This is a genomic window from Alicyclobacillus sp. SO9, from assembly GCF_016406125.1.
Classification (GTDB): Bacteria; Bacillota; Bacilli; order Alicyclobacillales; family Alicyclobacillaceae; genus SO9.
The window spans coordinates 2,306,853-2,537,538 of sequence record NZ_CP066339.1; the positions used below are offsets into that span (position 1 = coordinate 2,306,853).

The 230,686-nt window shown below is 49.9% G+C and carries 236 protein-coding genes, 13 tRNA genes, 2 rRNA genes and 3 riboswitches (2 of these 254 only partly in view); of the genes, 217 read left to right on the forward strand and 34 right to left on the reverse strand.

The annotated features are described in order from the left end of the window. Nucleotides 1-948: ribosomal RNA gene (locus GI364_RS10410) — 23S ribosomal RNA — on the forward strand; it begins 2,014 nt to the left of the window's first position. A gap of 126 nt (nt 949-1,074) precedes the next feature. After that, nucleotides 1,075-1,191: ribosomal RNA gene (gene rrf / locus GI364_RS10415) — 5S ribosomal RNA — on the forward strand. A 619-nt stretch (nt 1,192-1,810) separates the two neighbouring features. Here rrf and GI364_RS10420 read toward each other — a convergent pair. Further along, the gene (locus GI364_RS10420; protein WP_198852246.1) at nt 1,811-3,058 is read right to left on the reverse strand and encodes an IS4 family transposase; all 1,248 of its coding nucleotides are present in this window, start codon (nt 3,056-3,058) and stop codon (nt 1,811-1,813) included. Nucleotides 3,059-4,169: 1,111 nt separating this feature from the next. On the opposite strand from GI364_RS10420, the gene GI364_RS10425 reads away from it, so the two are divergent. The 8 genes from GI364_RS10425 to GI364_RS10460 all read left to right on the forward strand — a co-directional run bounded on the left by GI364_RS10425 (nt 4,170) and on the right by GI364_RS10460 (nt 11,975). Beyond that, on the forward strand, nt 4,170-5,135 hold the full coding sequence (locus GI364_RS10425) for a GNAT family N-acetyltransferase (RefSeq protein ID WP_198853504.1): 966 nt from the start codon (nt 4,170-4,172) through the stop codon (nt 5,133-5,135). Between the two features lie 83 nt (nt 5,136-5,218). Beyond that, nucleotides 5,219-6,178: an RluA family pseudouridine synthase gene (locus tag GI364_RS10430; RefSeq protein ID WP_198853505.1), complete on the forward strand. Its 960-nt coding sequence runs from the start codon at nt 5,219-5,221 to the stop codon at nt 6,176-6,178. 31 nt (nt 6,179-6,209) lie between these two features. Beyond that, nucleotides 6,210-6,329 carry a pentapeptide repeat-containing protein gene (locus GI364_RS25390; protein WP_198853506.1) on the forward strand — a complete coding sequence of 40 codons (120 nt, stop codon included), beginning with the start codon at nt 6,210-6,212 and terminating at the stop codon, nt 6,327-6,329. 301 nt (nt 6,330-6,630) lie between these two features. After that, the gene (locus GI364_RS10440; protein ID WP_198853507.1) at nt 6,631-7,800 is read left to right on the forward strand and encodes a thiolase family protein; all 1,170 of its coding nucleotides are present in this window, start codon (nt 6,631-6,633) and stop codon (nt 7,798-7,800) included. Between the two features lie 63 nt (nt 7,801-7,863). Continuing rightward, entirely contained in the window at nt 7,864-8,625 is a 762-nt protein-coding gene (locus tag GI364_RS10445; protein WP_198853508.1) for a 3-hydroxyacyl-CoA dehydrogenase, read from the forward strand. Between the two features lie 229 nt (nt 8,626-8,854). Continuing rightward, nucleotides 8,855-10,000 carry an acyl-CoA dehydrogenase family protein gene (locus GI364_RS10450; protein ID WP_198853509.1) on the forward strand — a complete coding sequence of 382 codons (1,146 nt, stop codon included), beginning with the start codon at nt 8,855-8,857 and terminating at the stop codon, nt 9,998-10,000. 35 nt (nt 10,001-10,035) lie between these two features. After that, entirely contained in the window at nt 10,036-11,085 is a 1,050-nt protein-coding gene (locus GI364_RS10455) for a CaiB/BaiF CoA transferase family protein (RefSeq protein ID WP_198853510.1), read from the forward strand. Between the two features lie 59 nt (nt 11,086-11,144). Next, nucleotides 11,145-11,975 carry an aldo/keto reductase gene (locus tag GI364_RS10460; RefSeq protein ID WP_198853511.1) on the forward strand — a complete coding sequence of 277 codons (831 nt, stop codon included), beginning with the start codon at nt 11,145-11,147 and terminating at the stop codon, nt 11,973-11,975. Between the two features lie 223 nt (nt 11,976-12,198). Here the strand turns inward: GI364_RS10460 and GI364_RS10465 are convergent, their stop codons facing one another. Further along, the gene (locus GI364_RS10465) at nt 12,199-12,609 is read right to left on the reverse strand and encodes an acyl-CoA thioesterase (protein WP_233096098.1); all 411 of its coding nucleotides are present in this window, start codon (nt 12,607-12,609) and stop codon (nt 12,199-12,201) included. Between the two features lie 213 nt (nt 12,610-12,822). On the opposite strand from GI364_RS10465, the gene GI364_RS10470 reads away from it, so the two are divergent. Together GI364_RS10470 and GI364_RS10475 are read left to right on the forward strand one after the other, a co-directional pair. Further along, nucleotides 12,823-13,863: a M23 family metallopeptidase gene (locus tag GI364_RS10470; protein ID WP_233096099.1), complete on the forward strand. Its 1,041-nt coding sequence runs from the start codon at nt 12,823-12,825 to the stop codon at nt 13,861-13,863. Between the two features lie 60 nt (nt 13,864-13,923). Beyond that, complete coding sequence (locus tag GI364_RS10475; RefSeq protein WP_198853512.1) at nt 13,924-14,151, forward strand: hypothetical protein; 228 nt, start codon at nt 13,924-13,926, stop codon at nt 14,149-14,151. Nucleotides 14,152-14,354: 203 nt separating this feature from the next. Here the strand turns inward: GI364_RS10475 and GI364_RS10480 are convergent, their stop codons facing one another. Then, on the reverse strand, nt 14,355-14,792 hold the full coding sequence (locus GI364_RS10480; protein ID WP_198853513.1) for a hypothetical protein: 438 nt from the start codon (nt 14,790-14,792) through the stop codon (nt 14,355-14,357). Nucleotides 14,793-14,957: 165 nt separating this feature from the next. On the opposite strand from GI364_RS10480, the gene GI364_RS10485 reads away from it, so the two are divergent. The 8 genes from GI364_RS10485 to GI364_RS10520 all read left to right on the forward strand — a co-directional run bounded on the left by GI364_RS10485 (nt 14,958) and on the right by GI364_RS10520 (nt 20,271). Then, a complete protein-coding gene (locus tag GI364_RS10485; RefSeq protein ID WP_233096100.1) occupies nt 14,958-15,446 on the forward strand; it encodes an acyl-CoA thioesterase in 489 nt (162 codons plus the stop codon). Nucleotides 15,447-15,697: 251 nt separating this feature from the next. Beyond that, a riboswitch (cyclic di-AMP (ydaO/yuaA leader) is annotated at nt 15,698-15,830 on the forward strand. Nucleotides 15,831-15,921: 91 nt separating this feature from the next. Continuing rightward, nucleotides 15,922-16,065, forward strand: coding sequence for a hypothetical protein (locus GI364_RS10490; protein ID WP_198853514.1), 144 nt, complete (start codon nt 15,922-15,924; stop codon nt 16,063-16,065). 258 nt (nt 16,066-16,323) lie between these two features. Then, a complete protein-coding gene (gene rplS / locus GI364_RS10495) occupies nt 16,324-16,665 on the forward strand; it encodes a 50S ribosomal protein L19 (protein WP_198853515.1) in 342 nt (113 codons plus the stop codon). A gap of 196 nt (nt 16,666-16,861) precedes the next feature. Next, nucleotides 16,862-17,752, forward strand: a complete 891-nt coding sequence (gene ylqF, locus GI364_RS10500; RefSeq protein ID WP_198853516.1) for a ribosome biogenesis GTPase YlqF — start codon at nt 16,862-16,864, stop codon at nt 17,750-17,752. Between the two features lie 253 nt (nt 17,753-18,005). Continuing rightward, nucleotides 18,006-18,689, forward strand: a complete 684-nt coding sequence (locus tag GI364_RS10505; RefSeq protein WP_198853517.1) for a ribonuclease HII — start codon at nt 18,006-18,008, stop codon at nt 18,687-18,689. Beyond that, nucleotides 18,682-19,638: a hypothetical protein gene (locus GI364_RS10510; protein WP_198853518.1), complete on the forward strand. Its 957-nt coding sequence runs from the start codon at nt 18,682-18,684 to the stop codon at nt 19,636-19,638. Before GI364_RS10505 ends, GI364_RS10510 begins: the two co-directional genes overlap by 8 nt. Further along, nucleotides 19,635-19,892: an EscU/YscU/HrcU family type III secretion system export apparatus switch protein gene (locus tag GI364_RS10515; RefSeq protein WP_198853519.1), complete on the forward strand. Its 258-nt coding sequence runs from the start codon at nt 19,635-19,637 to the stop codon at nt 19,890-19,892. Before GI364_RS10510 ends, GI364_RS10515 begins: the two co-directional genes overlap by 4 nt. Continuing rightward, the gene (locus GI364_RS10520; RefSeq protein WP_198853520.1) at nt 19,861-20,271 is read left to right on the forward strand and encodes a YraN family protein; all 411 of its coding nucleotides are present in this window, start codon (nt 19,861-19,863) and stop codon (nt 20,269-20,271) included. The genes GI364_RS10515 and GI364_RS10520 overlap by 32 nt, the downstream gene beginning before the upstream one ends. 46 nt (nt 20,272-20,317) lie before the next feature. Here GI364_RS10520 and GI364_RS10525 read toward each other — a convergent pair whose 3' ends face one another. Next, complete coding sequence (locus GI364_RS10525; protein WP_198853521.1) at nt 20,318-21,805, reverse strand: YifB family Mg chelatase-like AAA ATPase; 1,488 nt, start codon at nt 21,803-21,805, stop codon at nt 20,318-20,320. Between the two features lie 133 nt (nt 21,806-21,938). On the opposite strand from GI364_RS10525, the gene GI364_RS10530 reads away from it, so the two are divergent. From GI364_RS10530 to flgB, 10 genes are all read left to right on the forward strand, one after another. Further along, nucleotides 21,939-22,331, forward strand: coding sequence for a hypothetical protein (locus GI364_RS10530; protein ID WP_198853522.1), 393 nt, complete (start codon nt 21,939-21,941; stop codon nt 22,329-22,331). 246 nt (nt 22,332-22,577) lie between these two features. After that, nucleotides 22,578-23,732 (forward strand): ADP-forming succinate--CoA ligase subunit beta, encoded by a 1,155-nt coding sequence (sucC, locus tag GI364_RS10535; protein WP_198853960.1) that lies wholly within the window; start codon nt 22,578-22,580, stop codon nt 23,730-23,732. A gap of 11 nt (nt 23,733-23,743) precedes the next feature. After that, nucleotides 23,744-24,646: a succinate--CoA ligase subunit alpha gene (sucD, locus tag GI364_RS10540; RefSeq protein ID WP_198853523.1), complete on the forward strand. Its 903-nt coding sequence runs from the start codon at nt 23,744-23,746 to the stop codon at nt 24,644-24,646. Between the two features lie 163 nt (nt 24,647-24,809). Further along, nucleotides 24,810-25,892: a DNA-processing protein DprA gene (gene dprA, locus GI364_RS10545; RefSeq protein WP_198853524.1), complete on the forward strand. Its 1,083-nt coding sequence runs from the start codon at nt 24,810-24,812 to the stop codon at nt 25,890-25,892. A gap of 267 nt (nt 25,893-26,159) precedes the next feature. Beyond that, nucleotides 26,160-28,286 (forward strand): type I DNA topoisomerase, encoded by a 2,127-nt coding sequence (topA, locus tag GI364_RS10550; protein ID WP_198853525.1) that lies wholly within the window; start codon nt 26,160-26,162, stop codon nt 28,284-28,286. Then, nucleotides 28,283-29,605, forward strand: coding sequence for a methylenetetrahydrofolate--tRNA-(uracil(54)-C(5))-methyltransferase (FADH(2)-oxidizing) TrmFO (trmFO, locus tag GI364_RS10555; protein ID WP_198853526.1), 1,323 nt, complete (start codon nt 28,283-28,285; stop codon nt 29,603-29,605). Before topA ends, trmFO begins: the two co-directional genes overlap by 4 nt. 1 nt (nt 29,606) lies before the next feature. Further along, nucleotides 29,607-30,524, forward strand: coding sequence for a tyrosine recombinase XerC (locus GI364_RS10560; protein ID WP_198853527.1), 918 nt, complete (start codon nt 29,607-29,609; stop codon nt 30,522-30,524). A 35-nt stretch (nt 30,525-30,559) separates the two neighbouring features. Beyond that, entirely contained in the window at nt 30,560-31,117 is a 558-nt protein-coding gene (gene hslV, locus GI364_RS10565) for an ATP-dependent protease subunit HslV (protein WP_198853528.1), read from the forward strand. A gap of 4 nt (nt 31,118-31,121) precedes the next feature. Further along, nucleotides 31,122-32,531 (forward strand): ATP-dependent protease ATPase subunit HslU, encoded by a 1,410-nt coding sequence (hslU, locus tag GI364_RS10570; RefSeq protein WP_198853961.1) that lies wholly within the window; start codon nt 31,122-31,124, stop codon nt 32,529-32,531. A gap of 197 nt (nt 32,532-32,728) precedes the next feature. After that, complete coding sequence (flgB, locus tag GI364_RS10575; RefSeq protein WP_198853529.1) at nt 32,729-33,139, forward strand: flagellar basal body rod protein FlgB; 411 nt, start codon at nt 32,729-32,731, stop codon at nt 33,137-33,139. Between the two features lie 169 nt (nt 33,140-33,308). On the opposite strand, the gene GI364_RS10580 is transcribed toward flgB, so the two are convergent. Beyond that, a complete protein-coding gene (locus GI364_RS10580) occupies nt 33,309-34,559 on the reverse strand; it encodes an IS110 family RNA-guided transposase (RefSeq protein WP_198849677.1) in 1,251 nt (416 codons plus the stop codon). A 442-nt stretch (nt 34,560-35,001) separates the two neighbouring features. On the opposite strand from GI364_RS10580, the gene flgC reads away from it, so the two are divergent. The 40 genes from flgC (at nt 35,002) to pheA (ending at nt 73,189) form a co-directional block, all read left to right on the forward strand. Then, entirely contained in the window at nt 35,002-35,448 is a 447-nt protein-coding gene (gene flgC / locus GI364_RS10585; RefSeq protein WP_198853530.1) for a flagellar basal body rod protein FlgC, read from the forward strand. Nucleotides 35,449-35,549: 101 nt separating this feature from the next. Next, a complete protein-coding gene (fliE, locus tag GI364_RS10590) occupies nt 35,550-35,861 on the forward strand; it encodes a flagellar hook-basal body complex protein FliE (protein WP_198853531.1) in 312 nt (103 codons plus the stop codon). 24 nt (nt 35,862-35,885) lie between these two features. Next, complete coding sequence (fliF, locus tag GI364_RS10595) at nt 35,886-37,412, forward strand: flagellar basal-body MS-ring/collar protein FliF (protein WP_233096102.1); 1,527 nt, start codon at nt 35,886-35,888, stop codon at nt 37,410-37,412. Nucleotides 37,413-37,433: 21 nt separating this feature from the next. After that, the gene (gene fliG / locus GI364_RS10600; protein WP_198853532.1) at nt 37,434-38,447 is read left to right on the forward strand and encodes a flagellar motor switch protein FliG; all 1,014 of its coding nucleotides are present in this window, start codon (nt 37,434-37,436) and stop codon (nt 38,445-38,447) included. Further along, nucleotides 38,440-39,225 carry a FliH/SctL family protein gene (locus GI364_RS10605; protein WP_198853533.1) on the forward strand — a complete coding sequence of 262 codons (786 nt, stop codon included), beginning with the start codon at nt 38,440-38,442 and terminating at the stop codon, nt 39,223-39,225. Before fliG ends, GI364_RS10605 begins: the two co-directional genes overlap by 8 nt. Continuing rightward, nucleotides 39,209-40,522 (forward strand): FliI/YscN family ATPase, encoded by a 1,314-nt coding sequence (locus GI364_RS10610; RefSeq protein WP_198853534.1) that lies wholly within the window; start codon nt 39,209-39,211, stop codon nt 40,520-40,522. Before GI364_RS10605 ends, GI364_RS10610 begins: the two co-directional genes overlap by 17 nt. Further along, the gene (locus tag GI364_RS10615; RefSeq protein ID WP_198853535.1) at nt 40,519-40,965 is read left to right on the forward strand and encodes a flagellar FliJ family protein; all 447 of its coding nucleotides are present in this window, start codon (nt 40,519-40,521) and stop codon (nt 40,963-40,965) included. The genes GI364_RS10610 and GI364_RS10615 overlap by 4 nt, the downstream gene beginning before the upstream one ends. Continuing rightward, nucleotides 40,965-41,666 (forward strand): MotE family protein, encoded by a 702-nt coding sequence (locus GI364_RS10620; protein ID WP_198853536.1) that lies wholly within the window; start codon nt 40,965-40,967, stop codon nt 41,664-41,666. The genes GI364_RS10615 and GI364_RS10620 overlap by 1 nt, the downstream gene beginning before the upstream one ends. Before the next feature lie 104 nt (nt 41,667-41,770). Further along, the gene (locus GI364_RS10625; RefSeq protein ID WP_198853537.1) at nt 41,771-43,516 is read left to right on the forward strand and encodes a flagellar hook-length control protein FliK; all 1,746 of its coding nucleotides are present in this window, start codon (nt 41,771-41,773) and stop codon (nt 43,514-43,516) included. Nucleotides 43,517-43,527: 11 nt separating this feature from the next. After that, nucleotides 43,528-43,917, forward strand: a complete 390-nt coding sequence (locus GI364_RS10630; protein WP_198853538.1) for a flagellar hook capping FlgD N-terminal domain-containing protein — start codon at nt 43,528-43,530, stop codon at nt 43,915-43,917. Between the two features lies 1 nt (nt 43,918). After that, nucleotides 43,919-44,314 (forward strand): hypothetical protein, encoded by a 396-nt coding sequence (locus GI364_RS10635; protein ID WP_198853539.1) that lies wholly within the window; start codon nt 43,919-43,921, stop codon nt 44,312-44,314. A 96-nt stretch (nt 44,315-44,410) separates the two neighbouring features. Next, nucleotides 44,411-45,367 carry a flagellar hook-basal body complex protein gene (locus GI364_RS10640; RefSeq protein WP_198853540.1) on the forward strand — a complete coding sequence of 319 codons (957 nt, stop codon included), beginning with the start codon at nt 44,411-44,413 and terminating at the stop codon, nt 45,365-45,367. A gap of 55 nt (nt 45,368-45,422) precedes the next feature. Next, on the forward strand, nt 45,423-45,641 hold the full coding sequence (locus tag GI364_RS10645; protein WP_198853541.1) for a flagellar FlbD family protein: 219 nt from the start codon (nt 45,423-45,425) through the stop codon (nt 45,639-45,641). Further along, on the forward strand, nt 45,638-46,063 hold the full coding sequence (fliL, locus tag GI364_RS10650; RefSeq protein WP_198853542.1) for a flagellar basal body-associated FliL family protein: 426 nt from the start codon (nt 45,638-45,640) through the stop codon (nt 46,061-46,063). Before GI364_RS10645 ends, fliL begins: the two co-directional genes overlap by 4 nt. Nucleotides 46,064-46,127: 64 nt before the next feature. Further along, nucleotides 46,128-47,153, forward strand: coding sequence for a flagellar motor switch protein FliM (gene fliM, locus GI364_RS10655; RefSeq protein ID WP_198853543.1), 1,026 nt, complete (start codon nt 46,128-46,130; stop codon nt 47,151-47,153). Continuing rightward, nucleotides 47,116-48,381 (forward strand): flagellar motor switch phosphatase FliY, encoded by a 1,266-nt coding sequence (gene fliY, locus GI364_RS10660; protein WP_198853544.1) that lies wholly within the window; start codon nt 47,116-47,118, stop codon nt 48,379-48,381. The genes fliM and fliY overlap by 38 nt, the downstream gene beginning before the upstream one ends. Nucleotides 48,382-48,428: 47 nt before the next feature. Beyond that, on the forward strand, nt 48,429-48,791 hold the full coding sequence (locus GI364_RS10665; protein ID WP_198853545.1) for a response regulator: 363 nt from the start codon (nt 48,429-48,431) through the stop codon (nt 48,789-48,791). 33 nt (nt 48,792-48,824) lie between these two features. Further along, nucleotides 48,825-49,298, forward strand: a complete 474-nt coding sequence (locus GI364_RS10670) for a flagellar biosynthetic protein FliO (protein ID WP_198853546.1) — start codon at nt 48,825-48,827, stop codon at nt 49,296-49,298. Nucleotides 49,299-49,372: 74 nt separating this feature from the next. Continuing rightward, nucleotides 49,373-50,071 (forward strand): flagellar type III secretion system pore protein FliP, encoded by a 699-nt coding sequence (gene fliP, locus GI364_RS10675; protein ID WP_198853963.1) that lies wholly within the window; start codon nt 49,373-49,375, stop codon nt 50,069-50,071. A 58-nt stretch (nt 50,072-50,129) separates the two neighbouring features. Continuing rightward, the gene (fliQ, locus tag GI364_RS10680) at nt 50,130-50,399 is read left to right on the forward strand and encodes a flagellar biosynthesis protein FliQ (protein ID WP_198853547.1); all 270 of its coding nucleotides are present in this window, start codon (nt 50,130-50,132) and stop codon (nt 50,397-50,399) included. Between the two features lie 4 nt (nt 50,400-50,403). Next, nucleotides 50,404-51,180 carry a flagellar biosynthetic protein FliR gene (gene fliR, locus GI364_RS10685; RefSeq protein ID WP_198853548.1) on the forward strand — a complete coding sequence of 259 codons (777 nt, stop codon included), beginning with the start codon at nt 50,404-50,406 and terminating at the stop codon, nt 51,178-51,180. Between the two features lie 6 nt (nt 51,181-51,186). Continuing rightward, the gene (gene flhB / locus GI364_RS10690; RefSeq protein ID WP_198853549.1) at nt 51,187-52,269 is read left to right on the forward strand and encodes a flagellar biosynthesis protein FlhB; all 1,083 of its coding nucleotides are present in this window, start codon (nt 51,187-51,189) and stop codon (nt 52,267-52,269) included. Nucleotides 52,270-52,273: 4 nt separating this feature from the next. Continuing rightward, the gene (gene flhA, locus GI364_RS10695; protein ID WP_198853550.1) at nt 52,274-54,310 is read left to right on the forward strand and encodes a flagellar biosynthesis protein FlhA; all 2,037 of its coding nucleotides are present in this window, start codon (nt 52,274-52,276) and stop codon (nt 54,308-54,310) included. Further along, nucleotides 54,310-55,620, forward strand: a complete 1,311-nt coding sequence (flhF, locus tag GI364_RS10700) for a flagellar biosynthesis GTPase FlhF (RefSeq protein WP_198853551.1) — start codon at nt 54,310-54,312, stop codon at nt 55,618-55,620. The genes flhA and flhF overlap by 1 nt, the downstream gene beginning before the upstream one ends. Nucleotides 55,621-55,622: 2 nt before the next feature. Then, on the forward strand, nt 55,623-56,510 hold the full coding sequence (locus tag GI364_RS10705; RefSeq protein ID WP_198853552.1) for a MinD/ParA family protein: 888 nt from the start codon (nt 55,623-55,625) through the stop codon (nt 56,508-56,510). 12 nt (nt 56,511-56,522) lie between these two features. Then, nucleotides 56,523-56,996, forward strand: coding sequence for a chemotaxis protein CheW (locus GI364_RS10710; RefSeq protein WP_198853553.1), 474 nt, complete (start codon nt 56,523-56,525; stop codon nt 56,994-56,996). Next, nucleotides 56,989-57,600, forward strand: a complete 612-nt coding sequence (locus tag GI364_RS10715) for a chemotaxis protein CheC (RefSeq protein WP_198853554.1) — start codon at nt 56,989-56,991, stop codon at nt 57,598-57,600. The genes GI364_RS10710 and GI364_RS10715 overlap by 8 nt, the downstream gene beginning before the upstream one ends. 2 nt (nt 57,601-57,602) lie before the next feature. Continuing rightward, nucleotides 57,603-58,100 carry a chemotaxis protein CheD gene (locus tag GI364_RS10720; protein WP_198853555.1) on the forward strand — a complete coding sequence of 166 codons (498 nt, stop codon included), beginning with the start codon at nt 57,603-57,605 and terminating at the stop codon, nt 58,098-58,100. A gap of 38 nt (nt 58,101-58,138) precedes the next feature. Next, nucleotides 58,139-58,825, forward strand: coding sequence for a hypothetical protein (locus tag GI364_RS10725; RefSeq protein ID WP_198853556.1), 687 nt, complete (start codon nt 58,139-58,141; stop codon nt 58,823-58,825). 181 nt (nt 58,826-59,006) lie between these two features. Continuing rightward, entirely contained in the window at nt 59,007-59,756 is a 750-nt protein-coding gene (rpsB, locus tag GI364_RS10730) for a 30S ribosomal protein S2 (protein ID WP_198853557.1), read from the forward strand. Between the two features lie 155 nt (nt 59,757-59,911). Beyond that, nucleotides 59,912-60,562: a translation elongation factor Ts gene (tsf, locus tag GI364_RS10735; protein WP_198853558.1), complete on the forward strand. Its 651-nt coding sequence runs from the start codon at nt 59,912-59,914 to the stop codon at nt 60,560-60,562. 95 nt (nt 60,563-60,657) lie between these two features. After that, on the forward strand, nt 60,658-61,389 hold the full coding sequence (gene pyrH, locus GI364_RS10740; RefSeq protein WP_198853559.1) for a UMP kinase: 732 nt from the start codon (nt 60,658-60,660) through the stop codon (nt 61,387-61,389). Between the two features lie 7 nt (nt 61,390-61,396). Continuing rightward, a complete protein-coding gene (gene frr, locus GI364_RS10745; RefSeq protein ID WP_198853964.1) occupies nt 61,397-61,939 on the forward strand; it encodes a ribosome recycling factor in 543 nt (180 codons plus the stop codon). A 57-nt stretch (nt 61,940-61,996) separates the two neighbouring features. Next, nucleotides 61,997-62,764, forward strand: coding sequence for an undecaprenyl pyrophosphate synthase (locus GI364_RS10750; protein ID WP_233096103.1), 768 nt, complete (start codon nt 61,997-61,999; stop codon nt 62,762-62,764). 8 nt (nt 62,765-62,772) lie between these two features. Next, nucleotides 62,773-63,564 carry a phosphatidate cytidylyltransferase gene (locus tag GI364_RS10755; RefSeq protein WP_198853560.1) on the forward strand — a complete coding sequence of 264 codons (792 nt, stop codon included), beginning with the start codon at nt 62,773-62,775 and terminating at the stop codon, nt 63,562-63,564. Nucleotides 63,565-63,595: 31 nt separating this feature from the next. Beyond that, on the forward strand, nt 63,596-64,765 hold the full coding sequence (locus tag GI364_RS10760; protein ID WP_198853561.1) for a 1-deoxy-D-xylulose-5-phosphate reductoisomerase: 1,170 nt from the start codon (nt 63,596-63,598) through the stop codon (nt 64,763-64,765). Nucleotides 64,766-64,770: 5 nt separating this feature from the next. Further along, nucleotides 64,771-66,033, forward strand: coding sequence for an RIP metalloprotease RseP (gene rseP / locus GI364_RS10765; protein WP_233096104.1), 1,263 nt, complete (start codon nt 64,771-64,773; stop codon nt 66,031-66,033). Between the two features lie 74 nt (nt 66,034-66,107). Next, nucleotides 66,108-67,802: a proline--tRNA ligase gene (locus GI364_RS10770; protein ID WP_198853562.1), complete on the forward strand. Its 1,695-nt coding sequence runs from the start codon at nt 66,108-66,110 to the stop codon at nt 67,800-67,802. Between the two features lie 12 nt (nt 67,803-67,814). Next, entirely contained in the window at nt 67,815-72,212 is a 4,398-nt protein-coding gene (locus GI364_RS10775; protein WP_198853563.1) for a PolC-type DNA polymerase III, read from the forward strand. A gap of 59 nt (nt 72,213-72,271) precedes the next feature. Next, nucleotides 72,272-73,189 (forward strand): prephenate dehydratase, encoded by a 918-nt coding sequence (pheA, locus tag GI364_RS10780; protein ID WP_198853564.1) that lies wholly within the window; start codon nt 72,272-72,274, stop codon nt 73,187-73,189. On the opposite strand, the gene GI364_RS10785 is transcribed toward pheA, so the two are convergent. Genes GI364_RS10785 through GI364_RS10800 form a run of 4 tightly spaced genes read right to left on the reverse strand, consistent with a single transcriptional unit; the run spans nt 73,171 to nt 77,299 of the window. Further along, nucleotides 73,171-74,277, reverse strand: a complete 1,107-nt coding sequence (locus GI364_RS10785) for a GerAB/ArcD/ProY family transporter (protein ID WP_198853565.1) — start codon at nt 74,275-74,277, stop codon at nt 73,171-73,173. The two genes, pheA and GI364_RS10785, sit on opposite strands and share 19 nt — an antisense overlap. A gap of 12 nt (nt 74,278-74,289) precedes the next feature. After that, nucleotides 74,290-74,514 (reverse strand): hypothetical protein, encoded by a 225-nt coding sequence (locus tag GI364_RS10790; RefSeq protein ID WP_198853566.1) that lies wholly within the window; start codon nt 74,512-74,514, stop codon nt 74,290-74,292. Next, nucleotides 74,511-75,737 carry a Ger(x)C family spore germination protein gene (locus GI364_RS10795; RefSeq protein ID WP_198853567.1) on the reverse strand — a complete coding sequence of 409 codons (1,227 nt, stop codon included), beginning with the start codon at nt 75,735-75,737 and terminating at the stop codon, nt 74,511-74,513. Before GI364_RS10795 ends, GI364_RS10790 begins: the two co-directional genes overlap by 4 nt. Then, the gene (locus GI364_RS10800; RefSeq protein ID WP_198853568.1) at nt 75,734-77,299 is read right to left on the reverse strand and encodes a spore germination protein; all 1,566 of its coding nucleotides are present in this window, start codon (nt 77,297-77,299) and stop codon (nt 75,734-75,736) included. Before GI364_RS10800 ends, GI364_RS10795 begins: the two co-directional genes overlap by 4 nt. A gap of 157 nt (nt 77,300-77,456) precedes the next feature. Here GI364_RS10800 and GI364_RS10805 point away from each other — a divergent pair, with 157 nt between their 5' ends. Continuing rightward, nucleotides 77,457-78,845, forward strand: a complete 1,389-nt coding sequence (locus tag GI364_RS10805) for an FMN-binding glutamate synthase family protein (protein ID WP_233096105.1) — start codon at nt 77,457-77,459, stop codon at nt 78,843-78,845. A gap of 112 nt (nt 78,846-78,957) precedes the next feature. Here the strand turns inward: GI364_RS10805 and typA are convergent, their stop codons facing one another. After that, entirely contained in the window at nt 78,958-80,787 is a 1,830-nt protein-coding gene (gene typA / locus GI364_RS10810; protein WP_198853569.1) for a translational GTPase TypA, read from the reverse strand. Between the two features lie 266 nt (nt 80,788-81,053). On the opposite strand from typA, the gene rimP reads away from it, so the two are divergent. The 9 genes from rimP (at nt 81,054) to GI364_RS10855 (ending at nt 89,578) form a co-directional block, all read left to right on the forward strand. Further along, entirely contained in the window at nt 81,054-81,527 is a 474-nt protein-coding gene (gene rimP, locus GI364_RS10815; protein WP_198853570.1) for a ribosome maturation factor RimP, read from the forward strand. An 83-nt stretch (nt 81,528-81,610) separates the two neighbouring features. Next, nucleotides 81,611-82,735, forward strand: coding sequence for a transcription termination factor NusA (gene nusA, locus GI364_RS10820; protein WP_198853571.1), 1,125 nt, complete (start codon nt 81,611-81,613; stop codon nt 82,733-82,735). Nucleotides 82,736-82,784: 49 nt separating this feature from the next. Beyond that, nucleotides 82,785-83,066 (forward strand): RNase P modulator RnpM, encoded by a 282-nt coding sequence (gene rnpM / locus GI364_RS10825; protein ID WP_198853572.1) that lies wholly within the window; start codon nt 82,785-82,787, stop codon nt 83,064-83,066. An 8-nt stretch (nt 83,067-83,074) separates the two neighbouring features. Further along, a complete protein-coding gene (locus GI364_RS10830; protein WP_198853573.1) occupies nt 83,075-83,392 on the forward strand; it encodes a L7Ae/L30e/S12e/Gadd45 family ribosomal protein in 318 nt (105 codons plus the stop codon). A 56-nt stretch (nt 83,393-83,448) separates the two neighbouring features. Beyond that, nucleotides 83,449-86,271, forward strand: a complete 2,823-nt coding sequence (gene infB, locus GI364_RS10835; protein WP_198853968.1) for a translation initiation factor IF-2 — start codon at nt 83,449-83,451, stop codon at nt 86,269-86,271. Between the two features lie 36 nt (nt 86,272-86,307). After that, complete coding sequence (gene rbfA, locus GI364_RS10840; RefSeq protein WP_198853574.1) at nt 86,308-86,664, forward strand: 30S ribosome-binding factor RbfA; 357 nt, start codon at nt 86,308-86,310, stop codon at nt 86,662-86,664. Between the two features lie 37 nt (nt 86,665-86,701). After that, entirely contained in the window at nt 86,702-87,700 is a 999-nt protein-coding gene (locus GI364_RS10845) for a DHH family phosphoesterase (RefSeq protein WP_198853575.1), read from the forward strand. After that, nucleotides 87,700-88,629 carry a tRNA pseudouridine(55) synthase TruB gene (gene truB / locus GI364_RS10850; protein WP_198853576.1) on the forward strand — a complete coding sequence of 310 codons (930 nt, stop codon included), beginning with the start codon at nt 87,700-87,702 and terminating at the stop codon, nt 88,627-88,629. Before GI364_RS10845 ends, truB begins: the two co-directional genes overlap by 1 nt. 1 nt (nt 88,630) lies before the next feature. Further along, a complete protein-coding gene (locus GI364_RS10855) occupies nt 88,631-89,578 on the forward strand; it encodes a bifunctional riboflavin kinase/FAD synthetase (protein ID WP_198853577.1) in 948 nt (315 codons plus the stop codon). Here GI364_RS10855 and GI364_RS10860 read toward each other — a convergent pair. Continuing rightward, entirely contained in the window at nt 89,564-91,021 is a 1,458-nt protein-coding gene (locus GI364_RS10860) for a Ppx/GppA phosphatase family protein (RefSeq protein ID WP_198853578.1), read from the reverse strand. The genes GI364_RS10855 and GI364_RS10860 overlap by 15 nt on opposite strands. Before the next feature lie 367 nt (nt 91,022-91,388). Between GI364_RS10860 and rpsO the strand changes: the two genes are divergently transcribed. From rpsO to GI364_RS10945, 17 genes are all read left to right on the forward strand, one after another. Further along, on the forward strand, nt 91,389-91,655 hold the full coding sequence (gene rpsO / locus GI364_RS10865; RefSeq protein WP_198853579.1) for a 30S ribosomal protein S15: 267 nt from the start codon (nt 91,389-91,391) through the stop codon (nt 91,653-91,655). A gap of 114 nt (nt 91,656-91,769) precedes the next feature. Next, nucleotides 91,770-93,869, forward strand: coding sequence for a polyribonucleotide nucleotidyltransferase (gene pnp / locus GI364_RS10870; RefSeq protein ID WP_198853580.1), 2,100 nt, complete (start codon nt 91,770-91,772; stop codon nt 93,867-93,869). A 190-nt stretch (nt 93,870-94,059) separates the two neighbouring features. Further along, the gene (locus GI364_RS10875) at nt 94,060-95,034 is read left to right on the forward strand and encodes a polysaccharide deacetylase family protein (RefSeq protein WP_198853581.1); all 975 of its coding nucleotides are present in this window, start codon (nt 94,060-94,062) and stop codon (nt 95,032-95,034) included. 123 nt (nt 95,035-95,157) lie between these two features. Beyond that, a complete protein-coding gene (locus tag GI364_RS10880) occupies nt 95,158-96,411 on the forward strand; it encodes a M16 family metallopeptidase (RefSeq protein WP_198853582.1) in 1,254 nt (417 codons plus the stop codon). After that, nucleotides 96,402-96,884, forward strand: coding sequence for a dUTP diphosphatase (gene dut / locus GI364_RS10885; protein ID WP_233096107.1), 483 nt, complete (start codon nt 96,402-96,404; stop codon nt 96,882-96,884). Before GI364_RS10880 ends, dut begins: the two co-directional genes overlap by 10 nt. 200 nt (nt 96,885-97,084) lie before the next feature. Then, entirely contained in the window at nt 97,085-97,282 is a 198-nt protein-coding gene (locus tag GI364_RS10890; protein WP_198853583.1) for a hypothetical protein, read from the forward strand. A 1,042-nt stretch (nt 97,283-98,324) separates the two neighbouring features. Beyond that, on the forward strand, nt 98,325-99,209 hold the full coding sequence (dpsA, locus tag GI364_RS10895) for a dipicolinate synthase subunit DpsA (protein ID WP_198853584.1): 885 nt from the start codon (nt 98,325-98,327) through the stop codon (nt 99,207-99,209). A gap of 123 nt (nt 99,210-99,332) precedes the next feature. Further along, nucleotides 99,333-100,619 (forward strand): IS110 family RNA-guided transposase, encoded by a 1,287-nt coding sequence (locus tag GI364_RS10900; protein ID WP_198853970.1) that lies wholly within the window; start codon nt 99,333-99,335, stop codon nt 100,617-100,619. A 416-nt stretch (nt 100,620-101,035) separates the two neighbouring features. After that, nucleotides 101,036-101,638 carry a dipicolinate synthase subunit B gene (locus GI364_RS10905; RefSeq protein WP_198853585.1) on the forward strand — a complete coding sequence of 201 codons (603 nt, stop codon included), beginning with the start codon at nt 101,036-101,038 and terminating at the stop codon, nt 101,636-101,638. A 220-nt stretch (nt 101,639-101,858) separates the two neighbouring features. After that, nucleotides 101,859-102,893 carry an aspartate-semialdehyde dehydrogenase gene (locus tag GI364_RS10910; RefSeq protein WP_198853586.1) on the forward strand — a complete coding sequence of 345 codons (1,035 nt, stop codon included), beginning with the start codon at nt 101,859-101,861 and terminating at the stop codon, nt 102,891-102,893. Nucleotides 102,894-102,905: 12 nt separating this feature from the next. Then, nucleotides 102,906-104,114, forward strand: a complete 1,209-nt coding sequence (gene dapG, locus GI364_RS10915; RefSeq protein WP_198853587.1) for an aspartate kinase — start codon at nt 102,906-102,908, stop codon at nt 104,112-104,114. 15 nt (nt 104,115-104,129) lie between these two features. Continuing rightward, the gene (dapA, locus tag GI364_RS10920) at nt 104,130-105,020 is read left to right on the forward strand and encodes a 4-hydroxy-tetrahydrodipicolinate synthase (RefSeq protein ID WP_198853588.1); all 891 of its coding nucleotides are present in this window, start codon (nt 104,130-104,132) and stop codon (nt 105,018-105,020) included. 359 nt (nt 105,021-105,379) lie between these two features. After that, nucleotides 105,380-107,035 carry a ribonuclease J gene (locus GI364_RS10925; protein WP_198853589.1) on the forward strand — a complete coding sequence of 552 codons (1,656 nt, stop codon included), beginning with the start codon at nt 105,380-105,382 and terminating at the stop codon, nt 107,033-107,035. A gap of 52 nt (nt 107,036-107,087) precedes the next feature. Beyond that, nucleotides 107,088-107,882, forward strand: coding sequence for a ClpP family protease (locus tag GI364_RS10930; protein WP_198853590.1), 795 nt, complete (start codon nt 107,088-107,090; stop codon nt 107,880-107,882). Further along, nucleotides 107,879-108,100, forward strand: coding sequence for a YlzJ-like family protein (locus tag GI364_RS10935; protein WP_198853591.1), 222 nt, complete (start codon nt 107,879-107,881; stop codon nt 108,098-108,100). Before GI364_RS10930 ends, GI364_RS10935 begins: the two co-directional genes overlap by 4 nt. A gap of 87 nt (nt 108,101-108,187) precedes the next feature. Beyond that, entirely contained in the window at nt 108,188-110,668 is a 2,481-nt protein-coding gene (locus tag GI364_RS10940) for an FtsK/SpoIIIE family DNA translocase (RefSeq protein ID WP_198853592.1), read from the forward strand. Nucleotides 110,669-110,903: 235 nt separating this feature from the next. Further along, nucleotides 110,904-111,476 (forward strand): hypothetical protein, encoded by a 573-nt coding sequence (locus GI364_RS10945; RefSeq protein WP_198853593.1) that lies wholly within the window; start codon nt 110,904-110,906, stop codon nt 111,474-111,476. Between the two features lie 40 nt (nt 111,477-111,516). Here GI364_RS10945 and GI364_RS10950 read toward each other — a convergent pair whose 3' ends face one another. Then, the gene (locus GI364_RS10950) at nt 111,517-111,861 is read right to left on the reverse strand and encodes a hypothetical protein (RefSeq protein ID WP_198853594.1); all 345 of its coding nucleotides are present in this window, start codon (nt 111,859-111,861) and stop codon (nt 111,517-111,519) included. 147 nt (nt 111,862-112,008) lie between these two features. Here GI364_RS10950 and GI364_RS10955 point away from each other — a divergent pair, with 147 nt between their 5' ends. The 13 genes from GI364_RS10955 (at nt 112,009) to GI364_RS11015 (ending at nt 125,321) form a co-directional block, all read left to right on the forward strand. Further along, nucleotides 112,009-113,055: a hypothetical protein gene (locus GI364_RS10955; protein ID WP_198853595.1), complete on the forward strand. Its 1,047-nt coding sequence runs from the start codon at nt 112,009-112,011 to the stop codon at nt 113,053-113,055. Nucleotides 113,056-113,133: 78 nt separating this feature from the next. After that, on the forward strand, nt 113,134-113,931 hold the full coding sequence (locus GI364_RS10960) for a DUF3388 domain-containing protein (protein ID WP_198853596.1): 798 nt from the start codon (nt 113,134-113,136) through the stop codon (nt 113,929-113,931). Between the two features lie 33 nt (nt 113,932-113,964). Beyond that, on the forward strand, nt 113,965-115,026 hold the full coding sequence (locus tag GI364_RS10965; RefSeq protein ID WP_198853597.1) for a RodZ domain-containing protein: 1,062 nt from the start codon (nt 113,965-113,967) through the stop codon (nt 115,024-115,026). A gap of 36 nt (nt 115,027-115,062) precedes the next feature. Then, on the forward strand, nt 115,063-115,554 hold the full coding sequence (locus tag GI364_RS10970) for a YajQ family cyclic di-GMP-binding protein (protein WP_198853598.1): 492 nt from the start codon (nt 115,063-115,065) through the stop codon (nt 115,552-115,554). Between the two features lie 190 nt (nt 115,555-115,744). Continuing rightward, entirely contained in the window at nt 115,745-116,323 is a 579-nt protein-coding gene (gene pgsA, locus GI364_RS10975; RefSeq protein ID WP_198853599.1) for a CDP-diacylglycerol--glycerol-3-phosphate 3-phosphatidyltransferase, read from the forward strand. A gap of 7 nt (nt 116,324-116,330) precedes the next feature. After that, nucleotides 116,331-117,590 (forward strand): competence/damage-inducible protein A, encoded by a 1,260-nt coding sequence (locus GI364_RS10980; protein ID WP_198853600.1) that lies wholly within the window; start codon nt 116,331-116,333, stop codon nt 117,588-117,590. Between the two features lie 217 nt (nt 117,591-117,807). Beyond that, nucleotides 117,808-119,385 (forward strand): DEAD/DEAH box helicase, encoded by a 1,578-nt coding sequence (locus GI364_RS10985; RefSeq protein WP_198853601.1) that lies wholly within the window; start codon nt 117,808-117,810, stop codon nt 119,383-119,385. A 326-nt stretch (nt 119,386-119,711) separates the two neighbouring features. Beyond that, entirely contained in the window at nt 119,712-120,749 is a 1,038-nt protein-coding gene (gene recA, locus GI364_RS10990; RefSeq protein WP_198853602.1) for a recombinase RecA, read from the forward strand. Beyond that, nucleotides 120,739-121,401 carry a regulatory protein RecX gene (locus tag GI364_RS10995; RefSeq protein ID WP_198853603.1) on the forward strand — a complete coding sequence of 221 codons (663 nt, stop codon included), beginning with the start codon at nt 120,739-120,741 and terminating at the stop codon, nt 121,399-121,401. Before recA ends, GI364_RS10995 begins: the two co-directional genes overlap by 11 nt. A 131-nt stretch (nt 121,402-121,532) precedes the next feature. Then, nucleotides 121,533-123,080, forward strand: a complete 1,548-nt coding sequence (gene rny / locus GI364_RS11000) for a ribonuclease Y (RefSeq protein WP_198853604.1) — start codon at nt 121,533-121,535, stop codon at nt 123,078-123,080. Between the two features lie 89 nt (nt 123,081-123,169). Continuing rightward, on the forward strand, nt 123,170-123,925 hold the full coding sequence (locus GI364_RS11005) for a TIGR00282 family metallophosphoesterase (RefSeq protein ID WP_370541859.1): 756 nt from the start codon (nt 123,170-123,172) through the stop codon (nt 123,923-123,925). A 99-nt stretch (nt 123,926-124,024) separates the two neighbouring features. Beyond that, on the forward strand, nt 124,025-124,285 hold the full coding sequence (locus GI364_RS11010) for a stage V sporulation protein S (RefSeq protein WP_198853605.1): 261 nt from the start codon (nt 124,025-124,027) through the stop codon (nt 124,283-124,285). Between the two features lie 82 nt (nt 124,286-124,367). After that, complete coding sequence (locus GI364_RS11015; protein WP_233096109.1) at nt 124,368-125,321, forward strand: dipeptidase; 954 nt, start codon at nt 124,368-124,370, stop codon at nt 125,319-125,321. Nucleotides 125,322-125,716: 395 nt separating this feature from the next. Here GI364_RS11015 and GI364_RS11020 read toward each other — a convergent pair whose 3' ends face one another. The 5 genes from GI364_RS11020 to GI364_RS11040 all read right to left on the reverse strand — a co-directional run bounded on the left by GI364_RS11020 (nt 125,717) and on the right by GI364_RS11040 (nt 129,004). Next, on the reverse strand, nt 125,717-127,114 hold the full coding sequence (locus GI364_RS11020; protein ID WP_198853606.1) for a recombinase family protein: 1,398 nt from the start codon (nt 127,112-127,114) through the stop codon (nt 125,717-125,719). 88 nt (nt 127,115-127,202) lie between these two features. Next, nucleotides 127,203-127,706: a hypothetical protein gene (locus GI364_RS11025; protein WP_198853607.1), complete on the reverse strand. Its 504-nt coding sequence runs from the start codon at nt 127,704-127,706 to the stop codon at nt 127,203-127,205. Between the two features lie 116 nt (nt 127,707-127,822). Next, the gene (locus tag GI364_RS11030; protein ID WP_198853608.1) at nt 127,823-128,038 is read right to left on the reverse strand and encodes a hypothetical protein; all 216 of its coding nucleotides are present in this window, start codon (nt 128,036-128,038) and stop codon (nt 127,823-127,825) included. Beyond that, nucleotides 128,031-128,252: a hypothetical protein gene (locus tag GI364_RS11035; RefSeq protein WP_198853609.1), complete on the reverse strand. Its 222-nt coding sequence runs from the start codon at nt 128,250-128,252 to the stop codon at nt 128,031-128,033. Before GI364_RS11035 ends, GI364_RS11030 begins: the two co-directional genes overlap by 8 nt. Next, on the reverse strand, nt 128,252-129,004 hold the full coding sequence (locus tag GI364_RS11040) for a helix-turn-helix domain-containing protein (RefSeq protein ID WP_198853610.1): 753 nt from the start codon (nt 129,002-129,004) through the stop codon (nt 128,252-128,254). Before GI364_RS11040 ends, GI364_RS11035 begins: the two co-directional genes overlap by 1 nt. A 144-nt stretch (nt 129,005-129,148) precedes the next feature. On the opposite strand from GI364_RS11040, the gene GI364_RS11045 reads away from it, so the two are divergent. Then, nucleotides 129,149-129,391 (forward strand): helix-turn-helix domain-containing protein, encoded by a 243-nt coding sequence (locus tag GI364_RS11045; protein ID WP_198853611.1) that lies wholly within the window; start codon nt 129,149-129,151, stop codon nt 129,389-129,391. A gap of 16 nt (nt 129,392-129,407) precedes the next feature. Then, a complete protein-coding gene (locus GI364_RS11050; RefSeq protein WP_198853612.1) occupies nt 129,408-129,845 on the forward strand; it encodes a helix-turn-helix domain-containing protein in 438 nt (145 codons plus the stop codon). On the opposite strand, the gene GI364_RS11055 is transcribed toward GI364_RS11050, so the two are convergent. Next, nucleotides 129,793-130,047, reverse strand: coding sequence for a hypothetical protein (locus tag GI364_RS11055; RefSeq protein WP_198853613.1), 255 nt, complete (start codon nt 130,045-130,047; stop codon nt 129,793-129,795). The genes GI364_RS11050 and GI364_RS11055 overlap by 53 nt on opposite strands. Before the next feature lie 120 nt (nt 130,048-130,167). Between GI364_RS11055 and GI364_RS11060 the strand changes: the two genes are divergently transcribed. The 27 genes from GI364_RS11060 (at nt 130,168) to GI364_RS11190 (ending at nt 144,941) form a co-directional block, all read left to right on the forward strand. Next, entirely contained in the window at nt 130,168-130,338 is a 171-nt protein-coding gene (locus GI364_RS11060) for a hypothetical protein (RefSeq protein WP_198853614.1), read from the forward strand. A gap of 456 nt (nt 130,339-130,794) precedes the next feature. Next, nucleotides 130,795-131,304, forward strand: coding sequence for a helix-turn-helix domain-containing protein (locus GI364_RS11065; RefSeq protein ID WP_198853615.1), 510 nt, complete (start codon nt 130,795-130,797; stop codon nt 131,302-131,304). 8 nt (nt 131,305-131,312) lie between these two features. Next, nucleotides 131,313-131,627, forward strand: a complete 315-nt coding sequence (locus GI364_RS11070) for a hypothetical protein (protein ID WP_198853616.1) — start codon at nt 131,313-131,315, stop codon at nt 131,625-131,627. Between the two features lie 44 nt (nt 131,628-131,671). Next, complete coding sequence (locus tag GI364_RS11075; RefSeq protein ID WP_198853617.1) at nt 131,672-132,205, forward strand: hypothetical protein; 534 nt, start codon at nt 131,672-131,674, stop codon at nt 132,203-132,205. Next, a complete protein-coding gene (locus tag GI364_RS11080; RefSeq protein WP_198853618.1) occupies nt 132,171-134,138 on the forward strand; it encodes an AAA family ATPase in 1,968 nt (655 codons plus the stop codon). The genes GI364_RS11075 and GI364_RS11080 overlap by 35 nt, the downstream gene beginning before the upstream one ends. A 2-nt stretch (nt 134,139-134,140) precedes the next feature. After that, entirely contained in the window at nt 134,141-135,031 is an 891-nt protein-coding gene (locus GI364_RS11085) for a recombinase RecT (protein WP_198853619.1), read from the forward strand. Between the two features lie 30 nt (nt 135,032-135,061). Continuing rightward, nucleotides 135,062-135,562: a hypothetical protein gene (locus GI364_RS11090; protein WP_198853620.1), complete on the forward strand. Its 501-nt coding sequence runs from the start codon at nt 135,062-135,064 to the stop codon at nt 135,560-135,562. Continuing rightward, entirely contained in the window at nt 135,559-136,266 is a 708-nt protein-coding gene (locus GI364_RS11095; protein ID WP_198853621.1) for an MBL fold metallo-hydrolase, read from the forward strand. The genes GI364_RS11090 and GI364_RS11095 overlap by 4 nt, the downstream gene beginning before the upstream one ends. Before the next feature lie 5 nt (nt 136,267-136,271). Then, entirely contained in the window at nt 136,272-136,523 is a 252-nt protein-coding gene (locus GI364_RS11100; protein ID WP_198853622.1) for a hypothetical protein, read from the forward strand. Beyond that, nucleotides 136,516-136,869, forward strand: coding sequence for a LysM peptidoglycan-binding domain-containing protein (locus GI364_RS11105; protein ID WP_198853623.1), 354 nt, complete (start codon nt 136,516-136,518; stop codon nt 136,867-136,869). Before GI364_RS11100 ends, GI364_RS11105 begins: the two co-directional genes overlap by 8 nt. 2 nt (nt 136,870-136,871) lie before the next feature. After that, nucleotides 136,872-137,021: a hypothetical protein gene (locus GI364_RS11110; protein ID WP_198853624.1), complete on the forward strand. Its 150-nt coding sequence runs from the start codon at nt 136,872-136,874 to the stop codon at nt 137,019-137,021. A gap of 47 nt (nt 137,022-137,068) precedes the next feature. Then, complete coding sequence (locus GI364_RS11115) at nt 137,069-137,443, forward strand: replication terminator protein (RefSeq protein ID WP_198853625.1); 375 nt, start codon at nt 137,069-137,071, stop codon at nt 137,441-137,443. 29 nt (nt 137,444-137,472) lie between these two features. Then, entirely contained in the window at nt 137,473-138,189 is a 717-nt protein-coding gene (locus GI364_RS11120) for a hypothetical protein (protein ID WP_198853626.1), read from the forward strand. 61 nt (nt 138,190-138,250) lie between these two features. Continuing rightward, nucleotides 138,251-139,015 carry a Rha family transcriptional regulator gene (locus tag GI364_RS11125; protein ID WP_198853627.1) on the forward strand — a complete coding sequence of 255 codons (765 nt, stop codon included), beginning with the start codon at nt 138,251-138,253 and terminating at the stop codon, nt 139,013-139,015. A gap of 3 nt (nt 139,016-139,018) precedes the next feature. Next, on the forward strand, nt 139,019-139,450 hold the full coding sequence (locus GI364_RS11130; RefSeq protein WP_198853628.1) for an endonuclease domain-containing protein: 432 nt from the start codon (nt 139,019-139,021) through the stop codon (nt 139,448-139,450). Between the two features lie 7 nt (nt 139,451-139,457). Further along, on the forward strand, nt 139,458-140,462 hold the full coding sequence (locus GI364_RS11135) for a replication protein (RefSeq protein WP_198853629.1): 1,005 nt from the start codon (nt 139,458-139,460) through the stop codon (nt 140,460-140,462). Nucleotides 140,463-140,472: 10 nt separating this feature from the next. Further along, nucleotides 140,473-140,655 carry a hypothetical protein gene (locus GI364_RS11140; protein ID WP_198853630.1) on the forward strand — a complete coding sequence of 61 codons (183 nt, stop codon included), beginning with the start codon at nt 140,473-140,475 and terminating at the stop codon, nt 140,653-140,655. Further along, entirely contained in the window at nt 140,648-141,022 is a 375-nt protein-coding gene (locus tag GI364_RS11145) for a hypothetical protein (protein WP_198853631.1), read from the forward strand. Before GI364_RS11140 ends, GI364_RS11145 begins: the two co-directional genes overlap by 8 nt. Nucleotides 141,023-141,038: 16 nt before the next feature. Beyond that, a complete protein-coding gene (locus GI364_RS11150) occupies nt 141,039-141,581 on the forward strand; it encodes a hypothetical protein (RefSeq protein ID WP_198853632.1) in 543 nt (180 codons plus the stop codon). After that, nucleotides 141,578-141,886: a hypothetical protein gene (locus tag GI364_RS11155; protein WP_198853633.1), complete on the forward strand. Its 309-nt coding sequence runs from the start codon at nt 141,578-141,580 to the stop codon at nt 141,884-141,886. Before GI364_RS11150 ends, GI364_RS11155 begins: the two co-directional genes overlap by 4 nt. Before the next feature lie 40 nt (nt 141,887-141,926). Then, nucleotides 141,927-142,118 (forward strand): hypothetical protein, encoded by a 192-nt coding sequence (locus GI364_RS11160; protein WP_198853634.1) that lies wholly within the window; start codon nt 141,927-141,929, stop codon nt 142,116-142,118. 16 nt (nt 142,119-142,134) lie between these two features. Next, nucleotides 142,135-142,977 (forward strand): hypothetical protein, encoded by an 843-nt coding sequence (locus GI364_RS11165; protein WP_198853635.1) that lies wholly within the window; start codon nt 142,135-142,137, stop codon nt 142,975-142,977. Further along, nucleotides 142,974-143,210 (forward strand): hypothetical protein, encoded by a 237-nt coding sequence (locus GI364_RS11170; RefSeq protein ID WP_198853636.1) that lies wholly within the window; start codon nt 142,974-142,976, stop codon nt 143,208-143,210. Before GI364_RS11165 ends, GI364_RS11170 begins: the two co-directional genes overlap by 4 nt. Beyond that, a complete protein-coding gene (locus tag GI364_RS11175; RefSeq protein WP_198853637.1) occupies nt 143,207-143,464 on the forward strand; it encodes a hypothetical protein in 258 nt (85 codons plus the stop codon). The genes GI364_RS11170 and GI364_RS11175 overlap by 4 nt, the downstream gene beginning before the upstream one ends. Further along, on the forward strand, nt 143,461-143,997 hold the full coding sequence (locus GI364_RS11180; protein WP_198853638.1) for a Holliday junction resolvase RecU: 537 nt from the start codon (nt 143,461-143,463) through the stop codon (nt 143,995-143,997). Before GI364_RS11175 ends, GI364_RS11180 begins: the two co-directional genes overlap by 4 nt. 11 nt (nt 143,998-144,008) lie before the next feature. Further along, nucleotides 144,009-144,515 carry an ArpU family phage packaging/lysis transcriptional regulator gene (locus GI364_RS11185; RefSeq protein ID WP_198853639.1) on the forward strand — a complete coding sequence of 169 codons (507 nt, stop codon included), beginning with the start codon at nt 144,009-144,011 and terminating at the stop codon, nt 144,513-144,515. A 162-nt stretch (nt 144,516-144,677) separates the two neighbouring features. Then, entirely contained in the window at nt 144,678-144,941 is a 264-nt protein-coding gene (locus tag GI364_RS11190; protein WP_198853640.1) for a hypothetical protein, read from the forward strand. A 351-nt stretch (nt 144,942-145,292) separates the two neighbouring features. On the opposite strand, the gene GI364_RS11195 is transcribed toward GI364_RS11190, so the two are convergent. Beyond that, on the reverse strand, nt 145,293-145,454 hold the full coding sequence (locus GI364_RS11195; RefSeq protein ID WP_198853641.1) for a hypothetical protein: 162 nt from the start codon (nt 145,452-145,454) through the stop codon (nt 145,293-145,295). Nucleotides 145,455-145,498: 44 nt separating this feature from the next. Between GI364_RS11195 and GI364_RS11200 the strand changes: the two genes are divergently transcribed. The 27 genes from GI364_RS11200 (at nt 145,499) to GI364_RS11330 (ending at nt 170,686) form a co-directional block, all read left to right on the forward strand. Continuing rightward, the gene (locus tag GI364_RS11200) at nt 145,499-145,999 is read left to right on the forward strand and encodes a helix-turn-helix domain-containing protein (protein ID WP_198853642.1); all 501 of its coding nucleotides are present in this window, start codon (nt 145,499-145,501) and stop codon (nt 145,997-145,999) included. Continuing rightward, nucleotides 145,950-147,428, forward strand: a complete 1,479-nt coding sequence (terL, locus tag GI364_RS11205) for a phage terminase large subunit (RefSeq protein ID WP_198853643.1) — start codon at nt 145,950-145,952, stop codon at nt 147,426-147,428. Before GI364_RS11200 ends, terL begins: the two co-directional genes overlap by 50 nt. After that, nucleotides 147,394-147,567: a hypothetical protein gene (locus GI364_RS11210; RefSeq protein ID WP_198853644.1), complete on the forward strand. Its 174-nt coding sequence runs from the start codon at nt 147,394-147,396 to the stop codon at nt 147,565-147,567. Before terL ends, GI364_RS11210 begins: the two co-directional genes overlap by 35 nt. 23 nt (nt 147,568-147,590) lie before the next feature. After that, complete coding sequence (locus GI364_RS11215) at nt 147,591-147,878, forward strand: hypothetical protein (protein WP_198853645.1); 288 nt, start codon at nt 147,591-147,593, stop codon at nt 147,876-147,878. Then, complete coding sequence (locus GI364_RS11220; protein WP_198853646.1) at nt 147,875-148,078, forward strand: hypothetical protein; 204 nt, start codon at nt 147,875-147,877, stop codon at nt 148,076-148,078. Before GI364_RS11215 ends, GI364_RS11220 begins: the two co-directional genes overlap by 4 nt. Next, nucleotides 148,075-148,299: a DUF2292 domain-containing protein gene (locus tag GI364_RS11225; protein ID WP_198853647.1), complete on the forward strand. Its 225-nt coding sequence runs from the start codon at nt 148,075-148,077 to the stop codon at nt 148,297-148,299. Before GI364_RS11220 ends, GI364_RS11225 begins: the two co-directional genes overlap by 4 nt. After that, a complete protein-coding gene (locus GI364_RS11230; RefSeq protein ID WP_198853648.1) occupies nt 148,299-148,466 on the forward strand; it encodes a hypothetical protein in 168 nt (55 codons plus the stop codon). The genes GI364_RS11225 and GI364_RS11230 overlap by 1 nt, the downstream gene beginning before the upstream one ends. 24 nt (nt 148,467-148,490) lie before the next feature. Continuing rightward, nucleotides 148,491-149,294, forward strand: coding sequence for a Gp49 family protein (locus GI364_RS11235; RefSeq protein ID WP_198853649.1), 804 nt, complete (start codon nt 148,491-148,493; stop codon nt 149,292-149,294). Then, nucleotides 149,287-149,520: a hypothetical protein gene (locus GI364_RS11240; RefSeq protein ID WP_198853650.1), complete on the forward strand. Its 234-nt coding sequence runs from the start codon at nt 149,287-149,289 to the stop codon at nt 149,518-149,520. The genes GI364_RS11235 and GI364_RS11240 overlap by 8 nt, the downstream gene beginning before the upstream one ends. Nucleotides 149,521-149,619: 99 nt before the next feature. Beyond that, nucleotides 149,620-149,865, forward strand: a complete 246-nt coding sequence (locus tag GI364_RS11245) for a hypothetical protein (protein ID WP_198853651.1) — start codon at nt 149,620-149,622, stop codon at nt 149,863-149,865. Nucleotides 149,866-149,882: 17 nt separating this feature from the next. Then, nucleotides 149,883-153,425, forward strand: a complete 3,543-nt coding sequence (locus GI364_RS11250) for a phage portal protein (protein WP_198853652.1) — start codon at nt 149,883-149,885, stop codon at nt 153,423-153,425. A gap of 4 nt (nt 153,426-153,429) precedes the next feature. After that, the gene (locus GI364_RS11255) at nt 153,430-155,487 is read left to right on the forward strand and encodes a DUF6582 domain-containing protein (protein WP_198853653.1); all 2,058 of its coding nucleotides are present in this window, start codon (nt 153,430-153,432) and stop codon (nt 155,485-155,487) included. Between the two features lie 73 nt (nt 155,488-155,560). Next, the gene (locus tag GI364_RS11260; protein WP_198853654.1) at nt 155,561-157,075 is read left to right on the forward strand and encodes a hypothetical protein; all 1,515 of its coding nucleotides are present in this window, start codon (nt 155,561-155,563) and stop codon (nt 157,073-157,075) included. A 76-nt stretch (nt 157,076-157,151) separates the two neighbouring features. After that, nucleotides 157,152-157,418 (forward strand): hypothetical protein, encoded by a 267-nt coding sequence (locus GI364_RS11265; protein WP_198853655.1) that lies wholly within the window; start codon nt 157,152-157,154, stop codon nt 157,416-157,418. A gap of 13 nt (nt 157,419-157,431) precedes the next feature. After that, nucleotides 157,432-158,262, forward strand: coding sequence for a hypothetical protein (locus GI364_RS11270; RefSeq protein WP_198853656.1), 831 nt, complete (start codon nt 157,432-157,434; stop codon nt 158,260-158,262). Then, nucleotides 158,259-158,750, forward strand: a complete 492-nt coding sequence (locus tag GI364_RS11275) for an HK97 gp10 family phage protein (RefSeq protein WP_198853657.1) — start codon at nt 158,259-158,261, stop codon at nt 158,748-158,750. Before GI364_RS11270 ends, GI364_RS11275 begins: the two co-directional genes overlap by 4 nt. Beyond that, nucleotides 158,747-159,169, forward strand: a complete 423-nt coding sequence (locus GI364_RS11280; protein ID WP_198853658.1) for a hypothetical protein — start codon at nt 158,747-158,749, stop codon at nt 159,167-159,169. Before GI364_RS11275 ends, GI364_RS11280 begins: the two co-directional genes overlap by 4 nt. A 13-nt stretch (nt 159,170-159,182) precedes the next feature. After that, complete coding sequence (locus GI364_RS11285) at nt 159,183-159,362, forward strand: hypothetical protein (protein ID WP_198853659.1); 180 nt, start codon at nt 159,183-159,185, stop codon at nt 159,360-159,362. Beyond that, entirely contained in the window at nt 159,346-160,290 is a 945-nt protein-coding gene (locus GI364_RS11290; protein ID WP_198853660.1) for a phage tail tube protein, read from the forward strand. Before GI364_RS11285 ends, GI364_RS11290 begins: the two co-directional genes overlap by 17 nt. Before the next feature lie 24 nt (nt 160,291-160,314). Continuing rightward, nucleotides 160,315-160,725: a hypothetical protein gene (locus GI364_RS11295; protein WP_198853661.1), complete on the forward strand. Its 411-nt coding sequence runs from the start codon at nt 160,315-160,317 to the stop codon at nt 160,723-160,725. A gap of 168 nt (nt 160,726-160,893) precedes the next feature. Next, nucleotides 160,894-163,350, forward strand: coding sequence for a phage tail family protein (locus GI364_RS11300; RefSeq protein ID WP_198853662.1), 2,457 nt, complete (start codon nt 160,894-160,896; stop codon nt 163,348-163,350). Beyond that, complete coding sequence (locus tag GI364_RS11305) at nt 163,350-164,216, forward strand: phage tail tube protein (protein ID WP_198853663.1); 867 nt, start codon at nt 163,350-163,352, stop codon at nt 164,214-164,216. Before GI364_RS11300 ends, GI364_RS11305 begins: the two co-directional genes overlap by 1 nt. Nucleotides 164,217-164,228: 12 nt before the next feature. Continuing rightward, complete coding sequence (locus GI364_RS11310; protein ID WP_198853664.1) at nt 164,229-164,993, forward strand: distal tail protein Dit; 765 nt, start codon at nt 164,229-164,231, stop codon at nt 164,991-164,993. A gap of 12 nt (nt 164,994-165,005) precedes the next feature. After that, a complete protein-coding gene (locus GI364_RS11315) occupies nt 165,006-165,899 on the forward strand; it encodes a hypothetical protein (RefSeq protein WP_198853665.1) in 894 nt (297 codons plus the stop codon). A 14-nt stretch (nt 165,900-165,913) separates the two neighbouring features. Beyond that, nucleotides 165,914-166,189 (forward strand): hypothetical protein, encoded by a 276-nt coding sequence (locus tag GI364_RS11320; protein WP_198853666.1) that lies wholly within the window; start codon nt 165,914-165,916, stop codon nt 166,187-166,189. A gap of 73 nt (nt 166,190-166,262) precedes the next feature. Further along, entirely contained in the window at nt 166,263-168,638 is a 2,376-nt protein-coding gene (locus tag GI364_RS11325) for a phage tail protein (protein ID WP_198853667.1), read from the forward strand. A gap of 11 nt (nt 168,639-168,649) precedes the next feature. Beyond that, complete coding sequence (locus tag GI364_RS11330) at nt 168,650-170,686, forward strand: right-handed parallel beta-helix repeat-containing protein (protein WP_198853668.1); 2,037 nt, start codon at nt 168,650-168,652, stop codon at nt 170,684-170,686. A 1-nt stretch (nt 170,687) separates the two neighbouring features. Here GI364_RS11330 and GI364_RS11335 read toward each other — a convergent pair whose 3' ends face one another. Then, the gene (locus GI364_RS11335; RefSeq protein ID WP_198853669.1) at nt 170,688-171,683 is read right to left on the reverse strand and encodes an acyltransferase family protein; all 996 of its coding nucleotides are present in this window, start codon (nt 171,681-171,683) and stop codon (nt 170,688-170,690) included. 99 nt (nt 171,684-171,782) lie between these two features. Here GI364_RS11335 and GI364_RS11340 point away from each other — a divergent pair, with 99 nt between their 5' ends. From GI364_RS11340 to GI364_RS11390, 11 genes are all read left to right on the forward strand, one after another. Further along, the gene (locus tag GI364_RS11340; protein ID WP_198853670.1) at nt 171,783-172,322 is read left to right on the forward strand and encodes a hypothetical protein; all 540 of its coding nucleotides are present in this window, start codon (nt 171,783-171,785) and stop codon (nt 172,320-172,322) included. A gap of 20 nt (nt 172,323-172,342) precedes the next feature. Further along, the gene (locus GI364_RS11345; protein WP_198853671.1) at nt 172,343-172,657 is read left to right on the forward strand and encodes a hypothetical protein; all 315 of its coding nucleotides are present in this window, start codon (nt 172,343-172,345) and stop codon (nt 172,655-172,657) included. Beyond that, nucleotides 172,629-173,150, forward strand: coding sequence for a hypothetical protein (locus GI364_RS11350; RefSeq protein ID WP_198853672.1), 522 nt, complete (start codon nt 172,629-172,631; stop codon nt 173,148-173,150). Before GI364_RS11345 ends, GI364_RS11350 begins: the two co-directional genes overlap by 29 nt. After that, a complete protein-coding gene (locus GI364_RS11355) occupies nt 173,140-173,670 on the forward strand; it encodes a phospholipase D-like domain-containing protein (RefSeq protein ID WP_198853673.1) in 531 nt (176 codons plus the stop codon). Before GI364_RS11350 ends, GI364_RS11355 begins: the two co-directional genes overlap by 11 nt. Next, complete coding sequence (locus GI364_RS11360) at nt 173,648-174,790, forward strand: GH25 family lysozyme (RefSeq protein WP_198853674.1); 1,143 nt, start codon at nt 173,648-173,650, stop codon at nt 174,788-174,790. Before GI364_RS11355 ends, GI364_RS11360 begins: the two co-directional genes overlap by 23 nt. 25 nt (nt 174,791-174,815) lie before the next feature. Continuing rightward, on the forward strand, nt 174,816-175,397 hold the full coding sequence (locus GI364_RS11365) for a hypothetical protein (protein WP_198853675.1): 582 nt from the start codon (nt 174,816-174,818) through the stop codon (nt 175,395-175,397). Nucleotides 175,398-175,590: 193 nt separating this feature from the next. Next, nucleotides 175,591-176,061 carry an outer spore coat protein CotE gene (cotE, locus tag GI364_RS11370; protein WP_198853676.1) on the forward strand — a complete coding sequence of 157 codons (471 nt, stop codon included), beginning with the start codon at nt 175,591-175,593 and terminating at the stop codon, nt 176,059-176,061. Nucleotides 176,062-176,139: 78 nt separating this feature from the next. Then, complete coding sequence (locus tag GI364_RS11375; protein ID WP_198853677.1) at nt 176,140-177,522, forward strand: YheC/YheD family protein; 1,383 nt, start codon at nt 176,140-176,142, stop codon at nt 177,520-177,522. Between the two features lie 21 nt (nt 177,523-177,543). After that, the gene (locus GI364_RS11380; protein ID WP_198853678.1) at nt 177,544-178,953 is read left to right on the forward strand and encodes a YheC/YheD family endospore coat-associated protein; all 1,410 of its coding nucleotides are present in this window, start codon (nt 177,544-177,546) and stop codon (nt 178,951-178,953) included. A 3-nt stretch (nt 178,954-178,956) separates the two neighbouring features. After that, a complete protein-coding gene (locus tag GI364_RS11385) occupies nt 178,957-180,435 on the forward strand; it encodes a putative amidoligase domain-containing protein (protein ID WP_198853679.1) in 1,479 nt (492 codons plus the stop codon). Nucleotides 180,436-180,468: 33 nt separating this feature from the next. Beyond that, nucleotides 180,469-181,035 carry a hypothetical protein gene (locus GI364_RS11390; RefSeq protein ID WP_198853680.1) on the forward strand — a complete coding sequence of 189 codons (567 nt, stop codon included), beginning with the start codon at nt 180,469-180,471 and terminating at the stop codon, nt 181,033-181,035. Between the two features lie 10 nt (nt 181,036-181,045). Here GI364_RS11390 and GI364_RS11395 read toward each other — a convergent pair whose 3' ends face one another. After that, nucleotides 181,046-182,476, reverse strand: coding sequence for a recombinase family protein (locus tag GI364_RS11395; RefSeq protein WP_198853681.1), 1,431 nt, complete (start codon nt 182,474-182,476; stop codon nt 181,046-181,048). A 364-nt stretch (nt 182,477-182,840) separates the two neighbouring features. On the opposite strand from GI364_RS11395, the gene GI364_RS11400 reads away from it, so the two are divergent. Together GI364_RS11400 and GI364_RS11405 are read left to right on the forward strand one after the other, a co-directional pair. Further along, a complete protein-coding gene (locus GI364_RS11400; protein WP_198853682.1) occupies nt 182,841-183,128 on the forward strand; it encodes a helix-turn-helix domain-containing protein in 288 nt (95 codons plus the stop codon). Nucleotides 183,129-183,188: 60 nt separating this feature from the next. Continuing rightward, nucleotides 183,189-183,277: riboswitch (cyclic di-GMP riboswitch) on the forward strand. A gap of 62 nt (nt 183,278-183,339) precedes the next feature. Beyond that, nucleotides 183,340-186,234: an EAL domain-containing protein gene (locus tag GI364_RS11405; RefSeq protein WP_198853683.1), complete on the forward strand. Its 2,895-nt coding sequence runs from the start codon at nt 183,340-183,342 to the stop codon at nt 186,232-186,234. Nucleotides 186,235-186,346: 112 nt separating this feature from the next. Here the strand turns inward: GI364_RS11405 and GI364_RS11410 are convergent, their stop codons facing one another. Further along, entirely contained in the window at nt 186,347-186,628 is a 282-nt protein-coding gene (locus tag GI364_RS11410) for a hypothetical protein (protein WP_198853684.1), read from the reverse strand. A gap of 105 nt (nt 186,629-186,733) precedes the next feature. Here GI364_RS11410 and GI364_RS25140 point away from each other — a divergent pair, with 105 nt between their 5' ends. After that, the gene (locus GI364_RS25140) at nt 186,734-186,859 is read left to right on the forward strand and encodes a hypothetical protein (RefSeq protein WP_255524666.1); all 126 of its coding nucleotides are present in this window, start codon (nt 186,734-186,736) and stop codon (nt 186,857-186,859) included. On the opposite strand, the gene GI364_RS11415 is transcribed toward GI364_RS25140, so the two are convergent. From GI364_RS11415 to GI364_RS11425, 3 genes are read right to left on the reverse strand one after another with little or no spacing between them, the layout of a single operon-like run. Next, complete coding sequence (locus GI364_RS11415) at nt 186,848-187,966, reverse strand: GerAB/ArcD/ProY family transporter (RefSeq protein WP_198853685.1); 1,119 nt, start codon at nt 187,964-187,966, stop codon at nt 186,848-186,850. The genes GI364_RS25140 and GI364_RS11415 overlap by 12 nt on opposite strands. Nucleotides 187,967-187,968: 2 nt before the next feature. Further along, a complete protein-coding gene (locus GI364_RS11420; RefSeq protein WP_198853686.1) occupies nt 187,969-189,168 on the reverse strand; it encodes a Ger(x)C family spore germination protein in 1,200 nt (399 codons plus the stop codon). Continuing rightward, nucleotides 189,165-190,745 carry a spore germination protein gene (locus GI364_RS11425; RefSeq protein WP_198853687.1) on the reverse strand — a complete coding sequence of 527 codons (1,581 nt, stop codon included), beginning with the start codon at nt 190,743-190,745 and terminating at the stop codon, nt 189,165-189,167. The genes GI364_RS11420 and GI364_RS11425 overlap by 4 nt, the downstream gene beginning before the upstream one ends. 244 nt (nt 190,746-190,989) lie before the next feature. On the opposite strand from GI364_RS11425, the gene GI364_RS11430 reads away from it, so the two are divergent. Further along, nucleotides 190,990-191,421 carry a hypothetical protein gene (locus GI364_RS11430; protein WP_198853688.1) on the forward strand — a complete coding sequence of 144 codons (432 nt, stop codon included), beginning with the start codon at nt 190,990-190,992 and terminating at the stop codon, nt 191,419-191,421. Between the two features lie 224 nt (nt 191,422-191,645). On the opposite strand, the gene GI364_RS11435 is transcribed toward GI364_RS11430, so the two are convergent. Next, nucleotides 191,646-192,740, reverse strand: a complete 1,095-nt coding sequence (locus tag GI364_RS11435) for a GerAB/ArcD/ProY family transporter (protein ID WP_198853689.1) — start codon at nt 192,738-192,740, stop codon at nt 191,646-191,648. A gap of 288 nt (nt 192,741-193,028) precedes the next feature. On the opposite strand from GI364_RS11435, the gene GI364_RS11440 reads away from it, so the two are divergent. Both GI364_RS11440 and GI364_RS11445 read left to right on the forward strand, forming a co-directional pair. Next, complete coding sequence (locus GI364_RS11440) at nt 193,029-194,492, forward strand: class I SAM-dependent methyltransferase (RefSeq protein ID WP_198853690.1); 1,464 nt, start codon at nt 193,029-193,031, stop codon at nt 194,490-194,492. A 45-nt stretch (nt 194,493-194,537) separates the two neighbouring features. Further along, entirely contained in the window at nt 194,538-195,356 is an 819-nt protein-coding gene (locus GI364_RS11445) for a YheC/YheD family protein (RefSeq protein ID WP_198853691.1), read from the forward strand. Here GI364_RS11445 and GI364_RS11450 read toward each other — a convergent pair. Next, nucleotides 195,331-195,597 carry a hypothetical protein gene (locus GI364_RS11450; protein ID WP_198853692.1) on the reverse strand — a complete coding sequence of 89 codons (267 nt, stop codon included), beginning with the start codon at nt 195,595-195,597 and terminating at the stop codon, nt 195,331-195,333. The two genes, GI364_RS11445 and GI364_RS11450, sit on opposite strands and share 26 nt — an antisense overlap. An 89-nt stretch (nt 195,598-195,686) precedes the next feature. On the opposite strand from GI364_RS11450, the gene miaB reads away from it, so the two are divergent. The 21 genes from miaB (at nt 195,687) to GI364_RS11555 (ending at nt 207,678) form a co-directional block, all read left to right on the forward strand. Continuing rightward, nucleotides 195,687-197,252 (forward strand): tRNA (N6-isopentenyl adenosine(37)-C2)-methylthiotransferase MiaB, encoded by a 1,566-nt coding sequence (gene miaB, locus GI364_RS11455; protein ID WP_198853693.1) that lies wholly within the window; start codon nt 195,687-195,689, stop codon nt 197,250-197,252. Continuing rightward, nucleotides 197,249-197,668, forward strand: coding sequence for a YlbF/YmcA family competence regulator (locus GI364_RS11460; RefSeq protein WP_198853694.1), 420 nt, complete (start codon nt 197,249-197,251; stop codon nt 197,666-197,668). Before miaB ends, GI364_RS11460 begins: the two co-directional genes overlap by 4 nt. 24 nt (nt 197,669-197,692) lie before the next feature. After that, a complete protein-coding gene (mutS, locus tag GI364_RS11465; protein ID WP_233096110.1) occupies nt 197,693-200,368 on the forward strand; it encodes a DNA mismatch repair protein MutS in 2,676 nt (891 codons plus the stop codon). Further along, a complete protein-coding gene (mutL, locus tag GI364_RS11470) occupies nt 200,350-202,440 on the forward strand; it encodes a DNA mismatch repair endonuclease MutL (RefSeq protein WP_198853695.1) in 2,091 nt (696 codons plus the stop codon). The genes mutS and mutL overlap by 19 nt, the downstream gene beginning before the upstream one ends. Further along, a complete protein-coding gene (locus GI364_RS11475) occupies nt 202,433-203,239 on the forward strand; it encodes a class I SAM-dependent methyltransferase (protein ID WP_198853696.1) in 807 nt (268 codons plus the stop codon). The genes mutL and GI364_RS11475 overlap by 8 nt, the downstream gene beginning before the upstream one ends. Before the next feature lie 24 nt (nt 203,240-203,263). Next, nucleotides 203,264-204,232 carry a tRNA (adenosine(37)-N6)-dimethylallyltransferase MiaA gene (miaA, locus tag GI364_RS11480; protein WP_198853697.1) on the forward strand — a complete coding sequence of 323 codons (969 nt, stop codon included), beginning with the start codon at nt 203,264-203,266 and terminating at the stop codon, nt 204,230-204,232. 40 nt (nt 204,233-204,272) lie between these two features. Next, nucleotides 204,273-204,515 carry an RNA chaperone Hfq gene (hfq, locus tag GI364_RS11485; RefSeq protein WP_198853698.1) on the forward strand — a complete coding sequence of 81 codons (243 nt, stop codon included), beginning with the start codon at nt 204,273-204,275 and terminating at the stop codon, nt 204,513-204,515. A 105-nt stretch (nt 204,516-204,620) separates the two neighbouring features. Continuing rightward, nucleotides 204,621-204,696 (forward strand) — tRNA-Thr (locus GI364_RS11490). A gap of 3 nt (nt 204,697-204,699) precedes the next feature. Continuing rightward, a tRNA-Tyr gene (locus GI364_RS11495) sits at nt 204,700-204,783 on the forward strand. Nucleotides 204,784-204,833: 50 nt separating this feature from the next. Further along, a tRNA-Trp gene (locus tag GI364_RS11500) sits at nt 204,834-204,909 on the forward strand. A 2-nt stretch (nt 204,910-204,911) separates the two neighbouring features. Beyond that, nucleotides 204,912-204,987, forward strand: a tRNA-His gene (locus GI364_RS11505). 8 nt (nt 204,988-204,995) lie between these two features. Beyond that, nucleotides 204,996-205,070 (forward strand) — tRNA-Gln (locus GI364_RS11510). A gap of 42 nt (nt 205,071-205,112) precedes the next feature. Then, nucleotides 205,113-205,189: transfer RNA gene (locus tag GI364_RS11515), tRNA-Arg, on the forward strand. A gap of 1 nt (nt 205,190) precedes the next feature. Continuing rightward, nucleotides 205,191-205,267 (forward strand) — tRNA-Pro (locus tag GI364_RS11520). Nucleotides 205,268-205,349: 82 nt separating this feature from the next. Further along, a tRNA-Ala gene (locus GI364_RS11525) sits at nt 205,350-205,424 on the forward strand. 5 nt (nt 205,425-205,429) lie between these two features. Continuing rightward, nucleotides 205,430-205,504, forward strand: a tRNA-Asn gene (locus GI364_RS11530). 1 nt (nt 205,505) lies between these two features. Next, nucleotides 205,506-205,581: transfer RNA gene (locus tag GI364_RS11535), tRNA-Thr, on the forward strand. Nucleotides 205,582-205,606: 25 nt separating this feature from the next. Further along, a tRNA-Glu gene (locus GI364_RS11540) sits at nt 205,607-205,681 on the forward strand. A gap of 73 nt (nt 205,682-205,754) precedes the next feature. Next, a tRNA-Val gene (locus GI364_RS11545) sits at nt 205,755-205,830 on the forward strand. 5 nt (nt 205,831-205,835) lie between these two features. Then, nucleotides 205,836-205,927: transfer RNA gene (locus GI364_RS11550), tRNA-Ser, on the forward strand. Between the two features lie 215 nt (nt 205,928-206,142). Next, nucleotides 206,143-207,678, forward strand: coding sequence for a spore germination protein (locus tag GI364_RS11555; RefSeq protein WP_198853699.1), 1,536 nt, complete (start codon nt 206,143-206,145; stop codon nt 207,676-207,678). A gap of 1,026 nt (nt 207,679-208,704) precedes the next feature. On the opposite strand, the gene GI364_RS11560 is transcribed toward GI364_RS11555, so the two are convergent. Further along, nucleotides 208,705-209,370 (reverse strand): DNA-binding response regulator, encoded by a 666-nt coding sequence (locus tag GI364_RS11560; protein WP_198853700.1) that lies wholly within the window; start codon nt 209,368-209,370, stop codon nt 208,705-208,707. Nucleotides 209,371-209,759: 389 nt separating this feature from the next. Here GI364_RS11560 and GI364_RS11565 point away from each other — a divergent pair, with 389 nt between their 5' ends. The 8 genes from GI364_RS11565 to glnA all read left to right on the forward strand — a co-directional run bounded on the left by GI364_RS11565 (nt 209,760) and on the right by glnA (nt 216,623). Further along, nucleotides 209,760-210,740: an AAA family ATPase gene (locus GI364_RS11565; protein ID WP_198853701.1), complete on the forward strand. Its 981-nt coding sequence runs from the start codon at nt 209,760-209,762 to the stop codon at nt 210,738-210,740. Beyond that, nucleotides 210,737-211,378, forward strand: coding sequence for a GTPase domain-containing protein (locus GI364_RS11570; RefSeq protein ID WP_198853702.1), 642 nt, complete (start codon nt 210,737-210,739; stop codon nt 211,376-211,378). Before GI364_RS11565 ends, GI364_RS11570 begins: the two co-directional genes overlap by 4 nt. Next, nucleotides 211,359-211,958, forward strand: coding sequence for a hypothetical protein (locus tag GI364_RS11575; protein ID WP_198853703.1), 600 nt, complete (start codon nt 211,359-211,361; stop codon nt 211,956-211,958). The genes GI364_RS11570 and GI364_RS11575 overlap by 20 nt, the downstream gene beginning before the upstream one ends. Then, nucleotides 211,958-212,173 carry a hypothetical protein gene (locus GI364_RS11580; RefSeq protein WP_198853704.1) on the forward strand — a complete coding sequence of 72 codons (216 nt, stop codon included), beginning with the start codon at nt 211,958-211,960 and terminating at the stop codon, nt 212,171-212,173. The genes GI364_RS11575 and GI364_RS11580 overlap by 1 nt, the downstream gene beginning before the upstream one ends. 4 nt (nt 212,174-212,177) lie before the next feature. Beyond that, nucleotides 212,178-213,500 carry a GTPase HflX gene (gene hflX / locus GI364_RS11585; RefSeq protein WP_198853705.1) on the forward strand — a complete coding sequence of 441 codons (1,323 nt, stop codon included), beginning with the start codon at nt 212,178-212,180 and terminating at the stop codon, nt 213,498-213,500. A gap of 31 nt (nt 213,501-213,531) precedes the next feature. Beyond that, a complete protein-coding gene (locus GI364_RS11590; RefSeq protein ID WP_198853706.1) occupies nt 213,532-214,788 on the forward strand; it encodes a methionine gamma-lyase family protein in 1,257 nt (418 codons plus the stop codon). Between the two features lie 83 nt (nt 214,789-214,871). After that, on the forward strand, nt 214,872-215,261 hold the full coding sequence (locus tag GI364_RS11595; RefSeq protein WP_233096111.1) for a MerR family transcriptional regulator: 390 nt from the start codon (nt 214,872-214,874) through the stop codon (nt 215,259-215,261). Between the two features lie 30 nt (nt 215,262-215,291). Further along, nucleotides 215,292-216,623, forward strand: a complete 1,332-nt coding sequence (gene glnA / locus GI364_RS11600; protein WP_198853708.1) for a type I glutamate--ammonia ligase — start codon at nt 215,292-215,294, stop codon at nt 216,621-216,623. A 158-nt stretch (nt 216,624-216,781) separates the two neighbouring features. On the opposite strand, the gene GI364_RS11605 is transcribed toward glnA, so the two are convergent. The 4 genes from GI364_RS11605 to lexA form a co-directional block, all read right to left on the reverse strand. After that, a complete protein-coding gene (locus tag GI364_RS11605) occupies nt 216,782-217,942 on the reverse strand; it encodes a glycosyltransferase family protein (protein ID WP_198853709.1) in 1,161 nt (386 codons plus the stop codon). A 135-nt stretch (nt 217,943-218,077) separates the two neighbouring features. Then, nucleotides 218,078-219,265, reverse strand: a complete 1,188-nt coding sequence (locus tag GI364_RS11610) for an acyltransferase (RefSeq protein WP_198853710.1) — start codon at nt 219,263-219,265, stop codon at nt 218,078-218,080. Nucleotides 219,266-219,739: 474 nt separating this feature from the next. After that, nucleotides 219,740-219,886: a hypothetical protein gene (locus GI364_RS11615; RefSeq protein ID WP_198853711.1), complete on the reverse strand. Its 147-nt coding sequence runs from the start codon at nt 219,884-219,886 to the stop codon at nt 219,740-219,742. 74 nt (nt 219,887-219,960) lie between these two features. Continuing rightward, entirely contained in the window at nt 219,961-220,608 is a 648-nt protein-coding gene (lexA, locus tag GI364_RS11620; protein WP_370541845.1) for a transcriptional repressor LexA, read from the reverse strand. A gap of 202 nt (nt 220,609-220,810) precedes the next feature. Between lexA and GI364_RS11625 the strand changes: the two genes are divergently transcribed. From GI364_RS11625 to GI364_RS11635, 3 genes are all read left to right on the forward strand, one after another. After that, on the forward strand, nt 220,811-221,263 hold the full coding sequence (locus GI364_RS11625) for a LysM peptidoglycan-binding domain-containing protein (RefSeq protein WP_198853713.1): 453 nt from the start codon (nt 220,811-220,813) through the stop codon (nt 221,261-221,263). A gap of 320 nt (nt 221,264-221,583) precedes the next feature. Next, nucleotides 221,584-221,688, forward strand: a riboswitch (SAM riboswitch). A 158-nt stretch (nt 221,689-221,846) separates the two neighbouring features. Further along, a complete protein-coding gene (gene metH / locus GI364_RS11630) occupies nt 221,847-225,290 on the forward strand; it encodes a methionine synthase (protein ID WP_198853714.1) in 3,444 nt (1,147 codons plus the stop codon). Nucleotides 225,291-225,312: 22 nt separating this feature from the next. Next, the gene (locus tag GI364_RS11635) at nt 225,313-227,202 is read left to right on the forward strand and encodes a bifunctional homocysteine S-methyltransferase/methylenetetrahydrofolate reductase (protein WP_198853715.1); all 1,890 of its coding nucleotides are present in this window, start codon (nt 225,313-225,315) and stop codon (nt 227,200-227,202) included. A 597-nt stretch (nt 227,203-227,799) separates the two neighbouring features. Here GI364_RS11635 and GI364_RS11640 read toward each other — a convergent pair. Both GI364_RS11640 and GI364_RS11645 read right to left on the reverse strand, forming a co-directional pair. Continuing rightward, nucleotides 227,800-228,171 (reverse strand): hypothetical protein, encoded by a 372-nt coding sequence (locus GI364_RS11640; protein ID WP_198853716.1) that lies wholly within the window; start codon nt 228,169-228,171, stop codon nt 227,800-227,802. Between the two features lie 11 nt (nt 228,172-228,182). Beyond that, a complete protein-coding gene (locus GI364_RS11645; RefSeq protein ID WP_198853717.1) occupies nt 228,183-228,956 on the reverse strand; it encodes an HAD family hydrolase in 774 nt (257 codons plus the stop codon). 156 nt (nt 228,957-229,112) lie between these two features. Here GI364_RS11645 and GI364_RS11650 point away from each other — a divergent pair, with 156 nt between their 5' ends. Further along, the gene (locus GI364_RS11650; protein ID WP_233096112.1) at nt 229,113-230,501 is read left to right on the forward strand and encodes a glycine--tRNA ligase; all 1,389 of its coding nucleotides are present in this window, start codon (nt 229,113-229,115) and stop codon (nt 230,499-230,501) included. 110 nt (nt 230,502-230,611) lie between these two features. Next, nucleotides 230,612-230,686, forward strand: the 5' end (the start) of a protein-coding gene (locus tag GI364_RS11655; protein ID WP_233096113.1) for a hypothetical protein. The gene runs 108 nt beyond the window's last position; the window shows 75 of its 183 coding nt (coding positions 1-75); it begins with the start codon at nt 230,612-230,614; the stop codon falls past the right edge of the window.

Here is a 230,686-nt window from a genome sequence, read left to right on the forward strand (position 1 = left end):
AGTTCCGACCCGCACGAAAGGCGCAACGACTTGGGCGCTGTCTCAACGAGAGACCCGGTGAAATTGTAATACCTGTGAAGATGCAGGTTACCCGCGGCTAGACGGAAAGACCCCGTGGAGCTTGACTGCAGCTTGATATGGGAGATGGGTATGTCATGTACAGGATAGGTGGGAGACAGAGAAGCAGGGGCGCAAGCCAATGTGGAGTCGGTGTTGGGATACCACCCTTGAGATGCCAATCTTCTAACCTGGCGCCATGAAACTGGCGTGGGGACAGTGTCAGGCGGGCAGTTTGACTGGGGCGGTCGCCTCCAAAAAGGTAACGGAGGCGCCCAAAGGTTCCCTCAGCGCGGATGGAAATCGCGCAGTGCGTGTAAAGGCAAAAGGGAGCTTGACTGCGAGACGGACAGGTCGAGCAGGGACGAAAGTCGGGCTTAGTGACCCGGCGGCCCCGAGTGGAAGGGCCGTCGCTCAACGGATAAAAGCTACCCCGGGGATAACAGGCTGATCTCCCCCAAGAGTTCACATCGACGGGGAGGTTTGGCACCTCGATGTCGGCTCATCGCATCCTGGGGCTGAAGTCGGTCCCAAGGGTTGGGCTGTTCGCCCATTAAAGCGGTACGCGAGCTGGGTTCAGAACGTCGTGAGACAGTTCGGTCCCTATCTGCCGCGGGCGCAGGATACGTGAGAGGAATCGTCCTTAGTACGAGAGGACCGGGATGAACAGACCGCTGGTGTCCCAGTTGTTCTGCCAAGAGCATAGCTGGGTAGCTAAGTCTGGAAGGGATAAGCGCTGAAAGCATCTAAGCGCGAAGCCCCCCTCAAGATAACGTGTCCCATCCATTTATGGAGTAAGACCCCTTGAAGAAGACGAGGTAGATCGGTCCGGAGTGGAAGCGTAGTGATACGTGGAGCTGACGGATACGAATCGGTCGAGGGCTTCACCAGAGGAACAGGGAAACGACAGACGACTCGCTGTCTGGGAAGAAGAGGTACCAATTACATAGGGGAATGAAGGGTGTGTGCGCAGTGGCTTGCGCAGCACGAACGAAGCACACGCCCTTCATCTCCCAGTCTGGTGACGAGAGCGGAGGGGCCACACGCGTGCCCATCCCGAACACGACCGTTAAGACCTCCAGCGCCGATGATACTTGGAGCGCGAGCTCCTGGGAAAGTAGGACATTGCCAGGCGAGAGAGCAAGAAGAGAGAGGCGTTGCACCCGATGTGGTGCAGCGTCTTTTGTATGTGACTGCAGGTACAAGTGACGGAATGAACAAGAGAGAAAGAGGAGAAGGAAGATAAACGGGGAAACCCGTTTATTTACCGTCTGAAGTTCTTTGAATGCATGGAAGCAGAGTTGGTTGATGTTTATGGCGGAATTGTGTCTGCTTGAGGGCAAAAGAGGGGGGGCAGTGCCAAAACATGGTCCCTGGCGACGTTGTGTTCACAAGGCGGACACAAACAGCCCGTTGACATGCCTCAGATGTGGCGGAACTGTGTCCAAAGTGCCGATGAGGGGGAGGGGTGCAGAAAATAGAGATCCCACAAGTGCTTATTTGGAACATGCCTATCGCCGTGTACAAAATAAGCTCCTGAGAAGTGCTTAAAGGCCAGAAAACCAACGAAAATGGGGTGTGAACAGCAAATAAGCTCGTCTGAAGTACTAGCGTTGCATTAACTTCAGTCGAAAATGTCAAGTGTTACGCGAGCACCGTTTCTCAGATAGGGTCAGAATATTTCGTGAATGAGCATTGAGGTGAATGAGCTAAAATGTCAAAGGGGATATAGACAGGTAGTCCGTTCCACATTTTACCTTATGAAGATGGGGTCGTACTCGCTGGTTTCTAAGTGCCCGACGTCTCCATTTACATATTGTTGTAAGGTTTGAGTAAAAGTCTGCTCATGGTTCATCCTCCTACGCCCACATGAACGCCGTGTCGGTGGTCGAGTCACGTAAAAGACGAATGTGTCAAATTTCTCGGCCCAATGACGTTGCAGGGATTTATAGACGGCGATCAGACGCCCGCTGTGTTTCACCCGTGCTTGCAGGAGTACAAGTAAGCAGAAGGTGATGAGCGCAATACGCAACTGGTTATAGACAGCATTCTCACTCTTGCCATAAAGCTGCTTCACTGTGAGATGTTGCTTAATCCACTTGAAGAACAGTTCAATCTGCCAGCGATTGCGGTACAGGTCACAAATCTCCTCAGCCGGTAAAGTCAGGTCATTGGTTAAGAAGATAACACGTTGCCCCTCTTTGTCTAAGGCCTCGATCCGACGGGTCGGATGCGCCATGCTCCGGAATTCGGAACCAAGCCGGATGACCGCATCACGTAACACAGGTGAATTCTCTGCAACGGGTCTTTCTTCTAACACTGCCATGGTGCCGGCATTGTGTCGGAGTCGTGTGACGAATTTGGTCCCACTTTGGCAATAGACGTCAAACTTTCGATAGTCGACGTAGCCACGGTCAAAGACAAACAGGGCATTTTCATCACAGGAAATGAGCTCATCCATTTGTGTTGTGTCTGCCGGCCTGGCTGGTGTAAGCGTTGCTTTATCCGGGTATACTCGTTCATTCATAAAGACGAGACGAAGGTGTAATTTGACGCCGGCTTTGTCTCGCTGGAAACTCGCCCATGGATACTGAGACAGGCACATAGTAATCGTGGAGGAGTCTACGAGATTCATTCGTCCTAACCGGTTTGTAGCCTTCTTCCATCCCAGAGCCTGAATGTTTTGGTCAACACATCGCCGAAAGACAGACTCAAGAAATCTCGTCTCCATCCGTAACTTGCGCGACAGTTGTGAGGTGCTGATGGATGCGAGACCAAGTTGCGCCTGCAGCTTTGGATCCTCATTTAAAAGGCCGCTGAGATTGGTCAATGATGTAACTTGTTGAATTTGTCCAAATACAAGCAGTTGAGTAAACGTGATAGCATCTAGCTTCTTCGTGTACTTGTCCAAACCCAAAGTTCGAATTTCGTCCAACATTTTCTCCGTATCCAAGGGAGAAAGGTATTTCATAAATGTGGATTTTGTAGTATCCTTGTCCATACTCTTTGGTTTCCTTAGTTTAGATTTGGACAGGACTACCTGTACTTTCTATTCTAAGGAAACTTTTATATTTCAGGGGTTACAGTTTCGTGAAGATTCCAATGATTGAAACAATGAAACTTGTCAACAGTACCCGTTGACAAGTCACAAAAAATTTAATGCAATGCTAGTACGTCTGAAGCGCTTATTTGCTCCATTGGGCCTCCGTTTCGGCGAATAAGCGCTTCTCGGATCTCTATTTGGTCCTGGTGGGCGGCAGCCGGAGCCCCCGTGCCCCCCCGGGCGGGGTTGCCTGCCCCGACCGCCCTGTACGTGAACCCGCCGCTCTTGCACAGTCGTGTGCAACTGTGTCCATGAAAGGAATGACCAAAGAGAGAAAGAGGAGAAGGAAGATAAACGGGGAAACCCGTTTATTTACCGTCTTAAGTTCCTTGAACGCATGGCAGCAGAGTTGGTGTTTATGGCGAAATTGTGTCTGAATGAAGGCAAGAGAGGGGCGAGTGTGCCAAAACATGGTCCCTGGCGGTGTTGTGTTCACAAGGCGGACACAAACAGCCCGGTGACATGCCTCAGATGTGGCGAAACTGTGTCCAAAGAGCCCATGAGGGAGAGGGGGGCAGAAAATAGAGATCCCACAAGTGCTTATTTGGAACGTGGCTATCGCCGAGTACAAAATAAGCTCCTGAGAAGTGCTTAAAGGCCAGAAAACCGCTGAAAATGGGGTGTGAACAGCAAATAAGCTCGTCTGAAGCGCTTATTCGCTCCATAGGGCCTCCGTTTCGGCGAATAAGCTCCTCTCGGATCTCTATTTGGCCCTGGAGCGCCCCCGTGCCCCCCGTGCCCCCCTGGAGTCCCCAGCCGCCCTACTGCCCTGTGCGTGAACTCTCCTCTCTTGCACAGTCGTGCGCAACTGTGTCTATGATAAGAAGGAGAGTGTGTTTAAAGCGCGAAAGAGTTTCGTTGCGGGCTTGGGGCAGAGGATAGCAGTCGAGACGTCTTGTGTTCGCTAGAGAAGAGACAACTGCATCGGTTATAAAGATGGAGACTACGACTAGCGTATGTTTATAAAATTGTAGGTTACGACTGGCATAGAGAGGAGTGTGATGTACAGGTGGATGAGGGGTACAGCAGCTTACCTGGACTTCGGGTTCAGCGATTGAGCTACCGGGACATTTCAAGTTTGTGTTCTGTCGCAGATGAAGTGGGATGGAGTTTTTCACCAGAGAGAATGAAGACGTTCCTTCAGTCAGGATGCTTCTGGGGCCATTACGCTAACAACGGTGCTGTGTCCAGTGCAGCCGTCTTTCCTCTCGGCGAAGAGTTGTCCGCAATCGGTCTTGTCATGGTTAAACCGGAGTATCACAGACAGGGTTTAGGAAAGAGTTTAGTGCAACTCTGTCTTGAGAATATGGGAGCTCCTGCGGCTCTACTCGTAGCAACAGAAATGGGTGCTCCGCTATATTCAAAGTCTGGATTCACCACAATCAACGACGTCCAGCGATGGATATTTTCGGATACATCGTCCTCGTCTGTTGTGAATACTGCACACCTTGAGGATACATATTCAGATTATGTATTTGAGCCTCTTTGCGTTCATCACATCCCTTCTCTAGAAGCACTGGACTACCAGTTTACGGGTATTCGGAGGCACCGCATCTTGGATGCAATGACCTATAGGGATGACGGCAACAGTCTTTCGGGCGGGCCGAACCGGCCGAACCTTGCCTCAGGTGTATCTGGAATTGTAGGATTGGAAAGAGGTTCTAGGATGTTCGCCGGATTTACACTCGTCAATCAAAGCACTCAACAGATTCAGATTGGTCCGGTGATAGCTTCATCAGACGATCTCGCTATTCAACTGCTCCATCACACAGTCCGCCTTATGAAAGATTTAGCAGGTACTGCACACCCTCCATTCAGGGTTGATGTGCTCGCCCATCACAGGTCTTATACCAAACTACTGGAGGCAGAGGGATGGAAACTGCAGAAAATTTCTCCGTTGATGCTTTACGGGTCGTGGAATGCAGACTTATACAGCAATCATGTTTACGGTCTGATTGACCCAGCTTTTGGTTAGTCTAAGATGTGAACGAGCATTCATTGACCTACACATCCACATGTCAGGTTTGACTTGTGATTTTATATATTGGGAGTGGGAACATGGTTGAAGTAAGTATTGGAGACATAGAATCGGGTAAGAAAATGCATCGGTTATTACGACAATTACTGCCTGGTGTACCTCTCTCTGGAATACATAAGATGTTGCGTACGGGCCGTATAAAAATGAATGGTAAACGTGTAAAGGCGAATGATGTTGCCTACGCTGGAGATACTCTGGCTCTTTATATGTCGGAAGAGGATTATGAAAGAGTCAGCAAGCCAAAGAAGAAATTTGGCGGCATTTCGACGGATATAGATGTGGTATACGAAGACAAGGACATTTTGGTTGTGAATAAACCGGCTGGTGCTCTTGTTCATGGTGCAGATGGGGAACACAAGGATACTCTGACCAATCGTGTGCTTGCTTACTTATATCATCACGGTATGGATATTAAATCGTTCGCACCGGCTCCAGTACATCGGTTGGATAGAAACACGAGCGGTCTGGTTGTATTTGCTAAAAACGGCGACTCGGCAAGGAAACTAGCTGAGGATATTTCCAGTCATACCATCAGAAAATGGTATCTGGCTTTGGTGCAGGGGCAAGTTGAGACTACCGGTGTTATCGACGTACCTGTGACTCGCGACACAAGCCAGAACAGGACGAACACGAGTACCAGGGAAGGGAAGCAATCAGTGACAAAGTTTTATCGCGTAATCCATTCGGATACCACATCTGTCGTTTTGATTGAGTTAATCAGCGGTCGTACACATCAAATCCGGGCACACTTCTCTCATATTGGGCATCCACTATACGGTGACGTCAAGTATGGCGGCGGGAAATCAAGTGTAGGGACTTCGCACCAGTGGCTTCATGCGGGTTGGCTTCAACTTGATGACGGGCGCATTTTTCACGCTGCTCTCCCCAGTCAATTTGTTGGGCAACTGAAGAAACTGGGATATTCGGATGAAGACTTCACAAATTTGTCCAGTGTGTCTCCACAAACATATATGCAGTAATAAGAAAACAACTGTTAGCTCCTCGTTTGTCATGGTCGTTCGTGCACCACCCGCCGCCTGGGCATACCTACGCTGGACCTACTTCATCGGGACTTACTTGAGTGGGACTTACTTGAGTGAGACTTACTTCATTGGGACTCAGTTACGCTGAACTTACTTGCGTCGAAGTTGACCTTGCGGCGGAGCGCTCCCCGTGGCTTTTGCGGCTCGATGTTTGGAGAACCAAATTCTTGCTAAAGTCACAAGCTCTAGCAAGAAATTGGGGTTTCCGTTATATCCACCGTCTGTGACGGTTTGAAACGACTTTGGTTGATCACTGATGGATCGTGTGTAGTTGCTTATCCACTTCTAAAAATTATCTGAAGTATATGCAAATTGAATTCGTTTTCTTTATACTAAAGATCAATACCACGGTTCAACCGACCGGTTGTTTGTGAGAGGAGGAATTCACTGTGGCGCAAGCTGTCATTGTAGACGCAGCTCGAACCCCAATAGGACGCAGGAAAGGAATGTTTACGGGGATTCACCCGGTAGATCTACTGGCGCAGTTGATGACGCAGACATTGCACCGAAATCAACTGGATCCGAAGTTGGTGGACGATGTCATTATTGGCTGCGTCGATCAAGTTGGAGAACAAGGAGCCAACATCGCACGCAACGCGTGGCTCAGCGCAGGACTTCCAGAGGCCGTACCTGGAACAACAATTGACAGACAATGTGGATCCAGTTTGCAGGCCCTCCATTTTGCGGCTCAGGGTGTGATGGCAGGTGCCTACGATATCGTCGTTGCTGGCGGGGTTGAATCAATGACCCGAGTGCCGCTGATGAGTACTCTAAATGGCTCCGGTACACCAATGACACAAGGATTACAGATTCGCTACAACCTACAGGATAACTGGTTTAATCAAGCGGTAGGAGCAGAGATGATTGCGAAGCGGTGGGGCTTGACCCGCAGAGAGCTCGATGAGTTCAGCTACCTCAGTCACCAGCGAGCGGCCGCTGCACGAGACAAGTCTGCTTTTGAGAACGAAATCTTTCCAGTTAGATTCCGTGGTGTCGACGGGATCGAAAAATTATTTACGGTGGATGAGGGAATTCGAACGAATACCACTGTGGAAAAGATGGGCCAACTGAGTCCTGCTTTTGAAGGACTGAGTGTGATTACAGCAGGAAATGCAAGTCAAATTTCTGACGGTGCAAGTATGAGTCTCGTGATGTCTTCTGACACCGCAGAAGAGATGGGCCTAAAAGCACGAGCGCGGTTTATTTCGTTTGCTGTGGTCGGCGTAGACCCCATTACAATGCTCACCGGACCGATACCTGCAACCCAAAAGGTATTAAAACGCGCGGGGTTGACGATTGACGATATTGACTTGTTTGAGGTAAACGAAGCTTTTGCTCCGGTAGTATTGGCCTGGCAAAAAGAGACTGGTGTTCCTTTGGAGAAGGTTAATGTGAACGGAGGCGCCATAGCTTTGGGACATCGTCTCGGTGCTACAGGAACCAGAATGACGGCTACATTACTGAATGCACTGGAGGAGCGGGACCTTCGCTATGGCTTGATGGCTGTTTGTGAAGGCGGCGGAATGGCAAATGCCACTATTATTGAGCGTCTTGACTGAGGTTTGACGGAGGTTTGACTGAAGTTGGATTAAGGTTTGACGGAAGATGAAAGGGCGATAAGCATGCACTTAAACGGAAAAACTTTTTTGGTTACCGGCGGAGGTTCAGGGCTAGGCGCTGCTACTGTCAGAATGCTAAGAGAAAATATGGGGAATGTCATGATTCTGGACATTAACGAAACGGCTGGAGACAGTACAGCAAAAGAGACAGGAGCACTTTTTCTTAAGACAGATGTCACAGATGAGCGGGATGTAGAAGAAGCTGTACACGCAGCTGAGGAACGCTTTGGCAGCCTTCATGGAGTGGTCAATTGTGCAGGACTGGGGACAGGCGAGAAAGTGATTACAAAGCATGGCCCCCATTCCTTAGATATGTTTGCAAAGACAATACAGGTGAACTTGATTGGAACCTTTAACGTCATTCGAATTGCTGCAAATGCAATGGTTAGGAATGAGCCGAATGAGGACGGGGAGCGCGGAGTGATTGTCAACACTGCGTCTGTGGCCGCATTCGACGGACAAATTGGTCAAGCTGCATATTCTGCGTCCAAAGGGGGTATTGTCGGAATGACCTTGCCGATTGCTCGAGAACTTGCCAGATACGGGGTGCGCGTGATGAGTGTTGCCCCAGGTATCTTTGATACCCCGATGCTTGCAAGTCTACCCGATGCAGCGCGAGAAAGCCTAGGTACCCAGGTCCCCTTTCCATCAAGACTGGGTCGTCCGGACGAGTATGCGGAACTGGTCCGCAGCATCTTTACCAATTGTATGTTAAACGGCGAAGTCATTCGACTCGATGGAGCCATCCGTATGGCGCCACGCTAGCGGGCGATAGCGTATGCAACAGTCACTTTCCCAGTCTATTGCATCTCTACAACTTAGCAATGTCAAGACTTATTTTTAAGTAACAGTTACAACGACTTCCACTTACTGAGACTTTCCGTAACGACGATTAATATTACAACAATTAATATTACGACGATTGGTATTACGGAGAGTTGCTATTACAAAGAATGACTGTACCTGGATTTCTGCTATCGAGAGGAGTGGCTGCATGGATCATCCTTACCTAACACAAGAACACGACATGTTTCGGCGGGCCCTGCGTAAATTTCTGGAACAAGAGGCTGTTCCCAATTTCGATAAATGGGAGGAGGACAGGCTGATTCCGAGAGATTTCTGGAAAAAACTCGGCAGTCAAGGGTATCTTTGCCCAACCGTACCTGAACAGTACGGCGGAGCTGGTGTTGATTTTTCTTTCTCAGTTGTCGTCAATGAAGAACTGGAACGAGTCGGCTCGAGTCTTGTAGGCATCGGATTGCACAGCGATATCGTAGTCCCCTACTTGCTCAGTTATGGTACAGAAGCACAGAAAAACAAATGGCTGCCTGGATGCCTGAGCGGTGACGTGATTACGGCAGTTGCCATGACCGAGCCCGCTGCAGGGTCTGACTTGGCGGGAATTAAGACAACCGCTGTGAGGGACGGGGATAGTTATGTGCTAAACGGATCGAAAACGTTTATCACAAATGGCATACAAGCCGACTTGATTTTGGTAGCGTGCAAAACAGATGTGAATGCGACCCCGCCGCATTCGGGCATCAGTCTGATTTGGGTGGAAAGAGATACACCTGGCTTCAGTCGCGGTAAAAAGCTGGACAAAGTTGGACAACACGGTCAGGACACGGCTGAGTTGTATTTCGATGACTGCCGTGTCCCGGCTCTTAACGTGCTTGGGGAAGAGGGTAGAGGATTTGCATACATGTCCGATAAACTTCAGCAGGAACGGTTGATTGTCAGCATTGCAGCACAGGTCAGTGCCGAGCAGACACTGCACGATACAATCGAATATGTGCAGCAGCGAACCGCCTTTGGGAAGCCCATTTCAAAGTTTCAGAATACTCGCTTTCGGTTAGCGGAAATGGCTACAGAGGTGGACATTGGAAGAAACTACATTGAACAACTGGTGAGCCGTCACATTGCCGGAGAAGACGTGGTCACTGAGGTTTCGATGGCCAAGTGGTGGATTACTGAAATGGCAAAACGGATTGTCGACGGATGTATGCAGCTGTTTGGAGGATATGGCTATATGGAGGAGTACGCCATTGCCCGGCGCTATCGGGATATTCCAGTGATGCGCGTGTACGCCGGGACAAACGAAATCATGAAGACGATTATTGCAAAAAGGATTGGGCTTTAGTTTCACCGTGAGAGAGTAGGAGCGGAGGTGCGAAGATGGCTGATTTTTTAACCGGAACGCGTATCATTGACATGACTCGTCTCTTGCCAGGCCCATATGCTACATTACGGCTCGCTGAAATGGGAGCCGAGGTGATTAAGGTAGAAGACATAAACTGGCGCGATCCCGCACGGTATACAGGCCCCGCAGACGAGTCTGGCAAAGGGTTAGTTTTCTTGGCAAACCACCGTGGCAAGGAAAGTGTCACGATTGACATTCAATCGGCAGCGGGTCATGAGCAGTTGCTGCAGTTAATACAATCTGCTGATGTACTCATGGAGGGGTTTCGCCCCGGCAGGATGAAACAGTTTGGCTTGGACTATGAAACACTGCGTCAATCCAACCCACGACTCATTTTGTGTTCCTTAACTGGTTATGGCCAGCACGGTCCTCTGTCTCAAACAGCAGGTCATGACCTCAACTATATGGCGGTTAGCGGTCTGCTGTCCCTGATGGCGGGTCCAAACAGCACGCCGCACCCGCCATCTGTTCAACTCGCCGATATGATTGGTGGCATGGCTGCTTCAGAGGCTGTGCTAGCAGCCTTGATTGAACGACATCGGACAGGGCAGGGCAGACACATCGATATCAGTATGACGGCTGCACTTCTTGGGCTGTTGCCTGTACACACGGCCGTTGCGTCTTCGCGTCTGGGCGAATATGGAATTGAAGAACTGACAGGGAGCCGTGTGTGTTACGGGATTTATCAGACTAAAGATGCAAAGTATATGGCACTCGGGGCATTGGAACCAAAGTTTTGGAGAGCGTTTTGCGAAAACGTCCATCACGCAGAATGGGTTCCCAAACAGTTCGAACAAGCTGTTAATGGAAATGCTGTCTACGAGGAAATCAAGGCAGCGTTTCTGAATCGGACAGAAGCTGAGTGGAGGGAGTTCGCCGCTAACGTAGATTGCTGCCTCAGTCCAGTACACAACCTCCCCAATGCTCTTGCACAGGCGGAAGCTTCACAGTTAACTTACTTCATTCGGGAAGGACAGTCGGCCTTTACGAGTATAGCCACCGCAGCAGGCGGGATAGAACTGTGAAGCTTCTTTGAGAGAAGTGTATAATGGTGTCTTGAAAATGATTTGCAGGGAGGTATTTCATGGTTGCCAAAAACATCGCAGACGCAGTAGTACTTAACAATGGTGTTGAGATGCCGTGGACTGGGCTTGGAGTATACAAGACGAAAGACGGGGAAGAAGTTCACAATGCGGTACGGTACGCACTTGAAGCGGGATACAGACATATTGATACGGCGGCCTTCTATGAAAATGAGGTTGGAGTAGGGCAAGCCATTAAAGACTCCGGGTATAAGCGGGAAGAGTTATTTATCACGACGAAGCTTTGGAACAATGAACAGGGCTACGAGAGTACGCTGAAGGCCTTTGAGGAGAGCCGCAGGAAACTGGGGCTGGATTACGTCGATTTGTATTTGATTCATTGGCCTGGAAAGGACAAATACAAAGAGACATGGCGGGCCTTTGAAAAACTGTACGAAGACGGTTATCTGAAGGCTGTTGGTGTCAGTAACTTTCAAATTCATCACCTGGAAAACTTAATGGCTGAGGCCAAGGTTGTGCCTGCTGTCAACCAAGTAGAGTGTCATCCTTTGTTGACGCAAAAAGACCTGCATCAGTTCTGCCGTGACAAAGGCATTCAGTTGGAAGCCTGGAGTCCGATTATGAGAGGGAATCTGGATGAAACTGCTTTGGTTGAACTGGCAAAGCAGTACGAGCGCACGCCTGCACAAATCGTCTTGCGCTGGCACCTGCAAAACGAAATTGTGATTATCCCAAAATCGGTCCGGCAGGCTCGCATCGCTGAAAATGCAAACTTGTTTGATTTCGAACTGTCAGCGGCAGACATGGCGAAAATTGATGCACTCAATCAAAACAAGAGGTTTGGGCCTCATCCGGATGAATTTCTGTTTTAACTGTTTGTAACCGGCGATTGTCCAACCATTTTGAACCAACAGGTCTGTCGCCAGTTGCCTTAGAGGGCTAAGGCACAGCCTCTGGATTCGAACTATATGGAAAGTACCTGTCACAGGTGTTACCTCAACCATCGAGTGTCAAGGTACTTTCCTGTGTCCTGGTGCATACCTGGGTGTTGAGTTGTTTCTTCATTTGACTCAGTCATTTAGCTGACTCAGTCATTTAGCCAGCGCCATGGATGCACTTGCGAATGACGTCAGGGACTCGTGTTTTTCGATGTGTGTCCGGATTTGTCGTTACGATTACGAGTGACGCGTCAAGAACTTTGTCTCCCCGTTGGTTTACGATGAGTTGTTCCATGGTGAGGCTCGTATTACCAACGCTAACAAGACGCGATTTGATTGTCAGTCGGTCATTTTGAACTGCTTCACGATGGTAGTTTGCACTAATATGGACAACGACGGTGACGATGCCTTCTCTCTTCAACACGTCGTAGTCCAGTCGATTTTGTTCAAACCATTCCTCTCGTCCCCATTCCAAATACTCAAGGTATTTCGCATTGTTCACATGTCCATTAACATCAATTTCAGTGGAGCGAACTTGAATGGTAATCTGACATTGCCAATCATCCAAACCAGAGACCTCCTCAAGCAGCAAATTGCCAAAACCATTAAACCGTAAATAGAAGGTTTGTTCAAGCGACCTGTCAGCAATGTCTACATGCGATGTTACATGCAATGTGTGAGCACAGTTCGTGCAGTGAACTGGGAGAATACTTCATCGTTTCTGCGGACACGGTATAGGTATCGCGAAGTGCGGTGACTTTTTCCCGGAGGGACAGCAGCTATGAAAAGACCAAAACTTTTGCATACAGTTGTTGCGGCGGTAAGCCTGTTACTGGTCGCTAACACGATTCCGTCAGCGACTGTGGAGGCGCAAGTGAAAACGACCCGACACGGCCCGACTGTCACGCCGATGACATCACAGGAACAATTGAAGTCCATCTATCGAGCTGCAGGTAAAGAGTATGACATCTCCTGGGAACTCTTGGCTGCCGTCGATCGGTATGCGCAGCTTACCAAGACAAAAGCGAAGAAGCAGGCTGCTCCTTATTATGGACTGGCTCTTGAAGAAAAGGCGTGGGTGGGCGTAGACAACCCCAATTTGAGGGACGTCAATCCTGTCACGATAAAGCTGTTTCATGGTCTTGGGATGGATGCTACCGGAGACGGACTAGCTCTGCAATGGGATGAAACAGACAGGATATTTTCTTTGGCACGGTGGCTTGATACTGAGTCTGGAGAAGAAGGAATTGACAGGCTTTTGTGGGATTTGTTCCAGGATCCCGTTGCCATGGACCGCGTCTTCGCCTTTCAGCGAATTTTTGAGGCCTTTGGCTTGAACCCAAAAGGACACTGTTTTCCTGTAGCAAAACGCTACAATTACACAGTTAAGCACACTTTTGGAGCAGGAAGAAGTTACGGAGGCCGCCGAATTCACGAAGGTGTCGATATTTTTGCAAACTACGGGACTCCAGTACTTGCATGCAGTCACGGTTATGTTGAGTTAATCGGCTGGAACCGCTTTGGCGGCTGGCGCATTGGAATCAGGGATGCGGATAACAAATACTACTACTACGCCCATTTGTCTCGTTATCCTAAAGGCTTACAACGAGGGGATTTGGTACGTCCTGGTCAAGTCATAGGTTACGTTGGAAGCACTGGCTACGGACCACCTGGAACCAGCGGCAAGTTTCCTCCTCATCTTCATTTTGGCATCTATAAGCATTCAGGAACAGGAGAATGGTCCTACAGTCCATCAAGACAACTGTCCCAGTGGGAGCGATTGCCACAGAAAATTCTTCAACCCCCGTCTTCCAAATCTTGAAGTTCGGTGTCAATATCCGTACAATAATGGAGGACATTCTGGGAGAGGGGAATGAACGTCTTGAAAAAATTAACTACGTTCATCATTGCCTCAGCAGTCTTTGAAATTATTGCTCTAGTACTTATTGGCAAGCAGGCGAGTCACTGGATACTTGATGCAATTGTTGCTCTAGTGCTGCTCTACTTGGCTGTCATGGCACTTGCGGGATGGAGGAAACAGGTTAAGATTGACCTTCCTCAAGTGCAGAAGGGCCGAATTGTGAAAAAACGGCACTGGCGAATGTTTTAGGCGGCTGTTAGAAGGGTAAGTGCATTAAAGTCAGTGGTAAGTACCACAAATGGGAAGGATAATGACGGGATTTTGGTCATTCCTTCCCATTTTCTCTGTTCGTCATCTTTTCTTGCTCAGCGTTGCCTGCTCAACAGTATGGTCTGAGGAAGTTGCGGATGGATGTATGACATAGCGTCTTCTAACAGTTCAAGCATCAGAGGCTAGTGCGGTCGCGTCTTTGTCGCTTGAATCTCTACAAGAGTGTCCAGTAAATGGTCAGCTTGGGTTAGTGCTGCTGCTTCTTTCAACGCCACGGCTCGAAGATACTCTTGGTAGCCTGTACCGGGTTGCTCCGTTATATCGGAGGTCATGTCTTCCGTGGCGACACGCGACTGCAACAGTTCCTGTACTGTGTTGTATGCATATTGAAGCTTGTCTCGGATGGCACCCGCTTCCATCTGATTTTGAAGGACTGTGTTCAATTGTTGTGAAAGCTGCTCCAGTAAAGCTGCGGTTGAATGAGTTATTTCGCTGACTTGTTCAGTCTGGTTTTGCTCTGCCGGTGAAAAGTCGTACCACGAACTAGTCACTTCGGCTGCCTGTTTTTCAAGTTGCTGTACTTGTGCAGCTAAGTGTACAATTTCGTCAAGTGCTTCCATGGACCCCATCCTTTCACATTGCGCAGACTTTATTTAATGCAACCGAACTTGGAATTTTCAGTGTTGCTTTAGGGTTTATGTTTCGCAAGCGCAGCGCAGTCTATACCATAGACGGGCCCTAACTAAGAAAAGAGGTGTAGAGCCTTGCAGAAGGAGGTACCGCCTGTGGAGGGCAAACCAGTCAGTGCTTCACGAACAATCATGACGGATATTGTATTGCCGTCAGATACGAATACCTACGGAACCATTTTTGGCGGAAGGGTAATGGCGTACGTAGATAAATTGGCCAGCATCGCGAGCATGAGGCATGCTCGTAAACCGGTTGTAACAGCTTCAAGTGACAGTCTTGATTTTCTGGGCCCCGTCACGGTTGGTGAAGCTATCCGTTTAGAAGGGTTTGTAACTTGGACCCACCACACTTCGATGGAAGTATACGTGAAGATAGAAGCTGAGAACTTGATGACGGGAGAGGTTAACCTCACTGCCGCGTCATATCTCACATTTGTTGCGCTCGGACCAGATGGGCGTCCTGACATCGTACCACCCGTGATACCCGAGACCGATGCGGAACGATGGCACTACGATACCGCTTCGCGTCGCTATGAAATTCGCAAACGCCGAAAACTGGAACGTTCTCAGGGGTTGGGGCACTAAGTCACTAGCGTAACTGCAAATCGTTTTCTGGAAAGCTGCATTTTACGTCAGCTTAGTTTTACGTCAACTAAGTGGTCTGCCGAAGGCAGTGTTAAACCACCTCAAAAGTATCATTATTAGAACTTCAAAATTATTTAGGAACATTCTGGTGCCGCATTGAATCAGTCTTTTGGCGAACTGAACAGGGTGTAAGAAATTAGACACATGCAGTCCGGTTGCATATAGGGCGGAAGTACTGTAAAATGAATTACGTAAACAAATCGCTGAGTTCCAGTGGAAGCGGAGAACCCAATCAGTCGGGGTGAATCGTGGATAAAACCATGTAGGGATCTGACCTACTCCCGAACCCGTCAGCTAACTCCGTAAGCGTGTAGGTGCCAAAAAGACATTGTACGACAGGTCAACCGTACAAAAGTCAAACAGCATTTTGGCTCAATTGGAACCCGCGAATTCTTCTGAACAGGGGGAATTGGCAATGAAGAAGCAACCCGAGCTACCCGACTTTGTTCGTGACCTGGAAATTGTTCAATCGCTGAATCGACGTATGATGGGAACGAAGGATTTGTCTGAGGATCGTAAGGTTAAGGAAGACCCAGAGATTTCAGACACTTCTATGTAAAGTTCCGTATTGGTAAGGGGCTGTTCTGCCGGCCAGCTTGAATGGTCGAGGACAGCCCTCTTTTTAGCTGTTCCAAAATGCCCCGCAGTCACTGCTGACTTCCTTGCATTGCAATGGTCTCGGGGACGGGTATCAAATTTGCTCAAGGTTGAAAAAGGCTGTTGCAGCCTGTTTATCCATTATGGTACAATACTCGCCGTGACTACAGTGGTCCTCTGCCGCAGCACGGTACGAACACTTGCGGAAGGAGGCCGACATATGGACATTTTACGTGAAATCACGCAAGATCAGCTGCGTACTGACATCCCCACTTTTCGCCCTGGCGATACCGTTCGAGTACACGTTAAGGTGCGAGAGGGTCAACGCGAACGTATTCAGGTATTTGAAGGCGTCGTAATTCGCCGCCGAGGCGGTGGAGTCAGTGAGACGTACACAGTTCGTAAGGTATCTTACGGCGTTGGGGTAGAACGAACCTTTCCAATTCATTCGCCGAACATAGCCAAGATCGAAGTGATGCGAAGAGGTAAGGTCAGACGCGCGAAGCTGTATTACTTGCGCCAACTGTCCGGTAAGGCCGCTAGAATTAAAGAAATTCGTTAGTCGTGATTGCGGGGGGTCCGAACACTGGATCCCCCGCGATTTTTAACTAAATTGCTTGCACGTTCCTTCGTCTGCTGACAGGATTGCACGAGGGAGTTTAAACACACGAGTTTGATGTTTGGATACATAGTGTTATTTGACTGAACGATGGCGACATATCGAAGACAAATGGACTTCAACTGGATAGGTGATTGCAGTGCAGCAGATACATTGGTTCCCTGGTCACATGGCAAAAGCTCGCCGACAAATGCAGGAAGTGATAAAGCGAGTTGACGTCGTTTTGGAGTTGGTTGACGCCAGACTCCCTCTCGCCAGCAGTAATCCGCTGATTGCTGAATTGGCAGGCTCCAAACCAAGGGTTCAGATTTTAACGAGAATTGATTTGGCCGACGAAAAACAGACTTCAGCGTGGGAGAAGTACTTTCAGGAGTCTGGCTATTCCTGCCTGCCCGTAGACGCAAAAAGTGGTAAGGGAATACAGCGCCTTTTACCTTTGCTGGAGACTATCCTGAAGGACAAGAGGCTCCGGGACGCGAAGAGAGGCATTCGACCCCGCCCTTTTCGCGCAATGGTGGCGGGAATTCCGAATGTTGGAAAGTCATCTTTTATCAATCGAATGGCACGAAAAGCGTCTACTAAAACAGGCGATAGACCAGGTGTGACAAAAACTCAGCAGTGGATTCGCCTTGGCGAGATTGAATTGTTGGATACGCCTGGTGTACTGTGGCCAAAACTGGACAATCAAGTGGCTGCGCACAAACTGGCAGTCAGTGGTGCAATCAAATCTGATATTCTGGATGCTCAAGAACTTGCAGCTTTTTTCATTGTTTGGGCCGGCAATCATTACCCAAGTGCGCTTCTAGACCGCTATCAAGTGACGGCACCGATAGGTGTACAATGGACGTCAGCGGGAGAAGTGTGGTCTGAAGTAGAGCCTGTTTTGGAAGCTATCGCCGAGAAGAGAGGATTGCTTGGCGGCAGGGGAGTAATGGATTTAGAGCGTGCCGCAAGCCTTGTAGTCAGGGAACTTCAAACAGGACAATTAGGGCGTATGAGTTTGGAATGGCCCAGTGAACTGGGCGTGTAATACAGAAGAGACGCCGTATGAAAGTGGTTCGAGCCCCCTCATATCATACATAAAAGTGGTTTAGTGAAGTGTTTTTGCAGTGTCTTCGTATTGGGGAGGACATGAGTACTTCACACAAAGCGAAGCGTATATGCTTTTAAGACTAGAATTCTTCCGTACATTCTAGCCAACGGACAAAGCCGCAGGTAGACTGTACATGTATTTGTGTGAGACAGTGAACCAACAGCCGAGTTTTATGAAATGGAGGTGAAAGGTGTTGAAAGAATTGGACACTGATTTCAGTGCAACCTTCTGGGATGTAGAGAACTCTTTAGCCGGAGAAGGGCACGTAGTTGCAGGCGTCGACGAAGTGGGACGGGGGTGTTTGGCTGGCCCTGTATTTGCTGCAGCAGTCGTTCTTGGAAGCCAATCTGAATTGTGGCACGGATTAAACGATTCCAAAAAGCTCAGCAAATCTCGGCGAGAAACACTCTATCAACTGATTGTCGACAATGCGGCGGGCATTGGCATTGGTGTGGCTGAGGTCTCAGAAATTGAGGAGTTAAACATCTTACATGCTTCAAGGCTGGCAATGGCCAGAGCAATTCGTGCCTTGCAGATACGACTAGCCCAAGAACTTCACATTCTATTGGTCGACGGAACCTATGAGCCCTTGTGGCAAGAGGGTCCAATTGTCGCCCCCAGTGAAACAGTCATTGACGGCGACGCAAAGTGTCCATCCATTTCAGCAGCTTCAATTGTTGCCAAAGTTGCTCGAGACAGGTTTATGGGGACCTTGGCAAATGAGTACCCGGCATACGGATTTGAGCGCAATGTGGGCTACGGAACCAAAGAGCATCTGGCTGCGTTGCAGAAGTATGGCCCGTGCATACATCACCGCCGAAGCTTTCGACCTGTGGCTCAACACTTGCAATCTGAGTTGAAGCTATATGGATAATCCACGCATTCCGCAGTCGACTCATCCACCTCTAAAGCCAATTCAGACGGGAAACAAGTCTTCGGCAGCTACACCACACGGAAGTGCACCAACCGAATCTACGACGACGGCAGCGGGCGGTGTTAAAGGCAAACCAGTTAGCAAGGCGGATTTCGCGAGTATTGGAGACGCTGTAATCCAGGACATGACTGACTTACTTCCGCTGCAAGTTCTGTCATCTCCCGCGATGCGGCAAGCTGAGTGGGCATGGAGACAGATTATTAGTGACGTCTTGGCAAAGTGGGCCGTCCGAGAATCCCAACTGAGCCAGTTCTATGGCCGGCTAGGGCAGATTCAAAATCAGCAGCAGGGTATGCCTGCTCAGCTTGCAGAGAATGTCATGCGAGAGTGGTGGCAGACGTTGTCAATGTGGGGAAAGTCGTCCCAAAGAAACGGCATGAGCTCCGGTTTTTCCCGCACTGCAGTGTCAGAGGGACAGCCGCTGCCGCAGGGAAACTACGGACTTCTCCCGTTTTCACAGGTTACATCCAAAATGCTTCATGAATTGCCCGGTCCCGCTAAGCATGCAGTGCTGTTGGATAGAATTCTAAGTGCAGTGTCTTCAGAAACCCTGTCCCAGGTGGGAAGCGGAGTATTTTTTCCACCGGTGCCTCTGCAAGAGAGGGGTCAGGAACCCGTTCATTGGTCAGCCGAGCGAACCGTTCGACTTAATCGCCATGGACAACGGCTCGACAGACTGTCAATTCAGTTTTCTCTCCACGACTGGCCAGTAGAGATTGTGTTTCTTACGGCGAAGCCAACTTTGTATGTGCATGTTCGCAGTGACCATCCAAACATTCAGAAACTAACTTCATCTATGCAACCCGTCCTGTTCGAACATCTTCAGGAGAACGGTTGGCGATTGGAACAATGGAGCGTTTCCCAATGGACCAAGGGGGATGAAGAATGAAGAAAAAGGCAGTTGCACTTCGATACGAGCGAACTCGGGACCTTGCACCAAAAGTAGTTGCAAAAGGTGCTGGTAAAGTGGCGGAACGAATTGTAAGGACGGCGAAAGATGCAAACGTTACCGTGTATGAGGACGAACATTTGGCACAATTGCTCATGGGACTTGAACTTGACAGTGTAATTCCCGAAGACATGTATCAAGCTGTTGCGGAGGTCCTGTCGTATGTCTATCAGGCCGGAACAGGAAAGTCGTAGGAAGGCAGTTGGGCACTTTGGTGAGCAGGTTGCTGCACAATACCTGGATCGGACCTTAGGATGGAATCTCTTGTACCAGAATTGGCGATGCAGGGAGGGCGAAATTGACATCGTAGCTGTCGATAAAGGGTTATTGGTGGCCGTTGAAGTCAGGACGCGACGAACCCTCCACAGCGGATCACCTGTAGAATCGGTTGATGTTGCAAAGCAACGTCAACTTTTGAGAGTCACTCGACGGTTGTTGACAGATCCTAGGGTTCTTGGTCTACAACGGTCTCATTGCGAAATACCGGTCCGAATTGATGTGATTGGCCTCTTTTTATCCTCAAGCACAGTCCAACAGTTTGTTCACATTCGAAATGCCGTAGAGGCATCCTAAGGGGTTCCACTCCTATGCATCAACTTACTGTGTGCACAGACCGCAGTTAGATTTTGAATCCCATTCGTAGAGCGGCTGCTTCTTCTACGTGCTCGATAGATACCCGTTCCTCTCCTTCAACCGCTGCGATGCTCTGTGCCACGTGCTCGATTGACGCAATTCCCCGCTTTGACACATGCAGTTTATCTTCCATTCGCTGAAGCAGTGCTTGCGCCTGCCTGGTAAAGTCAAAAAGCAGTGTTTTCTCAAGAAAATTCGACGAAGATTGCAGGGTTCTGTGTTGTTTTCGCAGTAACAGATTTTGTGCTTGAACCACTTGCTGTCGTAAGGTCTTGGATGGCTCTCCTTGTGCTTTGTCTACTGTATCCTGCCGAGGGGGAATGGACAAGACCATATCAATTCTGTCCAACAATGGACCAGAGAGAGTCGACCAATAGCGGGTTACATCCCGCTCGGTGCAACGGCAACTTGTGCTGCCGTAGTAACCGCACGAACACGGGTTTAGAGTTCCTATCAGCTGAAAGTTTGCTGGCAACACGGTGTGATGCCCGCCCCGCGACAGGCGGATTTGTTTGTGAACCAGCGGTTCCCGGAGCGCTTCCAACGTTTTTTTACGGAATTCCAGCAATTCATCTAGGACCAATATGCCGTGGTGAGCAAGCGTGACTTCACCTGGCTGTATGAAGTTTCCGCCGCCAATGAGTCCTGTGGTAGTGAGTGAGTGGTGAGGCATCCGAAGCGGCGGTCGGTGGCTTGGCATGGTTTTGATTCCGGCAGATTGAAGAATTGCGTAGGACTCAATGGCCTCTTCATCAGAAATCCCAGGAAGAATAGTGGCGAAGCGTTCTGCCAGCATCGTTTTCCCGCAACCTGGAGGCCCGACAATGAGCGTATGATGCTTGCCAGCAGCGGCAATCATTAAAGCTCTTTTTATGTTCGTTAAGCCGACCACGTCCTGCATATCCTGCTTACTATCCGAATCGTGGAAAAGGGTGTTGGAAAATTGTAATATTCGTGCCGGGCTGGGAGACACTAAGTCGTCAATGAGTTCCTGCAGGGTACTGACCACGTGCCACCTGAGGGGAGGAATCTTTAATCCAGCAGCGGCTTGTTCTGAGGAAAAGTAAAGGCTGTTCACTGCGTTTCTTCTCAACTCAAGGGCTAAATTGATGATGCCGTCGACGGGAACGATTTTGCCCGACAACCCAAGTTCTCCGCAGAAAGCGGTTCGCAAAGCCGGCTGGTTGGGGATTTGCAAGGATGCCCTTAGGATGGCTACCGCAATAGCCAGGTCCAAACCCGCTCCGCGTTTGCGAACACTGGCCGGCCATAGATTTACGGTAATTCGCTGTTGCGGAAACTCCATGCCTGAATTTCGAATTGCTGACCGAATCCGGAGTTTAGATTCGGTCACAGCCGAGTCGGGCAAACCAACGATAGAAAATTGCGGGAGTCCGCGAGTCACATCCGCTTCGACCTGTACAATTTGCGCTCCAATACCGTCAAGCACAGCTCCACTAGCAGTTCCAATCATAATTTTGCCTCCTATGTGCAACATAGCAAGATTCCGTAACACTGGCCATAACCTATAGAAGAACCAAAAGCTGTATTGCAGAAACAGCGCTGACGAGGTACGATTTGTCATGAATAGGTAAGGGGTTGAGACTGTGCAAAAATCAAGGTCGGGTAAAAACAGTTTTGCTCCTCAAAAGAGTCCCGTTACAGAGTCCGGCGGTCGCGTGGTGGATTTGCAGAGATGGAAGACGAAAAAGCAGATTCAGGAACGTCGGAACAGAAGAAGGAAGCAGAGCGGACAGGGCTTGAGGGCGTTTACACTGGGGTTGATTGTGCTCGAGGCTGCCGCTGCAGCGGCTAGTATCATTCCCAACCCGTTTCAAGACCACAGCGTAATCCTTACTTGGGCAATTGCGATTGTGGCCATGGGCTCTTCGCTCTGGCTGAACGTAAGACAGGATGCCTCGGCTTCGAAAATGCTCCTTTGGAGCGCGGGCTGTGCACTTGTAGCCTTGGCGGCAGGTATGGTGAAGATGGCTTTCTAGAGTAAAGCCATCTTTTTTGTGTCCATGCCGATTTCCAGTTACATACTCACTCACCTATTTGTAAAACCCCTGAAGGTGTTCTATTCTAGATAGGGGTTGCCAGTGCAACAGGGTATGGAGTCTTTGGCAGTCGCTTGTAGAGATAAACAAATTACAGGCGGTTCGCACTTGATTCTCACCATCGGGGCCCTGATAGTGCCCGTAACGGGCGCAGGCTTTACATCTTTGTTAGGAAGGAGTCGGGGGATGAACATTCACGAGTATCAAGCAAAATCTGTCCTTGCTGGATTTGGTGTGGCAGTTCCGCAAGGCAAAGTCGCTTTCACCGTCGACGAGGCTGTTTCAGCGGCAAAGGATTTAGGCGGCAAGGGCGTTGTTAAGGCTCAGATCCATGCCGGCGGCCGTGGTAAAGCAGGCGGAGTAAAGGTATCGAAGACAATTGAAGATGTGCAAGAAAGCGCAAAGAACCTGCTTGGAAAAACCCTGGTTACACATCAAACCGGAGCACAAGGGAAAGTTGTGAAACGGTTGTTGGTGGAACAACTCACCAACATTGAAAAGGAGTACTACATAGGTCTCGTGCTGGACCGTGCACAAAGCCGTGTGGTGATGATGGCGTCAGCGGAGGGCGGCGTCGAAATCGAGGAAGTGGCTGCGAAGACGCCCGAAAAGATTTTCCGGGAGACGATTGATCCCGCAGTTGGCCTCTCCCCATATCAGGCACGTAATTTAGCGTTTTCTATCGGTATTCCTGACAAGCTTGTAAACAAGGCTGTTAAGTTCATGATGGGACTGTATGCGGCTTTTGTGGACAAGGATTGTTCGATTGCAGAAATCAATCCTCTTGTTGTTACTTCCGAGGGCGATGTGATGGCCCTGGACGCGAAACTCAACTTCGACGACAATGCGTTGTATCGCCATAAGGACATCCTGGAACTGCGCGATTTGGACGAAGAAGATGCCAAGGAAATCGAGGCATCGCGGTTCGGATTGAACTATATTGCCCTTGATGGCAATATTGGTTGCATGGTTAACGGCGCAGGCTTGGCGATGGCAACGATGGATACAATTAAATACTACGGCGGCGATCCGGCTAACTTCCTCGACGTGGGCGGCGGCGCAACCGAAGAAAATATTACCGAAGCTTTCAAAATTATTTTATCTGATGAAAAGGTTGAAGGTATTCTCGTGAATATCTTTGGCGGCATCATGAAATGTGACGTAATTGCGAACGGTGTCATTGCTGCCGCTCGTCAAGTTGGACTCGACAAACCTTTAGTTGTTCGTCTAGAAGGTACAAATGTGGATATTGGAAAGAAAATCCTGAACGAATCTGGTCTGAATATCGTTGCAGCCGACTCTTTGGCTGATGCAGCACAGCGTATCGTATCACTGGTATAGGAGGGATTCTGGTGAGCATTCTTGTCAATAAGGACACAAAAGTGATTACTCAAGGCATAACAGGCTCTCAGGGTCTGTTTCATACTCAGCAAGCGCTTCAGTATGGTACTCAAATGGTTGGCGGTGTCACCCCGGGAAAGGGCGGTACGACAGTTGAAGGTTTGCCTGTCTTCAACACTGTTGCAGAAGCCGTTGAAGCAACCGGAGCAAATGCGTCTGTCATCTATGTACCACCTGCGTTTGCAGCAGACGCCATCATGGAAGCTGTCGATGCCGAGTTAGATTTGGTCATCTGTATCACTGAGGGAATTCCCGTACTGGACATGGTGAAGGTGAAACGGTTTATGGAAGGCCGTCATACGCGCCTCATTGGTCCGAACTGTCCGGGTGTCATTACTCCAGGTGAGTGCAAAATCGGAATTATGCCGGGTTACATCCATACTCCCGGAAAAGTGGGCGTGGTATCCCGAAGCGGAACGCTGACTTATGAAGCGGTCTATCAGTTGACGGTCCGCGACATTGGTCAGTCCACTGCAGTTGGTATCGGGGGAGATCCGGTCAACGGTACGAACTTCATTGATGTACTGAAGCTCTATAACGACGATCCCGACACTGAAGCCGTCATCATGATTGGTGAAATCGGGGGTACGGCTGAAGAAGAGGCAGCAGAGTGGATTCGCGACAACATGACAAAACCGGTGGTAGGATTTATCGCAGGTGCCACGGCACCTCCGGGACGACGCATGGGCCACGCTGGAGCCATTATATCTGGGGGAAGCGGTACCGCGGATTCCAAAAAAGCCAAGATGGAAGAGTGCGGTATTCGCGTTGCTCCCACTCCGTCTGAAATGGGGTCCACTTTGGCTGCAGTGCTTGAAGAACGCGGCTTACTGGAGAAATGTAAAGTCAAATAGCGGCAGCGTTTGCTGTAAGGAGACCGTCTGGCTAAAAGGGACCGTGTTACGGTCCCTTTTCGATTTACGAGGCTGTTTTTCGTTTTGACTGCAGTATTTCCCGTTTGGTCATGGTCACTGCGCAGGGAAGTCTCTATAGTGAGTGTGGAGATGGGGGAGTGTCATGACGGAAGGGGAAAGGACCGCAGCGATAGCCTTGGCCATGTGTAATGGACTCGAGCGAAGAAGCCTGAATAAGGTGGTTACAGGGCTTCATAGTGCCGTAAGAGCCTGGAAAGCAGACCCCGCGGAGTGGTTGGTCCACTGTAGTCTTCATCAGCACACGATTGAGAAATTAGACCGCTGGCGAACGAAGCAGAATCCGTCAGCGTTGGTCAAGAAATTGTCCAACCAGGGAATTGGAGCTGTGGTTCGCGGTGAGGAACTGTACCCGGAAAGACTGCTGCAGTGGGGGGAGAATGCCCCTCTGGTACTGTTTGTGAAAGGCAACAGAGAACTCCTAATGAGACTCCCAGCGGTATCAGTTGTAGGCACTCGCAGGGCCTCAGCGTATGGATTAGAGGCTGCACGTTGGCTGGCCAATTCTCTTGCTGGTGCCGGTGTCACAGTTGTGTCTGGACTCGCCCTCGGCATAGATGCAGCGGCTCATCGAGCTGCCCTCAGAGCCAGCGGCCCTACGATTGCAGTCCTGGGATCGGGCGTAAATGTCTGCTACCCTCCGTCACATCGCGACTTGTTTCAGCAGATACAGGAAAGCGGGTTACTGGTCAGCGAGTATCCACCAGACGACCCTGTCGCAAAGCATCACTTTCCCGAAAGAAATCGAATTATAGCGGCTTTAGGAGAGATTGTAATCATTGTCCAGGCAGGCCCAAAAAGCGGAGCGTTGACTACCGTCGACGCAGCTCTCGGACTCGGTCGAGACGTCTATGTGGTACCGGGTCCAATTACATCAAAATTGTTCAAAGGTTCAAACCAACTCCTGAAGGATGGCGCTCAAATTATGCTTGACCCAGAAGATTTGCTTACCGACCTGAACTTGCAGGTCGACTTCACCCAGTCTAGATATCCTGTTCGCTGGAAAGAATTATATGAGGCTCTCGAATCCGCTATGGGGGCGTCAGAATTGTCCGATATCCTGGGCTTGCCGCTAAAGGTAGTCTATGCGGCATTGATGGAACTAGAATTAGACGGGTGGATAAGGCACGTGCCGGGCGGACTGTATGAACGAAATTTAAGTGGATGAATATAGGCGGAATAACTTTTTTTAACTTTAAATTTGCAAAAACAGGAGCATGTGAGGTACGGTCAATATGTGGTGAGTTGCAGGATTTGCCACCGGGAATCTCATCATTACAGCGAGTACTCCAATTTGAACTCGGTTGTGAAGATGGTGCATGTGATGATAATATGTGTTGACATACGGTCATTTTCAGAATGTGAGTCGGTCCGTTTCCATGTTTGACAACTCACTTACATGTTTTTTTGTACGCTTGGCTAAGGAGGAAAGCCATTGGCAGATTATCTTGTCATCGTGGAGTCACCAGCAAAAGCGAAGACGATTGGCAAGTACCTCGGAAAACGGTACGCAGTGAAAGCCTCTATGGGGCACGTACGGGATTTGCCAAAGAGTCAACTTGGCGTCGATGTGAATCAAGACTTTGAACCCAAGTATATTACCATTCGGGGTAAGGGTGACGTCATCAAGACGCTGAAATCGGCAACAAAGAAAGCTAAACGCGTTTTTCTTGCGGCTGACCCTGACCGCGAAGGCGAAGCCATTGCGTGGCACTTGGCCAATGTATTGGATTTGGATGAAACTGCGCCTTGTCGTGTTGTATTTCACGAAATTACAAAAGATGCGGTTAAGGATGCTTTCAAGAACCCTCGACAAATCCACATGGATTTGGTAAACGCTCAACAAACCCGAAGGATCCTTGACAGGTTGGTCGGGTATCGTCTCAGTCCTTTGTTATGGAAAAAAGTCAAGAAAGGGCTTTCGGCAGGGCGCGTTCAGTCTGTTGCCGTTCGGTTAATCGTTGAGCGCGAGCGAGAGATAAAGGCATTCAATCCTGAGGAATACTGGACGGTAGACGCAAAGTTTCCGCTTGAGAAAGGGAGCCTCACAGCTCGTTTTTACGGATATAATCAAGAAAAGACTGCTTTGCCCAATCAAGAAGCTGTTACAAATCTGCTTGACTATGCAAAAGGACATCAATACAGCATTGAGCATGTCAAAAAGTCTGAACGCAAGCGCAATCCTAGTCCGCCATTTACAACAAGCAGTTTGCAACAGGAGGCTGCGCGTAAATTGGGTTTCCGGGCTTATCGAACGATGTCTGTTGCGCAGCAACTCTACGAAGGACTAGACGTTGGAGGCGGCGGCGGGTCGGTTGGCTTAATCACGTATATGCGTACAGATTCGACTCGAATATCTGATACGGCGCAATCAGAGGCTCGCACGTATATTAGTGAGCACTATGGCAACGACTACGTGCCTGAAAAGCCAAAGCAGTACAAGACAAAAGGTGACGCCCAGGACGCCCATGAAGGAATTCGTCCGACTTCAGTATTGCGGTCTCCTGCAGAAATGAAGTCATTTCTCTCCAAGGATCAATATCGTTTGTATAAACTCATCTGGGATAGGTTTGTTGCGAGTCAGATGAGCCACGCGTTGCTGGATACGACCACCATTGACATCCGCGTCCGCGATGCTCGCTTTCGTGCCACGGGTTCAGTGCTGAAGTTTCCAGGATTCATGGCAATCTATACGGAAGGCAAGGACGACGCGTCAGAAGAGGAACAAAGCAAGTTACTGCCGCCTGTTTCAGAGGGGCAAGACCTTGGTGAGCCGGAAATGACACCTGAACAACACTTCACACAGCCGCCGCCGAGATTCTCCGAGTCAAGTTTGGTGAAGGAAATGGAAGAACGGGGAATAGGTCGACCCAGCACGTATGCACCGACTATTGATACGATTTTAAAGCGCGGTTACGTAGTGTTGGATCAAAAGCGATTCACACCTACAGAACTGGGCGAAATTGTTGTTGATATGCTAAACGAGTATTTTCATGAACTGATTGATGTGGATTTTACAGCCCATCTTGAAGAAGAGCTGGATGCTATAGAGGAGGGGCAGGTCGACGGAGACAAAGTTTTAAAAGACTTTTATGGTCCCTTTGAAGAGCATCTGGAGCAGGCTGAAAAATCACTGGAACATGTACAGATTGCTGACGAAGAATCTGACGTAGAGTGCGAAAAGTGCGGCAGAATGATGGTATATAAACATGGTCGCTACGGGAAATTCTTAGCTTGCCCAGGATTCCCTGAATGTAGGAACACAAAGCCGATTATCAAGGAAGTGGGTGTCAACTGCCCGGACTGCGGAAGTCCCCTAGTCGAGCGGAAAGGAAAGCGCCGCGTATTCTACGGTTGCAGCAGTTACCCTGAGTGTGACTATGTCCTTTGGCAGAAGCCGTCTGGACAGTATTGCCCGGTTTGTCAGCATCCGATGGTGGAAAAACGTTCTAAGGGTAAAGTGGAGATTATTTGCAGCAATGAGAATGAACACGATAAAATCCTGCAGCAGGAAAATCCTAAGCAAGCTGAGCGAGAGAACCAGACGGCATCAAGGAGATGAGGGGCTTGTCAGTGAAAGTGATTGGAGCTGGGTTGGCGGGCTCCGAAGCCGCCTGGCAGATTGCCAGGCAGGGAATTCCTGTGACACTCTATGAAATGAGGCCGGTCAGAACAACAGAGGCGCATCATACGGGGATGTTTGCAGAACTAGTATGCAGCAATTCACTGCGAGCTGCTGCCGTTACGAATGCAGTGGGACTTTTAAAGCAAGAAATGCGGGAACTGGACTCTCTTGTTATCCGCTGTGCAGACGAAACTGCTGTTCCTGCAGGAGGAGCTCTTGCGGTGGACCGAGATGCATTCTCGCAAGCCATTACAAAGGCTCTTGAAGCACATCCTTTGATTGAGATTCGGCGTGAAGAAGTGACGACTCTGCCTGAGGATGGCCTCGTCGTAATCGCAACAGGTCCACTTACAACTCCGGAATTGTCAGAATCCCTCTTGAAGTTCACAGGGAAGCAGCATTTGTCTTTCTTTGATGCAGCAGCTCCAATTTTAACTGAGGAGTCCTTGAATCGTGACAAAGTGTATTTGGCCTCTCGATACAACAAGGGTGAAGCAGCCTATTTGAACTGTCCCATGACAGAAAACGAGTTTGCAGACTTCTACGATGCGCTGATTCATGCCGAGACAGCTGAGCTTCACGACTTCGAGAAAGGACAGTACTTTGAGGGGTGTATGCCCATCGAGGTGATGGCGGCCCGGGGTGTCAAAACGGTCCTGTTCGGTCCCATGAAACCTGTCGGTTTGGAGGACCCTCGAACAGGCAAGCGTCCCTTTGCCGTTGTTCAGCTGCGGCAGGACAATGCTTCCGCGACACTGTATAACATGGTAGGCTTCCAGACACACCTAAAATGGGGAGAACAAAAACGTGTTTTCCGCATGATTCCTGGACTCGAACAGGCGGAATTCGTAAGGTATGGTGTTATGCATAGAAACACCTATATCAATAGTCCGTCTGTCTTGGAACCTACATATCAAACTAAGCACAGACAAAACCTGTTTTTGGCTGGTCAAATCACCGGTGTGGAAGGATACGTTGAGTCTGCGGGCGCAGGACTCGTGGCGGGGATGAACGCGGGTCGCATAGCTCGCAGCCTCAGTCCGCTGGTGGTGCCGCAGACCACTGCTATTGGTAGCTTGGCGTACTATATCACGCACGCCCATGCAGATAACTTTCAGCCAATGAATGCAACATTCGGTTTGCTGCCGCCATTGTCTCACAAGGTGAAGGACAAGAAAGTTCGAAATCAACAGTTGGCTGAGAGAGCGCTGTGTGATATTCGAGACTTGACCACTACCTTGGAAAAGGAAGCCTAGCATGGACACAGAGCCGTTAGACCTATACATCGAGCAGTTTTTGCAAGTGCGACTTGCCGAGCGCCGAACTGCCCCAAAAACCATTTCGGCCTACGGAACTGATTTAAGTGTGCTTGCAGATTTTTGTGAGGAAAAAGGTCTCTCATCACCGTCACAAATTCGCGTAGTGCACTTGCGCATGTTCTTGTCTGTGCAATTGCAAAAGGGTTTATCTCGTTCATCCATTGCTCGGCGTCTGTCCTGTTATCGGAGTTTCTTCGACTTCCTCGTACGCGAAGATGTGGTGGAACAAAACGTCGCGAGGTTGGTTTCCTTGCCAAAACGCGATGAAAGGGTGCCAAAATTCTATTATCAAGAAGAAATCAAGGCGCTCATTGAATCAGTCGACGGAAAGGACCTGTGGTCTCTGCGTGATAGGGCGCTGCTTGAATTTCTGTATGCCACAGGTATTCGAGTTGGCGAATGCGTGCAACTTGACGCAGCAGACCTGGAGCTTGATGAAGGAACCGTTCTTGTGTTCGGAAAAGGCAGTAAGGAAAGATATGTGGTCTTAGGAAACAAAGCGATTGTGTCTTTGCGCCGGTATTTGTCTGAACGGGAGGCAAGTGTGTCCTTCGCTGTTGATTCGGAACCTGCGCTTTTTATTAATCGTCAAGGCGGACGATTAACTGATAGAAGTGTTCGGAGAATCCTCAACAAGCATATTTCCCGGGTGGCTGGACTATACCATATTAGTCCCCATGCTGTTCGGCACAGCTTTGCGACGCATCTGCTTGATGGCGGTGCTGACTTACGCGTCGTTCAAGAACTACTTGGGCACGCAAGTTTATCGTCTACGCAAATTTATACTCATACAACGAGAGACCGTTTAGCAAAGGTCTACCAACGGACACATCCGCGGGCAAGTAAATCCGATTGAGTGTCCATAGGGCCAATGATTGGGAGGTGCAGGCAATGAATATGGAGCTTCATGGTACAACGATTTTTGCGATGCTGAAGGATGGGAAGGGTGCGATGGCTGGTGACGGACAAGTCACTTTCGGCAACACTATGATTATGAAACAGGGGGCACGGAAGGTCCGCCGACTGTATGGGGGTAAAGTCGTTGCAGGCTTTGCCGGTTCGGTGGCTGACGCATTTACGCTTTATGAGAAATTTGAGAAAAAGCTCGAAGAGTTCAGTGGAAATATGCCCAGGGCTGCGGTTGAACTGGCTAAGGAGTGGCGCTCGGACAAAGTACTGCAAAAACTTGAGGCGATGTTGATTGTGATGAATGAGAAACATTTGTTTATCCTGTCGGGAAGCGGAGAGGTTATAGAGCCTGACGACGGCATATGTGCAATTGGTTCAGGCGGAGCATATGCTCTCGCTGCCGGAAGGGCGCTGATGCGTTCGACCTCCTTGTCGGCTGGGACAGTTGCTGAACAGTCCCTCGGCATTGCTTCGGAAATTTGTGTATATACGAATGACCACATTGTAGTCGAGACGGTTGGTGCCGACTCAGAATCGTGATTGTATGGAGGTGTTTGTGTTGAATAAAGACCAACTGACGCCCAGGCAGATTGTTGAACAGCTCGATAAGTACATTATTGGGCAGGCGACAGCAAAGAAAGCTGTTGCCGTGGCGTTGCGTAACAGGATGAGGAGGTCGCTCTTACCAGAAGACCTGCAAGCAGAGGTCACACCCAAAAACATTCTCATGATTGGGCCTACTGGAGTTGGGAAAACGGAAATCGCCCGCCGCCTGAGCCGATTAGTGGGAGCTCCATTTATTAAAGTAGAGGCCACAAAGTTCACTGAAGTTGGGTATGTCGGCAGGGACGTAGAGTCGATGGTGCGAGATTTGGTAGAGACTGCTATTCGCATGGTGAAAGCCGAACATGCGGACAAAGTAAAGGATCAGGCAACGGAGCAGGCGGAAGACCGAATTGTTGAGGTTCTGGTACCGGATCCAAGTGCAAATAAATCAGGCAAGAATCCATTGGAAATGTTTTTTGGCGGCGGTACGTCCAACAATCAGAGAAGTGAGAGCGGTACGAACTCGGAAAATATCCGGCAAGAACGGCGGCGGATGAGACAACAGCTCGACATGGGAGAGTTGGAAGACCGACTGATTGAGATTGAGGTAGAAGAACAGACTTCTCCTTCAATGGGTGTCATTCCTGGGGTCGGTGCTGAGGGTATGGGGAACATTCAGGAAATGCTGGGCAACATTTTACCGAAGCAAACGAGAAAGCGGAAAATGACGGTTCGTGATGCGCGAAAGGTTTTGCAGCAGGAAGAAGCACAGAAACTGATTGAAATGGAGAACGTGGTCTCTGACGCCGTCTACCGAGCTGAAAATCACGGCATTATCTTCATTGATGAGATGGATAAAATTGCGGGCCGCGAAAAGAGCAGTCAGGACGTCTCGCGCGAAGGTGTGCAGAGAGACATACTGCCGATTGTTGAAGGTTCAACAGTGGTTACGAAACACGGTCCCGTATCAACGGATCACATGTTGTTCGTGGCCGCAGGCGCATTTCATACGTCAAAGCCGTCCGACTTGATACCGGAATTGCAGGGCCGTTTTCCGATTCGAGTGGAGTTGCAGAGCCTGACTCCGGATGACTTTGAACGGATTCTCAAGGAACCTGAGCACGCTATTACTAAACAGTATTCCGCTCTCCTGGAGACTGAAGGGATTCAGGTGAAATTTACGGATGCGGCACTGCGGCGGTTGGCCGAACTGGCAGCACAAGTGAACAGGGATACGGAGAATATTGGAGCGCGCAGACTTCACACATTAGTTGAAAAAGTCCTTGAAGATTTGTCTTTTGAGGCCCCCGACGTCAATCTTGAGGAAGTACTGATTACTCCGGAATACGTGGACGATAAGCTGAAAACTATCGTCACAGACACCGATTTGAGCCAGTTTATTCTGTAAATTGCACAGGCACCGGTTTGTTCGGTGAAATGTGTCGAAAAAGCGCCGCAGGGCGCTTTTTTCTTGTTGTTACAGCGTATTTGTTGTCGATGTGTGCAGGATTCTGTAGCTGTTCGACGAAGTATTAGGACGTCGTAATCTATAAATGACAACATTTACCCGCTTTTACCTTAATATGCCGATGAGGAGGCTGTCTAGTGAGGACGGATACAGCAACTTTTCACTTGCTGGAGGGGGCTCTGAGTGCCGCACAACTGAGGCAGCAGGTTTATGCTAACAACATTGCAAACGCGGATACTCCCGGATACAAGCGTCAAGACGTTGTGTTTGAAAGTCTGTTGAACCAGGCGATGCAACCAGCGCCCGCGGCGCAGCTTGGTGTGAAACATATGCAAATTCCACAACCGGGCACTGTAAACTGGGCTGCGGCGGCAAATGTCCAGCCGCGCGTAGTCACAGATACCAGTTCTGCGCAGAGTACGAACGGAAACAATGTGGACATGACTGCAGAAATGACTCGCTTGGCGCAAAATCAACTACGCTATAACGGTCTTGTGGAAGATATGAAGATGCGCTTCAGTCAAACAAAAACTGCCATTACAGGATAGAGCAGCGGTACGATGTCAAGGCCCTAAGGTGACATAATATTTGTCGAATTGCTACTACGTTGGACGTGGTGCCAAAATTAGCAATACTCAACTAAGCCCACCCTACCTAGATTTTTAAAATATGGTGAAAAACCTAGGAACTGGTGGATAGAGGTCGATCGCGGTAAGTTTATGCGCGTTGTCGGACCCCTCCTTCCGGAGTGTAAAGTCGGTTGGTCTTTAGCAGATAGAAGACCACTCGCATCAGTTTCCGGGCTGTAAGCGCAAGGGTACGTCCCTCGGCAAATTCCTTTGGCTCCGCTCTCTTCTTGGCATAGTACTCGGCGAAAACAGGGTCGTGCACCCGGACACTGTTTGCCGCTTCAACCATGTAGTACTTGAGGTAGCGGTTGCCAGAATGAATCAGTCGAGTTCGGTTGGCTGTGAATTTCCCGGACTGGTGAACGGTCCAAGCGAGCCCGGCGTGTTTAGCGGCTTCCGCGTGGCTCTTAAACTGGCTTACATCCAGCTCAGCTACAATGCCGGAAGCAAGAATGGGACCGATACCGGGAATGGAATCAAGGGTTTGCGGGATCGTCGCCAAGTGGTCCTCAATTCCTTTGCGTAGTGCCTTCAGTTGCTCTTGTACCGTTCGAATCACGCGAATACTAGAAGCCATTGCGAGATTGACCGAGTCCGACATCGACTGGGGTAGCCGGTACGAGGAGCGAGCAGCCTTCTGTAGCACTTTAGCAACGACCTCAGGATTTTCGAATCGGTTCTTGCCATGTGCCACAAGGAATTCAATGAGACGCTCAAGGGGCATCTCACAGAGTTCCTCAACGGATTCGAATTCCTCCATGACAGCAATGGAAGTTGCCGAGAGCTTGTTTCTCTTAAAGGGACCTGTGCTGCTGTAGTCACTGAACTTGAGATACAAGTTCGTCATGAGGAAGTTGCTCTCTCTAGACAGATCCTGCATCAGGTGGTAGCGGGCTCGCGTCAAGCGCTGCAACGCCATGAGCGGCTCGCTCCAGGTAAAGGGATGCGGGAGAAGGCCTGTCCGAAGCTTAGCTGCGATAAACCAGGCATCTACTCTATCGTTCTTGGGGGCACTCAGGTAATGGGATTTCTTAAACTCCCTGATAAGACTGGGGTTAAAGACGTAGACCCTACGCTGAACACCAAAGTCCAAATGACGTTGCAGATACATGGCGGCATGGGTTGAGTAGCATCCAGTATGTTCGAGACCAAAGAGAATCTCTTCAGCCTGTTTCTGTTTTGCCAGCTTGGAGATACGATCCTGAAACTCTAAAATCCCAGGACGATTGTTGGTAACGGTGAATCGACTCACAGGTCGTTTCTCATCGTCCTGTGTTAAGCAGCAAACCACGTTCTCTTGGCTGCCTACATCAATTCCGACAAACAAGGAGGAAGTCAATATAATCACCTCCTTCAGGTTGGGATGCAGATGCCTGCGACCTCGGGATGACCCTGGGAAACCCATGAACGACAGCCTTGCGAGCTATTGGAATACACCAGACGTCATCGGTGCACGAGCCTCCTTCTGCTGGCAGGAGGGATGACGGACCGGGAAACAGTCAGCGTGTAGGTCTATTCCATGGGGCCAGGGGAACAATCTTTCCTCGGAAGACACCCTCAGATGAGGGGCAACGGGAGGGATAGGAACATTCCCTTGGTAGACACCTACGGCTATTTTCCCAAGATCAGCCCGAGGTCGTAAACACTCACTTTGTCACAGAAAGGTCTATCAACATTTGATTAGGTTTTCAAGGAACAGAAATTTAATAGAGCAACTACATTATGGTTTTACGTAAACCAATTCAGCAGCTGTTCTTAATATACAAGGGGGGTTAGCACAGATGGGCTGGCTTAACAGCATGCAAATCAGCGCAACGGGGCTTTCCGCCCAACGTCTGCGGATGAATGTCATTGCCAATAACATCGCCAATGCACAGACGACGCGCACAGCACAAGGCGGACCGTATCGGCGGGAGATTGTCCAACTGAAACCGATGCAGTCAGGGCCTCAACAATCGTTTGCCGGCTTGCTCAGCAGCAGTCAAGGTCAGTCAGCTGCAGGGGCCGGGGTACAGGTCTCCGGCATCATCAAAGACCCAAGCCCATTCAAACAAGTCTATGACCCAAGTAGTCCGGATGCTGTTAACGGATATGTGCAGATGCCGAATGTAAATATCTCTACTGAAATGGTTGATATGATTTCTGCATCCCGTGCCTACCAAGCGAACGTTACCGCATTCGCTGCTGGTAAACAAATGTATCGGGATGCATTGACTCTAGGGCAATAGGGACGCGACTTGGGCGGTCAAGTCGGCATAAGGGTTCAGTTCGTTTGAGACTAATTCTTGCCTAAATAGAGAATTCACAAGACAAGAAAGGAGGCTGCGAGGTGACTGTGGGTCCATTAGGTGCAGTGAATGTCGTGTCAGGAATGTCGCCGACGTCGACCCTGACCAAAGGCGCTGCGGCAAAGAATAACGGGGTTGGTTTTGGAAAGTTCCTGTCGCAAGCAGTAAACGGCACCAATCAGGCACTGCAAACTGCCAATCAATTGACAGCCGCATATGCTGCCGGCTCGAATGTTCCAATAGACAAAGTCATGATTGCAGAACAGCAGGCTTCGTTGGCGGTAGATTTAACTGTTCAAGTTCGCAACCGCGTTGTAAGTGCCTATAAATCCGTTATGAACATGCAGGTTTAATGCAGTAGGTAAGGGTGAGTACGTGTGAATAATTCATTGAAGCCAGCATTGGCGCGAATGGCGCCGTTCTTGAATAGATTTAGTGCAAAACAAAAACGCAATATCGCTATTACCTTTGTGGCTGGAATCGCGTGTCTGGTTGCGATTTTATGGATTTTGCTGCGTCCTCACTACGTGACCATAATGAGTGGGTTGAGCAATAAGTCGCTGGGACAGGTGCAAACCAAACTTGAGGCTCTTAAAATTCCTAATGAAATCAACGGGTCTTCCGTCTTGGTACCGAAATCTCAAGCGAATACGGCAAGAGTTCAACTTGCGACAGCCGGACTTCCGCAATCTGGGTACATCGGGTACTCATCCATTCAAAGTAAATTTGGCATGACCCAAGACCAATTTAATATTCAAGTGCTGAACTTGCTGCAGGAAAGCTTGGGGCAGACCATTCAAAGCATTAATGGAATCAATGGTGCTCAAGTGCATATTGTGATGCCGCAAAAACAGCTGTTTGTCTCCCAAAATACCAGTACGGCTGAAGCTTCTGTGTTTGTTCAACTCAGTCCAGGAACTGAGTTGTCCAGCGCTCAGGTGGCAGGAATTCAGCAACTCGTGGCGCACTCTGTCAAAGGATTGACAACGCAAAGTGTTTCTGTGGTTGACCAAAACGGGGTCACCTTGTCTAATTCCGGCGGCGTTGGTAATGTGAGCGGGGCTTCCACTGGTGAAATGGGGATCCGCAGTAAGCTGGAACAACAATTACAGCAACAGTTGCAAAGTGAACTGACCACAATTGTGGGGTCAGGGAATGCTGTGGTCTCCGTGCATGCAAATGTGAGTTTTAATCAAGTGAAGAGTACATCGAAACAGTATCAGCCTGCTCCGGGACAAAAGACTGGGTTGGTTGCGAGTCAACAAACGACGAGTTCTTCCAGCAAGTCAACGAATCAGTCTGGCGGCGCAGCCGGACAGTCTTCTTCGAATCCGAATTTACCCACTTACGGCACCTCGGGGAACGGCTCCAATGGGGCTCAGTCAACGAAGAGAGGCAGTACAATCAACTACGACAATAATGTTAAGAAGACCACCACCGTACAGGACCCCATGCAGATTCAGGGTTACAACGTTGGTGTTGTTCTAAACGCATCAGACAAGCAGATTACTACGCAGGAGATTGCACAAATCAAACAGTTTGTTAGCACAACGGTGGCTGGAAAAGGTGCCGTTAACAGCGTGTTCGTATCAAAAATGCCTTTTCATCCTTCAACTGCTACGTCTTCTCTCGGCAACGGGGGTCAGTCGAAGACCTTACTGTGGGCAGCAATTGGCGGGGGAGTACTTCTGGTCGGTGCGGGAGTGCTGCTGTACCGCCGGCGCAAAAACAAAGAGGAAGTAAATGAAACGATTGCTCCTCAAGCGCTTCAAGACCTTGAGGAACAATTGGAACAAGCCGGTGTTTCTCCTGATGAGCAAATGAAACGGCAATTAGCCAAACTTGCAAAACAAAAGCCAGATGAGTTTGCAAATCTAGTTCGGACGTGGCTGGTCAGTGACTGATGGCATGAGGAGGTATTGCAGGTGCCGCGACTTCGCAGGGAATTAACGGGAAAACAGAAGGCAGCTGTTTTGCTCATCAGCTTAGGGCCAGAGGTAGCAGCGGAAGTATATAAACACTTGTCAGAAGACGAGGTAGAGCAACTGACCTTTGAAATAGCAAACCTGCAAAAGGTGGATGTGGACCGCCGGGAACAGGTGATGAAAGAGTTTCATGATATTGCCATGGCGAACGAGTACATTCTCACTGGCGGCATCGATTATGCGCGAGAAGTGCTTGTGAAAGCATTGGGGGCTGAGCAGGCTGAAGAGGTCTTTAACAGACTGACATCTACCTTGCAGGTTCGACCGTTCCACTTTGTGCGCCAGGCGGATCCAAATCAATTGGTTAGCTTTCTTCAGGAAGAACACCCGCAGACCATGGCTTTGGTGCTTTCGTACCTGGAGGCTGAACAGGCGGCCATGGTTCTGTCTGCTCTGCCGCAGGAGATGCAAACAGACGTTGCTCGACGAATTGCACTCATGAACTCTACCTCTCCGGAAGTCATTGCCGATGTGGAACAGGTACTTGAGAATAGGATGTCCATGATGAGCAGCTTCGACAGCGCCCAAACAGGCGGGGTCGATGCCGTAGTCAAGATTTTGAACAATGTTGACAGAGGCACAGAACGAACGATTATTGACGAGCTTGGACAGTTTGATCCGGAATTGTCTGATGAAATCAAACGGAAGATGTTCTTGTTTGAAGATATCGTGTTATTGGACGATCGTTCGATTCAGCGGGTCATTCGGGATGTTGAGCCAAAAGACTTGCAGTTGTCGCTGAAAGTAGTCGGAGACGACGTGAAAAATCGAGTGTTTGACAATATGTCAAAACGGATGGTGGAGACCTTCAGAGAAGAAATGGAATTTATGGGTCCTGTCCGTCTCCGGGATGTAGAGGATGCTCAGCAGCGTGTTGTCGGGGTCATCAGGCGGCTTGAAGAGTCTGGAGAAATCATCGTAGCGCGGGGCGGAGGTGACGATATCATTGTCTAGGGTCCTTAAACGTGTAACGAACTCGCCAAGCCAGACAACTGAGATTCCTAAATTTGATATCCAGGCCCTTCGGGCCCGTGAAGAGATGGCGGCCAGTCGCTCGGAATCGAAGAATTTCTCGGAAAACGTGAGCGCCGAAGTGCTTCTGGACGAAGCCCGTGAAATGGCGAATCAGCTGGTGCAGAAAGCTGAAGAGCAGCGAGAAGCTATCTTTGACAATGCCAGGAAAGAAGCAGAGAGGTTGCACAAAGAAGCGTATGAGCTCGGTTATCAGGAAGGTTTTTCCGCTGGTGAGGAGACAGCTCGAGTGGAAGGACAAGCCCGTTTTGAAGAGCTCATCGAACTGGCGCAGTCCATTGCAGACGACAATAAACGCCGCTGGGAAGAAATCGTGCAATCCCTTCACACAGTCGCTTCCGCTGTTGTCACAAAGGCTGTGAAGGTGCTTGTTCAGAGAGAACTGGAAGTTGCACCAGCAGACATTGATTCAATGGTCTCTCATCTCCTTGAATACGTGGTGGAGGGCGCGCGCGTCCGCGTACTGGTCAATCCCATGGATTATGAAAGAGCAGCTCATGAATTTGGACAGTGGGTTTCTGACGGTTACGGAGAATGGCCTATCACTGTTGTGCCTGATGCGTCTTTATCGCCCGGGGGATGTGTGCTGGAAACTGCTCATGGACAGGTGGATGCGAAGATGGAGACGCGCATGGAGTTGGTCCAAAGTGCCTTGGCGCGTGTGATGGAGAGGGGGATTGCAGATGAACTTGGTGAGTGAAGTGGAACAGACCTTGGCTGATCTGCGCTGGTTCCGTCTCTACGGAAAAGTGGTAAAAGTGGTCGGTATGACCATTGAGTCTATAGGCCCCCGCAGCAAACTGGGTGATATTTGCAGTGTCGAATCTCAATCACGCTCTCATTGTTTGGCCGAGGTTGTAGGCTTTAGAGAAGAGCGGGTCGTGTTGATGCCTCTCGGAGACCTAGGCGAAGTTGAACAGGGTGCTAAAGTGCTGTCGCTGCAACAAAGACTGTCTGTCAACTGCAGCACCGCGCTTTTGGGCCGAGTGTTGGACGGGTTGGGGCGGCCTCTTGATGACAAAGGTCCCATTGCGAAAGCAGAGCAACGGATGATTGAAGGTCCTCCGCTGCACCCTTTAAACCGATCTCGGATTACAGAGGTGGTACAGACCGGCGTCCGTGCGCTGGACGGACTATTGACCGTGGGGCGGGGACAGCGGATGGGTATTTTTGCTGGAAGCGGAGTTGGCAAGAGTACACTACTTGGCATGATAGCAAAAAATACTTCAGCAGATGTTAATGTCATTGCCCTAATCGGTGAACGCGGGCGCGAGGTGCGTGAGTTTATCGAAGGTGAACTTGGTCCCGAAGGCATGGAGAGGTCTGTCGTGGTGGTTTCTACTTCTAATGAGCCAGCTTTGATTCGACTCAAGGCTGCCTTTGTGGCCACGGCAGTGGCAGAGTACTTCAGGGACAAGGGGCTCAGTGTAAATTTAATGATGGATTCGGTGACACGGTTTGCAATGGCTCAGCGTGAAGTCGGCTTGGCCGTGGGCGAACCGCCGACAAGCAGAGGCTACACGCCGTCCGTCTTTGCGTTACTGCCGAAGTTGCTGGAGCGTGCGGGTGCGGGACAAGCGGGATCGATTACTGCCTTCTATACTGTTCTGGTAGACGGGGACGACTTAAACGACCCGATTTCTGATGCAGTCCGGGGGATACTCGACGGACATGTGGTACTATCCCGCAAACTTGCGAACTCAGGTCGGTTTCCGGCTGTCGATATTCTTGCCAGTATCAGTCGTCTCTTTAACAGTTTGGCTGACCCCCTGCATCAACAAGCAAACCGTCAGGTGCGAGACTGGCTCCAGCGTTACACGGACGTGGAGGACCTGATTCGAATTGGTGCATATCAACCTGGCGCAGAGCCCGAGACAGACGTTGCTGTAGACAAGTTTCCATTGCTGCGAGAATTCCTTGAACAAAGAGCCGATGAACCGGCCTCGCTTGCACAATCAATTCTTCAATTACAAGAGCTTGCGGAGGTGAGGGCATGACAGACCCGCGGGTTGAGATTGTGTCGAGAATGAGAGGTCTTAAGGAAGACCTTCAGGAACAGTTGGAGATTGGATTAGCCAATGCACTCGGGACCGTGCGGGAAAGAGAGAACGACGTGCAGGAGACGAAAGCCTTGCGCCGCGCCGAACAAAGTGACGCTTCGAGCAGGTTAAACGCGGCAACGCTTCAGTATCGGGCAGCGTACCGGGATATGTTGAGCAAGCAACTGGAGTGCCGCCTTGCCAATCTCGAAGCTGCAAAGTCCGTAGCCGCCGAACGGAAACATCAAGTCAAGCAAGCTTACATAGAGACGAACCAATGGGTACATCTTGAGGAAACACAGCAGCAAAGGCTGAAGCAAGAGCGTGACAGAAAAAACCAGGCAGAAGCTGACGACATGGCCGTGCAGAGGTACTTTAGTCAGTCAGGGGGAAGTCGTTGATGGCAAAGTCAGCCGCTGAGCGTGTCGGAAAGAGTGCGGGACAGCAACTTCTATCTATTTTGCTTGTTGGTGTGGTTCCCGTGCTGGTGTCGCTGGCAATGGTCTGGGCAGCGTTTCAGTTTGTGCTGAAAGTACCCGTGTGGCAGGACGCGATGAAAATCCTGCACCATAAATCAGCGGCAGCCAGCCAGTCGACAACGGGATCAAAAACGGCCTCAACTGGAACACAGACGGAAATTGTAAAGTTGAAGACGCAATTGGCAACTCTGCAAACAAAAGAGAGTTCGCTGACGTCTAAACTGTCCAACGATGCCGCAGCCATGGCGAAACTTCAGGGTGAAAACAAAAACCTTCATCACCAACTTTCACAGCAGTTGTCCAAAGAGAGTCAAGCCCAAACGGAGGCGTCCGTTTTGCAGGGCATGGACCCTTCTGCGGCAGCCCAAGTCATGGCAAAGCTGCCCTTATCTGCTGCCGCAGCTGTGATAGCTGTCATGCAGAGTTCAGAATCAGGACCGATACTCGGTCAGATGCCGCCTGCGACGGCAAGTAAACTGTTGACGCTTGCCAGCAAAGTCCAGTTTCCTGCCTCAGGCAGCGCAACCGGTGCGGGAACCGCAAACAGCGTGAACACTACCAATGGTTCTGGAACGGCTTCAGGTAACGCAACAGGAAGCGGCAGTGGGAATTCAATTGGTTAAATTGGAGTCAAGATTTAGCGCAGGGAGCTTCGGGCAAGAAACTCTGGCGTGACTTCAAGAGCAGAGCATGTCAACTGCACAGTTCATTGAAAGGAGGTGAGAAAATGACGAATAGTTTCGTGTTGGCAAAGGATATTTCAGTTCAAAGTCCAGGGCAAACGATCACGCAAACCGCCCAGAACCGCCGCCGTGGAGTGAATCCAGAGCACGCATTCCAACAGTTGTTTGATGTCGTTGCGTCGAGGACCAGCGGCAGCGGTGGAGCGCATGTTGGTACTGGACAAGCGACGCTGCCTGGTTCCAATCCCACTGCACTGTTTATCCCCGTCCTTGCAAAGCAAGGGGCAAAAACCGCAAGTTTCGGTAAAACAAGGCTGAAACTTGTGCAGGTCAGCGCAGGGAGTCAACTCCATCTGAGTCAACTCAGGGTTAAAGGCTTTGCTGAAGTCTCTGTGAAGGATTTACAGCAGTTACTGTCGGAGAAGGGCAAGCTGAACGCGGGGTTGCCCGGTGTTTCCAGTGTGCCTGACGCAATGAAAGAGCAGGTTGGAACACAGGGCAAGAGCTCTCCAGGCAACGGTTCAAAGACCCCGGTCGGCAGCGCAAGACCACACAAAGCCGCAACTGAGACAGTGCTGACGGCTCTTCACAATGGGCAACTGTATGGCCTTTTCCTACCACCCCTTGAGCCGGTCAGAGCAGTGAACAGTCAGCTGCAGGGAACTGCGCAGACGATGCCTCCCGAAGGTGCGAAGGCTAAAGTCGGGGAAAGCAAAACAGCAGCTTCTCCAGGTGTTGGAACAAACGCTTCTGAGCCAATGCCAGGTCGTGCTGCAGGAAGTCTTGCGGCGTCTGCCCTGATTGCGGATCTGACGGAAGCGCTAAACGGAGGCGGCCGAGCAAAATCGTTGGTGTTGATGCAACTTGAGCCTAGTTCAAGTCAAGGGACCTCTGCCGTTGCGAGTGGTTCTGCAAATAAAGTCGTGACGTCAGGACTCGGGGAGAATGTCGTTCAGCAGGGACTTGGTCTTTCTGGACTATCCGTAAAAGCGGTACAGCAACAGACTCCATTTACCGTGGCTGGTTTCCCGGTGCAGCGAGTAGTATTGATGCGAGGCTACCCGGTCAACGCCCAAAGGGGTGGACAGGGTGAGAAGACGGCGGCGAATTCGGGGGTTTTTGGACGAGGCATGGGCACTGTTGTGAAGGGACAGAAGTCGAATTCAGTAACAGGTTCTAAAGCAACACTACAGAGCATGGCACTGTTTAGTAACAACAAAGCTGCGCAACTGCTGCAAGGCAAGAAACGGGCTCTATCCGGACAACCGGGCGTCACTGGGTCAACAATTGCACAGGCGGGTCAACCGCAATTGCCACTGTTGGCAAGCGGAAACGTCTCTCCTAGTATGCAAACAGTCAACATTCAGAACGCACAAGTGTACCACCAGTTTGCAGCGATGATTGCGCAGCATGTCCAAGCGGGATCGCAGACTCTGAAAGTGCAGGTCCATCCCCACGGCCTGGGCAGCATTACGGTGACAGTCGGGCAGCAGACGAACGGGCTTGCCATTCAAGTGAGTGCTACGAATCCGGCCACCGCAGCGTGGCTGCAACAAGGGTCTGCGCAACTGACGCAAGCGCTCCATTCGGCGGGTGTGAACCTGGCAAATCTGCAAGTCGATGTGTCTCAACAGCACCCTCAGGGTCAGGGCGACGGCAGGTCGGGGAAGAAGAGTCCCAAGGCACCTTTTTCGAAAGGTGGACACAGGAATGCAGAAGATTCGCTGCAACCGGCCCCTGTAACCAGCGTTCTTGATGCGAGACGTTCCACAATCAGTCTCAGAGTATAGGAGGTGAGTGCATGACAGGAATCATGAATGTTAGTAACGGTCAGCTCGGTAAAAATGCATTTTTGCAATTGATGGTTGCCCAGATGAAGAACCAAGACCCGCTCAGCACACAGAGCAACACGCAGTTTGTTGCCCAATTAGCCCAGTTTTCCTCGCTGGAGCAGATGCAGAATGTGGCTCAGGAAGACATGGCGATTCAGAAAACACTAGGACAGTTACTGAGCTTGTCGCAAATGAACTTTACGCATCAGCTGTTGGGTACGAAGGTAACTGTGACGGACAAGAATGGAGCGTCAGTTCAGGGGACAGTATCTGCCGTCGGCTACAACAATGGGAGTCCGGAATTGATTGTGAACGGAACGAAATATCCTATGAGTGCGCTGCAGCAAATGGGGGGTTGACATGTCTTCGGATTTCTTGCACGGCATTCCGGTTCGTCCGTATGTCAGCGGTCCCTCCCGTCAGTCAAAGCCGGTTCAAAGTCAACCGAAAGAGTCCTTTGGCGGACAGTTTCAGAAGGCACTGTATGAAACGTCCAAACTAAAGTTTAGTGCCCACGCACTTCAAAGGCTAAAACAACGAGGGATTGAACTGAACGGCAAAGACCTCAAAAACATGGAACAAGCCATGAACATGCTTCAGGAGAAGGGGTCGAAGGACGGTTATTTACTCTATGGAAACCAAGGGTTCGTTGTAAACGTTCCAAGCCATACCGTGGTCACCACAATGAAACACGATGAGCCCACCGTGATTACCAATATTGACAGCGTAGCGATAGTACCACAGCTGGACCGTTAAGGAGGCTTCGCAACGGGGACTGACTGAACCGTTGCAAAAGGGTATGATGCGCGCCGCTCTCAGGTGGACTTGCCGAAAATAAAAGGAGGAAATGCAATGCTCAGGTCGATGTATTCCGCAATTTCAGGTATGAATGCTTTTCAGACACAACTCGATGTGATAGGAAACAACATTGCTAATGTGAATACCACAGGATATAAGACGGCGCGAACCGATTTCGCTGATGTTTTGAGCCAGACGCAAAGTGCCGGTAGTGCTCCAGCCCTAAATCCCGGCAGCAATACCTATGTGTCTGGTGGAACAAATCCAAATCAGGTAGGGCTCGGAGTAAAGGTTAGTGCAACACAGACCCTGTTTACTCAAGGCGCTGACCAGTCCACTGGTGTACCCACGGACCTCGCGATTAATGGCGGCGGTCTCTTTACAGTGAGTCGTGCAGGACAAACTTACTATACACGCGCCGGTGATTTCAGCGTTGATAAGTCGGGCAACCTGGTGTTGCCAAACGGGGCCATTGCACAGGGCGTCTATGGACAGACCGCTCCAGTGAACGGGACCATTAACTCAGCGAATCTGCATAATGTCAATCTCGGTAAGATGGTTGCCAGCTATGCTACAGCACAGGGCGGCTACAGCACAGGCACGCAGTATCCGCAGTATACTCTCGCTTCAAGCCCTGACGTACAGATTGGAGCGGACGGAAGTATTAATGCGACAGTGGATAGTCAGGCAACTGCAGGTGCTCCAGTCACTCAGCAGCGGGTGACTCTGGGATACATGGCCCTGGGGACGGTTAGTAACCCGAGCGGGTTGAGTAAAATGGGGGATTCGCTCTATGCCATCTCCAACAACTCTGGGAATCCTACGTTTCACACGCCTGGAACTGGCAACACGGGTCAAGTGGAGTCGGGGTATTTGGAAATGTCCAACGTAGACTTGACGCGTCAACTAACAAATATGATTACAGCGCAGCAGGCGTTTTCTGCAAACTCCAAAGTGATTGGTACCGACACGCTGATTTTGAATGACCTAAGCAACTTGCGTCATCCGTAGTAGTAGCGAATCATCTTAAATCCACAGTTTCATTTCTCTTCGGGGGGTGTTTGAAGTGATTTACGTAGAGCGTTTAAACGGTTCCGCCATATGGCTGAATCCGCTGCTGATTGAATCCATTGAGTCGACACCTGACACAATTGTAACGCTTACCACGGGTCACAAATACGTGCTTCTTGACACTCCCGAAGGGATTGTGGAGAAGAGTGTCGAATACTTGCACAGAATTGGTATTGCTGGCGCTTTACAGGGAAGGGTCGATGCAGGGCAATGAAAAAACCATTGAAACTGATGGTCCTCATTATCTCTTCGATGGCTGTCCTCATTGCAGCTGGAATAGGAGTGTACCTGGTTCTTAAGCCTTCTGCTCACAAACACGGGAAGCTCACGATTCAGCAGCAGAAGGCACTGCAGGTAGCTTTGCCGCAAATGACGACAAACGTGGCAGGCGGCGGGATAGTTCAGTTCACCGTCACCCTACAGGCCAATGACAAGTCAACGCATGAAGAGATTAAAACTCTGATTCCAACGATACAGGACACGATGAATCGACTCATGAGGACTTATACAACAAAGGAAATTAACAGCTCTAGCGGGATTGTCAAATTAAAAGGTAATATTGCAAAGGCTGTCGACAGTCAGTTGCCAAAAGGGACTGTAACAAAAGTTCTATTTACGGACATTGTAACTCAATAGGTCAGACGAAGGCAGTCAGCCAAGCATGTGAAAGTGCTGACGTTGTTGAAAGGAGGTGCGGAGTGTGTCAGACGTATTATCGCAGGCGGAGATAGACTCGTTGCTGTCTGCATTGGACAGAGGTGAAGTCAATGCGGAAGAAATGTTGGGGACAGAGAACGAGCAGCGTGTCAGAAATTACGATTTTCGTCGTGCGATGAGGTTTTCGAAGGACCATATTCGCATCATTTCTCGCATCCATGAACAGTTTGCAAGACTTCTCTCAACAAATTTAGCAGCTCAGCTTCGTACGATTATCCAAATTCAAGTGGAATCGGTCGATCAAGTGCCTTATGAAGAGTTTGTGCAGTCAGTTCCTGCTTTAACAATTCTTGAGGTTTTGGACTTTGCGCCGATGGAAGGTCACGTTGTTATTGAAATCAATCCACAAATTATTTTTGCGATGCTCGACCGGGTGATGGGGGGAGTCGCCAAAGGTCCGTATCGCGAGCGTGAGTTGACCGAAATAGAACAGAGTTTGTTGGAGCGTACGTTGGGAAGAATGCCGGAATTCCTTGGAGAAGCCTGGAAGACAGTTGAACGCTTGGAACCCAGTTTTGTTTCGTTGGAAACGAACCCCCAGTTTCTGCAATTAGCCACATCCAATGAGACTGTTCTGGTTGTCACCTTGAGTGCTCGAATTGGAGAGGCTACCGGACTGATGAATATATGTATTCCGCACGTGACTGTTGAACCAATTATCCCTAAGTTGACTACACAATACCTGTACGATGTGTCCAAGAGTCGCAATTCAACTGGCTATGGCGAGCAAGAGATGGAGGCGCACCTCCACCAGGTGGACGTCGATTTGCAGGCAGAATTGGGTGCGGCGGAACTGACAGTGGATGAAGTGTTGGACCTGCAAGTAGGAGACATTATTCCGCTTTCTAATTCAATTCGAGATGCCATTACGGTAACTGTGGATGGGATCCCTACTTTTACGGGACAAGTGGGAACCCGGCATAAGCATTATGCTGTTCAAATTATTCAATCGGTGAAAGGAGGCGGCGTCAATGCCAGAAAAGGCGAAGCTGTCTCAGGCGGAAATTGATGCTCTTTTAAATCAAAGTGCACAACCTGCTGCACAATCCAGTTCTGCGACAATCACAGACGAAGAGACAGACATTCTCGGAGAAATCGGCAATATCAGCTTTGGTTCCGCCGCCACTGCGCTCTCTACACTGTTGCAGCAACGGGTGGAAATTACGACCCCTGTGGTAACGTTGCACGATGCAGAGCATATTCATTCTGATTTTCCTCGGCCGTACGTCATGGTTGCCGTTGAGTATACAGAAGGGTTGGAAGGGACGAATGCTCTTGCCATCGAGTTACAAGATGCGAAAACCATCGCAGATCTTATGCTCGGGGGAGATGGTTCAAACACAGAGGGAGAACTGCAAGAACTTCATTTGAGTGCGGTGGCTGAAGCTATGAATCAAATGATGGGAGGCGCAGCGACATCCATGTCTACTATTTTTTCGCGCCCAATCAATATTTCCCCACCTTCAGTCAAGTTTGTCGACTTGTCCGGGGGAGAACAGTTTGATATTGGCCTGACGGGGGACATTGTCTCAACCGCGTTTCGATTGCGGGTCGGGGACCTGATTGATTCACAGATTATGCAACTGGTGTCGTTCGACTTCGCGAAGGGCATGGTGAAACTTCTGAGCGATGCGACATCCCAAGAAAGCACCACCGGTAGTGCTGCTGGGGTAACTGGTACAGACCCTGCCAACACATCATCCATTAATGGGACTGATGCACACAATGAGGTGGCGGCGGCCTCAGCCGATGCAGTCAACAGTTTTGCAGGAACTGCAGCTGTTAGGGCTGACGCATCACACCTCCACGCGGGCATGGAACAGCAGGCCGCCTTATCAGGAAGCACAGGCTCAGGGAGTGCTCATGCAGGCAGCATTCCTGCAACTCAACTGAATTCAAGCTTTGGCTCAAATCAAGCCATTTTCCAACCTAGTTTTGCTGAGTTGGATGATTCCTTTGAGTCTACTCCTGAGAATTCAAGAAACCTATCCCTGATTCTGGATGTGTCTTTGAATGTTACGGTGGAATTGGGGAGAACAAAGAAACCGATTCGTGACATTCTCGATCTCGCTCCGGGGTCAGTGGTTGAATTAGACAAGCTCGCTGGAGAGCCTGTGGATATTTTGGTCAATAGCCGCCGTATAGCAATTGGAGAAGTTGTTGTCATTGATGAAAACTTTGGTGTCCGTGTCACAGATATTATCAGTCCCGTGGAACGAGTGAAGAACCTTCAATAAAGACGGGGGCGTTTGTCAGAAAAGTTGCGATAGAGCGGAGGAGCAAAATGGGAAACAGAGTTTTAATTGTGGATGATGCAGCCTTTATGAGAATGATGATCAAAGACATCTTTACAAAAAACGGCTATGAAGTGGTGGCGGAGGCTGCAGACGGAAAACAGGCTGTAGAGAAGTATCAAGAAGTTCGACCTGACCTAGTCACGTTGGATATAACAATGCCTGAAATGGATGGTATTGAAGCATTGAAAAAGATAAGGGAAGCGGACGTAAACGCGAGAATCATCATGTGTTCTGCGATGGGGCAACAGGCAATGGTGATTGATGCCATTCAAGCCGGGGCCAAAGATTTTATTGTCAAGCCGTTTCAAGCCGACCGCGTTATAGAAGCTGTAAAAAAGGCACTGGCATAGTTTTATGTCAACCGGTAGTAAGGGGGTCATGTCTTGCGTTTTTTTGTATCTGTGCTGATTTTCACCATCACATATGGACAGGCCATGACCGCCGTCTATGCTGCTTCAAATTCTACCAAGGCACTGGAAGCGACGGGTCTCAAAGGCCCTAGCTTTTCAACGTATTTTAAAGGCTTGTTATGGCTGATTGTCATCATTATTCTCGTCATTATTACTATCAAATTTTTGGCAAGGAAAACACAGGTGAAGCAGACAGGCAGCATTCGGGTGCTGGCTGCACATCAGTTGGCTCCAAGTAAGTTTGTTGAAGTGGTCGAGGTACAGGGAAAGCGGTACTTAGTCGGTGTCGGGGACGATGTGACGCTTTTGGCAGATGTCACGGAAGACTTTGACGATGCAGGGCAGGGAGAGGTCGAGCAGGCGAACTTTCAGCAGGTCTTTGCCAATGCGTTACAGGTTGTGCGTAAGAAATACGGCCGGGATGACCGCAAGGAGGATACGCAGTAATGAAAGCTCGCTCTATCCGTTATCTGACCGGTTCCGTGTTGGGGGCTGTGGGCACCTTTGCCGGGTTGTCTGTCATGACAGTCTCAGCAGCAACCAACAAAACTGCCAGTCTTATTCCGGGCATTCCGACTTCAAACTCACCACATGCTGTAGACGGAACCCTTCAGATCATCTTTTTGCTTACTATCCTGTCCATTGCACCGGCTATCTTAATACTAATGACGTCGTTTACGCGCATTATTGTTGTGCTGTCCTTTGTTCGCAATGCACTGTCACTGCAACAGTCGCCGCCAAACCAAGTCTTGATTGGACTGGCCCTGTTTATAACGCTGTTTGTGATGCAGCCAACCTTTCAAACGGCCAATCAGCAGGCGTTACAACCCTATTTAAAAGGACAAATTTCGCAGACTGTGGCATTGCAAAGAGCCGAGGTTCCATTTAAGAAATTTATGGCCAAACAGACGCGTCAAAACGATTTGGAACTGTTTTTGCAGTATCGACATATGAAAAAGCCCAAGTCGGTAGCTAAGATACCGATGGCTGCATTGGTGCCAGCCTATACCATCAGTGAACTGAAAACCGCCTTTCAAATCGGCTTTATGATATATCTGCCTTTTCTCATCATCGACTTGGTCGTCGCGACAACATTGATGTCCATGGGGATGATGATGCTTCCGCCGGTCATGATATCCCTGCCATTTAAGATTTTATTGTTTGTCATGGTAGATGGATGGTATCTGGTCGTAAAGAGCCTGTTGGCCGGCTATACATGAGACCTGACTTGGTTCTGCGCAGTGGCAGCCGCCGCGGTTTTTGGAAAGGAGGGGCGAGATGGACGCCAATTTTATTATCGGTCTTGGACAGCAAATCATCTGGCTCGTTGTCAAACTTACAACCCCAATCCTCGGCTTTGGGCTGGCCGTTGGATTACTTGTAAGTGTCTTTCAAGCTACAACACAAATTCAGGAACAGACGCTGGCCTTTGTACCGAAAATTGCGGCTGCTATCGTCGCTATGTTGATTTTTGGACCTTGGATGCTAGCCTCTATGGTGGATTTCACACAGCATGTGTTGGGAAACCTGATGGCGTTCGTGCAATAGCCCTATGATTGCATATGCACTCAATCACGTTTATCTGTTTCTGGTGATTTTAAGTCGCCTGTTGGCGTTTGTCGCAACAAGCCCGGTTCTGTCTATCCGGATTTGGCCCGCATGGGGAAAGATTGGATTGGCCGCTGTAACTGCGATGTTAGTGGAGCCCACGTTAAGCGCGCATGTTGCGAGTCCATACACCAATCCGGGTGAGTTTGTCGTTCTCTTGCTCGAAGAAACCTCAGTAGGCATATTTATGGGATTTTTCGCAAACATGATTTTTACCGCAATGCTGTGGGCAGGCCAAATGTTTGATTTGGAAATTGGTTTTAGTGTTGTCAGTGAGTTTGACCCGCAAACCGGTCAAAACAGTTCTTTGACAGGAAACTTTCTTTCCATTCTATTTACTTTGTATTTCCTGGGGGTAAACGGTCTTGACGGACTCATGTTGGCCGTGATGAGCAGCTATAAATTTATTCCCGTAGGCAGCTTACATTTTCCGTCAGATACATGGCAGTTTCTGTCTCATACAATTGCTCTCGTCATGACCTTTGCGTTGGAATTCTCAGCTCCCTTGTTGATAGCCATGTTGCTGAGCGACATCACCTTTGCCCTCTTGTCACGGGCTGTTCCCCAAATGAATGTGTTTGTTGTGGGGTTGCCGGCAAAGTTGTTTGTCGGCCTGACAATGTTTGTAGTGGTTATGCCTGGACTGGTTTACTTGTTTGGTCAGTTGTTTCAGATGCTGTTTTCGCATATGGACACGATGATGAAGTGGCTCGGGGGGTAACGGACTGTGCTAGAACTGCAATTACAGCGCTTTGCCGGCGAAAAAACAGAACGTGCTACCCCGCAGAGACGGCAAGAGGCTCGTCGTGAAGGTCAGGTAGCAAGAAGTTCGGAACTGACTTCGGCGCTGTCGTTGTTTGCCCTGATTGCTGGACTCCGGGTCTTCGGCGGACACATTTGGTCTGGGTGGGTCAGTGTCATGAAGACAGATTTGGGTAATGCTCAAAGACCTGATTTTACGCAAATACAGCTGGTTGGTCTCGTTGATGGACAAATCATCACCTTTTTAAAGTTGCTTTTGCCGTTGCTGGCATTAGCGGTCTTCGTGGGCGGGATAGCGTCTTTTGCACAGGTGGGTGTGCTGTTTGTTCCAAAGCATGTAATGCCTGATTTGAAGAGGATTGATCCCATTTCGGGTTTTAAGCGAATGTTTAGTTTGCGGTCCACGGTAGAGGCCATTAAGTCCATCCTCAAACTCGCTGTCGTAGGTTTGGTGGCATATTCAGTCGTACGCGGTGCTGTTGGTACTATTGAGCAGATGTATGAGGTCAGTATTACGGCTTATCCGCGCCTTGTCGGAGACCTCATATTTCGCATGGCAATTGAAATCGCAGCCTTGATGCTGGTACTCGGCGCACTAGATTTTTTCTACCAGCGATACGATTTTGAAAAAAGCATTCGAATGTCAAAGGACGATATTAAAGACGAACATAAGCGAGAAGAGGGAGACGACCAAATCAAAGGCCGGATTCGTCAACGGGGTCGGGCACTTGCCACACAGAGAATGATGCAAGAAGTGGAAAAAGCGGATGTGGTGGTTACAAACCCAACGCATTATGCCGTCGCGATGGTCTACGATACGTCGCGAGCACTGGCCCCGTTGGTGGTGGCCAAGGGCCAGGATGACATGGCGAGGCGTATTCGAGAACGTGCCAAAGAGGCAAAGGTAGCTCTCGTAGAGAATAAACCCCTTGCACAGGCCCTGTACAGACTAGTTGATATCGGTGATGTGATTCCGGAAGACCTGTTTCAGGCTGTGGCGGAAGTGCTTGCGTATGTTTATCGCCTAAACAACAAGGCGGGGAGGTGAGGATATGAAAAGAACCGACATAGCAATTATGGCAGCTGTTATCGGAATTGTGGTTATGATGGTCGTTCCGATGAATACGATGCTGTTGGATGTGCTTTTGATAATTAATTTGTTTGTCTCGATGACGGTGTTGCTTGTGGCCATGAGTACCAGTGAGCCATTGGACTTTTCAATCTTTCCGTCTTTGCTGCTCATTACTACGCTGTATCGGTTGGCACTGAATATCTCCTCCATGCGACTTATCTTGAGCCAGCACAACGCCGGTGAGGTGATTCACACTTTTGGCAGTTTTGTCATCAAGGGAAACATTGTAATTGGTTTCATTGTCTTTGCTATTTTGGCTATCATTCAGTTTATTGTCATCACAAAAGGTGCAGAGAGGGTTGCAGAAGTGGCAGCGCGGTTCACACTGGATGCAATGCCTGGTAAGCAAATTGCTATTGATGCTGACTTGAACGCGGGTCTGATAACAGAGCAGGATGCTCGAAACCGCCGTATTGCAATTGAACGTGAAGCTGATTTTTACGGTGCTATGGACGGTGCATCCAAGTTTGTCAAAGGAGATGCCATTGCCGCCATCCTCATCATTATTGTCAATACGATTGGCGGCTTCATTATTGGAATGGCTATGAACGGCATGTCTTGGCAGGAAGCGGCTCATACGTATACCGTTCTTTCCGTCGGTGACGGACTGGTCAGTCAGATTCCGGCCCTGCTATTGTCTACGGCAACGGCACTCATGGTGACACGAGCAGCGTCAGAGGTCAATCTTGGACAGGATGTCATCCAACAGGTGTTTTCGCAACCGACCAGCCTCTATGTCGTTGCAGGAGCCATTTCACTGCTAGGTATCTTTACACCCATCAGCATCTTCGTAACATTCCCTGTTGCGGGCGTTGCAGCTTTTATGGGCTGGCGTCGCCAACAGCGACAAGCTGCGGAAGTGGAAGAAAAGAAGCAGGAAGAAGTCAGGGCTCAGTCGGATAAGACAAAGAAGCCTGAAAGTGTACTGTCTATGCTCGGAGTTGATCCTATAGAATTTGAATTTGGCTACGCACTGATTCCACTGGTAGACAGCAAACAAGGGGGAGACTTACTCGACCGTGTCGTGATGATCAGAAGGCAACTTGCGCTCGAACTCGGCATGGTCATTCCCGTTATCAGGCTTCGAGACAATGTGGAGCTTCGGCCCTCCGAATACGCCATTAAGATTCGCGGCATTCAGGTGGCGGGAGGCGACTTGATGATGGGTCACTGGTTGGCGATGAGTCCAGGTACAGACGATCCCGCTGTAGTCGGAATCCCGACAGAAGAACCCACATTCGGCTTGCCTGCCGTGTGGGTGGACAGCGGCATGCGTCTCCGAGCCGAGGCCGCTGGGTACACTGTAGTCGACTTACCCACTGTAGTCGCGACACATATTACAGAGGTGCTGAAGTCACACGTACACGAGTTGCTGGGACGACAGGAGACCAAGACACTCATCGATCACATTCAAACCTCTGCTCCTGCTGTTGTAGACGACTTGATTCCCAACCTTTTGACTTTGGGCCAAGTCCAGAAAGTGCTGGCGAATCTGCTGGAAGAGAAGGTCTCCATTCGCGATCTCGTGACAATTTTAGAAACGCTGGCAGACGCCGGAAATGTGACAAAAGATACGGATGTCTTGACAGAACAAGTCCGACAGGCCCTGTCAAGACAGATTTGCCACCAGTTCTCAATTCCTGGAGAACCTCTCTCAGTCATCACATTAGCGCCTGCGATGGAAGAACAAATTCAAGCCTCTTTAGTTCAACAGGACGGCGGCCCCGCCTTCATTGGGATTGACCCGACTGAGGCACAGAAAATCTATCGTCGGTTGCGTGAGGAGACGGATAAGATGTCCGCAGCAGGGAAAACCCCCGTTTTGTTGGCCCATCCGCAATTACGTCTGCCATTACGGCGCTGGCTTACACGATTTATACCGGAACTGGTTGTATTATCTTATAACGAGTTAGATCCAACCATTGAAGTGGAAAGTGGAGGGGTGGTGAATCTCTAATGATGGTAAAGCGCTATGTGGTGAAGGACATGCCTGAAGCCATTGTGATGATTCGACGGGATTTGGGAAAGGATGCAGTCATTCTAAGTACTCGGCAAGTACATGAGAAACACTGGCTTGGCCTGCGCCGCAAAAAGCGTCTCGAAGTGTTGGCTGCGGCTGGAGAGGACATGCCTATTCAAACGAAGTACTCCAGGGACTATCAATCTGTTCCGAAAGAACCACCTGCAGCGGCTCCTGCTCCTGTCCTTGTATCCCCGTCAGTGCCAGCTGGTGTCGAGGGAGACAGCAAAGGAAGTTCTGTCAGCATGAGTCAGCAGCAGGAAAACATCCGAGCGTATTCCAATCAGGAAAAAATACTCTCCTCAACAGAGGAACATACGGCCCAGTTGCATGGAACTGCTGTGAATCAGTTTTCGGGTCCCAGTCTTCAACTGCTGCAACAGGAACTGATGCAGGTTCGAGAGACGTTGAACCATTTGGTTCAACAATCATCACTGTCGCGGGTGGTTACTCACGAAAACAGCGTTGCTGAGCATACGCAATTTTTACGGAGACAAGGTTTGGAGAGTGACAGGCTTCTGTCAGCCCTTGAGGTTGTCTGGGGACAGAATGGGATTCACGATGGGTCCAATCTAAAGTCCGCTGTCTCTTCATCTCTGCTGAACTCAATCAAGGAAGTGTTGCCGCAGTGTACGTCTCATGCAGCCCTTAGCCCTTCATCCAGGGTCGTAGCCTTTGTCGGGCAGACCGGTGTCGGAAAGACGACAACAATTGCCAAGATTGCAGCGTTGCAAATGCTCAGCGGGAAGAAACGGGTAGGTTTGATTACGGCTGATACGTTTCGCATTGCCGCCATCGATCAGTTGCACACTTATGCCCGTATTCTCGGTGTCCCTCTGGAAGTGATTAACAGCGCCGAAGATATGGACGGGGCAATTGCAAAGTTGGCCGACCGAGACCTTATCCTGATTGATACCGCTGGGAGAAGCTTTCGGAGTCCCGAACACCTCGAAGATATAAGAAGGTTACTGGAGCTTCCCGTAATTGATGAAACGCACTTGGTACTGAGCCTTACTACAAAAGCTGAGGACTTGTTGCAATGTGCCAACTATTTTCAAGGATTACCCGTCGACAAGTTTCTGTTTACTAAGCTTGATGAGACGTCGAGTTATGGCACGGCTCTTGAGGTCCTGTACAGGTACCAGCGACCTGTGTCATATCTGACCAATGGTCAGAACGTTCCTGATGATTTGGAAATTGCAACCCTCGACAAGCTCCTGAAACTGATTTTTGAGGGGGCAGCATAAAAGTGGATCAGGCGGAGCGATTGAGAAGTCTTGTGAATCAAGGGCCTATACAGACTGCTGCTTCGAAACAGATCATTGCTGTCGCCAGCGGGAAGGGGGGAGTTGGAAAAACAAACTTCTGTGTGAACTTTGCCCTTGAACTGCAAAAAATCCACAGGTCACCGGTAGTGCTTGATGTTGACTTGGGATTTGCAAATGTAGATGTGATACTTGGGGAGCGGCCACGACACACTATTGAAGATTTGTTGAATGGATTCAGTATTTGGGATGTCCTTCAAGTCAGCGCCACCGGATTACCATACTTGTCCGGCGGGGCAGGTCTTACCGAATTGCACACCCTGTCGAGGGCGCAAGTACTTCACTTGAAAGAGGAATTTAGCCGGTTGGATGACCGTTATGACACCGTCTTGTTGGATTGCAGTGCCGGACATAGTACCAACAGCGAGCAGTTGATTGCCGCTGCTACACAACTTATCGTCCTGACAACGCCCGAGCCCACCTCCATTGCGGACGCATACGCCCTGCTGAAGATGCTCTCCGTAAATGGTCAACTGCCGCAAGTGGTGACCGTCGTAGTTAACCGTGCCAGCGGCATTGTCGAAGCGAAGCTTGCAGCAGATAAATTGAAACTTGTTGCGGCGAAGTTTCTGGGTGTTAATATAGACATTCTTGGATTTATTTTGGAAGACGATGCTGTTCCTCAGGCTGTCATGGCGCAAACAGCCCTGCTGTTGAAGTATCCGCACAGTAAGGCTGCCAGTTGCATTCAACAAATTGCAAGAAACTACTTACATATTGATGAAAGGTCGGAGAGACGGGGTTTTTCAAAGTTCTTGGAACGTCTTTTCGGAGTATATTCGCATACGCAAAGCGAGAAATTCATATCGTGACGGAGGTCCAAAATGAGTGACATACAAGTTGTTTTGTTTACTTCAGCAGATGAAACCTACGGGGTTCCTGTGAACCAAGTTCAATCCATAGAGCGGCTTGAAGAAATCACACCGGTGCCAAATACCCTGGCCTTTGTTCAAGGCGTTGTGGAATTGCGCGGCGAAATTGTCCCAGTGATTAACCTGCGAATTCGAGTCGGGGCACAGGCGCTGGCGAAACCGTCAGATGATGCTCGCATTATCGTTGTTGAAATTGCAGCAGTGCATGTAGGTCTGGTCGTAGATTCCGTGCTTGATGTAAAGACGCTGGATGAAGAATCGATTCAAGCACCGCCGCAGCTGATTGGCGGACTTGAGGCACGGTATTTGTCGGGCATTGCGAGAACTGATGAACGTACGCTGGTGCTTTTAAATCTGGAGAAAATCCTGTCAGAGGCACAGGAACAGCAACTGCAGCAAGTTGAGAGGAGTATTCAGGGTGAGTGACGCACCAGAGTTTACGGATTACGTTGCAGATATCTTAAAGGAAGTGGGCAATATTGGTGCCGCTCATGCTGCAACGGCATTGTCTGAACTCATTCAGGAGCAGGTGAACATGACCGTACCGTCGGCCCGCATGGTTCCCTTCCGGGAAGTACCAGAACTTCTGGGAGGCGAAGAGATGCTGAGCGCCGGGGTTATTACACAAATTAAAGGGAGTTTGTCGGGAAACCTTTTGCTTGTGATGGCAGCAGAGAGTGCTGTGCAACTTGTCACGAGACTGTTGCCAGCGGAGAGCAAAGGGGTTCAGGATTTTACGGCCATGGACTTTTCGGCACTGGCCGAAGTTGGGAACATTCTCGGGGGCTCATTTATCAATGCCATATCAGATTTGACAGGTTTCACGTTGCACGTGACCGTTCCCGGTGTTGCTGTTGACATGGCTGGCGCCATTCTGAGTATTTGCCTGTTATCGGCTGAACTCACGATGGATGAAGCTTTGCTGGTAGAAACAAGTATCTCCCAAGGAACGAGCAGTATTGATGCACATATCATCCTGATTCCCGAGCCTGACTCGATGGACCGGCTGCTGAAAGCCTTGGGGGCTTGACAGTGCTAGATACTGGAAGACTGTCGGTCGTGCGAATTGGAATTGCGGATGCGGGCCTCGCGAGCAAGCCGCAGAGAATTCGGACAAACGGGCTTGGCTCTTGCGTTGGTGTTGTGATTTATGATGAGCGTTCGGGGATTTGCGGCCTCGATCACGTTATGCTGCCTCACGCACCAAAAGGAAAACCTGTGACTCCCGCAAAGTTTGCCGATACAGGCCTACCATGGCTTGTAGAGAAGTTGTTGGAATCTGGCGCCGAAAGAAGACATCTACAGGCAAAGTTGGCAGGGGGGGCGCAAATGTTCTCGTCTGCTTCGGGATCGGCGCTGCTTAGAATTGGTCCGAGAAACGTTGAAGCAGTGCTCGAATCGTTGCAGGAGTTAAAAGTTCCAGTGGTGTCGCAGGACGTAGGGGGATCAGCAGGACGAACGATTGAGTTCGACCCTGCGACCAGTGTACTGCATGTTCATACGGCTCTCGAAGGTACATGTGAAATATAGGAGAAACGCTTACTGCTATAGTTAAAGGAGTATTTAAAGTGGAAGAGGCCGTCTTGGTGACAGTGCTGCTTGTAAGCGGCATTGTGTATTACATGTACAAACGCATATCGAAGGTGCAAAAGGGTAGCACCCCGCCCGGGATTGGACAGTGGCTTCGAGGCCTATCCAATGCCCAAGCAGGTACTGAGTCTCATCTGGCCAAGCCTCGCCCGCCGGTTCAAGGGCAATCAGAGGATGGGTTTACGCCCGTCATTCAAGAGCAAATCACTTCCATGTTGGACGAGGTGTATGAAGAGTTTGTGTCTGAAACTGCTGAAGTTCGAACTCAATTCGCACAGGAACTGGAACGGGTGCAGAAGGAATTGAACAGCCGGTTGGAGCAAATTGAAATGAAGCTGGATGAACTGAACAGCAAAGACTCTGCACCAATTGTCAACCCGCCTGAGGAACAGGAGTTTTCCGCTGCAGGACGCGCCGACCGGACGAATCTCGGTGATTCGGTTTCCAACTTGAAACCTGAAGCGGACTCGGAAGACGAGCGTTCTTCGCTGCAGTCTCACCCGGTCAGTGAAATGCCTGCTGCCGCTGAGGCAGACAAATCGTTTCAAATACTGGAATACCTCTACAGTGGAAAGACTGTGGCTGAAGTCGCCTCAAGCCTGGAAGTGGGAGTGGAAGAAGTAGAACGCGTGAGGCGATTGCTGCAATCTCCACCGTCGAAATGAATGACTATGCGGACATAGGCAGAAATTCATTGCTGTTGTACTGCCCGTTGTGGTATATTAAATGGCAGTGTAAAAGCCCACGCATTGTGGAGTACACACGTTTGTGGATAATGATTCTGGTGCCGTCAGGTGTGAATCGTTGCAGAAGCAAACGGAGGACTAACCAATTAGGAGGAACAGTATGGCGATTATTTCAATGAAGCAGTTGTTGGAGGCAGGTGTTCATTTTGGACACCAGACACGGCGATGGAACCCGAAAATGTCAAGGTACATTTTCACAGAGCGAAACGGTATTTACATTATTGATTTGCAAAAGACCGTTCGTAAGGTGGAAGAAGCTTTTAACTTTGTGCGTGATCTATCGGCTTCCGGAAAAAAGGTTTTATTCGTCGGAACGAAAAAGCAGGCACAAGATGCGGTGCGCGAAGAAGCAGAGCGCTGTGATATGCACTTTGTCAACCAGCGTTGGCTGGGCGGTACGCTGACGAATTTCAAGACGATTCAAAAGCGTATTGAGAGACTTCTAAAGCTGGAGAAAATGGAAGACGACGGGACGTTTGATGTGCTGCCGAAGAAGGAAGTTGTTCTACTTCGGAAAGAAAAAGACCGTCTTGAGAAATTTCTCGGAGGCATTAAGGGCATGAATGGCCTGCCTGCGGCGATGTTCGTTATCGATCCCCGAAAAGAGCGTATTGCTGTGGCTGAGGGTCGGAAATTGGGTATTCCCATCGTTGCGATTGTAGATACAAACTGCGATCCGGACGAGATTGACTATATTATTCCAGGAAATGATGATGCAATTCGCGCTGTGCGCTTGCTCACCTCAAAAATGGCTGATGCTGTGTTGGAGGGGGCTCAACAAGTGGAAGATGAGCCGTCTGAAGAAGCGGAAGCTGAGGCGGAAGTGGAGACAGAAACCACAACAGCATAATACTAGCGGGGTTGAAACGGGCGATGAGGCAGCGGAAGCGCGTTGCCTTATCTCCTTTTTTGTGTAAAGGCCTTGGTATGTAAGGCTCGCGTAAAATGCGCTTGCTCAAAGAAGGCTAAATTGAGAATCATCGAGATAAAGGAGGACCTATGTCAATGCAGGTTACTGCACAGATGGTGAAAGATTTGCGAACTCAGACGGGCGCTGGAATGATGGATTGTAAAAATGCGCTCAAGGATGCAGACGGTGATATGGAGAAGGCTCTGAAAGTTCTCCGTGAAAAGGGCCTTGCATCTGCGTCGAAGAAATCCGGACGGGTGGCGTCTGAAGGGATTGTTGAGGCGTACATACACGGAGGCGGCCGCATCGGCGTTCTGCTCGAGGTAAACTGCGAAACCGATTTTGTAGCAAAGAACGATGATTTCAAGAATTTTGTCCGTGATATAGCGATGCATGTCGCAGCGGCAAATCCAACATATGTACGTCGAGAGGATGTCCCGGAGGATGTCCTGACGCAGGAAAGAGAAATTGTCAGGCAGCAAACGCTAAATGAAGGCAAACCGGAGAAGATTGTGGACAAGATTGTCGAGGGTCGAATCGATAAGTATCTTTCCGAGATTTGTCTTCTGGAGCAAGCCTTTGTAAAGAATCCCGATAAAACGGTGGACCAACTGGTAAAAGAAGAGATTGCTCATATTGGTGAAAACATATCTGTTCGGCGATTTGCTCGCTATGTTGTTGGAGAGGGAATTGAAAAGGAAGAGAAAGATTTTGCAGAGGAAGTCATGGAGCAGGTCGGAAAATAATGTGCGGTGAGGGGACACTGATGGTGTTCCCTCTCTTCAAGTTTTTCTTGAAGACCGGTGTTTATTGAGGATTGGCTACATATGGAGGAATGCGAATGGCAACGCCGAAGTATAAACGGGTTATACTCAAGCTTAGCGGAGAAGCGTTAGCCGGGCAACAAGGCTTCGGCATCGACCCGAACGTAATTCACAACATTGCGCAACAACTTGCAGAAGTTGTTGAGTTGAAAGTTGAGGTTGCTGTCGTCGTTGGCGGCGGTAACATTTGGAGAGGTATTTCAGGAAGTTCCAAGGGGATGGACAGAGCAACCGCTGACTACATGGGCATGCTCGCTACGGTTTTAAACGCTTTGGCTTTGCAGGATGCACTTGAGCACCTTCGTGTGGACACACGCGTTCAGACGTCGGTGGAAATGCGACAAGTAGCAGAACCGTATATCCGTCGCAGGGCGATTCGTCACTTGGAAAAAGGCAGAGTTGTCATTCTCGCCGGCGGCACTGGGAATCCGTATTTTTCAACGGATACAACAGCTGCGCTGCGCGCGGCTGAAATTGAGGCAGAAGTGATTCTAATGGCCAAGAACGGGGTGGACGGCGTCTATAATGCGGATCCCCAGGAAGACCCTGATGCGGTGAAATACGATGAACTTGGGTTCTTCGATGTGCTGAGTCAAGGGCTGGGAATTATGGATTCGACGGCTACATCACTGTGTATGGACAATGATATTCCTATCTTGGTGTTTGCGTTAAATGAAATTGGAAACATTCGACGCGCCGTCATGGGCGAATCGTTGGGGACAATTGTGAGGAGGAAAACTCGTGCTTGACAGTGTGATGAAGTCGGCTAAGGACAGAATGGAGAAAGCCGTTGACACATTGCGAAGAGATTTGGTCACTGTGCGTGCAGGGCGCGCAACGCCGAACATGCTTGACAAGATTACAGTAGAGTACTACGGATCCCAGGTGCCTGTAAATCAAGTGGGCAATGTTACCGTACCTGAGCCTCGACAACTGGTGATCACACCGTGGGAAAAGAGTATGCTGTCAGAAATTGAGAAGGCGATTCAGAAGTCGGACTTGGGCATCAACCCGACCAACGATGGCGTTGTTATTCGGCTCATCATACCCGCTTTGACTGAACAGCGCAGGCAAGAGCTGGTGAAACAGGTGCGTAAGATGTCTGAGGAGTCACGAGTTGCGGTCCGAAATATTCGTCGAGATGCCAATGACGATCTGAAGAAGGCTGAAAAGCAAGGTGACATTTCAGAAGATGAGAACCGCCGTGGCATGGAAAAAATTCAAAATCTAACCGATAAATACGTGTCGGAGATTGACAGCGTTACGCGCGGTAAAGAAGAAGAATTGACTGAAGTTTGAGTTTTGGACGCGGCTTTGTGAAACGCGAGTTATAGTGTATTGCTTGGGGGGGTTAAGTTGTTCAAGGCGATTCGACGCAGGTTCTCAAAATCGAACGATGCCCCGGCGAAACGCATTGAACAAGGGAACCTCCCTGTTCATGTAGCCATCATCATGGATGGAAACGGCCGTTGGGCAAGGCGTAGAGGACTGCCGCGCATAGCTGGGCACCACGCAGGAATGCATAAGGTTCGAGACGTGATTCGTGCCTGCGACGACATTGGTATTCAGTGTTTGACGTTGTATGCCTTTTCAACGGAAAACTGGAAGCGGCCCGAAAGTGAAGTTGAGTACCTGATGAAGTTGCCGGAGGAGTTTTTTCGCACTGAAATTGATGAACTGGTCAGTCGGGGCGTGCGGGTAAACTTCATTGGTGATACCTCTAAGTTGCCGTCCTTTACGCAGGAGACTGTCCGCAGAACGCTTGAAAAAACGGTTCACAATACGGGGATGCAGGTTACCTTTGCGCTGAACTACGGCGGGCGTTCGGATATTGTAAGTGCAGCACAGTCCATCAGCGGCCGAGTCAATGCAGGTGAACTGAACTGGTCAGAGGTAACAGAGTCTGTGTTTTCGAATTACCTGTCCACCGCGGATACGCCAGACCCGGACTTGATGATACGGACAAGCGGTGAGGTACGCCTGAGTAATTTTATGCTGTGGCAGGCTGCATATTCGGAGTTTTGGTTTACTGACGTATTGTGGCCGGACTTTGGCAGGGCGCAGTTGGAAGAAGCGATTGCAGACTATCAGCGCCGCAAACGACGGTTCGGCGGTTTAAAGTAGGTGGAAGCATGCTGAGGACAAGGGTTGTCACTGCTGTACTGGGTGTGGTTATCGTGCTAGCCTTGCTCTTATGGGGCAACATTCCGTGGAAAATCACGGTGTGGCTCGTTACCTTGGCCGGAGCAGCGGAATTTGCCGGAATTGTAGGCTTTAAGCGCTGGAGCGTTATGTCACTGTGGTCATACTTTGTCGTCTCGTTGATTGAGTGGTGGCCAGCATGGCATATGCTGATTGTAGTACAAGTTATTGTTGGCGTTGCACTGGTGCTTCCGGTGCTGATGAAGAACCGCGTCACGGTGTCGCAGTCTGCGACAGTGTTAATAGGTTCCCTCTATATCGGTTACGGCGGTGAAAGTCTGACCTCAATTCGCGCTCTGTCACACGGATGGGCGTGGCTTCTCTTGTTATTAATTGTCATTTGGATGAGCGATACTACGGCTTATTTGGTTGGAGGTCGGCTGCAGGGACCAAAGCTGTGGCCGGCTATCAGTCCAGGTAAGACTGTCAGCGGTGCAATTGGCGGGATTGTTGGTTCTGTTGCGGGAGCCGTGATATTTGGATGGCTAGCGATTCGCGGGTTTGATTTATTCGCATACGCGACCATGGGAGCGTTGATTTCTGTCGCTGGGCAAGTTGGAGATTTAGTGGAGTCAGCATATAAGAGGTCGGGAAATGTCAAGGATTCCGGCCATCTGTTACCTGGGCACGGCGGGATTCTGGATCGTATCGACAGTTTACTGTTCGCCGCTCCGTTAGCGTTGTATTTGATTACGTCCGGGGCTCCGACTTGGTTTCAATGACTGAAGTTTGAACCGCAGTGAGGTGGATGGAGTGACTGTTAAGTTATCAATTTTAGGGTCCACAGGCGTAATCGGAACGAAAACCCTTGAAGTTGTCCGGAACACACCTTCTGAGTACGAGGTAACTGCTCTCGCTGCTGGACGGAATGTTGAAGAACTTGCAAAGCAAATCCGTGAATTCTGTCCCGTCTTTGTCTCGGTACAGGACGAAGAATCACGGAGTCGACTCTTGGCATTACTGAAGGAGAGTAACGACATATCGGTGCCGGACATTGGCATAGGAGACAGCGGATTGCTCACCGTCGCTGATGTCCCGGCGGATGTTATGGTGACTGGAATTGTCGGGGCAAAAGGACTTTTGCCTACTTGGCAGGCCATTTTACGCGGAACGACAATTGCACTCGCGAACAAGGAGACACTTGTAAGCGCTGGTGAGCTCATCATGCCCCTGGCCGTGGACAAAGGAGTCCCCATTATTCCTGTCGACAGTGAACACTCGGCTCTTCACCAAAGCCTTCGTGCAGGGAGCGCCAGTGAAGTGCATCGGTATGTGTTGACAGCTTCCGGAGGCCCTTTTCGTACTTGGTCACGAACACAGTTGGAAAACGCAACTGTCGAGCAGGCTCTGAAACATCCCAACTGGACTATGGGAAAAAAGATTACCGTCGACTCCGCTACAATGATGAACAAAGGTTTGGAAGTCATCGAGGCGCATCATTTGTTTCAAGTTTCGTATGATAGAATAGAAGTGGTTGTTCACCCTCAAAGCGTCATCCACTCCATGGTTGACTTTGTGGATGGTTCGGTGGTGGCACAATTGGCTACTCCAGACATGAGGCTGCCGATTCAGTATGCCCTGACCTTTCCAAAACGGATACAGGCTCCATGGCCGAGATTATCGCTTCAGGAGTTGCAGACGCTTACTTTCGAACCACCTGATTTCGAAAGATTTCCAAGCCTGAAGCTGGCCTATGAAGCAGGTAAGATGGGCGGGTACGCGCCTTGTGTCCTCAATGCGGCCAATGAGGTTGCCGTGGGTGAGTTTCTTGAGGGAAGGATAACTTTTCTGGAGTTGGCAATCCTTGTAGAACGAGTCTTGGAAGCGCATCAGCCAGGAAGGCCTTCATCGTTGGAGGATGTTCTGGCTATGGACAAGTGGGCGCGCCAAACTGCTCGGACAATGATAAGAAAGGGCGGGTGAGCAATTTGAGCATTGCCCTTGCCGGTATCTTACGTTCAGCCGTAGCGATTATCATCGTGTTCATGGTGAGTATTATCATTCATGAGTTCGGACACTATTATGTCGCTAAACGTGCTGGTGTAGCAGTTCCGGCTTTCTCGATTGGCTTCGGACCAAAGTTGTTAAAATGGCAACGCCGCGGGACTGAGTTTTCACTCAGGCTGTTTTTGATTGGCGGGATGGTTCAACTTGCCGGAGAAATGCCGCAAGATGCCCTCTTTAAAAGAGGGGAAGAGGTTGCGGTTCGTCTCAATGAGAGCAATGAGATTATTCAGGTTGGCGACAAGCGGGATGTTCCTGAGGGGATTGTGGGAACCCTGCGCGATTTGGATTTAAATGAACGCATGATGATGACCCTTGAGACTGATGCTGGCGTTGAGACTTACCCTGTAAAATCCCACGCCAAGCTGATGACGAATGCGCGCAGTTCCATGCCGTTAGTGGAGAAGCATGAGCAGGTTTTGGGCAAGCCCTTGTGGCAACGAGCTGCGATTATTCTGGCAGGTCCGTTCATGAATTTTGTTCTGGCGGCGGTCCTGTTCAGCGCATTTTTCTGGCATACGGGTTTGCCGGTCAATCAACCTGTTTTGGGCTCCATTGTTCCTTCTTCACCTGCACAGCATGCGGGACTGCAAAAAGGTGACAGAGTGCTGGCTGTGGATGGTCACAAGGTGACAAGCTGGAGCGGGCTGGTGACTCAGATACAGTCAGACAAAGGGAAGCCCCCGAATCCCATTCAGCTAAAGATTCAGCGCAACAATACAGTTCGAAACATCACTGTAACGCCTGAATTCAAACAAAACCGACCGATGCTTGGCGTAGAAAGTCCGCTCACTTATAATAAGTTCAAGGCAGTCGAGCACGGAATCAGTACGGTGTACGTCGGCAGTATTCAAACAGTTCATGCCTATGGCAACGTGATTGTCCATCATCAGTACAAGCAGCTCTCTGGTCCTGTGGGGATTGCAGATGTCATTAGCAAGGAAGCACAGGTCGGGGTATGGCATGTCGTGATGATAACGGCCATTTTGAGCTTGAATTTAGGGCTCTTCAATTTACTGCCCATTCCTGCATTAGACGGCGGAAGACTGCTGTTTATGGTCATAGAAGCCGTCCGGGGAAGAGCGGTTGACCCGAGCAAAGAGGGGTACATCCACCTTGTTGGATTCGCTTTATTGATGCTGTTTGCCGTGGTAATCACGTATCGCGATGTTACGCGGCTGTTTTAAATGTAGCTGGAACCTAGGCACGCCGGGAGTAAATCTGCCCGGCGTGTCCGTTGAAAGATGTGAAGGAGGCAGTCATGCGGCAATCACAACTCTTTTTGAACACATTGCGCGAAGTACCTGCTGAAGCAGATGTTGCCAGTCATCAACTGATGCTTCGGGCCGGTCTCGTGAGGCAACTGACAGCAGGGGTTTACTCATACCTGCCGCTTGGGTATCGAGTTTTAAACAAAGTCGAGAGTATCGTTCGTGAAGAAATCAATGAGACGGGTGCTCAGGAGGTATTGCTTCCGACAATACAACCAGAGGACCTGTGGATTCGGTCTGGCAGAACGTATGATTATGGAGACGACATGTTCCGCTTTAAGGACCGGCACGACCGGGCAAGTATTCTCGGTCCAACACATGAAGAAGTCGTCACGATGTTGGTACATAACGAAGTCAAGTCCTATCGCCAACTGCCTCAGGTTCTGTATCAAATTCAGACGAAGTTTCGTGACGAAGCGCGCCCTCGGGCAGGTCTGCTTCGGGGCCGTGAGTTTCGGATGAAGGATGCCTACTCGTTTGAAACGGATGTAGAGGCATTGGATAAGACATACAGAGCCATGTACGACGCCTATTGCCGCATTTTTGAACGGATTGGTGTAAAATACAAGGCAGTTGAAGCCGACGCAGGAGCTATTGGAGGCAAAGGGGGCACACATGAGTTCATGGTGCTTTCCGATGCAGGCGAAGATACTATCGCTGTTTGTACAAGCTGTGAATATGCCGCAAACCTTGAAAAGGCATCGACAAATCCTTTGCCGGTGCCCGATACGACGACAGAATTGTCTCCCGAAACAGTTCCGACGCCTGGAACCAAGTCGATTGAAGACTTGACATCTTATCTTGGCGCTGAACCTGCACAAATTATAAAAGTTGTCGTCTATGAAGCAGATGGACAAGCTGTAGCCGTGTGCCTTCGAGGAGACCACCAGGTTAACGAAGTGAAACTGAAAAACGTTCTGGGAGCGAGTCATGTAGAGTTGGCTTCGGCTCAGGTGGTTCTGGAAAAGACAGGGTGCCAAGTTGGATTTGTACCTCCCACTGTGGACATTCCGGTCCTTTTCGATCGCGATATCGTCACGGTCACGGACGGCGTCATGGCGTCAAGGGAGCAAGATACGCATGATATTCATGTTGTCCCCGGCAGAGACTTTGAGGTGAAGCGAGTGGAGGATTTGCGGGATGTGGCCGACGGCGACACATGTATGTACTGCAAAGCCCCCTTAAAGTTCCAGCGCGGGATTGAAGTTGGCCACGTTTTTAAACTTGGAGATAAGTACAGCAAAGCATTCAATGCAACATATCTGGACGAAGCGGGAAAGGCACAAACGATTTTAATGGGGTGTTACGGACTCGGGACGTCCCGTTTGCTGCCGGCAATCATTGAACAGTGTCATGATGATGAAGGTATCATCTGGCCCATTGCCGTAGCGCCGTTTCATGTACACATCATTCCTGTCAGCGTGAAAGACGAAGAGCAAATGGGAACCGCCAGTGATTTGTATCGACGGCTCACTGCGGCAGGCATTGAGGTGTTGCTGGACGACCGCAACGAACGTCCGGGAGTAAAGTTCAAAGATTCAGACCTCTTGGGTCTTCCCGTGCGTCTAACGGTTGGACGGAAAATAGTAGACGGTCAGGTGGAATTGAAGACGCGTAAAAATGGTCAGGTTGATGTTTTGTCTGTGGAAGAAGCATATGAGGCAATTTTGAGGATTGTAAAGTAATGGAGGGGGATTATGGCTGAGTCTGAACTGCCCCAGGCAGAACCTGCTCATGAGCCTGAAGCTAGCAAAACGTCACTTCCTGTAGACAGCATCGAGAGAGTTACCGTAAAATTGCGTTCCAAAAGAGTGGAGGTACATGCAGTACCCCCTTTTTTGTCTCTTGACAACGCTATTGAAAGCGGTGATTCCAATCTGCTTTCTCAAGCACAGTTGGCCATAGAGAACTATGGCTTGATAGAAGCCGTGTGCAGTGAAGTGTTCCCAGAGGGAACTGCCAATGTCCAGATTCTTCCGCCGAAGTGGCCCTACCCGGTCACGGACGCACATGTCAAGGCAGTTCTTGAGGGAATCATCGACTGGTACGCAAAGGAGGAAGCCATTGCTAGCAAATGGCTTCAACAAGCGGATCGGACAGTCGTTCGTGATGACAGTCGAATAAACGTGGAATTTATGTTGTCGAATCAGTCTGAGGTCAATGCGCTCGAGAAAAAACGGACTGGTATGCGGTTGTCGCGAAAATGCGAGGAGGCCTTTGGTCTCCATCTCAGCTGTAAATTTAGTGTCGCCGCGGCCTCAGAGGAACTGTCAGAAGCACTGCGGCAGCAGTTGGCTGAGCAAGAGCGAAAAGAGGTAGAACAACTGATGCAGGAGCAGGAAAGCATCAGTTCCAAAAAATCCGCGGCTGCCGAACAAGCGCCGCAAAAAGAGTATGAGGGTCGGCGACGGCGCCAGGATAGCGGTCCGGCAGTTCCCCTCACTCTGGGGCGCGGTGTTAACAGCGAAATTCAGCCAATCCACGAAATTGTCGATGAGATGCGCCGGGTGGCCGTAGAAGGCAGAGTGTTTGGTCATGAGGTGCGAACGCTTCCGAGCGGCCGGGTGTTGGTGCAGTTTAATATAACCGATGAAACGGATTCGATTGCTGCGAAGACCTTCATCAAGAATGATAAACAGATTGCAGCCCTGGAACCCTTGAAGGACGGCGTTCATATACGCATTCAGGGGAGCGTGCAGTTTGATACTTACGCTAAAGAACTGGTCTTTATGATTCAGGACATGGAGCCTGCGCGCGCTGCAGCACGGGTGGATGAAGCCGATGAAAAGCGCATAGAGTTGCATATGCATACAACCATGTCGTCTCTCGACGGCGTCGCATCTGTGGACACGCTCATCGAACAGGCTGCCAAATGGGGCCACAAGGCCGTTGCCGTCACCGATCACGGTGTCGTTCAATCGTTTCCGGAGGCATACGATGCCGGCGCAAAACACGGAGTAAAGGTCTTGCTTGGAGTTGAAGCCTATGTTGTGGATGACGGCACTCCAATTGTGTATCGTTCCACAGACCAAACTCTTGCAGCTGCCGAATACGTTGTCTTTGATACAGAAACGACAGGACTGAACGCTCGCGAAGATACTTTGATTGAAATTGCGGCAGTACGCGTGAAAGAGGGCCGCATTATCGACAGCTACACTACCCTGATTGATCCGGAGCGGATGCTGCCGAAGAAAATTACTGAGGTAACGGGAATCTCCTCAGACATGCTTCACGGACAACCGAAGCTTGAGACAGCGTTAAATGAGTTTCGAGAGTTTACGGGAGACGCTGTGCTCGTTGCTCACAACGCAGAATTTGACATTGGCTTTCTGGCACAGTGTGCGAAAAGAATCGATATGGCGCCGTGGGAGCAGCCGGTTATCGATACATTGTCTCTTGCCCGTGCACTGTACCCTGGCATGAAGAACTACAAATTGAAGACACTGACCAACAAGTTCTCAATTGAACTGGAGAATCATCACCGCGCTCTGGCAGATGCTGAAGCAACTGGAAAGCTTTTTATGAAAATGTTGATGGATGCCCAGGAGCAGGATATCACCAACCTAAGTGAATTAAACGGCCTCTCAGCCGATATGGACGTGAGCCGAGTTAGACCGTTCCATGCCACAATTTTGGTGCAGAACCAGACAGGTCTGAAAAACTTATACGAACTTATCTCTCTTTCTCATACGAAGTACTTGTTCCGAAATCCAAGGATTCCCCGAAGTGAATTGGTTCGGTTTCGTGAAGGACTCTTGGTAGGGACGGCTTGCCGTCAGGGTGAACTCATTGAATCGTTTATACGCGGTAAATCGGAAGAAGAGATTGAGGAAATTTGCCGTTTTTACGATTATTTGGAGTTGCAGCCGTTGGACCACTATGAATCTCTCGTTCGAGATAATATTGTTCAAAGCATGCAAAGCATTCGTGATATCCAACGTCAAGTGGTTGAAATCGGAAAGAAGCTGGAAAAGCCGGTAGTGGCGAGCGGAGACGTACACTACGTGAATCCCGAGGACAGCATCTATCGGGAGGTCTTTCTTCAGTCTCTAAGCAGCTCGACTGGCGTGCAACAGCCGTCTCTCTACTTCCGCACCACTGCTGAGATGATGTCAGAGTTCGAACACCTGGGCGAGGATGCAAAGGCTGTGGTTGTCGATAATCCTAGTCGTGTGTGTGGACTAATCGATGATGTTAAGCCGATTCCCGACGACTTGTTTACTCCTGTTATTGAAGGTGCAGAAGAGGAGATGACCCGTCTTTCCTACGAAAAGGCTAAGGAGTGGTATGGAGACCCGTTGCCGGAACTTGTGGAAGCTCGTCTGAAGAAGGAATTGGATTCCATTATCTCCAATGGATTTGCTGTCATTTATCTCATTGCTCACAAGTTAGTGGTCAAATCGCTGTCAGACGGCTATTTGGTTGGAAGCCGAGGCTCGGTTGGGTCCTCGCTTGTGGCGACAATGTCAGACATCACAGAGGTAAATCCTCTCCCGCCCCACTACCGCTGCCCAAATTGCAAGCACAGTGAGTTTTTTGAGGCCGGTGAATATGGTTCTGGATACGACCTGCCGGAAAAAGAATGCGATGTCTGTAAAGTTCCGATGATTAAAGACGGTCAGGATATTCCGTTCGAAACGTTTCTTGGTTTTAAGGGAGACAAGGTACCTGATATTGATCTCAACTTTTCTGGAGAATACCAACCTAGAGCTCACAAGTTTACAGAGGAAATGTTCGGGAAAGACCATGTGTTTCGCGCTGGTACCATCTCTACAGTTGCCGAAAAAACAGCATATGGCTACGTTCGCAAATTCGCGGAAGAACGCGGGTTGATATTGCGAAATGCTGAGATAGACAGGCTGGTTAAAGGGTGTACAGGAATCAAGCGCACGACTGGACAACACCCCGGCGGTCAAATGGTTGTACCAAGTCACTTGTCCATTCATGATTTTTGCCCTGTACAGTACCCTGCGGACGACAAAAATTCAGACACTTACACAACGCATTTTGATTATCACTCTATCAGCGGACGTCTTCTGAAGCTGGACATTCTTGGACATGACGATCCGACTGTCATTCGTATGCTTCAGGATTTGACCGGAATTGAGCCAAAGACCATCCCCTTGGACGACCCACGCGTGATGGGGTTGTTTAGCGGAACCGACACTTTGGGTGTGAAACCGGAAGAACTACGGTCCGCCACAGGAACCTATGCGATTCCGGAATTCGGAACGAAATTTGTCCGACAGATGCTGGAAGATACCCGTCCAACCACATTTGCGGAACTTGTTCGGATTTCCGGCTTATCCCACGGTACCGACGTGTGGCTCAATAATGCCCAAGAGCTGATTCGCAGTGATACTGCAACCTTGTCAGAAGTTATCTGTGCCAGGGATGACATTATGATTTATTTGATTCACAAGGGTCTGGATCCGTCCAAGGCGTTCAAAATTATGGAGTCTATTCGAAAGGGCCGGGGTGTCAAGCAAGAGGAAGAGGACTACATGAAGGAGCATGGAGTCCCGGACTGGTATATTGAATCAGGGCGCAAGATTAAGTACATGTTTCCAAAGGCTCACGCTGCTGCGTATGTGCTGATGGCAGTAAGAATTGCCTGGTTTAAGATTTACCATCCACTGGCTTTTTACGCGACTTATTTTTCTGTGCGTGCAGACGACTTTGATGTCGAACTGATGGCTAAAGGTCGAGAGGCTATCCTCGAGAAAATCAGAGAGATTGAGGAAAAAGGAAACACTGCTTCGCCGAAAGAAAAGAGCCTGATGACCGTGCTCGAAGTTGCTTTGGAAATGGTTACGAGGGGGTACCGCTTCCTACCGGTAGACCTTTATGAGTCGGATGCTGTAAAGTTTCGAGTCATGGAAGACCAGAATGCTCTGTTGCCGCCTTTTGGAGCTATTTCTGGTGTTGGCGTGAACGCAGCAAAAAGTCTCTATGAAGCATGCAAGGAGGGGCCTCTGTTGTCCGTCGAGGACTTGCAGTCCAGAAGCAGGGCGTCTAAAACCGTCATTGAAATTCTCACATCGCTTGGCTGTCTCGAGGGACTTCCCGCGACAAACCAGTTGTCTCTGTTTTAACAAATAAACAGAACGAGTCGACACGACCCATCGCGTCGCTTTGACAGGGGGTACAGCAGGTGGACATTTATTACTTTGGACCAGAAGGAACGTTTACACAACAGGCAGCCATGGACTTTGTCAACGTCTGTGGCTGGCCGCAGGCTCAATTAAGACCTGTTTCATCCATCGCGGATGCCTTGCTGACGGTACAACAGGCAATGGCGCAAGCACATCCAGCCTTTGCTTGTATCCCGTTGGAAAACAGCATTCAAGGCAGCGTAACGGCAAGCTGGGATGGACTCGGTCACAAAGCCTCGTCCGCATTGCCACATCCGAGCATCGTATCCGCATTAAAACTCTCTATTCACCAGAACTTAATGGTCAAAGATAGTTCTGTATCTCTGTCTGAGTTGAAGACTGTATATTCTCATCCACAAGCTCTGGCTCAATGTCGCGACTGGATTTCACAGAATCTTCCGCAGGCGGTTGCAGTGAGTGCAGAAAGCACCGCTGCAGCTGCACGGCGCGTGGCGGAAAGTCAAGACAAATCCGTGGCAGCCATCGGAGCGGCTGCGGCAGCGAAACTGTATCAGTTGTACCTAGCGAAGGAATCTATTGAGGACATTGCCAATAATACAACCCGGTTTGGATTGGTCGGTGATGCTGCCCTATTCGAGTCCGCTGCAGGCGGTTTTGTGGTGTCCTGCAAAAACCATTCAAACGGGAAACCGAAAGAGACACTCAGTTTGCTTTTAAGCCAGGTTGAAAACAGTCCCGGCGGACTGTCAAAAGTGTTGAAACCGTTCTCAGACAGCCATTTTAACTTAAATCGAATCGAGTCTCGTCCTGTTGGGACCCATTTGGGGACTTATGTGTTTTATATTGACGTAGAGTACGATTCGGTGAATGGCAAACAGTACTGGTCTCAAGTGGAAGATGTATTGTATGACCTTGGCGTCGAGGTCAAGGTATTGGGTCACTTTTGCGAGTTCTGAGCCGGTCGGACTGCAGTTCTGCGAAGGAGTGCGAGGGCTGCTCCTCCCATTGGAATTAAGAGAAGCGTGACAAAAAAGTAGGCAGGAGTAACAAACAGCATATAGGACTGGATGGCTGAGGCGTTTTTCCAAAACAAAATGCTGCCCGTCCAGACTAACATACCGGCCGGGAGTGTAATGTGTTTCATGCTGACAAGTCGGAGTGCAGAAGCGGTGTAGTTACACAAAGCATAAAAGAAGATGGAGATTTTAAGAAACAGTGTACCTACTGTCGTCAAGACAATAATGGTGTCTACGCGTTCTACGAATTGCCCGAATTGAATGCTGCGTGCAACTTCAACGCCTGGGAATGCCAGGTAGGCAGCAGCGGGTCCCAAGACCGTGGTCACTAGCAGAGTTCCAAACAGCAGAGTTGCGGTGACTACGCCGCCTGCTATCATTACATCCTGAGCAGCCTTGTCTGGACGCTTCAGAGAAGTGATGAATTGCAGTCCAACAATGAATTCCAAAGCAAAGGAAATGTCCGGCGTGATGGAGGCCCTTAAAACCGGTGTCCAACCATTGGCAAGGATGGGGGTCAGTTGGTGAAAATCCGCTTTGGAAACGGGCATGACGATGACTGCCAAAATGGCAGCAAAGGCAATCAATGAGACGAGTTCTGCGGTCCGACCCATGACTTCAATCCCCGCGTAGGCAGCATACACCACGGCCACTATCATCGCTGCATTAATGAGGTACAGAGGCGACTTGGGAAGAATTGTCGTTTCAACGAACAGGTTCAGTTCTCTGACTAACATGGCTGTTGTGACGACAAACCAGACAATGATGAAAAAATGCATGAGGAAACCGATTGCTCTGCCGTACCCCTGCTCAATGGCGTCCGATAGTACTGCGTTTGGAAATACTTTCAGAAAGATGTAATACACTAGAGTTGCGACTGTGGTTCCAGCCATAAACAACAGCGCTGCAATCCAACTGTCTCGAATGTCAAAGTGAGCAAACGCAAACGGAATGGTTACAAATCCGGTGCCTAATATGTTCCATATCATGAGGACCACAAACTGCAGCCGGGAAATCCGTTCAGACATGTACAAGACTCCTCATACCGCTTGATAAAGCCATTCGGTCAATGGCATGAAAACAGCCTTAATCGGCCAGAGCAAGTCTACGCTTGACCACAGTCTCAGAGAGACCATACTGGAAAACACCAGTGCCAGCCCGAGGAGTGATAGTTCGACCAACCAGTCTTGAAGTTTTCGCTTCGGTTTTACGGCAATCCAGTAGACAACGGTAAACACTGTAAACACTGCTGCAATCCAAGTCATGTTGTCTCTCCCTTTCTACCTGCTTTTGGCGGAAGTTGCTGCGGCGTGTAGTCCTTGTTCGGGCTTGATGAACTCAGGCCGTTTCTGAGAATGTGGAACTTCACGTCATAGGTGACAGTCGCGGCTTGAAACGTTGTGTCCCAGTCTTTACTAAACCGGCGCCACGCCGTCGGATTATGCTGAAACAAAACTGTGCCGAATTTTACACCGTCAACCTTGCTGGCCTTGAGTTTCGCCATAGTGCTCTGCATTTCAAGTTTCACATCCTGAGCAAGGCTTTTTTCCAGTTGATTGATGGTTTCCGTCTTCATAGCCGTGTTCTGACAGACTCGCAGAACTTCTGCTTGTCCGTCCAAATGAACGGTGTAGTGAACATGGGTTCCGGATACAGCGGGTACAACCTTCACATGGGTTGAAAGAATGCGAAATGTGTTACCTGTGTCTGCCGCGTGAGAATTTTTGCACGGGAAGTTCATGACAATGTTGTGCGTTGGGCCTCGAAACCAGATTAATCCCATCGTCTCTTCGTTGTTTAGCCAAGTTGTAACGCGTCCGCTGTGAAAAACACCAATCCCCGAGATCTTGACAGCACCGGCTTCTGTCTTCTTCAAATCCGTCATAATTGGGGACTTGGACGCTGACAGAAACTCACGCATCACGCGGAGTTGAATGCTGTCCAATTGCTTTGAGCGCTCCCCGTATTGTTTGACGAGCTGTCGAATTCCCATTGCGTTTACGCTTTCCGGAGCCGTATCTGCTGTCAATAGGGTCCTAGCTGAACCTTGTGTCAACAAAAGCAACTGATTACGGCGGTAATTTCTGTCCCGTTCCAAGTAGTCGAACGCTCGGTCCAATCCTTTTTCTGCATAGGATTTCCCAAATACAAACATTGTATTGTGCGGCAGAAAGGTTTTTCTGGGCAATTCCAACTCAAACTGTTGCATAGCATCTTCAATCGTTCTTCCTTGAACCGATTCCACCAGGCATTGGCTTTCGGACGATTTGTCCTGCTGTCCGGACTGACCCTGGGGACGCACAATTTGGGCTGTAACCTGAACGGTTTTGTCATCGATTTGATCGACTCCCACGGCAAGAACGATATTAATGTCATCTACTTCCGTCATGTCTGGTGTACAGCCCGTCACAAAGGCCAGTAGCAAAAGGCCCAGGAGAGCAACAGAGGCAGCCTTTCTCGGTTTCTGTTTGCTGTGTTTGGGCATCATTGTCCCGCCTTCGGACCTGGTTTCGGAGTGTTGGTTCTCTGCCTGTCTTGAAGGTGATACATGGCAGGTCGTGTCTTCATTGCCCACCAAGGTGCGCGAAATACCGCATCTCGCATATCTCCCAAAGTAGCCGGGGCAACCGGCGTCATATAGGGTACGCCGTAGGAGCGGAGGGAGACCAGATGCGTCACGAGGATTAAGCCGCCAATCATAACTCCATACAGTCCCATCAATCCGGCTAATGTCAAAAAAGCAAACTGAAGAACGCGCGTCGTATTTACGAATGAATAGGATGCCAGAGTAAAAGAAGCGACACCCGTTGTGGCAACAACGATGACCATGCCGGGGGATACGATGCCAGCGTTGACAGCGGCATCTCCAATAACTAGACCACCCACAATACTTACAGACTGGCCCACAGCCCGGGGCAGTCGTTGGCCGGCTTCACGCAGTGCTTCAAAGAAAAACTGCATCAAAAATGCTTCCACAACAGTGGGGAAGGGAATCCCTTCGTGCTGTCCTTCCAGACTGATAAGCAGCGGTGTGGGGATGAGGTCCTGATGGTATGACAGCAGTGATACGTACAACGACGGCAGAAGGATTGACGACCAAAACATCAGGTTGCGCAAGAACCGAACAGGGGTTGCCAGCCAGTAACTCGAATACATGTCTTCTGGTGAATTGATAAACTGCAAGAAGGTCGCCGGCACTAGCAGAGAGTGGGGTGAACCCTGTACCATAATCGCCGCGCGACCCTGAACCAGTGCAGAAATGGTTTTATCGGGCCGTTCTGTCGACTCCGTTGTTGGGAATATAGAGAGCGGAGCGTCCTTTGTCATTTCGCGGATATAATTTATGTCAATGATTGCATCCACGTCAATGCGGGCGAGCCTTTGTCTGACTTCCGTGACTAAGTCTTTGGAGACAACACTATCCACATATAAGAGTGTTACGGCGGAATGAGTCAGCGTCCCAATACTTGTACTTTCAATCTTCAAATGTGGTGTTCTCAGCTTTTTTCGAATCATTGCCAAATTGGTTTCCAGGCTCTCCGTGTATGCTTCTTGAGGTCCTTCAATAGTGGGTTCGCCTTGGGAGATCTCAATGGCTTTTCCCGGCATGTTGCTGACGTCAATGGCAAGAGCTTCGCTGTTGCCGTCGAGATAGATAGCAATGCGGCCATTGGTCAACGCGCGATGGAGGTCTGCCATATTCGCTAGGTGTTCCACTGGAGCGGAAGCCAGCACGTGTTCAACGTCTTCAAGGGAGTTCAGTGTATTGTGATATGTTGTTATTGGGCTGAGAATACCGTGCTGCATATTCTGGCGGTCTGTGAGTGCGTTGATCCAGGATACGTGGAGTTCTCCCCCGGACACAGTAATATGCGAGACCTTTACGTCACTGCAGTTGTCCCATGCATCATTAAACTCGGATTCAAACTCCTCCAGGCTCTCCGGAACTGGATTGTTTGGAAGTGAATCATCCAGCTTTGTTTCGAACTTACGGATGCTCTCATTTGACTTCCTGTTTCTTCTCGAATTTTCCTGACCGTCACGACGCATGTCGTTCCCCCCCGTTGGTTTTGTTATTCCCATGGAAAGACGCAAACTATGCATAAATTGAAGGATTCTGGTGGCAAGATAAATCATCAGCATGAGAGATAAATTTTGGATAATATCTTGCCGGCTGTAACAAGTCGAACCTGCGGAGAGATACACGTTGAGGTTTTATCCTTTGCTCACTTCACTTTGGGTAGTCGTCCTGCAAGTGATATTGGCAGGACTCGCAATGGTTGTGACCTGGTACGTGCTTAAGTATCAACTGACCATGCGCTTAAAACGCTTGATGCAGGACAAATATGCGGAAAATCTCTGGGAAGGAATAACAGCACTGCGTCATGTGGGTATACAGACGACCTTTGAAAACGAACTTCGTTCTGCGAACAGTGGAATTCTCTATAAGCCTCTCGGGTCGAGCAGGAATTTTCCCAATTTCGACGGACTGCTGTTTTCTCCCGTACAATTAACGGATTGCCCTTTGGATAGTTCTGTTCCTGTGTCTGTAAGGACTGTGCTTGGGAAGCATTGTTCCCGTCCAATGGTCTTGTCCATGCCCATCATGTCTTCAGCCATGGGCTACGGGGTCGCACTGAGCAAATCCTTCAGTCTTGCGCTGGCGAAAGGGACGGGAGCCGCTGGTACGGCATTTAATACGGGGCAGGGACCCGTCCTGCCGGAACATCGGAGCAATTCCAAACGGATGATTGTTCAGTATCACGGCGGGTTTTGGCGGGCATCAGACGATATGTTGGCACAAGCGGATATGATTGAAATTCGTTTTGGTCAAGGGGCGAATGCTGGCGCAGGAACGCCAGTTCCCACAGATCGAATGCCTGAGGATGTATTTCGCGACTTTGCTGCCATGGCTGACAGTACATTTGAACAGTTGTATATACCTGCCGGGATGCCCGATGCAAAAGACCGACGTGAACTGAAAGACCTTGTAGAGCACTTGCGCGGGATTGGGAGAGGTGCGCCGATTGCAATCAAGTTGGCGGCGTCGAACAATTTGGAACAGGACTTGGAGGCGGTGGTGTATGCCGGTGCAGACGTGGTGGTGTTGGATGGAGCACAGGCCGGGACCCACGGTTCCCCTGCCATCCTGGTAGATGACTTCGGGTTGCCGACTTTGGCCGCCCTGTGCCGGGCCACCCGGTATTTGGAGCATGTACCCTCGCGCAAGCGGCCGGACGTTGTTGTGTCTGGCGGAATCAGAACACCTGGTGATGTATTAAAGGCCGTTACCTTGGGAGCAACCGCTGTTTATATGGGGTCCGCTGTGTTATTTGCAACAACCCATACACAAATTTTAAAACCGCTGCCGTTTGAGCCTCCGACGCAAATTGCCTGGGCAGAAGGCGGTTTTGCGGATGACTTTAGCATAGAAGAAGGGGCCCGTAGTCTTGCCAATTTCTTAACAAGCTATCAGGAGGAGTTACAGGCAGGAATTCGGGCATTGGGGAAGACGTCGTTGTCAGAGTTATCAGAGTCGGATTTGGTTGCATGGGACAAAGAGGCAGCCAGAGTGACGGGTCTCACTCTGGTCTGAATGCGGGAGTGTTCTCTTTGCCTTTCACTGTGCCGTCCCTGTGTGCAAAAGGGGGAGGTGTGACGACCGCGTTTTCTGATGGATTCTTCGGCGGCTTACCTGGTTCATTGAATTACGCTTGAACTTTGCGCTTAGCGAGTTTGTCGCGCTCGCCCTTGTTCAGGACACGCTTTCTCAAACGCACGTTCTCCGGCGTGATTTCACACAGTTCGTCGTCTTCTATATAGGTCATAGCCTGCTCTAGAGACAACGTATGGGCCGCTTTCAGTCTGACGGTTTCGTCTTTTGTAGCAGAGCGCACGTTTGTCATATGCTTTTGTTTGACTACGTTGACGGTTAAATCATTTTCGCGGGTGTGTTCGCCTATTATCATACCCTCGTAGACGGTTGTTCCGGGAGTGACAAACATGATTCCGCGATCTTCCAGGTTTTGCAGGCTGTAGCTGGTGGTGACGCCGCCTTCATTGGCAACCAGCACGCCCTGTCTGCGCGTAACCACATCGCCGCGCCAGTCTCCGTATTCCAAAAAGCGATGGTGGAGAATGCCGTATCCTTTGGTCATCGTCAGAAACTCTGTACGAAAGCCAATTAATCCTCGTGACGGTACGTGGAATTCAATCCGTGTAGTTTCACCTGACGCAGACGGCTCCATATGCACCATTTCACCTTTTCGTACCCCCAGTGCTTCTACGACAGAACCGACACTTTCAGAAGGTACGTCAACAACCATGAACTCAATGGGTTCTAAAACTCGAGAGCCTTCATTATGAAGGATAACCCGAGGCTTCGACACCTGCAGTTCATAGCCCTCGCGGCGCATGGTTTCAATCAGAATGGACAAGTGCAGTTCGCCGCGGCTGGCCACGAGGAATGCGTCAGCATCATTGGTTTCGGTGACTCGCAGGCTGACATCCGACTCCAGTTCTGTCATGAGCCTCTCACGAAGTTTCCTGGATGTGACGTGAGTGCCTTCCCTGCCAGCGAGCGGGCTGTCATTGACCATAAAAGTCATTTCCAAAGTGGGTTCATCGATGGTGAGCAGCGGCAGTGCTTCCGGATGCTCTGGATGACAGACCGTCTCACCTACAGTGATGTCCGCAATGCCGGCAACTGCCACAATATCACCGGCGTAAGCTTCGTTTACCTCGACGCGTTTCAGACCTTCAAAGGAGAACAGCTTGGCGATACGTGCCCGGCTCGGGTTGCCTTCGCGTTTCATGACAATGATGTTGTCACCCGTGCGAATGATGCCTCGGGCAACACGACCGACGCCAATTCTGCCCAGATAGTCATTGTAGTCGAGCATGGTCACCTGCCATTGCAGCGGGCCCTCGGTATCTACCTCTGGCTGTGGAATATGGTTGATGATGGCGTCAAACAAAGGCTTCATGTTTTCTCCCTTTGTGTCCACATCATTCGTAGCTACACCAGCAAGCGCGGAGGTATATACGACTGGAAATTCACATTGTTCCATGGAAGCGCCCAATTCAATAAACAAATCGAGCACCTCGTCAACCACTTCCGAAGGTCTGGCATTGGGACGGTCCATTTTATTGACAACAACGACAGGTACAAGTCCTTGCGCCAATGCCTTTTGCAGGACAAACTTTGTCTGCGGCATAACCCCTTCAAAAGCATCCACGACCAAAAGTACTCCGTCCACCATTTTCACAATCCGTTCGACTTCGCCGGAAAAGTCCGCGTGTCCCGGAGTGTCAACTATGTTGATGCGGGTGTCTCCGTAGGGAATGGCGGTGTTCTTGGCGAGAATAGTAATGCCTCGTTCCCGCTCCAGGTCATTGGAGTCCATCGCCCGCTCTGCCAAATGTTCATGTTGATGAAACAAGCCGGATTGTCGTAACAGTTGATCGACTAGGGTGGTCTTGCCGTGATCGACGTGTGCGACAATGGCAACATTACGAAGGTTAATACTTGCTTTCATGATTTAGCTCCTTTAGGTTCCGCATTCGCGCGGTCTATGCGATACTCAAAATACCATGGGGAACGGGAATCTGCAAGAACAGGAATTGCAGGTTTGCTCATCGAGTGCTATAATAGCACTGTTAGGCTTCGGATAGGTTGTGACGACAAGAGTGGGGAACAAACCCACTCTTTCATTTTTGAAAAAGGCGATTTACGTCTTCAAAAGGTAACCGAAGCAATGGTAACCGAAGCAGAATATTGTATCAACAGCGAGGAGGAACACCTGTGCCCAGTGAACGCGTAACTGACATCGTGGAACGAATGGCACTGCCAATCCTGGAGCAGGAGGGGCTGGAACTGGTTGACGTCGAGTACAAGAAAGAAGGTCCAAACTGGTATCTGCGTGTCTTCATTGACAAAGACGAGGGTATCGACATAGACGATTGTACCCGTGTCAGCGAGCAGCTCTCAGATTTACTTGATGAGGCTGATCCCATTCAAAATGCCTATTTCCTCGAGGTCTCGTCTCCTGGCGCTGAGCGTCCTCTAAAGAAACCGGCTGACTTTGAGCGTGCTGTTGGCAAGAAGGTTTTTGTCTCCCTTTATGAGCCGCTTCAAAAACAGAAAAACTACGAGGGAAAATTACAACAGTTCGATGGTCAGCGACTAGAACTCGCCTATTTTCAGAAAGGCGTGCCAAAACAGATTGCAATACCATTGGAAAAGGTAGCAGCGGCAAGGTTGGCCGTAGACTTATAGCAAATGAGCCTGTGTCGAACAGAGGCCGTGCGGTATCTTGACTGAGTATTGTTGCGGAATCAGAAAGGGGGAGACAAAACTTCATGAACGTCGATTTTATTGAGGCGTTAGATCAACTTGAGAAGGAAAAAGGCATTGACAAGGACACCTTGTTGGAAGCCATCGAGGCAGCGCTCATTTCCGGGTACAAAAGGAACTTCAACTCTGCACCCAATGTCAGGGTGGAAATTGGCAGAGACAGCGGTGAAGTTCATGTGTATGCTCGCAAAAATGTGGTGGAGTCTGTCAACGACAACCGCTTGGAAATTTCGTTAGACGCGGCCGTGGATATTGATGGTTCTTATCAGGTCGGAGATGTTGTGGAGATTGAAGTAACACCTCGGGAGTTTGGACGAATTGCTGCGCAAACGGCTAAACAGGTGGTGACGCAGCGCATTCGAGAAGCTGAGCGGTCCATTATTTATACGCAGTTCAGTGACAGGGAAGAAGAAATTGTCACGGGTGTTGTGCAGCGTGTTGACTCGAGAGTGGCCTATGTCGATCTCGGTCAGACAGAAGCGGTCATGCCCTCTGCGGAACAAATGCCGACAGACAAGTTTCGACCGGGAGACAGGGTGAAGGCTTTCATTACCCGGGTTGAACGGACGACAAAAGGACCGCAGGTGGTCTTATCGAGGACACACCCCGGACTATTAAAGCGGTTGTTTGAACTGGAAGTGCCCGAAATTTTCGAGGGTGTGGTCGAGGTCAAGTCTGTGGCTCGGGAAGCGGGGCACCGTTCGAAGATTGCTGTGTACTCGGCCGATCCCGATGTCGACCCAATTGGAGCCTGCGTCGGTGCCAGAGGCATTCGCGTTCAAACGGTGGTAGGCGAGCTTCACGGAGAGAAAGTGGATATCATTAAGTGGAGCGACGACCCGGCTGAGTATGTCTCGAGTGCCCTGTCTCCTGCCAAAGTTACCGAGGTGCATATTCAGGAAGAAGAGAAGACCGCTCGTGCTATTGTACCGGACCATCAGTTGTCTCTTGCTATCGGCAAGGAAGGCCAAAATGCACGTCTTGCGGCCAAGTTGACCGGATGGAAGATTGACATTAAAAGCGAAGCCCAAGCTGCTGAAATTGGCATGTTTGGCCGGATTTCAGACGATGCAGATGATGAAGACGACGGTTTTGGTACATTGGCAGACGACTGGCTGAGCGAGCCGTAGCATGAAAATGCTCCATCTGCATCTGGCTTTAGTGAGGAGGTGAGGCTCCATGCCGCGCGTAAAAAAAGTGCCGCTTCGCAAGTGCGTAGGGTGTCAAAACATGTTTGAAAAGCGTGGACTGCTTCGAGTGGTGTTGACGCCGGAAGGCAGCATTGAACTCGATGATACGGGAAAGCGCAATGGACGGGGTGCCTACCTGTGCAGGAACGCAGATTGCCTCAAGCAGGCGCGCAAGCGAAAGGCGTTGGAGCGGGCCTTTAAGCAGTCGATTTCCAGCCAGGTGTATGAACAGCTTGAGCAGAAGCTTGGTACCTATGTGCAGAAGGACTGACGTGTGAATTGGCTGCTGACTTTCGAAGTAAAAGTTTGTCTTTGATTGGATTGGCGCGAAAAGCGGGAAAAGTGTCCGTAGGCAGTACGGCAAGTTTTGCTGCAGTAACAAATCGCTCGGCAAATGCTGGTCTGTTGGCTGTGGATGCCGGCGGAAATACGTCAAAAAAATTCCGCGATAAATGCGCTTTTTACAATATACCGCTTCTTGAAGTCTTCTCAAAAGAAGAATTGGGTCGAGCGTGTGGACGAAACGAAGCGACGTTGGTGACTGTGAATGACCCCGGGTTTGCAGCGAAACTCATCGAGTACTCTGGGGAGAACTAGTGGGGGTGTAGCCTTTGACGAAACTGAGGGTCTACGAGTACGCAAAGCAACTGAACATGTCGAGCAAGGAAATCATTACAATACTAAATCGATTGGAACTTCCTGTTGCCAATCATATGAGTGTGATGGATGACAACATGGTAGATAAGGTCGAGCAGTTTTTTAAAGATGTAAAAGCCAAGGCGGCACAACGCCATGCTTCAGAGGTGGAGAAAGAGCTGAAAGAAAAACAAAAGGCAAGGGAACGTGCGGCCAGAGAAGCGGCTGCGCAAGAGAAACGAGAACAGGCGCGCGCGATGCGGGATGCTCAGGCGGCGTCACGTCAACGTTCACAGACGCAATCTGGTGCTGCGGCTGCATCTACGACTACTGATAAGCCGGCACAAAGGTCTGTGCCTGCAACGGGGGTGAACAAAACGGCAGAGGTCTCATCCCATAACTCGGCCGCTGCAGCATCTGCGACACCAAGTGCTGCCAGTCCAGTAAATCGGGAGCATTCGGGAGATACACAAGGTTCGAGTCAAGGGAGCCAAAACCAGAATCAGACCGCACCTGAAAACAGGGAGTCACAGCAAGGACAACGCCCGCAGCAGGGTCTGCAGAACCAAGCGGATCGGCAGGGGCAGCGTCCGTCGCAGTCAGGTCGCCCGTCACAGTCGGGTGGTCCGTCGCAGTCAGGTCGTCCGTCACAGTCGGGTCGTCCGTCACAGTCAGGTCGTCCGTCGCAGTCAGGTCGCCCGTCGCAGTCAGGTCGCCCGTCGCAGTCAGGTCGTCCGTCGCAGTCAGGTCGCCCTGACAACCGAAGAGACGGTGGACAGCGTCCGCAAGGCGGTCAAGACTATAGGAGCAATGGCGGCGCAAATGACCGAAACCGACAATCCCGACCCAATGCAGGAGGAACTCCGGCAAGAACTACAGCAACTGCCGGTCAGGCCGGTCAAGGAGCGCGCGGTGCCAGTGGTCAGGGCAGCAACGGCAAGCGTAAACCTGATAATCGAAACAAAAGTCAGTACCAAAAGAAAGAAAAATTTAATGAAGACAAGTTGATGAATCGCTCGGGTGGACGCCGCCGCGGACGGGGCAATCAGAATCAGCAGCAGCAAAGGCCGCAGAACAAACCGGCACCGCCGAAGAAGATTTCGGTGGAAGGTGCGCTTCCGGTGGGCGAATTTGCAAGAATGCTGCGCAGAGAAGCATCTGAAATCATTAAGAAACTGATGTTCCTTGGTATTATGACGACCATCAATCAGGAGATTGAAACGGACGCCATGGAGCTGATTGCCGGGGAGTACGGAGTCGAGATGGAAGTTGTGGAGCCGGTAGACGAAGAGGTCGTAGAGATGTTGTTCGTTGAGGATAAGCCCGAGGACCTGGTGGCTAGACCTCCTGTTGTCACTATTATGGGCCACGTCGATCACGGTAAAACGACACTCCTCGACGCGATTCGCGACAGCCGTGTTGTAGCTTCCGAATCAGGCGGAATCACCCAGCACATCGGTGCTTACCAGGTAGAGGAAGACGGCCGCAAGGTAACATTCCTTGACACTCCAGGGCACGAGGCATTTACAACCATGCGCGCGCGGGGTGCTCAGGTAACGGATGTAACGATTCTGGTTGTCGCGGCAGATGACGGCGTCATGCCACAGACTGTCGAAGCCATTAACCATGCCAAAGCAGCCAATGTGCCCATTATTGTAGCGGTGAACAAAATTGATAAGCCTGGTGCAAACTCCGACCGTGTAAAACAAGAGTTGACCCAGTATGAACTGGTTTCTGAAGAGTGGGGCGGAGATACAATCTTCGTTGAAATTTCAGCATTGAAGCGCGAGGGCCTGGATACTCTGTTGGAAATGGTGCTGCTTGTGGCAGACGTTCAGGAGTTAAAGGCAAATCCTGCAGCGCGGCCGCGGGGTACGGTTATCGAAGCCGAACTGGATAAGGGCCGCGGTCCTGTTGCTACAGTTCTCGTCCAGAATGGAACACTCCGTGTGGGCGACGTTGTCGTAGCAGGGACCAACTTTGGACGCGTTCGTGCCATGGTCAACGATCACGGGCGGCGTATTCAAGAGGCCAGCCCGTCAACACCAGTAGAAATACAGGGTTTAAATACGGTTCCGAGTGCGGGCGACTTGTTTGTGGTTTATGACGATGACCGTTCTGCAAGAAACGTTGTTGACAGAAGGACAACCAGGGAACGAGCTGAGCAACTGGAAAACACCTCACGCGTTACGCTGGATGACTTGTATCAACGGATTCAGGAAGGAAATATGAAGGACCTCAACGTCATTGTGAAAGCCGACGTACAAGGGTCCGTCGAGGCCCTGGTTCAAGCCATCGAGAAAATTGAGGTGGAAGGGGTTCGCGTCAAAGTCATTCACAAGGGAGCCGGCGCTATTACAGAAAGTGACGTTTCTCTTGCCAGTGCGTCCAACGCAATTATCGTCGGTTTCCACGTGCGTCCGGATGTGAATGCCAAGCGTGCTGCAGAAGCCGAAAAGGTAGAAGTCCGGCTGCACCGTGTGATTTATAATGCCATCGAAGAACTGGAATCCGCCATGAAAGGCATGCTTGACCCTGAGTACAAAGAAGTGGTTCTTGGTCACGCTGAAGTGCGTGAAGTCTTTAAGATTTCCCGGGTCGGGACAGTAGCCGGCTGCTTTGTCAAGGAGGGGAAAGTCACGCGTGACTCGGAAGCCCGGTTGATTCGAGACGGTGTGGTCATCTACGAAGGAGCGCTTGATACTCTGAAGCGCTTTAAGGACGATGCCAAGGAAGTCGCGCAAGGTTTTGAGTGCGGGGTTACATTGGAGAAGTTCAACGACATCAAGGTTGGAGATATTGTAGAGGCCTTTAAAATGGAGGCCGTTAAGGCAACCTAAGCCAGTGACATCTCCAGTCTAAAGGAGGAATGACCATTGGCTCGCCTGCGTGTACACAGAGTGGCGGAAGAACTGAAAAAAGAAATTGCACAGATGATCCGCACTGAAGTCAAGGATCCGAGAATCGGATTCTCCACCGTGACCCGAGTGGATTTGGCCAATGACTTGCAACATGCCAAAGTCTTTGTAAGTGTGTTTGGCAACGACGAAGAGAAGCAAGCAACGCTGACAGCTCTGCAAAAAGCTGCGGGGTTTATTCGCGGGGAAGTCGGCCGCAGACTAAGACTGCGGTTGACACCGGAATTAGTATTCAAATTGGACGAATCTGGGGAATACAGTGAACATATCAACACTGTGATTAAGCGACTCCATGAGCATGACCAAAACGAGTAGAAGCATTGTGTCCAGTGTTGAGAAAGGAGGAGAGGGTGTGTCGAAATGGTTGCCTGTACCGAGGAACACGGAGGAAGTGGAAACTGCGGCACAGAGACTCAAGGCATCTGATGACTGGCTGATTGTAACGCATGAGAGGCCGGACGGCGATGCCTTGGGCAGTGCTTTTGCTATGGCTCATATCATGCAGGCTCTGGGAAAGCAGTGGACATTTATCGCGGCGGATCCACTTCCCATCCGGTTTTCTTACTTGCCTCTGTTTGAGAAAGCTGTCATTGCTTCTGATAATGTGACGCGCACCTTTTCTCACGTCGTCTCACTGGACTGTGCGGATATGGAGAGATTTGAAGCACTGCACAAGTATTTAGATAAGGACGTCGAAATTATCAATATTGACCATCATCGAACCAATCCACAATATGGAGCGGCTGCTATTGTGGACGCTGAGGCGTCAGCGACCTGTGAACTGGTATACCATGTCGCGCGTGAGTTGGAGATTACGCTCAGTAAGGAATTGGCCACCTGTTTGTACACTGGACTATTGACCGATACGGGCGGTTTTGCGCTGCCGAACACAACCCGGGTGGTTCACCAAATTGCCGCGATTCTGCTGGCATCAGGTGTACTGCCCTATGATGTGGCTGAGCCAGCCCTGGAATCTCGTTCATGGGAACAGATGCGTCTATTGAAACTGGCCCTGATGAATCTGACTGTGTCCGAAGACGGACGCTATGCTGCGGTATACGCCACACAGGCGATGCTGAAGGAGTCCGGGGCGACACAGGATGATGCAGATTTACTGGTCGGTTTTGCACGGGGCATTGACACCGTAGAAGTTGGCCTGTTGTTTAAGGAACTTCCCGACGGTACAATCAAAGCTTCACTTCGCTCTAAGCGCTATGTAGACGTGTCAAGGATAGCTCAGCACTTTGGCGGAGGAGGACACGTCCGCGCAGCTGGTTGTACGCTCGGGCATGACTTGGAAGAAGCGATGAACGCAATTATTGAGAAAGTAAAAGAGGCCCTCGATACGTAATGGGAGAAGCAACTGGTGTACTGCTTGTCAACAAACCAAAAGGCATGACTTCCCACGATGTGGTCAATCGTGTTCGAAGAGTATTTCGGCAGCGGAAGGTCGGACATGCTGGAACCCTTGACCCGGACGCAACCGGTGTCCTTGTCCTTTGTCTTGGCTATGCGACACGGGTACTCGAATACCTTACAGCTGACGACAAGGAATATGAGGCGCAAATCGTGTTTGGTACTGCCACAGATACAGACGACGCCACTGGTGAAGTGATTGCGAGACGGGACGCTTCAGCCCTGACCGAAAGTGACGTCATGTCTGCCTTGGGAAAATTTCAGGGTGTGGTGGCACAAAGGGTTCCTGCGTATTCTTCCGTCCACATCCAGGGGAAGAGAGCGTATGAACGTGCTCGGGCAGGTGAGGACTTTACTTTGCCGGAGCGAACAGTGACGATTTACTCCGTAGACTTACGTTCTTTTTCTTCGGGTGACAGCGCGACCGGGAACCTCCATGTTGCGTGCTCCAAGGGTACCTATATCCGGTCTCTTTGTCGGGATATTGGTGAAGCAGTGGGTGTGCCGGCGCATATGGGTGCGTTGAACAGAACGAGATCGGGCGTGTTTTCCATTGAAAAGACGGTAACGCTCGAGGAACTGGAAACCAGCGAACATCCTGAGCGGGCTCTGCAGCCTGTCGTATCGGCTCTTTCTCTATCTAAGATTTTTGTTGAAGAAGATGTTGCAAACCGTCTGTCCGTCGGGCAGCGCGTCTGGGTTTCGAGACCTTTCGAACCAAGCGGCAGTGAAGACAGAGTAAGTGAGGATAGAGTAGCAGTGGTGTACGATGGCGCGTTGGTTGCAATTTCCGAGGTGAAAGACAGCGAGTCGGACAACTGGCTGTTACAGCCTGTGAAGGTATTCTGGAAAAAGGATAGGTAGCATGGAGATATTTGAAATATCTAAGATTCCGCCTGAAAGTACGACTGCGATGGTACTTGCTATTGGAAAATTTGATGGAATACATATAGGACATAAGGCTATCTTACAGCGAGCGAAGACCTATCAAAGCCAGGCGGACGATTTGGCTGTGATGAGTTTGTGGCCCCATCCTGCTTGGGTGCTCGGGGGGCAGAAAGCGTATGAACGTTCCTTGACACCTTTTGGAGAAAAAGTACGGCGCTTGGAGGAGCAGGGCGTTGACAAGTTGTACAGCGTGCAGTTTTCCACAGAGTACGCGAAAATCTCGGCGCAAGAGTTTGTCAGGGAACATTTGTCTCGACTGAAACTGAAACGCGTTGTCGTGGGCGAGGATTTTCACTTTGGCGCCGGAGGCAAGGCAGATGTTGCAGACTTGACCCGGCTTTGCGAGGACATCGGCATTCCGGTGACGGTGGTCGATCACGTTGAAGAACACGGCATCAAAGTCAGCAGTTCCCAGATTCGTGAGCACATTACTGCAGGCCGAGTGGATGCGGCTGAAGCGCTGTTGGGACGGTCTTACTGTATCCACGGAAGAGTCGTGGAAGGAGATAAGCGAGGCAGGACCATTGGTTTTCCAACAGCAAATTTGCAAGAAACGGACTTATACGTACTTCCTGGTTCCGGGGTCTATGCAGTCTCTGTTGCTCTGGTCCAGGAAGGCTATAATGAGCAAAACTGGTTTGGGGTCATGAACGTTGGGGTCAGGCCCACGGTGGACGGCACGAAGTTTCAAATGGAAGTTCATTTATTGGATTTCACGGGTGACCTATATGGTCATATCATCGAGGTATCCCTTCTCGGTCGGGTTCGAGACGAACAAAAATTTGAGAGTATAGAGGCTTTGAAGGAACAGATTACGAGGGATGTAAAGACTGTACGCGAGATGTTTGGCTTAGTTCAAGACTAGCTTCACGCCGAAAATTTTCTTGAAATCCGATTCAATGTTTTCATCGGCGGAAATGTAGACTTGCTCACGTAAAGACGATTGATGGCTGATATTGACGGCTTTGCCCCCGTCAATGTAAAGCTGTAATTCATCCATGTTGACACCTACTTGCAGTGTGAGCAATTTGGCCATTCGAATTAAGACATACATCTTTTTCAATCTGATGGGACCTTTGTTTTCCAGCAGGCTCGATATATCTACCAGTTCCGAATAAGTTAAACCGTACAAGTTGGACGAGAGAACGAGGTATGCCGAGTGTTTCGTCCATTTTTCTGTGTTTACGTAGGTTCCGCAACTTTCAATATTGGCTGTGACCCATATCAGTTTTCGGTCGGAGTCGGCTAACCCGTGGACTGCTTGCAGTTTGTCAAACAGCCACAGAGTGCTGGTCGCAACCGTGTCCGCAGCGCTCCGATTTACGCGAAAAATACGGGAGAAGTTCTCCAGACTGCTGTGCAACACAGAGGGAACAACAGGGGGCGTGTACTGTTGCAGGTAGTGCTCAAAAAACAGACCTTCGCGAATGCCGTTGCGACTGATAAGAATGGATTTGGCACAGGAGATGTCTGTCAGAGCTGAAATACTAGCAACACCCGCGGTAATAATGTTAGCCCGGTGTTTGGACAGCCCCTTGATTTTCTCAATGTCTGCGAGGGGCATCTCTTTCAGGGCTGACAGGTGGTTCTTAACGGAGAGAGCATCAATTTCGTATCCATGTAATCCGCCTTGTGCCTTTTCTCCATTCCTTTGTAAGTCCAGCTTTGCCGATGCACGCGCCGTGCCGCCAAGCCCAATCAGGGTCTCACAGTTCAGTTCCTTTAACCAAGAAATCTGGTCGAATTGCTGTTTCATGAACTTTTTCACCTTAGTGCCAATATTCGATTGAGACTCATTGAGAAACCTTTTTGTGAGACTGAGAGAACCGTGAGGAATGCTGACAGCGTGTACCAACTCGCGGTTGTGCATGTACATCAATTCACTGCTTGCACCCCCGATATCAAAAATGAGTGCATCGGTCACATCCAGCGTGTTGACAGCGCCAAGGAAGCCGTAATACGCCTCTTCTTCGCCGGTCAAAACTTGAAAGTGAATCCCTGTCTCTTCATAAATGGTACTCAAAACATCAGATTGATTGGATGCCTGCCGGACGGCAGCGGTAGCTACGGGGCGCCACGTGGTGACGTTGTAGAGTCGTCCTGTGCGAAGAAACAACTTTGTACAAGCGACAGCACGCTTTATCCCCTCGTCAGTGATGGCATTTGTTTCGGTCATGCTCTGGGCCAATTGAAGACTTCGCTTCATTTCAAATACAGGCCGGTATGATTCATGCTCTGTATATTCATAAATCACAAGTCTGGATGAATTCGAACCTAGGTCGATGATACCAATGGTGTTGGTGGGCATGATAACAACAACTTCCCTACGTAGTTATGATTTTCTTCCGCTCAAAAGGTTGCAAAGGAGCGGGGTTGCCGCCGAGCTGCTTCGGCAGAATGCGGCCGCGTGTCTCAGCCGTAACCCAAGGTCTGTTTCCCTGCTTTTAGAGTATAGACATATCACTTTCGTACCACAACAAAAAACAAATTCGATTTTCGCGAGCTATCTCCTTCAAACATCTTTGCTGGAGTTGACGCTCTACATATGATATAGTGTTCAGGTAGCTTACCCAAAGCCTGGTTTGATGAACCGTATCGTGGTGTTGTCGTTCCTCCGACGCATACTCCGGTACGGGAATTGACGGCTTAAATACTAGGGAGGATGACAACAGAGTATGCTGACAAACGAACGTAAGAAAGAAATCGTCGAGAAGTTTCAGACGCACGAAGGTGACACTGGATCGCCGGAAGTACAGATTGCAATTCTGACGGAACGCATTACTTATTTAACAGAGCATTTTCGAACACACAAGAAGGACCACCACTCACGCCGTGGACTCTACAAGATGATTGGTCACCGCCGTAACCTCTTGAATTACTTGCGGAAAAAGGACGTAAACCGCTATCGCGATTTAATTCAGGCATTAGGTTTGCGCAGATAGTCGTTGTTCTTTATACAAGCGGGCTGCGGCCCGCTTGGTTTATATATTGAGGCAAACTGCGAAAGACGGAACTATTGTGCATCAGTTTGATGCTAAGGAGGAATTTGGACAAGCATGGTTAAAAGACACGAATTCATGCTGGCGGGCAGGCCTGTAGTCCTGGAAACAGGGAAGCTCGCAAAACAAGCAACAGGAGCCGTATCAGTGCGCTATGGAGACACAATGGTGCTGGCAACGGTCACCGCTTCAAAGGACCCGAAAGACCTTGATTTCTTTCCCTTAACCGTGAATTATGAAGAGCGGTTTTACGCTGTTGGAAAGATTCCAGGCGGTTTTATCAAGCGTGAAGGCAGACCCAGCGAAAGGGCAATTTTGGCGTCGAGGCTGATTGACCGTCCAATTCGTCCGCTGTTTCCGGAAGGCTTTCGAAATGACGTTCAGGTTGTTGATATTGTGATGTCTGTCGACCAAGATTGTCCACCGGAAATGGCGGCCATGATGGGTACGTCCGCAGCGCTGACAGTCTCAGATATTCCGTTTGACGGACCCATCGCCGGAGTGATTGTCGGTCGTGTTGATGGAGAGTTTGTGATTAATCCAACGGTGGAACAAACGGGAAAGAGCGACATTCATTTGACTGTTGCGGGAACTGAAAAGGCGATTGTCATGGTTGAAGCAGGTGCGGATGAAGTTCCCGAAGAGACGATGCTTGAAGCGATTTTGTTCGGACACGAGACAATCAAGTACATAATCTCTGAAATTCGCAAATTTGCGGAAGATGCTGCTGTGGAAAAGCGCGAAGTCCAGCTTCATCAGGTGGATGCAAATTTAAACGAGGCTGTGCGTACTCATGCAGCAGAGGCCATTAAAGCAGCGGTCAGGAATCCGGATAAGCATTCTCGCGATGAAGCAGTGGCCGCTGTCGGTGCGGAGGCACAGGCAGCGTTGGCTGAACAATTCCCCGAACAGGAAGCAGCAATCGACGAGGTTTTGCACGATATCTTGAAAGAAGAAGTGCGGCGAGCCATCATCCACGAAGGCATGCGTCCAGACGGACGTAAACTGGATGAAATCAGGCCAATTTCTTGTGAAGTTGATTTGTTGCCCCGAGCTCACGGGTCAGGTTTATTTACCCGCGGTCAGACTCAGGCACTGTCAGTATGCACGCTCGGTGCTCTCGGTGACGAACAGATGCTGGACGGACTCGGCACGGAAGAGTCAAACCGCTACATGCACCATTACAACTTTCCTCCGTTCAGCGTCGGTGAAGCCCGTCCGCTTCGCGCTCCGAGTCGCCGCGATATCGGCCATGGTGCATTAGGAGAGCGCGCACTGGACCCGGTTATTCCTGGACCAGATAAATTTCCTTATGCAATTCGAGTCGTTTCAGAAGTGTTAGAGTCCAATGGTTCAACTTCTCAGGCAAGTATTTGTGGAAGCACTATGGCTCTTATGGATGCAGGGGTACCGATTAAAGCACCTGTCGCCGGAATCGCAATGGGGCTGGTTGAAGAGGGCGGAGATGTAGCAGTTCTCACGGACATTCAAGGTTTGGAAGACCATTTGGGCGATATGGACTTCAAAGTGGCGGGAACGGCCGCTGGTGTTACTGCTCTGCAGATGGACATCAAGATTGCAGGCATTAACCGCGAGATTCTTGAACGGGCTCTGACGCAAGCCAGAGAAGGCCGCTTGTTTATCTTGGACAAGATGATGGCTGCAATTGGCCAACCGCGTACGGAATTGTCTCAATATGCACCAAAGGTCATTGCTCTTGAAATTAAACCGGATAAAATCCGTGATGTCATCGGACCCGGGGGCCGAGTTATCAATAAAATCATTGAAGAAACCGGCGTGAAAATTGACATTGAACAAGACGGACATGTCTTTATCTCAGGCGTGGATGCAGCCATGGCTGATAAGGCGAAGGAACAAATTATGAATATTACGCGCGAAGTTGAAGTGGGCGTGACCTACTTAGGAAAAGTAACGCGGGTTGAGAAATATGGCGCTTTCGTAGAAGTCCTTCCTGGAAAAGAAGGATTAGTGCATATCTCCCAATTGGATGAGAATCGAGTGAACAAGGTCGAAGACATCTGTAAAGTAGGAGACCAAATTACAGTGAAGGTAACCGAGATTGATAACCAGGGCCGTGTCAACCTTTCACGCAAACAGGCTCTGAAATCTGGGGCAAACGTCCACAGTAAGAGCTAAGTTCGATGCGTGACTTGCAATGCAGCGGTGTTTGAGATGGACACTGAACATGGCACCACACTCCATATTGGTTTTTGAATCCTCCTTTTCAAGGAGGATTTTTGTATGTTTGGGCACGCTATCAGAAGACAAGTACGACGTGAAAGTCGAACTGAAACAGACTTTCTACAACAAGGAGGAATGATATGGTATGAGGACACGTTTCAGAACAAGGCAACGCATCGGATTGGGACTCGGCCTCGCTGTCAGTCTTGCTCTTGTTCTCACACTTGTTTTACAGCAATGCGGCGCGGGAGCGGTTCAGGGAGCGGTCAGGTCCAATAAGACGCCTGATTGGGCAGATATTGCCGAGGAACTCAACCAGCAGCCCGTCAATGCGAAGTTCGATAGAATCTGGCAGGCTGTTCCCGGTCTAAACGGCTGGAAACTGGAGATCGATAAGAGCCGCGCGCTGACCCAAAGGGACAAAGACGGTCGTGTTCACCTTGTCTGGGCACCTGTGATGCCCGAGACAGACTTGAACGATATTCAGACGGCGCCTATTTACAGGGGTCCAAAGCAGGAAAAGTCGGCAACACTCATGTTTAATGTATCTTGGGGTGAAGAACATGTGCCGCAAATTCTCAGCGTTTTGAAAGAAAATGGAATCAAGGCAACGTTCTTTCTCGACGGGGCGTGGGTGAGAGACAATCCTACATTGGCTGCGCAGGTAGCAGAGTATGGAGAGGATATTGGGAGTCACGGAATTGGACACAAAGACTTCAAGAAATTGTCCAACGTCCAGCTAGGCAACCAACTGGACACTTCTGCGAAGGTCATTGCTGACAAAACTCACGCGAAAGTGCGTTTGATTGCTCCACCTGCAGGCTCTTATGACCAGCGGCTGGTAAAGGTTGCGTCTGCGCGTCACATGAAAGTGATTTTATGGACTGTGGATACTATCGACTGGCGGCGTCCTCCGTCGGCTCAAATTGTTCACAGGGTGGACAGGCGGATTCAACCGGGGTCTCTCATCTTGATGCATCCGACTGCTTCTACGGCAAGGGCTCTTCCACAAGTTATTCATGATTTAAAAGAGAAGGGTTATGTGTTTAAGACGGTTTCTCAGGTAGTATCTGAGCAATCTGTTATCCACCCGCCTTCGGTCTTGAAAGATCCATTGTAATGACGGTATTGTATACTCATAGAAAAGAGGATAGAATGTGAAAAGATTTCCACGCCATTGCTTGAGACAATTCAACACTTTGAGTTTGCATACAAGTAACGGATAGGTTAAGGGGGATAGCAAGTGACTTACCGTCGTCAGCTTAGAAACGGAGTACGCATTGTGGGTGAACATATTCCCAACTTGCGTTCAGTCAGTATAGGGGTCTGGATAGGAACGGGATCGCGGTATGAAACTCGTGAAAATAACGGCATCAGCCATTTCCTTGAACACATGCTGTTTAAAGGAACCGAACGGCGTTCTGCGAGGCAGTTAGCCAGTGCTTTCGATGCAATTGGCGGCCAAGTCAACGCTTTTACTGCGAAGGAATATACCTGTTTTTACGCAAAGGTGCTTGATGAGCACTTTGATACTGCGGCAGATACGCTGTCGGATATGTTGTTTCAGTCGACCTTTGACAATATGGAAATGGATAAGGAGAAAAAGGTCGTCATTGAAGAAATTAGGATGTATGAAGATACACCTGATGAGTTGGTCATGGACTTATTGGCAGAGAACGTTTACATGGATCATCCTTTAGGCTATACCATTCTTGGGCAAGAAGACAATCTCAAAGGATTCTCGAGAAGCGACATACTGCAGTATGTTGCAGACAGGTATCGTCCAGAAAACGTAGTCATTGCGGTGGCAGGAAATGTTTCCGAAGCGGATACCATGGAGATTATGGAGCGGTATTTTGATAGAGATTTCCCACAACCGCACATCACATTGTCTTCCCGGATTGAGAGGCCCAGCTTCAAGACGGGTGTCAATGTCCGCATAAAGGACACGGAACAAGTCCATCTGTCCTTGGCTTCACAAGGAATCGAAGCAGGCGACCCGCGGTTATATGCACTGATTCTACTAAACAATGCTCTCGGCAGCGCCCCTAGTTCACGCCTGTTTCAGGAAATTAGAGAAGAACGAGGGATGGCATACTCGGTATTTTCGTTTCATTCCGCTTACCGGGACTGCGGAATGTTCGGTGTCTACGCCGGAACGTCCCCCGAGTACGTTGACGAAGTCTTGTCGTTGATTCACTCCTCATGTGACGACGTGGCAAAAACAGGTCTCACAGATGAGGAACTGAAGCAAGGTAAAGAACAGGTGAAGGGCTCAATGATGTTGAGTCTGGAAAGTACGAGCAGCCGAATGAGTCGTCTCGGTAAAAATGAACTCGTGCTCAACCGAGAGATTACATTGGACGAAACGCTAGCGGGGATTAATGAAGTGACAAATGAGGACATTATTTCTGTGGCAAGAGACGTACTTGGCAAAAAGTTTGCTATTGCTGCTGTAGGTCCTGTTGACAATGTGGAGTTTAACAAGTGGCAGTGAACCGTGACGCTACGATGCGAGTGAACTATAAGATTGTATCGGATAATTTCAGAGACAGCTTTTTGCCCGCATATAAAACGTCAGGTGCGGCAGGAATGGACCTTCATGCCTGCATCGATGAAGCACTCGAAATCTCTCCAATGCAGCGAGTTCGCATTCCGACAGGCATTGCTCTGCAACTGCCAACCCCGCAGACGGTAGGCCTTGTCTACGCCAGAAGCGGCCTCGCCTGGAAGCATGGTGTAGGACTGCCAAACGGGGTTGGTGTGATTGACAGTGACTACACAGGGGAGATTCAAGTGCTGTTGGTCAATTTCGGAGAGAATACGGTGCAGATTTCACCAGGGGACAGAATTGCACAAATTGTCTTTGCTCCGGTCCACACTGTGTCTTTGGTGCAGACTCCTGAGTTTTCCAAAACGGAACGAGGAAGTCGCGGTTTTGGTTCAACGGGGGTCGGTGCAGAGGACTGAGATCAAGCTCAGGTTGCTGGCGCTGATTGCGAATTGACGAATTGACGAATTGACGAATTGACGAATTGACGAATTGACGAATTGACGAATTGACGAATTGACGAATTGACGAATTGACGAATTGACGAATTGACGAATTGACGAATTGACGAATTGACGAACGGCAGCGACTTTTGCAGCCATTAGAAGGCTGTGGCTCCATGGCACCGCTTTTGAAGGACAGGCTGTTGAGTTTGGTGAGTTTGGCACATGACGCCATTCCGAGCAACTTAGGCGCGGTTGCGCAAGGGACTGGCTTTACGCAGGTCCCTCGGTTTGACTGCAATGCCCCTTGGCGGGTTGAGTCCCCATCATCAGGTAAATTTGCCGGCCGTCAAGCTGGCCCCGTCCAACATTAGATTGGGTGACGGGCTGAGGCTCTCGGGCGGGGGGCGGTCCAAGGGGGGACCCTCCGCCACGTCTGTTAGGGATCCCTATGCACCTTATTACGACGCTCGCCAACTGATAGTGATCAATTCGATCATTATTGCCGACAGGCCATTTCCAATAGGGATCCCGTTGATCCTTATCACCCACGTCCCGCCTTGCCCCCACCCACATTAGTGATCCTTGATGACACTAATGTCGTGGGCTAGGTTGGATTAGTGACCGTTGCGATCACTAACTCCGGGCCCTTCACCTAATAGGGATCTTTCCAGACACTAACAGCCTTACAACTACCTCTTACAACTACCTCTTACAACTACCTCTTACAACCACCGGCCTCACTAATTGTTGTACGTCTGTCGTGCTGACCTCAATCTGGCAGAGAGGACCCGCATTATCACCGTCATCAGTGTCCAGGTGAGCGAGTGCCATAGCGTAAAACTGTGAGAGGTGAACAACGGAAAGGGAACGTAGTACAACCTGTTGGTTCAAACCCTGTTCTGTGAAGGACAAAATACGCATTCTCTCTGAGTTGACCCGGTGTACGCTGATTTCGATTGGAAATCTCCCTGTAGCATCTCCGATAACTCCCTCTATTTAATGTTGCTCTCCTTGCATGTAATGGACGAACGGATTCTCCTTTCCATTCACCCAGTCTGCCATCCCGCCATCCCGCCAGCACCCAACTGCCTTATGCCTTTTTGCCTCTTTCGATGCCTTCCAAACATACTGCATCAGTACCCCGTCAGTTACCTTTTCGGTTCAAGTCTTGTATTCGATTTCTGAGTATTCCGGTCTTTATGATCCTTATGATTTTTATGATCTCTATGATCCTTATGAGCTGTCTGCTCATCGCAATCGGCACAACCCAACCCCCTTGGCGCTTGCGCAGCGATTTTCTGCAAGTGATTGCCCCTGAGGAAATGGGAACGAATTCACTCAAAATACTCACAGCTGTGTCTCTAGGCACATAGGCTACAGCAAATTGCAGGTTGAGAAAGGAGGGGTGTGCTCGTGTTGACTGGACGGCATTTACTGTTTGTGGGCGGCGATGCGCGACAATTGGAGGTCATTTCCCAAGTTAGTGACTACGACGCAACGGCCACACTCGTAGGGCTTGATGATGCTGATTTTCCCTTTGCAGACGGTGTCAGCCATTCGGAGTTAAACCCAGAAGTGTTTGCTCAGGCAGATGCACTGGTTTTACCTGTGGCTGGCACTGATGATAAAGGGAGTGTTAGCAGTCAATTCTGTTCTGAACCTATTGTATTGAGAGAAGCACACTTTGCAGCGATGCGGCCTGGTAGTTTTGTGTTTTCTGGGATTGCCAGACCGTACCTGGAGGAACAATGTCAATCTCACGGTCTCAACCTGATTAAACTGATGGAACTGGACGAAGTTGCCATTCTAAACTCCATCCCCACCGCCGAAGGTGCCTTATGTATGGCGATGAAGGAGACTGACATTACAATCCACAGTGCTTTGTGCACAGTGCTAGGGTTTGGACGGGTAGGTCAAACACTGGCTCGCACGCTCCATGCACTAGGCGCCAAGGTGCAAGTTGTGTCCAACTCTCCAGCTCAATTAGCTCGCATTAAGGAAATGGGTCTGCGGCCAATACCGATTGAAGAACTGGAACACGAAGTCGACACAGAAGATGTGATTTTCAATACAATTCCTACTCTGGTCTTGACGGCTAGCGTGCTCCGCGTCATGAAGCAGAGTGTTGTCATCATTGACATTGCTTCAAAACCTGGCGGTACAGATTTTCGCTACGCGGAACGGCGAAAACTGAAGGCGCTTTTGGTGCCGAGTTTACCGGGCCAGGTGGCCCCGAAGACGGCGGGCAAAATTATTGCCAAGACGCTGTCGAGAATTCTGAGCGTATCTGATTTTTAGGAGCCATTCCTGTAATGAATTAATTTCGGGTTTGTAACAAAAAGAGCGCCTCCTGTATGCTGGGTTCCGAATGCAGACACATTCATTCCCTAATTGAGGAGGACGCTCAACGTGAAGTATAAGATCCAACAGAAGCAAAATCAACGAATTCAACAAATTACCGACGCTACCATCATTGTGGGAGCCGACATTGCGAAGCAAACCCATGTGGCGAGAGCCATTGACTTCCGTGGAATTGAGCTCGGTAAAGAGTGTGTTTTTAACAATGACGATGAGGGCCTGACGAAACTCGTAACGTGGATGAAGGAGTTGCAACGGCTGCACGGCAAGACGGATGTCGTCTTTGGTGTTGAGCCGACCGGACACTACTGGTTTCCGTTAGGTGCCTTCATGCAAGGCTTGAGCGTTCGATTCGTGCTAGTGAATCCGCACCACGTCAACAAGAGCAAAGAGTTGGAAGATAACTCGCCAACGAAGAACGACTACAAGGATGCCAAGGTTATTGCGAATCTCGTCAAGGACGGCAAGTACACCGAGCCTAAACTCCCAACAGGTATCTATGCGGATTTACGAATCCTCATGAACCTGAGAGAGAAGGTCGTGGTGAATCTGGGGCAAGTGCAAATGCGGATTCAGAACTGGCTCGACCGGTTCTTTCCGGAATACACCCAGGTGTTTAAGGACTGGGAAGGTAAGACGTCACTCATCACACTGCGTAAGTCTCCGTTTCCACAGGACCTCGTCTCACTCGGCGCCAGCGAGATTGTGGGTCAGTGGAAAAGGGGCGGTGTGAAGCGGGCTGTCGGTATGAAGCGAGCAACACGGCTTGTGAGTACCGCTAAAAAGTCTATTGGTCTGAAAGAGGGGCTTACGGCAGCTCGGTTGGAACTAATGGCTTTGCTAGAACAGTATGAGATGTTCACTCGGCAGCGTGATGAAATCATGGCTCAGGTGGAGCAACTGCTGAACCAGATTCCAGGCACTGAAGAGATGCTGAGCGTACCAGGGATGGGTGTCACCACACTTGCCGGATTCCTGGCTGAAGTGGGCGACCTACGGGGATACGACCATGGACAGCAGATTATCCGGCTCGCTGGACTGAATCTGAAAGAGAACAGTTCTGGCAAGAGGAAAGGGAAAACAGGAATCTCGAAGCGGGGTCGCTCCCGGCTCAGGGCACTACTCTTTCGAGCCATATTGCCGATGGTTGCCAAGAACGCCGAGTTCAAGGCGTTGCACGATTATTACACGACCCGAACGTGCAATCCCTTGAAGAGGAAACAGTCACTGATTGCGCTGTGTGGAAAACTCATTCGTGTTCTACACACATTGGGGACAAAGCAAGTTCAGTACAACGCTGAGGATTTACTGGGGCCACTTCGGAGGTCCCAACTACAGGTGGCAGCTTAACCGATTTGATTCAAACTCGTCAGTTCGATTTACTCGCTTGTACACGATGAATCGCCAAGACAAACAGAAGCACGGATAAGCCGTAGTATCTACACCATAAGGGCAACGACCCAGTAAAGGAGCAAGAAACGGCATCCACCCCTTGAGAGGTAGTACGAAGGAATGTGAGGGCATAGACCCAGTGTGACATGGGAGGGTAAACCGCAAGGGAACGTGTGGACATCCAAATGTGCGAACATAATTATGTTCCATGTATTGGTAAAATAGCACCAATCTCTGTTCCTGCTACGGACTACCCGTTTGAAAATTGGCACATCTAGCATTCTGGTAATCTCTCTCAAATTGTCAAGGTACGTAATCGTGAGAATAAGAGAGTAAATAGGAGAAAACATTAATTTATAGTGGGAGGTATCCTAATGGATTTTACAGGAAAGACTATCGGTTTTGCGATGACGGGATCACATTGTACGTATGCGGAAGTGGTCCCGGAAATAGAGAGGTTGGTCAGTCTGGGTGCTGATGTTGTGCCAATTTTCTCCAGCACCGTCATGAGCGTGTCGACTCGTTTTGGCGAGGCAGGAGAATGGGCTGATAAAGTTGAAAAAATTACAGACAAGACCGCCATCTGCACGATTCCGGAAGCCGAGCCGCTTGGACCGTCAAAGCAACTGGACGCCCTCATCATAGCGCCGTGTACCGGCAGTTCCTTGAGTCGCCTGGCGAATGCCCAAACCGACTCTGCTGTTTTGATGGCGGCGAAAGCAACCATGAGAAACAACCGCCCGGTCATTTTGGCCATTTCTACAAATGACGCGTTGGGTCTCAACTCTTATAACCTGGCAAAGCTGCTTAATATGAAAAATATTTTCTTTGTTCCGTTTGGCCAGGATTCACCTCATGTTAAAATGAACTCATTAGTCTCACTCATGCGTCTGATTCCAGACGCGTGTGAAGCGGCCATGACGGGACAGCAACTTCAGCCTCTATTGATTGAACGGTGGCGTGAAGAGCGCAAATAGTTGCATATGAAGTGCTCTGAGTAGTCTTCATAAAGTCGTTCGCACACTGCTTCAAGTCGTGCTGTTGATAAGTTGCGGAGTTCTGATTCGTTGCGGTTGCTTTGCTTTGCACAGCCTTTCAATTAGTTGTTTTGGTTTACGTGCAGGTAAGGGAGCTAGACTTCCTTGTTAAATAAATTGCGGTCAAAGAGACGCCGTGGGAAAAGGAGATGAAGGATTTTTGAAAAAGAAGCAGGAGTATACTGTTGCCGTATTAGGAGCGACGGGAGCGGTCGGCAGAGCAATGATCCAAACACTGGAACGGCGTGATTTTCCCGTTGGTAAACTTGTTTTGCTGGCGTCTCCGAGATCGGCGGGTGAAACAATTACTTTTTGCGGTGAGGAACTAACCGTTGAAGCAGCAGGCGAGACGTCCTTTCAGGGTGTCGACATTGCCTTGTTTAGCGCCGGGGCAACAGCGAGCAAGGAGTTTGCACCGATAGCTGTCAACAGCGGCGCAGTTGTGATTGATAACAGCAGCGCTTTTCGGATGGACGCAGAAGTACCGCTGGTTGTCCCAGAGGCCAATTCTCAGGAGGCTTTTCACCACAATGGCATTATTGCCAACCCCAACTGTTCCACAATCCAACTGATGGTTGCTGTCAAGCCGTTATTAGACTTGGGACTCGAACGAATCGCTGTGTCGACGTATCAAGCTGTAAGCGGGATGGGACAAAAGGGGATATCCGGCCTCGAAGACGAGTTGGCAGGAATGAAGGAGACAACGGCTTTTCCGGTAGCATCGTTGCCATATCACTACCCCATGGCTGGCAATGTTCTCGCACAATGTGATGTGTTTTTGGACAATGGCTATACCAAAGAGGAAATGAAACTTGTCAACGAGTCACGCAAAATACTTTCTCTTCCAAATCTTGAAGTTGTGCCGACGGCTGTCCGAGTACCTGTGGTCTACGGTCATGCGGAAAGCGTGGAACTCCGGTTTAAAGACGCGGTGACGGCAGCGAGTGTACGGGAACGGCTTCAGGATGCTCCTGGAGTTGTGGTGGCGGACAATCCTGGTGAGGGTGTGTTTCCTCATCCCAAGATGGCACAAGGGAGCACAGATACCTACGTGGGCCGGATACGCCAATCACTTGGAGACGACAAGACGGTTCTGATGTTCGTAGTGGCTGACAACCTGTTAAAGGGAGCTGCCTGGAATGCGGTGCAGATTGCAGAGTTACTAGCAGGTCTTCCTTTTACTTCTAGAGCATAAAGGAGAGACATCATGAACATTGTTGTACAGAAATTTGGCGGTACTTCACTGGCTACTCCACAAACGCGAACGGCCGCCTTGGAACATGTCGAAGACGCTGTTCAGAATAACAAGCAAGTCGTAGTTGTCGTATCAGCTATGGGAAGAAAAGGTGATCCCTATGCGACCGATTCCCTCCTCGGTGTACTGGATGAGTCGTTAGGGACATCGCCGCGCGACAGAGATATGCTGATGGCTTGCGGTGAATCCATTTCGGCTGTGGTATTTGCGGGTATGCTGCGGTCCAAAGGTCATGAAGTCACAGTACTGAGCGGGCCTCAGGCTGGTATTATTACGAACAATGACTACGGTAATGCACGAATCCTAGAGATTCGTACAGCACGTATTCTTGATGCCGTAAAAGAGGGCCAAATCGTTGTGGTAACCGGCTTTCAGGGAATGACGCCGGATGGAGATACCACCACTCTGGGGCGCGGCGGCAGCGATACTTCAGCTACGGCTTTGGGCGTGGCTTTGGACGCAGAATATGTGGACATTTTTACAGATGTAGACGGGATTATGACAGCAGATCCTCGGATTGTGAACGAAGCGCAGAAAATTAAACGAATGACCTATACAGAAATCTGCAATCTCGCGTATCAAGGGGCAAAAGTCATCCATCCGCGGGCTGTAGAAATCGCTATGCAGAAAAACATTCCAGTGCGTGTTCGGAGTACGCGATCGAAGGATTTGGGGACACTCGTCACCAGCGGCTTTGAAGCGCTTGAACACAATGTACTTTCAGACCGACAGGTGACCGGTGTGGCTCATACAGCTCCTGTCACGCAGATTCAACTGCGTCAAGAAGGCATTGGCCAAGTGGACGTCTTCTCGCCCTTAGCGGCTCATGGAGTCAGCCTGGACGTGATTTTGGTGTCACCTGACTTAATCATGTTTACGGTTGGCCAAGCAGAAACTGAGGAAGCAGAAAAGGTACTCTCCAGTATGAATTTGAGTCCCGTGATTGTCAGGGACTGTGCCAAGATAAGTGCAGTGGGTGCGGGTATGGCAGGTGTCCCAGGTGTTATGGCGAGGATTGCAGAAGCCCTTAAAACCTATGATGTCCAAATGCTGCAGTCATCTGACTCTCACGCAAGTATTTCTGTAATTGTTCCCCTGGCAAAGCTGGAAGCAGGCATTCGGGCTTTGCATGAAGCGTTTGGCTTAAGCGCTAACCATTAAAATGAGGTGGTCTTTATGGATTATGGGCGACTGGTAACTGCAATGGTAACGCCCTTTACGGAAAGCGGGGAATTGGATGAGTTGGGCATCAGAAGGATAGTAAACCACCTTCTGGAGACTGGAACCACAGCCATTGTTGCTGCTGGTACGACGGGAGAATCCCCGACCCTTACTCATTCGGAAAAACTGCGTCTGTTTCAACTGACGGTTGAAGCGGTCAACAAGAGAGTACCTGTGATAGCCGGGACTGGCAGTAATGACACGAAATCAGCGGTCGAATTGTCACAGGAGGCTGCAGCGGTGGGTGTGGACGGTTTGCTGCAGGTCTCACCGTACTATAATAAGCCTTCACAAGAAGGGTTGTATCAGCATTTTAAGACGGTGGCGGAAGCTGTCAATCTACCCATCATGCTCTACAACATCCCGGGCCGCTGCGGCGTAAATATTGACGTTGATACGGTCTTGCGTTTGGCTCAGATACCGAATATTACGTCCATTAAAGAAGCCAGCGGGAACTTCTCCTACATCGCCGAACTGGCCGCCAAGAAGTCTGATGATTTCTTGATGTACAGCGGAGATGACAAGTTCACACTCCCGATTATGTCGCTGGGAGGTTACGGTGTCGTCAGTGTTGCTGCTCATGTTGTTGGCCAAGAGATGACAGCAATGATTGATGCGTTCCTGACAGGCGATACTGCAGAGGCTGCAGTCTGGAACGGTCGTTTGATGCCAATGTTTACAACGCTGTTTAAGACAAGTAACCCCAGCCCCTTGAAAGCCGCTTTAAGGATGATGAATGTGGATGCAGGTCCTTTACGTCTGCCCTTGGTAGAGGCTCCTGTTGAAGTTCAGAACTTGCTCAAGGAAGAACTGGAGCGACTCGGGAAGATGCAGCTACCCGTGTAGCGGTACAGGAGAATTTTTAAAGTTGTAGAACCACGCTTACGAGGTGCTTTAGCATTGGCTGAAGCACCTTTTTTGTTGACTTTCGTTGGGGAAGTTGTAGAGGGTGACGGAAAGCTGTATAATGACAACTAAGTGAATGGTGCGGCGGCTTTGAAAACGGATTGAATCAACCTACCCTTACTTGGACGGACCGGAAGTATGGGACCTGGGATTTGTATGTCTTGAAAAGGGCATCCTGAGACCGTTTAGTGTGCGAGTCTGTTATGAACGCGCATCAGGAACGGCAGCACATTCATATGTAAAAATCGTTGTTTTTGTATTTCAGAAACAATGCTTCAGCAAATCGCGGAGGTGCAATTTTGGCAAAGAGGAAGAAATTATCAATAATTCCACTAGGTGGGGTTGGCGAGATCGGGAAAAACATGACCGCCTACTGCTACGGGAATGACATTATTGTTGTGGATGCAGGTCTGAAGTTTCCAGAAGAAGAAATGCTTGGCATTGATATAGTGATACCGGATATTTCCTATCTGTTGGAGAACAAAGACAAGGTTCGCGGCATCTTTCTGACACATGGTCATGAAGACCATATCGGGGGACTGCCATATGTTCTGAAAAGCTTGAACGTGCCGGTTTACGGCACCAAGTTGACGTTGGGTCTCGTTTCCGGAAAGCTGAAGGAACACGGCTTGTCTGATACAGTGCAGTTAAACGAGATTGACAGTAAATCGAGAATTCAGGTTGGTTCCTTTACGGTGTCGTTTTTTTACGTTAATCACAGCATCCCGGATTCTGGCGGGTTTGCGATTAATACGCCGGAGGGTCTGGTGGTGCACACGGGTGACTTCAAGGTGGACCATACGCCTGTTGACGGTCGACACGCAGATTTAAACAAATTAGCCGAATATGGGGACAAGGGTGTTCTTGCACTAGTTGCCGACAGTACGAATGCAGAACGTCCCGGGTTTACGCCTTCTGAACGATCCGTTGGCAAAACCATTGATGACATTGTCGCAAAGACGGACGGCCGCCTTATTTTGGCAACATTTGCGTCGAACATTCACAGGTTGCAACAGGTTATCCTGTCGGCGGAAAAGTATGGGCGTAAAGTTGCGGTCATTGGTCGCAGCATGGTGAATAACATCCAGACAGCCATCGATTTAGGGTATTTGGAAATTGAGCCAAGCACTTTAATCGACCCTGACGACATCAACAAGGTTCCAGCTGAAAAGCTGATTATCCTTTCAACGGGATCGCAAGGCGAACCGATGTCTGCGTTGACTCGGATGGCGAGAAATGCGCACCGGAAGGTGGAGATTTACCCCGGAGACACAGTGGTTTTGGCAAGTTCGCCAATCCCCGGAAATGAATTGTCGATTTCTCGCACAATCGATCAATTATTCCGGATTGGTGCAAACGTCATTTATCAAGGTGTTCACGTATCGGGTCACGGCAGCCAGGAAGAACTGAAACTGATGCTGAATTTGGTCCGTCCTCAGTATTTCGTTCCGGTTCACGGTGAATTTCGCATGCAGCGCAGACATGCAATGCTGGCAGAAGAAACCGGGGTTGAGCCTGAGAACGTATTTATTCTCGACTTGGGCGATGTCCTGGAGTTCGAAAATAAGGAGGCTCACCTGGGTGCCAAGATTTCAGCCGGTATGGTGATGATTGACGGTCTGGGTGTGGGCGATGTTGGAAATATCGTCTTGCGGGATCGGAAGTTATTGTCACAGGATGGCATCTTGGTAGTCGTTGTCACTCTAGGGAAGACGACCGGCGCGATTCTTTCCGGGCCAGACATTATCTCTCGCGGATTTGTCTATGTTCGTGAATCTGAAGCGCTTTTGGAAGAGGCAAGCAAACTTGTTGAAAATACCCTTGGCAAACTGGTTGCTGAAAACGTCAGTGAGTGGTCATCCTTGAAGACAGCGGTCAGAGACACCCTGGGGCGCTTCTTGTATGAGCAAACGCGTCGGCGGCCTATGATTCTGCCGATTATCATGGAAGTTTGATGATTCACCCCAAACACATGTGGAGCCTGCCTACTGAGGCAGGCTTTTTTGTATGCTTGCGCGATTGTCTCCTCATACTACATCTGTGAGTCTGAGAGGAGATGGGAATGTGCCTAATGGAAATGAACCTGATACACAGCAGCAATCCCCGGAGGCCAAGGAAGATTCCGCGATACGGGGGATTGAAGCTTTGGGGCAACCGCAGCCTGCAAAGCCTCAATCAAAGCTTTATACGGTTTCCATCATTGGTCAGATAGAAGGACATGTGGTGCTGCCGGCTCAGAACAAGACCACTAAATATGAACACATTATTCCCCAACTGGTCGCGGTAGAGCAGAACAAGGACATTGAAGGTCTTCTGCTCATACTGAACACCCTTGGCGGCGACGTTGAGGCTGGGTTGGCCATCGCTGAGATGGTTGCCAGCCTGAGTAAGCCTACAGTGGGACTCGTGCTCGGGGGAGGCCATTCGATTGGCGTTCCGATTGCTGTGAGCACTGACTACACGTATATCGCTGAGACGGCCTCTATGACAATTCACCCGATTAGACTGACCGGAATGGTCATTGGAGCGCCTCAGTCTTTTGAATACATGGAAAAGATGCAGGAGCGTGTGATTCGTTTCGTCGTCGGCCACTCACGGATTACGGAGCACACATTTCGCAATTTAATGTTGAACACCGGTGAACTTGCACGTGATATTGGGACGAATATTGTGGGGATAGATGCAGTCAACTACGGGCTCGTGAATGAAATTGGCGGCCTAAACAAAGCGTTAGCTAAACTTCAGTCAATGGTGACACAGACAAAGCGTCAGCAGCAGATGGGAGTGGGGCTCACACAATGACACTGTTTTGGAGTCTTAGGTCTTTTGAACAGGTGATGGAAGGCTGTGACAAGGATTACGAACTTGAGGAACTGAACGTGGGGTCAGCTATTATGCTGATTGAAAATGTGGGAGGCCAGAGGCGGATTTCTCGGCTGATCAGCCCCGATGCAAATGACTACTTAAACCCCGACTGGCAGCCTGGAACTATACTCGGTGAGCGGGCTAAAAACAAGTAGCTTGGCCTTCCCGGCAGGAATGGTGCGCCTTGCCTCGAATTTATCATACGGAGTATGCTGTGTTCGAGACATGTAGGAGGCGCACCAATGGGAAAGAAGCAACACAAGCAACATGTACTTCGGTATGAATTAACTGGGCTGGGATTGCTTGCTCTCGCAGCTTTGGCTTTAGGTCGCCTAGGAATTGTCGGACGGTCTATTGATGTAGCGTTCATTTACCTGACAGGAAGCTGGAGTTTTCTTGTCCCGCTGTTTATTGGGTACGCTGCAGTTTACATCATGATACAGCGCAGTGCATTTCCGTGGAACAGTCGACATATGGGACTCTTGATTTTATTTCTGAGTTTGCTGACCTATCTTGAAATGTGGTTTTTTCAACAGGTGCTGCCGTATTATCAAGGGAATCCGCCCTTGTTTCACGTCACACTGACGGCGGTCAAAAACATGGGCGTAGCAGTCTTACATCCCGCCAAGGCGCCCCCGGGCAGTGTATCCGGTGCAGGCGGGGGGCTCGTCGGGTATGCGTTGTTCAGCGTATTCTACAAGCTGTTCGGCGGACCTGGAGCACACCTGTTAGGTGTGAAGGTGATGCTGGTATTTGTTGTGATTATCGGAGCTGCACTTCTGACTCAACAGTCCCTGGTTGCCGGTATTCAAAGAGGCACCAGTTGGATGGAAAAGCGGCTGGACAGTCTATGGACTGGCAGTAAGCAGTACATAGATGTGTTGTTTGGGGCGGGTGACAGCGGGCGGAAGGATAAAAAAAGCGAAGGGAAGAAAAGCGCCAAGAAACGGTCTGCGCCGGACAGAGGACGGGACAAGTCTGCAGGCCTCGTCTTGGATGCAGAGTGGTCAGAATCCCATCATTCAGAGGTTGAGACGCCGGTGGTGAGAGATTTTGCTGCAGGAGCAGGGGATACGTCCGGTGTAGAAGAGCAAACATCATCGGATGCTCCAGACGCAGCGAAGGGGCATTTGCAGCAGGTAGGAAACCAGTTGACAATGAAGTTTCCGGATGCTCCTTCTTCCCGCCCAAAAGATGCGCCTGTGAAAAGTGCAAAAAAGGCAACAGAAGAAGGGCCGATAGAGCCGTACACAGTAGGAGTTCCTGTGCGAGACGAAAACTACCGGCTGCCGTCCGTCCGGATGCTGAGCGTCCCGAAAGGCGGAAGAAGTGGTTTTGACCATAAAAGCGCTCAGGAGAACGCACGAAAGCTGGAACAAACCCTGGAGAGCTTTGGTGTTAAGGCAAAAGTGCTAGAGATTAGCCGCGGCCCGACTGTAACTCGTTATGAACTGCAACCGGCCATCGGTGTCAAGGTATCCCGCGTCGTTAATTTGACCGACGACATTGCTCTTGCCTTGGCAGCTCAAGACATACGTGTAGAAGCACCGGTGCCTGGGAAATCGGTCATCGGTATTGAAGTGCCGAATGCAGAGGTTTCCGTTGTGACACTGCGCGAGGTGTTGGAGTCACCGGAGTTTACCAATGGGCAAAGTAAGCTGTCTCTTGCCTTGGGGCGCGACATTAGCGGCGCTGCCATTGTTGGGGACCTCCAAAAAATGCCGCACTTGTTGGTGGCAGGGGCAACGGGATCGGGAAAGAGTGTCTGTATCAACGGCATTATTACGGCCGTGCTGATGAAGGCTAAGCCGCATGAAGTGAAGTTCTTGATGATTGACCCGAAAATGGTGGAATTAAGCGTATATAACGGTATCCCTCACTTACTGGCACCCGTGGTAACGGACCCGCGTAAGGCTGCATTTGCATTGAAGAAAGTCATCCAGGAGATGGAATCTCGTTACCGTTCGTTTGCAGAGCGTGGAGCGCGTGACATCGAAAGGTACAACCAAATGCTTCGGTCTGACGGACTCGATGAGCTTCCGTATATCGTTGTAATTGTTGATGAATTGGCAGACTTAATGATGGTGGCACCTGGAGACGTGGAAGACGCGATTTGCCGAATTGCCCAAATGGCAAGAGCGGCTGGAATTCACCTAATTGTGGCGACACAGCGTCCGTCTGTCGATGTAATTACGGGTGTCATCAAGGCAAACATACCTAGCAGAATTGCCTTCTCTGTGTCTTCTATGGCCGACTCGAGGACGATTCTGGACTCGGGCGGTGCAGAAAAACTGTTAGGTCGCGGCGACATGCTCTACGTCCCCGTCGGTGCATCGAAACCTACGCGTGTTCAGGGTGCATTCATTTCAGAGGATGAGATTGAGCGTCTGGTGGACTACGTGAAGACACAGCAAGATGCAGTGTATACAGTTGACTTAAATCACGTGGGAGAAACGCAAGAAGAGAGTGCTGCGGCGGAATTGGACCCGCTCTTTTCTGATGCTGTGGATTTGGTCATTGACAATGGACAAGCTTCCGTGTCCATGATTCAACGCAGGTTCCGAGTAGGGTATGCGCGTGCGGCAAGAATTGTTGACCAAATGGAGTTGCAAGGGATGGTTGGACACTTCGAAGGCAGCAAACCGAGAGAAGTCCTTGTTGCGAAAGAACAGTGGGAACAAATAAAACAGGGACACCCGGGAGACGGTCCTGTGTCAGAATGATGCGGGAGGAGTGTCTGTTTCAATGAAAGCAGCTGCAGTTGTGCGAAGATGGCCATTGCTCTGCTTTGAGACGACCTGGCACGAGGTGGATAATGGAAGGAGCGGCGCAAGCCAAAAAGTTCGTGTGAAGCAAAGAAGTTCATGTGAAATAGATATGAAATCTCCTTGCGAATCATAGAGTAAAACAGGACAAGTTGGTCCATCTATGCTCATAGATTCGCAGGGGGTGAGACCGTTGTTTGCAGTGAGAGGGAAGTCGAATAAAGGCGGTTTGTTGATGACCGTCATCGCATTTGGCGCTATGGCGTATGCTGTTGTCATGCTAGTCATGTCTCACACTGGCATCTTGAATCGGCCGTCTTCCCAGACGGTTTCTGGTCAGAAGGCTACACAAGCAGCCGCTGGCAATGTGCCCAACGGTATTTTGCATCAAGTTGCAAAGCAATTGAACAATGTATCGGCGGTAAATGAACTATATGTACAAGCTGCTCCCACTGGTGGGTATATCGTGTCCGCCACTGCCCAAGTCAACTCAAAAGCGACGAATCAGCAGATTAAGACGGTGATTAACAATTACTTGCAAGGATTGTATGGTGGAAGTGTAAATGTGAGCGATGCACAGATATACATCCTCCAAAACGGCATAATTGTCGCTGGGGCCGGTCTGGGGAGAAGCGCATACAACAAGCTGGCAAGTACAACGGAGACAAAACCCTTTTCGCTCACTCAGCAATTGAAGACGCCCGGTATCACCAGTCAGGGGGTTAATAACGATTGGCTGGAATCCCAAGTCCCGGCATCACCGTGAGTTGTCGGGAATTGGGCTGCTAATGACATATTTGTCAATGTCAGCGACGGCGGTGAGACCCAATCATATAGGCATGGGTAAAACCAATATCACGCCTGCGCACTTCTCTGATGAGTGAGCGAACAATAGGTTCATGTCCGGTCTTCATGAGAACTTCAATAATTGTGTGAGAAGTGAAGGGTTCGTCTAGAGAATTTACGACTTCCGGGTTATCTGCCAAGTAGTCCAGCCACCGATCATCGTAAGCTTCTCCTCGGCGCCGCTTATATGCAGCCTCATACAAATCGCGGACAGAGACCGGTAGATTGAGCGTATTCAGGTAAAAGTCCAATTGATACAATGCTTTTGCCACGGACAGATGTTCTCCATGGGGTTGCCCTTCCATATCAGTACCACCTCTTAGCTTCATTATTCACTGTTCTCGTTTGAAAGGCAAGGTGAGTATTCCCTCTTTAACCATGGTACAATATACTTTGGTTGAGGAAAATATACAATGTCTCTGCAGACAGGCTGTTGAATAGGAGAAATCCCCGTGTACTTTTACCGTTTTCACCATGCTCGAAAAATAGTACTCTTTACACTGATGACTATGACTGTTTCTGGGTGTGGCGCTCCAGATTTCGGTTCAATGAAACCGACTGTTTCGAAACCTGCGGCGGAGATCTTGGTAGTGAACAAAGCCGCTGGTTGGAGTGAGTCTGCACTAGCCAAACTGCGGCAAACAAATGCATCGCTGTCTTCGTTAGCAGTGTCTGTTCAGTCTGTTACAAGCAATGAGTTGCAGAGTCGGATGGATAAGTCGTCCATTCACAACAACGTGAATCTCTGTATCGTGGTATTCCCAGGAGATATTCCGGAGAGTGCCGTTCAAATTGCCAAACAGCACACACAGACGGACTTTGAGTTTGTGGGAACATCTCCGGCACAAGGTTCGTCAAATAATATTGCACAGGTCGTACCAAATGACCTCATTCCTGCCTACATTGCGGGTTGGCTTGCTGCTTCTGTCAATCCACCCAAGGCGGCCCACTTGATTGGCATGCTTACCAACGGACGTCAGAGCCTGAGCAAACCTGAAATAGAGGCGCTCTTTGGCGGTATTTACAGCGCGGATCCGACCGCTGTATTAAAACCAGATACGAAGTTCACTTCGTCCGGAACTAATCTCACTGGCAATAGTTCTACGTCTTCTGGTGCACCTAAGCTTGGTGTACCTTCTGTAAGTGTGGAAGTGTCGCCCATATCCGCAAACAACGCCACTGTTTTGCAGGCTGCACATGCCGTTGTCTTCTCTGCTGTCAGCGCGACTGGGCCTGTTGTCTTGCAGCCGGGCCCCCCGTATCCCAAGGCAGTTCTGGGTGACCTTGAGTCTGTTGTGTCGAAACAGTGGAAGCCGGGTGTGAGAACCGTTGATAGCAGTCCGGCCTTAGTCTTAGCCGGCTCCGCGCTACCCAAGGGAACGAAGCAGGCGCTTGCACAATTAAATCCATCGAACGTTACGTCTAAATATGTGACGACAGCCTGGAAGGCGATTCCTAAGAACATACAAAAGAAGTGGCTGGCGCAGGTAGGGTTGTAACTACTTTATTCCTGAGTCGGAAATGTTTGTATCGTTACGGCTGGAACGCGGAAAGATAGTAGGAAAGGAGACCCTAATATGGGACGAGAGCAGGACACTACTCTCCCGGTAACGGATTTTTATTTTCAATACCGAATTCTGCATAACCGTCCGGGCTTACTTGGAGATCTGGCATCGCTGCTAGGAATGCTGGGTTTTAATATTGTGCAACTCAACGATTTGACGGAAGAGTCTCGCGGCTTTTTGCTTCAGACTCATGTGCCTTCCAGCGTAGAGGCTCTGAAGAACATTGTCGAGTCGTTGCACGACGTGGAGTTGACCGCTCTGCGGCCGCCGTCCCTGCGCGATAGAATGGCGCTTCGTCACGGGAAGTTTATTGACCGGAGTGATACGGAGACGAAGACGTATCGTTTTGTACGGGATGAATTAGGTGTGCTGGTAGACTTTCTGGGCGAACTCATGAAGCGTCCTGGTCGTCAAATTATCGGATTACGCGGGCAACCGCGGGTAGGGAAAACTGAATCGATTGTCGCCGCAAGCGTTTATGCGAACAAACGCTGGACCTTTATCTCGTCAACATTGCTGAAGCAAACCATTCTCAAGGACTTTCCTCATGAAACATTTGACGGTGATCAATTCGTCTATATTATTGATGGGGCTGTCTCAACACTGCGGGGCGGTGAAGAACATATGCGACTTGTTGAACAAGTGCTGTCACTTCCTGCCCCTGTGGTTATCGAACACCCGGATATTTTTATCCGTCACTCACACTTTGGGTGGAAACTGTTCAATATGTTGATTGAATTGCGAAGAGACCCTGATGAGCCCATTGAATACGAACGCTATGAACGACAAGCGATAAATTGGCAGGAATGAAGTTGCGGCAAATTCAGACGAAGGGGTGTTTTTATGGCCGAGGTCGGACAAGTTCTGCGGCGGAAAAGAGAAGAACTTGGGCTGTCACTGGACGACATTCAGACCAAGACAAAAATCCGCAAGCGGTATCTAGAAGCTATCGAGACTGGGGACTGGAGTGTTTTACCTGGTGATGTCTATGCCAGGGGATTTGTTCGTTCGTATGCAGATGCGCTGGGACTTGACGGGTTTGAATTGCTCAATCAGCTCGACGTGCAATCAGCTGCACATAGGCACTCTCAAGAGACCCCACCCGAGGGTCGTACTGACAGCGACGAGACGACGGGCGGCAGTTCAAACAGAGAGTCACATGCTTCTCAGAGTTCAACGAGGAGTCCTGGTGAGACCAAGGATACCGAATTGCTTCGAAACGATCGGAAAGTTTCGGTACCGGACGAGCCCAGTGCGGTGGAGTCGGGGCGGCGTGAAAGACCAGCGTCTCCACCGCCGAGGCCTACTCGGCCAGTAAACGACTCTTTGCGAAGGACGGGTAAGCCGAAGCGAGGCGGTACCGGTGCGCCGGTTGGGCAAATCGCAACAGTTGTCATTGGTCTGGGGATTCTCGGTGCGGGCTGGTGGTGGTTGAACCACCATGGGAACAGCAACCCTGCGAATGGCACCGGAAGCAACCACACCCAGGTTAGTGTCCCGGCAAATAGTGCAGGAAACGGTTCGACACAACAATCAGGCAATACGGCCGTTAATAACACGACAACACCGCCGCCAAAGCCGGTTTTTAAGGTTACGCCGCAACCCTTTGACACCAAGACTGGAACCCAAACCTACATAGTCACTACGACGAAAGGGTTGAGTGTACAGATGCAGGCACAACCTCCCTGCTGGATGAAGATTGTGTCACAGGACGGGAAAGCCGGAAATCCTGGCGGTATGACAGTTCAACCCAAGCAGCCAAAGACCTGGACAGCAAATAGCGTCTTGGATATCAGACTCGGTCACGTGCATGGGGTAAGCTTAAGTGTAGACGGAAAAACGGTACAGTTGCCAAGTGTGAACCATCCCATATATGTTGTGTTTAAAAAGTCCGCCAAGGCTTAAACCCAAACACACGTCTATCGTAGAGGAGGAACTGCTATGCCGAAGGATGCTTCGTTTGATGTGGTCAGTGAATTAGATATGCAGGAGGTGGATAATGCAGTAAATCAAACCGCAAAGGAAATTCAAAATCGGTTTGATTTTAAAGGAAGTAAGAGTGAAGTGAAACTTGACGATGGACAGATTGTGCTCGTATCTGATGACGAGTACAAACTATCTGCGCTTTATGACGTTCTGCAGTCTAAATGCGTTAAAAGAGGCGTTTCCTTAAAAGCTTTGAAACCGGGAAAAGTGGAACCTGCCAGCGGTGGGACCGTTCGTCAGAATGTCAAGTTGCAGCAGGGAATCGGTCAGGATGAGGCGAAGCAGATTGTCAAGTTGATTAAGAACACGAAATTGAAGGTGCAGGCCTCAATTCAAGGCGAACAGGTTCGCGTCAGCGGCAAAAGCAGGGATGATCTGCAAAGTGTCATTCAGACACTGAAAGGAGCAGATTTGGACACGCCGTTGCAATTCACTAACTATCGGTGAAGACTGTCATATGGTTGGGCCATCAAGTTGTTGAGCTGCCGCATGGACGTGAAAGCGCCAGTGTCTTCATACGAAACTTTGACATGGTTTTTCCGACTGATCTATACTAGCGTTAACGTGACTTTGCCCGAGCGTGCTTTAAATCGGAATGGCCGTTACAAAATATCTTTGGAATGGAGCGTGGATCCGCTTGAATCTGGCTAACCGCATTACGATAGCCAGAATCTTTTTTGTACCGGTGGTTGTTGTTCTCCTGCTCGTCAATTACGATTTTTGGTCGTTTACCATAAACAATGAAACCACTACAGGCAGTGAGATTATCGCCGCACTGGTGTTTATCATTGCAGCAAGCACGGATGGCCTTGATGGGTACATAGCTCGTAAACGGAAACTCATAACAAATTTTGGTAAATTCCTCGACCCCTTGGCGGATAAACTGTTAATTTCGGCAGTTCTAATTAGCCTGGTGGAAATGCAGCGTCTTTCCGCCTGGGTGGCGATTATCATTATTAGTCGTGAGTTTGCAGTGACTGGGCTTCGTATGGTTGCAGCCGCCGAAGGAGTTGTAATTGCGGCCAGTAAAGTAGCTAAATGGAAAACCGTAACGCAGATTATTGCGATGGTGGCGTTGATTCTAAATAACTTTCCGTTTTCCTACTTTAACATTCCGTTCGCAATTATAATGGTATACGTCATGGTGATATTGACCGTCGTATCCGGGGTAGACTATTTTATCAAGAATTGGCAAGCTATTGACGCAAGGAGCTAATTTCGCAGTGAATCAAGCCACGTGTAAAGCGGAACACATAGCCGTTGGTACAGAAATTCTTCTGGGTCAGATTACGAATGGCCATGCTCGAACAATTTCTGACGAGTTGGCCCGAGAAGGTTTCTTCTTGTATTATCACACCGCTGTTGGGGACAATCTGGAGCGAATTAAGGACGTTTTTAGAATTGCCAGCGAACGTTCCAATACTGTGATTGTAACGGGGGGACTTGGACCTACAGCGGATGACCTGACGAAGGAAGCACTAGCTCAGTATTTAGAGAGAGAACTTGTCACATCGCACGAAGCCTTGAGCGCATTGGAAAGCTTTTTTGCAAAACGTAATAAGACAATGCCTCCTGAAAACAAAAAGCAGGCACAGTGTGTTGCAGGCGGGGAATTGATTGAGAATCCAAATGGTACGGCTCCGGGACAGTATGTCTATGCAGGCGGGGTTCACTACTTTCTTTTGCCTGGACCTCCCCTCGAAATGAAGCCGATGCTAACAAATTCGGTCCTACCGCGGATGTCAGAGTGGTTCTCGCAAAATCAACTCCAATCACGCATACTGCACTTCTGCGGTATCGGTGAATCGACAGTCGACGAAGCTGTCTCTGACCTTTTGCAAAGACCGAATCCAAGTCTGGCTCCCTTGGCTGGCGAGGGTGAGATGCTGCTTCGGATTACTGCACACGATACGGAAGAGAGCACTGCGCAGGACTTGATTGCGCAGCTTGAACACGAGTTGCAGAGGCGATTTCAGGATTTTATCTATGGTACAGACGAGGATTCACTCCCGTCTGTGGTTGGCAGGGCTGCAATAAACGGGGCTGCTTCCGTGTCGTTTGCAGAAAGTTGTACAGGCGGTCTGATGGCTTCGATGGTGACTCAAATTCCCGGAAGTTCCGCATACTTTGCTGGAGGCGTCGTTGCGTACAATAATGACGTGAAAGCATCGGTACTCGGCGTTGACACCGATATACTCGACAACTATGGAGCGGTGTCGGCCCAAACTGCCTCGGCCATGGCAGAGGGCGTAAGGCGATTGACAGGCAGTACGTACGGTGTTTCGATTACTGGCATAGCCGGTCCATCCGGTGGCACCGAAGAGAAACCTGTCGGCTTGGTTTTTGGCGCAATCAGTTCCTTTGACGGCGGTGTCAGGATGGTTCGCATGATGCACAGCGGGTCGCGAATGCAGATCCAGATCCGCTCGGCAAAGCGTATGCTTTGGGAACTGTGGAGGTCGCTGAGAACGAAGTCACGTTGAACATTTGGAAGAGCTGCAGACACGAAAAAGGTGCTTGGAGAGACTTGGGACGACTGCACTCTACAAAAGTTGATTTTGTGTAAAAAGATCCCGTGACAGGATGTGTGTGTTAGCCAAGGTCGTGGGAATTAGACTGTCTTTGAGTTTACTTTGAGATGACCTTGGTAAACATAAGTGTATTTGACTGGACTGAAAATTGAAATGGATAGGTGAGAAAATGGCGTCATTTAAGGACTTTAACCTGAGTCGCAAGGTTCAGGATGCAATTAATGATATGGGATTTGAAGAACCATCTCCGATTCAAGCTTCTTGTATTCCATTGGTACTTGAAGGTAAAGAAGTGATTGGACAGGCCCAAACAGGAACAGGAAAAACGGCCGCATTTGGTGTTCCAATTGTTGAACGAGCAGGAACTGATCGCAGGGTGCAAGCTCTTGTGCTAACACCAACTCGCGAACTGGCAATTCAAGTGGCTGGAGAGTTCCGTAAAATAGCAAAGCACAAACGCGTTCGCAGCTTGCCGATTTACGGCGGACAATCCATTGTTCATCAGATTAGAGCCTTGCAGCAAGGTGTCCAAATTGTCATCGGAACCCCCGGCCGCGTGCTCGACCACATTCGACGCGGTACGTTAAAACTGAACTCTGTACAGATGGTTGTGCTTGATGAAGCCGATGAAATGTTGGATATGGGTTTTATTGAAGACATTGAATCGATTTTGAAGGAAACACCAGACGACAGGCAAACACTGTTGTTTTCCGCTACATTTCCGTCTGAAGTGCGGCGCTTGTCAGCTCGGTATATGAAGAAGCCGGAGCACGTCACTGTGAACCGGGGTGAGATGACGGTTCCGCTCACTGACCAAGTGTACTACAAAGTCCTTGAGCGCAGTAAGCTTGAGAGCTTGTGTCGTATTGTAGACAGTGAGGAAGTATCCCTTGGTATTATTTTCTGCAGAACAAAACGAGGCGTAGATGAGCTGGTAGAAGCTCTCTTGGCGCGAGGATATCTGGTTGACGGTTTACATGGAGACTTGAGCCAAGCGCAGCGTGACAGGGTCATGAAGAGGTTTAGGACCAGCGACATTGAACTTCTCGTTGCCACTGATGTGGCGGCTCGCGGGATTGATGTAGACAATGTCACTCACGTGATTAACTACGATCTTCCACAAGACCCGGAATCTTATGTCCACAGAATTGGACGTACAGGCCGAGCTGGTAAAAAAGGACTGGCCATCTCCTTGGCAACACCGCGCGAGTTCAAGCTGCTAAAGCAAATTGAGCGGGAAACTGGAGCAAAAATGGAAGCCAGAGAGGTTCCGTCGCTCGCAGACGTCGCGGAACGTCAGGCCGAAGTGTGGAGAAATCGCATTATCGAAGCCATTCAGGGAGGAAGTCTGGGGCATTTCCGCGCTATTCTGGGAAATGTCATTGACGAGTACGATCCCGTTGACGTAGCATGTGCAGCTCTCAAAATAGCCTCTGCGGGAGAACTTGAGAAACGCGAGGAAGAAGACTACAACTTCGGCGATACAGGTGCTAAACCAGGTATGGTGAGGTTCTTTATCAATGTCGGCAGAAACGCCAACATCAGTCCTTCCGATTTGGTCCGTACTATCTCCGAAGAGGCTGGAGTACCGGGACAGACCATTGGGAAAATCGATATTTTTGACCGCTTCACCTTTGTTGAAGTGGAGCAAGAATCAGCGCCCTTTGTCTATGAAGCGTTACGCAAGAGCAGGATTAATGGCTCGCGTGTCAATCTCGAACCTGCCAAACCTCGAGCGCGGCGTTAGGACTTGTGATGTGGGGTCCATACGATAAATCTGGCATGTGAATGAATGTAGGGTTGGACCGTGAAATACGGCCGCATTAGCGGCCGTATTTCTTTTGCTAGACTGCACGAACAAATTACTTTGGTTCAACACACTTCTATGTAGATGTGTCAAAGTGGAGTACAGGGTGAAATAATAGAGTTCAGGTATTTCCCTTTGCCTCCGAGTGGGATATAATACTTACGAACAAATGTTTGCCTTTTTGGGAATCTAGCAGGGATTGAACATGGAAGCGAGAATTCATCTTTTAGTATGAAATGGAGTTATCACTGCGAGGATGGTGTTTCATGAACGATAAACGCGCGGCCTTAGATATGGCGCTGAAACAGATTGAGAAACAGTTTGGCAAGGGCTCTGTGATGAAGCTGGGAGAAGCTTCTGCAACCATGAATGTTGCAACGATTTCGACGGGGTCCTTGGCCTTGGATATAGCTTTAGGTGTGGGAGGGCTACCCCGAGGTCGTATCATTGAGATTTACGGACCAGAGTCGTCAGGAAAGACGACCGTGGCACTGCATGCTGTCGCAGAAGCTCAGCGACGCGGAGGTCAGGCCGCTTTTATTGACGCGGAGCACGCACTCGACCCGGTCTATGCTCGCCACCTAGGTGTAGACATTGATGAGTTGCTCATTTCGCAGCCGGATACCGGAGAGCAGGCGTTGGAGATTGCTGAAGCTCTGGTGCGCAGCGGTGCAGTTGACGTTATAGTCATTGATTCGGTTGCAGCCCTGGTTCCGAAGAGCGAACTGGAAGGGGAAATGGGTGATTCCCATGTTGGCTTACAGGCACGCTTGATGTCACAGGCTTTGCGTAAGTTAGCGGGAGCCATCAGCAAGTCTAAAACAATCGCTGTGTTTATTAATCAGATTCGTGAGAAAGTAGGCGTGATGTTCGGGAATCCTGAGACAACTACAGGTGGACGAGCACTGAAGTTTTATTCGACGATTCGACTTGAGGTCCGGCGTGCGGAGGCGTTAAAACAGGGTACGGACATCGTGGGAAGCCGGATGAGAATAAAAGTAGTAAAAAATAAGGTGGCTCCTCCGTTCAAACAGGTTGAAGTAGACCTGATGTTTGGCGAAGGCATTTCGCGGCAGGGCAGCATTATTGATATTGGCACAGACCTGGACATTGTACAAAAGAGCGGTGCGTGGTATTCCTTCAAGGAGGAGCGCTTGGGGCAGGGACGGGAAAACGCCAAGCAGTTCCTGAAAGAACACCCTGAGTATGCAGATGAAATCGAGGACTTGATTAGGGCTCATCACGACTTACCTGTTTCGAACCCTGTGAAAGAGAGCGAAGAAGTGAAAGACGTTGAATCCTGAAATTTTTGATGAAATCACGGGAAAATTTGCCTCTCAGGGTTCTGCTTCACGGGTTCAAGTGGTGTTTCGGGATGCCCATCCTGTCGAGATATCTGCACAGCAATGGGTTGATCTCTCCCTCAAGGAAGGCATGTCAGTTTCTCGCGAACTGTATTTGCGATTGCAAGAAGCTCAGGTAGAAACGGAGGCCTTGGACAAGGCCTTCCGTTTTCTTCAGGTTCGGCCCCGTACGGAGAATGAAGTTGAGCGGCATCTGGAGAAGAAGGATTATGCTCCACCTGTTCGGCGTCATGTCATGGAGAAACTCCGGGACTTGCAACTTCTGAATGACCATCAGTTTGCTCGTATGTATATTGAACAAAAAAAGTCTCAAATGAGTCGGATGGAACTGTCGTGGAAACTTCGCCAGCGGGGCATACATACCAATGTGACCGATACAGTATTGCAGGAGCACTATGATGATGCGATTGAAACTAGGGCAGCGCTCCATTTGGGTCGAAAACAGTGGCGTAAATACAGGAACAAGCCTCTAACTGACAGAAAGACGAAAGTGGGGCAGTATCTGCAGCGCAAGGGGTTTCAAACTTCTGTAATTTATGCAGTCCTGGATGAACTGGAGCGTTTTGTTGAAGATAATGACATACGTTCTTGACAAGGATTGGTATGCAACTATAGAATAAAGTTGCGTATATTTTACGGCCTCTAGCTCGAATCTGTGTTCCTTATGCCATACGTTCCAGTGAGTGGCGGTTCGCGGAGTTGAGCAGGGAGGCAGTTTTATAAATGATTGAGACTGTGGTATTGGTTGTTTTAGTGTCTTTGGCGACATTAGTGATTGGTCTTGCAATAGGGTACTTTTTAAGAAAGTCTGTGGCCGAGTCCAAAATTGGCGCTGCTGAAGTCAGAGCATTGCAGATTATTGAGTCTGCGCAGCGCGATGTTGAAGCAAAGCAAAAAGAAGCATTGCTTGAAGCAAAGGAAGAGGCTCACAAAACCAGGCAAGACGCCGAGCGCGAGATTCGCGAACGACGAAACGAAGTGCAGAAGCTCGAGCGACGTCTTCTGCAAAAAGAGGAAACTGTTGATAGAAAACAGGAATCTCTTGAAAAGCGCTCTGAAGAGCTCGCAAATAAGGAAAGACAGACTGAAAAGCTGAAACAGGAAATTGAAGAGTTACATCAACAGCAAGTAGAAGAACTTGAACGCGTATCGGGTTTAACGCGTGAGAGTGCACGAGAGTTGATTTTATCTACCGTTGAAAGGGAAAGCCGTCACGACGCTGCGGTTTTGATGCGGGACATTGAACAGGCTGCACGCCTTGAGGCGGACAAAAGGGCCCGGGACATTGTGGCCACAGCAGTTCAACGTTGTGCTGCAGATCATGCAGCTGAGATTACTGTCTCAGTCGTGAATTTGCCGAATGATGAAATGAAAGGCCGCATCATTGGTAGAGAAGGCCGAAATATTCGAACGTTGGAGACGTTAACAGGAATTGATTTGATTATTGATGACACGCCGGAAGCCGTAATTTTGTCTGGGTTCGATCCTGTTCGTCGGGAAGTAGCGCGGGTGGCATTGGAACGACTAGTGGCCGACGGCCGCATCCACCCTGCACGAATTGAGGAAATGGTGGAGAAATCTAGGCGTGATATTGACGAATTGATTCGCGATGAAGGGGAGCAAGCGACCTTCGACAGTGGTGTTCATGGACTTCATCCAGATTTAATTAAGCTTTTGGGAAGACTGAAGTTCAGGACGAGCTATGGACAAAATGTATTGAAGCATTCGGTTGAGGTCGCCAATTTGGCTGGGTTAATGGCTGCAGAACTCGGTTTGGACGTTCCGCTTGCCAAACGTGGAGGCTTGCTTCACGACATTGGAAAAGCTATTACCCACGAGGTGGAAGGTTCTCATGTCGAGATAGGTGTGGATCTCGCAAAGCGTTACAAGGAGCCTGCTACGGTGATTAACGCTATTGCTGCCCACCACGGCGACGTAGAGTTTTCGTCGACTGTATCTGTTATCGTTGCTGCGGCTGATGCAATTTCTGCAGCCCGTCCAGGAGCTCGAAGAGAAACACTGGATATCTACATGAAGCGTCTGGAAAGACTGGAGTCCATTGCGGAATCCTTTGATGGTGTTGAGAAGTGTTATGCCATCCAGGCTGGTCGTGAAGTGCGAATCATCGTCAGACCCGATGTTATTGATGACGCTGAGTCAGTGCGCGTGGCGAGAGAGATATCCAAGAAAATTGAAAGTGAACTGGATTATCCAGGACAAATAAAGGTCACTGTGATTCGAGAAACTAGAGCCGTTGAATACGCAAAATAGAGTAGCCTTCGGGCTACTCTATTTTTCCATATCGACGGACATGTGTTATACAGGAGGAGATTAGACTGAAAATTCTTTTCATCGGAGACATTGTTGGCAAACCTGGCGTTGATTTCGCAGCGGATGTACTGGGCAGAACCCTTCCTGCACTGCGGCCAGATTTGGTTATCGCAAATGGGGAAAATGCCTATTCGGGCCGGGGGTTGGTGCCGAAAATTGCAGATCAATTGTACGATGCCGGTATTGAGATAGTAACAATGGGAAACCACACGTGGGACCGAAAAGAAATCGTCCCCCTAATAGATAAGGATGAACGCATCGTGCGACCGGCAAATTATCCGGACGGTACTCCTGGGCGCGGCTATACAGTCTGCCGTGTGGGAAGAACGCAAGTCCTCATTGTCAACGTCATGGGACAAACATTCTTGAGCCAACTTGATTCTCCGTTTTCAGCTGTAGATAAAATACTGCGAGAACATCAGGATATCCGGCACATTATCGTGGATATGCACGCAGAGACAACCTCTGAGAAATTGGCAATGGGATGGTATTTGGATGGAAGGGTGTCGGCGGTGGTTGGCACCCACACTCATGTTCCCACGGCAGATGAACGGATTTTACCCAAAGGAAGTGCATATATTTCTGACGTAGGAATGGTCGGGCCTCGTGACGGGATTTTGGGAATGAACAGAGAGGCTGTTTTGAAACGGTTGACAACACATATGCCGCAGCGATTCGAAGTCGCGCCGGGACCGCGGCAATTCTGCAGCGTGCTGTTCCAGCTCGATGATGAGAGTGGCAAAGCGTTAAGTATTGAGCGAATGATTGAAGTGGAAGGAGACTGATAAGGGAACAAAATAGGTTGCAGGCATAAATGAAAAATTCCCGAATATGGATATAGTGTCCCAGTCCCGAGGTCCTGAGCCTAAGGAGGTCATCCAAGCGTGGATGTATTAAAAGTATCCGCTAAGTCTAACCCCAACTCCGTTGCAGGAGCACTCGCAGGCGTCTTACGAGAACGTGGAACCGCAGAAATTCAAGCTATTGGGGCCGGTGCACTGAATCAGGCAGTCAAGGCCGTGGCCATAGCGCGTGGATTTGTCGCTCCTAGCGGGATCGATCTCATTTGTATTCCGGCATTTACGGACATTGTTATCGACGGAGAAGAGCGAACTGCCATTAAACTCATTGTTGAACCTCGTTAAGGTTTTATTCTAACTTATTATTCATAGGAAGCGGAACCGTCTAGGGATTGTTAAGGGATTTATAAAAGGAGTGTCAAGGGATTTGAATTTGCCAGTAGCGGACGCACATGTAGATGTACTATACAAAATGGTTTATGACAAAGACATTGCCTTTTATAATCAATCTCCGCTTCAGGCAAGCATGGAGAAGCTGCGCGCTGCCAATGTCAGGACACAGGTATTTGCCTTGTTTGTTCCTGCTGAACTGCCTTCGTTGGCACAATTGGAAATGGTCTTAAACAGCATTGATACGTTTTACCAGAAAGTGGGAAATTCTGAAGATGTAGTCCCGGTCCGGACACGAAGGGAATTGGGAAAGGTCAGGAAGGAAGACAAGTTGGCGGGTATTTTATCGCTGGAAGGCGGAGGTAGTCTTCACGGTGATACAGGTATTCTTCGGATTTTATTTCAGTTGGGAGTTCGTGGAGCAGGTTTAACTTGGAATCCGGCAAATGAACTGGCAGACGGGTGCAGGGAACCGAGAAATGCAGGCCTAACAGCAGCCGGTAAGGCTGTGGTGAAAGAAATGGTACGTCTCGGGATGTGGGTCGACCTTGCTCACTTAGCAGACACAGGCGTGAAGGATGTGCTTCATTTGACGGATGGAGTAGTCATGGCATCCCACGCGAATGCACGGGCTGTGCATCAGCATCCGAGAAATCTGACGGATGAAACAATTCGAGAGATTATTTCCCGTCGCGGTTGGATGGGTCTGACCTTTGAAGGTTCTTTCATTGCAGATGAAGGTCAGCAAAGCGTGGACTCCTTGCTTTCCCACTTGGACTATGTCCTCCAGTTGGGCGGAGAGGATTGCGTTGGTTTTGGGTCAGACTTCGACGGTACGACCCACCCTGTTCCCGGACTGAAGCATGCAGGAGATTACGTGGCGCTGAAGGATATCCTTGTCAAACGATACGGTCAAATGCTTGCCGAAAAGGTTCTCTTTTACAACTTTGAGCGTTTCTTGCTTGAGGTTTTGCCGTCAACGCGGGCTTGAGGAAACCCTGCCTGCTCTGACACAGCCATAAGGTCTTTCTCAATCCGCCGCTTTACACTGTGAATTCCAATCTGATTGCCGTGGCACAACGAGTGCGCGGCTTTTTTTGTGGGCGTATAACGGCGTTCAAACACCCATTTTTATCTTCTTGCATAACATGATTCAGGATGCTCTCAACTGAGTCGATACCAGGGAGTGTGCTGGCAGCGCACCATCAGGTAACTCAGAGCATACTGTTGAACTAACTCTCCTGGGCCATGGCACAGTGGCTCAGCGGAAACTAAAAGGAGGTTGCCGCATGGTGCTCTCAAACAAGGACCTCAGCTACCGGGAAATCATGGCGAATGCGGTCTGCGGAAAAGGTAGCAAATACTCGCTTGCTAGGGCAAACTAACCTAGATAAATGTGATTTCAATTTCGTCAGGGGAATAGACCGTAATTTGCTTTACCAGGAGGGATACAGCCTGTCGGCGCTCTTCGTATGCACTGTTTTCCCACAGTTCTCTGAACCGTGATATTAGGTCCATTTCGATTTCGGTGTTGTCTTCTTCGATTTCCTTTTCAAACTCTACGCGCAGCTGCATCTCTCGTTCCTGTAGCACATCAAGCCGTTCACGCATTTCCTCTGCCTCAATTGCACCGTCCTCGTAAGCATCCTTCCAACGTGTCCGTCGCGCTTCAATTTTCTTGAGTTCAGTGTCAAGCGATTTTTTTGGACGCTTCTTTTGAGGCGCATCCTTCGGAATGCGTTGTTTCAAATACTCATAACGTTTATCAACAGCATCCAAAAGTGCGGATTCAACGACGCGTTCCTGTATATACGGTAAGTCACACGTCCGTGAACCAATTCGGTCAATACAAATATAGTATCTTCGAGACCAGTTTCTCGCAGTCTTATTTATGCCTGACATGCTCGCGCCACAGCGACCACAGCGAAGCAGCCCGGTGAGTGCATACGTGCCGGTACCAGCACGCGCCGGCAGTCGTTTCCTTTGTTGGCGTAACTGCACAATTTGTTGCCATGTGCTCTCGTCGACAAGCGGCTCATGGTCTCCTTTTTCCACGATGACGTCATTCTTGCTGCGTTTCCGGTACCCGTACCGCACATATCCGGCATACACTGGATTATCGAGCACATAGCGCAGCACGTTCTGCGTCCAGCGTCCGCTTACTGGTGCCACTTGTGGGTTGGTTGGGTCATTGAGCCATAGCAGGATTTTGGACAGGCCATCCCCTGAGAGGTAGCGGCTAAAGATGTTTTTCACGACCCTTGCAGCTGGCTCATTCAGCACGAGTCGGCCGTCTTCATAACGATACCCAAAAGGCGCGTTGGCTCCTGGTCGCTTGCCGTCCTGCACCATTTGAGACTGACCCATGCGTGTGCGTTCGGCCAGATTCTCTCGTTCCCACTGTGCAAGGGCGCCTACGATTGTGATAAATAGGCGCCCCATGGCGGTGGTGGTATCGAAAACCTCTGTTGCTGACTTGAAGCCAACTCCATATTTCTCGAACTCTTGTATCAAGAGATGCAGGTCCACGATATTGCGCGTCAGACGGTCCAGCTTGTAAACGAGGACGACATCAAAGCGCTGTTCGTGCATATGTGTCCTGAGTCTCTGCAGTGCTTCTCTCTGGGTGTTTTTTGCGCTTTCGCCATCGTCCGTATAGATATCGTATATGTCCCATCCTTGTGACTCACAATACGCGCGTAGTCGACTGAGCTGCGCATCAAGGGAAAAACCTTCTTCGGCCTGCATGTCTGTGGATACACGGGTGTAAAGAGCGGCCTTCATAGTATCCTACCTCGCTCTCTTGAGGTTGCGTAGATCAGTTTGCTGCTCCAACGAACGTAGCACCAAAGATTCTAGAATTTTGTCCTTCTCAATAGAGTGGGCTTGATACGGAGACGGCCCCATATTGAGCTTTGGTAGAACTCTCCTTAACAAGCTTTCCTTGGTGCAGAATTTCGACTTTCAATGTTCCAGTTGTTCCGCTTTTTTGGAGGACGACAGAGACTTCCGCACCTTTCTTCACCGTATATGTTTGTGGAACCGCGCCAGATTTAGTCTCTGAATTCGAGGAGCCATTAGATGCCACGACATCAATATCACCACTGAATTTGGTGTTTGCCGTACCTGTTACCTTTATTGTGAAATCGGGAGATGACGAGTTTGACTTCTTGGTACCCGTAGCATTTTTTGAAGTCGAAGCCTTTCCGGCTGGGTGGGTCGTTCCGTTTGACATAGTAGGCTGAGAGGCTGCAGCATTTGAAGAGTTTGCGGCCCCGCCAGCGGCTGCGGACGCGATAATGATAATAAGAATGACTGCCAGAACCCAAAACCACCAACGCTTGAAAATAGACTTTTTCACTTTCTCTGACGACATACCGTTTTACCCCCTATTCGATGAATACTGCATGAGCAAGTCCACTTTCTTCACAGGAATATCAAAATCCTTCTTTTTATGTGCAATATCGACAAAAACCAACTCACACCTTCCTCTTAATGATTCTTTCGCATAGTTTCGACATCTAACTCCACGTCTGCAACACGTCGATTCACGAACCGAACAGCAGATTTAATTTCGTGAATGTAACTCTCCAAATGGCCCAAGCGTGCGTTTGATATCTCCTGACTTTCGCGCACAGCCTCCAAGACGCTCTTTAGCTCATCCAAAGACTCAAGTTTTTGCAGAATCAAGTCAAGTTTGTCAGCCATGCGTTTCACCTCGACCGAAGTCGCGTTCCATGTTAAATAATTTAATTTTGGCGAGATCTGAATCTTGTTCCAATCTGGTCAGACGCTCTTCGACATGATCCAATCGTCGGTTCACTTCTTGAAATCCCGTGTTGATTTCACGGCGCATGGATGCAACCGCACTTGTGAGGTCTTTTACGCTTTCAAACATCATTTCCAGCAACTTGTCTGCCATTAATCTCGCCTCAGCTTTCTTCTATGTTCGACGACGACACCCAGCACGTGCACTTGGGATGCAGGATACAGCATTGGTTCCATTTCCGGGTTAGATGGACGCAGGATACACATGTCTCCCTCCAGCTTGATACGTTTCAGCGTCGCTTCCTCATTGTCTATGGAGACAACGCAAATATCCGATGTTGTCCAGTCTACACCTGTTATCACAACCAGCCGGTCTCCATCGTGAATATTGTCACCGCTCATGGACTCTCCATTGACGGTGAGTGCAAAGGCTTCGTGAGAACCGATAACAGCCTTTTCGACATACGTATATTCAGGTGCGGTCTCTCGAATCATTTCCATAGGCTGCCCAGCACGAATGGAACCAAGGACAGGGATTTTTACCATGTCGGATTCGGGGATGCTTGCGGCTCCTGCCTTAAGTACGTCCGTGTTTATTTCGTTGGTCGACGGGCGTATGCCCTGCGCGCGCAACCGTTCCGAAAGAGGCGCGTTGCCACTGGGTTTCCTGTCGGGGGTGCCTACAGGTTCGACATAACCGGCCATACGCAAAAGTTCAAAATAATCAATGTGTAGAGGAACAGACAATTTCCTCAGGACATTCGGGCTCGGTATACCTCTTTTGCCATTCTCAATCTGAGAGATGTACGCATTCGAAACGCCGGAATAGGTTTCCAATTGCCGCGTAGTCAGTTTTCTGCTCTTACGTATTCTCCGTAGTTCCGTTCCAAATTCATCTGCTTTCATTTGCAATCACCATATTCCATTATAGATTTAGTTAATGAAGAAACATAGAATTATCAATAAAAAGTGCTTGCGTTTGCTATCGGCACGATGTATATTGATTGCATAAGTAAGATTACAACAGCAAGCAAAAAAGGAGGGTTGACTATGCGGGTTATTCTCAAGGACTCTCACAGCTTCAAGAAATTACTCGTCCTTAAAGGGTATTCTCAGCGTGGGTTTGGAAGGGCTGTCGGTATATCGGCAGGGTACGCAAGCCAAGTCAGTAATGGCATGCGATGTCCCAGTGCATCAGTGGCAAAGAGAATTACCGAAGTGCTTGAGATTGAATTCGGTGATATTTTTTTTATAGATGATGATTGCAATAGTAATCAAAATAATTCCGCATAGAAAGGATGTGGTGAATGTGAAACGAGAACGAGTCACAACAGGAGAGACCTTCGGGAATTTGTTGAGACGCTTGAGGGGTGACATGAGTCTACGCGATGCCGCAAAGAAGGCTAACGTCAGCCACGCTTACCTTGACAGAATTGAAAAAGGCATTGACCCACGGAGCGGCAAGCGCATAGAGCCATCTGTGAGTGTTTTGAGGGCTCTGGCGACTGCCTACAACATTCCATCCGAATTGGCACTATCACTCGCTGGATATATTGACTCGCCGATTGTGGACGAGCAACGTGTGCGAGAGATTGTGCGAGAGGAGCTGGCGAAGGCAAGGGAAGAAGATGCCCAAGCCTTCGCGCAGGAGCACCAGAGATTCTTGGAGCAATCACCGTTTGATCATTCGAAAGCTAATCCTTACGACTCTTTAATTGTTCTTCAATCTTGCTCAACCGACGAGTGATGTCGCCGTCTACAGCGCCCGCATGGTTTAGAAGCCCGGCAATTGCTTCTGATGCTTGTTCGTTGTTTTTGTGAATCAACTCTACTACCAACTTCAACATTTCTTCGTCTGACTGATTACTGCGTTTGGTAAGTAATTCTGAGGCAGCATCCTGCAGTTCTTGTTTTGATAGAGCTGCCCAAAAGGTGAGTCCGATAGGCATATTATTCCTCCTTCCGTAGTTTGATGGGTGGCACCAAATAACTTCGGTGGAGAAAGAAGGAATCCTGCGAAAGGCAACTGACCAAGCCGTGCGCTCATAGGCTAAACAGGGGGTGTTGACGTGAAGGTGACATGTACCAACGAACCGAGTGATGAAGCAGCCAGAGCGTTCATGGGTGCCGTCTATCGTATGGCGCAGCGGCAGGCTCGCGAAATTCGAGCGAAGCAGCGTGAACAAGACGAACTGCTGGTAACGCTCAAGTCTACGCATACGCCTGATGATGCAGCCTAGAGCTGGCGCGTAAGCGCTGGCCGTGGACGAGCTTATTCAGCAGTGATGCTGACGGCAATCGTGACATTGGCATGTTGACCAGCGAGTTCATCCGCTAACTCAGAGAGCAGTTCTTGTAGGAACTCAACGAGATTTTCAGCACGTACAGTCATTTGAGTCAATCCCTTCATCCAGTTAAGGAGGTGATGTCGTTGAAGCAAATACCACCGGTCGGTTGGTCCAGCATTCGCTGGTTGGCGATTGGCATGATGCTGACGTTTCTATTTCTCATCTTTGTTGTCATTGCCGCGTCTCAAATTCTCGCCTGACAAAAAGAGAAAGCCGTCGAGGATGACGGCGGAGGGCGAGGATGCCCGAAAGGATTTCCGGTGGGGTGGTACTTACGTTGCTTTCAATGTACAGCGGGATACAGTGGCATATATAGAGAGATTCGGGACAAAAAGGAGGCGTATCAGCGTGTCAGTAGGACAAGCCATCAGAGATAGACGTAAAGAGCAAGGGCTGAAAGCAAGTGACTTAGGTCTGCCGTACACCGACAGCATGATTCGCAAAATTGAAAGTGGGGAACGTCGATTAGCCAAGGACGTCGCACCTCAGCTGGCGCAGAGTCTGGATCATCCAGCTTTGTACTTTGCACTTGCCAGAGAGTACTCGGGTGGATTCGGACCTGCGTGGTTAGACGGTGAGAACGTAGACCTGCACCGCTCAAGCGTTCGAGAGAAATGTATCGAGGAGTTGGAAGAGGCGCTGGTCTGGTTGGACAAGTCAGCTTCGAACAGACCGCCTGAAGCAGAAACGACTTCACAACGCAAAGGACGGCGCGAACATCTGCTGCAGGTCATGGACGCAGCGCAAGCCTGTTACGTGTATGTCGGCGTCCAGTGCGAAGCCTATGGGTTCTCGTTACTGGATATCTCGAAGGAGCATTACAACAAACTGCGCAGCCTGCGCTACGTGAGGGGATGAAACAGCACATGTCAGAGCCCGTGAAGGAGCAAACGGTAGACATCCCGGTCGTTGGTTTGCATGGTAAGCGGCAAATGTGGGATGCCGAACTAAGCCTCGACACACTCATCCGTAGTCTCGAAGTTAACAAATACGTCGCATCCAAGACCGCCGAAAGAGCGACAGAGCAACTCAACGATGCAGAGTTATACAGTCCATCTTATTGGGAAGCCCGGATGCAAAAACTCGAGAGCGAAAGGCATCTGGAGACGTACATTCAATTGCTTGCGCAAGCCGCTGATACAAAGAAAAAGCTCCAGACCGCATTAAAGTCGGAGCGATAACGAATCATTCAGTACCAAGTATATCACAAGGAGGACGAATGAGGTTGGCGTACAAACGACGCAACCAGCACTTGGCGGAGCGGAACACGACTCACGGGTTGTCGCTTGACGAGAACGGAAACAAAAGCCGTCTCTATGGCATTTGGGTTCGCATGCGTCAACGTTGTTCAGACAAGAATTCCACCGATTATCACCGATACGGAGGACGAGGAATCTCTGTTTGTCACGATTGGTCGGATTTCAAACAATTTCACGATTGGGCCATGGCACATGGGTACGAGGAACATCTTACGATTGAGCGCGTCGATGTGGACGGTAATTACGAGCCTGTCAATTGCAAATGGGTGACGAGAACGGAACAGTCACGAAATAAATCCAACAATCACCTGGTTTCGTTTAGGGGAGATACTATGACGCTTGCAGAGTGGGAGCAGGTAACTGGAATATCTTCATCAACTATTCGCCAGAGGCTAGGGCGCGGTTGGAATGTAGAAAGAGCACTTACCACGCCTGTAGCACCGAGCATGAGAGGGAGATGGTCACGTGAGAATCGAGTTAAGAAGCTTAACGTTAACTAACTTCAAAGGCATACGTTCCTTAGGCATAAGTTTCTCACCTTTTACGCAAATCTTTGGTGAAAATGCCACTGGCAAGACAAGCGTGGTCGATGCTTTCCTATGGCTGCTGTTTGATAAGGACAGCCAGAACAAAAAGGACTTTTCAGTGAAGACCCTGTCGCCGGATGGGAAGGAAGTTCACTTTCTTGACCACGCCGTTGAAGGTGTCCTGGTCGTAGACGGGAAGCCGGTCAAGCTACGTAAGGTATTCGCTGAGAAATGGACGAAGAAGCGTGGCTCGGCCACGGCTGAGTTTACTGGTCACACCACAACCTACTATATCGACGATGTACCAAAAAAGGCGAAGGAATACAAAGACTTCATTGATTCACTGGTCAACGAGGACGTGTTCCGGTTACTCACCAATCCAGTTTACTTCAACGTGTACATGAAATGGGAAGAACGCAGAAAGACGCTCCTAGACATTGCGGGTGATGTATCGACCGATGAAGTTGTTGCCAGTAACAAAGCACTGAAGAATCTGCCAGCAATTCTTGGCGACCGAGAGATCGATGACCTTCGCAAAATAATCACCCAACAACGCAAGAAGATTAATGACGAGTTGCAGTCCATTCCAACACGTATTGATGAAGCCAACCGCTCCAAGCCGGATGTTGAGGGTTTGACTGAGTCCGACTTGAGCCGTGAGATTGAATCACTAAAGGCTCAAATCAGCTTGAAGGATTCCAAGATTGACCGTCTGCAGAACGGTACCGAGGTCGCAGAGCAACAGAACAAGCTTCGTGAAGTCGAGGGTGAACTGCTTGAAATCAAAAACAGCGCCAAGTCTAGCGTTGTGGACGATGTGGCTGCTCAGCGCAAGGTGGTGTCTGATGCAGAGCAACGTGTTTATGAACTGACCTCCAAGATTAAATCCACCAATCGAATGATTGAGTCCAACAACGAAACGCTCCAGGAACTGCGTGACAAAATCCAGCGTTTGGGTGCGCAATACAACGAAGTCAACGCAGAAGAGTTTTCACATGACGTTGACGGAACATGTCATGCCTGCGGACAAGACCTGCCGGCAGACCAAGTGGAAGCTGCTCATCAGAAAGCGCTTGAAGAGTTCAACCGGAGCAAATCCAGTCGATTAGAAATCCTCAAAGACCGCGGCTTTAAAACGAAGGATGAGATTCAGAAACTCGAGTCCGAAAATCAAGAGTTATCCAGGCAAGCTGATAGGTTGAAGAACGAAGCCGAAGCCGCTGAATTCGAACTGGCAACTGCTAAGAAGAAACTCGAAGAACTCCAGTCCCAAGTCACGGACGTCGCCGAGTCTTCTGAGTACGTCGCCAAGGAACAAGAACGTGTGTCCATCGCAAACAAGATTGCCAGTCTGCGCCAGTCGGTCTTGAACGATGTCCAGGAGATCCGCCAAGAACTGATGGACCTGCGCGATGAACTGCGCCAGAAAGAAACGCAACTGTCCTTCTTCGGCCAGATTGAACGCATCGATGGCCGTATCGAAGAGCTCAAGCAACAAGAACGCAAGCTGGCATCTGAGTACGAAGAACTCGAGGAGCAGCTGTACATGACCGAAGAGTTCATCAAGACGAAGGTCAATCTGCTTGAGGACAAAATCAGCAGCAAGTTCAAATACGCACGGTTCAAATTGTTCGACGACCAAATCAACGGTGGTCTGAAAGAAACCTGCGAAACCTTGTACAAGGGTGTCCCATACAAGGACATGAACAACGCGGCTCGCATCAACATCGGCTTGGACATCATCAATACACTGTCCGAGCACTATGGTCTGACAGCTCCTATCTTTGTCGATAATGCCGAGGCTGTCACGGCTCTGGCCGAAACACAGAGTCAGGTGATTGCGCTGTATGTCAGCGCTGCTGATAAAAAGCTACGGGTCGAGCCCAGTATTGAGGAGGCGGTTTAAAGATGGGAAACGACGCACTGGCATTACTGAAAAAGGACACCGTCGATGTAGTTGCAGATAAAATCAAGCAGTTTCAGAACAAGAATGAACTGCACTTTCCAGCAAACTACTCACCTGAGAACGCGTTGAAAAGTGCATGGCTCACTTTGCAGAGCACAGTTGACAAGGACAAAAATCCGGTACTTACGACCTGCACTCGCGACAGTATCGCCAACGCGCTGCTGGACATGGTTGTGCAGGGTCTGACACCGGCCAAGAATCAGGTGTACTTCATTCCTTATGGGAAGGCACTCACTTGTCAGCGCTCATATTTTGGCACCATGGCCGTCACAAAGCGTGTGACTGGTGCTAAAGAGTTTTTTGCTGAAGTGGTCTACAAAGGGGATGACTTCGAGTTTGAAATCAACCGCGGACGCAAGACAGTAGTCAAGCACAAACAGACGATGGAGAGTATCAACGGCGGTGAAATTGTGGGCGCCTACTGCATGATTATCATGCCCGATGAGAGCGAACGAACTGAGTTCATGACCATGGATGAAATCAGACAAGCATGGAAGCAGTCGCGCATGAATCCAGACGCACCCAATAGTACACATAACAAGTTTCCTGCTGAAATGGCAAAGCGCACTGTTATCAACCGTGCCTGCAAGATCCTGATGAACACCAGTGATGACAGCAGTCTGGTGATGCGTACATTCGAGCGCCAAGGGGACGCTGCCGATGAGGCTGAGGTCCAGCAGGAAATTGCGGAGAACGCTAACCAGGAGACCATCGATATACCCTATAACGCTGATGATGATACGCCTGCTGAAGTGGACGCCACTCAGCAGGAACCAGAACCCGAGCAAGAGTCGCAACAGAAGCAAAGCACAGGGAGCGCGCCGTTCCTATGATACGCATTGAGCCGATTGGAGGTGTTTTGGATGGCGAAGCGTAGCATCAAAGTGGTACCCGGGCAACGATACGCATCGCTCACTGTGATTCGGGAGGTGGAGCGAAAAAATAGTAATCGCATGGTGTTGTGTAGATGTGATTGCGGAGCTGAACACGTCACACGCTTGAATTACCTACGCAGTGGTCACACGCGGTCTTGCGGTTGCCTAGTGGTTTCGAAGCTAACGAAGCATCGGCGCACTCATGGTCGTTCAAGAACGAGAATCTACGGAATATGGGCCGGAATGAAAAACAGGTGTTTTAACCCAAATGTTAAGTCTTACCCAGATTATGGGGCCAAAGGAGTTTTGGTATGTGAGGAATGGCTCTCGTTTGAGCCGTTCCTTCAGTGGGCACTTGCAAACGGTTATCGCGATGACTTGACGATTGACAGGATAGACCCATATGGGGACTATGAGCCATCTAACTGTAGATGGGCAACGCGGTTGGAGCAGAGGCATAACCGCAGAGATTCGAGGGATGCAATGTGATTGAATTTCGGCCTTTGGCCTCCAGCAGTAACGGAAACTGTTATTACGTGTCGGACGGGAAAACGACATTGTTGCTTGAGTTAGGCGTGAAATTTAAGGAGATACAAAAGGCGCTCAGATTCAAAGTATCATCCGTCGATGCAGCGTTGGTAAGTCACAGTCATGCAGACCACAGCAAGTCAGTTCGGGATGCAATGAAAGCAGGGATTGATGTTTATGCATCCTCAGGTACATTCAGCGCGTTGGATGTCGGAGGACACCGGGCGCACGCCATTAAGTCAAAACGAGATTTTTTAATAGGATCGTGGCGCGTTCTCCCGTTTGATGTTGAACACGATGCGGATGAACCGTTGGGATTTCTTCTCACAAACAAACTCGACGAGAGGTTAGTTTTTATCACTGACAGTTACTATTGCCGGTACCGTTTTAACGGTCTGAATGTAGTTGCACTTGAAGCAAACTACAGCCTGCCGATACTAGACGACAACATTGCGTCAGGCCGAGTACCGCATAGCCTGAGAGGACGGCTGTTGAGGTCTCACATGAGTCTGGAGACGGCCAAGGAGTTTCTGCAGGCAAACGATTTGTCCAGGGTGCAGGAAATTCACTTGATGCATTTGAGCGACACCAACAGCGACGAGGAACTGTTCAAGCGGGAAATACAAAAAGTTGCAGGCGTACCTGTGTACGTGGCGAGGAGGTAGGCGAATTGGCGAAAATCGTGGGTTTGATTGTACCGAGCATCGGAACAGCATATCTGCTTGAGGGAGAACTCCCCACATCCGAATTTCATCACGAGGGGCTGCACATCGTCACCGCTATTGAAATCAAGAATCAGTCCACTGAGTACGAGGACGGGATAGATAACAGCTTTACGGTCGTCGGTACCGGTATCGAACGGGAGATCAACAACGTTCCTGTCATTGTGTTCTACGAGAAAGAAGCGAAATCGGATGTTTAAAGTCACCGAGCCGCAACCGCGCCCGTTGCGTCCAGTCGTTCCCGAACTGCCACAGCGTCAAGCCGTAACAGGCGTTGCTCTACTCAAGAAGATAGCGATTCTACTCATTATTGCGGTAGCAGTGGTATGCAGCTGGGAGGTCGGAAAGGCCAACAGCGCTATAGATACAAGCCACACGATACAGTACGTGGTCAAGCCAGGTGACACAGAGTACGGGATTATCGTTCGATTCAACCCAAACTCAAATGTGCGAGCACTCGAAGATTGGGTGAGTGCAAAGAACGGGCTGCATGATGCGCAAATATGGCCGGGACAAGTACTCACAGTCCCGGTAAAGGAGGGGTGAAGATGTCTGGATTTGCACGCAAAGTTCGACGGAACCAGATGCGTAAGCGCGGCGAGTTTGCAGCGAAGCATCGCGCAGCACGTTATCGTCGTCGTGGACTCACATTTGACGCGACCCGTCAGTCATTCGTACATCGCAGCATCGTGAAATAAGTATACGCATTCTATCCATTTTCAGTACAAGCACAGGAGGGATTTTGATGAGCATTAATCTGTCGAAGCTGGCAGGCGGAGCCGTACAAGAACGGTTCGAGCAGGAATTCCAGCGCATCATTGAAAACATCGCAGACCCGAACACTGACGCGAAGAAGAAACGCAAGTTGCAACTGACCTTGACTTTTGAGCCGAATGAAGACCGCAGCATTTCTGAACTGTCGATTGAATCAAAGATCACGACTGCACCGCCGATGGGCGTCAGTACTTCTCTGCTGATAGGCGCAGACAGTGACGGCGTTATCGCAAGCCGTGAAATCATGCAGACGCGGTTGTTTGAAGACGAGGAATCAGAACCAACTGATGGACAGCAGCATCCGAAGGTCTCTTACATCGAATGGAAACAAGGCGGACAAGCCTAATCTAACTAAAACATGGAGCGTGATGATTAATGATTAAAGAAGCTTTCAAGTACATTGTTGACCTGGCAAACACCAAAGTGACGGACGTTGAAGGACGACCCTACTCAAACGGGATGCTCAGTGTTATCAAAGCACCTACCGCGTCACCTATTACCGTTAGCACCTTGAAAGGTCTAGTGGACTATTTAGACTCCGAATTCGACCGACTAGCCCAGGTAATGGTCCATATCGAAAGCCCCACATCTGTTGAGATTTATTCTGGATTCAATCGGGACATGGAACGCGACTTCTACCTTCGCGCGAATGCTGTTTTACCTGAGTTCCGCTTCAGGAATTGGTATGACACCGAATCCTTCAACATCGCTCTGCAATCCGCATTCGTGACAAACGACGACCGCATGAAGCTGCTTAAACTGGTCGGAAATGTGCGCGATGAAAAGGTAATGACATTTGGCGACGATGGTGTCAGCCAACAAGTGAAGGCCAAGGCCGGGGTAGCAACGGTTGAAAATGTGCCTGTCCCGAATCCAGTTTATCTGGCGCCGTTTAGAACTTTTGTTGAAGTTCAGCAGCCAGAAAGTGCATTCGTCTTCCGGATGCGTTCTGGTGATGGAGCCCCGGATTGTGCATTATTTGAAGCTGACGGTGGTGCTTGGAAAATCGAGGCTGTTGATAGAATTCGAGAATTTTTGCAAAAGGCACTTGAAGAGAAGATTGCATCCGGAAACGTAACACTTATCTCGTAAAACAAACGGATGCCTCGCGTTGTTGGCAGCAGCGCGAGGCTCCAGACGGGAGTGAATATCAGTGAATGAACCTCCACTTGTATTCATTGAAAACAACAAACCCGTCACGGATAGTTTAACGGTTGCAACGGCATTTCTGAAGGATCATGCTCGAGTACTCCGTGACATCCGTGAATTGGGTTGCAGTGAATCATTTCGACTCGGCAATTTCGCCGAGTCCTCCTATATCAATCAACAGCGTCGAGAAATGCCCAAAGTCGTCATGACCGAACAAGGATTCACGCTCCTGGTGATGGGTTACACAGGACAGCGTGCAATGGACTTCAAGGAACGCTACATCGCTGAATTTGACCGGATGAGAAGCGAATTGAGCCAGCGCAACCTTGCAGACCAGTACAACTTACCTCGCAGTTATCCAGAAGCGCTTCGTGCGCTGGCTGAGGAGTCGGAACGTAACGAAGCCATGCAGCGCGTCCTGGAGGAGCAAGCTCCAAAGGTAGCGCTCTATGATGTGGCGATGCAGGCTGAGAATGCGCAGGCCATCGGAACGGTCGCCAAAACGCTGGGTGTGGGTCCAAATAAGTTGTTCCGGTTCCTACGCGAAAAGAAGGTGCTCATGTCTCACGGCAGTCGATACAACCAACCGTATCAGACCTATCTGGACCGTGGTTATTTCGCTGTCAGAGAGTACACCGTCACTCACACGCAGCACATCGAGAACAAGACACAGACGATGGTCACACCTGCCGGATTTGCTTATATTCATCGGCTGCTAGTTGAGGCCGGAATGGTTACATCGAATGAACTTACGACGCTTGGAGTGTGAACCATGGATAAGTTCAAAAAGCCTCAATCACTCGAAGAGCACTGGGATGCTTGGATTGCATATAGACGTCATTATGAGGGGCTTACCAGAAGGCTGCTAGAACAGGAGACGGAGTCGCCTATTGAAGCCATTCTTTATCTGCATTTGAGGGATTGGATGATTATCCGACCAGTATTAGTCAGAACCCAAGTTCCGATCGGTTCATATCGAGTGGATTTTCTCTTGAGCACTTTGAAAAAGCAGTTGGTCATTGAATGTGACGGGCACGACTTTCACGAGAAGACCAAGAAACAGGCTGCTAGAGACAAGAAACGTGACAGGGACCTTATCAAGATGGGTTACACGGTAATCCGATACACGGGAACTGAAATTTGTAATGACGTCGATAAAATCCTGTTTGAATTGGACGAACTGCTATTAGATGACGAGGAGTGAGACATAGGTGCCAAAGGGTGATTACCAACGGCTGAAAGCAGACATAGAGGACGGTATCGTTCCGATTGCGCACCTGCTTCTCGAGGCGCTCAGCATGGCGAAATTGAACGGAGTCGCCAAAGGTCTTGTTTTGTTCGTCTGGAGGCGCACCTATGGATGGACGCGGGACGCGAAAGTGAAGTACAAAGAGGACCGTATTACACTTGCCGAGTTTGCTAAGGCTGTCAACTCAGAACGCACATATGTTTCAAAGCAAATGAAGCTTCTCGTGAAGGCAAGTGTTCTATACGAGACTCCAGACCCGTCCAACGGTCGCTACAAGAAGTATGGCATGAACACCGATATCGGAGCTTGGGACACGGCTGTCATCGATATAGAGGCGTTAGCAGCTGCCGTCGTGGACAAGCTCTATGTCCACTCATCTAAGGTTGTGCAAAAGGACAACCGTTGCGTGAATACACAACCTTGTGCAAATGAACAACCGTTGTCTGATAGCACAACGCAACCGTTGCGTGATCGCACAACCTTAACACTCGAAGAATCGCGCCACGCTGGGGAAAACGGCGTCTCTAAAAATAGTACTAAAAAATATAGTACTGCCGCTACTTCTACTATACCCCCTATATCCCCCATGGCTGAACAAGAACGAGAAATAGAAAACGTGCTTCGGCAGCACATGGGAGATCATAATTACAAGTTGATCGGCGACGACTACAGGGCATTCAAAGAAATGCTTGCAGATGGCATCACGATGGACATCATCAAGACCGCTGTTCAGCAGGGGTTCGAGCGGTATGAACCGAGGCATAAATACGACAAGATTAGCCGATTTACTTACTTTCGCGGTGTGGTGTACGACCTTTGGGATACCTTGACGGCTGAGAAACAGGTCGCTGCTACAGGTTCTGAGAAGCAGCGTTCCCGGGCCGGTCCTGGCAGGCGAAGCCGTGACAAGCCTCCAGAGAAAGATGACCGTTACGGCAACTTTTACAAACTCTTCCCGGATGGGTGAGGTGATAACTATGCGAGTTGGAAAATACAGTGTTTTGCACATGATTCAGGACCTCACAACGCTCCAACGTCGCGGAAATCTGTCAGATGCAGCTGTGATAGAAATCGAGAACTTCGGGCTCCAGAATCCGAATATGAAGCTCATTCCACTCATCGACGAACAGGGACGGCAGATATCGAAAGTCGGTGGTTGAGTATGAGCCGGAGATTTTGGACGGTCGGGCTACCAACAGCGTTGATGTTCAGCGTCCCGCTGTGGGGGCTTGTGTGGCTGCTGGTACGAACGTTGGTGAAGTCGGGATGAGCGGTAAGAGGAAGCTTCCAAGTTGGGCAAAATGGGCTGCGCTGGACTACGAACATGCGATTGAGGAATGGGAGTATGAGGGGAAATTGTATTACGTCGTGAATAGGCAATGTGGTGAATTCTACTGGCAACTAAATCACGTTCATTTGCATTTTCAAGGCGGAGGTGGTGCGCCGTTCAGAACGCGCCAGGAATTAGATGAACGGGTTCGACAGGCTGGACTGAGACCGCAGCAGCAGCTAACGCTGGACATATGAGGGAGGATTAAGCGGAATGAAAACACCTACCCAGGCACCAGAGGAAGTTGGATATTTCGTCCGGATTCCTGGTTATCCGCTTTATGAGATTGACCAGTTCGCAAACGTTCGACGCATCTATAAGACAAAGCGTGTCTTGATGACCCAAGTCGTCAACTCCAGACGTGTCCCGATTGTACGCCTCAAGACACCTGACGGCGGTCGAAAAGAGGAGCGCGTTCACAAGCTGATGCAACGGACCTTCTTGTCGGACCCGAAGCCTGGACAAGTGCTTTATCACAAGAACAGGAATCGACAAGATAACTGCCTGTCGAATCTGGCGTATATCGACCAACGTGAATTAGGGCGCATGACTGGTGCAAAGAGCCGACGTCGTCCTGTCGCCAAGATTGATGCAAAGGGCGAAACGGTCGAGGTATACTCCAGCGCCCGAGAGGCTGCACGAAAGAACTGGATGAGCTATCAGACGGTTATAGACCGATGCAACGGCAAAGTGAAAAAACTCTATGCCTTGGATGGTTATCGATACGAATGGGATGACGAGGAGGGATTCAAGTGAACCTAGCACTGTTTGTGTATGAGTGCCAGTTGTGCGGTACATTCTTCGGCGTCGACGAGCATATGGAGGACCAGGCGATTGTGAAATGTCCCGTCTGCGAAAGTGATGATTTAGAAGATGCTGGTTCGCTGGCCGGCATGATTCAGGAGGCTGAACAAACGGGTGAGCGCAAATGTCGAGTGTGTGGTTGCACTGACCTTCAGGGATGTCCGGAAGGATGTTGGTGGGTTGAGGAAGACTTATGCAGTAGCTGCGAAGGTACGGAATCTCATGAAGAATTGCTAGGTCGTGAAAACAGTGCCTAAACAATACGGTAGCGCAGAGAGCTACGAACTGATGAAATAATTGCCGCCTGTTGTGGAAATACCAAGCTTCTTTCGCTATCTCGGATTCACAGAGATTCCAGCAGCTGCTGCAGATGTTCGAGACAGATATAGGACGCTGGCAAAACAGATGCATCCGGATGCAGGCGGTGAATCGGCAGATTTCAGGAAGCTAAAAGACGCTACGCAACGTGCTTTGAACTACTTCGACTGAGGAAGAGGTGATTGCTTTGAAAATGCAATACTTTGGTGATGGCCGCATTGCCTTTGAATCAATGATTCAGGAATATGCAGCGGAACAGGATATGTCTTTCAAAGATGTACTGAAGTGGCTGTCAGAACGGCCCGCGTTGAGTGTGGCCGGGGAACTGCTGGGGCTGCCGGACATCAACGAGGAGTCACTAAATCAGTTGGGTGAGTTCCTGGACTCGAAAGGCTATATGATACCAAAAATGTTCGGTGCAGGCGAGAAAAACCAAGGCTTGCCGGTGCATCATGACAAGCCGACCGAGAAGCCGCGGCGCGAAAAAGCCAAACAACAGGACAAAGTCAAAAAGCCACGTGTCAGCCTGAATCTGACGAAAGAGCAATACCTAGAGAAGCGTCTGTCAGGCATGAAGCGGACGGAGATAGCAAAGGCGCAGGGCACAACGCCTCCAACGCTGTATAAGAGCCTGCGCGAATGGGGCATCAAAGACCCTGTGCTTGAAGAAGCAGCCATGGAGGAATTGATAATCTGCAAACAACCAAAAGCGGTGCATGTGCAAATGACAGAAACGAGAGGAGAACAGCCTGTGGACAAGTCTATTGAAACTGTGGATAACGTGGTCGAGGATGGCTATGTCACCTTACGCATTCCGGCTGAGGAGGTACCGCTGCCCGGTGTCATCAACACGGATGTTTTAGACCGCGCCGACTTGCTGCGAGTGGCATTCACTATTGTGCAAGCCTCCGTTGCATGGGCAAAGCGAGACCTCTTGGAACGGCTCGGTGATGGCGATATTGACGGCCATATCCAGCGGTATGTTGACCGCCAGTGGGCTGAGTTTGAGAAGAAGGCGGTTCAGAGATGAGTGACTTAACGCCACGTCAGCGCGGCTCTGCCATCATCACAGCGGCCAAGACGCGGATGCTGGATAATGAAGGTTTGATGATAGTTGACACGACGGAACAACTGAAACTGCATCGGGCATTGGAAGAATCCTGTACACTGCTAAACAAGCTACGTGACCCGATGATTGATGAGACGGGTACCGGTTGGATTGACGACTTCTTCAGCAGGCATCGGGAGGTGATAGCGAAATGAGTGAGACACTCTTTGACGCTGAACAGTTCGAAGATGAGCGGTTCTCGAATCCTATGGTCCAGAAACACGGTCCTGGTCCAGGTGGTGCAGCATGTGGAGATTGTAAGTATTTCAGGCGCATGGGTAGCCTGAACAGACCGTATGATATCCGTTACCGAAAATGTGAAGTCCGCGGCATTACGCATGGACCAGGAACGGACCACAAAGCAGGTTTTCACGCGTGTTCTCTATATGAGGAGGCTGATGAATCGTGACCAGACTCAGTCAAGGCAACCGTGGCATGTCGCTGGAACTGCTCATCAACCATAGCAATCAGATCTATTACGAGCGTGGACAGGCTGTTGTAAACAAACGGCCGACGCCAGTCAAAATCGTCAAGACGAAAGGCACCCGCATATTGTCGGCGTACTTGGAATCACCGTCGACCGTGGATTATGAGGGAACGTATCAAGGCCATTCGCTTCAGTTTGAGGCGAAGTCAACCAAACAATTGAATCGGTTCCCGATGGATAATGTCCATCTGCACCAGATTAACCACTTGAGAGCCCGTCGCCTGAGCGGTGCGATAACATTCGCCGTCATCGAGTTTGCCAAACGCAACACCGTGTTCTATGTGCCAGGCGAGCTCATCGAGAGAGCATGGGACGCAGCTGAGAACGGTGGTAAGAAATCCATCCCATTCGACGACCTGTCCCGGGAATGTTTAACAATCGGAAGCAAGAGCGGAATCCCATTGGATTATCTGGCTGCTGTAGATGAGCACATTCGGCAAATGGCGCTTTTATAGGGGGTGATGCATTGCTGGACGGACAGCAGGAGCTTTGCAATCGGCGCGTCGATGAGACAGAAACCCGGCGCGCTGTGCGCCTAGTCTTCGAACTCTACCGAAAACGTAAGCGGCTGCTTGAGATGCAGATGATACCGCACGTGGAACCGGCACCGGCGAAGCGCGGATATGAAAACGCCATGGACCCGAAGTACATCCATGCGCAGGGTGTCAATCCATCAGCGCCAATCGACAGGCCGATGGACCCAGATGACAGGCGCCGTGAATATTGTCACAGTATCGAGCATAGCGTTCGTTGTTTGCCAGAGTACCAGGCCGAGATAATGCGACGATGCTACATGGTGAAGGAAGCGCCTGGAACTGGTGGCTTGTTGCCCAGTGACCCATCGGTGCATCAGGAACTGCGCAACGAAGGCTGGCTGGTAGGCATTACCTATTTTTACACGCAAAAGGAAGAGGCTATCATGCAACTGGCTGAGGCGTGGCGATGTATCCGATTTGTAAAGGATGAAATCTGAATCTCGCGGAGAATCGGTGTAGAATTGCTGGAGAATATGCGTAGGATTGACAGTGAATCATGTCCTATAATGGGTGCAAGGACAGGAATGTCCAAATCAAGGCGATGTCCACGGAGGCTCACCAGTTGGTGGGCTTTTTCGTATCTAGGGAGGATGATTAAAATGGATCGAGTCAGAGCAAAGTTTTTTGTCGCAGACGTTCAACCAGCAACTATTGATGGTGAAGAAGCAAAGTCGGTGTCTCTCTATGGGGTCTTTACCAGCCAGGATGGTCGCGAAGGGAATGCCACTGAAGAGAATCGCATATTCGGGGACTACACTCCGGGCGCTGAAATTCGCATGACAATTAAAAATCCAGATGCGTTCAAACAATTTGAACTGAACAAGGAATTTTACGTGGATTTCACTGCAACCTCGGAGGATTAGTCGAATGCAAGAAGCTTGTACACAAGGCTACAAATGCATATGGGGCAGAGACACCGGGGTGGGTGTCTCATGCATGTTCGCATCATGCCAGGTCAATGTTGGCGAAAAGGCGACCGTCGACAAGATGAGTAACGAGCGAATGTGGCACCGGCCGCTGGAGAAGTAATTTGCCTAGCATAGAGAGCACAAACATCCGAGGTGACTCCTTCCTCGGGCTCTCTGTGGTGACCAAATATCATGGTCGCCTCCTTTTACCCCCGAGAAGCTGTATCATTGCGCCGCTGTCTTCGGATGGCGGCAAACTTTTTAAATGGGTGGGACACCCGTTTGGATGCCCACGTGTTGGATAGTCTACGAAAAGTCTTCTTGTTCTGCAGCTTTGGTGGCTTCTTCTTCCGTTGCATAGCCCGTCTTTGAAATGCGAAAGCCAGACGCTGAAGCGGGTGTTGGTTGATAGACATGCCATAAATTATCGTTTTCGAACTTTCGGACGGCGATTCCCTTTTCATTCATAGTTTGTCCCTCCATTTAGATTATACATAAAACGAGGTGAGCGCATGGGGAAGAGCAAATATGACTCGCATGTGCTGCCTAAGCTAGACATCATTGAGGGATGGAGCCGCAACGGCCTCACCTTGGAGCAAATTGCAAAGAACCTTCACGTATCCAAGGTTAGCCTTATCAAATATCGGAAGGAACATGTTGAACTTTTGAACGCCTTAAAAAGTGGGAAGGAAGAGGCGGACGTTCAAGTCCAAAACGCAATTTTCCGGTCCGCTGTCGGCTTTCATGAAAAGGAACAGATTGCCACGCCAAGCGGGAAGGTTGTTGAAGTGACCCGTTTTCATCCACCCATTCCGACTGCGCAGATATTCTGGATGAAGAATCGCGTGCCGGACAGATGGCGCGACAAACAGCAGCATGAGCATTCTGGCCCAGACGGCAAGCCGATTGAAGTGAACGTGTCGCACGACCTGTCCAAATTGAGCGACGAGGAGCTGAGTCAGCTTGAAGGCCTCGTTGTCAAATCTACCGTCACTCCAACAGATACAAGTTGAAAAAGCGCGACGAAGTCTAAAAGAGTTTATCAGGCAGGCGTGGATGGTCCTCGAACCGTCGACGCCATACGTGCATGGTTGGCATTTGGACGCTATCTCAGAACATCTTGAGGCGGTGTCGCGTGGCGAGATTCGTAATCTGCTGATTAACATGCCACCGAGGCACATGAAGTCCATTCAGGTCTCTGTCATGTGGCCAGCGTGGGAGTGGCTCACAAATCCACATATGCGGTGGCTGTATTCGTCGTACGCTGCAACGTTGTCCACCCGTGACAGTCTGAAATGCCGGCGCCTGATTGAAAGTCCCTGGTACCAAGAGAACTTTGGTCATATTTATCAACTCACCAGTGACCAAAACGTCAAGAACCGCTACGAGAATGATAAAAGCGGGTACCGGATTGCAACCTCCGTTGGTGGCGCTGCAACCGGTGAAGGTGGCGACAGGATTGTTGTCGACGACCCGCACAATGTCATGGACAGCACCAGTCAGACCATGCGCGAAGCCACGCTGCAGTGGTGGGACGAGACAATGTCCAGTCGACTCAATGACCCGAAGACAGGCGCAAAGGTCATTGTCATGCAGCGCGTTCATGAGAAAGATTTGTCTGGTCACGTGTTGGATCAAGGCGGCTACGACCATCTGTGTTTGCCGGCCGAGTACGAAGGCAAGAAGATATTCACCAGCATTGGCTGGTCAGACCCACGCGAACATGAAGGAGACCTGCTTTGGTCTGAGAGATTTGGCCGCGTTGAAATAGACACCTTGAAGCGCGCGATGGGGAGCTATGCAGCAGCTGGGCAACTGCAGCAGCACCCAAGCCCTGCTGAGGGCGGTGTGCTCAAGCGGCACTGGTGGAAGTTCTACACGCAGCTGCCGGAGGAAATTGAAGAACAGATTCAATCCTGGGACCTCACTTTTAAAGAGGCGAAGGACAATGACTACGTCGTCGGCCAGGTTTGGGGACGCATTGGTGCAGACCGGTACCTTTTGGACCAAACCAGAGACCGCATGAATTTTCCCGAGTCTCTGCAGGCTGTAAGAAATCTATCGAGCAAATGGCCCAATACATACACGAAGCTGGTAGAGGACAAAGCAAACGGGCCAGCGCTCATATCGACGCTCAAGAAGGAAATCACGGGTCTCATCCCCGTTGAACCAATGGGAAGCAAAGAGGCACGTGTGGCAGCTGTCAGCCCTCAAATTGAATCAGGTAACGTCTATCTACCTCACCCAACGATTGCGCCATGGGTGAACGACTTGATAGAAGAAGCGGCTGCGTTCCCGAAGGGCGCACATGACGACATGGTGGATGCAATGAGCCAGGCGCTCCTGCGATTCAGTCGCGGCGGTGGCTGGCTTGGGTGGCTTACAGCAGAAAGCGAGGAGGATGAGGATGGACAAGATGATGCACAATCAGATAGGTTTTAAGACGCCTGCTCATGAGGCCAATCAAAAGGCGTCACATGAGGAACGGCTCGACCTAATCGAGAGGCGTCTGACTGCACTTGAGAACAAGGATGGGAACTATCAAGAATACCTCAAGATGAAAGAGAAGTTTGAAAAGTAAACCCGACAACGGGAGGGATTGAAGTGAGCGAGTTCAATGAGCAGTTCCGAGACTTCCTATGCAAGACCATCGCTGAAGCATTTCAGAAGCCTCCCAGGTGGCGCAGAGCATTTGTCCATCGCAGACCCGTTGCATTTTGGCGCCTGATGCGAAAGTGGAAACTCCCAGAGCGATGGTGTGGACGCTGGACTGTCTATGGGGAGGGCCCGTTGCATCCCAACTGCCGTCACCTGATGGCACCAGTCGATACGCCATTTCGAGACAGAATCATGGGTATCAAACGCGACAACGCGAAGGAGGCCGATTCATGAACCGCCAGCAACGATTACATAAGCGCCGCAAAGTGGCGTACCACCGTTTCAAGCAAACCCTGCGTCGTAACGTTCACTGGTACTGCAAAGCTCGACGGATTGAACCAATGGCCTACAAGGTGCAGGATGCATTCCTGGTGATATGGGACGCGGATTCGAGACAACATCACATACCCTTGACCGAGGTGGTGAGCGCGTGACGCATGTCAACCGACTGGATGCACCCAGACGTGACCCGACTGCAAGCAGCGCGATTGGCCATGCAGATAGGCATAAAAAGAACAGCACAGTGCGTGTCATTGTCAAACGTGGCGACAAAGTCTTGACCGAGTCCGAACTGCCACCGTTTGGCGAAGTGAACATCACGATGCACAGTGGCAAAGTCACCTTTATTGAGCGTGTCAAAGAGAAGGTGGAGTGATGGGACTGGCGAAAGTTGCAATCTTGCTTTTGTTCTGGTGTATGTCCCTTATATTCTTGGGCGCCTTCTTGCAGATGGTTCAGTCGCAACCGCACTTTCTAATTGGATTGATTGGATACATGGGGACGATTATTACTACAGCAGTTTGGATGGCGTCGGCAAAATAGAACCTGATAACAGGAGATGAGAAGATGAACACAGGAGATTTGATTTTCACGACGGTAATCCAACCGACCGGGAACGCTTCGACGGTTGGAGAGCTGCTTTCAGAGGATGTATTGCGCCATGCAATCGAGCAGGCACAGGGAAAGACCATTCTGGTCAATGAAGACTTCAACAAGAACGCTATTGTGGGCGTAGCCAGCCAATTCAAAGAAATCCCAGGCATTGGGTTCACGATTGGTGGACGAATTCTAAAGAGCGAGTTTATAAATGGGGCGCGCCAAGTCGAAGAGTTTGAGCTCAGGGATGTGGCTCAGAGCTTCGACTTCAAAACCCCCGGGTACGCCCGCATTCCGGAATACGTGTCGTCGACTGTCGTAGCGGTTGAGTTTGCCAAAATGGGACGCAAAACCACCGTGTGTCTCATCACAATTGACAACAGTTTCGAAATCGTCGGAACCAGTGCATGCGTTGACCCTGAGAAGTTCGACGAGGAAACGGGTCGTAAATGGGCATGGAAGGATGCACTCAACAAACTCGAAGAACTGGACGGATTCTTGCGCCGATCTGCGCCACGTGAGTTGGTCATGCCTTCTCTGTCACCTGAGCAAATGGAAGAGCTAAAGGAAGCGCTCATCGAGGCTAGACGAGAAGAACTCCACAATAATTTAGGACCCGCGCCATGGCTCGTACATCTTAAGGATGAGGAACCGGACGAGGGTGTCAAAGCAGATGGGGCGGCCGAAGACTGGGAAAGCCCCGACACGAGCAACTGGGTTGACGGGATGGTAAGTGCTCGAGATAGTCACTCGGACGGTGATGCGGATGCCTGAATACGTCGTCGTGACGTGGGATGAGTACCAACGGCTTAAACAATCATCCGAGGTTGACCCTGAAGATCATCTGTCAAAAGCAAACGTGCGTGAGAAGCTGACCAAGGTGATTGACAGTCTGTGCGCTCCCCATCTGCTGTGGCGCCCGGACGAGACTGCATTAAAGACATCGCTCTTGCACATATATGAATTGCTTCTTGGTGAACCCTATCGCCAGCACAAATAGACCTACTCGATAACGAGCGGTCACTGATATGCAGAGGATTTCCATTTGGAGATCCCTGTTGTCGGTGACCGCTTTTTTGCGTTTCTAAGGAGGTATTCGATGGACACTCAACTGCAATCATCATTCCCAAAGGTCGCCAAGCGCCAACTCTGCCACGTGAACGAGGAAGGCGGATTTGTACCGGGCCATGTCACGGCTGTGTTTGACGGCGGCTTTGTCGTGCACCGTGAGGACGGCCAAGTGATTCGTGTCCTGGAGTCCAATTGGGAAGACAACGACGCGGGCCGATTCCTGTGGCTCACAAGGCGCGGAAAGCCTATCAAACGACCGTGGTGGAAGAGGTAAGGAAGGAGGCGCGATAGATGACCGTTGAAATCATGAAGGCATCCAGACAGGGCGCTATCGCGTCCACAACCAGTCTTGCGGCGCAGGCACGCATGGCCGCAACGAAGCCAGCTGCACCCGTGAAGGTGCCCGAGACTGTTGAAATCGCAATGACTGAACAGGGTATGATTGCAGGTGGCAACTTTAGCCCTGGTGCGCCAATCTCACCCTACAACGAAGTCGGCACGCCCCCAGTCATTACACCATTCCAAGTTGGTCAGAACATCTTCGCAGTCCCTCGCCAGATGACTGGTGTTGGGTTCGACACACTGAAAAACATCACGAGCAAGTGGGACGTGGCCCGGCTGTGTATTGAGGTACGCCAGGACGAACTACGTAATCTGGACTGGGACATTGTCGTCGATGAAGATGAAGTGGATAACGCGGACTTGTACAAAGAGGAGATAAAGCAAGCCAAGAAATTCTTCATGCATCCGGCACAGGGGTACGACACCGACGACCTGGTCATGATGAGCTCTGATGACTGGCTTCGGTATGATGCACTAGCCATGTACAGACACCGGACACGTAACGGCAAACTGGGTGAACTGGAAGTCATAGATGGCACCAGCATCTCACCACTGATCGATGGACGTGGTGGCATTCCGCGTGGAGATGCACCAGCCTATGCACAATGGGCATGGGGATTGCCCTGGACGTGGCTACGACAGCGCGACATTATCTACAAGCCGCATCACCCGCAACCATCCACGCGGTACGGATTACCACCGGCTGAGTGGGTGCTACTCACGGCGAACACAGATGTGCGTTTGCAGTGGTATTTCTTAACCTACTTTACGGAAGGCGGCGTACCAGAAGCCTTCGTTAATGCGCCACCTGATGTGCAGGACCCTAAACAGGTGAAGGCGCTCCAAGATGCATACGACGCTACGATTAGCGGTACCCGCGGTGCGCACCACAAGGTCAAATGGATTCCACCTGGTGCAAAGGCGGAGTTAGTCAATAAGGCCAACTTTGATGTGGATTTCGCGGGCTTCATGCTCGCCAAGGGGTGTGCTTCATATAAAGTGCAGCCGGCGCAGATTGGCTTTACTGAGAAAGTCAACAAGAGTTCTGGCGATACCCAGCGCGACATTACAGACCTTCGTTCCATCATTCCCAGTACAAAATACTATCAATCGATATTCAATCAAATCCTGCGCGAAGACTTCAATATGCCTTATGCGCGGTTCAAATACTTGAATGTTGAAGAGGAAGAAGACCAGCTCAAGTTAGCTCAAACGCGGCAAATTTACATCCAGACCGGCGTGTATTCTCCCGACGAAGTACGCTTGAAGCTGGGGGAAGAAGTAGACTCCAAACATCCAGTGGGGCGCGCATTGTACACACGCACTGGCGTTGTGTTCCTGGACGATGGGACGGCTGGCGGCGTGCAGCCGGATGAAGAGGACGACGAACTGGAACCTGCCGATGGCGTGACGGTAGACTCTGAATTGATGCCAAAGCCTCACAGTCAGGCCAAGCCTGCGGAGGCCACTAAGAAAGCCCTACAAAACGAACTGCGCAAGTGGCGCAATGCCGCGGTGAAGCGAGCCAAGGACGGCAAGCAGCAGAAGGTGTGGGAGCCTGTCGCGCTTGATGGCATGTTAGCCAAGGCGCTCAACACGCAGTTGCAGTCGGTTGACCATCCGGATGAGGTGCGGAGATTGTTCGACCCGCTGATAGGTGGTGATGCACCTGTAAATTTTTCGAAACGAGCAACCAACGTTCGGCGTGGTAAAGGCCGTATGGTTGCTCGAGACAACAAACGGCTGCGTGAGCAACAACAGAACCTTAAGGTGCAAATTGAGATTCTCTTACACCGGGAAGGTCCACCGCTGGCGCAGCATGTTTCAGACGGTCTGCAGACTCAGCCTCAAGCTATCAATGGTACCACGGTTGAGCTGACGGTATTGGACGCGATTCTCGCCAATTATGGATGGCAGGGATGGGAGAAGCATCTTAAAGAGACCGTTACAGATGCGGCGAAGGCGATATACACGCAAGGCGCTGAAGAAGCCATGAAGCATGTGGATGTGCAGCCTTCTTTCGACCTCATCAATCCCGTGGCCGTTGAATACGCCGAGAAGCGTGGCGCGGAACTGGTCGGGAAGACGAGGCTCGGTGATTTCTACATCGACAACCCGAATCCCGAATTCAGCATTCCTCACGCTACCCGCGACATGATTCGCCGGCATGTTGTCTCTGCCATCAAGAAAGGCGAGTCGATTGATGAACTGAAGAAGGGGATTCAGGAGCACTACGCCTTCAGTGATGCCAGAGCCGAGACCATCGCTCGAACCGAAACAGGATTTGCATACAACCACGGAACTGTGGGAGGCAGCGGTCTTGCGGATGTCCAGCACGTTGAGGTCTTTGATGGAGACTATGACCCACCTTGTGCGGATGCGAATGGCTCTATTTGGACCCTGGCCTATGCCGATGCACATGTGCTGCAACATCCAAATTGTCTAGTCCCAGGGACGAGAGTGGTCGCACACAATGTGGAGGCCACGTTTGCGCGAAGGTATAAGGGTGACGTGGTTGTCCTGCGCACAGCCAGCGATTACGAGGTCACCGTTACTCCGAATCACCCGATATTGACGAATCGCGGATGGCTGACTGCTGGCGAGTTGAGCGAAGGAGACTATGTAATCCGCGACGTCAGTACCGACTGGACCAGTTGTGGTTCTAACCACGATGAAATGCCACCCGTTATCGAGGAGGTAGCGGAATCGTTCGGTCTCACGTTTGATGTCGTGCCAACTACCGCCGAAGACTTCCACGGCGACGGAGCCGACGGCGAGGTCTGCATTATACGGACCGATGGCCTTTTGTCTGACCGGGCTCAATCCACGCTCAACAAGAAGGTTGCGCAGTCGGTCTTCGTTGACTCCGATATTCTTGCTCGTGTATTCCGGGTCGAGTGCAATTTGTTCGAGTCCGATGGCGTGCTTGATTCGCCATTCAAGCGTCTTCTTTCTGCCACGAATCGAGTCATGGGCCGAGGCGGTAATGTCGTCACGAAAAGAGTCCGGACGCTGTTTGTAGGTATTGCGAAGCGACTCGGGCTGAGAGCGCATGTCGACGCCCATGTCTCTGAGCCATCTCCTGACTTGAGCAGCGTGCAGCCCATAGCGGCGAGCGATTTCATCAGAAGACAGCAAATCAGCGACATACAACTCGCGGAGTTTGTCGTCGGACGGTTTGGAAGCCGGAGTCTTTCTGCCGGGGCGTCTGAGTTCACAGCCACTTCTCTTGAGGATTCTCAAAACGGTAGATTTCCCGACTCCATATTTGGTGGCGAGCTCGGGGGTGCTCTGTCCGCTCATATAATCCCGGACCAAGTCGTCAGTGTCAAAAGAGAATTCTATTCTGGGCACGTGTATAACCTCCAGACCACTCAGGGATGGTATGTTGCTAACTCTATTATAACACATAACTGTGTGCGGGCTTTCGCGCCAATTCCGCCTGATGAAGATGAGCAGTATGTAAAGCCACCAAACCTTGAAGGGAGTTGATGTAATGCCAAAAGACAAGATTCATTTACTCGCGCCCATCGCGAAGGTGGAAACTACACCTGATGGCGGTCGTGAAATCTGGGGATTCGCTACTCTCGAGCGAAAGGACAAGGCAGATGAAATTGCCGACTTCGAGGGGACCGTAAAAGCCTTTCAGACGTGGTCCGACGAGATTTCAAAGCGCACTGGCGGCAAAAGTATGGGCAACGTGCGCGTCATGCATCAGCCCATCCCTGCTGGTAAGATGACGCACTGGGAACCCGGCGAGACTACCATTCAGGACGAAGACGGGAACGAAAAGGTGGTCAAAGGAATTTGGACAGCCACCTATGTGCCGCCTCATAAGACAGACGTCATTAAGGATGTTGATGAAGGCATCCTAAACGCCCTCTCCATCGGAGGTAACTACGAAAAGCGCTGGTGGGACGAGACCGAGAAAGGATTTCGTTACATCCCGGAACTGGCCGAATACAGTCTCGTAGACAATCCAGCGGTACCAGGTGCGGACTTTGCCAATGTCATCGCAAAGGCGCACGGCCCATGGGAACATGACCGGAGGAACTTGGCTAAGAGGGACGACAAAGAGGACGAAAAGCTTCACACCGAAGCCGAAGAGCGCGCAAAGAAGTATGGTATTTCGTTTAAAAAAGATGGACATCTGACTCCACCTGAAGGCTACCCGACAGAACTGAGTGAATATGGCGACCCTACTAACTATCGGTATCCTATCGATGAAAAACATATTCGTGCCGCAGTCGGGTACTTTAATCATCCTGACATGCGCGAAAAAGGCGACTACTCCGAGTCCGAATGGGAAGTCATCGGAAAACGGATTGCCGCGGCAGCTAACAAGCTTATTGGAGAGGGTCATGAGTTCAAGGACGGCAAAATTGATACGTCTGAGGAACGAAAAGAAGCTGACAAGGCGGCATGGGGCGACCTTCAAAAACGGGCTGGTACCAGCGGTGAATTAAGTCACAGTGACATCCGTAATTTGCTTCAGTCCGCGGTCACGCTTGGCAATCCGTTTGGAGGCGACTTGTGGGTCTGTGATGTCTATGACGACTACTGCATTGTGGAAGATTGGATGGAGAACAAGAACTGGAAGGTGCCATACACCATCAAGGACGGTAAGGCTGAACTTGGCCAAGCAGAACAAGTGGTGCAGACATGGCAACCCGCTCCGAAGGAGGCTACGAAAGTGAACCCGACACATCTTCAAAAGACAGTTCCACCGACCGACAAGGAAGTAGACGCTCGTATCAAGGAACTCGAAGCTGCACTGGATGCAGTCCGTGCTGCCCAAAACAAAGACCAGAAAGCGGAAGGGGACGACCCCAACGACCAAGCTGTATCAGAAAAGCTGGAGGCGGCACAGAAAATTCTCGACGAACTGAAAGCTGCCCAGGAGAAGGACAACAAAGCCGCCAGTGAGATGTGGAACGAAGACCACAAGAAGGCTGCAGAAGCGCTGGAAGTGCTAAAGGCCATCACCGGGCGCCTGGAGAAGCGTGGTGCAGCCGTATCGGCAGCCAGACGGAGTCACTTGAGTAAAGCTATTGACCACATCCATATGGCTCTCGGTGACGAGGACAAGGTGGAAGACAAGGCGCACATGGGACTTGAGCCCGACGACCACGCTGAGAAGGTCGCGTCCATCATCCTTGAAAAGTTGGGTGGTCTCGATAATCTACAGAAATCTGCACCCGTTGATGTTGGAGGTGCGCTGGCCCAAGCGCTGGAGAACGCTGGGTTGGCAAAAGCTGAGGAAGTCTCTACCGTGACTGAGCAGCTGACCAAAGCAGTGGAGCAGATTGCGACACTGGAGGGTCTGGTGAAGGAAATCGGAGAACAACCGCAGCCAGGCGGTCCATTCATGGGCGCCTATCCTGGCCTTGGTGGACAGATGCCATGGAACGGGGAGGTCGAAAAGGCCGCACTCCAAAACGTATTGAACACTACCGAAGATGCAGCTGTGAAAGATGCAGTCGGAAGACACCTGGCGACAGACATGTTGGCGCAGCAATTCGCGGCCGCAAGTGGTCGCAAGCCGACTCCTTAACTCGACATACAATTCAGCAAGCAGACCACGTCCCAATGGGGCGTTTTTTGTTTGCCCAAATGAGGTGACATGATTGACTCAATTCATGCAAACTCCAGCTGCTCAGAATGACCTGGAGAAGATTACCCAAGAAACTATGAACTTGATGAAGGACGCCACAACCACTGGCTTTACTACCGCAGACGGATTAACCGGATTCGGGTTGGAACCTGTGGCGAAACTCATCTATCCGTTGGTCACGCCGTTTTTAAATTCCATCCCGCGGAAAAACGCTGGACAGGGTTCGGCAGCTGCGCGTTGGAAGGCCATCACAGGCTTTGGTTACACAAAGCAGCGGCCTTCCACCTCTTTCGGTGCAGCTGGTAACCTCGTAAAGACTGTTGAGCAGGACTTTGTGGCGCCGTATGCGCCTTTGTCGCTTGGCGACAGCGTAACGAAAGATGCCCAGACATTGGCGCGTGGTTTTGACAATCTGCGAGCAAAATCGGGCGTCAAGACGCTGTATGAGCTGAAGACCGGAGAAGATGTCATGGCGATTGGTGGCCAGAACTTCGCGCTTGAAGCCATCGGCACACTGACGGCTACCTACTCGAGCACTGGCGGCTCCATTACCAACGGAGGCGCATCCGCGGTGACTTGGAAGTTTGCCGTTGCCGCGCGGACGACTGAGGCATATCACTACGGTGGCCCTGGTACCACTCAAGGCGTAAATGGGGATGACATGTTGACCGCAGCCAGCACGGCTGTCACAGTCTCCGTTCCCGCTGGTGCGACTACTGGCTCTGTGGCACTCACGGTTCCGGCACTCGTTGGCGCAGTAGCTTACGACTGGTACACCGACAACGGCACAGGCGGAAACCTTTACTATACCGGCATCACGACCACTGTCAACGCTGCGACGATTACCGCTGCCGCTGACACAGCGAATGCTGTTGCACCCACCGCTGATAATTCGGCGGATACCGAGACATTTAACGGATACATGGCGACGCTCGTTGGTGCGTATTCCTCCGCTGGAATGGTGACACGTGGCACATCAAGTGCTCGTAGCAGCGGCTCTTATATCACCAGCTTGGATGCCAAGACCTTGACGGGCAACAATGGGTCCATTCAGGAAATCGACAATGTACTCTTGTATCTGGCACAGAACTTCCAAGTGAGCCCCACCAGGCTCGTTGTCAATCCGCAGGAAGCATTCAACATGACCGACAAGATGTTCGCGACTGGTGGGTATCGTGTCATGCTGCAGGCGGGTAAGCAACAAGATGCTTTGACAGGTGGCACGTACGTCGAGAACTACATCAACAAAGCGTGGCAGGGGCAGATGCTCAAGATTGTGGTCGACCCTCATGTGGCGCCCGGTACCATCATGGGGGTCACGGACATGCTGCCGTACCCAGACAACACCATCTCGTCTGTGTTGGAGATTGAGACTCAGGAAGAGTACACGCAGTATGAGTACGCCGCAAATCGTCAGACAGGTGCTGGTGGTGGTCCTCGGTATGACTACGAAGTTCGGTCCATCGAGGTCTTCAAGAACTACTTCCCGGCTGGCGGCTTCTTGCTCCAGAACGTGGGCAACGGTTAAGCACTGAGCAACTGAAGAGTAACACCGACAGGGGCGTCTATCGGCGCTCCTGATTTTATTGATGGAGGTTGATAGCGTGGCACGTAAATACTTTCACGAGCAACTGGCGCAAAGCCCAGAAACTAAGTCCCACATGACCGTGATGGAGGATGTCGACAAGCCGGTGCATTTGCCCATCGTCAACGGTGTGGTGAGTATTCCGGACCAGTTACATGACAAGGTGGTAATGGGGCCAAAGTGGGTGCCATACACTGGTCAGGTACCAGCAAACCCTGAAGAGCTGTCCCCTTTGGACGCGAAGCAACTCGCTGCCCACTACAAGGGCGCTGAAAAATCCAAGTAAGGAGTGAGCGAAGATGACCGCCGCATACACGGGCGCTGCTGCCATTGCGGCGGCGCTTCGATTACAGCCTGACACGACTTTGTCCAGTGCAGCCTCAAGCACCACGCAAACAATTGAGATTGCCGCGAATCAAGTAGCCAGCGGCAACGGCCTCTATCCTGGTATGTACCTGGCGTTGGACTACTTTAATCCAGCCGTGGCTGAAACGGTGCAAATCACTGGCGCCATCACTGGCACAGGTCCATATACGGTGCCTGTCACGGCGTTGGTGAATGACCACGTGGTTGGTGCTCCGGTGAAAGAAGTGTCAGCCATCGAGTCAGTTGCAGATGCTGGCTCTCGACTTTGGGACGATGCGTGCTTCACGGAGCCGGGCGCGTTTGCTTATCAAACGGTCACTGAGACGGCACGTGGCATTGCAATGACGAACGGCAACATCTTGATACAGGTCAAGGGCCGAAACGTTACATCTGTGTCGTCGCTCACTTGGCAGTACGGCCCTGGCGATACAGCCTTTACGGTCGAACCAAGTCAGTGTGAGTTTGACGATTATCAAATCACTGCATGGGGACCGAGCACGACGAGCACACCTGGATTCAACGGCTCGGTGCCGGCACCTTATGCAAAGCATTTGATTGTGAATGTCACCTATACCAGCGGTTACAATCCATTGCCAGCCGATATTGTACGGGCGTCCACTGTGCTCGCTGCTCGATTGTTCAAGGAAGGCGACACGGGATTCTCGGATGTGACCGCCAACGCTGAACTTGGGATGCTCCAATTCAAGAAAGGTATCCCAACGGACGTTGCGATTATGGCAAAGCGGTGGAGGCGGTGGACGTGAGTCAATTTGGCATCAAGACGGAGATACCGACCGGCCTCAAAGACGCAGCTGTCATCTTGGACAAGGAGGTACTGACAGGACTGCGGGACACCTCACGTTCCGTTGCAAGAGAAGCCAAACGGCAAGCGCCAGAAGGGGTATCTGGCACGCTCCGACGTGCTATAAATGGAACGGTGATTCCCGTGGCTGGAGGCGCGGGTGCATTGGTGTCGGAGCCCATCAAGTATGGACCCTATGTAGAGTATGGAACGCGACCGCATATGCCGCCAGTCGATGCACTCAAGTCCTGGACGGCGAAGAAGTTTAGGCTGGCTCGAGAGTCAAAAGCAAACAAGCGTGCTGCATGGGCGCTTGCGATGAAAATCAAACGTTCTGGTACCCGTCCGAATCCCTTCATGGGACGGACGTTTTTTGTTACAAAACCATTCGCAATTGAGCGGATTCAAAACGCGATCGAACGGGCGGTGGAGAGGATGAGCAAAGAGTGAGCTTGGATACGGTCATTAAGGGAGCCAACACGGTTCTCAAATTGCAGAAGGGGATCGCACGGGTTCATGAGAATGCGCCGGAGTCACTTTCACTCCTGCCGGCTACGACTTTGGTACCCGACAAAGGGGACATTGACTGGCCCCGTAAACCCAACCAGCGAAACACGACACACAACTTGACGCTTACGCTCCTGGTGGCCCGCGGGGGAGACCTTGCAGCTTCGGATCAGGCCCTGAAGCCTTGGGTGGATACCATCATTGACCTATTTGATCAGCACTTCACGCTCGAGGGAACCGTCTTCGTGGCGGGGATCGTGAGCTATGACTACGGCCATGTTGAATACGGAGGCACTACCTATCTCGGCGTGACCTATACCCTGCGGGCAGTCGAGCTGCAGGCTGTCAACTTCCACAAGTAGGAGGAATCCTCTAGTGAAATTTAAGTACAACGGAGAGCTGCCGACGACACTTCCAACACTGGGCGTCGATGTTGAGCCTGGAGACGAAGTGGAGTTGCCGGATGATTTTTTCAATCCCCTCTTTGAAGCTGTGAAGAAACCAAAGAAGAGCGAGAAGGAAGAAGGTGAAAAGTCCGATGCCACTACAAAGTAGTCTTCTGCACGTGGGGATGGCCAAGGAGACGACGCAAGGGACGGCGGTCGTTCCATCAATATGGTTCCCTGTGCAGAACAATGTAAAGAATGAGGACATTAATCACTGGATTGAGGACAAAGGACTCATGGGTGCGCCTGTGGACCCGATTGCACAATACCCCGGTCCCACCTACAGCGAAGTCGACTTTGACGCCAACTTTTACCCGGACGCTTTAGGTGCAGTGCTGATGGGCATGATGGGGGTCGACACCGTGACGGGCTCAGCTGCACCTTATGCACACGCCCTTTCCCTTGCAAGTGGGCAGCCACCGTCATATACATTGTCCGTCTATAACGGATTCAACGAACGCCAATATCCGGGGTGTCTGCCAAGCGAGGTACAACTGAAATATGCGACAGACGGCCCGTTAATTGCCAGTACAAAGTGGACAGGATTCCCGTCTGCAGTAGGCACAACGTCCACGCCAACATTGCCGACACTCGACCCATTTCTAGGCTGGGAGGCCACGTTGCAAATCGCTGCAGCTGCTAACACGCGCTTGATCGGCTTCGAATTGACCGCGAAGAGAAGCACCAAGGCGCAGAACACAGCCAGTGGAAGTCAAGCGCCGACCTTCGTTTATGCGGGTCCGTTGGCGGTTGAAGGGAAACTGACATTCGCTGTGGATGACGACACTGAACTCACCTATTTGCTGAGCAATACGCAGCCGGCCACGACATTGACATTGACCGCAGCAAGCGGGGACTCACTCGCTATCCAGATGAGTAAGTGTGCGTTCTCGAAGACGACACCGTCTTACACGAAGGAATGGGTTGAAGTGGACTACGACATCAAGGCGATGCCGAACAGCACGGATGCAGGCGCAAGCGGGCCGATTAGCCCAGTGCTGTTCACACTATCGAACGGACAGCAGACATCCTATTAAAAGTTGTTGTAGAGGAGAATATACATGGGTGGATGGAAAGTAGAAGCAACCAAGGTGATTAAGTTGCCTGAAGACATTGCGGACGACCTGTGGATTAAGACACCGCACCCGAAGTTATTGCCCCATGACGTCATGAAGGCGCTCATTGATATGAGGCCCAGGGACAAAGACGGAAAGGAAAAGGGGCCAAATGAAAATCCCACCGTCGAAGACCTGGACTTGGATAAGGCTATGGCGCTTGCCACGGCCATCATCGAAGACTGGAACCTGCCGGACAGGGATGGAAAGACTCTTGAGATTCCTTCGAAGGACCCCTCTGTGTGGAAGAAGGTTCCGGTAATGCCGGTTATAACCTGCATTTTTGAAGCGCTCAATGAAGGTCTGGAATCGGCAGCACCGGACCCAAACTCATCCAACGGGTCGGCCAGTACCTAAGAGGGCGATCTGTTTATGGAGACCTGCTTCCGTACCAGGAGTCACTGGTCTGTAAACGTTGGGGATGCACACCTTTGGAACTATCAAAGGTGCCCTTTTCGCGTGTCATGTTAGAAATCGAATTTATCAATGAAGAAAATCGCGCCGAGCAGGCGAGGGGGAATTAGAATGTCTAGTGAGTCGGAATTGAGAATCCTCATCACTGCAGTGGCCGATAAGGCAAAGGCGGCGTTTCAAGGGGTGGTGGACGGTGTCCAAAGGATGGCAAGCCACATGCGTACCGGCGCTGACCAATCCAAGTTAGCGATGGACAAAGTTGAGAGTGCCGTAGCTGGAGTAAACAGACAAGTCGATGAGCTTATCGCAAAACAGCCGACCAAAACGATTGACCTCCATACTGCTGAGGCACGAGCGCGCTTGGACGAAATCAGAGCAGATCTCGATACTATGCAAAATAGTGTCTTGGATGTGTGGGTAAATGACGGACCAGCATTCGAGGCGCTCTACAAGCTAGATGCCCAGTTCGAGACCCTCAAAGAGCAGGCCGTGAAAATTAACTTGGAGGACAAGGGCGCGCTGGCCAAGTTGGATCAATTCCAAGCAAAAGAATTGGAGCTCCGGACTATTCTCAACAAGATTCCGCTGGACGTGTTGGACGAGAAAGGAATCCTCCAAGTCGAGCGCCTCAAAGTAGCGATTGATACCTTGCACGACAAGATCGTTACGATTGGTGTTGTTGAGAAACCGGCAGCCGCAACATCTCCGGCCGCAGGCGCTGCAAAAGCCGCAGGCGGCGGGCGGCGCATGGGTGCCTTGGCCGCTGTCGGTCTGAGCGCATTGCCCATGGTTGCACCTGTAGCAGCAGCTGCCACAAATGCAGTCATGGGCCTTGCATCGGCCTTTACCTCCGCGTCTGCTGGCGTGGCCGGGTTTGGCGCCGTGGCTATCTCCGACTTGAAGTCAGTCTTCACGGCCAGTTCCGCACTCAACAAGGCTCAAGCGGCATATGCCACAGCTACGACGAGCGCTCAGAAGGCGACTGCATTGCGCCAAGAGAAACAGGCGCTGTACGGCTTGGATGCGGCCCAAGTGGCAGCAGTTCGGACTCTTCAGACTTTCGAGGAGAAGTGGCAAGATTTCGCCCGGTCGTTTCAAAAGCCAGTATTCAAGGTCTTTGGGTTGGCTCTCAAGGGGATAGAAACTCTGATGACGGACATGAAGCCTGTCATCACCGCATCTGCCAACGCGTTTATAACGCTTGGAACGCAGATGGACAAGGCGCTCGGCTCGTCGGATAATAAGCAATTCTTCAACTGGCTGGCGTCCACAGCAGGACCTGCAATCCTCGCGTTTGGACACGCAACGGGGAATGTATTTCGAGGGATTGCCAATCTCATGATGGCCTTTGGAGGCAGTGCAAAGAGCATGGAGACTGGCCTTGTTGGCATGACGGCAGATTTCTACAAATGGACAGATAGCCTGAGCAAGACAAAAGGATTCAAGGAATTTCTGTCCTATGCGGCATCGAGTGGAAAGGCAGTACTCACACTCATTGGGCAACTTGCTCAGCTCGTCGTGCACTTAATCACCTATCTGGCACCTCTTGGACTTGAGCTGCTCAAGGTAGTAGGCGACTTAGGTAAATGGATCAATCAGCTGCTGACTACCAATCCTATCATTCGAATTCTGATTCACGTTGTGATAACCGCAGTGAAGAACCTGTTGATATTCGTAGACACTGTTATCAAGGTGATGATGTGGCTCGGCAAGACGCATCCGGTCATTATGGATATCATCGCAGCGGTTGGCCTTGCGACCGCCGCATTCTTTGCCTTCAATGCGGTCATGGATGCTAATCCAGTAGCACTCGTCATCATTGGAATTGCTGCGTTGGTAGCAGCCGTCGTGGAATTGGTGCGACATTGGCACCAAGTCATTGCGTGGCTCGGGCGCGTCTGGAACTCCTTCCGACACTTAGGACTTGGCGTACAATTTGCACTCGCAATGTTGAACCCTTTCATCGGTATTCCAGCCTTGATCATTGCGCATTGGCGGCAAATCAGTAACTTCTTCGGCACGATAGTGCGGGATGTTGAAAGTGGCTTTATGTGGCTCGTCAATGGCGCCTACACTTGGGGCTCAAATTTTATCAACATGTTCAAAAATGGTATTTTGGCCGGCGTGCATGCAGTCACAAGTGCCGTTTCCCGTGTAGCCCGTGCGGTAAAGAGTTTCTTGGGATTCGGATCTCCGACCGAAGCTGGCCCTGGCGCAACATCGGACCAGTGGGCACCCAACTTCATCAACATGTATGTAGCGGGGTTGCAAAAAGGCATCCCGCGGGTTCAAGATGCGCTGCGTCGTGTGCTGGAACCGGGCGCACAAGCTGCGATGGACACTGGATATCAGGGCAACAGCCCCGCTCACCTCGGCACAGAAGTTGCCGCTCAACTGACGCATGAAACCGGCGCTGGCGTCCAAAACGGAGGACAAATCGTGCTAAATATGACGAACCATATTCACGGGGCGCACAACTTCAACGACCCGCACGTGATTGAGTCTCTGTCTCAGCAGATTGCTATCTACACGCAGCAGAAGCTCCATGCAATGGGAGGCACGCTCTAATGCTCTTATCCAGTCAATCGGTCCTTGGCTATGGAGCGGAGTCCGCGTGGGGCGTCACGGCTGCACCGACCACATTCTTTCCTGCAAACCCACTCATGGCTGAGGACTTAGTCAAGTACCACCCCATCCATGCGTACACCTTCATCACGCCGCAAATCCTCAACGTGCCGTACTACGCAGGCGGGAAGGTAAGCGCCACGCACTTTGCAACGCCTGAGACCATACTGGCTGAAATGCGGGCAGCGTTTGGTGCGGAGTCGGTGAGCGGGAACGTCCACACATTTGGCGTGGCTGACATCCCAACTTCGTTCACGGTGACAGAGTATGACGGACAATACGCCCGGGCTTATGCGGGTGCGAGACTGGAGCAATGGACCCTCTCCTTCGATGTGGAACGCGGCTTGACTTCAAAGGCACAATGGTGGTCGCAGATGGCACAGTCGACAAGCTGGAACGGTGCCAGTGTTCCGATTGTCGACCCTCCCTCTGTGCAGAACGGCGTGGTCAAGCTGGGCGGTCAGCAAATTGGAACCGTCATCTCCGGTGACTGGCATTTTCTGAGGGCTATCAAGTTAATTCATAGCGACCAGATTCAAGATGTGGTTGGCATTCACCCGGGGCCGTTCATTGCACAAGGCCAGCTGACATTGGCACTCGAAGACGACTCTGCATGGACGAAAATGCAGGACGGCACCTCGGACACGCTGACGACCACGTTCGACTGGCTCACCATTCAATCCTACAAGCTCAATTATGTGCAGGTGCAGATGAATCGAGGCGCAGACTTGCTCAAGCAACAGTTAAAATTCCGGATGGTCTACAGCAGTGCGGACGATGCATTGGTGACCGCAAGCGTGACGGTATAGGAGGGGTGACTCATGAGCGGCTATGGATTTACATACAACGGCGTGGCAAGCAGCAACTACAATGTCACGGCCACAGACACCATCACTGGCATTCTGCCGCCTTTGAAAGGCCGCACGATTTCGGTACCCAATCGACCTGGCGCTTGGTACATTCGAACGGATCTTGGTCCCCGATGGATTAAGGTCAAGGTGGCTATCACTGAGACATCCAACACCTCACTACGGACGCAAATCCGGCAGATTGCGCAGTGGCTGTCAACAGTGAACGGGCCACAGACGCTCGTGTTCGACAATGAGCCAGGTCTGACGTATTACGCGGTGTTGGATGCAGGCATGAGCACGGGAGCGGGTACGCAATCAACGGATATTAAGCAGTTGGTGACGCTCGGTCAAGGTGAGCTTACGTTCATGTGCGTCGATCCCTTTGCGTATGGAACCCAGGAGTCTCTAGCCTTCGCGAGTGACAGCGCATCTCCGAATGTCACGGGTACCTACGAGACGTGGCCGACCATCGATGTGACCTTTACCGGAGGCGCGACTGACTTCAAGGTATCTCTCGGGAGGCTGTATGTACTCGTGAATCACATTTTTGTAGCAGGAGACACACTGACAGTTGACTGCTCAAAGCAGGAGATACAAATCAACGGCGTGAGTGCCATGGCTGACTTGGGCTTGTCGAGCAACTTCTTCGCGCTCCAGCCCGGCGCACAAACGCTGAGCATCACGCCCACTGGTGTCACGACCGCTTCTGTGTCATGGACACCAGGCTCACTGTAGAGGAGGAAGACCATGGGAATTACACTGAACCGCGAGACTTCGCCGCCACCGAACACGAATCCCGGCGTATTGCCGCAGCATTTCAAAACAGGCGGCACGTCTATGTTGGACACTGGGCAAGATAATCCATTGCCCGTCACCCTTTATGACGGTCAAGGAAACGTACTTTCAACTGTAGCTGTCGGAATGGGGGACGGCGCAGATGTGACCAAGGGTGCAAAGGCAGACGCAGCTGTGACCGACCCAACACTCAGTGCGTCTCAAATAGCACTGCTGAAAGGGCTGTTGTCACAGCTACAAGGCACCGGGAGCGGTGCGGCACCCGTTGAGCTTGCGGGCAGTAATTTTACAGCAGCACATGGTTCACTTGTTCCGACAGATATCGCTGTGATGGGCGTAAACGACAATGGAATAGCACGGTATTGGTGGGCAAGTGGCACCGCCAGTGATAGTGACCTAGGAAACAACAGCGCTATAACGAGTCAGCAACAATACAATGGTTCTACATGGGACAGAGTCCGCAACAACACACAAGGCACACTGTTAGCGAGTGCGGCAAGAACGTCAACAACTAACAGTGCAAATGTTACAAATTATAATTCTCGTGGGGTTATCGTTGACCTCAGTGTGACGAACGCTTCGGGAACAGGCGGCCTTTCAGTATATGTAATTGGAGTTGACGCAAACGGAATAACATATCAAATTAGTGATTCTCCAACCGCAGTGACAGCGAGTGGAGTATATGCTTACGAGATATATCCGGGTAGTACGGGAAGTGTACCGGGTGGCACACAAGACCTAGTGAAACGAACTGCCGGTTCAATACCCAGAACTTTTTATGTTCGTGTGTCACACGGAGATGCAAGCAGTTACACATACAGTTTAAGTTATTCGCTTATTAAATAAGGAAGGTGGAAGCCATGACAATGCAATTTCTTTCTGCTACAGCACACGCAACAGGTATTCAATACTCAGTTTGGCTCGATACAAACAAAACTGACTCAAACGGTAATCCTAACCCTGCATATGTGAGAAATTACACGTGGGCACCAAACAATCAGGCGCAAACGAATCTCACTGATGCAGAGTATCAAACCATGACAGAAAATGAAGTGAAGCTACTTGCACAAAGTGACCTTGCGCAACTTGAACCACAGACGCAGACCAATTTATCAGTGAGTGGTTCGACGTTTTAAAGATTTCGGGGGCGAATCAAACACACAGAGACCATCCTTCGGGATGGCTTTTTACATATGAGGAGGCGAGTCCATGGGCCAGAGCGAATACACGCAACTTGGCAGCATGTTCCTAGGCGACAGTGGAACACCCACTGCGCCCACCCGTGAGCCGAGTCTGTATGTGTTCAGCACAGACAACTCTCTCGCCAATCCGTTCCTCTCGTCGGCTTTCCTCCCGCTGACCATCGCGTCGACCTCGGACCAATACAGCAACATCCAATTGCAGACCATGCTTGGTGTGTCGGCGCCCAACGCGTGTCCGTATTACAGTGCGATCTATACATACCAACTCATGAACGCGAGTACCACTCAGCAGGCTCAGTCACAAAAGCAGCTCGTGTTTTCGGTACCCGCCGACGTGACACAAGCGCAATACCTAGAAGTCGGCTATCTTGTAGGGTTCTATGACCTGGATGATAACTTTCAGCTGTTTGAGATTGTCAAGGTGGATGAGCACCATACGGACACGCTCTTTAAAATTTGCACCTGTACATATTTAGCCCAGACAGAACTGGGTGACGACTGGATTTCTAACGTCACCCTGTCGAATGTAGACGCTGAAACAGCGCTCAGCACGGTGCTGGACGGGACGCAATGGCAGGTGGGAACTGTCGATGTCACTACTATCGAGTCACTGGATATCAAGCGGGCCAGCGTATCCAGCGCGCTGCCTGCTCTCCTTGCTCAATGGGGTGGGGAGATGCAGTTCAGGCTGACAGTCTCCGGTTCGCGTATTACGGGACAATATGTGGACTGGCTACAGACGGTGGGCAACAACACAGGCAAGAGGTTTGTATATGGCAAAGACCTGAAGAGCGTACAGCGCACGCCTTATACCACTAATCTCAAGACAGCTCTGCGCGGGTACGGGCGCGCTGACAGCAACGGCAATCCACTAACATTTGAAACGGTAGAGTGGTCGACGGCCAATGGAGATCCAGTCGATAAGCCCGCAGGACAAGACTGGGTGAGTGACCCCACGGCTCTGGCGCAGTGGGGAAGGCAGAACGGTACCAAGAACCGATTTGGCGCATTCAGCGACAGTCAGCAGACCGACCCCGCGACCCTTTTGCAGGAGACATGGGATGCGCTGGAGCAACAAGTCACGCCACAAATCACCTACCAGATGAGTGTTGTGGATTTGGAACGGCTGGCAGGGCTCTCCTTCGAGGCAGTTCGCGTGGGGGATACCGTAGCCGTGATTGACACCGCAATTCAGCCGGAACTGCGCTTGACTGCGCGGGTGCTGGAGATAAAGCGAGATTTGGTCAAGCCAGAAAACACACAGATTGTATTGGGTAACTTCTTGCCTACGACGATTCCAACGCAGGCGCAGCTGAAGACCCTGCAGCAGACGAATGTCGGCACGTTTGATGGCGGCATTTCAAACACAACGACGGCAGCCTCACCGATTCCAACAACGCAACTGCAGGGCGCTATCAAGGCTCTGAGCAATCAAATCCAGTCAGATGGCGCCTACGTCTATATCACAAATAACGAAGGCATCACCATCTACGACAAGCCGCTTGGCCAGAGCCCCACCAAGGCGATGAAGCTCGGAGGCGGAATCTTTGCGATTGCCGACAGCAAGAACGCAGACGGAACATGGGCCTACACCACCTTTGGTACCGGCTCGGGATTTGTTGCTGACCTCATCAGGACGGGAACGCTGGACGCAAGCCTCGTGACTGTCGCCAATCTGGACGCATCGCAAATCACGACAGGAGTTCTGTCGGCGTCATTCATTCAAGGCGGGACGCTGACAATCGGGGGGAGCGGCAACGGAAACGGGATATTTGCCCTTCTCGACAACTCGGGCGCGAAAATTGTGCAGATGAACAACGCCGGAATCCAATTGGCGAACGGCGCGACCATGCTCGGTGGCTCCGGCGTGTTGTCCGAGCTCACATTTGAAAGCTCCGGCCAGTATTGGGGATGGTCCAAGGCCGGATGGTGGAGCGGTGCCACGAACCTGAACGAAAAGGCGTACATCTTCGCGTACATCCCGAGCAACTTTGTCATTACAGCGGCCACGCTGACTACAAAGGCCATGCCGACCTACGAGAATGATTCCTCAGCGTCTAACACTTGGTGGCAGCTGACGTCGGGACGATTGACGCAAAGCCAAGGTTCCACGGCTCTGAGTGGATACATGGACGAAGAAGGCGACCCACATGTGATTATGAACAGCATGAGCGACATTACCTCATCTGCATGGGGCAGCTATTGGAGTCCAGCGGCCACGGCGAATGTCATTCAGACTAAGAGTGCAGACGTAAAGAATTATCTCACTCCAGGAGGACGTACCGTGTTCGGTGTGGACTCCAATGCGTCTGCACCAAGCGGCAATACCATGGCGGCACTTGTGCAGTTTGAGTTGACCGTCACAGGTTACAAAAACGGATAGGAGGCGATAGTGTGACAGATTCATACTTTCCCTTTACCAGTGGAAGCGGCACGCAAGTAGATACATCTCAATGGTCTATGATGGCGCGTAATTGGGTGCCGACAGGCGTTATTAAAGGAGCCCTCAACGAACTGGCCGTTACAGCTGCAGGCACAGCAATGAGCGTGTCCGTCGACACTGGGCGCGCATTCATCATGGGTGGACAATACCAAAATGACGCCAGTAAAGCGGTTCAAATTGCCGCTGCGGATGCAACCAACCCGCGTATCGATCTCATTGCGCTGCGCATCGACTGGTCAGCTAACACTATCGGGATTGTGTACTTGGAGGGAACCGCAGCCGCTTCACCTGTCGCACCGTCACTCACGCAAAATGACATCTTGAGTGGAGGGACACGGTGGGAAATTCCATTGGCGCAGGTTGCTGTCGCCGCGAATGCTACAGCAATTAGTTCGAGTGATGTGACCGATGAACGATATTATGCGACGGAAGGTACCATTAATATTCGTGCGTTCGGCGCAAAAGTCGATGGAGTCACAGATGATAGTGCGCCCCTAATTGCAGCGTTAGCATCAGAGGGGATGACCATTATTCTGCCAAAAGGTGTATGCCTGATTGACGGCGTTCCGGCATTCGGAACGATTAAAAACGTCCGCATCATAGGCCAAAATGGCTCAATCTTGAGGTTCAATGGGCCCTCCTCATTCAATAGCCAAACATTATTCACGGACATGTCTCATGTTCAATTTGAAAATGTGACATTCGAGGCTCCAAACGCGCCATTGTCGGCAATCATTGGAAGTTCGACAAATGTGGAATGGTTGAAATTTAGAGACTGTACCTTCCAAGATATCACTCCAACGTTTCTGCTTTCCGCAAAAGGACATGTAACCTTTGATAAGTGCACTTGGACTCAAACATCTTCACCCCCCTCCACATTAGCGCAGACCATTGGAGGAGTGGGGGAGGACTTCTATGTGATTGATTGCGGGTTTAACTTTGCCTTCAATGGAGGGTCCGGCTGCCTTATCTCAGTCACCACCAATCAGCCGATTTTCCCGAAAAACGTGTGGATTGTAAACAATCATTTTATGGACGAAAATCAAACGGGATATCTGGTGGATGCAGCTGTTGACATCGAGCCAAATGGATCTACTCAACTTGAGAACATCAACATTCTGAATAACACATTCTACAATAGCAGGATTTACGCTTCAGGAGCTGACCGCATTTCCATACGGGGCAATCGATTCAGGTGGACGAGTGTTGGAGTTGGGCAACCAAATTGGACGCAAATTCAGATATATAACTCCTCCGCAACGGTCCCCCCTACCGGCACCGTCGAATTGATTGATAACCGTATCATCCAAGACACGATAACTTCAGGAATGGGTGGAACACCATGCCCGGTCAAACAAGTGCAAGCATGCGACCGCTTGGTCATCAGAGAGAATAGAATCTTGATGAACACAAGTGGAAATGCAGTAGGATATATGCTCGAGCTCAATACTAGTTCCATTGAATCCATCATTGAGGAGAATACATTTGAACAAACCAACACAAATCCGAATGTGGTATTGATAGCAAATGACACCACCGGATCAAACGGAGATTTGAAGATTCGAAGGAACAAGGTCCGGACAGGACAATGGCAGCATTTTGTTGGTTTACTGGGAGCAAGCGGGAGCATGAACACTCTGGAATTCAGCGATAACGATTTGACAGAAGTTGGTTTGTCGACCGGTACGAATTACGGTACGTGGCTATATAGCCCATCTGTTGTACCGACACGAAAACTTACTCAACGCAATCTCAATTTTGCGCCCGGTGCATTAGGAGCGCCAGGAATACCATCGAGTGGCACTCAATTTACAAATCCGTTTTCGGTTCCGGCCTTTGTTTTTGTTACAGGTGGCACCGTTTCATCCATTGTCATCAACGGTGCCACAACAGGTCTCACAGGTGGAAGTTTTATGCTTAATCCAGAGGACACGATTACGTTAAATTACAGCGGCGCACCCTCCTGGGCATGGGCTGGAACCCAATGATTTATGCGCTTTTGAGCCGGATTGGCTTCCCTAATATAAATGGGAAATAGCGATTAATAACGACAACTCCAGGAATCACGACAAGGAGGGTGGTTATCATGACCGTCAGCCCAAAAAGATCATAGGCAGTTGGTGGATGAATGTGCAATGTGGAAAGGAGCTTCCCAGCGATTAGGAAGCCAACACATCCATGCAGCCCAAAGATCGGGAGTGTGTTTCTTCCTAGGTAAGTAAACACGCGGGACGAGCCGACTAGTTTAGAAATTGAGACTGCAGTGATTATGCCCGCAGCGGCCGCTAAATTTGCAACTATGTAATGAGCGAGATAGGTCGACCCAAACTGAATCAGGGACGGGAAAACAAATATACTTACATTTGTCGCTACGCTCACGGCAACTAAGCTAAACCAAGTACTCTTATGGAGCGTGATACTTCTCTCTCGAACGATGTTTCCAACACCGTAGAAAAGCATGAAATAGAGCGCTACATTAGCCGACCAAACCCAAGGGGAATTCTGCGTCTTAAATCCGTAGAATCCCACCAATAGCAATACTGCGAGAAGGAGAAGGTCGTTCTTGATGTACCTTCGTAACACGTAGTACACAATTTCAATGACGAATAGACACGTAAGAAACCAGAGCGGGATGTTGAAGCCAATCTGGTCCCGACGAGATAAGACGAGTTGCGTAAGCTGGCCACTTAAGGTGTGTCCGTATTTTGCGGGGTCCACTACAGAGGCCAAGTCAATGGCGATAATCGATATAATCCCGAAACTAAAGTAGGGGATCACCAATGACTTTACTCTTGACTTTAGAAACGGCATAAATTCCGAATGACGCGACATTGAAAAGAGATATCCAGACAGCATGAAAAACAACGGCATGTGAAATGAGTAAATGTAGTTGTAGGTTCTGGGTGGGATGGTGGTGTGACCCAAAATCACTAATAATATTGCGATTCCTTTGCAGACGTCGATCCAAGTTACTCGTTGTTTCAAGTACAACTCCCCCTTGTCTAAGATTGTCTTCTTCTCTCGTCTGATGTAATTTCCTGCATCGGACCTTTTTGTTTGCCAACTTTAAAGGAGTGATGCGCATTGAAAGAATTCCACGCACAGCCCGGTGACATTCTCGTCTACTCGGATGCAAAGAACGACATCGACCGACTCATCCAGTTTGGGGAAGAATGCATACGCCACAACAAGGAACGTGGTCAGCCGATTGCATTCCACGTTGCTGTCGCACTCGGGGCATTCCACAAGATTGAGGCGATTGCGTCCGGTGTAACAATTGACCTAATTGACTACAGGCAATGCAGTGTGTTCAGGCCACCGTACAATCGGACCAAAATGGAGCGTGCGCTCATCTGGGCCGCTCGTCAAAAGGGTAAACTGTATGGATGGGTTGGTGACATGGACCAAGCGCTGAGAGACCTTACTTTTAATCGTGTGCATCTACCACGGGCGTTCATTCAATGGGCCGACAAGAAGTGGCCCTACTGCTCCTACTTCGACGCTGGCTTCATGGTACGCGCTGGATACAACGATATGGTCTCAAAAGAATATCAGATTCCCAAATGGCCCCCACCTGACCCGGAGGCTATTTTTCTGTTGGTGCGCAGATGGCCAGTCAAATAAGAATAGACAAGGGTGAAAACATGGATCCAAAGGTGGAAGGTCAATTGATCGCGGATGTTGAGAATCTAAAGGAGTGGCGGAGAGTATTTTCAAAGGATATTCACTCACTCAAGGATGAGGTCCACGACGTGAAGGAAGAAATGTCAGGCGTCCGTGACGATATCCACGGGGTAGATGCAAAGCTCGAGACCGTGCTTGAAATGAAGGAACGCGAAAAAGAAGAGGCCGGGAGACGAGTACCGACGTGGACGAGGTGGACGCTGGGTATTTTAGTTTCATCAACGCTTATTATTGCGGGGTGGTTTGTTGAGTGGGCGATCTTCGTGCATCCGTAAGACGTTGAAAATTGTTTTCTGGCCAATTATATGGGTGTTCACAACATCTGAGAGAGAAGAGCGATGGCTGGCAGCCTTTTCAAAATGGTTCGGAGGAGTCCCAGGGTTCAAGCAACAAACCCTAGTGATTGCCCTCTGGACCATTTCTATTTTGACGGGCATTGTGCATGACCCGGGAATGTTGCACTTCCTCATTGTGCTGACCATCTACTCAGCCATCACACAGCCAATGCTGGCTATCGGGAGCGCGATTGCAACCAGACTGACGGCCGCTCAATCTAAGAGGTTGGAGGAACAGTCGGAGAAAATTGAACAACAGTCCGAGAGGACTGAAAGACTGGTGGAGAGTTCGATTCACATGCAGGAGGCCATGCGAGACATGATGGCAGTCCTGATACAGTCTGTGAGTCGAACCGAGCAACTAACAGACGACATTAGCGACGATATAGACGCCATTCGCGAGAATATTAAGGAGGATGAACATGTCACTTGAAACCGGCATGACAATGAAAACCTACTTTGCCCCTGAAGATGACACGACGCAGGTGTTTGTTGATTTCCTCAAAACAGCGAAGCAAAGCATCCACGTTGCCATCTTTGCATTTCACCTGCCCGCGGCTATGGATATTCTATTGCAGAAAAAGAAAGACGGGCTCGACGTACAGATGGTCATTGACCACCGAGAAGCGCATGGAACGTATGAGCATCCGGAGGTAGTGAAGCTTCGGGCGGCTGGTATACCTGTGATTGAAGGGACAAGCCAGAAGGACGAAATCATGCACCACAAGTTTGCTGTGGTGGACGGCGAGTCTGTATTGGCAGGCAGTTGGAACTTCAGCGAGACAGCCAGCAAAGAGGACAACTACTTTGACATTGTGACTAACAAGGCGCGCGCTCAACTGTTTCTGAAACACTGGCACAACATCAACCAATTTATGCGCACCCACGACCAACACGATAATCCCCAGTTGCAAAAGGAGGCTGATTCGAATGCAACCCATCAAAAAGGATGATGCAAAAGGCATCGACGTTAGCCAGTGGCAAGGAGCCATCAATTGGCATGATGTCGCAGCAGACGGCATCGTATTTTCCTACATCCGTGCTACCGAGGGCGTAGGTTTCACAGATCCCAAGTTTGGCCAGAACATGGCAAATGCAAAAGCGGCCGGCATCTTGGAAGGTGCTTATCACTATGCCACGCCGGATGTGTCTAATGATGCGGTGGCAGAAGCAAAGTATTTCTGTGATGTGGTAGAGAAGAATGGCGGATTTGGGGAGTTACGGCCTGCACTGGACCTGGAAACAGAGAGCGGTATGACACCCAAGCAACTGCAGCAATGGGTGAATGACTTCGGTAAATATGTGAAGTCACGCACAAACCGCGTTGGACTCCTCTACATCTCTCCAAACTTTGATAAGTCTAAGCTGGCTAATCTCGCTGTTGATGAAGAGCTATGGAGCGCAGATTGGGGCGTGAAATCTCCGTCTGGCTACTCCAACTTTAACAAGTGGGAATTCTGGCAGCATAGCGATAAGGGTTCCGTCAAAGGCATCAGCGGCCGCGTAGACCTCGACGTGTTCAATGGCGATCTAGCAGCGTTGCGCACCTATTGCGGCCTGCCTCCCGAACCGCCTGCACCTGTACAGCCTGCTCCCCACAAAGCACCATCAGCCGCTCCTCCCGTGCATCATGTGACCCATGTACAGCCGACCAAGGATAAATACCCTGAGTTGCGCTTAGAGCGGCCATACATGCACTCAGACGCTGTGAAGACGGTGCAGAAAGTGGTCAATGCGTGGCCGATAGATGGCGTGTATGGGCCTAAAACTACGAAGGCAGTTGAAGACTTTCAGGATCATCAGCACATCACTAAAGATGGCATCGTGGGACCTCAAACATGGGGCCGTATCCATTATGTACAGCATCACATGAAGGAGATCATGATTGGTGCAGTTGGAGGTGAGGTGTTGCATCTACAACGAGTGCTCACTTTCTATGATTGTTCACCGGGGCCGAAAGACGAAATCTTTGGCATTCACACCCGCGGCGCAGTTATTAAGTATCAACACTCACGTCATCTTCAAGTCGATGGCATAGTTGGTCCTCAGACATGGGGATCGCTTTTGTCATAAAACCATCCACTAAGGAGGAATTGCATTGAATCCAACATTCATTCACAACACCGAGGTCGTTGTCACCACTGTTGTCGCTGTATTAGGTGGGTCCTATGGCCTGCATAAACACTTTTTCAGCAAGCTAAAGTCTGATTTACCAGGGGTCATGAAGATTGGCGGCGACATTGTGAAAGCCGGGGAGGACATTCTTGGCGTACCGGGCATGGAAGGCGTCAAGGCAGCCATGGGCGTCGAGGTGCACCACGTAGAAAATGAGCTGCAGCATTCGCAAATTCTGCAGACAGTCGGTTCTGTGCTGCATGCATTTGGAAAGGATGTCTCGCAGCTGAGCCAGAACGAGAAGGGCGGCATTGTGACTCTCGCATCCAGCGAGCTTCAGAAATTAGGGATCTCCGTCGATGCCAAGACCATTACTCATGCGATGGATGAGTTTCAAAAGGCGGCAGATGGAATTCGCAAGACAGGCGTCTTCACCAACTTGTCAGCGCTCGAGGATGCAATCAAGCAGCTGACGGCAACTCCACAGCAGAACGCGAAGGATGCAGCAACAACCAAAGAGCCCGCGGAGACAGCCAGCACGAAGTCGGCCGCTGCGAAAGGATAGTGGATAAGTATTCGAATCAAGTAGTTTTACCAAATCCCCACCTTCTATAAGGTGAAGCCCTCGGCCCGATCGGTCGGGGGCTTTTTTTATTGAATGCAACTAAAATTATTCCTAAAATTATTCGGGTTTTTGCTTGATTCACAGACCTTTTCTCAATCCAACGAAGCGCCGCAGAAGGTTGTTTTGCACTAGCATGGGCTCCCAGACCACGTATACTGTGCGCCCCGCAAATCGTCCCAGCACAATTGGGGGGTGCTGGGTCATGAATCATACCTATGACGCTGAATTGGTTGGTGATTATGTCGAGGTGCGGGGCAAGTTTACGATTCATGTATGGTATTCGTACAACAACAATTCGGAAACGGCGGTTGCAACGGATACAGTCTCATATGTGGAACAAATCGCACTTCGAGACCTGGATACGGACTGTTTGCAAGATACCAGGACAGTAGAGGTCAGAAATCTTCAAAATCCCAATTGCCTTGATGCAACTGTGACCGGAAACGGATCGGAAATTCTGGTCAGAGTCGAAAAGGAACTTGGCGTAGAACTGCTTGGGGAAACCAAGATGTGTGTTGTGACATGCGATCCAGTCGACAAGAAGGACGAAGAATTTCTCGATGACGACGAAAGTCTTCTCGAGGAAGTCGAGATTGAAGACTAGGCTACTGGGTCCCAAAGTAATAAGTGTTGTGGGGCGTCTGTGAGCGCCCCATTTTTACTGTGCAAGAGGTGAGCTTTTGTGCTAATACACGTTCAGAATGACCCTACTCTGCATGGTAACCTCGTAACTGTAGCTGATTTGCCGAGACAAGGTCAAGCTTTGCTCGAAAAAATCCTCTATGCCGGGAATACAGCTTCGGTCGCAGAGGCAATGCGAATTGGGAAAGACTCTACGGTTGTATCAATTGCTGCATCTGGAAGCAGTGTACCGAGTCTGCGTTTGAGTCAGGAACTTCAAGAAAAGCTGCGCCTGCCGAACAGTATGACACTTCATTGTGTGCGAGACGGAGAGACATGGAGGATAGGTCCTTGTCTCGGAATTTATGTGAGTTCTTATAGAAATAGAAAACTTCGATTTGGCCCCCAGACGCGGCTGCTGAAAGACTTGGCTGTCGCAGCCGGTGAAATCGGAGTGGATGTAGTGGTCATCGGGCCCGGATATATCAACACCAGACAAGGGTGGCGGTATAACGTATTTACCAGTAATTGGGAGGTATCGGAGGTCGCACATCCCGATGTTGTGTTACGGCGGTCTGGGGCATTTGAGCCTACGCAGGCAACATTGGTTAGAGCCGATTTGCAGAGTTTTGCCGCAGAAGGAATACTGCATACACTCCCTCGCTTCTATACGAACAAATGGATGATGCACAGACTCTTGTCTCAAAACTCCGATTTAGAGGGGTATCTCCTAAACACATACCTGGCACAAACCGCAGACGAGGTGTTCAGGCTGGCCTACAAACATTCCGATGTTTACGTGAAGCTGCTGACGGGTGCGCAAGGACACGGGATATACCATATTCGGCGCACCAACAATGGACTCAGAATTGATTGGAACAGGTCGCCTTCTAAGAACGGAAAGACGATTGCGAAACAGCAACAGTTTTGTTTTGATTTGCAAGACTTTGTTGATTTTTGGAATGCAACAGGTGTTAAAAAATGTATTGTACAGGAGACATTCCCACTTCCTCTTACACGAGACGGATATCCGTTTGACTTGCGCTGGTTGATTCAGTTTACGGACCGTCCTGTGGTTACCGCCAGGATGGCACGTGTAGGTTTTGTTGATTCTGTCACGACCAATCTTCATACCGGCGGGAAACCTGTTGAAGCAAAGGACCTATTTCAAAGTTTGAAGTGGCAACGTTCCAATGCATTACTGTCTCGTTTAGATGAGGTCGCTGTCAGGGTTACGCAAACGTGTACGGAAAAATTTGGCCCGATTGCTGAATTGGGAGTGGACCTGGCCGTGAATGAGCGGGGAGACATAAGAATTTTCGAAATCAATTCTACGCCAGGTAGGCGAATGCTGAAGTTGGCAGCACCGACTCTTCGTACGCTGTCACTTCACAACCTCCTTGAATATGCTATCAACGCAGCCGGATTTACCGGAGAGTCCTGAAGCTCGAAAGGAGTCTTAAGGATGGAGGGTGACAGTGAGTTCCAAATAAAAGTGGAACGCAATCCCGAGTCCTTCGTTCGGGTCCACTCAGACTTTCGTGCGATATTGCATCCATCGTCGCGAAATCAAATTATGTATACACTGGGTCCTCATGAGGGGCATGTTCCAGTCCAGTACGATCCCGCTATGGACAGCGACACCGTGTATTTAAGCAGTGCTTTTGCACATCATCTGGGGATTCGCCGGTTTACGCAGGAACTGAGGGCAATTCTGAGAGAAGACCGCATGCAACTGGGACACTTCCTTGGAATTCTTTGCTCTCCTCGCTGGAATGAAAAGACTCAAACCATGAGGCCGACTAAACACCTGCCTGTTTTGCAGAAACTGCTAACCTTAGCGGACAGCGAAACAGGTGTTGCTTTTATCTTTGACATCCGTGATGTCAACTTTGCAGCCATGAAGGTAAAGGGGTATCGCTACATTAACCAACAGTGGGTTGTGGAGCAGTTCCCGCTTCCAAATGTGGTTTACGACCAAGTCATTTCAAGGAAACGCGAACGCGATACTGTTTATGCCAAGCGGCACAAGCGATTGGCCACGCTGTACCAAGACAAGTTATTTAATGCAGGTTTCCTTGACAAGTGGCAAGTATACAAGTGGTTGCAGGAAGACAAAAGGACAGAGAAATTTATTCCTGATACCGCTCGCTACACTACGGTGTCAGAAGCTGTGAAGTTCATTGGTAAGCATCCCGTGACATTTTGCAAACCAGTTCATGGAAGCTTGGGCTTAGGCATTTTTCGTATTGAACGACTTGTCGAAGGTGGGTACATGTATCAGATTCGACGCAGAACAGGAGCGCCTACGCAAAGTACGGCCCCGTCTGCTGTCGAAGCAGTCAACCAATTAAAGAAGAGGTTGGCAGCCAAACCGTATGTGCTGCAGCAGGGAATCACCTTGGCGCAGTGGGACGGTCGTCCCTTTGATATACGAATCGTCATGCAAAGAGATGAACAGGGAGAGTGGAAGCGCACAAAAATGTTTGCCAGATTGGCAGAAAAGGGACAAATCACCTCCAATTTAAGTACGGGTGGTGAAGCAGCATCTCTTGAATCCATTCTCAACCCTCTGTTTCACGAGAAGAGCAAACAACGCAGAGTCATCCAGATGGTACGCCGGATTTCAAGAATTGTTCCCGATGTCATGGAAGAGCAATCCTCGCGTAGATATGGTGAGCTCGGAATCGACATCGGTCTCGATCCTCAAGGCGGAGTATGGATTATCGAGGTGAATTCGAAGCCCTGGAAAACGACATTGACCGAGAAAGGAAGACAAGATCTTGTGGATTTGGCATTCCTTCGTCCCGTACGATATGCCCGTTATCTTTCACGATTGACTGATTCAATTCAAACTCCCGGAAAGGAGTTGTAGCACGTGGCCTATTTTTTGCTGCATACGGGGCAACCGTCTGCAAAGAGGCTGATGCGTCAGGTCCCGCGCCTGCATACTTATCAATCCAGTTCAGGTATCGCTCAAATCGACACTGTAATACGATGGGGACTTTCAGACGAGAGCGACCCGCCAAACGGGCGCGTGTTAAATCCACGAGATGCAATTCTTCGAACAACGTCTCGGGTGAAGATGGTGAAGTCACTGAGAAAACTGGGAATCCGGTGTGCGCCGCGGCAACAATTGAAAAACGGATTACTCGGCTTGACTCAACAGTTCCGCGTTCCCGTATTCGATATGCATCCCTTGTCTTGTTTTCGATCTGATGCAGCACCCGTTTGGATTAACCAGCGGATTCAACGTATTCAAGATAATTTTGAGGAAGTAAGCGTGTCAGAAGACCGATTAACACGGCGGGTTATACGTTTGTCTACTAGAACTCTGCACGCGCTCGGATTAGATTTTGGCCTGGTCAGTATCGGAGTATCGGCAAGGGGATTATTGTACATTCTCGACGTCACGCCGCATCCTGTCCTTACTGGAAAAATGCTGCAGTTGTTTGGGAAGGCTGTCAGTGATTTTGTGGAACGGACGGAGACTATGCTTGCTGATGCACCCCTTTCTGTCACGCTTGGGACAGACATGGAACTGATGCTTCGAAATCCGGTTGGAAAAATGGTTTTGGCAAGTAATTATTTCACACGAAAGGGACGAGTCGGCTGTGACGACCGCAGTGTGCGAATGGACGGAAAAAGGCTTCCTCTGCTCGAACTTCGACCGAATCCAGAAGACAATCCACTGCAGCTTGTGACAAATCTCCGCGATGCAATGGTGGAGGCGTCGTCTAAAATTAACCGGGCCAACGTGGAGTGGCGTGCGGGCAGCATGCCCTTCAAACCCTATTCAACGGGAGGTCACATTCATTTTTCCGGGGTGCAACTGTCCAGCCATTTAATTAAGGTTCTCGACCAATATCTAGCGATTCCGCTGATGTTGGTGGAAGCGACAGATACAGCAAGCCAACGCCGTCCGAAATATGGCTTCCTGGGCGACTTTCGGCAGAAGGAATGGGGCTTCGAGTATCGGACGCCAGCGAGCTTCATTGTCTCTAGGGAAGTGACTACCGCTGCGTATTGCCTAGCCTATGTGATAGCAGTTCATCACTTCGATTTACCGACGATTGATATCTACGAGCCAGCAATTGAAGAAGCGTTTTACACGGGAGACTCCGCTGCGTTCATACCCATTATGCAAAGAAACGTAGCCGTGTTAAGAAGGCTGCGAACATATGAACGCTTTCAGCAATATATTGAACCGTTGTTCCTAATGTCAGAAGCGGGTACGACTTGGGATGAGGGCGTAGACGTTCGCACTGTATGGGATATTCCACTGAAGCGCCCAGTTGCAAAAACAGCTGTAAGGCGCACAAGACAGCGCCGACAGAGAGCCCGCGCGACCGGATGACTGTGAACAGGCAGAAAACGGGGTGACAAGTGAATGGCCGTTACGACAGAAGCAAAGTTGGTATGGTACAAATTTGGCGAGGGTCTGAAAATGGTCGTTAAAGTGGCGGAAGAACCCTATCAGCGGTATGCCGCCAAAGGTATATCCACTGCTCGGATTGTGAACTTGAAGGTCCCCGTACTAAAACGGATTGGCAAGAACCCAGTTGTATATTCTCAGCCAATCAACTTGGAGGAATCTGGTGACTCTCTGTATACCGAAAGTGTTTTTGCCGTTTTGACGGGGGTTAAGGGACAACGGATTGCCGGGAGTAAGACCGACTACCGGGACTTAGCCAGTACCGGGAAACAAACGGGTAAGTTCATTTATGTACTGCCTGTGACCAGTGTCACCGACGATGACGTATGGGTTGGTTATGTTCGAACTGGTCGTAAGCGTTGGATTGCCGTCCCTTGTCCACGCCCGTCTGCAGTCTATAACCGTATTTCGCTCCGGAACCTTGAACGAGCTCCAGTTTCAGTGGCTGCCCGTCAGAAAATTGAGGGTCTGGGAATTCCCATGTTCAACCCGGAGTATTTTGATAAGGCAAAGGTCTATTAACGGGTTGGTACTACAAGTCCATGTTCCATGTGAGTTCAATCCGATGGTCAGCATATACCAAAATCTCATGCACAGCGAGTTGAAGAACTTGGCGTCGTTCTTCTGCCGCCAATTCCGGCCACGCGTCATGAATTAAGGTCATTGCTTCAAAGAACGGGTCATCGCTGGAACTGGCTTCCTCAGACTTTGGTGCCTGATTTATTTTATTGAAAACTCTCAACCGCTCTGCCTCCAGTGCTTTGACTCGCGCATTTGCTCTTCCAGAATCTATGTCTCCGCGTTCGAAAGCTTCATACCATCTGTCTATTCGCTTATCCAGTTCATTCAGACGTTCCTGTAGTTGATGGATTAGTTGCTGTTCCTCTGATTGTTGCTGTCCCTCTTTCTCTAACATCGTCTCCAACTCGTCCCGCTGAACACTCGCACGCTCCAGCAACTGTTGGATTACATAGGGCTCAATCGTCTCTGTTCTAATTTTGGGTAACGTACAGCGCTCTTCTCGTCCATGCTGCAAAAGTTGCTTGCGGGACATTTCTGAGTATTGACAGGCATAATACGTGTATTTATAGGGGCGGCTATCGTATGTCCGGTGATACATTTTGCCCCCGCAGTTTCCGCATCTCAGAATTCCTGACAGCAAGTGTTTACGCTGACTGGGCCGGGTTTCCCTTCGACGATCTCGCATTCTCTGCGCGCGTTCAAAGGTTTCTTGACTGATTATAGCTTCGTGTGCATCTTCTTTACTGCTCATTCCCCACTTCATGTTACCTAGGTAAGTCTCTCGGTCCAAAAGTTGACGAACAGTGACAAAACTCCATTTGCGTGAATCGTCATACGCGGACAGCCACTCTGCAATGTGACTCAAGGACAGGTGGTCCAGGTATTTGCGAAAGACTGCTCGTACGAGGCGTGCCTCAGTGTCATTCACAATGAGTTTCCCGGTTTGCGCATCATAGTCGTATCCAAAGGGCACGCGGCCCCCATGCCACATGCCTTTTTGAATTCGTTTACGCTGCCCTTCTTGCGTGCGCTCGGCTATTGTATCGCGTTCCAATTGTGCAAAGACGGCCAGTATACCTATCATGGCTTTTCCCAGAGGTGTGCCCGTGTCAAACGGTTCTGTGGCGCTTTTAAACACCACGCCCTCTGGCATAAAAACATCTTCCAAGAGAAAGAGCACGTCTCGCTGTCGGCGACTTAAACGGTCGAGTCTATATACGACTACGGTATCGATGGTTCCTTGTTCTATGTGTCTCAAAAGAGACTTGAGAGCGGGGCGCTCCAGACTTGTACCACTGTAGCCTTCGTCAACATAAAGACGGTATTCATGCCACCCCTGGGACACGGCATAAGCGATGAGCCGCTCCTTTTGAGCGTCTATGGAATGTCCGTGTTGCGCTTGTTCATCCGTACTAACCCGAGCATAGAGAGCAGCAGCCATTGCGTTCCTCCTTGCTTGGCCCAAGGGACTGACTGGTTTTTGGGAAATGAGAGTCCTGCTGTGTGCCCTAATACAATTGCATATGCCGCAGGCGTGGCAAACAGAAGTACAGTTACAAGACGGCACTCATCTAAGATGGTACTCATCCATCTGGGTAATTATGGAATGTGAACCGTTGCGGATAAGATTTTATAATACTTCTAGGGCGTGCATACTCTGTTCTTTCCCTGCTTGTTCTCTTCCCCAGACGTATGTGAATGTCATTTGTGCTGCGCTTTGAATGGATGTCGCAGGTTTAAATGAGGAGGTGTTTTGGTTCAAATAGCGTCAAAAGAGTAAATTTGCTTGAAGGGGAGGGGAGCAAATGACACCGAGGGATTCTTCTATACCGGAAGCCAGAGACTATCCAATAACTTTAACGGTATCGGAAGTTGCAGAAATACTGAGGGTAGACCTGCATAAAGCATACAGTATTGTCAGAGATCGAGATTTCCCAGTTATTACGCACGGAAGGCGAATGATTATTCCTCGAGATGCATTCTTTCGTTGGTTAGATGGCTGTGGTGAGGAACGTCCAATGTATGACCGCAATCATGTCTTGGAGACGTTGGCCGACTTGGTTGCCGAACGATTAAATAAAAGGGGAACCTAGTGATTCTCAAATCTTGATTTTTATCCCGTATTGTGTGATATGATGTGTTCTAGTGGTATTTAAAAGAAAAGGCACCCCTTCGGAAACGAAGCGGACGCAAAGCTATAGGGGCTAACGTAGTCTATCTACTATGCCAGCCAGTTACCGTTTAGATGGATTATGATAGGCATCCGTAAAACGGATGCCTATTGTCATATAGGGGGAAAATTGCATGATTCGGTTACGGAGGTCGCGGGGTCTCGAACAGAGACGGAGCAGGGATTCGGTGTTCTTACTGGGAGAATGGACTTTCGATATGCAGTCGGAAATTCTTACCTGTTCTGAGGACTGTCACAAGCTTTTTGCAATCCCAAACACAGCGTCTGTCGTACCGCAAACAATCATGCAGTCGGTACATCCAAATGATGAGGAATTGGTAAAGACCTGGTGGAAACTCGTAGGCGCGGGAAATTTTATCGATGGCATTACATTTCGAATCATCAACGACGGCGAGCGGTACCTGTATTCTGAACTGGACTATAAAATCGGGGATGATGGTCAGATTGTATCGGTTTCGGGTAAGACCCGCGACGTGACGGACCTCATGACTGAAGACGAATTGTTACCGTCTACCGCGGACGTCGACAATGACTCAACGGATTCATATTCAAGTATACATATCGATCGCGATTTGCGGATTGTTAAGGTCAGTCCGATGGCCGAACAGCTCTTCGGCTGGACTGAACAGGAACTGCGACTACAAATGCCAATTCAGCTCATTCCAGCGCTTCACTGGGAAGCCATGCAATCCATATATGAAACCGTTTTGGCGGACGGCGGTTTTATTCGAGTTGAAACCATGCGAATACATAAGAACGGCATCCCTGTACAAGTCGGGGTCACTTTATATCCAGTTCATGATTTGGAGGGAGGCATAACAGGTGTAGTGGCTCGTTACAGTAAATCTTTTGCAAATAACGAGTCCTCCACTGCGATGCTCTCTACGATGGAGAGGGGGCTGCAGGCTCTCGTTGAGAATTCTTTTGACGTTTGTATGATACTGTCCAAGGAATACGATATGAATTATGTTACGCATGCCATCACCAATGTCTTGGGCTATAGTGCACAAGAGTTCATCTCGTTAGGACTCGGTCATGTCATTCATCCTGAGGATGTAACAGGGTACCTGTCGGTATGTCATCAGGCGGTACACCAGGCCTCAAGCCAGCACACCTGTGTTGCACGTTTCAAACACAAAAATGGGGAATGGAGATACTGTTCCACGCGTATTCGCTATCTCACTGCGTTTTATAGTACAGAGGGCATTATTGTCAATTTCCACGATGTAACAGAGAGTCGCAGGGCTGAAGAACTAATGAAGCACATGACATTCCATGACAGCTTAACTTCCTTGCCAAACCGGAAACATCTTGAGGAGCGCCTGCAGTTGTTGATTGGGATTCATAGACAGCGAGAGGAGAAACTAGCAGTTCTGCGTCTCGATATTAATCGCTTTAAGTACATAAACTCCAGTCTCGGCAGAACTACTGGAGACCACCTGATTCGCGATGTAGCGGACGCTTTGAGGCAGTTGGTGCCGACTGATTGTGTCGTGTCGCGAACAGGTGAGAACGAATTTTCCATGGTTGTACCCTATGTACACAATATGAGTGATGTCCTTCAGTTCGCAAGGCAAGTTGTCGACTCTTTTGATACCCCTTTTCAGATTGGCGATTATGCATTAGCCATTACATGCAATGTAGGTATCAGTACATTTCCTGAAGACGGGGAGAATACTGAAGCTCTTTTGAAAACAGCAGACATGGCTTTACATGATGCACAACTTCGGGGGGTAAACCAGATTGAACTATATTCCCAAAGTTTGGATGCCAAAGCTTATAAGGAATTCACACTCTCCAATGATTTCAAAAATGCCATAAATGAAGAACAGTTTGTGATTTACTTTCAGCCGAGAGTAGCAGCGGACACGAGAAGCATTGTTGCGGCGGAAGCACTCATCCGTTGGCAACATCCTGAATGGGGACTTGTATCTCCTGGTGAGTTTCTGTACCTGGCAGAACAGACTGGGTCGATTGTGCTCATTGGTCAATGGGTCCTGCGGCAAGTCTGTCACCACCTGCAACAGTGGAAACAGCAAGGACAAAAGACACTCAAGGTTTCCGTCAATTTTAGCGCCCAACAACTCAAGGATCCGAATACCGTTGAGACCGTGAAAACAATTTTACATGAATATGGCATTGAGCCCGCGCTCATCGAAATTGAGATCACAGAGACATCGATACTCCCAAACGACCCTGCAATTATTAACTCTATTAGAGTTCTCAGAAACATGGGCATTGGAATCTATTTTGATGACTTTGGTACCGGGTATTCATCGTTAAGTTGGCTTTACCAGTTCGAACTTGATGGAATTAAACTCGATAAGATGTTTATGAGTCACATACCGGATAGTCCTGTACCTGCACAGATTGTTTCGTCTGTGATGAAACTTGCTCACAGCTTAAATCTGACCGTTGTTGCAGAGGGAATTGAGACAAATAAACAGTTGGAATTTCTCTCAAACCTTCAATGTGAAGAAATTCAAGGTTACCTTTTTAGCCGACCGCTTCCGGCAGAAGAGTTCACAAAGCTCTTGCAGCGTGGAGAGATAAGCGTGCGTACCGGGGATAACAGTGCGGGGATGGACAAAGAGCGCAGGAGATTTTTTAGAGTTGAACTGCAGTATCCTATAAAAGGGAAAATGACTGTTTCGAAAATAAAGTCGAAGCAACTCAATGTTGGGTATTCTCCTGTATTGGTGTATGACATTGGCCCTGGAGGACTGCGTGTGCTGACTGACCTGAAGTTGCCCATTGGCGGAGACCTTGAACTGGAGTTCAAAGTGCAGGTGCTTGGAGAAGAACTGCAGCAAAGCGGTTATGTCGTATGGAAGCAGGAGTATAGTCAGGAGTTGTTCCAGTATGGCGTCGAATTTGAAACAGACGAAACAGCACGAGAACGGCTTGTGCGTCTCTTTGATGAATTGGACAGAGTCACGCGGAGTGAACTGGATATACCCGGAACGCACTTCTATAGCGGCACAGTTGATACATTCTTTAAGAAATAGGTGGGAGCACAGGGCCTCGCCGTGCTCCTCAACTAAAACTTGCTTTGTCTTTCGGTTCCTATTCCCGAACAGACATGGTTACATAATTACATAAGCAGGTGAAGTCAAAAAATCAATCGAAACTCCAAAAGTTTCGCAGAAATTCTGTCAACTCCGCATGAGCACCACTCCAGAAACCGTTCTTTAGCTCACCTACAAACAATCTGTCATCGAAGCCTATGTGGTTTGCAATCGATTCGTAAACGGAGCCTGCCTCAAGTTCCGTGACAATCAACCAGGTTGATTTATGAAGTTCAAAGGCGTGGGGGTACTGCCTGAAAGCATTGACCAGCTCGTCATAGTTTTCCTGAGGCTTGTCAAAGAGCTCGAACGTTGCAACGAGAAGGTTCATCATTTTCTCCTTCCAGCTTTATGCTCCATCACTAGATTATATGGAAGAGTCAGGGACTGTGCAACTGACCAAGCCATGGCCTCATACATTGAAACAGGGGGTGATGGCATGGCTGAGGCAAAGTCGAAAACCGTTGTTCTGAGCCATGAAGCAAGCCGGCAGATCATTGCTATTTGTCTGAGGGCGATCCGACGCAGACAAGAACGAGACGATGCTGAGCAGTCAACGCAGTGATTCAAAACGGTTTCGAATCACCCTACGAAGGAAGGCAATCAGCCACAACAAGCTGGGGATTGCAAACACCATGACGGGAAAGACGAAGGGTTCGACAACAGATTTTGGATAAACGATGCTCGAGTCAATAATGTTCCGAGGCAACATAGCAATCCCAATGCAGGCCGCTGTAATCCACCCGAGGAGAGGCTTCCAGTTTTGAAAACCAAGTACTTGTGCAGCTCCGTAGACAGACAAGAACAAAAACAGCACTATTCGTATAAATGCGGTTAGAAACCATATCAAGAGAATGACGGCGTCTATATTTTGAATGGTTTCCGCCACAGAAATGTATTGAGCCATGCCCAGCACCGGATTCCACATCCTTTGAGAAAGGTCTGCACCAAAGGTTCCAACCGCAAACAAGCCGCACAGGATGATAAACAAGCTTGCCGCTCCCGTGCCCCAGACCGCCTTCACAGCGTTATGTTGCGGCTCCTGGACAAATCGTACAATCATTGTCATGTACGAAGTCTGCGCCAAGAATGATGCGGCGGGAATGGCTCCGTACATGAGCAACTTCGGTCCCGAGTTCACGTAGACAGGAAGCAATCGACTCCACTTCATGTTGGGCAGGTCAAAGGCAAAGGTCAAAATTGCGATGGAGACTACCAGGAGGCCAATGACTTCTGTTGTCCGGCCAATCGACTGAATGCCGTTTTTGTACAACATGTAAACCGCAGTCAACGACATGGAAATAATAAAAAGGGATGCTGGCGTTTTATGAAATTGCGAGGTAATTAAAATGTCTGTAATCTGACGAAGTACAAATCCCGTGACAACAATCCAGTTGACAACATACAAGCTGCCAATTGCCTTTCCGATCCAACTACCTACAATGTCGTTTACGTACTCAATAAACGTCTTGTCGGGATAGTACAGACTCAGACGAATGCCAATCCAAGCCGCCGTCATGCTCAGAAGGCCGCTGATGGTCAGTGAGATCCATGCGTCATTTTGGACACGTTGAATGGTTGGAGAAATCATGATAAAAGCCGCCATGCCCAAATCAAACATGCAGGTAATCCAGAACAGTTGTCTCCCAGTGATGGGCATGTGCGATTTCATGGTTACCACTGGCCCCTTTCTGTTTCTTTCGGCGATACAACGCCTTCGGATGTTTGTCCGACAACCTGTATCTTGATTTGGGTATTTACCTGAACAGGAACTTCGGAAAAGACTTGCTTCCAGTGTTTTTGTACTGTGTCCCACTTGCGGGGATATTTTTTTGCCAAAGCCAGATCGAATCCAAAAATATCAGTATGGTATTGATGTTGTGCTTTACCTATCAGGTCACTTACGCACCCCTTGATTTCTTTTTCTGCGCTCCGTTCAACAGAATGAATTTCTGCGGGAGAGGCGAACTTAACGTTACTTTCGGATTCACGCAGTATCCCTGTTCCTGTGAGCGTGACAGTGTAATGCAAACGTCCCTTCTCAAATACAGGATTGATACGACTGTGAAACTTAGAAAAGTCAATGGTAGCATATCCTTTGCCGGGTGAACTTTCCTTAGCTCCATTCACCTTAAAGGTGGCCTGGTACGTGCTAAGTGTATTGATTATCCAGAAGCGATACGCTGCTTCTGAGTAATCCAGGTACCCAACTAGCTTGAGTTGTTTGTTAAAAACAGCTCTACCCATAAATTGAAATGTGGTCTTGCTCGAGTGCGGGGACTCGGGGACGATCTTCAGTACAGGAAGCGTTGGACTGCTTGTCGGATGCACGGAAGCCATCAAAAACGGGAGCAGTGTGGTTCCAATATCCCCTCCGACAAATTTCCGGCTTTTCATAATGGCTAGTGCAGGGTACTGCTCTAATGGAGACCGGATGTGAAGTGCGTGTTCTGCCGTATCGTTTTCGACAACAAAAACATCACTGCGCAGCCTGACGTCTGGATTTCTCGTGAATTCATCCATAATGCCGCTGAGTCCGTGTTTGGCCAGTTTTTCACCAATAAATACAATTCTTCGGTGCCCGAGAAAATACTTTCTCGACAACTTCGTCTGCATGTTTTGTGCTGCATCAAGGATGTTGTGTCCTGGAGCCGAGACAGTGATAAATTGCTGTCTCATTGTCCCAAGTCCCTTGGACAAGTTAATGGGGAGAATGACCTGATCGGTCAGCAACAGGTCTCCATCGTCCTTCAAATCAACACCAGAAGCCATTACCAGGGCCCTGTTGTTCAGTTCAATCCGGTCCCAGCAGCCAGTTGTAAGAAAACTCATTGCAATGAGAGCAGTCATACTTCCGAAGCGCAACACCTTCATGTTGAGTCCGCCCCCGAACTGTTAGGTCGACGCTTGGCACCCGGATTGTCCTGATGTGGCCGGTTTCTCTGCGGCAAATACCTGCGCGGTGCTCGTATTAACACGTCGAGTAGTTGTTTGGGGTTTCTTGGGGACAGGGGAGACATGTATGGAACACCGAACGAACGCAGGTTTAGTTGATGCGTGAGTATCACAATAAAACTGAGCGTAATTCCGTACAACCCGACCGTTCCAGCTAACAGCAATACAAAAAACCGCAGGATTCGATAAGAAAAACCGAAGTTGTACCTAGGAATTGTAAACGATGCAATGCCGGACATGGCCACGACAATAACCGTTGGTGCCGAAACAATCCCAGCCTCCACGGCAGCTTGTCCAACAACCAAACCGCCGACGATACTTACGGCGGAGCCAACAGCTTTTGGAAGACGAACGCCTGCTTCACGCAGTCCTTCAAAGATAATCTCCATCATGAAGGCTTCCAGAACAACGGGAAAGGGACTGCCATTATGAGATGCTGCAAAAGTAATCAGCAAATTGGTCGGAAGCATTTGCGGATGGAAGCTGGTCAGAGCCACATAAACGGGTGTAAGGAAAATGGACAGATTCAGCATGATAAAACGGACCCATCTAATGAGGGTGACGTAGACGGGACGTTGATAATAGTCGTCAGGCGCCTGAAACCCGTTCCAAAAGGTCATGGGGACAAGCAGTACGGTTGGAGTTCCATCAACCGCAATGGCAATCTTGCCTTCAAGCAGCGCCGCAGCCACGACATCAGGACGTTCTGTGTTTTGCACTTGAGGATAGGGAGACAATGGTGAGTCTTCAAGAAACTCTTCGATGTAATGCGCGTCGAACACCGACGAAAGACGGATGTTCTTTAAGCGCTGATGGACTTCTTCAAGTACCGAATCTTCCGCAACACCGCTCAAATACAAGATGGCGACATCCGTCTTGGAACTTTCACCAATTATCATAGCTTCGGTTCTGAGCCGAGCATCGCGCAATCGCCTTCGAATCAGTGCTGTCGTATCTCTCAACGTTTCGTTGAAAGCTTCATGAGGCCCCTGTACCGAGGGTTCGGACTGTGATTCTTCAATGGGTCGTACAGGCCACCCAGCCATCTCTGCTAAGAGGGCGGTGCGCGTTCCACCTCCGATTATGGCAACATGCCCCGTTAACAGTCCATCAATCACACCTCCAAGTGTATTGACATTCTTCACGTTGGCAATGGGAACGAGTTGTTTGGTGACGAATTCAAAAACGCCGTTAGGCATCCATCTGCTCCGTGCGGCTGACGGGCCATCAATGACCAGAGGCTTCAGGACAGTTTCGTTTAATGTTTTTGTGTCCACAAGTCCCGTTACATAGATAATGAGAAGCTGAGAATTTTTGGCCAGCTCCACTCGTCGAAAGACAATGTCAGCGGCATTGCCCGATACGCTTTTTACTTTTTCTTCAATCCAATCGATATTCTTATCCAGTACACCGGACAAGTCATCGTTTTGCGGCTCTAGTCCGCGATGTCGAAGCTTTTGATGGCTGAAAACATTGAAAAAGCCTCTGTAACTCATAAGCATCTCCCACATAGCAGGCTAGGTACTTGTCAAAAATGGTTGGCGTCTACAGCAATTCAGAGGTGTACTTAATGTACCCGCATTAAGCTGTTTCAATTACTGAATGGTGACTGAATTACCAAATGACGTAATCTGAGATGCAGGATTGGCAAGGGGACCTGCGATCCGCAGTGAAAGGCCGTGACGTGAGCGGTGTTTTCGAAATAAGGATAAAGAAACGGCCTGACGGGGAGGGGAAGTTGTGGCAAATTCGAAGCAGCGAAAGCATTCTTCCCGGCACGGACTTGTCGCACTGCAATACTCCATTGATTTTGTCATGGCAATTCTACTGCTGACAGGACGCATCACGACATCTGGAATTTTTGTTGTGCCTGAGGGCTTCTTTTTAGGGGCAACGGGTCCCATTTTTGGGGGTGATTTGTTTGAGGGAACGTCCGAGGAAATGTCGTTGAGCCTGCGCGCTGTCAACGTCATTACGGCCGTCTTGCTGATTCTGAATGTGATACGGGTCACGGGCACGTATGTGACGAGCGGTCGCCAAATTGTTGTGTTCAGCGGTGAGATCTTTGGCATCAAGGATATTGCTGGAGTAGTCAGTGCAGATGAAATGAAACGAGATTTGGCTTTTGATATAAGACAATATGTACGTGCTCAGTTACTCCGTGAACGCTGACAACTACATGTATCGAAGGATGTGAGTGTCAATTGGAACACCAAGAAAAAAGTCAAAATGAAAATAATGGGCTTTTCAACCTGGGATTTCGATTTTATGCAGTCGCATTTCTTGTTATTTTCTATTACTTCTTTACTAAACCTGTTAACCGTTCCCATGCCCTGGAGAGTGAATGACCAAGGCCTCATTGATGACTCATATTGTAAGCGTCGTGTTCGCAACCTCTACGGGCCGGGTCCTGTTGCTAACCGCCTTCGGATCCGGAAGACGAGGATGGTGGTGCAGGGAATGATGATTGCTGTGAAGATGTAATAGGCTGGCGTTGTAGACAGGTTGTAGTGGCTCAGAGCAGTTCCGTCCTTGATGAGCAGGATTGCTCCAGCCCAGCAGGCAATGGTGAGCGAAATAACAGAGGTTTTGTAACTGGTCACATTAAAGACTTCTGTTATTGCTAAACTGGTGAGATAGATGTAAAAGGTCAATTTCAGGTAAACCGTAGTGAGTAATCCCATAATATAGAGCGTATCGAAACGTTGTACAAACTCTCCCAGATAAATGGACCGGACTACTGAAAGCAGCGTATAGGTGACATAGCTGATATTTCTCCCGAGAACGGATATACTGATGATTTCTATGATGACAGATAATACGACGATGAGGATGCCGGCAAGGAAGACATCAACGGCGATTTTTTTTGGCTGGGACAGGTTTGTGTAGACTTGTAAGATGACAATGAGTTGCAGCATAAAGGTTGTATTAGGAAGAATCGCACCACGAAAAATCGGGATCCACCCGTCGGCAATGCTAGGTGACAGTTGGGAAAAGTCAGCGTAACGAAGGCTGAGTAGTATCGGAATGACCGTTCCAAGAAACATCAATGGCGCGAAAAATTGTGCCGTTCGACCCAATGATTCTAATCCGTGCAAGGCTCCAAACGAAATGGGAATGACCAAAGCGGCTGCAAGTACAACGAGAGCAGTCTTGGGATAGACTGTTCCTTCCAGGAACAGGTTAAACTCGCGCCATATGATACATATAGCCACGAATAACCAGATTAGATACCAGATACCAACGAGTGCCCCGACAATAGGACCAAAGGCCAATTTAAAACTCTTCGCTAAGTTAACGTTCTCAAACGTACGCGAATAGGCGTATGCGATGATAACAGTTATCAGGAGTCCAATAGATGTCAGCGATGCACAAATCCAACCGTCATTAATGGTGAAATGCGCAATACCAGTTGGCATAACCAAGATGCCAGTTCCCATAATGGTCCAGAAGAGCAGATAAACTACTTGTGTACGAGAAACAATTGTCAAATGGATCACCCTTGTTTTAGAGAAAAAGCCTGATGCTGTCACGTATCGGTTACTATGCCAATAAATCCGGTATCTATGTACGTATCCGGTCCCATTACTAACTTGCCGTCCAGTTTCGATGCTCGTTAAGGGCTGTCGTACCAGCCTCCAGGATTACAGATTCGCTTCCTTTCATTTAATTTCCCGAGGATTCTCTGACAAAACGCGATTTATGTTGAATTACAGAGGAATTTTGAGAATTTTGTCGAAGCGTTCATTTTAGTCCTTTTGAAAAGGGGTAACGGTGCTATGACGATTGCCTTAGACACAAAACCTGGAATAAATCATCAACGCATATCCGATATGCTCAACCGCAATATTATTTTGGCACCCTGGCTCTCTACTGAGGGAAAGATAAACCGGATTAGCAAAGAACAACAGGAACTGATACTGGCACTTGCCAGGAGATTAAATGAAAACCGGATACGCAGAATTAAAATGCTGGTTGTCGATGAGCGGATGTTCGTATCTGAAGCGTATGCGCTCTATATGCATGCTGAGTTTCTTAAATCCACGGCAATATATCTGTCCTCCATGAAGCTCGGTACACTTCGGGTTACTGATGAGATGATCCACGTTGCAGACAGACTTCTCGCTGAATACTTGAAGAACTACGGTTCCGATGCTTTAGTGAACAATTACATGCTGATTGGCAGTTATGAACACGGTCAGTTGCTGGAATTCTATAAAAAGGTCCCGAAAGAGGTCTATGTCTCTGGGCGATGGCATCGCCCCTGGACAGAGTTTCCACTCGATGGAGAATTGGACTATGCAATCAGTCAGAGTGCAGTGAAGATCGACGCAGACGGGCTTGTTCAACTTACGGATCGCGGGAGGGAAATATATCAACAAGTGAAGCAGGTTCTTGTTAATACTGGGTATCTCCAGCAGCGCGCAAGATGGATGCGGATCTCCAATTTCACAAACTTGGAGGATTATGACGAGGTCATTGAAACCTTGGGTCCAGATGCTCACACAATGAGACGAAAACTGATTCACATGTCGGGAATCAAACCAGGTATGAGAGTTCTTGAGTTAGGATGTGGTACAGGAACGCTCACTTTTGATGACGGATTACACCAAATTGTCGGGGCGACAGGAAGTATTGTCGGCGTAGACTTGTCAGCCGGCATGTTAGCTCGGGCTGAGGTGAAGCGGAAACGACTAGGAATTGAAAACGTTAAGTTCGTACAATCAGACGCAGAAAATTTGCCTTTTAAATTTCAAGAATTTGATGCAGTGGTGGGCTTTGGATTCTTGCATTTTACCAACATACCCAAGGTTTTGCACGAAGTGGTTCGGGTATCAAAACGAGGTGCCCCGTTTGTTACAATGTTTCCCCTGCAATTTCCAGCTTCTCAAGACTTCTTTCAGGAATGGTTTGGTGACTTGCTTGCAATACAGGAACAGGAAGACAGCAATGTTTTGTTACATTCAGATGAAGCTTTAGAAAGTGTGGGTGATTTCTTCCGGGATTTCGAAACGTTCACTACGGAAGCTAGAATCCCTTATGACAATCCGGCAATGGTAGTGAAGTTCTTTGTCGAAGTAGCAAACTTCTTTGATGGAGCGCTGTCACGATTTCCTTGGCGGGCGCGCCAAGAGAAAATCAATGAATTGATTGAAAGAGGCGAGGTTATTGTTGCCAAGTACGGTCGACGAAACCTTGTTTCAAAACACGCAATGCAGTGGATTAGAGCGGTCAATTCGTGACCTTGATTGTACTTGATCCAAGATTGTAGGGAAGCAAAAAGTTCGATGCGTGCATGCCTGTGTTCAACCAATCATGGTGCGTTTGATAAGGCGGAGATCTATCGGGTTATTTCCAGGTCGTCCGCATCCGGTTATTTGCCAGAGACATATTTAGCGCTCAACCAGGGAGCATTTCGTGAAATGCTAAGCCGTCATTCTTCGATTTACTTAAAGCCGCGGGGGGGAAGTATCGGTCAAGGAATGGTAAGGATTGACGCGCGGGCGGATGGTTATGATATTTCGGTTTTAAAAGACCACGAAACAAAAGTGTATCAGGCGACGAATCTTGAAGCGGCTTGGAGTTCAGTAAACCAGCATCGGATGCCAGGCGGACAGTACCTAATCCAGGCGGCGAAACCCCTGCTCAAATGGCAAGGCAGACCTTGTGACTTTCGTACGCTGCTGCAGAAATACGGTGCTCATTGGCGTGTTGTGGGTATTGGCGTGAGAGTGGCAGGAGAAGGTGTCATTACGACTCACGTTCCCAACGGCGGGAGCATTGTAGCTGCAAATGAAGTGTTGCAGTCCAGTTTTAAATCGCGTGCGGGGGACGTTGAACGCGAACTGAGAAGAGCTGTATTGCAATCCGCAGACGCCATTGATTTGTATTATGACCGCAAACTTGGTGAAATGTCTATGGATATGGCGATTGAAGACACGGGTCGAGTCTGGTTCCTGGAAGCCAATTCCAAACCAATGAAGTTCGATGAAAAGAGTATCCGAAAAGAGTCCCTGGAAGGTGTCATTCTACATCTTGAGGAGCTTCAGCAGGACAAACGGGCAGTCCAAAAGGCTGCGCTCACGCGTCCAGACTCTCATCAATGAGCGGCCAGGGCAGAGAAAAACGCTGTTTGCCTTTCAAAATTCGGATGATTGCCAGCGCCGGGATGTATTGCCATTGCCCTGAATAGATGAGAACGGCTCCATCCTGGCGCAATAGTTGATGAAGTCCGAGAAAGTCCTGAACGAGTGTACGCTTGTCACAAGAGACCACGGGACCTTCGAGGATATCGGGTACATTCGAGCAGTGGATTTGAAATGTTGGCACATTTTGCTTATTGGACAAGCTGTTTTCTCACTCCTATCACGGGGTTTTGACATTGTGGTATGATGGTGTCGTATTATACCCTTATTATACAGTAAAGGAGGATTCGTTTGGCGACAGAGAACTTGATTAAAAAGTTGCGCGAAGGACGTCTGCAGTCAGGTCAGGGACTCACATTTGGGACACATCGCCCGAATCCCGTAAACCATATACAGTACGATGCAGATGAGTTGACGAAAGACTACCAGATTGGAAGAAAGGTTGACGGTTCTGCATACCGTTTTCTCATAAAAACCTACGGCTGTCAGATGAACGAACACGATACAGAAATGATGTCTGGGTTGTTTTTGGCCATGGGTTATGAACATGCAGAGAGCAATGAGGATGCTGATGTCATTCTCTTCAACACCTGTGCAGTGCGGGAAAACGCGGAAGACAAGGTATTTGGCGAAATTGGGCGTCTGCGTCCGCTCAAATCCCGCAATCCTGAGCTCATGCTTGGTTTATGCGGGTGCATGGCACAGGAACAGAGTGTGCAGACCATGGTTCGGGAGAAGTTCCCGTGGGTCGATCTCGTTTTTGGAACGCACAATATTCACCGCCTCCCCGCTTTAGTCAAGGAAGCTCGAGATAGTCAGGAAACTGTAATGGAAATCTGGGATAAGGCTGCCTCAACGGTGGAGAACATTCCTAAGTCACGCAAGGAAAATACGCGCGCGTGGGTTAACATTCAGTACGGTTGCAACAAGTTCTGCACCTACTGTATTGTCCCGTATACGCGCGGTGCTGAACGCAGCCGTCTTCCGGAGGATATCGTTGCCGAAGTAACAGAGTTGGCGAATGAAGGCTTTAAAGAAATCACGCTGCTGGGACAGAATGTGAATGACTACGGCGTTGATTTGGGGAGTGTGACGTTTGCACAGTTACTGAAGCAAGTTGCAGAGCTTTCAGGAATTGAGCGCATTCGTTTTACCACCTCAAACCCGTGGAATTTTACGGACGAATTGATAGAGACCATCGCGCTGCATGACAATATTGTGGAACACATCCATCTTCCCATGCAGTCCGGCAACAATCAGGTCTTGAAGCGAATGAATCGTACTCATACCAGAGAGTACTATTTGGAATTGGTAGACAAAATCAGAACGAAGATTCCGAATGTAAGCTTGACTACCGATATCATTGTAGGGTTTCCCGGTGAAACTGAAGAACAGTTCCAGGAGACTTTGAGTCTGGTTAACCAAGTGCGCTTCGATAATGCGTTCACATTTATTTATTCGCCTCGTGAAAATACTCCGGCGGCAGGCTTCCATGATGACGTCACCATGGAAGAGAAGAAGCAACGATTGCAACGTCTAAACGACCTGCAATACGGTATTAGTCGAAACATAAATGAGAAACTGTCTGGTGAAATCGTTGAGGTGCTGGTAGAAGGCGAGAGCAAAACCAACCCCGATGTAATGGCCGGTCGTACGAGAACGAACAAGTTGGTCTTGGTCCCCGGTGATAAATCGCTTCGCGGCAGCTTGGTTCAGGTGAAGATTGTGGACCCGAAGACGTGGACGTTGATGGGGGAACTAGTCACCGGATTGAGCCCACAGGAGATTAAAGCAGACAGAGCAGAAACGGATCCAAACAGAGCAGAGACGGATCCAAACAGGGAGGCATTGGCATGACATATGAAAGTGTGGCTGAAAAGACAAGCGAGATTGCTGAGTCTATCGCAGGTTCAAAAGCCGCGCGGGAATACTGGAAAGCTCGTGAGAAGATGGAGTCTCACCGTCGAGCGCAGCAGTTGTTTGAGGAACTAAAACTCAAAACCAACTCCTATATGATTTTGGCGCAACAGTTACCGGAGACACACCCAAAAGTCATGTTGGCGAAATTGGAAATGGATGAAATTGAGGAGCAACTGCGGAAAATCCCTGTTGCCATTCAATATAAGGAAGCTCAGGCTGATGTGAACGAAATGACGCAGATGGTTATCTCAACACTGCTGGTCCGTCTTCAGGATGTCCTGCCTGTCGAACGCGGTCCGAGACAAGGATGTGGTCAGGGCCACGGCGGTCAGGGTTGCGACTGCCAATCGTAACGCAGGGAGTGTAGACAATCTCTTATGACTCCAATGATGAAGCAGTATATGGAGATAAAGGAAAAGCATCAGGATGCACTGTTAATGTTTCGACTTGGTGATTTCTACGAGTTATTTGAAGAAGACGCCAAAACGGCGAGTAAGGAACTGGAAATCACGCTCACTGGGAGAGCAGGCGGCGCACAGGGACGTATTCCCATGTGCGGCGTCCCATTTCACAGTGCCGCACAGTACATCGCACGCTTGAACGAAAAAGGCTACTCTGTTGCCATCTGTGAACAAACAGAGGATCCACAACAAGCCAAGGGACTGGTTAAGCGGGAAGTGGTCCGTGTCATTACTCCTGGAACGGCATTGCCAGATGTCGGTACTGGAAATCGGTACATGGCATCACTGATTGTCCGCAACGGATTGATTGGTCTTTCATTTTTGGACGTTGGAACAGGAGAGGTCTATACTGACGAGTTTTCGGAGGAGAAAGAGGCAAGAGAACAGTTTGCTTCGTGGCAACCGGTAGAAATCCTCACTTATGACAGTCTTGACTCCGAGCAGCAGCTGCCGCTCTTGTTGCAGTGGAGCCGCGAACATCAAATTCCAGTCACAATCAGGTCCGAAGCTAGGCAGCAACCTGCGAAAATGCAGCAAGTGGTTCTCAGTCAATACCATGTATCTACTTTGTTGCCGTTGGACTTGGACAAGTCTCCTGCTGCTGCCGAAGCGTTGGGACTTGCTCTGCAATACATCCGGGATACTCAAAAGGTGGATTTGGCTCACTTACGACAACCTGCGCGGGTCCGTCAGCAGCAAGCAATGCATTTAGACTACACGGCTCTTGCCAATCTGGAAGTTTTGGAGACCGTTCGTACGCGAAAGCAGAACAGTTCACTGTACGGTTTACTTCACCGTACCAAGACTGCCATGGGAAGCAGGCTTTTGCGGAAGTGGCTGGAACGTCCTCTAAAGGATGTTAAAGCCATAGAGGCACGATTAGATGCAGTAGAGGTACTCGTGAATGACTTGTTTCTTCGAAACCATTTGCAAGAAGCGCTGGCAAACGTGTACGATCTCGAGCGCCTTGCTGGAAGAGTTGCCTTCGGCTCTGCCAATGCGCGAGATTTACTCGCGGTGTCGAGGTCGCTCCTGCAACTCCCTGAACTGACAGATGTACTTTCGCAACGCCCGGAAAAATTGTTTTCGGATTTGACTTCGCGGATGCCTGACCTGACAGCGCTTGCTAAGGAGATTGAACACACGCTTGTCGACGAACCGCCTGTGTCTGTACGTGACGGCAGCTTGATTCGAAAAGGTGTCAATGAAGAATTAGATGCATTGCGTGAATTGAGCGGATCGGGAAAAACGTGGCTTGCGAACCTTGAACAGCAGGAACGGGAAAGAACGGGTATCAAGTCTCTTAAAGTAGGTTACAACAAAGTGTTTGGCTATTACCTTGAGGTGTCAAAGGCGAATTTGCACTTGGTTCCAGACAACTATGAAAGGCGGCAGACTTTGTCGTCTGCAGAGCGCTATGTCTTACCAGAGTTGAAGGAACAGGAAGCCAGAATTCTCAATGCGGAAGACAGTTCTACTGCCTTGGAGTACGACTTGTTTACGGACCTGCGGAACAAGGTGCAATGTTCGTTGCTTCAATTGCAGCAGGCTGCCGATGTGGTAGCAGAGATTGACATCCTGTGTGCGTTCGCCTCAGTTTCTGTTGAAGGAGGATACACCCGTCCTGTTTTAATGGAAGAGAGAGGTATTGAGATTCGAGCAGGCCGTCATCCGGTTGTTGAAGCGCAGATGAGAGGGCAATTTGTTCCAAATGATGTGTCGTTGACCTCCACTCGTCAGATGGTTTTAATCACCGGACCGAACATGGCCGGAAAGAGCACGTTTATGCGTCAGACGGCATTGATTGTGCTGATGGCTCATATTGGGTGCTTTGTGCCGGCTGAGTCAGCGCAAATCGGGCTTGTCGACCGCATTTTCACGCGCATCGGTGCGTCCGATGATCTGACTGCCGGACAGAGTACATTTATGGTGGAAATGGTGGAGTTGGCGCAGGTTCTGCGTCAGGGAACGAATCGAAGTCTAGTGCTCCTCGATGAAGTTGGACGAGGAACGAGTACATACGACGGCTTGTGCATTGCAGAATCTGTGATGGAAACACTCTCACAACCGGATTCCCCCTTGACGCTGTTCGCAACCCATTACCATGAGTTGACGGAGACAGCCGATACCATGAATAGTGTTGCCAATGCCTCGGTCCTCGTTCAAGAAGAAGGGGATTCCATTTCCTTTTTACATACGGTGGTGGACCGTCCGGCAGACCGAAGTTACGGTATTCAGGTTGCCAAACTTGCCGGTGTACCCAGTCACGTCATTGAGAGAGCACAGGACCTGCTGCAGAAACGAGAAAACAGTGCTTCAGTGCTTGCGGCACGTTCTGCGACTGCGGTTAAGGAAACTGCAGTGGCTTTAAATAGCGTTGAGCCCGCTGCGACGAACTCGAATTCGAACTTCCCAGCTTCTCACACGGGGATGTCTCAGCAAGGGCTCTTGGGCCTGTTTCCAGATACTGATTTACTTGATGAACTGGCCCAGATTGATGTACTCAAATTGACCCCAATTGACGCGATGAACAAATTGTACGAAGTCGTACAGAGAGTGAAGGATGTGACTGGATGGGACAAATCCAGGTAATGTCACCGGCTTTGGCCAACCAAATCGCAGCAGGGGAGGTTGTGGAACGCCCTGCTTCCTGTGTTAAAGAATTGCTGGACAACAGTCTGGATGCTGGCGCATCCAAAGTCTCTATAGCTCTTGAAGAAGGCGGCATTTCTGCTATCGTAGTTGAGGATAACGGCAAAGGCATGGATAAGGAGGACGCTGTTCTAGCTTTTGCTCGCCACGCGACCAGTAAATTGAAGACCGAGTATGAGTTAACAAGAATAATGACGCTCGGATTTCGCGGTGAGGCGTTGGCTTCGATTGCGGCTGTTAGTCGTGTGAGATTGCAAACGAGATCGGAGAAAGAAGAACACGGCTGGGTTGTCACGGCAGAGGGCAGTGATGCAACGAACGTTCCGGAGCCCATTGGCATGGCTTCGGGCACCACGGTTGAGGTCAGGGACTTGTTTTTCAACACGCCGGCCAGGCTGAAGTATTTACGCACAGTGCATACGGAGCAGGCGCGCTGCGTTGAAGTTGTGCAGCGGGCAGCGCTCAGTCGGCCTGATGTAGCGTTTCGGCTGGAAGTTGACCATCGCATACTGTTTCAGACACCAGGAAAAAACAAGGTGTTGGACGTGCTCGCGACCTTATACGGAGTCGGGGAAGCAAGGCAGTTTCTGAAAGTCGACATGGAAACGCCGGACTACCGTGTGTATGGTTATATTGGGAGACCCACACAGGGGAAGTCTTCGCGGACTCACGCAAACTGGTTTCTTAACGAGCGGTCTATTCGCAACATTGGTCTGCATCAAGCCGTGATGAAAGGGTATCAAGGCAGGCTGATGATTAATAAACACCCTGTGTATGCCTTGTATTTAAAGATGAATGCGACGTTGGTGGACGTGAATATTCACCCGCATAAATCTGAAGTCAGATTTAGTGAAGAGAGAGATGTCACGCGCCTGGTGCAAGAAGCGGTGAGTCAAGCTTTGGAGCAGGCGTTTCTTGTCCCGGGAGCGGATCGATCGAGGGACAACTGGCATCACAATGGACCCCAATCTCTGCAGAAGGACCTGGGGCTGAAGGAAGAGCATGGACCAAGGGTTCGAGACTCCTATGAACCGCGACGTCCGTCTTCCGCGGAGGAAATTGCTGCAGCGAAAGACTTGTTTCGAACAACCCATACATCAACCGGACTCGTCCCGAGTGGCAACGGCTCAGTTGGGGCGGTCATTCACGAGCAGAAACAGCCTCTTGAGACGGACAAGGATGACGCTGTGTCGGTTGACAAAGATCCCGTATCTGAAGCGAAGCTTGAGCCAAGGGAAACGACGTACGCAGATGCAGCAGAGGCTGTGCCGGAAGCTGCTCAACGGGATGGGGACAGAACGAAGGGCGTAATAGAGCCTTCACACGCGACTGAGGAAGACCGGGGGGACTCTGACGCATCAGGAGAAGATACGACGAATAGACTTCAACACATTGACGGAGAAAGGTCCGTAGAGGCGACGCGTCGACAACTTAGGGCACTTCGTCCTATTGGGCAGGTACTCGGAACCTACATTTTGGCTGAGGCGGACAATGCGCTGTTCGTCATCGATCAGCATGCCGCTCACGAACGCGTTCTGTATGAACGTTTTCGTGAGCAGACGCAAGCGAGCCATACTGGCTCAATCCCCCTGTTGACGCCCATTACGCTGACGCTCACACCTCAGCAGCATGCCGTGTGTACAACACATTTAGAGTTGTTGAAGACACTTGGGATTGGCGTGGAGGAGTTTGGCGGTTACGAAATTATTGTCCGGACCATTCCTCATGTTTGGGAAGGCCTTGATGCACCCGTCTTGCTGGAGGAACTTTTACAACAGTTGACAGAGGTTGGGCGTCACCAAGATGTGCGGGAAGCCCTGCGCGAAAAAATTATCATGCGAGCTTGTAAGTCAGCGATTAAAGCGAACCACCGCTTGTCTGAAATGGAAATTTCAGCTCTGTGTCAGGCCCTGCCAGACTTGGACGATCCCTTTCACTGTCCACACGGCCGCCCTGTTCTGATTCGGTTGTCAAACGAAGATTTGGAGAAGGAGTTCCGACGTATTGTGTAAAACCACAAACCATGCCACACGTTTTGTTGTGACGACGCCATGGTCAGAATCTGATGCGGCCTCGAAGCAGGCAGATGAATTGGCTCTATGGTTTCATTGCAAGCGCGTGGTTCGAAATGCCAGAAGCATTGTCAAAGTATGCCGGGACGAAGCTGTTGAGGCCTGCTTAATTGCAGATGAGGTCCCAAAGTTTTATCATATGTCTGCTCCCGACAAGGCACTCTATTTCCATCCCGGTATGGCGATGCAGCGTTGCCTGCAGTTGGAACGGGGGCAGAGTGACAGACTGTTAACCGCCGCTGGAGTGAGGCTCGGCGATACGGTTGTGGATGCGACTCTTGGGTTGGGGACGGATTCGCTGGTTTTGGCGTTCGCTGTGGGTGACAAGGGCCGAGTTGAATCCCTTGAGGTCTCAGAACCACTGGCGATATTAGTCTCTTTTGCCATACATAAACGTGCAGAGCAGCCGGACTGGATGCAGCCCCTGCTTGAGCGGATTCGTGTTCACGTAACCGATTATCTCAGTTTCCTGCAAATGATGCCGACGGACAGTGTGGATATCGTATATTTTGATCCTATGTTTCGCAGTAGAAGTCATCATCCTTCCAGCGCTGATGCATTGCGGGAATATGCGGACAGCAGAGCACTGTCAGAGGCAGCAATAAGGGAAGCAAAGCGAGTAGCAAGGCGACGTGTAGTGGTAAAAGAGCGGATTTCTTCAGGCGTCTTTGAGCGGTTTGGTTTGAGGCCGGACAAAGAAAGAGCAAGGTTTTCCTATGGTATTCTGAATGTGAGGTAGTTTATGAGGAGGTTGAGGCAACTCTTGGCCAACAAGCCGCCAGTACTTTGTATTGTAGGTCCGACTGGAATTGGGAAGAGTGATTTTGGTGTGTCCGTGGCAAAAGCTGTGGGCGGTGAAGTAGTGTCTGCTGATTCAATGCAAATATACAAGAAAATGGATATTGGTACGGGTAAATTGCGTGAGGATGAAATGCAGGGCGTGCCACACTATCTGATTGATATTGCAGAACCGGATGCCACTTTTTCCGTAGCCCAGTGGACGAAACGGGCAGACGAGGCCATCTCCTCAATTTTGCGAAGGCAGCGTTTGCCCATTGTGGTCGGCGGGACAGGTTTGTATATTCGTTCTATAACTGAAAATTTGGATTTTGGAAAGACCCGCGGGTCGGCTCAAATTCGTCAAAAATGGGAGCACTACGCCCTGAAACATGGGCAACTGCAATTGCATAAGATTTTAGAGGAGCGTGACAAGGAGGCAGCACAGCGGCTGCATCCCAACGATGTGCGAAGAGTGATCCGTGCGCTTGAGGTACTCGAAACGGGCGGGAAGCCGTTCTCAGATGGCTATGACTGGTCCATTCAAGGGGGGCGGTACGATACAGTCCAGTTTGGACTTCGAATGAACAGGCAAGACTTGTATGCGCGTGTGGAGCATAGAATTGACAAAATGTTGGAGACTGGTTTGTTCGATGAAGTGGAGTCCTTGCTGAGACAAGATTACAACTGGGACTTGATTTCTATGCAAGCAATCGGGTACAAAGAATTAGCGTCATACTTTCGCGGACTGTGCACACGGGAGGAAGCAGTTGCACTTCTAAAGCGTAATACCCGGCGTTTTGTCAAACGTCAGATGTCCTGGTTCGGGCGCGATGGTAGAATTAAATGGCTTGATGTAGATCCGGTGAAAGGTATAGCAAACGATAGCTTTTCGCAGGTATACAACGAGGCTGTCAAACTTAAGGCAGGAATTCAAAAGGCCGAGACCGAATAGAGTCAACGTAGGAGTCTCGCAGTGAGTGGAGGATGCATTCATGAGCAAACAACCCATTAATATTCAAGACACTTTTTTAAATCAAGTACGAAAAGACAAAGTCCCTGTTATTGTGTATCTGGTAAACGGTTTTCAGATTCGCGGAACTGTCAAAGCATTTGACAACTTCACGGTGGTGCTTGAGAGTGATGGCAAACAGCAAATGATTTATAAGCATGCCATCTCAACATTCAATCCCATGAGGAACGTAAATCTGACATTTGAGTCAGGATCCGAGGAGTAAATAGAAGGACAAAATCACAGGCAATTTCGACGCAAATTTAATCGAAATCAGGCGTTGACAATAGCGATTTAAATGTGATAAGTTATGACTTGTCGCTGATGCGGCGCCAGCGTAGCTCAGATGGTAGAGCAACTGACTTGTAATCAGTAGGTCGCAGGTTCGACTCCTGTCGCTGGCTCCATACGGAGGGATACCAAAGTGGCCAAATGGGGCGGACTGTAAATCCGTTGCGGAAGCTTCGAAGGTTCGAATCCTTCTCCCTCCACCAGTTCCTTCGGGAGCCTTCATCAGCGACAGGTCAAGTTCCTGAAATCGCTAAGGGGCGTAGTTCAGTTGGTAGAACGGCGGTCTCCAAAACCGCATGTCGTGGGTTCGAATCCTGCCGCCCCTGCCATGGTGAGTATGGCGAAGTGGTTAACGCACCGGATTGTGGTTCCGGCACTCGTGGGTTCGATTCCCACTACTCACCCCATATTTCAATGGGGGGTAGCCAAGTGGTAAGGCAACGGACTTTGACTCCGTCATGCGAAGGTTCGAACCCTTCCCTCCCAGCCAGTTTTACAGGCGCCTTGGCGAGAGTCAGTAATTGTATGGTAAGTGCCCGTAGCTCAGCTGGATAGAGCGCTTGACTACGAATCAAGAGGTCGGGAGTTCGAATCTCTCCGGGCACGCCATCGGAGCATAGCGCAGCTTGGTAGCGCGCCTGCCTTGGGAGCAGGAGGTCGTGGGTTCGAATCCCGCTGCTCCGACCAGATATCGTCTCAGTCAGTTGTTTATGGCAGGACGTAGCATATGTTTTTCACGACTACTAGACAAGTCCTGAGACGAGGCCTTGGGGGTATAGCTCAGTGGGAGAGCACCTGCCTTGCACGCAGGGGGCCGTCGGTTCGAATCCGACTACCTCCACCAAGTATTCCTCGATAGCTCAGCGGTAGAGCATCCGGCTGTTAACCGGAGGGTCGTAGGTTCGAATCCTACTCGGGGAGCCACGCTCCCATAGCTCAGCCGGCAGAGCGCATCCATGGTAAGGATGAGGTCATCGGTTCGAATCCGATTGGGAGCTCCATGGGTTATCAGAGGGAATTGCACCCGGCCCCATGGTCAAGCGGTTAAGACACCGCCCTTTCACGGCGGTAACGGGGGTTCGAGTCCCCCTGGGGTCACCACTAGCATCTACTAGTATTAGAAAAAGCAGTGCTTGCTGAAATCTAGGCATGTGCAAATTTGAGCCAGATATATGGGCGGTTAGCTCAGTTGGGAGAGCACCTGCCTTACAAGCAGGGGGTCAGCGGTTCGAGCCCGTTACCGCCCACCATATATGGAGTGATGGCCGAGTCGGTCGAAGGCGCTCGCCTGCTAAGCGAGTATACGGCTAAACCGTATCGAGGGTTCGAATCCCTCTCACTCCGCCATAGGATTGGGGAGCAGGCGTATGCCTGCTCTTTTTATGTATACAGACTTGGTACAGGCTGAATGGACATCGATTGATTATAGATGGAGTTGACTGACGGAGTTGACTGACGGGTCGTCCGAATGTTCGTCTTTCACGTAGAGAATATGCGAGAATGTTTTGGTCTATTGCCGGGTACAGTAAGGGGGCAGATCGAGAAAGGAGGAACCCGGCAACGTGGCAGAACCTGATAACGAGAACGAGCCGCTTCCACCGATTTCCGCCAGCCTTGAAGAGAATATCGAGTATTTGAACGGCGAACTTGGAATTGGTCAGGGCCCCGGGCATAGTTGGGACATCATGGCTAAATCCTTTTCCTTTTCAAATTTCAAAATGATGTCTTACGTGCTAAACGGATATTTTCTAACCATGAATATGGTTCTGATTTTAGACGACCTGGAAAAACGTATACGGATGTTTGTCGATCAGCACGAAAATGATTCCTACACACTGCAAGACCTCATGAACTATTTGAACACAAATGTAGCTTTCGTTCAGGTCCAACCAGTCACTAAAATGCAGGACGTGGTTAGGTTTATTCTATCTGGTCCAATGGTGACCTTTGTTGACGGATTTGACGCAGCGCTGTTGATTGACACTCGTATTTATCCTATGAGGAGCATACAGCAGCCTGAGATTGAACGGGTGATTCGAGGCCCAAGAGACGGTTTTGTTGAAACCATGCTGATGAACACTGCACTGATTCGTCGGCGTCTACGTGATCCCAGTTTGCGTGCAGAACTGATGCAGGTGGGTCAGCGCTCTAAGACAGATGTTACATTGATGTATTTGAATGACGTAGCCAATCCGGACATGGTAGACTCTGTCAGACGGCGTTTGAAAGGCATAAAAACGGATACGGTTGCGATGGCAGAGCAAGCCGTGACTGAACTGATTGGAAAAGTAAAATGGAATCCGTACCCTGTGGTACGCTACACCGAGCGGCCTGATGTGGCAGCAACCGCTCTGGTCGAGGGACATGTGGTAATCGTTGTCGATACCAGCCCAGAAGTAATTATCGCACCCATCACGTTTTTCCAGTTGCTGCAGCATCCGGAGGAGTATCACTTGTATCCAATGGTAGGAACGTATATGCGTTGGGTGCTGTTGGCCTCCGCGTTTTTGACAGTTGTTTTACCAGGCTTCTTTTTGGTTCTAAATTTTCATCCTGATTTGGTTCCGAAGGAATTGGCCTTCTTCAAGGCAAGCACGCACGACCCGTTACCGCTCTGGGTAGAGTTGATTGCGGCTGAAGTGGTATTGGACATTTTGCGGCTAGCGGTGATGAACACGCCGGTTACTTTGGCCTCTATGGTCAGTATTATGGCTGCCATCATATTCAGTCAATTCGTTAGCGAAATTCACCTGTTGCAGCCTGAAGTCTTAGTCTACATGGCGCTTGTTCTCATTGCACAGTTTTCACTTGCATCCTACAATTTAGCAACTGCCAATCAGATGTCCCGCATATTCGTATTGCTCATTACGGAAATCGGCTACGGAATTGGTATTAAGAGCTACGGATTTCCAATTGCGCTGCTCGTATGGTTCATTTTTCTAGTGACCCGGGACTCCTTTGGAACGCCATATTTATGGCCCCTTATGCCGTTTAAATGGAAAAACGGTATGGACAATGTCATATTGCGTAAACCTATATCACTGATTCAAGGACGTCCGGGCATTCTTCGACCAAAGATGCAAAAACGGCGTGGTTAAGTCTCGCATGGAGCGATGATATTGCCTTTTCTGTGCCGGACGGAATTGGGCTGGAACGGATTGATTGGAACGAACTTTGAAACGCATCCATTTGCGTTAATATGGTCCATTCGGCGGGGCTGTTCTTGTCACCAATGTTGCTGCGGCGCATTGGGGCGGGCACAGCCCCGTTTCATGCCTGAGATGTGGCAGAGATGTGGCAGAGATGTGGCAGAGATGTGGCAGAGATGTGGCAGAGATGTGGCAGAGATGTGGCTCGGCTCATATAGAGATCCGAGAAGTGCTTATTTGAGCTCTGAACCGGTATCTTGCTGTAATAAGCTCGCCAGAAACGCTTATTTCTGTGTATCAGGCCCTATTTCGGCTCCATAAGGCAAATAAGCTCCTGCCGCGAGCTTATTTGGAGCGGCTTCGCCACATGATCGCAAATAAGCCCCCCACGGATCGCTATGATGTCACTGCAAGTGGGCCAGGTAGAGCGTCGAGGGAGTTCAGCCCCCCACGGATCGCTATGATGCCACCGCGATTGGGCAGGGTAGAGCGTCGCGGGAGTTCAGCCCCCACGGATCGCTATGATGTCGCTGCAAGTGGGCAGGGTAGAGCGTCGAGGGAGTTCAGTCCCCCACGGATCGCTATGGTGTCGCTGCAAGTGGGCAGGGTAGAGCGTCGCGGGAGTTCACCCCCCCACGGATCGCTATGATGCCACCGCGATTGGGCAGGGTAGAGCGTCGCGGGAGTTCAGCCTCTGCGGATCGCTATGATGTCACTGCAAGTGGGCAGGGTAGAGCGTCGCGGGAGTTCAGCCTCCGCGGATCGCTATGATGCCACCGCGATTGGGCAGGGTAGAACGTCGCGGGAGTTCAGCCCCCGCGGATCGCTATGATGTCGCTGTAAGTGTAGGACTGTCCCAATCCCCAAATGCACGCATCATGGTCGTGACTGTCGGAGCTCTTTGTTCAAATTGCCTTTTCCTGACGGTGCATTTTGCGATCGCAGACACACAATCTTTTGCTGTGGGTGCTGCAATTAGAGTTTCACCTCATTCCGTGATGGGTGGAGTTTATACGAGCGAACACGAACCGATCCGCTAGCTGGCTCCAGCCAGTTCTTTTCAATCAGGTTATGTAGCAACCGGTGCGCGTAGGCTGATCCAATTCCTAAATCCTCGCAAATTTCTTTTGGTGAAACTGGTTTGATGTGGCGTGAAGCTAGGCGAACAATCTCGCGCTCAAGAGTGGTCAATCGACTCAGGGATGTCGTGTTACTCAACCAGCGGCCGAAGAACTGCTGCACAGTCTGTTGACACAGTCGGGGCTGTTCTTTGATTTGGTTGTAAGTAAACCGAATTACGTACCATCCGTCAATTACGAGGTAATTTTGGCGCAAGCAATGATCGTCAAATTTCCAAGCGGAGATATTCCTGAAATGAGGCCCGAACCCGTCTATTTCAATCGCAACTCGAAAATACGGCAAAATGTACGCGAAATCAATGTACCTAAAACCGTCCTTATAGTCGTAAATCTCGTACTCTGGATGGAGGTTCTCAAATTGTCGAAATACAGGCCACCAAACTTCCTTAAGAAATAAGTGTTCGGCGTGTCCGTGCCCATCATCTAACCTTCGAAGTCGTTCCCCTTTTCTCACTTTACGATGCGATTCTATAAACATGCGGTACGCTTCATCAAAGCCCATGGGACACCATACCCCTCCTTTGCGGTACTTGTTAGTTCCGGCTAAATGGTAGTGCAGAAAGTCCGATCCGTCGATGACGGAAGGTAGAGAAATATGAGCATCGGAATAAATCACACAAATTGGATATTCGGTGAAAGGCCGCAGACGGTGGTCTGACGGTGGTCTGACGGTGGTCTGACGGTGGTCTGACGGAAGGTAAACGGTGTGGTGAAAGGGAGCAGACGGTGCGGTGTGAGCCGGAACGGTTGTTCATATGAGAAGAGTTTTTGCGAAAAATGGGCTATCACCCATACACTTTGGAGCGCATAGGCTACTGTACGTGTTTTGCAAAGTATCGCTGCAGTGTGTTCGAAGTTGCAACATACCGAAACAAGTCGGGGTGATAAATTATGCAAAAACGGCCGGGGACGCCTGTGCCTCCTGAGCAATCCCACGAGATTATCAGTAAATACCGGGATGGACACATAGCCTTGGCAGAAGCGCTGCAAATGTTGTCTGGAAAAGAAGTGGCGGCAGAACCCAATCCGTCACATCAATTGAGTAAATCGAGGCTCTATTCTATTCTCCAAGAGTTGGAGGACCTCGTCGGACTTGAAGAGGTAAAAAAAACTGTTCGTGAGATATTTGCACTGGTTTATGTCAAGCAGGAGCGGGAACGCCATCATTTAAAATCGAGTCCCGTTGTCCTGCACATGGTCTTTAAAGGGAATCCCGGCACAGGGAAGACCACCGTTGCTCGTTTGCTGGGAAGGATGTTTCGCGAGTGCGGCTTACTTACAAAAGGCCATTTAGTCGAGGTGGAGCGGGCCGATCTCGTTGGAGAATACATCGGCCACACTGCCCAGAAGACCAAGGAAGCCGTCAACAGGGCCCTTGGCGGAGTCTTGTTCATAGACGAAGCCTACTCCTTGGCGCGCGGCGGCGACAAGGATTTTGGCCGAGAGTCTATCGACACACTGGTCAAGAGCATGGAAGACCACAGGGACGAATTCATCGCAATTATCGCAGGCTATGAACGGGAAATGGAAGGTTTCTTAAAGGCGAATCCAGGTCTTCCAAGTCGATTTCCAATCCACCTGACCTTCCCAAACTATTCAGTAGCCACACTGCTTAAAATTGCAAAACAGATGGCCTTGCGACACCAATACAACATGCAGTATGATGCCGAGCAAAAACTGCGTAAGCATTTGCAGGACCTGCATCAAACAAGTCAGCTTAAAAACTTCAGCAATGCGCGCTGGGTCAGGAACACCATCGAAAGAGCGATTCGAAAGCACGCGGTTCGCATCTTTGACGTTGAGCAGCCTAGCCGAACTGACCTGATGACTTTGACGGCAGCAGACTTTGTCTGGGAGGGGGATGTGTTGTGAGACGCAGCCTCGTAATTGGACGGACGAATGTGGGGAAGACGTTGTTTTGTATTCGGTTTGCCAAGTATCTTGGAGTACGTCAGCTTCAATGGTTTGTGGAAAGTGCAGATGGAAGAACGGAGCAGATGCGAATGTCCATGGATGAAGCGGAGCAGGTGTTGTCGGACAGGAGTCCTCACAAAACACGATGTCTGCAGTCCATCAGGGTGGAAGTTCCTCGAGGCAAAGTGAACCGGGAACTGCTTCTGACAGATACCACGGGATTATCAGACGGTGTCCATCCCGATAAAACCGTACGTGAAGCCATGGCACAGACGTTGGAGACGATGCTGTCAGCAGGTATTGTTCTCCATTTGGTAGATGCATCCGAAATTGGTGAACATCTTGACGAACGAAAACCAAGAATTTCTTCAGAACTACCTCACTCAGCTTGGGGAGCATTGGATGCACAAATTGCTGCATATGGCCAGCAAACACCTAATTACTTTATCTTGGCGAATAAGATTGATTTGCCGAAAGCGTCACAGGGTTATCGCGCGCTGGTTCACAAGTTCTCAAAGCAACGCGTTATTCCTGTGTCTGCAATGCAAGGAACCGGTTTCCGCGAGGTGAGACAGCATGTCTGGCGTCTGGCTTGAGTGGATTCGCCCATGTGTCGCCCTGTTTCTCATGGGGCTCACTGTAAAACTCATAGATGATGGCTTAGATCGCGATTATGACAAGGCTCGCGGGCATATCAGTATTGCTGTGAAACTTGGGAGGGGTCTGTCAGCATATACGGCGTTAACGGCCTTAGTGGCCGCATGGATGAATCTCTCCATTGCTCTGGCCGTCTTTTTTGGCAGTTACGCAGCGGGTATGTTTAAGGATTGGCGTGAGCCATTGCCAACACGGGTCCCTGCATGGGTTGAAATAGTGATTGTTGCAATACTGGCGGTTGTCATGCTCAATTGGCAGTTGGCAGTTTGGGGAATTGCGATGATGAGTACCATAGACTGGCTGGACGATGTGATGGACGCGGCTCGCGATGAAAAGACGGGCCAGTTTAATCTAGCCAACAAGTTTGGACTTATCGAGGCACTGATTCTCATCTTGATAGCCCTGAGTGTTGCCGTCTTTACAAATGTGAAGTTGACGGCTCTGACTTTGATTACCCTGCCATTCGTGGATTGGGTTGCACAGGCGTTGTCCTCTGTGGAAAGGGGAGGGAATAGATAGTGGTTATTCACACAGGTATTGCAGTCTTTGTTGTTTTTCTCGTTGGTTTGCTTTTCGGATATATGACGGGAAAGAAAAGTGGTATGAAAATCTCAAACCGTCGAGCGCGGGCTGCCGCGGCTCTGGAACTAAGACAAGAGTCCTTGCGAGACGGTGTCTGTCCTACTTGTGATAGAAGTGCGGAAGACATGGTACAATACGGCATAAAGGGGTGAACAGATGGGAGATCTGGAACGTTCTTTTCTCTGTGCCATACGGTGGCAAACAGAATCTGATTTGGACTTTCAGGAACGACTGGCTGAACTGGAAGGTTTGTGTTCTGCGGCCGGTGCTTCGGCTGAGAGAACGTTTAGCCAAGCGAGATCGGAGCCGCATCGTGCCCTTTACCTTGGAACGGGAAAGATACAAGAAATCGCCGAAGCAGCAGAGGCAGAACAGCCGGATTTAATTATTTTTGATGCTGAGTTGTCTCCTGCTCAAATCCGAAATTTGGAATCTCGCCTGCAAACGCGGGTCATAGACAGAACGCAACTAATTCTGGACATATTTGCTGCAAGAGCGCAGACGAAGGAAGGACGGTTGCAGGTAGAAATCGCGCAATTACAGTATTTACTTCCTAGGCTGACAGGGCGTGGAGTGCACATGTCCCGGCTTGGCGGCGGAATTGGCACCCGCGGGCCTGGAGAAACGCAGTTGGAAACAGACCGGCGGAGAATACGGGAACGAGTTGACAGTTTGCGCCAGCGGCTCGAATCTGTGCGCAAGACCAGGGAAACGAATCGACGCCGACGTATCAATTCAACACCCGTGGTGGCTCTTGTCGGCTACACAAATGCAGGGAAGACCACTCTGTTAAAGCGGTGGCTCCACGACCGAGGCGGTCGCCCGATGCATACAGGAAACCAGCGTCTGTTCGATACACTCGATCCGTTGGCGAGAAAGGTGAAAGCCGGCACCACTGGGGAAATGGTTGTGATGGATACGGTTGGGTTCGTCCAAAACCTCCCACACTTATTGGTGGAAGCCTTTCAGTCCACATTGGAAGAAGTAAACACTGCTGATGTGATAGTGCAGGTGGTGGATGGGAGTGGGCATGTACCGAGATCGCTTGACACAACGTACAGTGTTTTGGAGGAGATTCACGCTTTGGACAAGCCCGTCATTACGTTTTTTAACAAAGCGGACATTGCCGCCGTGTCTCCGGCACCTGATACAAAAGCCATAGCGTCCATTTATGGTTCTGCTAAAACTGGTGATGGCCTTGTGGAATTGTACAACCGAGTGGAGACCGCGACTGGACTTGACAAGGTTCAAGTGGAAGTTACCAGTCGCCTGCAATCCGAGAGCTTTTGGCATGAGGTCTTGTCTGTTGGCAGGGTGATTCATACCATACCCCTTGAAAACAACCAGGTTCGCTATACTGTCGAAACAGAACGCAGATTTAAGGATAGAATTTTGGAAGCCACACACCTCGCGGAAAACGATACGCACATTGCTGAAGATGATACACCTTCCGTTGAAGGGGATACATCTCTTCACTAAGACATTCACGAGTAGCCATAAGGAGTCGTTCATGAACAGATATGAAATAGAGGACTTGGTAGGAACAGCTGAAGCTGAGATAGAGCCCGCTTTAAAACGAATCAAAAAGACCACGCTGGACAATCAAAGAAAGGTGCTTGAAGCATTTTGGTCTGAGCGAGTTTCTCAAGCCGATTTTAACGGCACCACCGGATATGGTCTCGATGACGAAGGACGCGATAAGCTGGAGCGGATTTATGCGCTGGTGTTTCGGGCCCCAGCGGCTCTCGTGCGCCAACAAATTGTCTCTGGCACGCACGCAATTAGACTGGGGTTGTTTGGGACATTGCGTCCGGGCAATCACATTGTCTTTGCGTCAGGCGGGCCGTATGACACGCTGGAATCGGTCGTCGGAATTCGACCAACACCTGGAAGTCTGGCAGAATGGGGCATTACATATACGATTGTGCCGCTCACGGAATCGGGCAGCCTGGACGTGAAAGCCATCAAAAATGCGGTCAAGCCGGAGACAACTGTTGTGATGTTCCAAAGGTCACGAGGTTACAGCCAGCGTCCTGCACTCACCATTGATGAGCTTGAACAGGCTTTTAACAACCTGAGCGCCTATCGTCCAAACCTGCTCTTTTTCGTTGATAATTGTTATGGAGAATTTGTAGAAACGAGAGAACCGGTCGAAGTTGGCGCGCATCTTGTTATGGGGTCGCTGATTAAAAACCCGGGAGGAGGTTTGGCGAGTACAGGAGGATATGTCATTGGTGAAGCAGACCTTGTGGAAAAGGCGGCCGCTCAGTTGACAGCCCCTGGGGTCGGTGCTGAAATCGGTCCGTCCCAACACCTTTTGAGAGAGTTCTACCAAGGCTTGTATATGGCCCCGCATACTGTCGGTGAGGCTTTGTCGGGGTCGGTTCTGGCTGCCAACGTTTTGGCAAGGTGCGGATTTAAGTGCTCGCCGGTGTGGGATGAACCGAGATCGGACTTAATACTGTCGGTTGAGTTTGATAGTGCAGATAACCTCCTGTTGTTTTGTCGTGCAGTTCAGTCTGCGGCAGCGGTGGATTCCTTTGTTGTACCACAGCCTGCGCCGATGGCTGGATACGACGATGAAGTGGTTATGGCTGCCGGGACCTTCGTCCAAGGTGGGTCACTGGAGTTATCCGCAGATGCGCCATTACGCGCACCGTACTTCGGATACATCCAAGGAGGGCTGACATACGAGCACGTACGCATTGCGGTAGAAAACATTCTGAGTGAGATATTCTCCAGAAATGGTCCCGAAAACCCCTTTTAGATGTCAGAAAACCTAACATCACACGTTGTTAGTTTAAAGTCTGAATGTTAGGATCAAACCATCATGAAATGGAGGGGGAATTCGTGGACCTCAGTCAACGGAGACAATTGCCGCTGTTTTCGATAGGTATCGTACAGAAGTTGACAGGGTTGAGTGCACGCCAAATTCGCTACTATGAGCAGCACGAGTTGGTTCAACCGGCCCGTACAGAAGGCAACCAGAGGCTTTTTTCATTGAATGATGTGGAAAATCTGATGCTTGTGCGGAGTCTTTTGGACGATGGGTTAAACATGGCTGAAATTCGGAAGCGATTTGAGAGACATCAAAGGATTGGCCATGGCAACAATGAAAATGAACCAACCGATGCGGAAGTCTACGAGTGGATGAGGCAGGAAATGCTCGAGTCCCCCTCTCCGAACAACAACTCCTTGTTTCAGGGAGACTTGTTTCGGTTATATCGCAGAAACTTGTAAGGTCTGAGATTAATTTTAGGAGGCAAATACGTGGAGGAATTAAGCAAAGAACAGATTTTGCACCTGGCTGAAGAGAACGATGTACGGTATGTACGGCTGCAGTTTACCGACCTGCAGGGGGTTATCAAGAATGTCGAAATCCCTGTGGACCAACTTCCAAAGGCCTTGGAAAACAAAATTATGTTTGATGGTTCTTCAATTGAAGGATTTGTCCGGATTGAAGAATCCGATATGTATTTAGTGCCTGATAGAAGGACGTGGCTGGTGTTCCCTTGGGACTCCTCTCAAGGCAAAGTGGCACGACTCATCTGCGACGTGTATATGCCGGACGGAACCCCGTTTGCAGGCGACCCTCGCGGTGTTTTGAAGCGAGTCTTGCAGCAAGCCAAGGACATGGGATTTTCCACATTCAATGTTGGACCTGAACCGGAATTTTTCCTTTTTAAATTAGACGAGCATGGCAAGCCTACAGACGAAGTGAACGATGAGGGCGGATATTTTGATTTGGCTCCGCTTGATTTAGGTGAGAACTGCCGCCGTGAAATTGTTCTGACTTTGGAGGCCATGGGCTTCAACATTGAAGCGTCTCACCATGAAGTTGCCCCAGGTCAGCATGAGATTGATTTCCAGTATGCAGATGCGGTGGAAACTGCGGATAATATTTCCACGTTTAGAATCGTGGTGAAAACTATTGCACGTCAATATGGACTGCATGCAACCTTTATGCCGAAGCCGGTCTTTGGTATTAACGGTTCCGGAATGCACACACACATGTCTTTGTTTAAGGACGGCCAGAACGCTTTCTACGACGAGTCCGACGACTTTGGTTTCAGCCAAACGGGACGCCAGTTCCTTGCCGGCATTTTGGAACACGCACATGCCTTTACAGCGATTACGAACCCGACCGTAAACTCCTACAAGCGTCTTGTTCCAGGGTATGAAGCGCCTGTTTACATTGCTTGGTCCGGGAAGAATCGGTCGCCGCTAGTACGTATTCCGGCAGCGCGGGGAATGAGTACACGCATCGAGGTCCGGAGTCCAGACCCGTCAAGCAATCCGTATCTGGCAATTGCCGCAATGCTGGTTTCCGGTCTTGACGGCATCCGGAGGGAATTGCCCTTGGAAGATCCGGTTAACCGAAACATCTACCGCATGAGTGACGGCGAGAAAGCCAAAGTTGGTATCGACAGCCTGCCCGAGAATTTATCGCAAGCTGTGGCCAATCTGGAACAGGATTCGATTATTGGCGAAGCCCTTGGGGAACACGTATTGACGCATTTCGTTGAAGCAAAGAAAATTGAGTGGAATGCTTATCGGACGCAAGTTACACAGTGGGAGAAAGACCAGTATTTGCAGTTCTGATGTTTTGACCGATTTATGACAGAGGCATTTAGAGGGTATATGCGGTGTGCCGCATATACCCTCTTTCATTTCTTTATGTCTCTCGGCTAACGGAGATGGCAACCAGCCCAATTTGCGGTTGACAGACTTCTAGACTCGAGACGTTCCTGGTTCGACGCTTAGAGTATGCTAAAGCCGTCAGAAAACAAAGCAGTGAGCGTTATTTTGATAAGGAACATGACGATAAGCGCAGAGACAAAGGACCTTCGATGCTTAAGTTTTGCTGCAAGGACCATGTAGGCTGGGAATAGAACAACGACCAACCTCGCAAATGAGGTGAGGATGGATGGTGAAAACGGCGTTTTTCCAGTACCAGAAGAAATATCTAAGAGCAGTGTAATTGTATAAAATGCTTTTAGGCCCAAATCAAATCTCTTTTCTTTCCAGACCCACCAGCCCGATATTACCATGAGTAACGGAGACAGTCCGTTCACAATCGTCATTAGGTTATGAACCCAATCTGCTACTGAAACGGGATAAAACTTTAAGCCCGCAAAGCCAAGGAATAAATCAATGACCGGTATTAAAGGAATGCGGTGCCATGCTTGCTGCGCATATACGAATGCGATTGGATTGCCAAAGTGCACGAATAGAAACGACATGTATGACAGCAAACTCAACGGAATGAGACCGATGCTGAGCAGTTGCTTTCGGGTCCCAGAGGTCACTCGCCAGTGAATCAGGGCAGGAATAGTGAGCAATACACCGAGGTCATGGGTTCCTGCTGCGACAAAACCGCTGATCATAGCTATGTACCACTTGTCTTTTTGTAGAAAGTAAAAGAACGAAAGTAGAGAGAGTAATGTGATGGATTCGGTATAATCCACGTTAAAAAACAGTCCTGCAGGGATAACGGCAAGCAGCCATAATGCCCTCCATGCGACATCCTTCGAAAACCACTCTTTGGTTAGGCGATAAAACAGGACAGTCGAAACTGCATAGGCTGCATTAGCTAAAAGGGTCGCGCTGGTCGTGTACGAAATTTGTGTTATGGAATGAAATGCTCTGATGAGCAGAGGGTACATTGGAAAAAAAGCTGTTTGTACGAAATTTCCATAGCCTTGTTTGGCAATTTCCGTATAGTGTTGTCCGTCCCAAGCTGAAAAGCCGACACCGAATTGGGTTAAGGGCCCCTTTGGTAAAAGATGTGTGGATATGAGAATAATGACGGCAGTTATCGCAATCTGCATCAAGCTTATCATGAGCGGATAAGGCTTTATTAGGGTGGGCCAGGTGTTTGAAACCAGGCTGACTTCTCGAGGTGTCACTTGTGCTTTCATTCGATTCTGCCTCTCTTCTGTTAAAAATGTCAAAGCACACTCTACACCCGCTACTTCAAAGATAGCTGTAGGTCGCCGCGGACCGGAAGTATGTTTCCTCTCCATTGGCCACGGAGCATGAATCGCAGCACTGCCTCACTGGGAAACCTGTGCCGATACCGAAGGGCTGTTCTTCCGCTTGATGACTGCTTTGCGACCAACGCAGTACGAAATAACAGGGATTTTCCCCATCCAATGGGCAATAAACATTGCCGAGAAGTACACAAACAGAATGGACAATGGAATCGTAGCAAAATGGACCCATAACGGTACTTGCAAGTGCTGGATGATGACGTTCATGACGTAAAGACTAAACGGTTGCAGCAGAAATATGCCAAACGACGCGTCGGCTGCAATCTGTACAAACCGACTAAATGGCCGCCAATTCGCACGTTGTCTCCGCTCGGCCCACAATAATCCCGTATACCACATAAACAGCGTGATGATAATGCTGTAGACTACCATGTTTGGACGCAGCACACTTTGGGCTGTCTGAATAGACTGGTGCAGCACAAAGATATCAAAGAAATAGTTGCCGTAAATGCCGACGAGGCCGACAAACAGGGAAATATAGATGGTTCGAGTGTGATGTCGAGCAAACTCGAGGAGCTTTTGGTAGTGACATGCGGTAACGCCTCCCGCTACGAACCAAAACTGGTATGTAAGTACAAACTTGGCTCGATAGATATCAAGCTCTTTGAGAACGGGTGGCAGTGTATTCGCATTGATTCCGGTAATGACGTATTTGTTCAGATACATCAGTACCAATTGGGTGGCAAAACTTATGATAAGCACCTGTAGGTGCCAACGTTCCAGCTTTCTGAGTATCAGCAACAGTGCAGGAAAGACGACGTAAAGTTGCAGAGTGACCAGAACATAATATAAGAAGAACTGGTTGCCTGCAAGCAGAGAATGTATCCAATCACGGACGATGTAGGACAGCGACCAACTGAATGGGTGGGTATAGCTGCCTTCGAATAAGATATAGACTAGGTTCCAGACGACGTATGGAGTTGCGACGAACAGAAACCTCTTCTTCCAGAACTGCAGGGGATGAAACTCTCGATGATAGTAGGTTACAAACAGTACCAGACCGGTGATGAACATAAACGACTCTCGCGTAAAATGCAGAGAGGTAAGAAGTGCTGCCAGGGTCAGGTGGGGTACATACACCGACGAAGGCAGCATTCCAATGTATGCTACGATGGTATGAACAGAAAGTACCCCCAGCATGATGAAGGCGCGCATTAAGTCAATTTCGTATAAGTGTTTCTTCGCTCCCACATACAACCCTCCCCCTAGTGTTTCCGAATTGGTTGCACATTAGCAATATCCCATGACACAGTTTTGATAAAAACAAAATTAATGCTACTCCCTTTTTGAATAAGGGATATGGAGGTAATCTGTAGAAATCATGGAGAATTTGTGGAGGGAAGGACGGAAGCTTTGGAAGGAAAGAGAACGTCTTTCGCATATTTGTATCGTAGATGCTACTGTTGGATCCGTAACGATTGCCCTACACCGACACCTGTCTCAATTGTATTCGCTTTAGGTAGTGTTTTGTCCATTGGCGGCTCTTTTGTCGCTGGGTATATCGGTCGTGACAAGGCATATAGTCTCAGCGCAGTGATTGTGGTGTGGATGTACTGTCTTTCGGCCTTGCTGCGGGCAATCAGCTTGTCATCAATCTTAACCACTCGAACACTGAGTGTCGTTGCAATTGGTTTTCAGCGTACAAGCAGCGGCAGCAGTGCGGTATTATTCAACAACCAATTGTTGACGAGTTCCCAACTGTGGTACTTCCTCAAGCATTGCGAGAATTGCTAGCTGAAGTTGGGATGAGTGCGCGAAGAGCTCGTCATCGTGCAGTCCAATCGGCTGTAGGTTTGAACTATGTGTGTACACATTGGGACTCCTTTACACAGAGAAAACATGGAGTACCCAGTTTCAGATGACAGGGAATTGGTGTGTTAGAAATTCTAATCGAAACTTCGAAACACACCAATGACCAGTCCGAGGATCTTTACATTGCGGTACCTTAGTGGTTCCAATGCGCTGTTTTCCGGTTGAAGTCGAATGTGGTCGCGTTCTCTAAAAAACCGCTTAATCGTTGCTTCATCTTCCTCAGTCATTGCGACTACAATGTCTCCGTTCTGTGCAGTTTCCTGCTTGCGCACAATGACGAAGTCTCCGTTCAAAATACCCGCTTCAATCATACTGTCTCCCTGAACACGTAACAAAAACACCTCATAACCCTTAGCCATTTGCGCCGGCACGGGAAAGTAGTCTTCTATGTTTTCTACTGCAGTGATAGGTTGTCCAGCTGTCACTTTACCAATAACCGGAGCCATCACGGCATGCTCATGGGTCGGCAGGGATTCCGGCACGGAGACCGTATTTGAGACCGCACCTGTGAGTAGTTCGATTGTGCGAGGCTTAGTTGGATCACGGCGTAAATACCCCTTCGCCTCAAGGCGAGCTAGATGTCCATGAACTGTGGAACTCGATGCCAGTCCCACAGCCTCTCCAATCTCCCTTACGGATGGAGGATATCCATGTTGTCGGACACTCGTCTCAATGAATTCCAAAATCGCAGCTTGTCTCGCTGTTAAACGGCCCATAATCATCCTCCTGTCTCACTTAATTCCCTTCTAATCTAGCACAAAAGTCGCCAAGGATGCAAACGTATGTTCGGAACCTGTGTTCTCCTCTTTATCAACTTGCGGCCGTTTGACAGAACATATGTTCGTATGATATCTTTCGGTATAGAGAACGTGTGTTCGCATCTAACCAGAAGACACAGCTACTTCTATTAGGAGGATGATATATATGGCAGTAACCTGTGTTCCTTACAATGGTCAAACAAGTCATGGAACGTGGAAGAAAGGAAAAAAGGTGTTGGCAGTAAAGGTTTCAGGGTTAGGAAGGGTTCACGAGGAGTTTCACGCCGGCGGACGAGAATCAAAACGAACAGATGGAGTGAGAAGAAGTCTCAGAGTGGCGAGACAGCAGAAGGGTACATATAGCAGTTGGGTAAGACGGTCTGTTTTCTGGTTCGTGGGAGTTTTGGTGGTGCTTTACGCGTGGAACGGATTGGTATCTGCTCAGTCAACAACCACTTCATATAGGGTAAAGTCTGGTGATACTTTGTGGTCCGTGGCCAGTCAGAAAGTGCCACAGCGTGATCCGCGCGTGGTTATTGCACAAATTCTAAATCTAAATCATATTAATGGTACAGATTACATCTATCCAGGTGAAGTTCTGAAACTTCCCCGGCGCTGACAGCGCCTATACCGTAGTACACGGCAGGGAGAGAGACACGGAATGCACAGGGGTAAGGGAACTGAGGGTAGCGAAACTGAAGGTTACGAGACTGAGGTACTGGAACTGAAATGAAGTGACACCTACCAAGGGCGAGGCGAAGGCGCGGTCAAAGAAGGAGCAGGTCTGCGTTCGAATGATGCAAGAATTATCAAAATTCGACTAGGCACTAGCTTGATGTTGATGGTATAATGCACAAAAGTGTGCATGGTACCCGCTGCTTTCGATGTTTGGGCAAGAACTCTCCCACGAGATGATGGGCAGAAATTGAATAGTTTTGACTCTTATCGTGAGCGGCAGAGGGACTGGCCCGATGAAGCCCGGCAACCGGTGGATCGTACACAAGGTGCTAAATCCTGCGGGGAGACTTTCCCGAGAGATAAGGGCGTTTAGATTGAAGTAGACGCCCTGGGGCGTTTTTTTTATTGCATCTGTACTTCTCTGTAGTTGTTTTCAGTGAGTCCGGGCACATGGCTCGCTGACACATTAAGCTCGTTTGTAAGAAAGCAGAACCTGGCTTTTCCGAGAGAGAAAGGATTGCTACATGGACTCACGTTTGGCTGATTTGATGAAAGAGAGAATTCTGTTGTTTGACGGTGCAATGGGCACGCTGATTCAGTCATTTGACCTTTCTGCAGAGGACTTTGGCGGCGCACAGTACGAGGGATGTAACGAATACTTGTGCCTGACCCGTCCAGAACTGATTCAATCCATACATGAACAGTACTTAGACGCCGGCTCTGATGTAATTGAGACCAACAGTTTTGGATCGACGCCGTTGGTGCTTGCGGAATACGGTTTGGGGCACCGAGCTATGGAGCTTAGTCGTAAAGCGGCAGAACTGGCTGTTGCAGCAGCTGCCCGTTATTCAACCACTGAGTGGCCGCGTTTTGTGGCAGGTGCAATGGGGCCGACTACCAAGAGTTTGTCCGTGACTGGAGGTGCGACCTTTGATGAGCTTGCACAGGCTTATGCTGTGCAGGCACAGGGATTGATAGAGGGCGGAGTGGATCTGCTGGTACTCGAGACTTCCCAAGACTTACTGAATGTGAAGGCTGCAAGCGTCGGCATTCAAGCTGCTTTTGAACAGACGGACAAAGAAGTGCCTGTTGTCATTTCTGGAACGATTGAGCCCATGGGAACCACTCTGGCAGGGCAAACCATTGAAGCCTTCTACTTGTCTGTAGCTCACTTAAAACCTCTGGCAGTGGGTCTGAATTGTGCAACAGGCCCCGAATTCATGCGCGATCACGTTCGAGCCCTGTCCGATCTGGCTGAATGTGGAGTCAGCTGTTATCCCAATGCCGGCATGCCTGATGAGGAAGGAAATTATCACGAGACGCCAAACAGCTTTTCAGCAAAACTGGAAGACTTCGCGAATCACGGTTGGTTGAACTTTGTTGGTGGATGCTGTGGCACCACTCCTGAACACATTGAAAAACTGCGCAGGTCGATGACGGGCAAAAGAGCAAGGGTTCCTGTGAACTTCGGTAAAGCAGCCGTGTCAGGTCTGGAACCATTGGTGCTTGAGGAAGATAATCGTCCCGTGATTGTGGGCGAACGCACAAACGTGATTGGATCGAGAAAGTTTCGCAGACTGATTGCTGACGATGAGTTCGACACAGCCGCGGAGATTGCACGGGCACAGGTAAAGGCGGGTGCTCAAGTAATCGATATCTGTGTAGCAGACCCGGATAGAGACGAGTCCAGAGACATGGAGCGCTTTATGCAGCATGTCACAAAACGTGTGAAAGTGCCTCTGATGATTGATTCTACAGATGCCAGCGTTGCCGAATTGGCACTAAAGTACGCACAGGGCAAGAGTATTCTCAATTCCACCAATTTAGAGGACGGTGAGGCCCGCTTTTTCCGTTTTGCTCGATTGGCGATGCAGTATGGAACCGCTCTTGTGGTGGGAACCATTGATGAAACTGGAATGGCCGTGACGTGCGAGCGAAAAGTGGAGGTTGCAGAGCGCTCCGTTCGACTTCTCCGGCAACTGGGATTTGCAGAAGAAGACATCATCTTCGATCCCCTTACATTTCCGGTTGGAACGGGCGACGCAAACTACCTTGGAGCCGCTGAAGAAACCGTTGCAGCAATCGCTGAGATTAAAAAACGATTTCCCAAATGCAGTACCATTCTCGGCGTAAGCAACGTGTCTTTTGGCCTTCCACCCGCTGGAAGAGAAGTGTTGAATGCTGTTTTCCTCTATCACGCGACGAAAGCGGGCTTAGATTATGCGATTGTAAATTCTGAGAAATTACAACGGTTTGCTTCTATTTCGGAAGACGAACGTGCGCTGTCACAACGCATCTTATTTGAGACAAGTGATGAAATTGTCCAGGAGTTTACGGGTTTTTATCGCGAGAAAAAAACTGAGCGTGTCACGCCGGTGAATTCATTGCCTGTCGAAGAACGCCTGTCGCGATACGTTGTGGACGGCAGCAAAGAAGGTTTGTTGGAAGACCTAACCGAGATGCTTCATCGGCTTAAGCCGCTTGAAATCATTAATGGACCGCTGATGACCGGGATGAATGAGGTTGGGAGGCTGTTCAATGATAATGAATTGATTGTCGCAGAAGTGCTGCAAAGTGCCGAGGTGATGAAGGCCGCAGTTGCGTTCTTGGAACCTAAGATGGAACACTCGGAGACATCCAATAAGGGAACGGTGTTGCTGGCCACCGTAAAAGGGGATGTCCACGACATCGGAAAGAATCTGGTGGACATTATTTTGTCCAACAACGGCTTTCAGGTACAGAACCTGGGCATCAAGGTGGCACCGGAGCAACTGATTGAAGCAATTCGGACGTATCGGCCGAATTTGGTTGGTTTGTCCGGCCTGCTCGTAAAGTCTGCCCAGCAAATGGTGGTTACTGCAGAAGAACTCTCTCACGCAGATATTGATATTCCTGTACTGGTCGGCGGTGCAGCTCTGACAAAGAAATTTACTTTAAATAAAATTGCACCGAAATACCATGACCAAGTCTTTTATGCAAAGGATGCAATGGATGGATTGGCTATCGCAAACCAAGTGATCCGCGAGGATGGGCGGAAAGCACTGGTGGAGAAAAATCGCCAGCAAAAACAGGAGTGGGACTCCGCCTCTGACAAGAAAAGTGTGGCCGAACCCATAGTGCCAGGGGCGCAGAGAATATCGGATATTGACAGAAATGCACCTGTTTTTACGCCTCCCGATGTAGAGAGACACATTCTTCGGGATTATCCAGTCAGTGAACTGCGACCCTATCTCAATTTGCAAATGTTGCTAGGAAAACACCTCGGTGTAAGGGGTAATGTAGAAAAGCTGTTGGCATCTGGTGATGACAAGGCGACAGAGCTACTGGACTTGGTCAATCGTCTCATTGATGATTTCAGTAAAAGCAGTCTCCGGGCACATGCTGTTTATCGTTTCTTCCCGGCACAGTCTGAAGGAGACAGACTGCTGATATACCATCCGGAAGACTCGGATACCGTGTTGCAGACGTTTGAATTCATCCGTCAAGCTAAACCTCCGTATCTTTGTCTGTCAGATTTTGTTCGTCCAAAGTCATCTGGCGTCATGGACTACGTTGCAATGATGGCTGTTACAGTCGGCACTGGAATCCGCTTTGAGGCGAACGCACTGAAGGATGCAGGGAAGTATTTGGAATCCCATACGCTTCAGGCGACTGCGCTGGAGCTCGCGGAGGCTTTTGCTGAGCGATTGCACCGCGTGCTCCGCGACAGGTGGGGGTTTCCCGATGCTTCAGACATGACCATGCGTGAGAGATTCATTGCCAAATATCAGGGGATTCGTGTCTCCTTTGGCTATCCTGCTTGTCCTGACCTGGCAGACCAAAGCAAACTGTTCCAATTGCTTCGACCTGAAGAGATTGGGGTCGAGCTGACAGACGGATATATGATGGATCCCGAAGCCAGTGTGTCAGCTTTAGTGTTTTCACATCCTGAAGCCAGATACTTTAACGTGGATTCGAGTGATGAGTAAGGTTAAGGTGAGAGGAGAAGACATGACGGCTAGCAGAGCGGAGTTTAGAGAGTGGATAGCGCACAACAGAGTCGTGGGCGACGGTGCAATGGCTACCCTTTTGCATCAGATGGGAGTGCCCGTCCGTACGTGCTATGAAGAGCTTTGCATTTCAAAGCCATGGCTTGTTGAACAGGTGCACAGAGAATACGTCAGTGCTGGTGCCAATATTATTCAAACAAATACATTCAGCGGTCATGCGGCCGGTCTTGACAGGTATCAGTTGGCGGACAGGGTGCAGGACATTAACCGGGCTGCCGTGGACATTGCAAGAAAGGCGGCAACAGGAGACGTACGAGTTTTTGGAACCATCGGATCCATTGTCGGTCTAACGCCGGGTCTAATGACTTGGGACGCAGAGAGCAAAGCGAAACTGGGCGGCGCGTTTTCAGAGCAAATGCAAGCTCTATTGCTGGAGCAACCGGATGGTCTGCTATTGGAGACCTTTGCTGACTTGAACGAATTACTGCTGGCTGTTACAACTGCGCGTGAACTCACAAATTTACCAATAATTGCAAATCTGTCCCCTGAGGTCGTGGGTGTGACCCGGGACGGGGTACATCTGGTTGAGGCTTTCCCCAAATTAATTGAGGCCGGCGCAGACGTCGTTGGATTGAACTGCCGTCTGGGACCGGAAGGAATTGCACGCAGCTATGCTGAACTTTCGCTTAATGAGACTGTGGGTTATGCAGCATACCCGAATGCAGGCATGCTGCAACGCGAAGGAAATGAAGTGAGCTATACTGCCAATCCGGATTATTTCTCCAATTTTGCACATGACATGTACCAATTAGGTGTGGGACTCGTGGGTGGATGCTGTGGTACGACTCCTCAGCACATTCGTGCCATTGCGGCTGTGAGGGATGGAACAGTACCGAGATCGACATCGGGCATAGCTGGGAAACCTCGCCCAATCATGCACCGGGAGGTTGAAGGACGACACGAGGCGGCCAGACCTGAATCCCTGCCGAATACGTCAAGCTTGGTAAAGACAACTGGCGGTGGCACAACGGTCATCGTGGAACTCGATCCGCCGCGGACACTGAACACGGATAAATTCTTGACCGGCGCGAAGGCACTCACTGCAGCGGGAGCAGATTTTATTACACTTGCAGATAACTCCCTCGGACATGTACGGGTTAGCAATATGGCCTTGGCAAGTCAGTTGAAGCAACTGGGGATGAATCCGTTGGTCCATATTGCCTGCCGTGATCGGAATCTCATTGGACAGCAGTCTCACTTGATGGGACTTCACGTCCTTGGGATTCATCAAATTCTTTTGGTAACGGGGGATCCGTCCAGGTTTGGTGATTTGCCCGGTGCAAGCAGTGTCTATGATACTTCCTCCATGGAATTAACGGCGATGGTCAAGAGATTAAACGAAGGGATTGCGTTTTCCGGGCAACACCTGAAGCACGCGTCCAAGTTCGAAGTTGGTACGTCATTTAATCCGCATGTCAAAAACGTCGATCGAGCGTATGAACGTTTACAAAAGAAAGTGGCAGCGGGTGCTGATTATGTTTTAACACAACCCATTTTTGATGCTCGTCGATTTGAAGAGATAGCTCGTCGAACGAAAGACCTGGGGGTGCCTGTCTTCGTAGGAATTATGCCGTTGGTGAGTTCGCGCAACGCGTACTTCTTGCACAATGAAGTGCCCGGAATAGACGTGTCTGATGAGATTTTGCATCAAATGGGAGAAGTAGATTCTGAAGCGGGAGAAAAAGTCGGCCTTCGGATTGCGAAGCATCTCATAGACGAAGCGTTGAAGCACTTTTCTTCCATTTATTTAATTACCCCATTTCTTCGTTATCACCTCACGGTTGAACTCGTTGAGTATATTCGTTCCAGTAAGAACCAGCTGGTGAAGTAAAAATGCTCAGGACTCGGACTGTGGCACAACAACATCGGACTGTGGCACAACAACAGCATCGCTGAGTTCGCAAAGTTCCTGTGTTCCTGTCGCGTGCGGAGTAAATAGGGAGGGTCGAATGAGAGTCGAATTGAGGAGAGTCGAATGAGAGTTGAATGAGAGTTGAATGAGAGTTGAATGAGAGTTGAATGAGAGTTGAATGAGAGTTGAATGAGAGTTGAAGATAAACGGGCACCTCCCGTTTATCCACCTTCTAAGGTAAACAGTGCAACGGCGCAAAACAGAGAGATGAAGAGAGAGGAAACGCAACGCAGTACAACGTGCTGGTGACCAATTATTTTCTGGTCAAAGAGTTTATACAATCTATCGGATTTGACCGACCGGTGGTCACAAATTGGCCGCAAATTGCCCGTTTTTCGGGTTGGAATGTGGCAGAATGGTGTCGGAGGACGGATTGCGGGGTCAGTTTATAATATAGCGATCCGTCAGGTGCTTATATGGGCAGCGGCTTCCCCCCGATAAAAAATAAGCTCGTGAAAAGAGCTTAATTGCCAAAATCACGTCTAAACAGGGGGCTGAACAGCAAATAAGCTCGTTTCAAGTGTTTATTTCCACCTCGGAGCTCTCCTTGCAGCGAATAAGCGCGCCTGGGATCCTTATTTTCGCTGAGTCGTCGCCGCAGTCTGGCTGAGTCTGGCTGAGTCTGGCTGAGTCTGGCTGAGTCTGGCTGAGTCTGGCTGAGTCTGGCTGAGTCTGGCTGAGTCTGGCTGAGTCTGGCTGAGTCTGGCTGAGTCTGGCTGAGTCGTCGCCGCAGTCTGTCCGAGTCTGTCCGAGTCTGTCCGAGTCTGTCCGAGTCTGTCCGAGTCTGTCCGGGTCTGTCCGGGTCTGTCCGGGTCTGTCCGGGTCTGTCCGGGTCGTCGCCGCAGCCTGGTTGTCCTTGTCCTTGCCCATGGCTCTTGTCTCTCTCATGCCTTGCCTTGTCAGATGAGGCCAAGGTGTTTGAAAGCGTACAGTACCCCGTCTTCGTCCACGGGTCTTGTCGTCATTTTGGCGTGTTGCTTCACTTCTGGCGAAGCATTGCCCATGGCGACGGACATTCCGAGGGTCTGGAACATACCGATATCATTGCCGCCGTCTCCGATATGAAGCGCGTGCTCTGGCTGGCAGCCGACGTGTTCGAGAAGACGCAGGGCGCCCACTGACTTGTTGCTTCCGCCTTTTTGCAAATCAACGCCTTCTTCATCCCACCGGTACAGATAACACTCAGGAAATGTAGATTTTGTGATTGTATCGTAAGCTGGGGGCATCATGACATTTGCTTGATAAATCGGCTCTGTGTTGACAGAATCCACATCTGTCAAGCGGATTGCAGGAAAGTCGTACCTGCGCAGCAGTGGTTCGTAGCGATGAGGTACGGGCTTGGCACTGACGGCCTCTGTCTCAGTGTGAAATATGAGCGGGAGTTCATGTCCGCTGCCAAACTCGATCATCCTGTCGATGACGTCGGGGGCAATCGGGTGGGACTCAATGACAGTACCGTTGGCCTGTGTTAATCCGCCGTTGAAGTATACAGCGTAATGCAGGTTCAACTGTGACTGAACCGGTTTCGCGTGCAACACGGACCGGCCTGTGCACAGAGCTAAGGTGTACCCTTTCTTCTGAAGCTGTTCAACAGCTTCCAGCGCGCTTGGTACAATTTCGTTGTTGTAAAACAAAGTTCCATCTATATCTAAGAAAATAACTTCGATATGCAAGCGGTGTTCACCCAACCTTTCGTCTATACCGTTACACATTATACACAAGCTGCGTGCTTCGTGCGTGTCAGACAGGGCGTTCATTTGCATTGCGAGACGCGCTGAAGTACAGTATCATTGGCCTATTATGGAAAGTTCAAAATCGGGGGATGTTCAATGGCAGCAGCAGTACCAGCAACAATGGAACAACTTGTATCTTTGGCAAAGCATCGGGGGTTTATCTTCCCGGGATCGGATATTTACGGCGGATTGGCTAACACATGGGACTACGGACCACTGGGAGCAGAAGTAAAAAACAATATCAAGCGTGCTTGGTGGAAAGCATTCATCCAGCAATCTCCATACAATGTGGGGCTTGATTCTGCAATCTTAATGAATCGCGAGGTCTGGGTTGCTTCCGGTCACGTAGGCAACTTTAATGACCCGATGATTGACTGCAAGGCTTGCAAAGCACGCCACCGAGCAGATAAGTTGATTGAGTCGGCGCTTGAAGCACAGGGCGAAGAGCGCCTGGTGGATGGATTGCCGTTTGCGGAAATGGAACAAATGATACAGGACTACAACATTCACTGTCCGGACTGTGGCGCCCAGGACTTCACATCTATCCGGCAGTTTAACATGATGTTTAAGACCCATCAGGGCGTCACGGACGATGCCGTCAATGAGATTTATCTTCGTCCTGAGACAGCTCAAGGCATCTTTGTGAACTTCAAGCACGTGATGAGAACCATGCGCAAAAAGCTTCCTTTTGGTATTGCTCAGATTGGAAAGAGTTTCCGCAATGAAATCACACCCGGCAATTTTATCTTTCGAACGCGGGAATTCGAACAAATGGAAATGGAGTTTTTCTGTGCGCCGGGCTCTGATATGGAGTGGTTCGAGTATTGGCGGAAGGCGTTTTATGAATGGCTGATTCGCATTGGTATAAAGGAAGAGAATCTGCGCCTTCGCGATCACGAACAGGAACAGCTGTCTCACTACAGCAAAGCTACCACTGACGTAGAATATCACTACGCTTTCGGCTGGGGCGAACTGCTGGGTGTGGCCAATCGTACAGACTACGACCTGCGGCAGCATATGGAACATTCCAATGAAGATTTTTTGGTTACGGAAGAAGGAAAGGAACCGTTTATTCCTTATTGCATTGAGCCCTCCGTTGGCGTGGATCGACTGTTCCTAACAGTTTTTGCTGATGCCTATGAAGAACAAGCGCTGGACAATGGAGAAACGCGGACTGTGCTTCATTTTCATCCGTCACTCGCTCCCTATAAAGCAGCAGTGTTTCCGCTCTCAAAGAAGCTGTCTGAGGGAGCTCAGTCCATTTACGCAGAGCTCGCTAAGGAGTTTCGTGTGGATTATGACGAATCTGGAAGTATAGGAAAAAGATATCGTCGCCACGATGAGGTTGGCACACCGTATTGCATCACGTATGACTTTCAATCAGAAGAAGATAAAAGTGTCACAATCCGAGACAGAGATACGATGCAGCAAGACAGGGTTCCTGTGTCCGAATTGACTGCATGGCTGCGTGAGCGCACTCTGTAGTTCAGTCCGCCGTCCCGCGTCACAATAGAGTTTTCTCTGTAGACATGCGGGGATGGAGGGATGCATAAGGCGACGGCTCCCTGGGGACAACAGGGATGGGGGTGGTTGGTATGACAAATCAGCATACGGAAAATCACAACGAAAATTTGACGTTTTTAGGTGCGTTGTCTGAAAACGACAAGTAT

What these genes read in the sequence shown, in the direction of transcription:
- GI364_RS11220 (WP_198853646.1), top strand. Translation starts at nt 147,875, where the DNA reads ATGAACCGCCAGCAACGATTACATAAGCGCCGCAAAGTGGCGTACCAC.
- flhF (WP_198853551.1), top strand. Translation starts at nt 54,310, where the DNA reads ATGATGGTAAAGCGCTATGTGGTGAAGGACATGCCTGAAGCCATTGTG.
- GI364_RS10470 (WP_233096099.1), top strand. Translation starts at nt 12,823, where the DNA reads ATGAAAAGACCAAAACTTTTGCATACAGTTGTTGCGGCGGTAAGCCTG.
- GI364_RS10770 (WP_198853562.1), top strand. Translation starts at nt 66,108, where the DNA reads ATGCGGCAATCACAACTCTTTTTGAACACATTGCGCGAAGTACCTGCT.
- rpsO (WP_198853579.1), top strand. Translation starts at nt 91,389, where the DNA reads ATGCTGACAAACGAACGTAAGAAAGAAATCGTCGAGAAGTTTCAGACG.
- fliL (WP_198853542.1), top strand. Translation starts at nt 45,638, where the DNA reads ATGAAAAAACCATTGAAACTGATGGTCCTCATTATCTCTTCGATGGCT.
- GI364_RS11460 (WP_198853694.1), top strand. Translation starts at nt 197,249, where the DNA reads ATGACATATGAAAGTGTGGCTGAAAAGACAAGCGAGATTGCTGAGTCT.
- GI364_RS11380 (WP_198853678.1), top strand. Translation starts at nt 177,544, where the DNA reads ATGGAGGGTGACAGTGAGTTCCAAATAAAAGTGGAACGCAATCCCGAG.
- GI364_RS11440 (WP_198853690.1), top strand. Translation starts at nt 193,029, where the DNA reads ATGACGATTGCCTTAGACACAAAACCTGGAATAAATCATCAACGCATA.
- GI364_RS11390 (WP_198853680.1), top strand. Translation starts at nt 180,469, where the DNA reads ATGGCCGTTACGACAGAAGCAAAGTTGGTATGGTACAAATTTGGCGAG.
- GI364_RS10480 (WP_198853513.1), bottom strand. Translation starts at nt 14,792, where the DNA reads ATGGAAGCACTTGACGAAATTGTACACTTAGCTGCACAAGTACAGCAA.
- GI364_RS10420 (WP_198852246.1), bottom strand. Translation starts at nt 3,058, where the DNA reads ATGGACAAGGATACTACAAAATCCACATTTATGAAATACCTTTCTCCC.
- GI364_RS11195 (WP_198853641.1), bottom strand. Translation starts at nt 145,454, where the DNA reads ATGAATGAAAAGGGAATCGCCGTCCGAAAGTTCGAAAACGATAATTTA.
- GI364_RS10635 (WP_198853539.1), top strand. Translation starts at nt 43,919, where the DNA reads ATGTCTTCGGATTTCTTGCACGGCATTCCGGTTCGTCCGTATGTCAGC.
- fliR (WP_198853548.1), top strand. Translation starts at nt 50,404, where the DNA reads ATGATTGCATATGCACTCAATCACGTTTATCTGTTTCTGGTGATTTTA.
- GI364_RS11105 (WP_198853623.1), top strand. Translation starts at nt 136,516, where the DNA reads ATGTTTAAAGTCACCGAGCCGCAACCGCGCCCGTTGCGTCCAGTCGTT.
- GI364_RS11300 (WP_198853662.1), top strand. Translation starts at nt 160,894, where the DNA reads ATGTCTAGTGAGTCGGAATTGAGAATCCTCATCACTGCAGTGGCCGAT.
- GI364_RS11425 (WP_198853687.1), bottom strand. Translation starts at nt 190,745, where the DNA reads ATGAGTTACAGAGGCTTTTTCAATGTTTTCAGCCATCAAAAGCTTCGA.
- GI364_RS11320 (WP_198853666.1), top strand. Translation starts at nt 165,914, where the DNA reads ATGACAATGCAATTTCTTTCTGCTACAGCACACGCAACAGGTATTCAA.
- GI364_RS11400 (WP_198853682.1), top strand. Translation starts at nt 182,841, where the DNA reads ATGACACCGAGGGATTCTTCTATACCGGAAGCCAGAGACTATCCAATA.
- lexA (WP_370541845.1), bottom strand. Translation starts at nt 220,608, where the DNA reads ATGATTATGGGCCGTTTAACAGCGAGACAAGCTGCGATTTTGGAATTC.
- GI364_RS11295 (WP_198853661.1), top strand. Translation starts at nt 160,315, where the DNA reads ATGGGTGGATGGAAAGTAGAAGCAACCAAGGTGATTAAGTTGCCTGAA.
- GI364_RS25390 (WP_198853506.1), top strand. Translation starts at nt 6,210, where the DNA reads ATGGTCGTTCGTGCACCACCCGCCGCCTGGGCATACCTACGCTGGACC.
- pnp (WP_198853580.1), top strand. Translation starts at nt 91,770, where the DNA reads ATGGTTAAAAGACACGAATTCATGCTGGCGGGCAGGCCTGTAGTCCTG.
- GI364_RS11070 (WP_198853616.1), top strand. Translation starts at nt 131,313, where the DNA reads ATGTCAGAGCCCGTGAAGGAGCAAACGGTAGACATCCCGGTCGTTGGT.
- GI364_RS10710 (WP_198853553.1), top strand. Translation starts at nt 56,523, where the DNA reads ATGAGTGACATACAAGTTGTTTTGTTTACTTCAGCAGATGAAACCTAC.
- GI364_RS11085 (WP_198853619.1), top strand. Translation starts at nt 134,141, where the DNA reads ATGGGAAACGACGCACTGGCATTACTGAAAAAGGACACCGTCGATGTA.
- GI364_RS10430 (WP_198853505.1), top strand. Translation starts at nt 5,219, where the DNA reads ATGGTTGAAGTAAGTATTGGAGACATAGAATCGGGTAAGAAAATGCAT.
- GI364_RS10450 (WP_198853509.1), top strand. Translation starts at nt 8,855, where the DNA reads ATGGATCATCCTTACCTAACACAAGAACACGACATGTTTCGGCGGGCC.
- GI364_RS10665 (WP_198853545.1), top strand. Translation starts at nt 48,429, where the DNA reads ATGGGAAACAGAGTTTTAATTGTGGATGATGCAGCCTTTATGAGAATG.
- GI364_RS11635 (WP_198853715.1), top strand. Translation starts at nt 225,313, where the DNA reads ATGACGGCTAGCAGAGCGGAGTTTAGAGAGTGGATAGCGCACAACAGA.
- GI364_RS10940 (WP_198853592.1), top strand. Translation starts at nt 108,188, where the DNA reads ATGGGAAAGAAGCAACACAAGCAACATGTACTTCGGTATGAATTAACT.
- GI364_RS11140 (WP_198853630.1), top strand. Translation starts at nt 140,473, where the DNA reads ATGCGAGTTGGAAAATACAGTGTTTTGCACATGATTCAGGACCTCACA.
- GI364_RS11290 (WP_198853660.1), top strand. Translation starts at nt 159,346, where the DNA reads ATGCCACTACAAAGTAGTCTTCTGCACGTGGGGATGGCCAAGGAGACG.
- GI364_RS10960 (WP_198853596.1), top strand. Translation starts at nt 113,134, where the DNA reads ATGGGACGAGAGCAGGACACTACTCTCCCGGTAACGGATTTTTATTTT.
- truB (WP_198853576.1), top strand. Translation starts at nt 87,700, where the DNA reads ATGGGAGAAGCAACTGGTGTACTGCTTGTCAACAAACCAAAAGGCATG.
- dapG (WP_198853587.1), top strand. Translation starts at nt 102,906, where the DNA reads ATGAACATTGTTGTACAGAAATTTGGCGGTACTTCACTGGCTACTCCA.
- GI364_RS10795 (WP_198853567.1), bottom strand. Translation starts at nt 75,737, where the DNA reads ATGATGCCCAAACACAGCAAACAGAAACCGAGAAAGGCTGCCTCTGTT.
- rpsB (WP_198853557.1), top strand. Translation starts at nt 59,007, where the DNA reads ATGGCGATTATTTCAATGAAGCAGTTGTTGGAGGCAGGTGTTCATTTT.
- GI364_RS10490 (WP_198853514.1), top strand. Translation starts at nt 15,922, where the DNA reads ATGAAGAAGCAACCCGAGCTACCCGACTTTGTTCGTGACCTGGAAATT.
- infB (WP_198853968.1), top strand. Translation starts at nt 83,449, where the DNA reads ATGTCGAGCAAGGAAATCATTACAATACTAAATCGATTGGAACTTCCT.
- GI364_RS10640 (WP_198853540.1), top strand. Translation starts at nt 44,411, where the DNA reads ATGCTCAGGTCGATGTATTCCGCAATTTCAGGTATGAATGCTTTTCAG.
- flgC (WP_198853530.1), top strand. Translation starts at nt 35,002, where the DNA reads ATGGGCTGGCTTAACAGCATGCAAATCAGCGCAACGGGGCTTTCCGCC.
- GI364_RS11410 (WP_198853684.1), bottom strand. Translation starts at nt 186,628, where the DNA reads ATGATGAACCTTCTCGTTGCAACGTTCGAGCTCTTTGACAAGCCTCAG.
- GI364_RS10520 (WP_198853520.1), top strand. Translation starts at nt 19,861, where the DNA reads ATGTCTATCAGGCCGGAACAGGAAAGTCGTAGGAAGGCAGTTGGGCAC.
- GI364_RS11230 (WP_198853648.1), top strand. Translation starts at nt 148,299, where the DNA reads ATGGGACTGGCGAAAGTTGCAATCTTGCTTTTGTTCTGGTGTATGTCC.
- trmFO (WP_198853526.1), top strand. Translation starts at nt 28,283, where the DNA reads ATGAGGGGCTTGTCAGTGAAAGTGATTGGAGCTGGGTTGGCGGGCTCC.
- GI364_RS10620 (WP_198853536.1), top strand. Translation starts at nt 40,965, where the DNA reads ATGGCAAAGTCAGCCGCTGAGCGTGTCGGAAAGAGTGCGGGACAGCAA.
- GI364_RS10985 (WP_198853601.1), top strand. Translation starts at nt 117,808, where the DNA reads ATGGCGTCATTTAAGGACTTTAACCTGAGTCGCAAGGTTCAGGATGCA.
- frr (WP_198853964.1), top strand. Translation starts at nt 61,397, where the DNA reads ATGAAGTCGGCTAAGGACAGAATGGAGAAAGCCGTTGACACATTGCGA.
- GI364_RS11120 (WP_198853626.1), top strand. Translation starts at nt 137,473, where the DNA reads ATGATTAAAGAAGCTTTCAAGTACATTGTTGACCTGGCAAACACCAAA.
- GI364_RS10970 (WP_198853598.1), top strand. Translation starts at nt 115,063, where the DNA reads ATGCCGAAGGATGCTTCGTTTGATGTGGTCAGTGAATTAGATATGCAG.
- GI364_RS11575 (WP_198853703.1), top strand. Translation starts at nt 211,359, where the DNA reads ATGTCTGGCGTCTGGCTTGAGTGGATTCGCCCATGTGTCGCCCTGTTT.
- hflX (WP_198853705.1), top strand. Translation starts at nt 212,178, where the DNA reads ATGGGAGATCTGGAACGTTCTTTTCTCTGTGCCATACGGTGGCAAACA.
- GI364_RS10930 (WP_198853590.1), top strand. Translation starts at nt 107,088, where the DNA reads ATGCTTGCGCGATTGTCTCCTCATACTACATCTGTGAGTCTGAGAGGA.
- GI364_RS11055 (WP_198853613.1), bottom strand. Translation starts at nt 130,047, where the DNA reads ATGCCTATCGGACTCACCTTTTGGGCAGCTCTATCAAAACAAGAACTG.
- GI364_RS25140 (WP_255524666.1), top strand. Translation starts at nt 186,734, where the DNA reads ATGGCTGAGGCAAAGTCGAAAACCGTTGTTCTGAGCCATGAAGCAAGC.
- GI364_RS10790 (WP_198853566.1), bottom strand. Translation starts at nt 74,514, where the DNA reads ATGACTTGGATTGCAGCAGTGTTTACAGTGTTTACCGTTGTCTACTGG.
- GI364_RS11235 (WP_198853649.1), top strand. Translation starts at nt 148,491, where the DNA reads ATGAACACAGGAGATTTGATTTTCACGACGGTAATCCAACCGACCGGG.
- GI364_RS11200 (WP_198853642.1), top strand. Translation starts at nt 145,499, where the DNA reads ATGGGGAAGAGCAAATATGACTCGCATGTGCTGCCTAAGCTAGACATC.
- GI364_RS10775 (WP_198853563.1), top strand. Translation starts at nt 67,815, where the DNA reads ATGGCTGAGTCTGAACTGCCCCAGGCAGAACCTGCTCATGAGCCTGAA.
- flhA (WP_198853550.1), top strand. Translation starts at nt 52,274, where the DNA reads ATGAAAAGAACCGACATAGCAATTATGGCAGCTGTTATCGGAATTGTG.
- rny (WP_198853604.1), top strand. Translation starts at nt 121,533, where the DNA reads ATGATTGAGACTGTGGTATTGGTTGTTTTAGTGTCTTTGGCGACATTA.
- GI364_RS11130 (WP_198853628.1), top strand. Translation starts at nt 139,019, where the DNA reads ATGGATAAGTTCAAAAAGCCTCAATCACTCGAAGAGCACTGGGATGCT.
- GI364_RS10560 (WP_198853527.1), top strand. Translation starts at nt 29,607, where the DNA reads ATGGACACAGAGCCGTTAGACCTATACATCGAGCAGTTTTTGCAAGTG.
- GI364_RS11245 (WP_198853651.1), top strand. Translation starts at nt 149,620, where the DNA reads ATGGACACTCAACTGCAATCATCATTCCCAAAGGTCGCCAAGCGCCAA.
- GI364_RS10755 (WP_198853560.1), top strand. Translation starts at nt 62,773, where the DNA reads ATGCTGAGGACAAGGGTTGTCACTGCTGTACTGGGTGTGGTTATCGTG.
- GI364_RS10625 (WP_198853537.1), top strand. Translation starts at nt 41,771, where the DNA reads ATGACGAATAGTTTCGTGTTGGCAAAGGATATTTCAGTTCAAAGTCCA.
- GI364_RS10855 (WP_198853577.1), top strand. Translation starts at nt 88,631, where the DNA reads ATGGAGATATTTGAAATATCTAAGATTCCGCCTGAAAGTACGACTGCG.
- nusA (WP_198853571.1), top strand. Translation starts at nt 81,611, where the DNA reads ATGAACGTCGATTTTATTGAGGCGTTAGATCAACTTGAGAAGGAAAAA.
- typA (WP_198853569.1), bottom strand. Translation starts at nt 80,787, where the DNA reads ATGAAAGCAAGTATTAACCTTCGTAATGTTGCCATTGTCGCACACGTC.
- GI364_RS11325 (WP_198853667.1), top strand. Translation starts at nt 166,263, where the DNA reads ATGGGCCAGAGCGAATACACGCAACTTGGCAGCATGTTCCTAGGCGAC.
- GI364_RS11305 (WP_198853663.1), top strand. Translation starts at nt 163,350, where the DNA reads ATGCTCTTATCCAGTCAATCGGTCCTTGGCTATGGAGCGGAGTCCGCG.
- GI364_RS11640 (WP_198853716.1), bottom strand. Translation starts at nt 228,171, where the DNA reads ATGAGAGAGACAAGAGCCATGGGCAAGGACAAGGACAACCAGGCTGCG.
- tsf (WP_198853558.1), top strand. Translation starts at nt 59,912, where the DNA reads ATGCAGGTTACTGCACAGATGGTGAAAGATTTGCGAACTCAGACGGGC.
- GI364_RS11250 (WP_198853652.1), top strand. Translation starts at nt 149,883, where the DNA reads ATGACCGTTGAAATCATGAAGGCATCCAGACAGGGCGCTATCGCGTCC.
- hslU (WP_198853961.1), top strand. Translation starts at nt 31,122, where the DNA reads ATGGAGGTGTTTGTGTTGAATAAAGACCAACTGACGCCCAGGCAGATT.
- GI364_RS11045 (WP_198853611.1), top strand. Translation starts at nt 129,149, where the DNA reads ATGCGGGTTATTCTCAAGGACTCTCACAGCTTCAAGAAATTACTCGTC.
- GI364_RS11405 (WP_198853683.1), top strand. Translation starts at nt 183,340, where the DNA reads ATGATTCGGTTACGGAGGTCGCGGGGTCTCGAACAGAGACGGAGCAGG.
- GI364_RS11445 (WP_198853691.1), top strand. Translation starts at nt 194,538, where the DNA reads ATGCGTGCATGCCTGTGTTCAACCAATCATGGTGCGTTTGATAAGGCG.
- GI364_RS11255 (WP_198853653.1), top strand. Translation starts at nt 153,430, where the DNA reads ATGCCAAAAGACAAGATTCATTTACTCGCGCCCATCGCGAAGGTGGAA.
- pyrH (WP_198853559.1), top strand. Translation starts at nt 60,658, where the DNA reads ATGGCAACGCCGAAGTATAAACGGGTTATACTCAAGCTTAGCGGAGAA.
- GI364_RS11110 (WP_198853624.1), top strand. Translation starts at nt 136,872, where the DNA reads ATGTCTGGATTTGCACGCAAAGTTCGACGGAACCAGATGCGTAAGCGC.
- GI364_RS11025 (WP_198853607.1), bottom strand. Translation starts at nt 127,706, where the DNA reads ATGTCGTCAGAGAAAGTGAAAAAGTCTATTTTCAAGCGTTGGTGGTTT.
- GI364_RS11560 (WP_198853700.1), bottom strand. Translation starts at nt 209,370, where the DNA reads ATGGGCTTTGATGAAGCGTACCGCATGTTTATAGAATCGCATCGTAAA.
- GI364_RS11355 (WP_198853673.1), top strand. Translation starts at nt 173,140, where the DNA reads ATGTCACTTGAAACCGGCATGACAATGAAAACCTACTTTGCCCCTGAA.
- GI364_RS11395 (WP_198853681.1), bottom strand. Translation starts at nt 182,476, where the DNA reads ATGGCTGCTGCTCTCTATGCTCGGGTTAGTACGGATGAACAAGCGCAA.
- GI364_RS10460 (WP_198853511.1), top strand. Translation starts at nt 11,145, where the DNA reads ATGGTTGCCAAAAACATCGCAGACGCAGTAGTACTTAACAATGGTGTT.
- GI364_RS11020 (WP_198853606.1), bottom strand. Translation starts at nt 127,114, where the DNA reads ATGAAGGCCGCTCTTTACACCCGTGTATCCACAGACATGCAGGCCGAA.
- metH (WP_198853714.1), top strand. Translation starts at nt 221,847, where the DNA reads ATGGACTCACGTTTGGCTGATTTGATGAAAGAGAGAATTCTGTTGTTT.
- sucC (WP_198853960.1), top strand. Translation starts at nt 22,578, where the DNA reads ATGAACATTCACGAGTATCAAGCAAAATCTGTCCTTGCTGGATTTGGT.
- cotE (WP_198853676.1), top strand. Translation starts at nt 175,591, where the DNA reads ATGGGCTCCCAGACCACGTATACTGTGCGCCCCGCAAATCGTCCCAGC.
- GI364_RS11590 (WP_198853706.1), top strand. Translation starts at nt 213,532, where the DNA reads ATGAACAGATATGAAATAGAGGACTTGGTAGGAACAGCTGAAGCTGAG.
- GI364_RS11170 (WP_198853636.1), top strand. Translation starts at nt 142,974, where the DNA reads ATGAGTGACTTAACGCCACGTCAGCGCGGCTCTGCCATCATCACAGCG.
- GI364_RS10890 (WP_198853583.1), top strand. Translation starts at nt 97,085, where the DNA reads ATGGCACCGCTTTTGAAGGACAGGCTGTTGAGTTTGGTGAGTTTGGCA.
- fliY (WP_198853544.1), top strand. Translation starts at nt 47,116, where the DNA reads ATGCCAGAAAAGGCGAAGCTGTCTCAGGCGGAAATTGATGCTCTTTTA.
- GI364_RS11115 (WP_198853625.1), top strand. Translation starts at nt 137,069, where the DNA reads ATGAGCATTAATCTGTCGAAGCTGGCAGGCGGAGCCGTACAAGAACGG.
- GI364_RS11345 (WP_198853671.1), top strand. Translation starts at nt 172,343, where the DNA reads ATGGATCCAAAGGTGGAAGGTCAATTGATCGCGGATGTTGAGAATCTA.
- GI364_RS11310 (WP_198853664.1), top strand. Translation starts at nt 164,229, where the DNA reads ATGAGCGGCTATGGATTTACATACAACGGCGTGGCAAGCAGCAACTAC.
- recA (WP_198853602.1), top strand. Translation starts at nt 119,712, where the DNA reads ATGAACGATAAACGCGCGGCCTTAGATATGGCGCTGAAACAGATTGAG.
- dapA (WP_198853588.1), top strand. Translation starts at nt 104,130, where the DNA reads ATGGATTATGGGCGACTGGTAACTGCAATGGTAACGCCCTTTACGGAA.
- GI364_RS11565 (WP_198853701.1), top strand. Translation starts at nt 209,760, where the DNA reads ATGCAAAAACGGCCGGGGACGCCTGTGCCTCCTGAGCAATCCCACGAG.
- GI364_RS11210 (WP_198853644.1), top strand. Translation starts at nt 147,394, where the DNA reads ATGGACAAGATGATGCACAATCAGATAGGTTTTAAGACGCCTGCTCAT.
- GI364_RS10950 (WP_198853594.1), bottom strand. Translation starts at nt 111,861, where the DNA reads ATGGAAGGGCAACCCCATGGAGAACATCTGTCCGTGGCAAAAGCATTG.
- GI364_RS11360 (WP_198853674.1), top strand. Translation starts at nt 173,648, where the DNA reads ATGCAACCCATCAAAAAGGATGATGCAAAAGGCATCGACGTTAGCCAG.
- GI364_RS10525 (WP_198853521.1), bottom strand. Translation starts at nt 21,805, where the DNA reads ATGATTGGAACTGCTAGTGGAGCTGTGCTTGACGGTATTGGAGCGCAA.
- GI364_RS10905 (WP_198853585.1), top strand. Translation starts at nt 101,036, where the DNA reads ATGGATTTTACAGGAAAGACTATCGGTTTTGCGATGACGGGATCACAT.
- GI364_RS10965 (WP_198853597.1), top strand. Translation starts at nt 113,965, where the DNA reads ATGGCCGAGGTCGGACAAGTTCTGCGGCGGAAAAGAGAAGAACTTGGG.
- GI364_RS10860 (WP_198853578.1), bottom strand. Translation starts at nt 91,021, where the DNA reads ATGCCCACCAACACCATTGGTATCATCGACCTAGGTTCGAATTCATCC.
- rplS (WP_198853515.1), top strand. Translation starts at nt 16,324, where the DNA reads ATGGACATTTTACGTGAAATCACGCAAGATCAGCTGCGTACTGACATC.
- hslV (WP_198853528.1), top strand. Translation starts at nt 30,560, where the DNA reads ATGAATATGGAGCTTCATGGTACAACGATTTTTGCGATGCTGAAGGAT.
- hfq (WP_198853698.1), top strand. Translation starts at nt 204,273, where the DNA reads ATGAGCAAACAACCCATTAATATTCAAGACACTTTTTTAAATCAAGTA.
- GI364_RS10615 (WP_198853535.1), top strand. Translation starts at nt 40,519, where the DNA reads ATGACAGACCCGCGGGTTGAGATTGTGTCGAGAATGAGAGGTCTTAAG.
- GI364_RS11270 (WP_198853656.1), top strand. Translation starts at nt 157,432, where the DNA reads ATGACCGCCGCATACACGGGCGCTGCTGCCATTGCGGCGGCGCTTCGA.
- GI364_RS10510 (WP_198853518.1), top strand. Translation starts at nt 18,682, where the DNA reads ATGGATAATCCACGCATTCCGCAGTCGACTCATCCACCTCTAAAGCCA.
- GI364_RS11415 (WP_198853685.1), bottom strand. Translation starts at nt 187,966, where the DNA reads ATGAAATCGCACATGCCCATCACTGGGAGACAACTGTTCTGGATTACC.
- fliP (WP_198853963.1), top strand. Translation starts at nt 49,373, where the DNA reads ATGACAGTCTCAGCAGCAACCAACAAAACTGCCAGTCTTATTCCGGGC.
- dprA (WP_198853524.1), top strand. Translation starts at nt 24,810, where the DNA reads ATGACGGAAGGGGAAAGGACCGCAGCGATAGCCTTGGCCATGTGTAAT.
- GI364_RS11030 (WP_198853608.1), bottom strand. Translation starts at nt 128,038, where the DNA reads ATGGCTGACAAACTTGACTTGATTCTGCAAAAACTTGAGTCTTTGGAT.
- GI364_RS11240 (WP_198853650.1), top strand. Translation starts at nt 149,287, where the DNA reads ATGCCTGAATACGTCGTCGTGACGTGGGATGAGTACCAACGGCTTAAA.
- GI364_RS11190 (WP_198853640.1), top strand. Translation starts at nt 144,678, where the DNA reads ATGGATCGAGTCAGAGCAAAGTTTTTTGTCGCAGACGTTCAACCAGCA.
- GI364_RS11090 (WP_198853620.1), top strand. Translation starts at nt 135,062, where the DNA reads ATGGCGAAGCGTAGCATCAAAGTGGTACCCGGGCAACGATACGCATCG.
- fliQ (WP_198853547.1), top strand. Translation starts at nt 50,130, where the DNA reads ATGGACGCCAATTTTATTATCGGTCTTGGACAGCAAATCATCTGGCTC.
- GI364_RS10785 (WP_198853565.1), bottom strand. Translation starts at nt 74,277, where the DNA reads ATGTCTGAACGGATTTCCCGGCTGCAGTTTGTGGTCCTCATGATATGG.
- rnpM (WP_198853572.1), top strand. Translation starts at nt 82,785, where the DNA reads ATGCCGCGCGTAAAAAAAGTGCCGCTTCGCAAGTGCGTAGGGTGTCAA.
- GI364_RS11035 (WP_198853609.1), bottom strand. Translation starts at nt 128,252, where the DNA reads ATGGCAGACAAGTTGCTGGAAATGATGTTTGAAAGCGTAAAAGACCTC.
- GI364_RS11650 (WP_233096112.1), top strand. Translation starts at nt 229,113, where the DNA reads ATGGCAGCAGCAGTACCAGCAACAATGGAACAACTTGTATCTTTGGCA.
- GI364_RS11040 (WP_198853610.1), bottom strand. Translation starts at nt 129,004, where the DNA reads ATGAAAGCAGATGAATTTGGAACGGAACTACGGAGAATACGTAAGAGC.
- GI364_RS11605 (WP_198853709.1), bottom strand. Translation starts at nt 217,942, where the DNA reads ATGAAAGCACAAGTGACACCTCGAGAAGTCAGCCTGGTTTCAAACACC.
- GI364_RS11175 (WP_198853637.1), top strand. Translation starts at nt 143,207, where the DNA reads ATGAGTGAGACACTCTTTGACGCTGAACAGTTCGAAGATGAGCGGTTC.
- GI364_RS10515 (WP_198853519.1), top strand. Translation starts at nt 19,635, where the DNA reads ATGAAGAAAAAGGCAGTTGCACTTCGATACGAGCGAACTCGGGACCTT.
- GI364_RS10610 (WP_198853534.1), top strand. Translation starts at nt 39,209, where the DNA reads ATGAACTTGGTGAGTGAAGTGGAACAGACCTTGGCTGATCTGCGCTGG.
- GI364_RS10630 (WP_198853538.1), top strand. Translation starts at nt 43,528, where the DNA reads ATGACAGGAATCATGAATGTTAGTAACGGTCAGCTCGGTAAAAATGCA.
- GI364_RS11625 (WP_198853713.1), top strand. Translation starts at nt 220,811, where the DNA reads ATGGCAGTAACCTGTGTTCCTTACAATGGTCAAACAAGTCATGGAACG.
- mutL (WP_198853695.1), top strand. Translation starts at nt 200,350, where the DNA reads ATGGGACAAATCCAGGTAATGTCACCGGCTTTGGCCAACCAAATCGCA.
- GI364_RS11420 (WP_198853686.1), bottom strand. Translation starts at nt 189,168, where the DNA reads ATGAAGGTGTTGCGCTTCGGAAGTATGACTGCTCTCATTGCAATGAGT.
- GI364_RS10875 (WP_198853581.1), top strand. Translation starts at nt 94,060, where the DNA reads ATGAGGACACGTTTCAGAACAAGGCAACGCATCGGATTGGGACTCGGC.
- GI364_RS11315 (WP_198853665.1), top strand. Translation starts at nt 165,006, where the DNA reads ATGGGAATTACACTGAACCGCGAGACTTCGCCGCCACCGAACACGAAT.
- GI364_RS10800 (WP_198853568.1), bottom strand. Translation starts at nt 77,299, where the DNA reads ATGCGTCGTGACGGTCAGGAAAATTCGAGAAGAAACAGGAAGTCAAAT.
- GI364_RS10445 (WP_198853508.1), top strand. Translation starts at nt 7,864, where the DNA reads ATGCACTTAAACGGAAAAACTTTTTTGGTTACCGGCGGAGGTTCAGGG.
- mutS (WP_233096110.1), top strand. Translation starts at nt 197,693, where the DNA reads ATGACTCCAATGATGAAGCAGTATATGGAGATAAAGGAAAAGCATCAG.
- GI364_RS10935 (WP_198853591.1), top strand. Translation starts at nt 107,879, where the DNA reads ATGACACTGTTTTGGAGTCTTAGGTCTTTTGAACAGGTGATGGAAGGC.
- GI364_RS11150 (WP_198853632.1), top strand. Translation starts at nt 141,039, where the DNA reads ATGAAAACACCTACCCAGGCACCAGAGGAAGTTGGATATTTCGTCCGG.
- GI364_RS10455 (WP_198853510.1), top strand. Translation starts at nt 10,036, where the DNA reads ATGGCTGATTTTTTAACCGGAACGCGTATCATTGACATGACTCGTCTC.